We start from the raw sequence: 227,672 nt of genomic DNA on the forward strand, positions 1-227,672 counted from the left end.
CATGAATTCGGCGGCCTGCTCCTGGGCCTCGACACCGTAGAGTTCCAGGAGGGCCTTGGCGTCAGCCGGCTTGCAGCCGTGGCGGCCGAGTTCGATCCGGCTGGTCTTGGAACGGGAGAAGCCCAGCCGGGAGTCGACGTCCGCCGGGTCCAGCCCGGCACTAACCCTCAGTTCCCGCAGTTTGCCGCCGAGGATGAGCTTCAGTGCGGTCGGGTTGTTCTCGACCGATCCCAACGACCGGACGAACAACGACGGACTCGGTTCGGCTGCAGCCATCGGGCGCTCCTGCGGGGAATAGGGACGACGACAGTATCCAGCACTCCCGCGCCGAAGCCATGGGATAGTCGCCGACCCGACGGCGATTCTCAGCCGATTACCGAGCCGAAGCCCCCTGCGCCGGCGCATGCCACGAAGCCCGCGAACTCGTCGCGTGTGCAGACGAGCGCCGGCCCCTGCGGGTCCCAGGAGTCGCGGACGGCGATCCGGTCGCCCGGAAGCACCGCCATCTCCACGCAGTTGCCGGTGGCGTTGCTGTGACTGCTCTTGATCCAGGCAACCGACTCCAGGGCACTGGCCTGCATTCCGTTGAAGAACTCCACTCGGGTCAACTCCTCATTGTTCGCACGGATGTTCACCGGGATCTCGCCACTGCAATCCCAGCTGCAATTGCATCATCGGTCGTGCTCGACAATACTCGCTCTGCCTCTGCTGTCGAACGGCAATGCCCGCAGGGAGACATGACCAGTGACGACGCACCTGCCGGCCCTCCCGGGAAACGACGCCGGACATGCGGGCCGGGGGCGGTCCGGGCGATCTGGCGTGAAATCTCCGCCCGGCGCGCCCGTCTCCGGCCAACCGGAGCGGGCCCTGCACGTGGCGGGCGCCCGCCGCGGCTTCTCCGTGTGCGCACTGGACGGCGGTCCCCAAAGCGCGGGCCGGGCAAGGAAGTTCGCCGTACACACACTCCGCGAGTGGGCGCTGCAGTCGGTCGCGGAGGATGTCGAACTGGTCGTCAGCGAGCTGGTGGGCAACGCCGTACGGCACGCCCTGCCGTCCGCCCGGCCGGTCCCGGACCATCAGCCGGTCCGGCTCACCCTCCTGCGGTACACCCGCCGGCTCGTCTGTGCCGTCACCGACCCCAGTCCTGCCCCGCCGCGCCTGCGCGACCCCGGCTCCGAGACGGCGGGGGGCCGTGGACTGATCCTGGTCAGCGCGCTGAGCGACACCTGGTCCTGGCGCCCGGCGCCCCCTCGGGGCAAGACGGTCTGGGCCAGCCTGCCCCTCCCCCTGCCGCAGCGGCACCGTACCCTCTGACGGCCGGCCGGCCCCGGCCGGCGAGGCGCTCAGCGCCGCGGGCCCTGGTCCTGCCCCGGCGCTCCGCGTACGAGGATCCGGCGCCCTGTCACCCGATCGGGTGTCAGCACGATCCACAGATCGCGGTCACCGCCCGCCCAGGGCGCGCTGTACGCCTGCCGCTCCAGCTTCGAGACGCCTTCCTCGTCGGTGACCGCGCGGGCGCCACCGACCGCCAGCACGCTCCAGCCCTGGCTGAAGGCGTCGTCGATGTGGTCCACCTCGAAGGCCGTCTCGGTGCCCGCCGCCTCGGCGGGAACGGCGCCCGGTGACGTGCGGAAGGCGATCCGCCCCTCCGACACGAGGTAGTTGACCGGGAGGATGGCGGGGCCCTCCCGAGTGGTGACGGCGACCCGGCCCACTCCGTGCGTGCCCAGCAGGGCCCAGCACTGGTCGTGACCGAGCTCCACCAGTTCCGGGCGGTCGCCGGCCATGCCGACGCCGGGCGGCAGCTCCGCGCCGCCGCCGGTCAGCTCGGTGACGGTCGTCTCCAGGGCGTCCGCCAGACGCAGCAGGAAACCCATGCCGGGTGTGGCGGTCTTCTCCTCGATGTACTCGATGTATCCCGGTGCGGAACCGGCCCGCAGGGCGACGTCCTCACGGGAGAGACCGAGCTGCTGCCGGCGGGTGGCCACCCGGCGTCCGATGTCCCCCTTGGGATGCCCGGGACCGAGGGAGCCGTGCCGGGACTGCGGCTGTTCGGGCATGGCGGGCACCTTTCCCGTGTCGGTCCGCCTGCTGCGGCGAGGCGCGGTCGCGCCGCATGTTCACGGTAGCCAGCGGGTGCTTGCACCGCACGACGGCCGTCTCCCGGCCGGTGGCCGCTCCCCGGGCCCGGACGCCCCCGCAGGCCGTCCCACCCAGGCGGCACGAGCCGTGCGCCGCGGTGCTACGCCAGGGACAGGAAGAGCTTCTCCAGCCGGGCCCGCATCTGCTCGCGGTCGCCGCTCCCGGCCGTGTCCGAGTCGGTGAGGCAGTGCTGCAGACCGGTGGCGATGATGGCGAAACCGGCCTTGTCCAAGGCGCGCGACGCCGCCGCGAGCTGGGTCACCACCTCCTCGCAGTCCCGCCCCTCCTCGATCATCCTGACGACTCCCGCGATCTGCCCCTGCGCCCTGCGCAGCCGGTTGACCACGGTCGTCAGCTCTTCGGCCGCCATCGCCAGTTCCACGGGACCACTCCTTATGCCGCCATACCCCCACCGGTATTCTACGGAAGGGATGTCACCCCGCACGAAGAACGGCGCACGAGAACCCGGCGTGCGACGGCCGACCCGCAGGGACCGGCAAGCGGCGTGCGACGACCGGCGACGACGACCGGAAGCCGGCCCCGACAGACCCCGACAGGAAACGGAGCGCCCCACGTGACCACTCCCACCGGCCTCGCCCCCGCCCAGGCACGCGCCCGGCTGCACGAGCTGACCGTCATCGACGTACGCACCCCCGGGGAGTACGCCTCCGGTCATCTGCCCGGCGCCCACAACGTCCCGCTGGACCACCTCCGCACGGCGCTGCCCGCGCTGAGGACCGCAGCCGGCCGGGGCGACCTCCTCGTGGTCTGCGCGTCCGGGGCCCGCTCCGCCACGGCCTGCGCCGTCCTCGCGGAGCACGGCATCACGGCCGCCACCCTCACCGGCGGCACGGCCGCCTGGGTCCGGCTCGGCAACGACGTGCACCAGCCGGCCGGTGGCCGCACGGTGTGGGCGATGGAACGGCAGGTCCGCTTCACGGCCGGGTCCCTGGTCCTGGCCGGGCTCGCGCTCGGACGGCGGCGTCCGGGGGCTCGGCTGCTCTGTGCCGGCATCGCCGGCGGTCTGGTCTTCTCCGCGCTCACGGACACCTGCGGCATGGCCCGGGTACTCGCCAGGCTTCCGCACAACCGGCCCCGGCCCACGGACCTGGACGCCACTCTCGCCGCGCTGTCCGGATGAGTTCCCGGCGTCCTGCGGCGGCGGTGCGGCGGCCCGCGCCGGAGCGCGCCAGACTTGTGGCAGGAGAAGACCACCGGCACCGCCGCGCCGTGAAGGGACCCGATGGGCGATGAGACACCGCAGCGTGGCCGACCTCATGACTCCGCAGGCCGTCGCCGTCCAGCGCGGCACCACCTTCAAGGAGATCGCCCGGCTGCTCGACGAGTACGGCATCACGGCCGTACCGGTCGTCGACGACGACGAGCGTCCCATCGGGGTCGTGTCGGAGGCCGACCTGCTGCGCAGGCACACCTCCAATGACGGAAGCGAGACGGCCGGCGAGCTGATGACGAGCCCCGCCGTGGTGGCGCGGCCGGAGTGGAGCGCCGTCGAGGCCGCGAGGGTGATGGAGGAACGGCGCGTCAAGCGGCTGCCCGTGGTCGACCGCTCGGGCGTCCTCATCGGCGTGGTCAGCCGCAGTGATCTGCTCCAGCTGTTCCTGCGGCGGGACCGGGCCATCCAGGAGGAGATCGTGGAGGACGTGCTCGCCGGCACGCTGGGCGTGTCGCCGGCCGCAGTCACCGTCGAGGTGGCCGACGGCAGGGTCACCCTCAGCGGGACGCTGCCCCGCCGCAGCCTGGTGCCGGTCGTCGTGCGGCTCTGCGAGAGCGTGGACGGCACCGTCACGGTGGTGGACCGGCTGTCCTACGAGCACGACGACGCCCCGGACGGCACCTCGGCGGCCCGCTGATCCCCGCGCCCGTCGGAGCTCCCGCCGATGCCCGGCCCGGCGCGGGCCCGGTGCCCTCGTCAGCGCGGCGGCTGGTGTCCGTGGTCGGGCAGCATGAGCAGCCGTGAATCGCCGGGCTCCACCGACACCTTCCGGTCGCCGAGGCGCACCTCGATCGGTGTTCCGTCGGACGCCGGCACGCCGATGTGAAGTTCCCCGGGCCGCATGCGCACCCGCACACCCCAGTGGCCGTGGTACCGGATCGAGAAGCCGTACTCGGCCAGCTGCGGCGAGTGCACCGGGTCGAACCAGAGCGCCCCGCCCCGGGTCTCCATCCCTGTGAGGCCCCGCTGGACCAGGTCGAGGGTGCCCGCCATCGCGCCGAGGTGCACCCCTTCCTCCGTGGTGCCGCCCTGCAGGTCGGCGATGTCGCCCTCCAGGGCCTCACGGACGTACGTCCAGGCGTCCTCGCGCCGTACGCGCGCCAGCACCCAGCCGTGGACCAGGCCGCTCAGGGTCGAGCCGTGGCTGGTGCGCTTGAGGTAGTAGTCGACGGTGCGGTGCCAGGTCTCGTCGTCGAGTGTGTGGCCCAGCCGCCGGAAGAGACCGCTCAGCTCGGTGGGCGAGAAGAGATAGCCGAGCATCAGCACGTCGGCCTGTTTCGACGCCTTGTACCGGTTGACGGTGTCGTTCTCCGCCTCCAGCACCCGGTCGAGGCGCCGGATGTCGCCGTGCCGGGCGCGCAGAGCGTCCCAGTCGAGCTCCTCCAGGTCCTCGTAGCCGTGGAACTGGCTGATGACACCGGCGTGGAAGGGTACGTACAGCCGGCGCGACACGTCCTCCCAGCGGGCGAGTTCACCGCGGTCGAGTCCGGTGCGCTCGGCGAGCTCGCGACGCCGCGGTTCGGGCAGTTCGCGCACCACCTCCAGGGCGCGGGCCAGGACCCAGGCGGCGGTGACGTTCGTGTACGCGTTGTCGTCGAGGCCGGGCAGCCCGGAGTCCGGGTACGCCTCGTGGTACTCGTCGGGGCCCACCACGCCCCGGATGCGGTACCGCCCGAACTCCTCGTCGAACGAGGCGAAGCCGGCCCAGAAGCGCGCGATCCGGGTCAGCATCTCCGCGCCCTTGGTGTGCAGGAACTCCGCGTCGCCGCTCGCCTCGCAGTACTGCCACACGTTGTAGGCGATGGCTGAGCCGACGTGGTGCTGGAGCCGCGAGTGGTCGGGCAGCCAGCGGCCCGACCGGGGGTTGAGGTGCAGCTCCTGGGTCTCCTCGCGGCCGTCGCTGCCGCTCTGCCACGGGTACATGGCCCCGCTGTGCCCGGCGTCGCGGGCCTGGACGCGGGCCTGCCCCAGCCTGCGGTAACGGTACATGAGCAGCGCGCGGGAGACCTCGGGGAAGTGCAGGTTCAGATACGGCAGTACGAAGAGCTCGTCCCAGAAGATGTGGCCCCGGTATGCCTCGCCGTGGAGTCCCCGGGCCGGGACGCCCACGTCGAGATCGGCGGTGTGCGGCGAGAGTGTCTGCAGGACATGGAAGAGGTGCAGCCGCAGGATGCTCCCCGCCTCCCCCGGCACGTCCAGCTCTCCCCTGCGCCACAGTTGACGCCATGCCGTCCGGTGGCTCTCCAGCAGGGCCTCGAAGCCGGGTGCCCGGGCGACCCGGTCGACGGCGGCGTGAAGGGGGTCGCTGATGGCGGCGTCCCGGGAGGTGTGCAGGGCCACGGTCTTGTCGACGGTACGGGTCGTGCCGGCGGGCAGCGCGAGCCTCAGCAGCTGCACCGCGCGCAGGGGTTCGTGGGCGGTGCGGGCGCGTTCCTCCTCGGCGGGGTCGTCGGCGACCGTGCGGGCGGCCATGCCGATCCGGACGTCGGAGGTCGTGGTGCGGCAGCGCAGCCACATGGTGTCGGGCTCGCCGTCCCCGGCGTTGACGTGGACGAGGTGGCTGCCGTTGAGGTCCCTGTAGCGGGCGACGCCGCTATTGGTGACCGAGCCGTCGAGCGCGGCCTCCACCTCGAGGTCTCCCGACCAGTTCTCTGCCGTGAACTGGGTGCGGAGCACGGCGAGATGCGGCTCCGCCATGTGGACCAGGCGGAGCTGGCGGACGTGGAGGGCGCGGCCGTCCTCGGCCACGTAGCGCATGGTGCGCTCAAGGGTGCCGGCGCGCAGGTCGAGGCTTTGGCGGTGTTCGGTCAGGCCCGTGCCGTCAGGGGTGAACCAGGGGGCGTCGCCGGCGCCGGTGTGCATACGGAAGCGCAGGGGAAGCCAGTTGGGGAGGTTGACCATGTCCTCGTTCTCGACCTGGCGGCCCGCGACGGTCGACGTGAGGCGGTTGTAGCAGCCCGCGGCGTACGTGCCCGGGTAGTGAATCTCGTCGGCGGCGCACTCGGGGGCGGCTCCGCGGGTGGCGAAGTAGCCGTTGCCGAGCGTGCACAGCGCCTCGCGCAGCCGTTCACGGGCGGGGGTGTACCCCTCGTACGTCCAGATCCACTCGTGCATCGTCAGTCCTCGGTGTCGCGTACGGCGGCGGGGCGCCGGCGTCGTCCGGCAGCACTTCGGCGAGGTCCCCCCTGGTCAGCGGTCCTCACCGGCGGGGCCTGCTGGCGACTCGGCGCACCACAGGGGGCGACGCCCGGCCGTCGGGCCACGCGATCAGGATGGCCGCGTACCCGGCACTCCGCGCGCCGAAGCATCGGGGACTCCTGATGCCGCCCGGCCGGAGCGGCGGGCGGCGCGGTCCCGCGCCACCGGAGGACGGGGGCAACCGGCGCTGTCCTCCGGTGTGTCAGGGCGTCACGTACGGCGTGCCGGGTCCGGGGGCCGACGGGCCGACGGGTCCGGCGCCCATCGCATCGAGTTCGCGGTCGGCGCTCTTCATCAGCTGCCGGGCGAGGCTGTGCATCGCACGGCCCGCGGCGAGCTCGTCGCCGATCTCGGGGATGTCCACGTCCTGCGGGCTGCAGTGGGCCGTCCCGTGCCCGGTGAGGGTCGTGGTCCCGGTGTCCAGCACCGCCCGGGCCTTCGTCGTACCGTCCTCCTCCGAGAGGAACAGCCCGACCTTCCACTCCAGGGTCCTGGTCATGGTCACTCTCCTGCCCTTGTCCAAGGTGCTTCTTCCCAGCATCCGCCCTGCGGTGCGTGTCCGGCACCAGGAAGGCGGCAGCGCCGACGGCCCCGGCCGGGGGTGGCTCTGCCGCGCGGCCCGGACGCCCGGTCAGGACGTGTCGCGTACCGGCGTGTCCTCCACCTGCGATCCGGGGGCGGCGCGGTCGGCTGCGGCCGGGCTGTGCGCGTGCCGGGGCTGCGGGGTGTCGCCGCCCCGCCCCTCGCCCCATGCCGGGATGCGCAGGGCGAGCAGGGCGACGTCGTCGCCGCTGGGATCGATGCGGGTGAGCAGTTCGTCGCAGAAGTCCTCCACGTCCCGGTGGGCGAGGGCGGCCGCGTGGCGGCGCAGCTGGGCGAGTCCCGCGTCGATGGAACGGTGGCGGCTCTCGACCAGGCCGTCGGTGTAGAGCAGCAGAGTGGACCGGGCGGGCAGCTCCCTGCGGGCGTCCGGCCAGTCGAGGCCCAGATGGAGGGCCGAGTTCATGCCGAGCAGCGGGCCGTGCCCCTCTTCGAGGAAGCAGGCGTGTCCGTCCGGCGTCACCAGGAGCGGTGGCGGGTGGCCGGCATTGACCCAGTGCAGCTCCCACGGGCCCCCTTCGGGGCCCTCCACCCGGGCGAACACGGCGGTGGCCATGGGCGCGTCACTGGTGTGGGTCATGGCCTCGTCCAGGCGGCGCATGATGAGGCTCGGCGGCTCCTGACGGTCCCAGGCCAGCGCGCGGAGCATATTGCGCACTTCGGCCATGTGGGCCGCGGCCTGCAGGTCGTGTCCCACGACGTCGCCGATGACCATCGTGGTGACGCCGTCGGCGAGCAGAAAGGCGTCGTACCAGTCGCCGCCGATCTCAGCGGCGCTCTGTGCGGGCTGGTAGCGGGCGGCCATCTGCAGATGGTCCACCTGGGGCAGCGGAGTGAGCAGCTGACGCTGCATGGTCTCCGCCACGTGCCGCTGACGGTCGAACAGCCGGGCGTTGTCCAGCACCAGCCCGGCCCGGCGGCCGATGTCGGCCAGTACGAGGAGTTCGGCCTCGGTGCAGGACGGGCGGTCACCGGTGCGGCCGACGGTGAGGGCGCCGAACACCTGCCGGCGGGTGCTCAGTGGCACGACGACGGCCGAGTGACCGCCGAGCCGGTCGAAGAGTTCCCGGTGCGCGGGCGCGAGGGGCTGCTCGGAGCCGCGGGAGGGGTCGTCGGCGTCCAGTCTGAGCGGCTTGCTCCCCCGCATCACCCGTACCAGGGCCGATGACGACGGGGTCTCCAGCAGCGCCGGCAGGGGGCCGAGGAGATCGTCCGCCCGGCCCTCCTCGTCCCGGGTCCGCACGGCGATCCGCCGCATGTCCGGCGACTGGTCCGGGTCGTGCAGGTCGACGGCGGCCCAGTCGGCCAGTTCCGGCACCAGCAGGCGCACCAGCCGGTGCAGCATCTTGGGGACGTCCAGGGTGGAGCTGAGCACCGCGGAGATCTCGGCGACCATGGTGAGCCGCTCGGTGAGCTCTTCCAGTGCCGCGAGGTGCGTCGCCCGCTGCTCCGCGGCCTCCCGGTGCAGGCTGAAGTCGTGGAAGACGATCACCGCGCCCTCCACCCGCCCCTGTCGCATCAGGGGGGTCGCCGCCCAGATGATCGGGACGGTGGTGCCGTCGGCGCGGAGGTAGAACCCGTCGCTGCCCTCGGCCGGGCGCCCGGTGTCGATCACCGCCATGACGCGGCACTGGTCCCGGGGGATCTTTCTGCCGTCCGCCTGGCGGTGGAGCAGGTCGTGCGAGTCCCGGCCCAGGATCTCGTCCTCGCGGCGGCCCACGAGCTGCCGGGCCCACGGGTTGGAGGCCGTCACCCGCCCGGAGGTGTCGGTGACGAAGAGCCCGGCGCCCAGGCTTTCGAACACGGCGCGCAGGAAGTCGCGTTCCTGCGGCCGGTCAGCGGCGTTCAACGGCCCCACCATCCCTGGGTCTCCCGTTGGTGCCGGTCCAGGTCCCGGTCCTGGTCCTGGTCCTGGTCCGCAACGGCGACGGCCCCGTGCTCGACGGCCTTTTCGTCATGCTCGCACCCCTGGCCGCCGTGTGCTGCTCCGGACACCGCCGGTGGACACCGCCCGGCCGTGGCGCCGCGCCGCAGGGTGTGACGACGCCTCGCGACGGGGGCACGAGCGGCCGTGCCCGACCGGACCGTGGACGACGGCACGGCACGGCACGGCCGGGAAGGCGGGCACCCCCGGAGGCGCCGCGCCGTCCCGGCCGGGCGCGAGGTCAGGCCGCTGCCTCCCGTACGGCCTCGCGGGCCGCCGCCGCGTCGGGGGCGGCCAGGGCGAGGCCGGCGAGCCGGCGGCAGTCGTCGAGGCCGTGCGACGCCAACGACGCCCGGACGTCGCCGAGGCAGCCCGGCGCGGCCGACAGGCTGGTGACGCCGAGGCCGACGAGGACGAGGGCGAGCAGCGGGTCCGCCGCGGCCTCGCCGCACACACCGACGGGGCGTCCTTGGGCGGCTCCCGCCTCGGCGGCCGTCCGTACGAGTTCGAGCAGGGCCGGCTGCCAGGGGTCGAGGAGTTCGGCCAGCGAGCTGAGGGTGCGGTCGGCGGCAAACGCGTACTGGGCCAGGTCGTTGGTCCCGATGCTGAGGAAGTCGCACCGCCGCGCGAGGTCGCCCGCCCGCAGCGCCGCTGCGGGGACCTCCACCATGGCGCCCGCGGTCCGCAGCCCGTGGGCCTTCACCTGTTCGGCGAAGGCGGCTGCCTCTCCGGGCACGGAGACCATCGGCGCCATCACCCACACGTCGGCGTCACTGCCGTGCGCCGCCGCGGCGATCGCGGCCAGCTGCGTCTCGAGGAGCTGCGGGTCCCGGCGTGCCGTGCGCAGGCCGCGTACACCGAGCGCGGGGTTCTGCTCGTCGGACGCGGTGGCGAACGGCAGCGGCTTGTCGGCTCCGGCGTCCAGGGTGCGTACGACGACCCGGCGCCCCGCGAAGGCGGCGAACACCTCGCGGTAGGCCGCCGTCTGCTCCTCGCGGGTGGGGGCCTTCTCGCGGTCGAGGTAGAGGAACTCCGTACGGAACAGCCCGACGCCCTCACTGTCGACCGCTGCGGCGGCGGGCAGTTCCGCCGGCGCGCCCAGGTTGACCAGCAGCTTCACCGGGTGACCGTCGGCCGTCCGGCCCGGGCCGCCGACCTGTGCGGAGAGACGGCGGCGGTGCTCGTCGCGCGCGGCGGCCGCCGCGACGGTCTCCGGGTCGGGGTCGGGGAGGACGGTACCGGCGGTGCCGTCGACGAGGACCTGCGTGCCGTCCGTGAGCGCGGCCGCGCCGGCGCAGCCGACGACGGCGGGCAGGCCGAGGATCTTCGCCAGGATCGCGGTGTGGCTGGTGGGTCCGCCGCGTTCGGTGACCAGGGCGAGGACCTTGGCGGGGTCGAGGAGGGCGGTGTCCGCGGGGGCGAGGTCGTCCGCGACGAGGACGTACGGCCGGCCGGGATCGGGCAGGCCGGGCATCGGGAGTCCGAGGACCCGCGCCACGGCACGGTCGCGAAGGTCGTCGAGGTCGGCGACGCGTTCGGCGAAGTAGCCGCCGGCCGCCTGGAGGGACGAGCGGAAGGCGCGGAAGGCCTCGTCCAGTGCGTGGGGCGCGTCGAGCCCGCCGAGCACGAGCTCTCCGACCTGGTCCGCCAGTGTCGGGTCGGCGGCCATCATCGCCTGGGCGGACAGGACCGCGGCCGTGTCGCCGCCGGCGGCGGCCGCCCGCTCCTCCAGCTCGCCGGCGACCCACGCCAGTGCCCCGCGCGCCCGGGCGGCCTCCGCGGGGGCGTCGGCCGGGTTCACGGTGCGCGGCGCGGGTACGGCGGACGGGGGCGCCATGCGGGCGACGGGCCCGGCGGCGCTGCCGCCACCGGTGCCGATGCCGTGCAGGACGGCGGTCCCCGCGGTAGAGGTCGTCGTCGTGATCGCTGTCGTGGTCGTGCCGGTCGTCACCGCTGCTCCTGGGCGTCGAGGTCGGCGGCGGCCAGCGTCGCCAGCTCCTCGATGGCGGCCTCCGCGCCGTCGCCCTCCGCGGACAGGACCAGCGGGTCGCCGTGCTTGGCGCCGAGAGCGAGCACGGACAGCAGGCTCCGGGCGTCGACCGGGGTGCCTCCGTCGCGGGCCACGGTCACCTTGACCGGCTGGCGGGCCGCGGCCTGGACGAAGACGGCGGCGGGACGGGCGTGCAGTCCGGAACGGGAACCGACGACGACGGTGCGCTGGGGCATGGGGATGACACTCCTACGGGGATGGGGGACGAGCTGCCGGTGGGGTGTGTCCGCCGCGGGAAGGCACGACGCCGGGCCTGAGGGCGGTACGTGACCCGGGTCTGCCGGGCCGGGCCGGGGCCGGCGCCCCGGGCGGGTCCGGCCCGGGGCGGAGCCCCGGGCCGGGCCGGTCATGCGGCTGCGGGGACCTTCGCGTCCGCGGCCGCCGCGACGGCGGCCGGGGTGGTGTCCGCCGTGGTCTCCGGCTTGCGGCGGCTCTTGAGAAGGACCACCAGGGCGGCGGTGACCACCGTGCCGGCCGCGACGGCCAGCAGATAGAGCAGTGGCTGTCCGATCAGCGGGACGACGAAGATGCCGCCGTGCGGTGCGCGCAGCGTCGCGTCGAACGCCATCGACAGGGCGCCGGTGACGGCTCCGCCGGCCATCGCGGAGGGGATCACGCGCAGCGGGTCCGCCGCGGCGAACGGGATGGCGCCCTCGCTGATGAAGGAGGCGCCGAGGACCCAGGCCGCCTTGCCGTTGTCCCGCTCCGTCTTCGTGAACAGCTTCCCGCGTACGGTCGTCGCCAGGGCCATGCCCAGCGGCGGGACCATACCGGCCGCCATCACGGCGGCCATGACCTTGAGGCTGCCGTCGGTGGGGTTGGCGAGGCCGCCGACGGCGAAGGCGTAGGCCACCTTGTTGACCGGGCCGCCGAGGTCGAAGCACATCATGAGGCCGAGCAGGACCCCGAGCAGTACGGCGTTGCCGCCGGACAGGCCGCTCAGCCAGTCGGTCATGGCCTTCTGCAGGGCGGCGATGGGCTTGCCGACGACGACGAACATCAGGAATCCGACGACGGCGGACGAGATCAGCGGGATCACGACCACCGGCATCACGCCGCGCAGCACGGACGGGACGCGGACACGCTGGATGGCCATCACCACCGCGCCCGCGATGAGACCGGCGGCGAGTCCGCCGAGGAAGCCCGCCTCGATGGTGACCGCGAGGGCGCCGCCGACGAAGCCCGGTACGAGCCCGGGCCGGTCGGCCATGCCGTAGGCGATGTACCCGGCGAGTACGGGGACCAGGAAGCCGAACGCGGCGCCGCCGATCTGGAACATGAGCGCGGCCCAGCTCGCGGTCTCGGTCCACACGAAGTGGTCGGCGACGGACGGGGCGCTGTTGATCTCGTAGCCGCCGATGGCGAACGCCAGCGCGATGAGCAGGCCGCCCGCGGCGACGAACGGCACCATGTAACTGACGCCCGTCATCAGCCACTTGCGCAGACGGGTGCCGAAGTGGTCGCCGGGGGCGCCGACGTCCATGGGCGCCGGGCCGGCCGCCGCGGAGCCGGTGATCTCGCCGCGTTCGGCCCTGCCGCGTACGTCGGCGATGAGCTCGGCGGGCCGGTTGATGGCGGCCTTGACCCCGACGTCGACGGTGGGCTTGCCGGCGAACCGGCCCTTCTCCCTGACCTCCACGTCGTGGGCGAGGATCACGGCGTCGGCGGCCGCGATCACACCCGGGTCGAGCCGGGTGAATCCGGCCGAGCCCTGGGTCTCGACGACGACTTCGACGCCCGCCGCCTCGCCCGCCTTCTGGAGCGACTCGGCGGCCATGTAGGTGTGGGCGATCCCGGTGGGGCAGGAGGTGACGGCCACGATCCGGAAGGGCTCGGCCGCGGCGGCGGCCGACGCGGGCGCCGGGGCGGCCGGGGCCTCGTCGGCCTCCGGCCCGCTCGGGGCCTCGGCCGGGGGCTCCTCCCCGCGGATGAGCGCCGCGACCGCGGCCGGGTCGCGCTCGGCGCGGAGGGCGTCGGTGAACCCGGGGTCCATGAGCCGCCGGGCCAGCGAGGACAGGATCGTCAGATGGTCGTCGTCCGCGCCCGCCGGCGCGGCTATCAGGAAGATCAGGTCGGCGGGCCCGTCGGGGGCGCCGAAGTCGATGCCGGAGGCGCTGCGGCCGAAGGCGAGCGTCGGGGCGGTGACGTGCTCGCTGCGGCAGTGCGGAATGCCGATGCCGCCGTCGAGCCCGGTGGGCATCTGGGCCTCGCGTGCCGCCACATCGGCGAGGAAGCCGTCGATGTCAGTGACGCGGCCGGCGGCCACCATCCGCTCGGCGAGGGACCGTGCGGCGGCTTGCTTGGTCTCGGCGGACAGGTCGACGTCGACCAGTCCTGCGGTGATCAACTCACTCATCACGCGGCTCCTTGCTCGCGAACCGCCCGTGGGGCGGTGATGGGACGTGGTGGTGCGGCGCCCGCCGGGCGGGCCGTGGCGGGGACGGCGCGGTGGGGCCGCGCTCCGGTACGAGGGGGACGGTGGGCCCGGCCCGGACGGACGGTCATGACGCCGGCTCCCCGAGCACGCGGTCCAGGGGGACGGAACCGGTGACGGTGACCGCCGCCGGGTCCAGGTCGGCGGGTGTGGGCATGACGCTGCCCGGCAGCTGGACGGCGGCGGTCCCATGGGCGACCGCGGCCGCGAGGGCGGCGGGCCCGTGGCCGCCGGCGGTGAGGAAGCCCGCGAGGGAGGCGTCCCCGGCTCCGACGTTGCTGCGGACGGCGTCGGCGGGCGCGTGGCCGAACCAGGTGCCGCTGTCGTCGACGAGCAGCTGGCCGTCCGCGCCCAGGCTGGCGAGGACCGCCGCCGCTCCCCGCTCGCGCAGTTCCTCCGCCGCCTTGACGGCGTCGCCGACGGTGGCGAGGGGGCGGCCGACGGCTTCGGCGAGTTCCTCGGCGTTGGGCTTGACCACGTCGGGCCGCTCCTGCAGCGCCGCGGTCAGGGCGGCGCCGGAGGTGTCGAGGGCGACCCGGGCACCGGCCCGGTGGATGCGGGCGACCAGCTCGGCGTACCACTCGGGTCGCAGACCGGGCGGCAGGCTGCCGCAGCAGGCGATCCAGTCGGCGTCGGCGGAGCGGTTCCGTACGGCCTCCAGCAGCGCCTCGGCCTCGGCGGGGGCGAGGTCCGGGCCGGCCGCGTTGACCTTGGTGAGGGTGCCGTCGGGTTCGACGAGCGTGATGTTGACGCGGGTCGAACCGGCGACGGGTACGCCTGCGGCCTCGATGCCGTGCTCCCCGAGCAGCCGGTCGAGCAGCGCGCCCTCGGGGCCGCCGAGCGGTACGACGGCCACGGTGCGGTGACCGGCGGCGGCCACGGCCCGGGAGACGTTGACGCCCTTGCCGCCGGGGTCGACCCGGTCCCTGGCGGCGCGCAGCACGGCTCCGCGGTCCAGGGACGGCAGTTCGTAGGTGCGGTCCAGGCTGGGGTTCGGGGTGATGGTGAGGATCATGCGCGGACGACCTCCGTGCCCTGCGCCTCGATGGCGCGGGCGTCGTCGGGGCTGAGTCCCGTGTCGGTGATCAGCAGGTCCACGTCCGCGAGATCGCCGAAGCGGGCGAAGTGCTGCTGCCCGAACTTGGCCGAGTCGGCCAGCAGGACGACCCTGCGGGCGGCGGCGACCGCGGCCCGCTTGACCGCCGCCTCCGCCAGGTCGGGGGTGGTCAGGCCGCCGTCGACGGCGAAGCCGTTGGTGGCGAGGAAGACGACGTCGGCCTTGATCTCCGCGTACGCGCGCAGCGCCCAGGCGTCGACGGCGGCGCGGGTGCGGTGCCTCACCCGGCCTCCGACCAGGTGGAGGGCGATGCCCGGGTGGTCGGCGAGCCGGGCGGCGACGGGCAGCGCGTGGGTCACGACCGTCAGCGCCGACTCCATCGGAAGCTCGGCGGCGAGCCGGGCGGCGGTGGTGCCGGCGTCGAGGATGACGCTGCCGTCGACGGGGAGTTCGGCGAGCGCGGCGAGCGCGATGCGCTCCTTCTCGTCGGCGGCGACCGTGTCGCGCTCCGCGAGGTCGGGCTCGAAGTCGAGGTGACCGACCGGGATGGCGCCGCCGTGCACACGCCGCACCAGCCCCGCCCGGTCGAGGGCCTTGAGGTCGCGCCGCACGGTCTCGGCGGTGACCTGGAACTCCTCGGCGAGGGACAGCACATCCACCCGGCCGCTGTCGCGGGCCAGGCGCATGATCTCCTGCTGACGCTCCGCTGCGAACATGTGGTTTTACATCCGTTTCAATGACCGACTCTGTGGTTTTCCTGGATGCTACGCCCGCCCCACCGAGAAGTAAACAGATTCGGGCATGCAAACAGACAGAAACAGGCCGTGATACCGATCCCGGCAAAACGGACAGGTCAGCGGACGGGTACGCCGTGATCGCACAGCCGTCCCACCGCCAGCCCGCGCGCCCGGCAGTCCGCGACGATCAGCGGCAGGGCCCCGAGGGCCGCCCGCCACGACCCGGCGGCGCTGGTCACGTCGGAATCGTGCAGCAGCACGGTGGCTCCGCCGCGCAGCGTCCGCCCCACCTCGGCGCGCACGCTGTCCGGTGTGGCCACGGCCGTCCAGTCCCGGCCCCACGAGCTCCACAGCACCGGACGCAGACCGGCGGCACGGGCGGCGTTCCACCGTCCGCCGGTGAGGATTCCGTACGCCGGCCGGTACCAGACCGGGCGCCTCCCGCAGACCTCCCCGATCAGCTCCGCCGTCCGCGCCAGGTCCCGTACGTCCCGCCCGGGCCGCGGGCACCACGGCCGGTCGTGGCGCCAGCCGTGGACCGCCAGTTCATGGCCTTCCGCCGCCATCCGCGCGCCCAGCCCGGGCTGCTCCGCGAGCCGGCCGCCCAGTACGAAGAAGGTGGCCCGCACGGCCAGCTCGTCCAGGGCCCGCAGGAAGTGCGGGGTGGTACGGGGGTCGGGCCCGTCGTCGAAGGTGAGCGCCACCCGGGCCGGATCTCCGCGCCCGTCGAGCACCGGGGCGAGCGCCCCGCGGACACCGGGGAGCCAGGTCACGGCCGGCCCGATGTGCGCACCGGCGAGGGCGACGGCCGCCGCCGCCAGGGCACCGGCCGGTCCGCTCCCCACCCGCGTCACCACTTCCCCCCACCGCCCGGGCCCTCCGCCAGCAGGGGGGACCTGGACAGCCCCACACAACCGGCGACCAGCAGGCCGAGCGCCACCGCCTCGAACGGTGTACGCCAGCCCAGCCGCACCCCCTCGTCGAAGATCACCACACCGAGGACCACGCTCAGCAGCGCGTCGCCCAGCGTGAGGGCCGGCTGCGAAGCGGCCAGCGTGCCCGCCCGGAGCGTCACCTGGAGGAGCACGAAGCTCCCGATGCCGAGGCCCACGGCCGCGTACGGCTGCCAGGCCGCCAGCACCGCGCCGATCCCGTCCGGGAGCCGGCCGAACGCGTCCTTCAGCAGTGCCGCGGTGCAGGCGAAACCGATCGCGGTCGCCGTGCCCAGCACCGCGGCGCGCGCCGCGGACGGCAGCCGCGAGGACACCGCGATCAGCAGCCCTGCCACGGCCGCCACGGCGATCCCGGTCCACACCCAGTGCACCACCAGCGCGGTCTCGCGACCGCCGGTCGGGGCGGCCAGGGCGAGGAAGCCGCCGAGACCGACCGACATGGCGGCGAACGCCGCCCAGGCCCGCCGGTCGGGCCGCCTCCGGAACACGACGCCTCCCACGACGAGGGTGAAGAGCAGTTCCGTGCTCATCACCGGCTGCACCACGGACAGTGGCCCGGTGGCCAGGGCCAGCGCCTGGCAGATTCCCGAGAACCCCAGCAGTGCCGCGCCCCAGACCCACACGCGCTGCCGCAGCAGCGCGGCCGTCGACGCCCTCCCGCCCTTCGTGCCGCCGAGGTCCGCGGCCGCGCGCCGCTGCAGCACGGAGGCGGCCGCGTTGCCGAGCGCGGCGAGCAGGGCCAGAGCGACGGACAGCGCCATCATCGGGGCGGGTCCTGCCTGGACGGCCGGGGTCCTGCCCGGCCTTCCTCGCCCCGGCGGCGGCCGGCCGCCCGCGACCGGCAGAACCAAGGGCACATGCGGACCTCCCGATGTCATGACCGAGCACGCCCAGCCTGTCGGCTCCGCGACCCGCCGCCGTGCGGCAGCAGGCAGCGGGGCCCCCGATTCACCCGATCGGCCCCGCCGGTCGGCCCCCGGGCGCCGTGGGCGCGCGACCATGGACCGACGAAGATCCAACCGGCGCACCGGCGCCGAGGAGGTGCCCCATGACCCGGCGCTTCATGGTGCTCAGTGCCGGTATGGGCGCCGGCCACGACGCGGTCGCGGGCGAACTGGCCCGCCGGCTCGGCGCACAGGGCCACCAGGTGCTGGTGCACGATGTGCTGACCCTGCTGCCGGCCGGAGCCGGGCGGGCGCTGCGCTCGTCGTACCGCTTCGCCGTACGGCATGCGCCCTTCCTCTACGCGGGAGTGCACGCACTGTTCCTCGCGCCGGGCGGGGACGACGGCCGGGCCGGGGACGGGACACCGGGCGGGCGGCCGGGCCGGAGCAGGCTGCTGGACGTGTCGCCGCTGCCCGCGCTCGCCGAAGGCCGGCTCAGTGCCCTGGTACGCGAGTGGCGGCCGGACGCCGTCGTCTCCACGTTCCATCTCGCCGCCCAGATCACCGGCCGGATGCGGGGCCGCGGCACCCTGCCCGTCCCCAGCGCGGTGTTCGTCACGGACTTCGCCCTGCACCGCGGCTGGTTCCATCCGGACAACGACCTCTACCTCTGTGTCACGGAGTCCTGCGCGGAGGCGGTCCGCTCGGCGACCGGGGCCCGCACGGCGGTCCCGGGGCCGGTGGTGCCACCGGAGTTCGGCCGGCCGCCGGACACCGGCACGCCGGACCCTGGCACGCCGGGCCGGCCGGAGGTCCTGATCTGCACGGGAGCGTGGGGCGTCGGCTCCGGACTGATCCGTACCGCGCAGGCGCTGGCCGGCCACGGCTGTCTGCCGGTACTGCTGTGCGGCCGGGACGAACGGCTGCGCCGCAGGGCGGGTGCGGTGCCCGGCACGATCGCGCTCGGCTGGGTGGACGACCTGCCCCGGCGGATGGCGTCCGCGCGGCTCCTCGTCGACAACGCCGCGGGCCAGACGGCGGTGCAGGCCCTCGCCGCGGGCCTTCCCGTCGTCGGCTACCGGCCGCTGGCAGGGCACGGGGCCACCGGCGTACGGGCCATGGCGGCGGAGGGTCTGACGGCGTCGGCCAGCAGTCTCGGCGAACTGCTTTGGCGGGCCGACGAGTTGCTGGCGCCCGGCCCGGTGCGGGAGGCGCAGCTCGCCCGTGCGGCGGCCCTGTTCCGCGACGACGCGGCACGCTTCGTCGCGGAACTGGCAGCGGCCTGAGCGGGCGCCGGTCCCGGCGCCGCCACTCAGCCGAAGCGCGCGGCGAGACGCCGGAAGACCACCGGCACCGCGCCGTGGATGCGCGTCGGCAGCTTCAGCCACCGGGGGATGAACACCTCGTCCCGGTTGCGCCGCACGACCGCGCGCCACACCTCTTCCGCGACCTGTGCGGCGGGAACGGGTTTCGGGGTGGACCGGCGGTAGGGAGTGCCGCGCCGCTCGAAGAAGGGAGTGTCGACGATGGCCGGCAGCATCAGGCAGATCTCCACGCCGCTGCCCCTCAGCTCGTAGCGGAGGCTCTCGGCGAAGGCGCCGAGCGCCGCCTTGGCCGCCGAGTACACCGCTTCGTCCGCGACACCGACGGCTCCGGCGAGGGAACCCATGAGCACGAGCCGCCCCCTCCCCCGGGCGACCATCGGCGGCAGCAGCCGGCGCACCAGGTGGACCACGGACGCCAGGTCGACGGCGAGCATCTCGTCGATCACCTTGGGCGGCATGGCGGTGAACGGCCCGGCCCAGCCGATGCCCGCCGCCGCCACGAGGACGTCCACGTGCCCGGCGGACCCGAGGGCCGTACGGGCGAGGTGCGCGGCGCCGGCCGGGTCGGCCAGGTCGGCCGCCAGCGCGACTCCTCCGGTGCGGCTCGCCACCTCGGCGAGGCGCTCCGTATCGCGTCCGTGCAGCAGCAGGCGCCAGCCCGGGGCGGCGGCGAAGCGGTGCGCGACGGCCGCGCCGATCCCGGAGGAGGCGCCGGTGATCAGTACCACCGGCGCCTCCGGTCTTCTCGTCGGCTCCTCGGGCGCCGCGGGCGCCCCGGACGGCACAGACATCAGTTGCCCCTCAGGATCACAGGCTGGTCAGCAGCTGCGGCGAAAGGTTCTTGATCATGGTGTTGGTCCAGCGCATCTGCCGGAGCGTCTGCGGATGGCACGACGACGCGAGGTCCAGCAGCCGGGGATCCTTCGAGGCCTGTCCGGCCTGGGCGAGCATCTCCCAGTAGAGCGAGTTCTCGGAGGCGTCCAGATGCAGGTCGCGCAGATCGCGCAGGAGCAGCAGGCCCGGCTCCGGGCGGTGTCCGACGGCCCGCGCCGCCCTCTCCCTCACCATCGTCAGCAGTGCCTGCGGCGGCTTCGACGGGGGCTCGTCGAGGTCGAGACCGTAGGCGCGGCCGGTGAGGGCCAGCCTCTGGACGTGCTCCCGGGACCAGCCGGCGAGGTCCTTGGCGACATGGTGGACCTCGTGCTCGGTGCGGTGACGGTCGGCCACCGCGAGCAGTTCACCGGCCAGGTGGCGTTCGCCGTGGTGGAGGACCCGGAGGGCGAGAGTGATGCCGTTCATCGTGAACCGCCTTCCTGCGGGACCCGGTTCTCGTCCGTCGTCTGCAGTACGCGGGCGTCCGGCCCGCCTTCCGTCGCCGGTACGCCGGAGCCGGGGCCGGGCTCGGAGGCGGTGGTGGTGGGAGCCGGGGAGTGCTGCCCGCCGCCCTTCGCCACGAGGGTGAGGGCAGCGGCGGCGGTCTTGAACAGCGGCTGTTTGGACGCCGGGTCCCAGTCGGTGACGGTCGTCTCGTTGGCGGCGCGTCCGGGTGTCGTGGCGTCCGGTCCGTAGCCGGCGGGTGTGTCCCAGTAGCCGTAGTGGAAGGGCACGAACAGCGCGCCCTGCCGTAGGCCCGTGACGCGCAGCCGGCCCCTCAGGGCGCCGCGCGGCGTGGAGACCTCGACGAGGTCGCCCTCCTCCAGCTCCCGCGCGGCGGCGTCCGCCTCAGAGATCTCCACCCACACCTCGGGCGCAGCCGCGTTCAACTGGGGCGCGCGGGCGGTCTTGGTGCGGGTGTGGAAGTGGTAGACGGTGCGCCCGGTCGTCAGCTGGAAGGGGTGGTCCTGGCTCGGTGCCTCGTGCAGCGGCATGAACCCGGCCGCCTTGATCATCGCCTTGCCGTCCGGGTTGAGGGAGCGGTACTCGACGACACCGGAGGACGCGCCGGTCAGCAGGTCCTTGCCGTAGTTCTCGCAGTCGTCGGGGTGCGCCCAGCTGATGCCTTCCGTGTACAGGCGTGGTGTGCCGTCGGGCGCGTCCTCCGTGCAGGGCCACTGGATCCCGCTGGCACCGCGCAGCCGGCCGTAGGTGAGGCCCGTGTAGTCGCACGGCCGGCCGGCGCTGCAGCGCTTCCACGCCTCGAACGCCGACTCGGGGCCGGTCCAGGAGACCAGCGGTGCCCCGTCCTTGTCACGGAAGTCCATGCGGGCGGCGTAGTCGAGGAAGATGTCCAGGTCCGGGCGTGCTTCGCCCGGCGGCTCCACGGCCTTGTCGGACAGGTGCACCGTACGGTCGGCATTGGTGAACGTGCCGGTCTTCTCGCCCCAGGTCGCGGCGGGCAGGACGACGTCCGCGAGCTGTGCCGTCTCGGTGAGGAACAGGTCCTGGACGACGGTGAACAGCCGGTCCTGGGACAGGATCGAGCGGATGCGGGAGAGCTCGGGAAGGGAGACGGCCGGGTTGGTTCCGCTGATCCACAGCATGCGGATCGAGCCCTGTTCGGCGTAGCGGAACATCTGCATGGCGTGGGTGGGCGGCGCGTAGTGCGGGATCGTGGTGGGTTCGACGTTCCACACCTTCGCCAGCTCGGCCACGTGCTGGTCGTTCTCCCAGTTGCGGAAGCCCGGCAGATCGCCGTTGGCGCCGCATTCGCGGGTGTTCTGGGCGGTGGGCTGCCCGTTCATCTGCAGCAGGCCGGCGCCCGGCCGTCCGAGCATGCCCCGGATCAGATGCAGGTTGTTGATCTGGACGGCGGCGGCGGTGGCCTGGTGGGACTGGTAGACGCCCTGCAGCACCGTGGACAGGAGCCGGTCGGTGGTGCCGACGACCTCCGCCGCCTCGGTGATCAGCCGGGCGGGCACGTCGCAGATGGCGGACGCCCATTCCGCGGTGCAGTCCTTGACCCGGTCGGCCAGTTCCTCGAATCCGACCGTGTGCGCCTCGATGTACGCGTGGTCGACCCGGTCGTGACGGATCGTCTCGTGCAGCAGGGCGTTGAGCAGCGCCACGTTCGTGCCGATGCGCGGGGCCAGGTGGACTGTCGACCGGCGGGCCACCCGCGTGGGCCGCGGGTCGACGCACACCAGACGCGGCGGGTCCGCGCCCTCCAGCCGGTCGAGGATGCGCATCCACTGCACGGGCTGCGTCTCGGCGAGGTTGTGGCCGAAGAGCGCGATGACGTCGGCGTGGTCGATGTCGTCGTAGGTGCCGGGCTGGCCGTCGCAGCCGAAGGACTCCTTGAGCGCCTCGGCGGCGGTGGAGGTGCACAGACGGGTGTTGCCGTCGAGGTGGTTCGTCCCGATGCCGGCCCGGGCGAGCACCGCGAGCGTGTAGTACTCCTCCAGGAACAGCTGGCCCGAGGTGTAGAAGCCGATGGATCCGGGACCGCGTTCGTCGAGGAGTCCGCGGGAGCGGGAGACGATCCGGCCCATCGCCGTCTCCCAGTCGCTCTCCACCAGCCGCCCGCCCTCACGGACCAGCGGCCGCGTCAGCCGGTCGGGCGAAGCGTTCGCCTGCCAGGCGTACAGGTCCTTGGGGCCGAGCCTGCCGCGGTTGACGCGATCGATCGCCCGTCCGCGCACACCGACGATGCGGCCGTCCCGTACGGCGATGTCCATGGCGTCCCCGTCCGAGTGAAGGATGGACGCCGACTGCACCCACCGTTCCACGTCGTCCGCCGCGACCCCCTCGGCCAGGTGGGTGTCCACCCGCGTCGGCCACTGCCCGTGTCGCGCGTACGGGGTACGGCCTCCCCAGGGCTGGGCGATCCGGTCCACCGAAGCATCCACCTCGCACCTCCCGTGTCACGGCCGGTACGGGGCGCACCGACCGCACAGGAGTACCCGGCATCCGGAACTCGTAACGCCGGGCCCGGCGGGGCCCGTCACTCCGATGGCGGATGTCGTGGACTGCCCGTAAGGGCGCACACATATACATTGCACCGGTATAGGTCATAGGGGTCGCCGCCTGTGGGTGCATCTGCGCCTGAACCAGAGCAGAAGGCACCCGAACGTACGGGAGTTCGTGTGGCATCTGAGTCAGGTCCTCGCCTCGACGTGCAGTCGGAGGACGCGTACGAGAACGAACTGCCGGTGCAGCGCAGGCAGCCCGGCAACGTCGTGATCAAGTGGCTGACGACCACCGACCACAAGACGATCGGCACGCTCTACATGTCGACCGCGTTCGGCTTCTTCCTGATCGGCGGCCTGATGGCGCTCTTCATGCGCGCCGAACTGGCCCGGCCGGGCACGCAGATCATGTCGAACGAGCAGTTCAACCAGGCGTTCACGATGCACGGCACAGTGATGCTGCTGATGTTCGCGACGCCGCTGTTCGCCGGATTCGCAAACTGGATCATGCCGCTGCAGATCGGCGCGCCGGACGTGGCGTTCCCGCGGCTGAACATGTTCGCGTACTGGCTGTACCTCTTCGGCTCGCTGATCGCGGTGGCCGGCTTCCTCACCCCGCAGGGCGCCGCCGACTTCGGCTGGTTCGCCTACTCCCCGCTGAACGACGCCGTGCACACACCGGGTGTCGGCGCCGACATGTGGATCATGGGTCTGGCCTTCTCCGGCTTCGGCACGATCCTCGGTTCGGTCAACTTCATCAGCACGATCATCTGCATGCGTGCCCCCGGCATGACGATGTTCCGGATGCCGATGTTCACCTGGACCGTGCTGCTGACCGGTGTACTGGTCCTGCTGGCCTTCCCGGTGCTCGCCGCGGCGCTGTTCGCCCTGGAGGCGGACCGCAAGTTCGGCGCCCACGTCTTCGACCCGGCCAACGGCGGCGCGCTGCTGTGGCAGCACCTCTTCTGGTTCTTCGGCCATCCGGAGGTGTACATCATCGCCCTGCCGTTCTTCGGCATCGTCTCGGAGATCATTCCGGTCTTCTCCCGCAAGCCGCTGTTCGGTTACATCGGCCTGGTGGGCGCGACGATCGCGATCGCCGGTCTGTCGGTGACGGTGTGGGCGCACCACATGTACGTCACCGGCGGAGTGCTGCTGCCGTTCTTCTCGTTCATGACGTTCCTCATCGCCGTACCGACCGGCGTGAAGTTCTTCAACTGGATCGGCACGATGTGGAAGGGCACTCTCTCGTTCGAGACACCGATGCTGTGGGCCGTCGGATTCCTCGTGACGTTCCTGTTCGGCGGCCTGACCGGCATCATCCTGGCGTCGCCGCCGCTGGACTTCCACGTCTCCGACTCGTACTTCGTCGTCGCGCACTTCCACTACGTCGTCTTCGGCACCGTGGTCTTCGCGATGTTCGCCGGGTTCCACTTCTGGTGGCCGAAGTTCACCGGCAAGATGCTGGACGAGCGGCTCGGCAAGATCACCTTCTGGACACTGTTCACCGGCTTCCACGGCACCTTCCTGGTGCAGCACTGGCTGGGTGCGGAAGGCATGCCGCGGCGTTACGCGGACTACCTCGCCGCCGACGGCTTCACCGCGCTGAACACGGTCTCCACGATCGCCTCGTTCCTGCTCGGCGCCTCGATGCTGCCGTTCATGTACAACGTCTGGAAGACCGCGAAGTACGGCAGGAAGCTCGAGGTCGACGACCCGTGGGGCTACGGCCGTTCGCTCGAGTGGGCGACCTCGTGTCCGCCGCCGCGGCACAACTTCACCACGCTGCCGCGCATCCGCAGCGAATCGCCGGCGTTCGACCTGCACCACCCCGGCATCGCCACCCTCGACGAGGTTACGGACGCGGGACGGCGCGACGTCTACGAGCCCGGGCGGGGAGTCGCACCACCGCTCGGCGAGGACAAGGACGGAAGGTGAGGGGCCGGGTGCGGCAGCCCGAGGCGGAGGCCGCCGCGGGGATCGCCGAGCTCGAGGGCTATCTGCTCGCGCAGAGCCGGGTGCGGGAGGCGGAGCGGGAGGCGGAGGAGTTCGCCGGCCGGATGCCGTGGCTGACCAGCGCACAGCGCGAGGAGGTCGTCCGCCTCTACACCGAGGACCGTATCGCCCTGTCACGGCGCGTACTCAAGGCTCTGGTCTCCCGGGCCGACGAGCTGCGGTCCGAGTACACCGCGCGCTACGAGGAGCTCAAACGCCGGCTGCTGTGTGCGAGCGTCGCGGCGCTGCTCGGCTCGACGGCCCTGTGCGTGCTCGCGGGGCTGCTGGCCGTCCACCGCTGACGCGGGCCCCGGCGGCCGGAGGGTTCGCGGCGACAGGGGCGATACTTGAGGAATGAACAGCCCGGCGCACCGGATCCCGAGTGTGCGGCGACAGCTGGGCAGCAGCCTCTTCGCCCGTGTCGCAGGCCCCTCGGGTCCCGAGAACCGTACCCGTATCCATGACACACCGGGGCCGCGCTGGTTCGGGCCCGACCGGCCGATCCGCACCGTCCACGGCGACGCCTCCATGTTCATCGGCGGGCTGAGCGCCCTGCTGCTGCAGTCGCTGCATCCGCTGGCCATGGCCGCCGTCGCCGCGCACTCCGGTTACCGGGGCGACCCGTGGGGGCGGCTCCAGCGCACCAGCACGTTCCTCGCGGTGACGACGTACGGGACGGCGGACGACGCGCGCGACGCGGTTCAGTCCGTGCGGGCCGTCCACGCGCGCGTGGCCGGCCTGACGGGGTCGGGCGAGCCGTACCACGCCTCGGACCCGCATCTCCTGGGCTGGGTGCACGTCGCCGAGGTCCACACCTTCCTGTCCGCGCATCAGCGCTACGGGAAGCATCCGCTGGACGCGGCCGGCTGCGACGGGTACGTCGCCGACACGGCACGGGTCGCCGAGGCCCTCGGTGTGATCGACCCGCCGCGCGACCGTGCCGGGCTGTCCGAGCGGCTCGCCGCGTACCGCCCCGAACTCCGGGCCACGCGGGAGGCACGGGAGGCCGCCCGCTTCATGCTCCTCCACCCGCCGCTGCCCTGGGTGGCGCGAGCTCCGTACGCGGTCCTGGCCGCGAACGCGGTCGCTCTGCTGCCGCCATGGGCCAGGAAGCCGCTCGGACTGCCGTACGCGCCGGCCGTGGAGAGGCGCTGCGTGCATCCGACCGGGACGGTGCTGACCGGCACCATCCGGTGGGCCATGGCGCCCCCTCCCCCGCCCTCCGGGCAGGTCTGAGGCGGGGGCCGTCACCCCGGGCGGTGCCCGGCCGACGGAAATACAATGAACGCGGGCTGCAGCGGCCCAGCCGGGACGGTTCCACCGTGCGCCGCACGGGCACCGCGCCGGTCGACCTTCGGCCGCAGTTCGGAGAGGTCCATGACCCGGCGTCGTCCCGCGCGATCGGCGACCGCGGACGAGATGCTCGCCACGCTCGGGCGGCTCACCGACCGCGCGCGGCAGGGCGCCGAGCGGCACAAGGCCCGCGTCGAACTGGCCGAGGCCCTGCAGCGCTCGATGCTGCCGGCCTGCCTGCCCACCGTGCCGGGCCTGCGGGTCGCCGCGGAATACGCGCCGGCCAGGAACGGTCTGGACATCGGCGGCGACTGGTACGACGGTTTCGTCCTCCCCGACGGCTCGCTCGGGCTGTCGATCGGTGACGTGCAGGGCCACGACGTGGAGGCAGCGGCTTTCATGGGGCAGGTCCGCATCGGCCTGCGCGCCGTCGCCATGGCCACCACCGACCCGGGCGAGGTGCTGCGCCGGGCCAACGAGTTGCTGCTCTCCGTCGACCACGGGCTCTTCGCGACCTGCAGCTTCCTGCGCTACGACCCCGCGCTCCGCGAGCTCCGGAGCGCCCGCGCCGGTCATGTGCCGGCCCTGTGGGCGACGGCCGACGGGCAGGGCGGGGTCGTCGAGGACGAGGCGGGTGTGCCGCTCGGCATCCTTCCCGGCGAGGTGTATCCGGTGGCGAGCCGCCGCCTGCCCGCGGGCGGCGCGTTCGTCCTGCTCACCGACGGTGTCGTGGAGGGTCCCTCGTACCCGATCGAGGCGGGGCTGGAAGCGGTGACCGACGTGGTCCGTTCCGCGGCCCGCCGCGGCACGGCCGCGGAACGGCTGGCGGAGCAGGTGATGGGCACGGCGGCGTTCACCGATCACACGGATGACGCAGCGGTCCTCGTCCTGCTCCAGGACACGGCGTAGGCAGCCTCGGCGGTCGCGGGAGGGCCCGCGTCCGGCAAGTTCGCGGCCCCGGCCGCGCGTGTCACGAGGACGGAGGGACACGGACGCTGTGTGATGACATGCGTGGTCCGCAGCGAAAAAGTCCGACCCCGCGCCGCAGCACTGCTGCGTATCCTCGCCGTCGCCGGTGCCTACTGGGCCGGCGGCCGGATCGGCCTCCTCCAGCAGGTGGTCATCGAGGGCGCGGTCGTCACACCCCTGTGGCCGCCCACCGGCATCGCCCTGAGCTGTCTGCTGTGGGCGGGGGCAGGGGTGTGGCCCGGGATCGCGCTCGGCGCGCTCCTCAGCATCGCCACGATCGACACCGTCGACCCGGCCGCCGTCGGCATCCTGGCCGGCAACACGCTCGCCCCGCTGTGCGCGTATCTGATGCTGCGGCGGATCGGCTTCCACACCCGGCTCGACCGGCTCCGGGACGGGCTGGCGCTGGTGTTCCTGGGGGCCCTGGGCGGGATGCTGGTCAGCGCGACGCTCGGCGCGGGGACGCTGGTGCTGAGCGGGTCGCTGCCGCTCGGCGAGTTCTGGCCGGTGTGGTCGGCGTGGTGGGCCGGGGACGCGATGGGCGTCCTGGTGATCACCCCGCTGCTGCTGGTGCTGCGCCGGGCGCGGCTGCCGCGCGACACCCGGGCGTGGTGGTGGACGGAGGCCGCGGCGCTCTCCGTGACGGCGGTGGCCGTGACGCTGGTGGCCACGCGGGCCGACCTGTCACTGCTGTTCCTGGTGTTCCCGGTGCTGATCTGGGCGGCGCTGCGGTTCCAGCTGCCCGGCTCCGCGCCGTGCGCGCTGCTGATCTCGGTGCTGGCGATCTCGGCGGCGACCGACGACTCCGGCGTGTTCGACGACCACGGCATGCTGAAGGCCATGGTCGTCCTGCAGGCGCTCAACGGGTCCGCGGCCCTGACCGGACTGCTGCTGGCGGCGATCGTCGCCGAGCAGAACGCCGTCCGCCGCAAGATCGAGCTGGCCTGCTCGGCCCTCGCCGAGGTCGTGGACCAGATCGCGCCCGGCGAGACGGCGCACCTGTGGCCGCCGCCGGACGGCACCAAGCGCCTGGAGGGGTAGGTCCCGCCTCCGCGGCGGCGGGTGCGGGACCTCGAAGGCGGACTGCGACGGATCAGTAGGCGGAGTCGACGTTGTCGATGGAGCCGTACTTGTCGGCCGCGTAGTTCGCGGCCGCGGTGATGTTGGCCACCGGGTCGGTCAGGTCACGCGGGGTGCCCTCGACGTGGTAGGCGTCGAAGGTCGGCTGGATGACCTGCAGCAGCCCCTTGGACGGGGTGCCGTTCTGCGCGTTGACGTCCCAGTTGTTCTGGGCGTCCGGGTTGCCGCTGGACTCCCGCATGATGTTGCGGTGCAGGCCCTCGTAGGTGCCGGGGATGCCCTCGGCCTTCATGATGTCGAGCGCCTCCTTGATCCAGCCGTCGAGGTTGTCGGCGTAGACCTTCTTGCTCTGCTTCGGCTTGTCCGCCTTCTCCGCGGCCGGGACGCCGACCGTCACCGAGGCCGACGTGGCCGGGGCCGCGTGAGCGGGAGAGGGGGCCAGGGTGAGCGCCACTGCCGCGGCGCCCGCCGCGGCGATGCCGGTGAACGAGAGCTTGCGGAAGCGGGCGGTACCGGTGGTGCTGCGCGTGAAGGCGGTCATACGGAAGGGACTCCAAGGGGGACGTCGTGGGGCCGACCGGGAGACGGTTCGGCGGCGGAGGCGGATGGTCGTCCGCGACGTCAGCCATGGTTAGAGGCAGCCCGAGCCCAAGGCAAGAATGTGACCTACTACCCCACTACAGAGGAATGTCCGGAAAACCGCCATGCGAGCCCTTGGTCACGGTTCGAGACGGGATCGGCTGCTACTACCGGGCCTAGGACGTGACGTGGCCCCTATGCCCGGTGTCACAGCGGGGGACCCCTGACGGCACCGTCCGGCCCGGCGTACGGCGCGCGGATCAAGGGGCGCGCCGTACACGGAACCGGCGGTGACCGGACCGTGGAACGGTCCGGTCACCGCCGGCGCGGTTCACTCCTCGTGCGGCTACTCGAAGCGTGCGGCGTCGCCCGCTCCGCGCCGCACGACCTCGGGTTCGCCGCCGGAGAAGTCGACGACCGTGGTCGGCTCGGTGCCGCAGTCGCCGGAGTCGACCACGGCGTCCACCACATGGTCGAGCCGCTCCTTGATCTCCCAGCCCTGCGTCAGCGGCTCCTCCTCGTCGGGCAGGAGCAAGGTGCTGGAGAGCAGCGGCTCGCCGAGTTCGGCGACCAGTGCCTGAGCGACGACGTGGTCGGGGATGCGGACACCGACGGTCTTCTTCTTCGGGTGCAGCAGCTGGCGCGGCACCTCCTTCGTCGCCGGAAGGATGAAGGTGTAACTCCCGGGCGTCGCCGCCTTGATCGCCCGGAACACGTCGTTGTCGACGTGCACGAACTGCCCCAGCTGGGCGAAGTTCTGACACACCAGCGTGAAGTGGTGGCGCTCGTCCAGATTGCGGATGGACCTGATCCGTCCGATGCCGTCACGGCTGCCCAGCCGGCATCCCAGCGCGAAGCAGGAGTCCGTCGGATACGCCACGAGCGCGCCGGCTCTGATGCTGTCCGCCACGGTGCTGATGGTGCGTCGCTGAGGGTTCTCGGGGTGCACGTCGAAGTACTTCGCCATCCGCCGAGTCTAGGGCGTCCCGGGCGGCCCGGGGGCCGGTCGCGTCCGGCCCCGCCCTCCGGGTCCTGCCGGGCCCGGCCCACCGGGTCCCGGCAGGGTGGGCGATCCCGGCGTCAGCGGGCCGTACCCGACGGCTCGCCGTCCAGCGCGGTGGCGATGCTGTCGGCGATCGGCGTCGTCGGCCGGCCGATCAGACGGCGCAGGTCGCCGCTGCCGCCCTGGAGCAAGTCCCGCCGGACGGCGCTGACATCGACGTCGACGAGGATCTCGGCCAGCGGCTCCGGGACACCGGCGCCGGTGAGGACGGAGCGGTGCACGTCTGCGGGGACGTCCTGGTACGCCACCTCCCGGCCGGACTGCTCGGACAGCGCGGCGGCGTACTCCGCCAGGGTCCAGGCGTGGTCGCCGCTGAGCTCGTACGCCTTGCCGTCGTGGCCGTCGCTGGTGAGGACGACGGCTGCGGCGGCCGCGTAGTCGGCGCGGGAGGCGGAGCCGACGCGGCCGTCGCCGGCGCTGCCGACGATCCCGTGCTCGAGCTGCACCGGGATCTGGGCGGTGTAGTTCTCGCTGTACCAGCCGTTGCGGAGGAAGGTGTACGGCAGGCCGGAGTCGAGAACGGCCTGTTCGGTGGCCCGGTGCTCGTCGGCGAGCTTGAAGGCGGCCGCGGGGCCGCCGAGGACGCCGGTGTACACGAGCCTGGCCACGCCGGCCGCCTTGGCGGCGTCGATGACCGCGGTGTGCTGCGGGACGCGCTGTCCGACCTCGCTGCCGGAGATCAGCAGGACGGTGTCACCGGCTCCGAAGACGTCCGCGAGGGTCCCCGGCCTGCTGTAGTCGGCCACGCGCAGCTCCACGCCGCGCTCCGCCAGGGGGGCGGCCTTCGCCTTGTCCCGTACGACGGCGACGATCTGCTCGGCGGGAACCCTGGCCAGCAGCTCCTCGATGACGAGGCGGCCCAGCTGCCCGGTGGCTCCGGTGACGACGATGCTCATGTCTGTGCTGCTCCTGTAGTGCGTGCTTGGTCGCCTGAGGCGAGGACCCCACTAACGCTAAAGGGGGTACTAACCAATCGGAAGTACGCACTTTCGGGTAAGCTACTGACATGAGCGTGAGAAACGAGACCGTCGCCGCTCAGCTCCGGGCGCCCGACGTCAATGCCGCGGACTGCCCCTCACGGCTGGTCCTGGAGCACGTCACCAGCCGCTGGGCGGTGCTCCTGCTCGCCACACTGCTCGACGGCACGCACCGATTCAGCGAACTGCGCCGCACGGTAGGCGGGGTGAGCGAGAAGATGCTCGCGCAGACGCTGCAGACCCTGGAACGGGACGGCTTCGTCCACCGCGAGGCACATCCGGTCATCCCGCCGCGCGTCGAGTACTCCCTCACGCCCCTCGGCGAGGAGGCCGCCCGCCAGGTGTGGGCGCTGGCACGCTGGGCGGAGTCACGGGTGCCTGAGGTGCTGGCCGCGCGCGAGGTCCACGACCGGGAGAAGGACAGCGCCGCGAAGGCCCGGGGCTGACGCCCGCCGCTGCCCGGCGAAGGGGCCTCCGCAGGCCGCCCCTTGCGCCCGTGAGCCGGACGCCGGGGTCAGGAATGCCGGGTCAGGGGTGCCGGGTCAGGGGTGCCGGCTGCTGACGGAGACGACCTCGCCGGTCATGTAGGACGCGTAGTCGCTGGCCAGGAAGACCATGACGTTGGCGATCTCCCACGGCTCCGCGGCACGGCCGAACGCCTCGCGGGAGCTGAGCTCGGACAGCAGTTCGTCGCTGGTGACCTTGGCGAGGTGCGCGTGCATCGCGATGCTCGGCGCGACGGCGTTGACGCGGATGCCGTGCTGCGCGACGTCCAGGGCGCTGCACCGGGTCAGCGCCATCACACCGGCCTTGGCGGCGGCGTAGTGGGCCTGGCCCCGCTGGGCGCGCCAGCCGATCACCGAGGCGTTGTTGACGATCACGCCGCGCCCGGCGGGGATCATATGGCGCAGGACCGAGCGGGTGGCCTTGAAGGTACTGGTGAGGGTGACGGCCAGGACGGTGTCCCACTGGCGGTCCGTCATGTCGACGACGCTGGCCGTGCCGCCGAGGCCCGCATTGTTCACCAGGACGTCGATGCCTCCGCACTCCGCCGCCGCCGTGTCCATCAGGCGGTCGATCTGCTCGCCGTCGGTGACGTCGCACGGGACGGCCAGGGGGCGGTCGCCGGTGAGCTCCTCGAGCCGGTCGGCGGCCGCCTTCAGTCGCTGTTCGTGCCGGTCGCTGATGGTCACACGGGCGCCCTCTTCCGCGCACCGCCGTGCGGCGGCGAAGCCGATGCCCGTGCCGGCGGCGGCAGTGACGACGACCGTGCGGCCGGCGAGCAGGCCGTGGCTCCCAGGGCCGGTTCCGGGGGGCGCCGCGGCGCGGTCGTTCGGTGCGGACATCCACACTCCTCAGCTCGAGGCGGAGCGATGGTCCGGTGCGCGGCCAAGACGCCTCAGGACCTCGTCCGCCGATGTCACGATCCTGGTGATGAGCTCTTCGCAGCTGGGCAGGTCGTCGATGAGGCCGACCACCTGACCGGTGGCCATGACCCCGATGTCGGCGCGCCCTTCGAGCAGGGCCGTGCGGTAGAGCATCGGCGCGTTGGCCGCCATCACGACCTGACTCCAGGTCAGGCCGTGTTCCCGCCTCATGGCCCGTCCCTCCCGCGCCAGGTCGGACCACCGCGCACCCGACAGCGCACGGAAGGCGACGGCGTTGCACAGGGCGCGCAGTGTCCGGCGGGGGCCCGAGCTGCTTTCGAGCCGGCCGATCGTGCCGGCTCGCAGGACGCGTTGGGGTATGCCGTCGATCTGCCGGGTCAGCACGGTGTCGGTGACGGTCCCGGCCAGGTAGACCTCTTTGACCTGGCGGGCGACCGGTGAGTCGCTGGTCAGCAGGAAGCGGGTGCCCATGGCGATCCCGTCGGCGCCGTACGCCAGGGCGGAGACCAGACCGCGTCCGTCGAAGTACCCGCCCGCGGCGATGACGGGGATGTCCACGGCGTCACGGACCTGCGGCAGCAGGAGGCTGGTCGGCACCGGACCCGTGTGCCCGCCGCCCTCTCCGCCCTGGACGAGGACCGCGTCGGCCCCCCAGTCGGCCACCTTCTCCGCGTGGCGCCGTGCGCCGACGGAGGGGACGACGACCAGGCCGCCGTCCTTGCAGCGGGCGACGAGTTCGGGCCGGGGAGCGAGGGCGAAGGAGACCACCCGCACGCCGCTGCGGATCAGCAGGTCGATGCGGTGGCCGATGTCGGGCTGGTCGGCGCGCACATTGACGCCGAACGGCCGGTCGGTGGCCGACCGGACGGCGGCGACGGCCTGTTCGAGCTCGGGGAGGCCGAGGAGACCGGCGGAGAGGATGCCCAGGCCGCCCGCTTCCGCGGTCGCCGCCGTCAGTGCCGCGTTCGAGACGTATCCCATGCCGGTCTGGACGATGGGGTACTCGACACCGAACAGCTCACAGGCCCGGGTGCGCAGCGCCGGGTGGAGCGTGGGCCGGCTCATGCCGGGACCTCGGCGTCACGCAGCCGCTCCGGGTCGATGACCTCCCGGACGAGCCGCAGTTCGCCGTGCGTGGGCAGCCGGGTCTCCGCCACGTCGTCGCCGTCGGTGAGCAGGGGGAATCCGGTGCGCTCGCGGACCTCGTCGACGCCGACCCCGGGGTGCACGGACACCAGGCGCAGGGCGCCCGACCGTGGCTCGAAGTCCAGTACGGCGAGTTCGGTGACCACTCTGCGCAGATCGTGGTGGCGGCGGGCGGCGGGTCCCGCCGCGGCCGCCGAGTCGGTGCCCACTCCCGCCACCATGTCGACCTCGGGCACCAGGACCCGGGGGGTGTGCCGGGGGACCCAGTAACTGACCGGGTGGCAGACGGTGTTGCCGGGGGCACCCCGGACCCCGACGAGCTGCGCCTTCGGCCTGGCGTACGGCCCGATGGCCGAGATGTTGACGTTGCCGTGGGCGTCGATCTGGGTGGGGATCATCATGGCGTGCCGCCTGCCGCTCCAGACGAGGTCGAAGACGGTCCGGAACGGCGACCAGCCCTCGATCGTGCCGTCGGCGGGTGCGCCGACCGGCCAGGTGCCCTGCACCAGATGGGCCTCGCCGTCGGTGAGCAGCAGGTCGGGCGAGAAGGTGTGCCGGGCGAGTCTGACGCCGATGGCCGGGATCGTGCCGAAGGCGCTGGCAAGGATCTCGCCGTTGTCGCGGAAGGCCTCCGCGCAGGCGACCGCGCAGACCTCGGCCCTGGTCGCGTCGCTCATACCGGCTTCCCCCCGGTGGTCGGCGCGGGCGCGGCCGCAATCACGGTCGCGGTCGTGGCCGGGCGCCGGTGGTGCGGCTCCGCGCCGGCGAGGTAGCGCCGGTGGAAGCCGGCCCATGCCTCCGGGTCGCCGGCCGCGGTGACGTACTCCCGCTGGAACGCCTCGTCCCGCTCGTAGTCGGGGACGCAGGAGGTGAAGTGTGCGCCGCCCGGGGCCTCGACGACCCCCTCCACGGCGAGGCGCCGGACGACGACGGTCGAGGGGTGGGCGCTCCGGGTGAGTTCGGCGGTCGGCACGATCCGTTCGCAGGAGACATAGGCGTGCTCGGCGGCGTTGCAGAACAAGTCGTCGAAGTACGGGTCGGGCCCCAGGGACTGGGCATTGCCCGCGGCGTCGGCGCGGTTCAGGTGCACCAGGGCGGCGTCGAGCGGGACGGCCGGCATGGCGACCAGTTCCTCGCCGCTGCCGTACGGGTCGGCCACGGTCCGCAGGCCCGGGTTCACCGTCATGACGTCCGAGCCGAGGCCCGCCCGGGTCGGCAGGAACGGCAGCCGCAGGGACGCCGCGTACAGGCCCCACTGGAGCATGCCCTCGTCGTACTCGGCGACCTCGATCCGGCCCGTCTGACGGGCTGCCCGGAAGTGCGGGTCGAGCGCGACGGTGTCCAGCGAGACGAAGCCGAAGACAAGCTTGCGGATCCGGCCGGCGGCGCAGAGCAGGCCGACGTCGGGGCCTCCGTACGAGACGACCGTCAGATCCGTCAGGTCGGACCGCAGGATCTCGCGCACCAGGGACATGGGTTTGCGACGTGATCCCCATCCGCCGATGCCGATGGTCATGCCGGACCGCAGCCGGCCCACCACCTGCTGACCGGTCATCCTTTTGTCGCGCATGTGCGGCTCCTGACGGCCCGTCGCCCGAAACTGAACCTAGCAAACGTTTGGTAGAAACATTAGGGTGGAGCTCCGGGCGCCCGTCAAGAGAGCCGTCGCGCGTCGGGGGATCGGGGGAACCGATGGACTTCACGGGCAGAGCGGTGATCGTCACCGGGGGCACCAGGGGCATCGGCCGGGCGATCGCGGAGGCGTTCCTGTCCGCCGGCGCGGACGTCGTGGTCTGCGGACGCGGCGAGCCGCCGGCCCTGCCCCGCGCGGGCGGGCGCGGCGCGCTGTTCCTCCGTGCCGATGTGCGCGACCCGGCGGCGGCCGCGGCGCTCGTCGACCTCACCGTGGGCCGCCTCGGGAGGCTGGACATCCTCGTCAACAACGCCGGGGGCTCCCCCGACTGCGACGCGGCGACGGCCTCGCCCCGGTTCGTGGAGAAGGTCGTGGCGCTCAATCTGCTGGCCCCGTTCCACATGTCCCAGGCCGCGAACCGGGTGATGCAGCATCAGGACGGCGGCGGCTGCGTCGTCAACATCGGCAGCGTCTCCGCGCACACCCCGCAGCCGGGCACGGCCGCGTACTCGGCCGCCAAGGCCGGGCTGCTCGTACTGACCAGGGCGCTGGCACTGGAGTGGGGACCGCGCGTGCGCGTCAACCACATCACTGCCGGGCCGGTACGGACCGAGGACGCCGCCACGGACGCCGACGGCGCGCTCGCCCGGGTCGTCCCCTTGCGGCGGACGGCGCTCCCCGAGGATGTCGCCGGAGCCTGCCTGTACCTGGCCGGCCCGTCGGCCGCCTACGTCAACGGCGCGGACCTGGCCGTCCACGGCGGCGGGGAACCGCCCGCCCGCTATCTGGCGGCGAAGCGGCAACCGCCCTACCGCGCCCCGTAGACGGGCCCGGGAGGCTCGGCCGCCGCCAGCAGCTCGCGGGCCGCCGCACCCGCCTCCTCGGGCGTACGGCGCGCGGCCCTGCCGGCACTCGGGCCCGGCCTCCAGCCCTCCATGACCGTGATCCGGCCGCCGTCGGCCTCGAAGACCTGGCCGGTCACCCCCGAAGAGGCGGCGGATCCGAGCCACACCACCAGCGGGGACACGCTCGAAGGGGCCATCGCGTCGAACCGCCCCTCGGCCGGCGCCGCCATCGCGTCGGCGAACGTCCTCTCGGTCATGCGCGTACGGGCGGCGGGGGCGATCGCGTTGACCTGGACTCCGTAGCGGGCCAGTTCCGCGGCCGCGACGAGGGTCAGCCCGACGATGCCGGCCTTGGCGGCCGCGTAGTTGCCCTGCCCGACGCTGCCCAGCAGGCCCGCGCCCGACGTGGTGTTGACCACCCGGGCCCGCGGTACGCGGCCCGCCTTCGCCTCCGCGCGCCACTGTGCGGCGGCGTGCCTGAGCGGCAGGAAGTGGCCCTTGAGATGGACCCGCACGACGGCGTCCCAGTCGTCCTCGCCCAGGTTGACCAGCATCCGGTCCCGCAGGAAGCCGGCGTTGTTGACGAGGGTGTCGAGGCGGCCGAAGGCGTCGAGGGCGGTGGAGACGAGAGAGGCCGCACCCTCGGTGGTCGCGATGTCCCCGTCGTGGGCCACCGCCTCTCCGCCGATCGCCCGGATCTCCTCGGCGACCTGCTGGGCCGGCCTCGCGCACACACCCGTGCCGTCGAGTCCGACGCCGAGGTCGTTGACGACGACCCGCGCCCCCTCGGCGGCGAAGGCGAGTGCGTGGGCGCGCCCCAGACCGCGTCCGGCTCCGGTGACGACGACGACACGCCCCTCGCACAGTCCGGTCATGGTCCGCACCCCTTCCGGCGTTCGACGGCGCCCGTGACGAAGCGGCCCCGGACGGCGGGGCACGGGCCCTGCTACCTTCGACCTAACTAACGTTTGGTGAAGGGTAGCTGATGTGCTCATGGGTGTCTCCACCTCCACCGCCGAACCGGGCATCGCCGTCGTCACCGTGGACCACCCCCCGGTCAACGCCCTTCCGGTACAGGGCTGGTACGACCTGGCCGGCGCGCTGCGCGCCGCGGGCGCCGACCCGGAAGTGCGCTGCGTGGTGCTCACCGCCGCCGGCCGGGGCTTCAACGCCGGCGTCGACATCAAGGAGATGCAGCGCACACCCGGCCACGACGCGCTCGTCGGCGCCAACCGGGGCTGCTACGAGGCGTTCGCCGCCGTCTACGACTGTGAGGTGCCGGTCGTCGCCGCCGTGCAGGGCTTCTGCCTCGGCGGCGGTGTCGGTCTTGCCGGGAACGCCGACGCGATCGTCGCGAGCGACGACGCGACGTTCGGTCTCCCCGAGCTGGACCGCGGGGCGCTCGGCGCCGCGACCCATCTCTCCCGGCTGGTGCCGCCGCATCTGATGCGCACCCTGTACTACACCTCACGGACCGTCACGGCGGCTGAACTGCACCGGCACGGCTCCGTGTGGCAGGTGGTGCCGCGCGGACGACTGCGGGCGGCGGTCATGGAACTGGCGCGGGAGATCGCGGCGAAGGACGGCCGCCTGCTGCGGCTGGCGAAGGCGGCGATCAACGGCATCGATCCCGTCGACGTCCGCCGGAGCTACCGGTTCGAGCAGGGCTTCACCTTCGAGGCGAACCTCAGCGGTCTCTCGGACCGGCACCGGGACGCCTTCGTGTCCCCGAGGAACCTCCCGTCCAAGGACGCGGGACGCTGAGGCGGGCCGGCGGCGCCGGCGTATCCGCACGGAGCCTCCGGTCCGGTGGACGCGGGCGCTGACGCGACGGGGTCAGAGCCGTTCGATCACGGTGACGTTGGCCTGGCCACCGCCCTCGCACATGGTCTGGAGACCGTAGCGGCCGCCGGTGCGCTCGAGTTCGTGCAGGAGCGTGGTCATCAGCCGGGTGCCGGTGGCGCCGAGGGGGTGGCCGAGGGCGATGGCGCCGCCGTTGACGTTGACCTTCGAAGGGTCCGCCCCGGTCTCCTTCAGCCACGCCAGGACGACGGAGGCGAAGGCCTCGTTGATCTCCACCAGGTCGATGTCGTCCATCGTCAGTCCGGTCTTCTTCAGCGCGTACGCGGTGGCCGGGATCGGCGCGGACAGCATCCGGACGGGGTCCTCGCCGCGGACGGAGAGATGGTGGATGCGGGCGCGGGGCGTCAGGCCGTGCTCGCGGACCGCCCGTTCGGAGGCGATCAGCATCGCCGAGGCACCGTCGGAGACCTGGGAGGAGACCGCGGCGGTCAGCCGTCCGCCCTCGGACAGGGGCGGCAGACCTGCCATCTTCCGCAGGCTCGTGTCCCGGCGCGGGCCTTCGTCGGCGCGTACGTCCCCGAAGGGCACGGTCTCGCGCTCGAAGCGTCCTTCGTCGAGGGCCCGTACCGCGCGCTGGTGCGAGCGCAGCGCGAACTCCTCCATGGCCTCCCGCCCGATGCCCCACTTCTCCGCGATGAGCTCCGCGCCGTGGAACTGGTCGATCGGCCGGTCGCCGTAGCGCGCCCGCCAGCCCCGGGAGCCGGCGTAGGGGCCCTCGGTGAGACCGAGGGGCTCGGCCGCCCGGCGGCTCGCGAAGGCGATGGGGATCTGCGACATGCTCTGCGTGCCGCCCGCGACGACGAGGTCCTGGGTGCCGGAGAGCACGCCCTGTGCGGCGAAGTGCACGGCCTGCTGGGAGGAACCGCACTGGCGGTCGACGGTCACGCCCGGCACCTCCTCCGGCAGTCCGGCGGCGAGCCAGCAGGTGCGCGCGATGTCCCCGGCCTGCGGGCCCACCGTGTCCACACAGCCGAGGACGACGTCCTCCACGGCGGCCGGGTCGGCGCCGGAACGCTCCATCAGGGACTTGAGCACATGTGCGCCGAGGTCGGCCGGATGGACGGCGGACAGGCCGCCGCCCCGCTTGCCCACGGGGGTGCGGACCGCTTCGACGATGTACGCCTCGGGCATGGCTGCGGCTCCTTCTCCGGTTCTCCGGGTACTGCTACGGGTGTGCGCTCCCGAGGGCGATGCCGTCGAGGACCATGGACAGGTACTGACGGGCGATCTCGTCGGGGCTGTGCAGTCCGCCCGGCCGGTACCAGGACGCGGCGACCCACACGGTGTCGCGCACGAAGCGGTAGGTGAGCCGGACGTCCAGGTCGGCGCGGAAGGCGCCGGCGGCGACGCCCCGCTCCAGGGTGCCCAGCCAGGCCTTCTCGAACTTCTGCTGGGACTCGGTGAGATAGGCGAAGCGGGGCTGGGCCGACAGGTACCTGGACTCCTTCTGGTAGATCGCCACGGCCGCGCGGTGCCGGTCGATCTCCCGGAACGACTCCACGACGAGCGCCTCGATGGTCTCCCTGGGCCCGAGACCGGCGGCCAGCACGGCGTCGTAGCCGGCCCACAGTTCGCCGAGGAAGGTGGAGAGGATCTCGTCGAGCATCGACTCCTTGGAGTCGAAGTGGTAGTAGAGGCTTCCCGCCAGCATTCCGGCCGCGTCCGCGATCTTGCGGACGGTCGTGGCGTTGTAGCCCTGCTCGGCGAAGACGTCGGCGGCGACGCCGAGCAGTTCACGACGCCGCTCGGGCGAGGGGCTCGCCGTCCTCTTCCTGCCTCCGGCCGGCGCGTCGCCGCTCGGGGCGTCGCCGGCCGGCGCCCGGCTGTCCGGCGCGGCGCTGTTCGGAGCGTTGCTGCTGGGCACATTACTTTTCGGCACGCTGCCATTGTCGTCCCCCGCCCGCCCGCGGATGCCCCGGCCCGCCCGCAGCCGCCGTGCGCCGGGCTGCGGCCGCCCGGGGCCCCGGTCCCCTGCGGCGGGGCGCGGTTCATCCACGCCTCTCCCTGGGCAGTCCGAGCACCCGCTCGGAGATGATCTCGCGCTGGATCTCGTTCGATCCGGCGTAGAGGGTGTCGGCGCGGGAGAAGAGAAACAGCCGTTGCCACGCGTCGAGCTCGTACGGCTCCCCGGCGGCCAGCATCCCCCCGGCGCCGCACACGTCCATGGCGAGTTCGCCGAGCCCGCGGTGCCAGGTGGCCCAGAAGATCTTGCCGATCGACGCCTCCGGGCCGGGCGCCCCCACCGCGACCGCGTCGAGCATGCGCAGGGCGTTGCAGCGGATGGCCTCCAGGCCGATCCAGGCGCGGGCGAGCCGGTCGCGGATCAGCGGGTCGCGGGCCGCGCCGTTGCGGCGTGCCAGCTCGATCAGGGCCTCCAGCTCCCGCCGGAATCCGACCTGCTGCCCGAGGGTGGAGACCCCGCGTTCGAAGCCGAGGGTGGCCATGGCCACCGCCCAGCCCCCGCCCGGGGCACCGACGATGTTCGACGCGGCGGTGCGGGCCCGGTCGAAGAACACCTCGTTGAAGTCCGAGGTGCCGGTCAGCTGGGTGATCGGCCGGACCTCGACCGCGGGCTGGTCCATGGGCACCAGCAGGTACGACAGACCGTCGTGGCGCCGGGAGCCCCGCTCGGTGCGGGCGAGGACGAAGCACCAGTGGGACGCATGGGCGAGGGAGGTCCAGATCTTCTGGCCGGTGACCACCCACGTGTCGCCGTCCCGCTCGGCCCTGGTGTGCACCGCGGCCAGGTCGGAGCCGGCGTCCGGCTCGCTGTAGCCCTGGCACCAGAGTTCGTCGACGGCGGCGATCGGCGGGAGGAAACGGGCGCGCTGCTCCGGTGTGCCGAAGGCCATCAGGGTGGGGCCGACGAGTTGCTCGCCGATGTGGTTGACGCGGGCGGGTGCGCCGGACTCGGCGTACTCCTCGTGGAAGGCCACCTGCTGTTCGAGGGTGGCGCTGCGGCCTCCGTACTCCTCGGGCCAGCCGACGCAGGTCCATCCGGCGGCGGCCATGTGCCGCTCCCAGGCGAGGCGTTCGGCGAACGCCTCGTGTTCCCGGCCCGGGCCGCCGCGTCCGCGCAGGCCGGCGAAGTCCCCGGTGAGATTGGCGGCCAGCCAGTCCCTCACCTCGGCCCTGAACTCCTCCACGGCGTCCATGCCCCGGCTCCCTGCGGATCTCGACGGCCCACGGTCCGTACGTTAACCTACCAAACACTTGTTAGGGAAGGAGGGCGGATGTCCGCTGCCCCGACGGAACCGGTCCGCTACGAGGTACGGGGCCCGGTCGCCCTGGTCACCATGGACCGGCCCGAGTACCGCAACGCCCAGAACTCCGCGATGACGTACGCCCTCGACCGGGCCTTCCGCCGCGCCTCCGACGACGACGCGGTCAGGGTCGTCGTCCTGGCCGGAGCGGGCAGCCACTTCTCCGCCGGCCACGACATCGGCACCCCGGAGCGCGACGCCCATCTGCCGTTCGAGCGCACGGCCGGACTGTGGTGGGACCACTCGGACAAGCACGGCGCCGAGAGCCGCTTCGCCCGCGAGTCCGAGGTGTACCTCGGGATGTGCCGGAGGTGGCGTGAGCTGCCCAAACCGGTGATCGCCTGCGTGCAGGGCGCGTGCGTGGCGGGCGGGCTGATGCTCGCGTGGATCTGCGACCTGATCGTCGCCTCCGAGGACGCGTTCTTCGCCGACCCGGTGGTCCGGATGGGCATTCCCGGGGTCGAATACTTCGCCCACCCCTGGGTGATGCCCCCGCGGATCGCCAAGGAGTTCCTCTACACCGGCGACCGGATGAGCGCGCGGCGCGCGTACGAGGTCGGCATGGTCAACCGCGTCGTGGAACGCGTCGAACTCATGGAGCGGGCCATGGAGATGGCGCTGCGGATCGCCGGGATGCCGCGCATGGGGCTCGCGCTGACCAAACGCGCGGTCAACCAGGCGGAGGACCTGCAGGGCCTGCACACCGGGCTGGACTCCGCCTTCGGCCTGCACCACCTCGCGCACGCGCACAACGCGGAGACCGCTCAGGACCCGCTCGGCGGCATGGGCGTCCGGGCGATGAAGGAGGCCGGATCCTGATGGACCTCGAACTCACGGCCGCGCAGGCCGCGTTCCGCGACGAGGCCCGCGACTGGCTCACCGCCCACGTCCCCGCCGCTTCCCTGCCCTCCCTGGAGACCGCCGAGGGTTTCGCGGCCCACCGGGAATGGGAACGGACGCTGGCCCGGGGCCGCTGGTCGGCCGTCGCCTGGCCGGAGCGGTACGGCGGCCGGGGACTGACCGTCATGGAGTGGCTGATCTTCGAGGAGGAGTACTACGCGGCCGGAGCCCCGGGCCGGGTCGCCCAGAACGGTGTCGGTCTGCTCGCCCCCACCCTCATGGAGCACGGGAGCGAGGCCCAACGGGCTCGGATCCTGCCGGACATGGCGAGCGGTGAGGTGATCTGGGCCCAGGCCTGGTCGGAACCGGAGTCCGGCTCCGACCTCGCCTCCCTGCGCTCCACCGCCACCCGCACCGACGGGGGCTGGCTGCTCGACGGGCAGAAGACCTGGTCGTCACGGGCCGCGTTCGCCGACCGCGCCTTCGGACTGTTCCGCAGCACCCCGGGCACGGACCGGCCGCACCAGGGCCTGACGTATCTGATGTTCGGGCTCGACGCCCCCGGTGTCACGGTCCGCCCGATCGGCCGGCTCGACGGGAAGCCCGCCTTCGCCGAACTCTTCCTCGACGGCGTCTTCGTGCCCGACGAGGACGTCATCGGGGAACCGGGCGACGGCTGGCGCGTGGCCATGAGCACCGCCGGCAACGAACGCGGCCTGACCCTGCGCAGCCCCGGGCGCTTCACGGCCGCCGCCGGCCGGCTGACGACGCTGTGGCGGGAGCGGGGCGACGCGAACGACACGGCGATGCGCGACCGGGTGGTCGACGCCGTCATCGGCGCCGAGGCGTACCGGCTCTTCGCCCTCGCCGCCGCCTCGCGCAGCGCCGAGGGCGGCTCGACCGGGGCGGAGTCCAGCCTCAACAAGGTCTTCTGGTCCGAGCTGGACATCGCGCTGCACGAGACCGCGCTCGATCTGCTCGGCCCGTACGGGGAGCTCTGCGACGAGGCCGGGGAGGCTCCCGATCACGGCAGGTGGGCCGAGGGGCACGTCTTCTCCCTCGCGGGCCCCCTCTACGCGGGCACCAACGAGATCCAGCGCGACATCATCGCGGAGCGGCTGCTCGGCCTGCCGAAGGGGCGTCGCTGATGCGGTTCCTCCTCGATGCCGGGCAACGGGACTTCGCCCGCTCCCTGCACGCCATGCTGTCGGCGGCGGACACACCGGCCGCCGTGCGGGCATGGGCGGCGGGCGACAGCACACCCGGCCGCGCCCTGTGGGCCCGGCTCGCCGGGGCGGGTGTCTTCGCCCTGGCCGGTCCCGAACGCCACGGAGGTCTCGGCCCCCTCCCGGTCGAACTCGCCGTGGCCTTCACGGAGCTGGGCCGCCACGCGGTGCCCGGCCCGCTGGTCGAAACGGTCGCCGCGGCGGTACTGCTGGACCGGGTCGGCGACGACGCAGTGACGGGCGACCTGGCTGAGGGGATCGCGTCCGGCAGGACGGTGGCCTCCCTGTGCCTGCTGTCCGAAGCCCGGCCCTTCGCCCTGGACGCCGACGCGGCCGACGCCGTCCTCGTCGTCGAGGGTGACACCCTGCGGCTCGCGGAGACCACCGGGCCCGTCCAGCGGTCCGCCGACCCGGCGCGCCGCCTCGCCCGCCCCGGACCCGGCCCGGTCCTCTCGCGCGGCGATCAGGTGCGTGCCGCGGCCGGCCAGGCGGCCGATGTCGCCGCGCTCGCCACGGCGGCCCAGTGCCTGGGCCTGGGCCGGGCACTGTTGGACGCGACCGTGAGCCATGCCCGGCAGCGGGTCCAGTTCGGCGTCCCCGTGGGCTCCTTCCAGGCGGTCAAGCACCGGCTGGCCGACACCCTGATCGGGCTCGAGTTCGCCCGGCCGCTGCTGTACGCCGCCGCGCTGGCCCTGGCCGCCGGCGAACCGGGCCGCGGGCGCATGGTCTCGGCGGCCAAGGTCGCCGCCGGGGAAGCGGCCTGTGCGGCCGCCCGTACGGCGCTGCAGATCCACGGAGCGGTCGGCTACACCGCCGAGTTCGACCTCTCGCTGTGGATCCGCAAGGCCCGCGCGGTCCGCGACGCCTGGGGCACCCCCGCCTCGCACCGCGCCCGCGTCCTGGACCCCAGGAGGGCGGCGGCGGATGAGGCCGAGTGAGGAGCACCAGGAGCTGCAAAGCGCCGTACGGTCGCTGCTCGCGCGTCACGAAGGGGCGTCCGCCTGGCGGCCGTTGACCCGGCAGATCGGCGTCGCGGGGCTCGCGGTCCCGGAGGAGTACGGCGGAGCGGGCTGCGGTGCGCGGGAAGTCCACGTGGTGATGGAGGAGCTGGGACGACGGCTGAGCCCTGTCCCCTTTCTCGGCTCGGCGGTGCTCACCGTGCGGGCCCTGCTCGCCTCCGGGGACGCTGCTGCCTGCGCGCGGCTGCTGCCGCGCTTGACGTCGGGCAGTGGGACGGGAGCCCTGGCCTGGGCCGAACGGGGTTCCTGGGACCCGGCGGCGATCCGGGCCCGGGCCGTGGCCGGCCCGGCGGGGCGATGGCTTCTCACGGGTGTCAAGGAGCACGTCCTGGACGGCGCGGAGGCCGGCGTGCTGCTGGTGGCCGCGCGCACCGACGCCGGCATCTCGCTCTTCGAGGCGGAGACCGACCGCGCGCGGGTCCGCCGTGAGGCGACGGTCACGATGGACCGTACGCGGGCACAGGCCCGGGTGGTCCTCGACGCGGCCCGGGGCCGGCTCGTCGGCCGGGACGGCGACGCCGCCCGCGTGCTGGCGCGGGTCCTGGACGTGGCGTGCACGGCGCTCGCGGCGGAGCAGGCCGGCGCGGCCGCGCACTGCCTGGGGGTCACGGTCGCCCACGTCAAGGACCGTGTCCAGTTCGGCCGCCCCATAGGCTCCTTCCAGGCGGTCAAGCACCGCCTCGCCGACGCGTTCGTGATGGTGGAGGCGGCGCGCTCGGTGGCGCTGGGCGCGGCGACCGCCCTGGACGGGGCTGCACCCGGCGCGGGCCGCCTCGCGGCAGCCGCCAAGTCCGCCTGCTCGGAGGCGTTCTCGGCGGTCGCGGGCGAGATGATCCAGCTCCACGGCGGCATCGGCATCACCTGGGAGCACGACGCCCACCGCTACTTCAAACGCGCACACGGTTCGGCCCAGCTGTTCGGGTCGCCCGCGTGGCACCGCGACCGACTGGCCGCCGGTCTCGGTCTGCCCGCGGGGAGCCCGCGGGCCTGAACGCACCGCGGGCCGCCCGCGGTCACCGGCTCAGCGGGAGGAGAGGCTGGAGCGCCGGACCACCAGCTCCGGCTGGAGCACCACCCGCCGGTGCTCATGCGCGCGCCCGCCGCCCTGTGCCTCGGTCTCCTCCAGCAGCAGCTCCGCCGCCATCGTGCCCATGGTGACGGCCGGCTGCCGCACCGAGGTGAGTGGGACGGCCGCGGCGGCCGCGAACTCGATGTCGTCGTAGCCCACGATGGCGAGGTCGTCTGGGACCGCGACACCGGCCGCGTACAGCGCCTGGAGGACACCGAGGGCGAGCAGGTCGTTGGCGCAGAAGACGGCGGTCGGCCGGTCGGCGAGGCCGAGGACACGGGCGCCGGCGTCCCGCCCCGCGCTGACGTCGAGCCGCTCGGTCGGCAGTTCGCGCAGGGCGTCGGGACCCAGCCCGGCCTCGGCGAGGGCGTTCAGGGCGCCGGTGCGCCGGTCCCTGACCTGGTGGAGGTTGGGCGGCCCGCTGACGTAGGCGATGGAGCGGTGGCCTGCTTCGACGAGATGCCGTACGGCGAGCGCGCCGCCCGTCACGTCGTCGACGGAGACCGAGCACTCGGTGACGCCCTCGGCGACACGGTCGACGAGGACGAAGGGGATGCTGTGGCGCCGGAAGGCCTCGATGGTGCTGCCGGTGGCGTCGGCCGGTGTCAGCAGGACGCCCCGTACCCGCTGCTCGGCGAAGAGCGACAGGTACTCGGCCTCCTCGTCCGGGCTCTGGGCGCTGTTGCAGACCATCACACCCAGGCCGGCCCTGCGGGCGGCGCGCTCGGCCCCGCGGGCCACGTCGACGAAGAAGGGGTTGCCCATGTCCAGGACGAGCAGCCCCATGATCCTGCTGCGCCCGGCGCGCAACTGGCGTGCGGACTCGCTGCGGACGTAACCGAGCCGGTCGATGGCCGAGAGCACCCGGGCACGGGTCTCTTCGGCCACCGTGTCCGGGCGGTTGATGACGTTCGACACCGTGCCCACGGAGACCTTGGCGGCGCGAGCGACGTCCTTGATACCCACCGACTGGGACATCGAGCAGGAACCTCCAGAAACTCCAGAAAGACGCGGGCGGCGGGAGGGCCTTCACATTACCGTCAAGCCGCCCCCGGGCGGTCGGTCAGGCAGGCAGACGGAAGTTGAGCGAGCGCAGCGCCGAGGGCGTCGTGCCGCTGGACTTCTCCTGGTACATGATCGACAGGAAGTTGTCCTGCGCGATCCGCGTCTCGTCGATCACGACCTCGCCGAAGGCGTTCAGCCCGGCACCGTCGTACAGCATCGTCCAGTCGGTGTACCCGGAGGCCGCGGATGCCGCGGCGATCCGGCAGAACGGGAAGATCGCGTACGCGTTGTCGTGCGTGTCCAGGACCAGCTTGGTGCGCTGGCTGGAGTTCAGCGGGACCGGGATCTCGGTCTTCCGCCAGCCGCCGGACGCGTCCTGGCGCACGTGGAAGGCGCGGCCGTTGGCGGTGCGGTCGGCGACGTAGTCCGTCGTGCACTGGCCGAAGCGGCCGGGGACGTAGCTGATGATCGCGTGCGGGCGTCCCGCCGAGTCGGTGAACTGGCTCTCCTGGTTCATCAGGGAGTGGTCCGGGCCCAGCGGGTCCACGACGAGACCGGCGTCGGTGACAAAGACCCGGTCGGAGCTGCCCGTCCTGCCGACGACTGTGCCCGCGTCGTTGCGCCAGGTGCGGCCGCGGTCGTCGGAGTAGACGTAGCCGGTGTCGTGGTTGGTGATGCCGCCGCCGTTGCACATCACGGCGCCGTTCTGCTCGCGCCAGGTGAAGAAGGAGTGCAGGCGGCCGTTCCGGTCGTAGTCGATGCCGTGCAGGTACATGTTGCGGGTCGTCGAGGAGCCGTGCTCGCTGCTGTAGGTGCCGGTGGAGCCGCTCCACTCGCCGAGGCCGGTCCAGGACGAGCCGTCGTACTCGGCCAGGGCGTTGCGGCCGTTGCCGGAGACTCCGGCGCGGTAGCTCAGCTGGAGCCTGCCCTCGGGCGTCGAGATGAACTGCGGGTAGGTGAACTGCGAGGTGAGCGCGAGGCCGTCGAGGGTGGACCGCGGGGCGCCGAAGCGACTCGCGGTCCAGCTCGTCCCGTCCGGGTCGTCCATCAGGCCGGCCACCGACTTGACGTAGGTGAAGCCGTCGCTGTGGGAGTCCATGTTGAGGTGCAGCCGGCCGTCGACCTCGGAGACGCCCATGGAGATGACGTTGTGGGAGTCGTTGTACCGGAGGGTGTGACCGACCTTGACGGTCTCCCACTTGCTCGACGGGAGTCTGCGGCGGCCGACGACGGCGTTGCGGTCGGCGGTGTACCAGACGGCGTACTGGTGGCCCTTGTAGGTCAGCAGGCCGTTCTTCTGGAAGGCGTTGTTGTTGACCAGGCCGTCGTACGACACGAAGAAGATGGCCCGTCTGTCCAGCAGGGTGCTGCCGGTCAGCGTGAGCGAGGGGCCGGGGTCGGCGGCGCGGGCGGTGCCGGAGGTGATGGCGGGGGTCGCCAGGGCACCGGCGAGGGCGGCGCCCAGCAGGCTGCGTCGTCTCATCTCGGGGACTCCAGGGTCGGCGAAGTATGGGGGGAGGGCGGCGAGCGGGGGTCGGGCACGGGTGAGCGGGGTGGCGCGGGGGGTGTCAGGCGAGGTGGAACACCTCGGTGAGGGGTTTCATGGCCTCGTCGGGCCGGGCGCCGTCCAGCGACTCGAAGAACGGCGCCATGTCAGCCTGCCAGCGGGCGTTGACGTCGGTGGCTTCCATACCGGCCACGGCGGCCTCGAAGTCCTCGGTCTCCAGGTAGCCGACGAGCAGGCCGTCCTCGCGCAGGAAGAGCGAGTAGTTGTGCCAGCCGGTGGCCGAGAGCGCTTCGAGCATCTCGGGCCACACGGCGGAGTGCCGCTCACGGTACTCGTCGAGGCGGTCCGCCCTGACCTTCAGCAGGAAGCACACGCGCTGCATCAACAGCCCTTTCGGATGTCAGAAGTTGTACTGGTCGATGTTCTTGGCGTCGAACACGGTCGGCTTGCCGAGGGTGATCACGCCGTCCTTGCCGATGGTGTACTCGCCCATGTCGCCGGCCGTGAAGGTCTCGCCCTCCTTGCCGGTGATCCGGCCGGAGACCAGGGCGACTGCGGTGCGGGCCGCCAGCTCGCCGAGCTTGGCCGGGTCCCACAGCTCGAACGCCTCGACGGTGCCGTTCTTGACGTACTTGCGCATGTCGTTCGGGGTGCCGAGACCGGTCAGCTTGACCTTGCCCTTGTACTTGGAACCGGACAGGTACTGGGCGGCCGCCTTGATGCCGACGGTGGTCGGGGAGATGATCCCCTTCAGGTTCGGGTACTCCTGGAGCAGGCCCTGGGTCTGCTGGAAGGACTGCTGGGCGTCGTCGTTGCCGTACGCGACCTTGACCAGCTTCATGTCCTTGTACTTGGGGTCCTTCAGCTCCTCCTTCATGTAGTCGATCCAGATGTTCTGGTTCGTCGCGGTCTGCGCGGCCGACAGGATCGCGATCTCGCCCTTGTAGCCGATCTGTTCGGCGAGCAGCTGCACCTCGGTGCGGCCCAGGTCCTCGGCGCCGGCCTGCGATATGAAGGCGTTGCGGCAGTCGGGCTTGGTGTCGGAGTCGTAGGTGACGACCTTGATGTCGTTCTTCATGGCCTGCTTGAGCGCGGTGCACAGCGCGCCCGGGTCCTGCGCGGAGACGGCCATCGCGTCGACCTGCTGCTGGGTGAGCGTGTTGACGTAGGAGACCTGGCTGGAGGTGTCTGTGGCGCTGGACGGGCCGACCTCCTTGTAGTCGGAGCCCAGCTCCTTCAGGGCCGCCTCGCCACCCTTGTCGGCGGTGGTGAAGTAGGGGTTGTTGACCTGCTTGGGCAGGAAGCCGACGGTCAGGCCCTTCTTCAGTTCGGCGTCGGGGTCGGCCTTGCCGGCGGTGGCGGCCCGGCCGCTGTCGTTGTTGACGTCCTCCTTGGTGGTGCCGCCGCAGGCGGTGGCGGCCAGGGCGAGGGAGGTGACGGCGGCGAGGGCCGCGCAGGTACGGCGGAGGGATGACTTGCGCATGGCGGAGGTTCCTTTGCGAGGGTGGGCGCAGGGGGCGTGGGGTCTGAGGGCCCCGTGCTACGGGACGGGACTGGGGGCCTTGGGAACGGACGGTGCCGCGGCGGCCCGGCGCCCGGCACGGGTGACCGCGATCTGCCGTGCGACCCGGGGGCCGAGCACGGAGAGGACGAGCAGAACGCCGGTGACGACGATCTGCGACTGGGCGGAGACGTCCTGGAGGCTCATCACGTTCTGCAGCGCGCCGAGCAGGAAGACTCCCGCGATCGCGCCGCCGAGCGTGCCCCGGCCGCCGTCGAAGTCGATGCCGCCGAGCAACACGGCGGCGACGACGGAGAGTTCCAGGCCCATGGCGTTGTCGTAGCGGGCGCTGGCGTAGTGCAGTGCCCAGAAGACGCCGGTGAGGGAGGCCATCAGGCCGGTCACCGCGAACAGGATCAGCTTCTGCCGCTTGACCCGGATGCCGGCGAACCGCGCGGCCTCCTCGGCGGCGCCGATCGCGAACAGTGACCGGCCGAACGGGGTGGCGTGCAGCGCGACCACGGCGATCGCGAGCAGGACGAGGAAGGGCAGGAAGGCGTAGGGGATGAAGGTGTCGCCGATGCGTCCGGCCGCGAAGTCCAGGTACTGGGTGGGGAAGTCGGTCACCGCGTCGGAACCGAGCACGATCTGCGCGATGCCGCGATACGCGGCGAGGGTGCCGATGGTGACGGCGAGGGACGGCAGTCCGAGCCGGGTCACCAGCAGGCCGTTGATCAGTCCGCAGACCACACCGAGGACCAAGCAGAGCGGGATGATCGTCTCGATCGTCATGCCCTGGTTCCACAGGGCGCCCATCACGGCACCCGACAGACCGGCCGTCGAGGCGACGGAGAGGTCGATCTCGCCGGAGACCACGAGCAGCGTCATCGGCAGCGCGATGAGCGCGATGGGCAGCGTGTTGCCGATGAGGAATGACAGGTTGAGGGCGTTGCCGAAACCGTCGACGGTACCGAAGGACAACAGCAGGACGACGACGAGGAGGGCGCCGACGGCCGAATCCCACCTCTTCAGGACGGGCCGGCGGATCGCTCGGCTCAGGGAGAAGTCAGCCATGGCGGGCGTTCCTCTTCTTCAGGGCGTTGGCCACGCGCAGCGCGACGATCCGGTCGACCGCGATGGCGAGGATGAGCAGGACGCCGTTGATGGCGAGCACCCAGACGGAGCTGACGCCGAGGGCGGGCAGCACGCTGTTGATGGAGGTCAGCAGCAGCGCGCCGAGGGCCGCGCCGTAGACGCTGCCGGAGCCGCCGGTGAAGACCACGCCACCGACCACGACCGCGCTGACGACGGTGAGTTCGTAGCCGGTACCGGTGCCGGAGTCGACGTTGCCGAACCGGGCCAGGTACATCGCGCCCGCGAGACCGGCGAGGGCGCCGCAGAAGGTGTAGGCGGCCAGGGTCCGCTTGCGGACGGGGATGCCGGCGAGGCGGGCGGCCTCGGGGTTGGAGCCGAGCGCGTACAGCTCTCGTCCGCTGCTGAAGTGCTTGAGGTAGTACGCCGTCGCCACCAGCACCGCGAGGGCGATCAGGGCGAGCCACGGCACCGCGGAGACGCCGCCGGAGCCGAAGTCGACGAATCCGTCGGGCAGGTCGGCCGCGGTGATCTGGCGGGAGCCGACCCAGATGGAGTCGATGCCGCGGATGATGTAGAGCGTGCCGAGGGTGACGACGAGCGCGGGCACCTGGCCGAGGCTGACGAGCAGGCCGTTGAGCAGGCCGAAGGCGATACCGGTCAGGACCGCGAGGAACACGGCCACGACGGGGTTGCCGCCGCCCTGGAGATGGATGCCGGCGGCGAAGGCGCTGATACCGAGCGTGGAGCCGACCGACAGGTCGACGTTGCGGGTGATGACGACGAGCGCCTGGCCGATGGCGACGAGGACCAGGATCGTCGCGTTCAGCAGCAGGTCCTTGATGCCCTGCTCGGTGAGGAACTCGCTGTTGCCCGCCTGGGTGACGGCGATCATCGCCAGGAAGACGAGCAGGATGGCGAGCTCGCGCATCTTGAAGACGCGGTCGACCAGGCGGGTGCCGCCGGACTCAGGTATGTCGCCGGCGGGGGCCTGCTGAGGAGCGATCACCGTCACGCCCTCCTCCTTCCGTTCTCCCCCATGGGCTTCGTCCAGGGGGCGCCCTCGTCGCCGCCCGCGCGGCGCGGAGGTGCGGGCATCGTGTTCGTCTGCGGCCCGGCGTCCCGCCCGTCGCCCGCCACCGCCCTCAACCGGCTGCGCTGCGCGCAGGCTGCTTCGATGTGCGCGTCGCTCACGCGGCCCTCCCGGTGGCTGCGGCCATCACGGATTCCTCGGTGGCTTCGGTGCGGGGGATCTCGGCGGTCAGGCGGCCCTCGTGCATCACGAGCACGCGGTCGGCCATGCCGAGGATCTCGGGCAGGTCGGAGGAGATCATCAGGACGGCGACCCCGTCGGCGGCCAGCTCGCTGAGCAGCCGGTGCACCTCGGCCTTGGTGCCGACGTCGATGCCGCGGGTCGGCTCATCGACGATCAGTACCTGGGGGCCGGTGGCGAGCCACTTGGCGAGGACGACCTTCTGCTGGTTGCCGCCGGAGAGCGTGGCGACGGTGTCGGCGATCCGGGCGTACTTGACCTGGAGCTTGACGGCCCAGTCGAGGGAGCGGCTGCGTTCGGCGCCGCGGTCCATGAGGCCGGCCTTCACGGTCGTACGAAGACCGGTGAGGCCGATGTTGCGCTCGATGGACATGTTCATCACCAGGCCCTGGGCGCGCCGGTCCTCGGGGACCAGGGCGAGCCCGGAGGCCATGGCGATGGACGGCGCGCCGCTGGTCAGCTTCCGCCCGGCGACCTCGACCTCACCGGCGTCCCAGCGGTCGATGCCGAAGACGGCCCGGGCGACCTCGGTGCGGCCGGCGCCGACGAGCCCGGCGAGGCCGACGATCTCGCCGCGCCGCACGTCGAAGGAGACGTCGGTGAAGACGCCCTCGCGGGTCAGCCGGCGCACGCTGAGGGCGATCTCGCCCGGGGTCACGTCCTGCTTGGGGTAGAGCTCTGCGAGATCGCGGCCGACCATGCGGCGGACGAGGTCGTCCTCGGTCATGCCGTCGAGCGGCTCACCGGCGATCCAGGCGCCGTCGCGCAGGGTGGTCACCCGCTGGCAGATCTGGAAGATCTCCTCGAGGCGGTGCGAGATGAAGAGCACCGCGGCGCCCTGTTCGCGCAGGGTGCGGACCACGCCGAAGAGGCGGGCGACCTCGCTGCCGGTGAGGGCAGCTGTCGGCTCGTCCATGATCAGGACGCGGGCGTCGAAGGAGAGCGCCTTGGCGATCTCGACGATCTGCTGATCGGCGATGGACAGGCCGCGCGCGGGCCGGTCGGGGTCGAGATCGACGCCGAGACGCTGCATCAGGCCGAGTGTCGCGGCGTGGGTGGCCTTGTGGTCGATGCGGCCGAGGGAGCGCCGGGGCCGGCGGCCCATGAAGATGTTCTCGGCGATCGACAGATCGGGGAAGAGGGTCGGCTCCTGGTAGATCACGGCGATGCCTGCGTCGCGGGCGTCACCGGGGCCGTGGAAAACGACGGGCGCACCGTCGAGCAGCACCTGGCCGGCGTCCGGACGGTGCACTCCGGCGAGCGTCTTGATGAGGGTCGACTTGCCCGCGCCGTTCTCTCCGGCGAGGGCGTGCACCTCTCCGGGGAACAGCTCCAGGGAGACGTCCCGCAGGGCGCGGACCGCGCCGAAGGACTTCGAAATGTCCCTGAGCGCGAGAACCGGGGCCGGACCCGTGGTGGACGGGTGGGTCATGGGGGCTCCTCGACGACGCCGGCGGGACGGCCCTCCTGGCGTCGTGAAAGGTTTCAACTTGGTTGCCGGGACGTTAGGCATGGAGGCCACGTCGCGTCAATGGGTCCCGGTCGAAAGAATTTCGAGGCGCACAGGTCACTCTCATGCGCAACCGTCTGGGCCAGAGGGGTTGACACCCCTGGGCAGGACTCATAGCTTCCCGTATTGAATCGTTTCACAGGGAAGCCTTTCAGCAGACCTTCCGACCCGATGTCACAGGAGCCCTGAAGTGACCGAGCTCGCCGCGGTGAAGGCCGCGCTCAAGACCCAGGCCGTCGAGACGCCGTCGTGGGCGTACGGGAACTCGGGAACGCGTTTCAAGGTGTTCGCGCAGCAAGGCGTTCCCCGCACTCCGCAGGAGAAGCTGGACGACGCGGCGAAGGTGCACGAGTTCACCGGCGTCGCGCCGACCGTCGCCCTGCACATTCCGTGGGACAAGGTCGACGGCTCCGACGGATACGCAGAGCTGGCGAAACACGCCGGGGACCGTGGCGTGAAGCTGGGCGCGATCAACTCCAACACCTTCCAGGACGACGACTACAGGCTGGGAAGCATCTGTCATCCGGACGCGGCCGTACGGCGCAAGGCGGTGGATCATCTGCTGGAGTGCGTCGACATCATGGATGCGACGGAGTCCCGGGATCTGAAGCTGTGGTTCGCCGACGGGACGAACTACCCGGGGCAGGACGACATCCGTGCGCGGCAGGACCGGCTGGCCGAAGGACTGGCCGAGGTGTACGAGCGGCTCGGGGACGGGCAGCGGATGCTGCTGGAGTACAAGTTCTTCGAGCCGGCCTTCTACACGACCGATGTGCCGGACTGGGGGACGGCGTACGCGCACTGTCTGAAGCTCGGCGAGAAGGCGCAGGTCGTGGTCGACACCGGGCATCACGCTCCCGGTACCAACATCGAGTTCATCGTCGCGACGCTGCTGCGGGAGGGGAAGCTCGGCGGGTTCGACTTCAACTCGCGGTTCTACGCGGACGACGACCTGATGGTCGGGGCCGCGGATCCGTTCCAGCTGTTCCGGATCATGTACGAGGTGCTGCGCGGTGGCGGGTTCTCCAGCGAGGTCGCCTTCATGCTCGATCAGTGCCACAACATCGAGGCCAAGATTCCGGCGATCATCCGGTCCGTGATGAACGTGCAGGAGGCCACGGCGAAGGCGCTGCTGGTCGACCGGGAGGCATTGGCCGCGGCGCAGCGGAGCGGTGATGTGCTCGCGGCCAACGCCGTACTCATGGACGCGTACAACACGGATGTGCGGCCGCTGCTGCGGGAGGTGCGTGGGGAGATGGGGCTGGACGCGGATCCCGTCGCCGCGTATGCCCGGTCCGGGTGGGCCGAGAAGATCGTGGCTGAACGCGTCGGCGGGCAGCAGGCCGGTTGGGGGGCCTGACCACCGGGTCCCCGTCCGCCGCCGGGTCCGCCGGTGCGGACCGCAGGTCGCAGGCGCCTGGTCGCGCCCACGCGGCGGCGCCGCACATCGATACGCCCCGCGCCCCTTTCAAGCCGTCTCCACCCTCGTCACACAAGGACTGAACAGACATGGCAACCCATTCCGAAGCCGCCGCGCTGCTCGCCCGTTCGCACCGGCTCGGCGCCGACCCCCGCAACACCAACTACGCCGGCGGCAACACCTCCGCCAAAGGGACGACGACCGACCCGGTCACCGGCGGCGACGTCGAACTGATGTGGGTGAAGGGCTCCGGTGGCGACCTGGGCACGCTCACCGAGGGCGGACTCGCCGCCCTGCGCCTCGACCGGCTGCGCGCCCTCACCGGCGTCTACCCGGGCGTGGAGCGCGAGGACGAGATGGTCGCCGCCTTCGACTACTGCCTGCACGGCAAGGGCGGTGCGGCTCCCTCCATCGACACCGCCATGCACGGGCTCGTCGGGGCCGCGCATGTCGACCATCTCCACCCCGACTCCGGGATCGCCCTGGCCTGCGCCGCCGACGGCGAGAAGCTGACCGCCGAGTGCTTCGGCGACACCGTGGTGTGGGTGCCGTGGCGACGGCCCGGGTTCCAGCTCGGGCTGGACATCGCGGCGGTCAAGGAGGCCAACCCGCAGGCCGTCGGGTGCATCCTCGGCGGGCACGGGATCACCGCCTGGGGTGACACCTCCGAGGAGTGCGAGCGGAACTCGCTGCACATCATCCGGACCGCCGAGGCATTCCTCGCCTCGCGCGGGAGGCCGGAGCCGTTCGGGCCGGTGATCGACGGGTACGCGGCGCTGCCCGAGGACGAGCGGCGGGAGCGTGCCGCGGCACTGGCGCCGTACGTCCGTGCCGTGGCCTCGCAGGACAGGGCTCAGGTCGGTCACTTCAACGACTCCGAGGCAGTCCTCGAGTTCCTGGCGCGGGCCGAGCATCCGCGGCTGGCCGGCCTCGGCACCTCCTGCCCCGATCACTTCCTGCGGACCAAGGTGCGGCCGCTCGTCCTCGACCTGCCGCCCGCCGCTCCGCTCGACGAGGCGACCGCCCGGCTGAAGGAGCTGCACGCCGAGTACCGCGAGGAGTACGCCGCCTACTACCGGCGGCACGCCCTGCCCGACTCCCCCGCCATGCGCGGCGCCGACCCGGCGATCGTGCTGATCCCCGGTGTCGGCATGTTCAGCTTCGGCAAGGACAAGCAGACCGCCCGGGTCGCGGGCGAATTCTACGTCAACGCCATCAATGTGATGCGGGGCGCCGAGGCCGTCTCGTCGTACGCGCCCATCGAGGAGTCCGAGAAGTTCCGCATCGAGTACTGGGCGCTTGAAGAGGCCAAGCTTCAGCGGATGCCCGAGCCCAAGCCGCTGGCCGCTCGCGTGGCGCTGGTGACGGGCGCCGGCAGTGGGATCGGGAAGGCCGTCGCGCACCGGCTGGTCGCCGAGGGTGCGTGCGTGGTCGTCGCGGATCTCGACACCGGGAACGCCCAAGCGGTCGCCGAGGAGCTCGGCGGGGCCGACAAGGCCGTCGCCGTGACCGTCGACGTGACGTCCGAGGAGCAGATCGCCGACGCCTTCGAGGCGGCGCTTCTCGCCTTCGGCGGGGTCGACCTGGTGGTCAACAACGCCGGCATCTCCGTCTCCAAGCCGCTGCTCGAGACGACGGCGAAGGACTGGGACCTCCAGCACGACATCATGGCCCGCGGGTCCTTCCTCGTCTCCCGTGAGGCGGCCCGGGTGATGACCGCGCAGCGACTGGGCGGCGACATCGTCTACATCGCCTCCAAGAACGCCGTCTTCGCCGGCCCGAACAACATCGCCTACTCCGCCACCAAGGCCGACCAGGCCCATCAGGTCCGGCTGCTCGCCGCCGAACTCGGCGAGCACGGCATCCGCGTCAACGGCGTCAACCCGGACGGAGTCGTCCGCGGCTCCGGCATCTTCGCCGGCGGCTGGGGTGCCCGGCGCGCCGCCGTGTACGGCGTGGCGGAGGACAAGCTCGGCGAGTTCTACGCCCAGCGGACGCTCCTCAAGCGGGAGGTTCTGCCGGAGCACGTGGCGAACGCCGTGTTCGCGCTCACCGGCGGCGATCTCACCCACACCACCGGGCTGCACATCCCGGTCGACGCCGGTGTCGCCGCCGCCTTCCTGCGATGAGCGCGGCCGTGAAGTCGTACGCCGCGGTCGACCTCGGCGCGTCCAGCGGGCGTGTCATGGCCGGCCGCGTCGGCCCCGGCACGCTGGAGCTGACGGAGGCACACCGTTTCCCCAACCGGCCGGTCCGCCTTCCCGAAGGGCTGCGCTGGGACATGCTGGGCCTCTACACCGGCGTCCTCGACGGACTGCGGGCCGCCGGGGGGGTCGACTCGGTCGGCATCGACGGCTGGGCCGTCGACTACGGTCTGCTCGACGCGGACGGCGCGCTGCTCGGCAACCCGGTCCACTACCGCGACCCGCGTACCGAGGGAATCGCGGAGGCGGTGCGGGCCACGGTGCCCGCCGACGAGCTGTACGCGGCGACGGGCCTGCAGGACGCGCCCTTCAACACCCTGTACCAGCTGGAGGCCGCCCGGACCTCGGCCCAGGCGACGTACGCGGAAAGGCTGTTGCTCGTCCCCGACCTCATCACGTACTGGCTCACCGGTGAGCAGGGAACCGAGCTGACCAACGCCTCGACCACCGGGCTGATCGACCCCGTGACGCGCGACTGGTCGTACGGCCTCGCCCGCCGGCTGGGCGTCGATCTGAGCCTGTTCGCGCCGCTGCGGCAGCCCGGCGACCCGGCCGGGGTGCTCCGGCCCGAGGTGCGCGAGCTGATCGGGGCGGCCGGTCCCGTACCGGTGACGGCCGTAGCCTCCCACGACACCGCGTCCGCAGTGGCCGCCGTCCCCGCCACCAAGGAACGGTTCGCGTACATCTGCACCGGCACCTGGTCGCTCGCGGGCCTGGAGCTGGACGCGCCCGTGCTGACGGAGGAGAGCCGCACCGCCAACTTCACCAACGAGCTGGGGCTGGACGGCACGGTCCGCTACCTGCGGAACATCACAGGCCTGTGGCTGCTCCAGGAGTGCGTACGGGCCTGGGGCGACCCCGACCTCGGTGAGCTGCTGCGCGCCGCGGAGGGGGTGCCGGCTCTGCGATCGGTCGTGGACGCGTGCGACACCGCTTTCCTCGCGCCGGGGCGGATGCCGGAGCGGATCGCGGAGGCGTGCCGGGCGTCGGGGCAGCCGGTGCCCGGGTCCCCCGCCGAGATCACCCGCTGCGTCCTCGACTCCCTGGCCCTCGCCCACCGGCGGGCGATCGAGGACGCCCAACGGCTGGCCGGCCACCCGGTCGACGTCGTCCATGTCGTCGGCGGTGGCGCCCGCAACGCACTGCTGTGCCGGCTGACGGCCGACGCCTGCGGGCTGCCGGTGGTGGCGGGACCCGCGGAGGCGGCCGCGTTCGGTAACGTCCTGGTGCAGGCACAGGCCCAGCGGGTCGTCGGCGACCGGTGGCACATGCGGGACCTGCTCACCCGTACCCAGCCGCTGACACGGTACGAGCCACAGGGTGACACGGCCCCGTGGCGCGCGGCCGAGGTTCGGCTCGCGTGGCGCTGAGCGGCCGCCCGGCGGGCCGTGGCCGCAGCTGTCCGACGATCGACGACAAGGAGTCCGCGATGCGTGTCGCCCTGTTCCTGACCTGCGTCAACGACACGCTCTACCCGGACACGGGGCGGGCCGTGGTGAAGCTGCTGACCAGACTGGGGGTGGACGTCGACTTCCCGATGGGCCAGACCTGTTGCGGCCAGGCGCACTACAACACCGGCTACCGGCACGAGGCGGAGCCGCTCGCCCGGCGTTTCGCGGACGTGTTCCGCGACTACGAGGCGATCGTCACGCCCTCGGGGTCGTGCGGCGCGATGGTGCGGGAGCTGTACCCGCGCATGGGCGAGCGGGCGCGGGCCGAAGGGCGCGGGGACACACTCGCGGCCGCCGTGGCACCCGTGGTGCCGAAGACGTACGAACTCACCGAATTCCTGGTGGACGTGCTCGGTGTGACGGACGTCGGGGCCCATTACCCGCACCGGGTGACGTACCACCCGACCTGTCACGGGCTGCGCGGCCTCGGCCTGGGCGACCGTCCCCGGCGGCTGCTGGAGGCCGTCAAGGGGCTGGAACTGGTGGAGCTGCCGGGCGCGGAGGAGTGCTGCGGCTTCGGCGGCACGTTCGCAGTGAAGAACGCCGACGTCTCGGCGGCGATGGGCGCCGACAAGGTGCGCAGCGCCGAGTCGACCGGCGCCGCCGTGCTTTGCGCGGCCGACAATTCCTGTCTGATGCACATCGGCGGGACGATGGCCCGGCTGAGGACGGGCATGCGGCCCGTCCACCTCGCGGAGATCCTGGCGAGCACGGAAGAGGACCCCATGGGAGAGGAGCCCGTCGCATGAGCGGCACCTTCGTCGGCATGCCGGCCTTCCCGGAGGCCGCGCAGCGGGCCGTCCACGACCGCACCCTGCGCGGCAACCTGCGTCACGCCACCCACACGATCCGCGCGAAACGGGCGAACGCCGTGGCGGAGGTGTCCGACTGGGCCGGACTGCGGGAGGCGGGCCGGCAGATCAAGGATCACACGCTGCGCCATCTCGACCGGTACCTCGTGCAGTTGGAGGAGTCGGTCACTGCAGCCGGCGGCATCGTCCACTGGGCCGCTGACGCCGAGGAGGCCAACCGGATCGTGACCGGACTGGTCAGGGCGACCGGCGAGTCGGAGGTCGTCAAGGTCAAGTCGATGGCCACGCAGGAGATCGGCCTCAACGAGGCGCTGGAGGCGGAGGGCATCCGCGCCTACGAGACCGATCTGGCCGAACTGATCGTGCAGTTGGGCAGGGACCGGCCCTCGCACATCCTCGTCCCCGCGATCCACCGCAACCGCGGGGAGATCAGGGACATCTTCGCGCGCGAGATGAGCGAGTGGGGCCGTCCGGCGCCCGAGGGGCTGACCGACACGCCCGCGGAGCTCGCCGAGGCCGCCCGGCTGCACCTGCGGGAGAAGTTCCTGCGGGCCAAGGTGGGCGTCTCCGGCGCCAACTTCATGGTCGCGGAGACCGGGACGCTGGTGGTGGTGGAGTCCGAGGGCAACGGACGGATGTGCCTGACCCTGCCCGAAACCCTGATCTCGGTCGTCGGCATCGAGAAGATCGTCCCGACCTGGCGGGACCTGGAGGTGTTCCTCCAGACACTCCCCCGCTCCTCGACGGCGGAGCGGATGAACCCGTACACGTCGATGTGGACGGGCACCACGGACGGGGACGGGCCGAAGACGTTCCATCTGGTGCTCCTGGACAACGGCCGCACCGACACCCTGGCCGACGAGGTCGGCAGGCAGGCACTGCGCTGCATCCGCTGCTCGGCGTGCCTCAACGTCTGCCCGGTGTACGAGCGGGCCGGCGGTCACGCGTACGGCTCCGTCTATCCGGGTCCGATCGGTGCCATTCTCAGCCCCCAACTGCGAGGAACGGCAAGCGAGATCGACGCGTCGCTGCCGTATGCCTCGAGTCTCTGCGGGGCCTGCTACGAGGTGTGCCCGGTCGCCATCGACATCCCCGAGGTGCTGGTGCACCTGCGCGAACGGGTCGCGGAGGGCGGCCAGGTGACCCGGCGGGGCGACAAGGTGGTACTGAAGCCCGCGAAGGGACATGCCGCTGAGCGGGCGGCCATGCGCGCCGCCCGGTGGGCCTTCAGCCACCCGGGAGCACTGCGCGCCGGACAGCGGCTCGCCTCGCGCACCCGCCGCTTCCATCCGCGTACGCTGCCCGGTCCTGGCCGGGCGTGGAGCGGCACCCGGGACCTGCCCGCGGTGCCGGCGGAGCCGTTCCGCGACTGGTGGCGGCGCACCGACGGAGGGAAGGGCGCGAAGTGAGCAGCAGGGACCGGATCCTGGGCCGGGTACGACAGGCGCTGGCGGACGTGCCACGCGACGACACGCCGTACGAGCAGGCGGTCGAACGGGCCTATCTGCGCGAGCACGGTACGCGCGGCGCCGGGGAGACGGTGGAACTGCTCGCCGAGAACCTGGCGGACTACCGGGCTGTCGTGCACCGCTGCGACGCCGAGGGGCTGGCGGAGACGATCGCCGGGCTGCTCGCCGCACGGGGCGCGTCGTCGGTGCTCGTACCACCGGGGCTGGACGAGCGCTGGCTGGCGGCCACCACCGTGGCGCGGGTGCCCGACCGGCCGGAGAGCACGCCGGAGGAGCTCGACCGGGTGGACAGCGTGGTCACGGGCTGCGCCGTCGCGATCGCCGAGACCGGCACGATCGTGCTGGACGCCTCGCCCGACCAGGGGCGGCGCCGGGTCACTCTCGTCCCCGACCACCACATCTGCGTCGTACGCGTCCCCGGCCAGGTCGTGTCTTCGGTGCCTCTGGCGCTCGAACGAATCGACCCGGCACGCCCGTCGACGTGGATCTCCGGCCCCTCCGCGACCAGCGACATCGAACTCGACCGCGTCGAGGGGGTGCACGGGCCGCGCACGCTGGAGGTGGTGCTGGTGACGGACTGAGGCGGAGTTCCGCGGCCTTCCGAGGGGCGGCCGGACGCCCCTGGAGCGGCCCTGCGGGCGCCGGCCGGCCGGGAGCCCGGCTCAGCCGCCGGGCGCGGGGCCCGTGTTCAGCCGTTGGCCGTTGCGCAGAGGGGGTGGCCCCAGCCGTCGCTGTTCTTCGCGATCGTCTCGCCCTTGGCATAGGGCCGGCCGCAGCGGCAGCGGCCGGGGAACTTCGCCTTCACCGAACCTCGTCCGGCCCCGCCGCCCGCGGGCGCGCGCCGCGTCCCGGCGGACCGGCGGGGCCGCGCGCCGGTGCCTGGGCGTGTCTGTGTCTCGGGCGGCGGCAGATCGGATCCGGCAGCCGAGCCGGCGGCCTGCTGCGTGACGGCGGCGCGGCTCGCGGCACCGTCGGCGGCGGCGTTCAGCGGATCACCGTCGACCTGGTGCGCGGGAGTGTGGACGAACGTCACGTCGCGGCCGGTCAGCAGTGTGTCGATGGCCATCACGAGATCCTGGTTGGCCACCGGACCGCCGGAGGCCGTCCGCCACCCCTTGCGGCGCCAGCCCGGCAGCCAGGTGGTGACCGCCTTCATGGCGTACTGCGAGTCCATCCGCACTTCGAGCGGGGTCGCGGCGTCGGTCGTCCGCAGCAGCTCCAGCAGTGCGGTCAGCTCAGCCACGTTGTTCGTGGCCCGGCCCAGCGGTCCGGCCTCCCAGGAGGCGACGCGCCCGTCCGCGCCGGCGATGACCCACGCCCAGGCCGCGGGCCCGGGGTTCCCTTTCGACGCGCCGTCGCACGCGGCAATGATCCGTTCCACCATTCCTCCGATGCTGCCACGCGCCCCGCGCCGCCCCGCGCCGGGGTATCGGCAACGGTGCTACGCGCCGCGTCCCCCGGCCGCCAGATGCAGGAACCGGAACTCGGTGCGGCTGCGGAGGACCGCACCGGGGCGCAGCACGGTGCTCGGGTACGCGGGACGGTTGGGGGCGTCGGGGAAGTGCTGGGTCTCCAGGCAGACACCGCCGTGGCGCTCGAGACACCGGCCCGTGCCGTCCATGAGCGTGCCGTCGAGCTGGTTGGCGGTGTACACCTGCACACCGGGTTCCGTCGTCCACACCTCCATGACGCGGGCCGCGGCCGGAGCCGTGAGCCGCGCGGCACGCCGCAGGGTGCCGTCGCCGCCGCCGGGCAGGACCCAGCAGTGGTCATAGCCGCCGGCCTGGCGGATCTGCTCGTCCGCCGCCGCGACCCGCTCCGCGAGAAGGCCGGGTGAGCGCAGGTCGAAGGCCGTCCCGGTGACATCGGCGGCCGGACCGTGCGGGATGCCGTCGGCGGCGACCGGCAGATAGGCGGGAGCGTCGACCTCGAGGGTGTGGCCGAGCACGTCGCCGTCGCCGGCGAGGTTGAAGTAGGCGTGGTTGCTGACATTGACGACGGTCGGGCGGTCGGTCACCGCGGTGTGGTCGAGGATGAGGGTGCCCGCGGTGTCGAGGCGGTAGGTGGTGGTGATGTCGAGCGCCCCGGGGAAGCCCATGTCACCGTGCGGGCTGTGCAGCGCGAGCCGCACTGAGGCGCCGGTCGCGTCGACGTGCTGCGTGGCCTGCCAGACCTTGGTGTCGAAGCCTCCGGGGCCGCCGTGCAGGGCGTGGCCGCGGTCGTTGGCGGGCACCTGGTACGTCGTTCCGTCGAGGGTGAAACGGCCCAGGGCGATGCGGTTGGCGTAACGGCCGACGAGGGCGCCGAGGTAGGGGCTCTTCTCCGCGTACTGGTCAAGGGAGCCCAGGGAGAGGACGACGGAGGCGCCGGCGCCCGTGGTGTCGGGCACTTCGAGGGTGTGCAGGACGCCGCCGTAGGTGAGGATCTCGGCGTGGACGCCCGTACCGGACTCCAGCCGCCACAGGCCGACCTCCTCTCCGCTCGGGGTGGTGCCGAACGGCCGGTGGTGGACGCTGGGTCGCGGCATCATCAGTCCTTGTGGCATGCGGGGTCCGCGGGGAGTGCGGTCGTCGGAGAAGGGGTTCATGTGCGGGGGCCGGCCGGGCTGTCGCCGGTCTCCCGGGCATCGGTCGTGTCGTCGTCGCCGTGGTGCCGGCCGTCGGTCCGGTCATCGGTCCGGGCGGCGCCGGAGTCCTGGCCGTCGGCCCGCCCGCCGGCGCCGGTCGACTCCCGGACGATGAGGCGGTGTCCGGGCCTGATCCGCTGCGGCTCGGACAGCGGCTTTCCGGCGAGCCGGTCGACAAGCCGCTCGACGGCCAGTCGGGCGATCGCCTGTTTGTCGGGGGACACCGTGGTGAGGGTGACCGCGCCGTAGCGGCTCTCCTCGATGTCGTCGAAGCCGACCACGGCGACGTCCTCGGGGACCCTCAGGCCACGCTCGGTGAGGACGCGCATCGCTCCGACGGCGATCAGATCGTTGTAGGCGAACACGCCGTCGGGGCGTTCGCCGCGTTCCAGCAGCGTGGCCATGGCCGCGGCGCCGTCGGCACGGCCGTAGCCGTCGGTGGCGACGACCAGGCTCTCGTCCGGTTCGAGCCCGGCCGCGGCGACCTCCTCCCGCCAGCCCCGCAACCGCAGGTGTGCGGGGCGGCGTTCGCGGCTGGTACGTGAGCCCAGGAACGCGATCCGGCGGCGGCCGAGGTCCAGGAGATGGCGTACCGCGGTGCGCGCCGCGGCCACGTTGTCGATGGCGATCTGGTCGTAGGGCGCTTCGTACTCCCGCTCGCCGAGCAGCACCAGCGGGGACGTCTCCTGCCGGGCGAGCAGGTCCGCGTTCTCCAGGTGGATGGGGCTGAGGATGAGTCCGTCGATGACATGGGAACGGAACTCCTGGCAGACCAGGAGCTCCCGTTCGCGCAGGCCCGCCGTGTGGTCGACGAGGACCGTGTAGTCGTGCCGCGCCGCGGCGTCGATGACGGCGCCGGCCAGCTCGGCGAAGTAGGGGTTGCCGAGCTCGGGAACAGCGAAGGCGATGATGCCGGTGCGCCCCTTGCGCAGGTGGCGTGCGGTGAGATTCGGACGGTAACCGAGCTCGTCGATGGCCTGCTGCACCTTGGCGCGCATGTGGGGGGTGACGTGGGGATAGTTGTTCACCACGTTCGACACGGTCTTGATCGACACGCCCGCCCGCTGCGCGACATCCTTGAGGCTGACGCCCACGGTACTCCTTTTGCTCAACTCTGCTCGGCAGCGAGGGCCGGGCCCGGGGCTTCCCGGGTTCGGGGGGGTGCGCCGGGACCCCGGCGGCTTGCGCGCAGGGCTCCCGGCGGATCAGGCGGCTCTTCGACCGCGTGCCAGATACCGCTGCGCGACTACGACGAGGATAAGGAATCCGCCGCTGACCACAGACTGGTACGAGGAGTTGAGCGAGCCGATCTGGTTGATGAGGTTCTGGATCACCGCGAGCAGCAGCACCCCCCACAGCGTGCCGCTGACCGATCCGGCACCGCCGACCAGTAGCGTGCCGCCGATGACGACGGCGGCGATCGCATCGAGTTCCATGCCGACACCGATGATGGTGACGCCGGAGGACAGACGTGCCGCGTTGATCGCCCCGGCCAGGCCCGCCAGGAGCCCGCTGAGCAGATACACCATGATCTTGGCGCGGGCGACGGGCAGCCCCATCAGTGTCGCGGCGTCGCTGCTGCCCCCGACGGCGAACAGCGTCTGGCCGAACGAGGTGCGCTGCAGCACCAGGCCACCGGCGCCGAAGAGCACAAGGGCGATGAGGATCGGGTGGCCGAAGCCCCAGACGCTGCCCTGGCCCAGCTCCGCGAACGCCGAGTCCTTGGGCACCAGATAGGTGGTCGCGCCCTCGTCGGTGATGGCGAGGAGCAGTCCTCGGGCACCGAGCAGGGAGGCGAGCGTGACGATGAAGGGAGCCATGCCCGCCCGTGCGATGAGCACGCCGTTGAGCGCGCCGACAGCCCCGCACACCACGAGCGGTACCAGCAGTGCCGCAAGGATGCCGTACTGCGAGGCCCATGCGGCGAGGACTCCGCCGAGGGCGAAGACGGAGCCGACGGACAGGTCGATGCCGCCGGTGATGATCACCAGGGTCATGCCGAGGGCCACGACGGCGAGGAGGGACGCCTGCACGGTGACCCCGCGGGCGTTGTCGAGGGTGGCGAACGTGGGATAGACGAAGGAGGCGATCACGATGACGAGGAGCAGAACCGCGAGCACGCCCTGACGTTGGACGAGTGACGCGAGACGTTCTCTGCCGGGGACCCGGGCGGCGGGAACCTTGCCCGTGCCGCTACCGAGAGGGTCCGGCGCCGACGTGTCGGCCTTTCCGGGGGCGGCAGCCGCCGGTGAGGTGAGTTTCATCGGGATCGGCGCTCCCGTGCGACGTAGACGGCGACGACGATAATGGCCGCCTGGGCGATCTGGGCGGTGGAGTCGGGCAGGTCGTGCTTGATGAGCGTGGCGCGCAGGAGCTGCATCAGCAGTGCTCCGGCGACGGTGCCCAGCACGCGGATGGAACCCCCGCTGAGCGGGGTGCCGCCCACGACCACGGCTGTGATCGCGGACAGTTCCATGAGGTTGCCCAGCGAGGACGGATCGCTGGCGGTGAGCCGGGCGGTGGCGAGGATGCCGGCCAGAGCCGCGAGGACACCGCACAGGATGTAGACACCGGTCAGCACGCGTTTGACGGGCAGACCGGCCAGGGACGCGGCGGACCGGTTGCCGCCGATCGCGACGATCTGGCGTCCGAAGGTGGTCCGGTGGACGAGGAAGGCCACGGCAAGGGCCAGCACGGCGGCGATGAGGACGACCAGCGGAATGCCGAGGAGGCTTCCGGTGCCCAGCGACAGCAGATCGGGGTTGGTGATCTGCTTCAGCCGGCCGTCCGCCATGACGAGGGCGATGCCGCGTCCGCCGACGAAGAGGGCGAGGGTGGCGACGATGGGTTGGAGCCCGACCACGGACACCAGCGTGCCGTTCACCGCCCCGACCACCGCTCCGGCGAGAAGGGCGACGATCAGGGCGGGCACAAGCCCGTAGCCGAGGTAGAGCGGCAGCAGAGCCGCCGCCAGGGCCATGGCGGAGCCCACCGACAGGTCGACCCCTTCGGTGCCGATCACCAGCGCCATGCCGAGGGCCACGATGACGATCGGGGCCACCTGGATCAGCTGGGTGCGCAGGTTGTCGACGGTGAGGAAGTGTTCGGTGAAGACCGCGTTGAAGATCAGGAGTGCGGCGACAGCGGCGTACACGCCGTACTCCTGGAACCATGCGGGGCCGGGCAGCCGTGACGGGCCGCGTGTCGGCGCCGCGGCCGCCTGGGTGGTCATCGGAGGTCCTCCTTGCCGGCCGTGGCCCGGGTCGGGACGTGCGTGTCGGGGCGGGTGGTGCCGGCGGCGTCGGTGTCGGTGGCGCGGGCGGCGTCGGTGCCGGCGGCAGTGCGGGGGGTGCCGTCGTCGGTCGCGTGGCTGTCATCGGCGAGCGCGGCGAGCAGGGCCTCCTCGGTGACCTGATCGCCTGTCAGCTCACCGGCCGTCGCCCCGCTGCGCAGTACCACGATCCGGTCGGACCCTTCGATGAGTTCCTCGATGTCGGAGGAGATCAGCAGCACGGCGAGCCCTTCCTGGGCGAGCTCGTCGATCAGCGCCTGGACCTCGGCCTTGGCTCCGACGTCGATGCCGCGCGTGGGCTCGTCGAGCAGCAGCACCTTCGGCTCGAGACACAGCCACCGGGCGAGGAGGACCTTCTGCTGGTTCCCGCCGGAGAGTTCGCCGACCTTCTGCTCGGGGCTCGAGGCCTTGATGCGCAGCCGCTTCATGAAGATGTCGACGATGCGGTCCTGCTGTCCCCGCGAGACGATGCCCGCGCGCGAGAGCCTGGGCAGTGCGGCGAGCACGATGTTCTCGCGGACCGACAGGCCGGGCACGATGCCCTCGGCCTTGCGGTCCTCCGGGAGGAGGCTGATCCCGGCACGGATGGCGCGCGAGGAGGAGAGCCGGGCGAGGGGGATGCCGTCGATGCGGATCTCCCCCGCGTCGAGCGGAAGGGCACCGGCGAGCGCCTTCACGGTCTCGCTGCGGCCGGACCCCAGTAGGCCGCCGAGTCCGAGCACTTCACCTGGGTGGAGCTCCAGCGACACGTCGTGCAACTGGTGTCCGCGGGTCAGCCCGGTGGCGGTGAGGACGGGCTTGCGCGCGATGTCGTGGTCCTCCTCCCCGAAGCTCGTCACGCCGTGCCTGCGGACCTCGGACACCTCCCGTCCGAGCATCATGGACACCAGCCGCATGCGGTCCAGGTCGGCCAGGTCTCCGGTGTGGATGTGTTTGCCGTCGCGGAGCACGGTGACCCGGTCGCAGATGCGGTACAGCTCGTCCATGCGGTGGCTCACGTAGACGACTGCGATGCCCCGCCGTCGCAGGTCGTCGATGACCCGGAACAGGGTCTCGACCTCGCGCGGTTCGAGGGAGGAGGTGGGTTCGTCCATGATGACGACCTGCGCCTTGACGGACACCGCCCGGGCGAGCGCGACCATCTGCTGCGTGCCGATGCCCAGCGTGTGCAGGGGCCGGCGCGGATCGACGGTGACGCCGAACCCGTCCAGGAGGGCGGCCGCCTCGTGGTGCATGCGTGCGAAGTCGATCAGGTGCAGGCGGGTGCGTGGCTCGCGACCGAGGTAGATGTTGCGGGCCACGCTCATCAGCGGTACGAGGTTCACCTCCTGATAGATCGTGGAGATGCCGGCCTGCTGTGCCTCGAAGGGGCGGGTGAAGTGCACCGGCCGGCCCGACAGCAGCAACTCGCCGCCGTCCGGGCGGTGCACACCGGTGAGCACCTTGATCAGAGTCGACTTGCCCGCGCCGTTCTCGCCGACGAGTGCGTGCGTCTCACCCGCGCGCAGGGTGAACGAGACGTCGTCCAGGGCGGTCACGCCGGGGAAGCGTTTGCCGACGCCGCGAGCCTCCAGCACCGTCGGCGCGGCCGACGGCTGGATGCCGGTCGCCGCGGACGCTGCCGCTTCGGGGGGTGACATGAACGTGGCCTTCCGGAGATGGATCAGGTGAGAGGGGCCGGACCGCCAGGGCTGGAGAACACCGTGGCGCTCCGGAGGCATCCAGGGCCTTTGGAGCGGACCGGACCGGTCGAGCCGGCCGGATCGGGCCGGGGTACGCCCTGAAACGCGACCGCACCGGACCGAAACAGGAACTCGCCGCACAGGGACCGGATCAGGGACTCGCCGCACAGGGACCGGAGCAGGAACTCGTGGGGCTGCACCGGACCGGTATCAGGGGTCGGCCGGACGGGAGTCGCCCGGCCGGATCAGGAGCCGACCGGGCAGGACCCGCTCCCGACCCGGATCCGCAGTAGGCGCCCGTTCAGTACGCTCCGCCGAGAGACTCCGTGGCGTTGGACTCGTCGTAGGCGCGGTCGGCGATGATGACGTTCTCGGGGATCTCCTCGCCGGCGTAGAACTTCTGCACGGTGGCGAAGGCGAGCGGACCGAAGCGCGGGTTGGACTCGATGACGGCGTTGAGTTCCCCGTTGGCCAGTGCCTGGACGGCGTTGCGGGTGCCGTCGATGGAAACGATCTTGACGTCCTTGCCCGGCGCCCTGCCCGCGGCCTTCAGCGCGGTCACGGCGCCGAGGGCCATCTCGTCGTTCTCGGCGTAGACGGCGGTGATGTCGGGCTTGGACTGGATGAGCTGTTCCATGACCTGCTGGCCCTTGTCGCGGGCGAACTCGCCGGTCTGCTGGGCGACGATCTCCAACCCGGGGGCCTGGGACGCGACCTGGTCGACGAAGCCCTTCGTGCGGTCGGTGGTGACGCTGTTGCCGGAGGAGCCGAGGAGGATGGCGACCCTGCCCTTGCCGCCGGTGGCCTTGATCATCGCGTCGGCCGCGCGCTTGCCCTGCTCGACGAAGTCAGAGCCGAGGAAGGCCAGGTAGTCCTCGCAGGCTGTGGCGTTGACCTTGCGGTCGATGGTGAGGACGGGCACCTTCTTCGCTGCGGCTGCCTGGAACGCTGGCTCCAGTCCGTCGGAGTTGAGGGGCGCGACGATGAGGAACTGGGCGCCCTGGGCGAGCATGTCCTGAATGTCGCTGATCTGCTTGGACAGTTGCGACTGCGCGTTGGTGGTGAGGAGCTTCTTCACGCCGACCTTGGCGGCCTCGTCCTTGATGGACTGTGTCTCGGCGATACGGAACGGATTGGCCTCCTTCTCCGACTGGGAGAAGCCGACGATCGCGTTCTTCAGGTCGAGCTTCGGAGCACCGTAGGTCTCCAGCGTGCAGCCGGGGCCCGAGGATGCCGCGGGTGTCTGGACCGCCTGGGCCGCCTGGCTGCTGTCGCCGCCGGCGTTGTTCGGCGTCTCCGACTTCGCGCACCCGGAGAGAGCCAGCGTGGCGGCGACAAGACAGGCGACGGCGAACGTGCGGGATCTCTGCGGAAGGGTCATGTGGAGACACTCCTTGGCGGGACAGCACCGCCGAGTGGCGTGCGGTCGGGCGGGGTGAGTAGGCGGAGCCGGCCTGCCGCGGATGGCCGACAGGCTTGACCCGTACGGTTGCTGACCTGGGAAAAGGCGAGCGCGAAGCACCTCTTGAGCAGTCGGCGACTCCGGCTTTACAACGTTATAGTGCCGTCGGCGCGTGCACGGCAAGAGCCCGGCGCGACGTTCCCCGCACACACCCGGCGCGGTGATCCGCCCACGGCGGAGGACGTCATGACAACGAAGTCAAACGGTGTGCGCGGGGTCTGGACAGCCGCCGAACGGCGTGCTGTCATTCCGCTGCACATAGTTTCCAACGTTGGAACGACTACTGGCCGTTGGGTCCGGCGTCGTGGTCGGCCCCTGTGCCGGCCGTCGCGGCGGTCCGGCTCCGGGCCGTTGCCGAACGGCCCGGGGCGCCGCCGTACGGCATCCGTGTCGCGCGACGCACGAGACGGTGCGCCCTTCACGCGACGGTGCGGCACCCCGCCACGGCACCACCCCGCCCGCACACGGCGGCCACGCCACCTCACCGCGTGCTCGCCACCGTCCCCGCAGGTCACCGCTCAGGCTTCCGATCCCCTCTCTACGAGGAAAGATTCGATGACAAGAAGACTCACCCGCCCCCGAAACCGCATGTGGGCGCTGCTGACCGCGGCGGCCCTGGTGCTGCCGATGAGCAGCCTGGTCCCCACCGCCTCGGCCGCCGAGCCGACCAGCAGCACCTCCACGTCCGCCGCAGAGAACGCCCCGATCGAGGTGCACGGCCTGAAGGGCGAGTACTTCAGCATGTCGGCGCCGGGGGCCCGGGACTTCGCCGAGCTCGGTGGCACATCGCTCGATCCGCAGATCAACTTCTCCGGCCTGACCAGCACCTTCGAAACACTGACCGGAAGCTCCGAGCACACGACCGCCCGCTGGACGGGCCGGATCGAGGTGCCGGCGACCGATGACTACACGTTCTACGCCATCGGCGACAACGGCTTCCGGCTCTTCATCGACGGCGAGCCGGTCATCGACCACTGGGAGCCCGACTGGGACAGGGAGCAGACCAGCGCGCCGGTCCGGCTGACCGCCGGTGAGAAGCACGACTTCCGTCTGGAGATGTTCCAGGACTTCGGCGGGGCGAACATGTTCCTGCGCTGGTCGAGCCCCACGAATCCCAAGCAGCTGGTGCCCGAGTCGGCCTTCACTCCGCCGACCGACTTCGAGGTCTACCCGGTGGAGCTGTCCGTCGCCGAGGACGGCCGGAGCCTGCGCGCCAGGTTCGAGAACGAGGTCGGCGGCATCCGCGGGGTCGAGGACCATCTGACAATCGAGGCCGACACGACGGCCATGCCGGTCAAGTCCGTCGCCGTCGCCCCGGACGACCCGACCTCACTGCTCGTCACCCTCGCGGAGCCCATCCAGAAGAACCAGCAGGTCCGCGTCACCTACGACGGGAACGGCGGCCTCAAGGCCGGTGACGAGACCGTGCCGCAGATCATCCGCTCGGCGCGGAACGCCTCCACCCACCGGCTCACCACGAAGTGGGGCGACAAGCTCGACCCGAAGAATCCGCTGCCGGAGTACCCGCGCCCGCAGCAGGTCCGCGCCAAGTGGCAGAACCTCAACGGACCCTGGCAGTTCAGCGGTGCCGAAGCGGGTGAACGGCCGGTCTTCGGCAAGGACCTCGACGAGAAGATCATCGTGCCGTTCCCGGTCGAGTCCCAGCTCTCCGGGCTCGAGCGGCACGAGGACCACATGTTCTACCGCAAGCTCGTGAACGTGCCGAAGAACTGGAAGGTCGGCGAGGGCAACCGTCTGAAGCTCAACTTCGGCGCTGTCGACTACAAGGCCCGTGTCTGGGTCAACGGCAAGCAGGTCGCCGACCACACCGGCGGCTACAACGCCTTCAGCGCGGACGTCACGGACGCGCTCAAGGGCAGCGGCCCGCAGGAGGTCGTGGTCGCGGTCACCGACACCGGCGGGGCGAACCAGCCGATGGGCAAGCAGTCGACCCGGCCCGGCGGTATCTTCTACACCCAGTCGTCCGGCATCTGGCAGACGGTCTGGATGGAACCCGTCGCCGACGCCTCCATCGACAACGTCGTCACCACGCCCGACATCGATACCGGCAGCCTGGCGGTGACGGTCGAGTCCGACGACGCCTCGGCGGACGCCCGTGCCGAGGCCGTCGCCCGTGACGCGGACGGAAAGGTCGTCGGCAAGGTCAGCGGCCCGGCCAACAGCGAGCTTCGCCTGCCCGTGACCGGGCAGCACCTGTGGAGCCCGGACGACCCGTACCTCTACGACCTCGACGTCAAGCTGACCGACGGCCGGTCGACCGACAAGGTCGACAGCTACTTCGGCATGCGGAAGATCGGGATCGAGAACGTCGGCGGCTATCCGAAGCTGGTCCTCAACGACAAGCCGGTGTTCTCCCTCGCCACCCTCGACCAGGGCTTCTGGCCCGACGGTCTGTACACCCAGCCCAGCGACAAGGCCCTCGCGTTCGACCTGGAGGCGCACAAGAAGCTCGGCTTCAACGCCGTCCGCAAGCACATCAAGGTGGAGTCGCCCCGCTGGTTCTACCACGCGGACAGGCTCGGCCTGCTGGTCTGGCAGGACTTCGTCTCGGGGAACCTCACCAACGAGACGGGCCAAAAGGCCTTCGTCGACCAGGGCCGGGAGATGATGCGGCAGCACCACAACTCGCCGTCCGTCATCGGCTGGATCGTGTTCAACGAGGGCTGGGGCGAGTGGGACCGCGAGGAGAGCGGCCGCATCGCCGAGTCGGTCAAGGCCGCCGACCCGTCCCGTGTCGTCAACGCCCACAGCGGTGTCAACTGCTGCAACTCCAAGGGTGACTCGGGCAAGGGCGACATCATCGACCACCACGACTACAACAACACCGACCCGGCCTTCCCCGACGGGACACGCGCCGCCATGGACGGCGAGCACGGAGGATTCACCCTCCGCACCCCGGGCCACATGTGGCCGGGCGCGCCGACCGTTATCTACAGCGGTGTCGCCGACAAGGAGGCCCTGACCCGCAAGTACGTCGAGAACACCGAGAGGTTCTACCTCGAGGCCGCCGGTGCCGAGCTCTCCGGCTCGGTGTACACACAGATCTCCGACCTGGAGAACGAACTCAACGGTCTCTACACGTACGACCGCCGCGAGATCAAGGTCGACCCGGTCAGGGTCCGCGAGGTCAACCGGAAGGTCATCGCGGCCGGTGCGGCCGCCGGTGAGCGGGAAGCGCTGAAGGGCGGCGGTTCCTGGTCCCTCGACGAGGGCAAGGGCACCACCGCGCGGGACGAGGGCCCCAACGACAAGCCCCTGCGGCTGACCGAGGGCACCACCTGGACGCCCGGCGTCAGTGGCAGCGCGCTGAGGTTCGACGGCCAGGGCAACTACGCCGAGACCGACGGCCCGGTGCTCGACACCACCCAGAGCTACTCGGTCTCCGCCTGGGTCACCCTCGACTCGCTGCCCGGCAACTACGCCACCGCGGTCAGCCAGGACGGACGCCGCCAGGAGAACCCGTTCTATCTGCAGTACGGTCAGGGTGCGTTCGCCTTCAGCACGCCCGGCGGCAACCGTGCCCGCGTCGAGACCGCACCCGAGATTGGACGCTGGTACCACCTCGTGGGCGTGCGGGACGCGGCGGGCAACGACATCAAGCTGTACCTCGACGGCCGGCTCGTCGCGACCACCGCCGCCGGCCCGGCCGACGTCAGCACCGGCCCGCTCGCCGTCGGCCGCGCCCGGTGGAGCGGCCGACACGTCGACTTCTGGCACGGCGCGATCGACCAGGTCCACGCCTACGACAAGGCGCTCTCCGCCGAGGAGGTGAGCGCGCTCCACACCCAGGAGAAGCCGTAGTTCCGAGCGGTATGTCCGGGACCCCCGGCGAGCAGGGCCACTGCCCTGCTCGCCGGGGGTTCTCACGGTCCGTGCCGAGTGGGGCCGGCCCCCTGAGCGGGTGTGCCGGTCAGTCGGCGGCGTGAGCGCCTGCCGTTTTTCAGCTGTCGGCCAGGGGGACGCCGGCCAGGGATGCGGTCTCGCGGGTGCTGAAGGTGTGGGGGCCGTGCCATTCGCACAGCACGATCGTGGCGTCGTCCTGAAGCCGGCGGTTGTGATGGTTCAGATGGGCGCGCATCAGGCGGCGCAGGGTTTCCGGTACGGGGAGTCCGTCGGTGTGCTGGCGGAGCAGGAAGTCGGTGAAGGCGGTGAGTCCGAATTCCTGGCCGCGTGTGCGTGCTTCGGTGATGCCGTCGGTGTAGAGGACGAGGCGGTCGCCGGGCTGCAGCTGCTCCTGGCGCAGGACGGCGGGCAGGCCGAGGTCCGTGCCCATGGGATGGGCGGGCGGGCAGTCCAGCAGCCTCGTCGAGCGCCCGCCGTGGATGAGCACAGGTGGGTGGTGGCCGCGATTGGTCCAGGTGAGCACGCCGGTGGTGGTGTCGAGGTCGGCGAGGATGCCGGTGACGTAGCGGTCGGCGCCGAACTGCTGGAGCATTTCCTGTTCGATGGCGTCGCCGAGGTCGGCGAGGCCGGTTCCCTCTCTGCGGCGGTTGCGGCAGGCGCCGATGGCGAGGTTGGCGGTCAGACCGGCGGCGGTGTCGTGTCCCATGGCGTCGAAGAGGGACAGATGGACGACGTCGCCCGCGGTGGCGTAGTCGTATGCGTCGCCGCTGATCTGGTAGGCCGGTTCCATCCCCGCCGCGATGGTGACGCGGCCGTCGGCGTAGGTGCGCGGCGGCATCAGCTGCCACTGCATCTCGGCGGCCACGTTCATCGGCCCGCTCCGGATGAGGCGGGCGTAGGTGTCGCTGAGGTTTCGCCTGCCGACGACCAGCATCGCCACCAGCGACGACAGGGACAGCATGGCGTCCCGCATGTCCTCGTCGTCCGCCGGGCCGGCCAGGTGCAGGAGGCCGAGCCGCTCCGTGCCGTCCAGCAGCGGCACCCACCAGGAGTGCGGCCTCTTGCCGGTCGGGGTGATACTGCCGTACTGGTAGGCCCGCCCGGCGACGCTGCCCTCGACGGGCACCTCCGCGGGGTGCCCCTCGGGCGCGGGTGCCGCGTATTTGCCCGCGCCGGTGAACAGGCGCAGCACGTCGCGCTGCAGATCCGCCAGGTAGATCAGCACGTCGCTGAATCCGGCTGTCGCCGCATGGTCGCCGACTCGTGCGGGCAGCTCCTCGAAGGACATGACATGGCTGTCGGTGAGCAGCCCGCTCAACATCCGCCGCACACTGCGGTCCCGGTACGACACCACAGCACCTCATCCCGAAGCCCGGTCCAGCCGGAAACCGTCCAGGTCCCGGCTCCTCCCTCCAACTTTTCCACGGGAGCCGGGGCGCCGCTCGAAGCAGCTGCCGCACAGTGGCATTCGCGGCTAGCGAGGGCCGCCGACGGCCTGCTCGTAGCGGAACAGGCCGGCGGGGTCGTCCTGCCCGCTCGACGGCGACCAGGCGGTCGTAGTTGGCTCCGTAGTAGGCGTGCTGCCACGTAGGCCGAGCAGGTGAGCAGGCGGCGCGGGAGCATGTGGTGGGCCGCACGGGTCTGTTCCAGGAGGGCACGCACCTCGGCGGGCGGGGTGCCCGGCTTCCAGTGGGTGCCGATGTCGATCACACGGTGGCCGCTGTCGCCGACGTTCAGCGCTCGCAAGCGGATCACGAGACCGGGGGCGGAGGCCCTCGACGGTGGGCCGGACCCCACGATGACGCCGTCCCGGGACAGTCCCCCACTGTGACGCCTCGACATGATCACGTTTCAGCGACGGTCGGGCACACCTGTCGCCCCGGGCCCGTGAGGAGGGGTCCCGGGTGTCAGCGGCGCAGGGCGGTCTCCCGCTGCATGTGCGACAGCTTCTCGGGATTGCGTACGGCGCAGAGCCCGGGCACCCGGCTCGCCGACGCCCACCAGGGCGTGTCCGACGAAACCCGGGCCCAGGTGCGCAAGCACTACGACGACGACCAGATCGCCGCGCTGGTCGCCCTGGTGGCCCTGATCGACGCGGCCAACCGGCTCGCCGTGATCGTGCACCAGCAGGGCGGCTCGTACGAGCCCGGCATGTTCGCCGCGCGTTCGACTGACGCGCGTACGGACGGCCCGGGCCCGCGTGTGTACGGCCGGGGTGCCAGGTGGGCAGCGTGTGTACCTTCGGCGCGTACCGCTCCCGGTGGGCGGCCCAGCCGGCCTGCGCCACGACGCCGCCGGGAGCCCCACGGCCCCGCTGGTCAAGTGCTCAACGATGCGGGTGCGTCGACGGTGCCGGTGGCGTCACCGGGCAGCAGTCGCAGCCGGGACCGCAGCCGCAGGTGTCGGCCTCGGCGGCGGGCGAGGGTGAGGGAGCGGTCGGGACGGGGCCGCAGCAGGTGTCGCCGAGCCAGGCGTCCCGGCCTTCCTTGACGGCGACGGCGGCGATGACGAGGGCGGCGATCGGGTCCGCCCAGGACCAGCCGAGCAGCAGGTTGGCCAGCAGGCCGGCCAGCAGCACCGCGGAGAGGTAGGTGCACAGGAGGGTCTGCTTGGAGTCGGCGACGGCGGTGGCGGAGCCGAGCTCACGGCCGGCCTTGCGCTGGGCGGCCGACAGGAAGGGCATGACCGCCAGAGAGAGGGCCGCGAGCATGATGCCGGGGACGGAGTGGTCCGCCTCGCCGGTGCCGGTCAGGGCGCGGACGGAGTCGACGGTGACGAAGGCGGCGAGTGCGAAGAACGAGACCGCGATGATCCGCAGGGCGGTCTTCTCGCGGGCGGCGTGGTCGGTGGCGGAGAACTGCCAGGCGACCGCAGCGGCGGAGGAGACCTCGACGACGGAGTCCAGGCCGAAGCCGATCAGTGCGGTGGAGGAGGCATGGACTCCGGCGGTGATGGCGACGATCGCCTCGACGACGTTGTACGTGATCGTGGCGGCGACCAGCAGCCGTATCCGCCGTGCCAGAGCGTCGCGGCGTGCCGGGCTCGGGCCGACGGCTATGGACGCCATCAGCAGCAGCCCTTCGTCCCGGCGTCGACGCAGGTGCGGTCGGCCTCGACGGCGACGACGGCGGTGCGGAGGTCGTCGAGGGCGTGTCCGAGGCGGGGGTCGCTGAGTTCGTAGCGGGTGCGGCGCCCGTCGGGGACTGCGACGACCAGGCCGCAGTCGCGAAGGCAGGCCAGGTGGTTCGACAGCCGGGTCCGTGAGACGCCGATCTGCTCGGCGAGGTCGGACGGGTAGGCAGGAGCGTCCCGCAGGGCCAGCAGCAGCCGGCAGCGGATCGGGTCGGCGAGGGCCCGGCCGAAGCGCGCGAGCACCTCGACCTCCGGGGCGATGGTCAGCACCTGGAAGACGGTACAAGAAATCCTGAATTCAGGAAACCATGGACTATTGCGGGTGGTCGGCGGCGGGGGCTCCGGTGCGGGTGCTGCCGGCCGGCCGTTCCCGCCGGAGTGCTTCAGGCCAGAACGTGGCGCAACTCTTCGACGGCCGGCGCCCCGTCGGTGGTGCCGTCTGCATGGCGGTAGAGCCGGCAGGACGTGCTCGGCACGGCTCCCTCCTGCGCGAACGGGTCGATGCCGTCCAGCAGGAGGGTGGGCGAGCCTGTCATCCCCTGCCGGATGACCTCCTCCGTGTCATGCACCTCGACCCATTCCGCTGTCACCGCCCGGCCTTCGAGAGCCGCGGCGAACCGCTCGCGGAGGAGCAGGGCGTTCGGGCAGTCGGGCACGGCCAGTACCGCGATGCGTCCCCTCGTCTCCTGCCGGTTCATGCGGACCTCTTCCGGCCTCCGGTTCTCCGTGCTGTGTCCTCACGGTGGACCTTCCAGTACGGGGGAAGACCGGCCGACCTCTCCTCGAGGACATCGCCCGTCCGGTTCGACGGACGCCGCACGTCCGACGCGCCGACCGCGATCACGTCAGCGGCGACGCAGTACGAGCCAGGCCAGGACGCCGACCAGGGCCAGGTACTCCAACCAGGCGAACAGGACGGCCAGTCCTTCCGTGGTCACGAGCCGTCCCGCTCCGCGTCGGGGCGAACCACGAGGCGCCGCTGCCCGAAGGAGACGATCTGTCCCCAGGGGATCGGCCGGTTCCTGCGCCCGAGCCGGCGCGCCAGCACGGCCAGCAGCCGAGGCCCCTGGACAGCTTCGTCGGCGTAACCCAGCCGGTACGACAAGGCCATCGGGCCGACGACGACCGCATCGATACGCCAGGCCGCGTCTCGCCCGAAGCGGGCGAGACGGATGTCGTGCACCCGGCCGAGTCGGCGGCCGTCGGTGTCGACCGCTTCCGCGCCGAGCAGATCAGTCGCTTTCACGCATCCCTCCCGGAATCCGTTCGATCAGCCTGTGGCGCAGCCACCGCTCCACGGCCGTCAACGAGGGGAAGGCGTCGGCGGGGGACGCCAGCCGCACCACGGTTCCGATCTCGTCGATCGCAGCCACCGGGATCTCGATGGGGCCCTGGCGTCCGGAGAGCCGTTCGGCCAGGCGCATCCACCACCACCCCGTCCTGCCTCCGAGGCGGGCCGCGAAGGCTCGTTGGCCGATGAGCACCGCTGCGAGGACGGGCGGCTCGTGCTCGTCCCCCTCGGTGAAGAGAAGATCGTCGACCTTCCCCAGCGAGACGCCCTTGCTGTCGACGACCTGGCGGTCGAGGAGTTGCAGGCCGGCATCCAGGTATTCGGTCATAGTCCTGCCTTGGTAGCGATCAGCAAGGGCAGCGCAGCCACCGCTCCGGCCAGCACGATGACGAGGTAGACGACGCCGACCGCGTTGGCCAGGCGTCCGTTGACCCGGTCGCCCACGTACCGGCGGTCGTTGGCGATCACCAGGATCGGCAGATAGGTCACCGGCAGGACGGCAGCGCCCAGGTAGACGGCGTAGATCGTGATCGTGACCGGGTTGACCGTGGTCAGCGCCACTGCCACCGCGGCGAGCAGGGTGACCAGCAGCAGGGTGTGGAAGCGGCCGGCGTCGGCCGGACGGGCGGTCTTGCCCCAGGTCCAGCCGAAGTGGTGGGCGACGGTGTAGCCGGACGACAGCAGTGTTTCGATGGTCGAGCCGAAGACCGCGGCCACGATGCCGAGGAGAGCCAGCGCGAATCCGACCTTCCCCAACGCCAGGACGACGGGCAGGACGGTCTGGCTGAGGTTCTCCACCTGGATGCCGGCGGGCTGCAGTACCTGGTGGGCGACGACCTGGATGCCGATGGCGAGGATGCCGCCGATCGGATATCCGACCCAGCAGTTCATCCGCACCTCCGTGAGGTTGCGGGCCCGCCAGCGGTGCTCGACGGCCGCGGAGGAGAAGAAGAACACCTCGTACGGCGTCATCTGCGCGCCCAGCATCACCAGCGCGTAGAAGAAGTACGTGGGCAGTCCCTCACCGAACGGCAGGCTCGGACGGGTGACGTCGTGCAGCATCTGTCCCCAGTCGGGGCCCAACTGCCAGACGGCCACGACGAACACGAACAGCGCCATGCCGGCGAGCCCGTAGACGCGCTCCATCATCTCGAAGGGCACCCGCCAGATCACCAGCCACGCCAGGAACGCCACCGGCGGCACCCACAGCAGGTAGTGCACGTCCGTGAGCAGTTCGATCGCCAGCGCGATACCGCACAACTCCGCGACCAGGGCAATCGCGTTGACGAGATAGGAGACCACCACGGCGGCCAGCCCCACCCGGGCGCCCATGCGCTCGCGGATCAGGTCGAAGACGGTCCTGCCCGTCACCACGGCGACCCGGCCGGCCATCTCCGAGTACAGGGCCACACCGATCACCGCGACGACGGTGACCCACACCAGAGCAAGCCCGAACCGGGCCCCGATCAGGGCGTCGGTGATGAGATCACCGATGTCGATGAACCCGCCGATCGCGGTGAAGACACCGAGCGCCAGGCTGAGAATCTTCTTCACGTGGGCCGCAGCCCTTCCAGCCGCTTCAGCCGAGCGGCAAGACGGGGCAACGGCTCGGCAAGACGCGCCAGTTCCTCGAAGCGCCCTTCACGGGCGACGATCCGCAGTCCGGCCAGCGCGGTCCGGCAGTCCTCCAGCAGAGAGACGACCCGGCTTCGTAACGCCGTGCTGCGCGTGGTGGGCGGCTGCACCGACCCGATGTGCGTCGCGATGGAGGTCAAGGCCGTCTCCGCGTCCGACAGAGCCCTGGCCGTGTACGGTCCGGGAGCCTTGCCGTCCTCGGCCGCCTCGACGACCAGGCGGGCGGTCTGCACCGCCGAGCCCGCCGACTCCGCCGTATTGGCGACCTTCTCCTCGTAGTCCGTCTGCGACCACGAAGCGCCCACACACGCGCTCAGCGCCACCAGCAGAACCAGGACGACGCAGGCCGGCCGCACTGCGCGCCGGACGTGCGACCGGCCGGCCCGCACCGTCATCGGGCCGGCACCGTCATGTCGTGCCGGGGGTCGCGCATGTCCTGGAGTCCCATACGCCGCAGACCGTAGCCGTCGGCACCGCTCCACGGGGTCCGCCTCGCCGACGCGCGGCCGGAGCTCACCCAACAACCGGACAGGCGGCTCGACCGTCGGCGGGACGCGTCGTCTCGCGTACCCGGCGGGAGGCCGCTCACGGTGTTCGCGGCAGTACCCGTTCCGTCCAGATGACCTTGCCGTACGGGGTGTAGCGGGTCCCCCAGCGCTCGGTGAGCTGGGCGACGAGGAACAGGCCGCGTCCGCCCTCGTCCTCGCTGCGGGCACGGCGCAGCCGGGGCGACGTGCTGCTGCCGTCGGAGATCTCGCAGATCAACGCGCGGTCGCGCAGGAGGCGCAGTTGCACCGGTCCGGTGGCGTACCGGATGGCGTTGGTGACCAGTTCGCTGACGACGAGTTCGGTGGTGAAGGCCAGGTCCTCCAGGCCCCAGGCCGCCAGCTGCTCGGTGACCGCCGCCCGGTAGCGCGAGACGACCGCCGGGTCGCTGGGCACGTCCCACTGCGCGACCTGATCGGGTCCCAGCACGCGTGTGCGGGCGACGAGCAGGGCCACGTCGTCGATCGGGCGGGCGGCAGCGTGTCGAGGACCGCCTCGCAGGTGCCTCCGGGTCCGGGCCGGCGCGCTCCAGGACGGTGCGCAGCTGCTCCATGCCGCTGTCGATGTCCCGTACCCGGTCCTCGAGCAGACCATCGGTGTACAACACGAGCCGGCTGCCCTCGGCCAGCTCCAGCTCGAAGGTCTCGAAGGGCACGCCGCCGAGTCCCAGCGGCAGCCCGGGGGGCAGGTCGACGAACTCCACCGTGCCGTCGGGAGCGACGATCGCGGGGCTGGGGTGCCCTGCGCGGGTGAGGGTGCAGCGCCGCGACACCGGGTCGTAGACGGCGTAGAGACACGTGGCTCCGACAATGCCGGACTCGGGGTGTTCTCCGCCGCCCAGCCCTCGCCCCGGTCGAGCCGGCCGACCAGGTCGTCGAGGCGGGTGAGGAGGTCCTCGGGCGGCAGGTCGAGGGAGCAGAAGTTGTGCACGGCGGTGCGCAGTCGGCCCATGGTGGCGGCGGCGTGCAGTCCGTGGCCGACGACGTCGCCGACGACCAGCGCCACGCGAGCGCCGGACAGCGGGATGACGTCGAACCGGTCGCCGCCCACCCCGGCCTGGGCGGGCAGGTAGCGGTAGGCGACCTCGACGGCGCTCTGTTCGGGGCTGCCCCGGGGCAGCAGGCTGCGCTGCAGCGCCAGGGCGGTGTTGTGCTCACGGGTGTAACGGCGGGCGACTGCACGTCGTCGAGCCTCTCGCGCAGCAGCCGGTCGCCGCCGATCCGCTGCACCATGCGGCCCTGCGCGTCGCAGAGCGCGATGGTCATGCCCACATCGGAGAGGGAGGTGGTCAGCTGCTGAAGGACAAGGGCTGCCGCCCGCAGAAAACGATCGTCCAGGGCCAGATCAGGGGTGTACGGAATCAGCAGATGGTGCGGTTGGAGCCCGATGGACTGGCACCGCCTCCAGGAATCGAGCACTGATCCGCGCACATCCGCGTCGACTCGGGCGCCGGCCAGAAATCGTTCATGAGCATCGACGAGCCCACCGATGCTGTCCCAGGCGACAGACAACGGGATCACATCCCTCACCTGGAGGCGGCCCCGTGACGCGCCGCGGCTCGGCTCAACCTCCGGCAGAGGCCTCCAAGCGACTGTCCAAGTCTTATGTGAGCTGTTCACAACGCAGGTCAGGGGTTCCGGCGGAGGTTTTGTACGCCCTCGACGAAGTCGGCCGCGATGCGACGCCCGCTCCACCCGGGAGCTGTCCGGGCTTCCCGGACAGCTCCCGGAAGTCGGCGCGGCTACCCAGTGGCCCCGAGCAGCCGGCCGAGGTGGACTACGGCAGGACCTGGTTGCCGCCGAAGGTCACGACCAGGTGGCCGTCCGCGGCGAAGCGCCAGTCCAGGGAGCCGGAGTAGGACGAGCACCGGGAGCCGTTGGAGCCCGACCAGAACTGGTTGGAGCCGTCGGCGTTACCGATGATCCGGTCGTTGGACCCGCTGTCGCAGGAGGTGTTGTCCCGGAACACGGACGAGCCGCCGTCGAAGTTGAAGTTGCGTTCCGTGTTGCCGACGGCGGCGTTGCCCGAGACCGTCATCGAGCCGGTGTTGCTGTTGTAGGTGAACCCGTGCTTGCCGTTGTCGTAGGCGATGTTGTTCCGCACCACATGGTCGACGCCGATGCCGTCACCGCCCAGCTTGTAGCCGTTGCGGTCACCGTTCCCCGCCTGCGAGCCGTCCGAGAGCGTGCCGTTCTCGTAGGCCAGGGAGTTCTCGATGGTCACCTTGCCGATCGGGCCGGTGTCGGTCTTGGTGTACAGGTCGTAGCCGTCGTCGATGTTGTTGTGGGAAACGGTGTAACGGAACGTGTTCCCCGGTCCGACCGTCAGCTTCGGCGCGAAGCCGTCGGCGTCCTCCCCGTCGGAGTCGGCGTTGTCGTGCGAGACGGCACTGAGGACGAGGTTGTTCGCCGGCCAGTCCGACTCGGGGGTGTCGGAGGCGATCCGCGACAGCTGCAGCCCGCTGTCCCGGTTGAACCGCGTCACCGTGCGCTCGATGATGTTGTTGCTGCCCCCGACGAAGATGCCGTTGTCACCGGCGCGCTCGACCACGATGCCGTAGACGTGCCAGTAGTCCCCATTGACCCGCAGCCCGCGGTTGGAGGAGCTCTCGCTCTGGGCGGAGAAGTTCAGCACCGGCGTCTCGCCCGGATAGGCCCGCAGCTCCGTGCGGTCACCCGAGGAGCCGTTGTTCCCCGGCTCGATGGTGACCGTCTGCGAGTGGTTGTACGTCCCGCCCCGCAGGTAGATCGTCCCGCCGGAGGAGACCCGGCCGATCGCAGAAGCCAGCGTCGTCGGGTCCGACTCGGTTCCCGACGCACCGTCACGGCCTCCCGGTGCCACATACAACGCGCCCTCGGCCGGCGGCCCGCCTCCGTCACCTTCCACAGGGATCAGGGCGAACTGCTGGTTGACGCCGTCGTGCGGGGTGTGTTGCGAGATGCGTGCGCCGTCGGCGGTGGACCACTCCCAGACGTCGAGGGCCTTGCCGCTGAAGCGGTTGATGAACCGGTAGTAGCCGTCCCCGAGGTCCTCCGGCCACCACTGCTGGTTCTCCCCGCCGACGTCGGTCCACTGCACGATCTGTGCGCCGTCGGCGGGGTCCCACTCGAAGACGTCGAGAACCTTGCCGGAGTGGCGGGCCTGGATGCGGTAGAACCCGTCACCGGCGTCCAGGAAGCGGAACTGCTGGTTGGGGACGTCGGAGCGGGACCACTGGATGAGGCCGGCCCCGTCCTCGGTGCCGTGGGCCTGGATGTCCAGGACCTTGCCCGAGTGGCGGGACTGGATGACGTACCAGGTGTCGGATGCCGGCTGGGCCTGACTGGGAGTCGCGCCGAACAGACCCATCAGTAGAGCGCAAACGCTTGCTAACGCCACGCCGATCCAGCTGTGCCGACGTCTCCGACCACGCTGTTCACGCGGAGGTGAGGACTGTGATGACATGGTTCCGACCCCTTTCGATAAGTGTACAGATAGGGATGTTTCGCATGACGGGAGCGCTCCCAATAGGCCGGGAACGTAGCAATCAGGTCATGAACCCGTCAACAGAAAGAACAGAAAGCGCTATCTACATGTGCGAAAAACGCAGCGTTCCGGCGGGCACCGGAGTCCGCCCTCGGTGCTGACGGTGGCGTCAGCACCGAGGGCGGACGCCCGGCGCGACGGACAGGCGCCTGGCGCCTTCAGCTGTCCCCCAGGGCACGAACTCGTCGCGAGGCAAAGCGTCGCGGGCTGAAGGAGAGGCCCGTGCGGGCGATGCCGGAGGACTGGTGACTGCCTCTGACCTGTGCGGCGACGAGTTCGGCCGTCACGGGCGCCAGGGTCACTCCGAGCATGCAGTGTCCGCTCGCGACCAGCAGGTTGTTCCTGCCCGGCAGTGACCCGACGATCGGCAGTCCGTCCGGTGTCATCGGGCGCAGCCCCGTCCAGCCGTGGGGCCGGGCCGTCGACGGGAAGCGCGGCAGGTAGTCGTGGGCGGAGCGGACGATGCCTCGCAGACGACGAGGATCGATGGTTGCGTCGAAGCTGCCGAACTCCATCGTGCCGGCGAAGCGCAGTCGGTCCGACAACGGCGTGACGGCCACCTTCGCCTCGCCGAGGTACACGGAGTGCCGCAGCGTCACCGAGCCGCTGGTGTCGTCGTACCCGTATCCCTTGCCGGGCTGGATGGGCAGAGGGAATCCGGCCAGCCGCGACAGCGAGCCCGTGTGCACGCCCGCCGCCAGGACGAACAGGTCGCCGGAGACCTCCTCGCCCCCCGCCAGGACCGAGGTCACCACCGGGCCACGGCAACGTACGCCGGTGACCGGCCTGTCGTACAGGAACCGGACGCCGAGCTCCCGGCAGCGGGCTTCCAGGCCCTTGACCAGACTCGCCGGGTCGACGTGCCGTTCCTGCGGGCACTGCAGGCCCGCCTGCACATTCCTGCCGAGCGCGGGTTCGAAATCCCTCAGCTCGTCGCCGGAGAGGGGAGCGGCGGTGTGGCCGATCCGCTCCAGTGGCGCTGCTGCCTCCACGTAGCCCCGCATGGTCTCCCGGGTGCGGAAGACCATGAGCTGGCCGGTGCGGTGGTACTCGAATCGCACGCCGTCCTTCTCGTACTCGTCGAAGAGGGAGACGGTCCGTTCGTTGAGGGAGGCGAGGGCTTCCAGGCCTTGGTGGAAGTCCCGGGGATTGCAGTGGCGCAGCATGCTCAGCATGAAGCGCACGTGCTCGGGGCGCGGGGACGGCCGGACGTACAGCGGGCTGTCCTTGCGGGCCATCCACCGCAGCGCCTGCCCGATCATGCCGGGTGCGGGAACGGGAGCCGACATGATGGGAACGATCCAGCCGGCGTTGTGGATCGACGCTCCGTTCTCACCGCGCGTCGCGTCCACCACGGTGACGGCCAGTCCGTCGCGTGCGAGCCGGTAGGCGGTGGCCAGTCCGATCACGCCGGCACCGACGATCACTGCACTGTCTGCCATCGTTCTTGGGCCTTCCTCTTGTTCGGACCGGATTGCGTTGTCCGGACCGGGTTGCGCCGGGTCAGGGGAGGAACTTCTCGGCCAGCAGGCGGGCGACGGCCCAGTCCTGCATGGCGACGCCGACGGTCTTGAACACGGTCCGCTTGCCGCGGTCCGCCGAGGGGGCGGTCAGGGCGGTGCCGAGCTCGATGAGGGCGTCCTCGGTGACGGCACCGGCTTCGAGGGCGTGGATGATCTCGCCGGACTCTTCCAGGATCGCGTCGAGTTCGTCGATGACGACGGTACTGCCGGCGAGCAGCTCGTCGGGCAGCTCGCGCATGGTGGGGCGGTAGGCGCCGATGGCGTTGACGTGCACCTGCGCGGGCAGCGCCGCCTCGGTGAAGAGCGGGCTGGTCGCATTGGTCGCGCAGCAGACGATCTCGGCGTCCTGGACGGCGGACTCCGCGTCGGCCGCGGTGCGGAGCTCCACTCCAGCCAGCTCGGGCTCCAGCACCTCGAGGAGGGCCTGGGCGCGTCGTGGGTCGGCGTCCACGACGGTCAGCCGGCGCAGCGGTCGTACCGCGTGGACGGCGCGGACCTGGTCGGGGGCCTGCCCGCCGGCGCCGATCAGGGTCAGCCGCCCGGCCTCCGGTGCCGCGAGGAGGTCGGTGGCGACGCCGATCGCCGCGCCGGTGCGCAGCGTCGTCACCGCCCCGGCGTCGGCGACCAGATGGTCCAGGCGGCCGGTCTCGCTCCACACCACCGTGCCCGCGATGGCGGGCTTGCGCTCGAAGTTCAGGCTCAGCGTCTTGATCATTGCCGACGCGGTCGGCCGGTGGTGCGCGGACATCACCAGGAACTGTCCGTCCCGCAACGCGGTGCGGGTGGGCATCTCGAAGGCTCCACGGGCGAGGTCGACGAAGCCGCGTCGCACGGCATCGATCGCCTCGGCCATGGTCACGGCCTCGCGGATCTCACGCTCACCGACGGTGATGGTCTTCATGGCACTCCGCTTCGTCGCAGGTTCTTCCTCGGCCGCCTGCACGGGAGGAGCCAGTAAGGTATTACACCTCACTGATCGGGGCAAGAGAGCGTCGTCGACGCGTCGGGTGTCCCGTGTTATGCATAAGGCGTGACCACTTCACGCCCGTCGACGGGTCCCGCACGCAGCCGGCAGCTCAAGTCCGTGAGCCTCCGCGAGCAGGCACGGGAGGCGGTGCGGACACAGATCGTGCTGGGGCAGATCGAACCCGGACGGGTGGAGAGCGTCATCAACGTCGCCGCGACGCTCGGCGTCTCGGTCACCCCGGTCCGGGAAGCGATCATGGACCTCGCCAATCTCGGCATGGTCGAGATCATCCGCAACCGCGGGTTCCGCGTTCCGGTGCTCACCGACCATGACCTCGACGAGATCTTCCGCATCCGCACGATGCTCGAAGCCCCCGCCATGGCCGACGTCGCCGGAACGCTGAACGGAGCCCCCGCGCCCCGGTTCCGGAAGCTCGCCGAACAGATCACCGACGCCGCACGCGAAGGAGATCTCACCTCCTTCCTCGACCTGGACCGGCAGTTCCATCTCGGCCTGCTCGAACTGCTGGGAAATCGCCGGCTCGTGGCGATGGTCGGCCAGCTGCGCGACCAGGCCCGCATGCAGGGCCTGCAGAAGCTCGCGGATCAGGGCGAGCTGACCCGGTCCGGCGAGGAGCACATCGCCATCGTGGACGCCCTCGAGTCCGGGGACGGCGACCTGGCCACCGAGCTCATGCGCAAGCACCTCGCCCACAGCCGCGGAATCTGGGCAGGCCGGGCCGAGGGCGACTCCGCCGGTTCCTGACTCGAGCGACATCAGCCCCGAGTCTTGACACGGGGCGACGATCGGCCAATCCTCTGCTGAAGCAGTAAGGCATTACACCTCACACCTCGAGACGGCCGTTCGCCTCTCACCTTCCCTCTGCACCCGCAGCGGCCCGTCATCTCCGAGCCGGCATCACGGTGCGTGCGCACCCCTCTCCATCGGTGAGGTATTACACCTCATGATTGCTCGTGGATGCGGTGGGTCGCAACGCCGCCCAGGCACCGGCTGACAACAAGGAGGACCAGTGCGCAGTTCCCTCATCGACGACGCCCGCTTCCGGCCGTTCCACAGAAAGATGTTCGCACTCACCGCCGGCGGACAGTTCCTCGACGGTTACCTGCTCAGCATCGTGGGCGTGGTGGTCCTGGGCATGAGCGACCTCGGAATGTCGGCGAGCGAGGAAGGGATGATCGGCGCCTCCGCGCTGATCGGCCTCTTCGTCGGCGGCCTGGTCTTCGGGCGGGTGACGGACCGCATCGGCCGCCAGCTGCTCTTCACCCTCCACTTCGTAGTGATCGCCGCGGCCTCGGTCGCGTCCATGTTCGTGAGCGATCCGGCCCTGATGGTCGCCCTGCGGTTCCTCATCGGAATCGCTCTCGGCGCCGACTACGCCATCGGCAGCGCACTACTGTCGGAGTGGCTGCCGAAGGCACAGCGGGGCCGTGTCATGGGGATGCTGATCATGGCCTGGTTCGTGGGGGCCACGGCCGCCTACGCCGTCGGCTACACCCTGATCAATGTCATGGGCACCGAGGCATGGCGCTGGGCCCTGGGCAGCGCCGCCGTCCCGGCCGTCGCGTTCATCATCGCGCGCATCGGTACGCCGGAGTCGCCCCGCTGGCTCGTCAGCCGCGGTCGCCTGGACGAGGCGCAGGCCGTACTGACCCGTGTCTACGGCAAGGAGGCCACTCCGGAGGCGATCGCATCCCTGGTGGACGACGAGACCTCGCGCGGCCTGGGCTTCGCCGAGGTCTTCCGTGGCGAATACCTCAGGCGCACCGCCTTCGTCAGCCTCTTCTGGCTCCTGCAGATCGTTCCGCTGTTCGCGATCTACACCTTCGGCCCGACGATCCTCAGCGCGTTCGGGATGTCCGCCGGCAACGGCTCGATCATCGGATCGGCGCTGATCAGCCTGCTCTTCCTGGCCGGTTGCCTCCCCGCACTGCGCCTCATCGACACATGGGGACGGCGCCCTCTCATCGTCTGGTCGTTCGCCCTCATGGCGGTCCCGCTCGCCGTCCTCGGCCTGGCGCCCACCGCACCCGTCGCCGTCGTTCTCGTGTGCTTCTGCGCCTACGCCCTCTTCTCCGGCGGCCCGAGCATTCTCGAATTCATCTACCCGACCGAGCTGTTCCCGACCGAGGTGCGCGCGACCGCGGTGGGAGTCGGCACGGCGGTCAGCCGTATCGGCGCCGCCATCGGAACGTACCTCCTGCCCGTGGGGCTGGACCGCATCGGCGCCGGCCCCACCATGCTGATCATGGCCCTGATCACCCTTCTGGGATTCGCCGTCTGCGTCACGTTGGCTCCCGAGACCCGCGGTCGCCATCTGGCCGAGTCCAGCCGCGTCCCCACGCCCGGCGCCACGTCGGCCGAACGGCCCGCCGACGTCGTCGGGTGAGCGATCCCCCTCCCGCCCCCGGCTCCTGACGGAACGCCGAGCGAACCGGGGACCCGGCGCCTCGTCGACATGCAGCCCGACCGTCGGGCCCCCGGCCGGGCATCGGTCGGCCGCGAACCTCCTTGCTTTCCCCTGCAGATCAGGCCTCACTAAGGTGCGTCACGTGCGAGTACTCCTGGTAGAAGACGATGAGCCGGTCGCCCAGTCGCTCCGGCGCGGGCTGATTCGCTATGGGTTCGAGGTGGAGTGGGTCGCCACGGGCAGGGCCGCGCTGGACGCGGACCCCGTATTCGATCTGATCCTGCTCGACCTCGGGCTGCCCGACACCGATGGGCTCGACGTGTGCCGGGCGCTCCAGAAGCGCGGAGACTCGGTCCCGATCATCGTGATCAGCGCCCGCAGCGACGAGACCGATCGCGTCGTCGGCCTGGAGCTCGGCGCCGACGACTACGTCTCCAAGCCTTTCGGGGTGCGCGAGGTCATCGCCCGGATCAGAGCGGTCATGCGCCGCGTCACTCCGAGTCCCGCGCAGCAGGGGGCGCTCGACGCGGGCGGCCCCGACCGGTACGGGCACCGGCTGGCCGTCGACCGCAAGGCCGCCCGGGTCCACCTGGACGGCACGGAAGTGGCGCTCACCCCGAAGGAGTACGACCTGCTGGCATTCCTCACCGAGGAACCGGGCGCACTCATGTCCCGCGAACAGATCATGGAAGCGGTCTGGGACGCGAACTGGTTCGGGCCCACCAAGACGCTGGACGTGCATGTGGCCGCCCTTCGCCGCAAACTCACCGGGGCGATATCCATAGAGGCGGTGCGCGGAGTCGGTTTCCGCCTGATCGTCAACGACGGCATCAGCACCGGAGGCGACCCGGCCGGTACCACGCGATGATCCGCCAGCTGATCGTCAGCTACGTCCTGCTGGTCGCCGTCGCCGTCGCCGCCTTCACCGTGCCGGTCGCGTTCACCCTCACCGACCAACTCCGCGGCGACACCGAGTTGGCAGTGCGACGTGAGGCCACGACGATGGCGCTGCTCCTCGCCGACCCGGACCCCGCCTCCCGCGAGGCGCTGGTTCAGATGGCCGAGGCCTACGAGGACGAGACGCCGGGCACCGTCCAGGTGATCACGGCCCAGGGAGCCGGAGTGGCGCCGCTTCAGCGGCCTGCCCGGTCCGGCGAGCCGTACGACGCCGCGCTGACCCTCGCCCTGGAGAACGGGAAACGCAGTGTCGACTGGGGCTCCACCTTCGTCTGGGGCCGGCAGCTGACGATCACCGTTCCGGCGCGGTCCCAGACCGACCCCGGCGACATAGCGGGCGCCGTACGCATCACGTACAAGACCTCGGATCTCACCGAACGGCTGTGGACGATCTGGGGCTTCCGCGCGATCCTCGCCGTCGCCGTCCTGGCCGTGGCGGCCGGCCTCGGCGCTCTGGTGGCCCGTCGGCTGACCCGTCCGCTGCGCGAACTGAACGCCATGGCGAGCCGGTTCAGCGACGGAGATCTCACCGCACGGTCACCGGTCACCGGACCGGCGGAGACCCAGACACTGGCACGCACGCTCAATCAGGGTGCCGAGCGCCTCGACACTCTGGTCGCGGCCCAGCGCATCTTCGTCGCCGACGCCTCGCACCAGCTCCGCACACCCCTGACGGCGCTGCGGCTGTCCCTCGACAACATCGCGGACGGAATCGACGACGACTTCGTCCGCCAGGACGTTGATCAGGCCACCGCGGAGGTGGTGCGGATGAGCCGGCTCGTCAACGGGCTGCTGGTGCTGGCCCGGGCGGAGGCCAAGGTGTCGGCCGTCGAGCCGCTCCCCCTGCGGGAGACGGTGGAGGAGCGGCTCTCGGTGTGGCGGCCGGCCGCCGACGAGCGAGGAGTGGCGATCACGCTGGCGAAGGAGTTCGACGGCCGGCTGCAGGCGCTGTCCAGTCCCGGCCACCTCGAGCAGGTGCTGGACAACGTGCTCTCCAACGCCCTGGCAGTCTCTCCCGACGGCGGGACGATAACCGTGCGGGCGGAAGTCCAGCCGGACGAGGTGGTACTGGAGATCCTGGACCAGGGCCCCGGCATGTCGGCCGCCGAGCAGTCGCGGGCCTTCGACCGGTTCTGGCGTGGCCAGGGACTGACCGGCAGGTCCGGGTCGGGGCTCGGTCTCGCCATCGCCAAGCAGCTGGTGACCGACGACGGCGGCCGCGTCGCCCTGCGGGACGCTCCGGGCGGCGGGCTCTGCGTGCGGATCGCGCTGCGGCTCAGCTCCCGGCAGGCATCACCGAGGAGTGGTGGCTGACGACGAGGGAGTGGTGGCCGACGTCGAGCCGTTCGGCGCCGCGCCTCCCGTACTCGTACGGGTACACGTACGTCCCGCGGTGCGACTGCCCGCCGCCTCGACACACGAAAAACCTACGAGACGGGCTCCCTGCGCCGGCATTGTCCGGATCAGGTGATGGGGGTCGTCCTCCGGTCTTCCGACCTTCAGACCTCTCAGCCCGACCGTCGACGTCGGCCCCGGCGGCAACTTCCGCCAAAGTCGGCTACTCCGGTCGAACTCCCTCGCTCGCCCCGTAGGCACTACCAGGATAGTGCTCGACGCGCACTCGCAAAAGGGGTGAAACCATAGAAATTGACCCTTATCGCCCGGCTTGTGTTTCAGCGGACCGCGCCGGTCCCGCGAAGCCCCGCGGCCGGTGCCAGGGCGCATCGGGGCGGGTGGGCGTCGGCCGCGCGGCGAGGTGGAGGGCGTAGACGTCCCGATCGTGGTCAGGGACGGGTCCGAGGTAGTGGTGGCCGGTCATGTGACACCAGGCGGGCAGGTCCAGCGGGGCGGCCGGGTCGGTGGCGATGACGTGAACGACGGTGCCCGGTTCGGCGCCGTCGATCTCTTCGCGGAGGCGGAGCAGGAGGGTGACGCACAGCAGGCCGGTGCCGTCGACGGTGATGTCCGGCGCGGGGCTCTCGTGATTCATGGGGCTCATCGGCGGTACGCGGTGGCAGCGACGGCGGGCAGGAGGGCGAGGGAAAGGATGCCGCCGGTGAGGGCGAGGGCGGGGTAGCCGGTGGCGGCGACCATGATGCCGGAGGCCATACCGCCGGTGGCGCCGGCGATCGCGATGGAGACGTCGACCAGGCCCTGGGTCTTTGCGCGGGTGGCCAGTGGCACGGTGTCCGTGATGATCGCCGTACCGGCCACGAGGCCGAAGTTCCAGCCCAGCCCCAGCAGCGCGAGAGCAAGCGCGAGGAGGCCGACGGAGTCCCCGGGTGCCGCGGCGGCGAGGACCCCGGAGGCCAGCAGGGTGACGCCGGAGGCGGCGGCGATCCTCATGCGGCCGTAGCGGTCGACAAGCCAGCCGGTCAGCGGAGAGGGCAGGTACATGGCGCCGATGTGGACGGCGATGACGAAGCCGGAGGCGGCGGTGCCGTGGCCGTGGTCGTGCATGTGGATCGGCGTCATGGTCATGATCGCGACCATGACGAGCTGGGTGAGGACCATGACCAGCGCGCCGAGGACGACGCCCCCGCCACCCGCGCTCGTGTCGTCGACGTCGGCGGCCGGGTGCGCAGAGGCGTCGGCTTCCTTCACCCGGGCCACGGTGCGGGCCAGGAGGAGCGGGTCGGGGCGCAGCCAGAGGGCGAGAACGAGCGCGGCCAGTGCGTATGCCGCACCGGAGAGGATGAAGGGCCCCGCGAGATTCGGGATGCCGAGGTTTTCGGCGAGCGTTCCGGTCGGGGCGGCGAGGTTGGGGCCGGCAACGCCGCCGAGGGTGGTGGCGACCAGGACGGTGGAGACGGCCCGGCCCCGGTGGCCGGGTGCGGCGAGGTCGGCTCCGGCGTAGCGGGCCTGGAGGTTGGTGGCGGTGCCGGCGCCGTAGACGAACAGGGCGATGAACAGCAGCACCGGGTCGTCCAGGACGGCGGCGATGATGACGCCCGCGGAACCGATGGCGCCTATGAGGTATCCGGTCGCGAGTCCGGGGCGGCGGCCGCGGGCCTGGGAGATGCGTCCGACGGCGACGGCGGCCAGCGCGGATCCGGCGGTGAACAGGGCGCTTGGCAGTCCGGCGAGGCCGGTGGAGCCGAGCATGTCCTGGGCGAGGAGAGCGCCGACGGTGACGCCGGCGGCCAGGCCCGCGCCGCTCAGGACCTGGGAGGCGACCAGGACGCGCAGGACGCGGCGCTGCGCCTGGGCGGGGTCGGACATGTGGGCCGTCGTGTCGGCGGGGGCGGCGCTGCTGGTCATGTTCTCTTCCGGGACAGGGGTGCGGGCGGGGTGGCGCACCGGCACGGGTCCGGTTCCGGGGGCTGGGGTCCGGTGCGCAAGGGGATGTGTTCGCCAGTCGGCGTCGAGGGCCTGGGTGAGGTCGGCGGTCAGATCGGCAACCCGGATGCGGGCCTCGGCCGGCGCCGGGCGAGGCTTCTCGGCGCGGGGTGGCCGCTGGAGGGGTTGCCGAATTCCGTCGGACACGGCGGCATGGCCTGGGCGACGCGCGGGTCGACCGGTGCGGTGGCGTTGTGATCGAGGCGGACCGGTCCGCCGGCCGGTCCCCGGTGCGGCGCGCCGGCCGGTCCCGGGTGCGGAAGGCCCGCCGGTCCCGGGTGCGGCGGGAGGTCGCCGCCCGGGCCGGTCACGTCAGGTCCGAGGCGTCGACGGGCAGTTCCGAAAGGCGCCACTCCAGCATGCCGTCGTTGAGACGGATCGCCCGACGCCCGCAGCCGGTCAGCAGCCGCACCGCGTCGTAGGCGAGGACGCAGTACTCGCCGCGGCAGTAGACGACGATCTCGGCCTCCTCGGGCAGTTCGTCGATCCGCTCGGCCAGCTCCTCGGCCGGAATGGAGATCGCGCCCGGAATGTGCCCGGCCCGGTATTCCTCCACCGGCCGGACGTCCAGCATGACGACGCCCCCGGACTCCACCCGGGCCCGCAGTTCTTCGCGAGAGACTTCCGCCCCAGCGTCCTGCCCGAGGTAGGCGTCGCGGGCGGCCGGGACCGTCGCCTGGTGCTTCTCGGCGACCTTGCGCAGCAACGCGAACAGCTGGGCGACGTCGTCGCCGGCCAGTCGGTAGTGGATGCGCACGCCCTCGCGTCGGGTGGCCACGAACCCGGCCTGCTTGAGGATCTGCAGATGCGCCGACGCGGTGGTCAGGTTCAGGCCCGCCGCCTTCGCCAGCGCGTCGACAGTGCGCTCGCCCTGGGCCAGCAGATCCAGCAGCTCCAGTCGCTTTCCGCTGGCCAGCGCCTTGCCGCCGGCCGCGAACGCGTCGTACAGCCGCGACTTCGTCGCGCTCTTCGTGTTCTCCGGCAAGACATCCTCCATAAATCCATGGATTATTGTAGATGAGTGAGGGGATCGTGACCACACACCCTGTTCCGAGATCTTGGAGGAGGCCATGGGCTTCGCGGACGATCACCTCGTCCCGCTCGTAGACGAAGGGCTGGGCAACAGCGCTTATCTGCTCGACCTCGGTGACGGCCGCGCCCTGGCCATGGATGCCAGTCGTGACCTGCGCGCCCTGCACGCGGCGGCCGAGCGGCGCGGCCTGCATGTCGCGTTCGCCGCGGACACGCATCTGCACGCCGACTTCCTGTCCGGCGCCGTCCAGCTCGGCCACGACGCCGGCGCAACGGTGCTCGCCTCCGCGGCCGGCCGCCGCGCCTTCGCCCACCGGGGCCTCGCGGACGGTGACGAGGTCGACCTGGGCGGCCTGACGCTGCGGGCCCTGGCCACGCCGGGGCACACCGACGAGCACCTGTCGTTCCTGCTGCTGGACGGCTCCCGGGAGCTCGGGGTGTTCACCGGCGGGTCGCTGATCGTCGGCTCCGCCGCCCGCACCGACCTCCTGGGCGCCGACCGTACGGAGGAGCTGGCCCGCGCCCAGTACCGGTCGCTGAAGCGGCTGACCGCGCTGCCGGACGAGACCGCGGTGTGGCCGACCCACGGCGCCGGGTCCTTCTGCTCAGCCCCGCCCGGCACCGAGCGCACCACCACCATCGGCGCACAGAAGCAGACCAACGCGCTGCTCGGCGCGCCCGACGAGGACACCTTCGCGTCCCGGCTGACCGCGAGCCTGGGCACCTACCCCGCGTACTTCGACCGGCTCGCCGAGATCAACCGCCGCGGCCCCGCCGTGCTGACCGCGGATCCGCTGCTGCCCGCCCTGTCCCCCCAGCAGGTCCGGGCCCTGACAGCCGAGGGCGGCCACGTCGTCGACGTCCGGCCGGCCGCCGACTACGCCGCCGGTCACATCCCCGGCTCCCTGTCCATCCCCCTGCGCGACCAGTTCGCCACCTGGCTCGGCTGGCTCCTGCCCGACACCGCGCCTCTGGCGTTCGTCACCGGCGAGGACCAGGATCCGAGTGAGATCGTCCGGCAGGCATACAAGATCGGATACGAGCGCCTCGCCGGCCGCCTCGCCGGCGGCATGAGCGCCTGGCTCGCCGACGGCAACCGCCGGACCACCACCGCGTTCGTCACCGCCGACCGCGCCGCGGGCCGTCCCTACGTCGATGTGCGGCAGGAATCCGAGTTCGCCGCCGGGCACGTCCCGGACGCGGTGCACCTCGAGCTCGGCGGCCTTCCCGCTGCTGCCGCCGATGCCCCGCACGGTCCGGTCGTGGCCTGCGGGCACGGCGAACGCGCCATGACCGCCGCCAGCCTCCTGGAGCGTGCCGGCCACACCGATGTCGCCGTCCTCGACGGCGGACCGGCCGACTACGCCGCCCACCACGGACTGCGGCTCGTGAAGGGAACCGAGAACACCCGCTCGTGAACGCCACCCCTGCGGCCGCCCCATCGACCGACGCCGCCGGGCGGCCGATACGGCTCGGTCTGCGGGAGAACCGGCTGCAGTTCAGCCTGCTGGTCGTCGTCAACGTCTGCGTCGGTGGCCTGGTCGGCCTCGAGCGCACCACCGTCCCGCTCATCGGCTCCGAGACGTTCGGGCTGACCAGTGACCTCGCGGTCTTCTCGTTCATCATCGCCTTCGGCCTCACCAAGGCCCTGACCAACCTCGCCGCCGGGGCGCTCACCGCCCGGTTCCGCCGCAAGCAGCTGCTGGTGGCCGGCTGGCTGATCGGCATCCCCGTCCCCTTCGCCCTGGCCTGGGCGCCGTCGTGGGGCTGGATCGTCGCCGCCAACGTCCTGCTCGGCCTGAACCAGGGACTGACCTGGTCGATGACCGTCAACATGAAGATCGACCTCGTCGGCCCCTCACGCCGGGGCCTGGCCACCGGCCTGAACGAGGCCGCCGGATACACCGCAGTCGGCGTCACGGCCCTGCTCACCGGCTACCTCGCCACCGCTTACGGCCTGCGCCCGGTTCCCGAGCTCATCGGTGTCGTCTTCGTCGCCGCCGGGCTCGCCCTGGCCCTCGTCGTCCGTGACACCGCCGCCCACGTCGCCCTCGAACTCGCCCATCATCCCAAGCCCCTGACCACCGACGGGGACACCGGCCTGAAGGCCACGTTCGCCCGTACGTCCTGGCACAACCGCTCCTTGCGCGGCGCGAGTCAGGCCGGGCTGGTCAACAACCTCAACGACGGCCTCACCTGGGGCGTCTTCCCCCTGCTGTTCACCGACCACGGCCTCGGCCTGGCCGCCGTCGGCCTGATCAAGGGCCTCTACCCCATCCTGTGGGGCCTCGGGCAGATCCCCACCGGTCACCTCGCCGACCGCGTCGGCCGCAAGCCCCTCATCGTCCACGGCATGCTCGTCCAGGCCGCCGGGTTCGTCATCGCCCTCGCCCTGCTCGACCGGCCCCTGCTCTCAGGCATCCTGTCCGCCGTCGCCCTCGGCCTGGGCACCGCCATGGTCTACCCGGCCCTCATCGCGTCCGTCTCCGACCACGCCCACCCCGCCTGGCGGGCCAACGCCCTCGGCACCTACCGCTTCTGGCGCGACATCGGCTACGCCGCCGGCGCCCTGGTCGCCGGCATCCTCGCCGACACCCTCGGCCTGGGCGCCACCGTCGTCGCCGCCGCGGCCCTCACCGCAGCCTCCGGACTCCTCGCCGCCCACTGGATCACCGAGCACCGGCCCGGCGCCCACTGACCGACCGCTACCACCACGCCGCGGCGTGGCGCTGTCGATCCGGCAGGCGTACGTGCGGCGCGCCGCCCATGGTCAGGATTCGCCGTGCTGGAAGCTGCTGGACCGGGCCGTGCCACAGAATTGCGGGAGAACTCGCCGCTCGGCCATGAGGGAGAGAGCAGTGACCGGACGAATGGGCAGGGTGATCAGCGACATCACGATCTCGGCCGACGGTTACTCGGCCGGACTCGACCAGACCGAGGAGCGCCCGTTCGGCGACGACGGCGGCGACGGCTCGGGCGACAAGCTGCACGCCTGGATGTTCGACACCCCCGACGAGAACCGGGCCGAGGTCGAGCAGATGACCGCCGCCAGGGCATACATCATGGGGCGCAACATGTTCGGCCCGGTGCGCGGCGAGTGGGACCGGCAGTGGAACGGCTGGTGGGGCGACGATCCGCCGTTCCACGCGCCGGTGTTCGTGCTCACCCACCACGCGCGTGAGCCGCAGCCGATGGACGGCGGCACCACGTACTACTTCGTCACCGACGGAATCGCGTCGGCACTGGCACAGGCCCGCGCCGCGGCCGGGGACGGCGATGTCGCGATCCAGGGCGGCTCGACCACGATCAACCAGTACCTCGCCGCCGGCCTGATCGACGAGCTGCGGCTGCACATTGCGCCGCTCACGCTCGGCGCCGGCACGCGACTGTTCGAGGGCGTCCCGCCGCTGAAACTGGAGCAGGTGAAGTCGCGGGCGGCGAAACTGGCCACGCACGTGACCTACCGCGTGCTGTCCTGAACCGGAGGCGTTGTCGCACGGCTGCCGCGGGTTGTGACGCCGCGGCAGCCGTCCCTGAGGCCGCGTCACCGAGCGGACCGCAGACCGGCATTCGGGGTTGCGGGGCCCGCATCGCGTCGACGCCGGCCGGTCCGGCCGATTCGTAAGGACACGGGCCGGCCGGCGCAGGGCGGCCGGTGCAGCGATCAGGCGGCGGGGGCTCCCGTGAGGACTTCCACCCGGCCGGTCTCGAGCGAGTAGTAGGCGCTGACCACGGCCAGGTCGCCCTTCTTCACGAGCGGGGTGAGGGCGGGGTCGGACCGCAGCTCGGCGGCGGTCCGGTTGGCGTGGAGACGGATCATGGCGTCGATGGGGTCGGCGTGCTTGGTCTTGACGGTCTCCTCGTACGCCGGACGCAGGACGTCGGCGATCGACTGCAGGCTGCCCGGCAGCTTCTCGTCCTCCTTCAACGCCTTGTACGCCGCCTTGACGGCACCGCAGTTCTGGTGGCCGAGCACAACGACGAGCGGGGTTCCCGACGTGAGGGGCCCGTACTCGATGGAGCCGACGACCACCGGCTGCACGACCTGCCCGCCGGTGCGTATCACGAACAGGTCGCCGATCCCGGTGTCGAAGACCAGCTCCGGCGGTACCCGGGAGTCGATGCACGACACGATCACGCCGTAAGGATTCTGCGCGTCGGCGACGGCTGCGCGGCGGCGGGCGTCCTGGTTGGGGTGCTGCAGCACTCCGTTCACCCAGCGCTCGTTGCCCTTCATCAGCCTCGCGTACGCCGCCTTGGCGGAGTCCGGCCGTGGGCCCGCGGAGGGAGAAGGCGACGACGCCTCCGCACCGGCGTTCGCCGGATTCACCGAGTTCGCGCTGTCCTTGTCCGACGAACAGCCGGTGAGGACGGCCGCGGTGGCCGCCGCCAGCCCGCCGGTGAGAATGGCCCTGCGCTGAGGCCGCACAGCAGCACTACCCATGATTCTTCGCCTTCCAGTGTGGTGCCGAATCAGTCCGGAGGAATCAAGGGCGCCGGGTTGCCCAGGGAGCAGTGGAGCGGCTCTGTCATGGGCAGCCGTGGCCCGGTCCTCCGGCCCGTTCTCCGAAGTGGAGCGGGTGATGCCACTGTGGCGAGAAGTGCACTAACGCCCGTACAGCGTCCGTACAGCGCAGGGCAAACGCCCGTCCAATTCGCAGACGGTCACGGGTGGTCACAACGCTGCGCCGGTCCGCAGGGCTGCGGACGGTCTCACCAGGTCCGAGCGCCGCGCGGACCCGTCGGGGCGAGGATCCCGACCTCACGTGCCTCGACGTCGAGCACCGTCGGGGCGGCCTGCGGCTCCACCAGTGGTCCGGCCTGCGACATCAGCAGATGCCGCAGGCCGACCCCCGCCACGGCGAGGGACGGCGGCCCGAGTGCCCGATGACGGAACCTTCCCGACTCGCCATATCCCCTCAGCTTTCACGGACCTGCTGTGGGCCGTCGGCGTGCCTGTCCTGTGGGTGATCGCACCGGACCGCGTGGGGCCACTGCACGAAACTCCCGTTCGCGCGCTCCACGAGGAGCCGCTTGCCGTGTGCGAGTACGCCTCGCGGCCGTAGCCCGATCAGGCTTGCGGTCGTGAACGCGGCGCTCAGACTGCCCAGGTCGTGCACGATGCCGATCCTGAACAGGGACTGTGTCTCGGCGATGGCCTCGTGATCGCCCGCCCTGATCACCACACGCAGGTCAGGTGCGACCGCTCGTGCGGCTACGGAGACCGCGATGTTGTCCAGATCGTCGGAGGCGACTGCGGCCAGGGCCTGAGCCGTGTGGAGGCTGAGCCTGCGCAGCACGAACTTGTCGGTGGCGTCGGCGACGACGACGGGGACGCCGAGTGCTTTGGCCAGGCGGAGGTTGGGGGCCGCCGCGTCACGTTCCACCGCGATCACCCCGATACCGAGGTCCTGCAGCCGGGTGCACAGTCGCAGCCCCACCTGGCCGAGCCCGACGACCACCACGTGCCCCGCGCGGGGAAGCGCACGGGGGCCCACCATGCCGATCGAGCGAGGGGCCAGCAGGCGGTCGACCATGCCGGCGGTGAAGACGGCGGTGAAGACGATGGTGATGAGCATCGCCAGGCCGGCGAATACCAGATACGCGTTCGAGCCGTGCGCGGACGCGGGGCCGACGGTGGACACCGTTCGTACGGCCTCGAAGAAGGCTTCCGCCGGGGGCCGGTGATTGAAGGTCACGGACCAGCCCCAGTCCGCGAGGAGCACCGCGAGCAGCCCGGCGAGACCGGTCAGCATGATCCGCGAGCTGCCGTCGTGCGGTCGCAGCTGCCCTCTAATCTTTCCCAGCCTGGCCCGGTATCTCAGGGAGCGAGGCGGCCGGTACGTCTCGAGCCTCACGGTGTCCTCCTCCCACCGGGCGCCGACGTGGCCCGAGGAGGTCCGGTCGAGGGCCAGCAGGTCGGGCTGCAGGCACGCGGCGAGGAGTACGGGAGCGGCGACGTCGGCCGGCGACGTGACCCGGCAGTTGGGCACCACGCGCACGAGTTGGTCGGCCACCGTCCGGTCGAAGACCGTCACCACCAGCCTGACGCCGGGGCAGATGTGCTCGACGGCGAGCGCGTAGCGCAAGGACTGGACATCGTCGTCCAGAAGGATCGCGACACCGGCCACCTCCCGGTCGAGCACCTGGCGCAGATCGCCGTCCGTGGGTTGCGCCAGGTGGCGCACGAGGTGGCCCGCCGACCGCAGGGAACCACAGACCCTGCGCGCCATATCGCTGCCGATGACGACGAAATAGCGCTCCTGTCCTCCCCCCGCGGTGAGCGGACCACTCAACGCTTCATGCGGGTTCTCCTCGGCGTGGACGTCGCTGCGGGAATGCTCAGAGGTCGAATCAGAGGTCGAAGAGGCAGTCATCGGAACGGTAGGGCTCGCAGTCCAGGCAGCGGAGGGTCTGGCAGCCGTCGCAGCTGACGAGCAGCCGGCCGCAGTGGCACTCGGGGTCGCTTGTCGTGGCGGGCCGGCCGCCGGCGGCCGGTCCGCCGAGGATGACGCCGGTAGGCGGGGCTGACTGCCCGGATGCGGCATTCACTGGTCAACTCCCATCGGATAGTGGTCGGGTCTGGCCGTACGCCGCCCGTGCGGGCAGCTCCAACGGCAGAGGCTGACGTCGCGGGCGGAGGGGAAGCACCGTATGCCTGCGGATGTGCCCGCGGACGTGCCTGCCGTAATGCTTGCGAACGTGCCCGCTCAGTCCGGCCGACAGAGCCGGAGGACACATGGACAGTGGATCTGCTCCATCGCAACCGCAATCGCCCGAACCACCGGATTCGCTTGCGCAGGACGCCAGGAGCAGGAAGGGCCCCGGGACTCGCCGGCCCTCGATGAGGACCACCCTGGCCGGCGAAGAGCGCCGGGGGTCGCCCGGCGGAATCTCGCGTGCACCGACGCTAGAAGCGGCCTCGCCTGCACACCATGGACAGATGCCAGACTCCCGGCGAACTGATTCATACAAATGCTCAAAACGCTGGGGCGGGCAAGGGCGCGGGCCGGCGCATTCCGGGTCGCCCAATAGACGTCAACGCTCCCGGCCACACGATGTGAACCGATTTGGGTTCGGTAGGGACTCGATCATTTGAGAGGACCGAGTCATGGCACGTCCTCCCCCGTACCTGCTTGTGCTGCGCCGTCGTGCGGTGCGGATGGTTTCGCCGAGGTGCGGCCCGACTACGACACCGAGTGGGCCGCGATGAAAGAGGTCACCGCGAAGCTCGGCATCGGCACGACCGAGGCGCTGCGCAAGTGGGTCCGGCAGGACGAGACCGACGCCGGTACCCGGCCGGGCACGACGACGGAGGAGTCGCCCCTCGGTGCCGGCGTCGTGCCAGGCCCGGCGCCAGCGCTGCACCGAGCGCACACTCACCCGTAAGTCCTTGGCGACCTCGGCGTTGGAGACACCGGCAGCGAATCGCTCCGCGGCCTCCAGCCGGATCCGCTCGCGAAACGCCTGCCGTTCAGGCGTCAGCCCACCACCCTGCGGATATCTCACACAGCCGGCATACCGCGACGATCACGCATCGTCAGCCCCCGACGACATCACGCCGAAAACCTCAGTAGCAGTCAACGGGCCCGGAGACTGCCTGAACCCGGAATGGTTGGCCCCTCGAACCGTGATCTACCGTGTCCGCCGGGGATGGACCAGACCATGCGGGCACTATGTCGAAGGCGGTGATGGAGAGCGGACTGCTTTCTCGTATCCGCGCCATCCGGCGGGGGGTCAGGCCGCCGGTGGGCGTGGCTCCGTTCGCACTGTGGCCGCCATATGCGCCCTCATCAGCCCCTCGGTCTGCGCGCTCTTGCTGTGGCTGCCGGACCATCTTCCGAGCCGGAGTGGACCCGGCCGGAGCAGCGACCCCCGTCCCCTTGAGCCCCCTTGGCGAGCAACCCGAGCGCACCCCCCGTCGACGGGCGCGCCGAACTCGACGTACGCATCACCTGCCCCACCGGGCGTGTCCATCCGCAATATCGGCAAAGGGAAAAAGAAATCCGTGTTTACCTCCACATTTTCGACCACCGAGTGGTGGATAGCATCTGTCGTGTCCGGAATTGCCCTGGCCGTGGCGATGCAGTCGCTGGTCATCACGAGACGGCACAAGCTGATGATGGTGCTGCCGCCCTTGGCCGGTGCGGCATTCATTGTCCTGAGCTCGGCGGCGCGAGGTCACGAGGGCGAGACACCGTTGATGCTGTTCACGGCGACCGCGCTGGGGCTGGCGATCATGCGGCTCGTGTTCGCCGTGCACCTCAGGCGTCAGATGGAACTAGTGCGTTCAGGGCAGCCCATGAAACAACTGACCGTCCTGCAGGTTGTGATCTTCTTCCTCGCCTTCGCGGCCGTCGTGATGTCCATGGCCGTCTTCCTGTGACGCCGCGGGGGCGCCCACGTCGATCGCCGGGTGCCCGGACCTCCAATGAACCGGGTCCAGGGGCGCTTGACCCTCGCTCGACGCAGGCGCGATACCGGTCGGGCACGACGCCCCCAGTTCGCCTCGAACGGAGCACCTAGCCTGCCCCTCGTCCCATCAGACCCGGCGAATCCCTTCATCTCGCCACCTGAGAACGCATCAGCCCTGGGCAGCGCGGGACGAACGAGAACACGAACGGGCATCTCCGCCAGTACTTTCCCAAGGGCACCGACCTGGCCAGGTGGTCGCCAGAGGAGCTCCAGACCGTGGCGCACACCCTCAACAGCAGGCCCCGGAAAACACTCGGCTGGAAAACACCCGCTGAAGCCCTGAACGAGCACCTACTATCAGCCCAACAAACCAGTGTTGCGACGACCGGTTGAATTCGCCCAATAAACGTCCCTCACGTCGACCCGGCCGCAGCTGGAGAAGGCCGGCATCGCCGCCTCGATCGGATCGGTCGGCGACGCCTGCGACAACGCCCGGATGGAGTTTCACGCTCGGCCTGTTCAAAACCGAGGGCATCCCGCTGATCAGCCCCCGGCACGTCGATCTTGATGAGTCGATCTTGATGAGATCACCTCACTCCACTGGAATCGACTGCGCGTGATGGAAGATGTTCGCCGGATCCCAGCGGCGCTTTACGGCAACGAGGTTCCGTTGGTTGTTGCGGAAGTTATTGAGGAAGTAGAGCCACAGCGCGTCATCGATGTTGCCCTCGGCGTGTGTGCCGAGAACACTGTCCGGGTAATTGTAGTATGCGCCTGCAACCGTTCCACTCGGATCATTGGCCGGGTCGGGGGTCCCGCCGTACTCGGCGTAGACCTCTCGGTAGAACTCGTTGATCCATCCCAGATGGGCCTCGGCTTGGGTGTCGTAGGGGGCCTGTCTTCCCTCGCCAGGACGCGAAGCATTGAGCCAGTAGGTCTGATACTGCAGCTTCATGATCGCGTCGCGTTGGGGAACTGCGGTCGCGCCGGGAGCAACCCGGTTGATGGCCCCCCCGTAACTGTCGACCTGCAAGAGACTCTGGCTCATATCCGACTGGGAGACACCTTTTGGGGTCGTGTTGAGCCAGCGATGGATCGCAGCAACTTGATTCGGCGGGAAGGGCTTGTTCATGTAGGCGGACTTGTACTTGCCGAACTGGTTGGGCCCCGAACCGTTCAGAGTCTGCAGCGCTTCGAGGTAGGTAACGTGTTGAACGCTCTGGTTGCCTATAGGGGCCGTCGTCCAAGCTGGATGGCCGCCGAGCGGGTTTCGCAACGGCGCGTGGTCGACGATCGCCCCGAAGCGCGTTCGCGCTTCTGTGTACCGTCGCTCGACCTCGGTCCGGTGGTCGAGGTGAGTGGCCCCTTCGGGAGACACGGCTTGGACGATCATGCCGAGCTGCCCGGACGATACGTGCGTGAGCTTCAGCAAGCTGAACTCGTTCTCGGGCATGTCACTCACGAAGTCTGCATAGCAGGCAAGCAAGTCCGCGAAGGAATCTGTGTCGATCGATGTCCAGTCCCAGGAGAGGGTGTAGATCGAAGCGAACTCCGGGGCCTCGGGCAGCTCATCAAAGTAGTAGCGCAGGATGACACCGAAATTGCCGCATCCGCCCCCCCGTAGGGCCCAAAAGAGGTCTCGTTCGTCGTTCGAGGCGCTCATCGCCGACACGTGATGCAGCTCAGCACTGTTCGACGACGCGTTCCAGGTCACGATGTCGACCGCGCTGAGGTGGTCGACGATCAAACCGCACAATCTCGACAAGAGTCCGTATCCACCCCCGGTGATGTGACCCCCGGCACCGACCGAGTAGCAGCTTCCTCCGGGAAGCGTCTTGCTGAAACCGTTTAGCAAGACTCGGTAAACGGACCAGTTCTCACAACCTGCCTCGATGAAGAAAACGGCCCGTCGTTCATCCCAGCCGACACGGTTCATCGAAGACATGTCGACGATGGCCTTGGTCGTACCGTTGTATACGAAGTTCTCGTAGCAGTGGCGCCCGGACACGACCTTGACCTCGCGCCCGTAGCGGGAGATGGCTTCGCTGACTTGTGTGACCGCCTCAGCATCGTTCTTGGGGACATAAACTGCCTCGAGCTTCGAGGCGAACCAGCGCCGGTCGAAGCCTTGTCGGTCGCTGAGCACGACGGGACGTGAACCGACGCTCGCAGACGGGGTAGACATGTTTAGGACTCCACAATCGAGAAAGGACGGTGTGCGGTTGGGAAGCGGTGCCGCGAGGGCTTCAATAGCCGCGCTCGAGAAAGCTCGCTTGGGCCTGATCGTCGTATTCGATCGCCCCGACTTCCCAGTAGTTTTGCCAGTAGTTGGGCGTCTGGTTGCGTTGGACCATGTGATAAGTCCACTGAGCAGTCAGCAGCCAAAGCACCAGATTCCCGGAAAGCCCGCTGATCGGACAAACCGGCTCGTCAAAGCCCGGGATGTCGAGGATGCCCGCGCCGTCGCGGCTGTGCGTGTTGATGGCGACGTCCACGTAGTCGCTGAGAGAGCTGACACCTCCATTTCCGTCGAAGGGGCCAAACGCGACGACCATCGCGCCGATTTGCTTGGCGTACTGAGCGACCTGGATCTCGTCGCTGTTGTCGGGGCTGATCGCGCCGATGAGCACGATGTCGTTGGCCTTGAGCTGCGTCTTGTACAAGTCGTAGGGCTGCATGATCATGCTGCCAGCGGCCGTCTCGTAGGCCTCATTAACAAACATGTTTTGAGTGCCTTCGTAGGGCGTTCCGGCCTGTGGATGCCCATACACGAGAAGGCGCGGGCGATCTGCGGACTCCGCGAAGAGCAGGATGCGGTCGGCCCAGGCACACGCCACGCGATCGATTAGCTCGAATTCTTGCTCGCGGATCCGCTCAAAGCTCCTCAGGGCATTGTCGAGGTATTCACGGGCCACGCCAGCGCCGTCATCGGATCCCTCGCTACTGATCTGCTTGCACAAAGCGGCTGTGCAGGCCCAATAGACGAGGAATTGCGAGAGACCACTAGAAGAGATGATCTTGAACTCGGGAATCGCTGGAGTCGAGATCACGCCGCAACTCCAAGTGCAGCCGCTGTCGAGCACACGGTCGCAAATCTGCTCGAGCGAGGCGCTCATCTTGACCGGCAAGAGAGACCCGATAGGGGTCTTATAGAAGCGGGCATAACTGCAGGTGATGCCGACGGTGTACGCGCCTCGGGCGCGAGCTTCGTCCGGTCCAACATCGGGAATGGTTCCTTTGTCGGGGTTGATCAGCGATGCGCCGTTCGTGAGCAAGAAGTCACCCGGTTTCATCTGTTTGTAATCCGCTGAGATGTTCCGGTCGGCACGCTGTGGCAGCACCGAGGGCTGCCCGGGAATGCCAGGGCTTGCCGCGAACATAGCGAAGTGCCCCACCAGGACGTGCGAAAAGATCCGACCGCCGGAGGCCTGACACTCGTAGGCGACCTTCATCGCCTCGCAGATTCCAGCGATCTGTGTGTCTCGAATGTGTCGACCTATCCCCTCGATCTCGGCATAGAAAAGCTCCATGTAGGACCTGCCGGCGAGAGGGGGTCCAACGGAAGAGTCGTTCATGCGCGTTTCCTTTCAGCTTTCGTGGATGGGGTCACCTGACGGACTTCGGGGATCCCGTGGGTGGGCACCGCTGAAGGGTCAACAAATGAATTTATTTCTTGTGCACTAACGGAAATAATTGGCGTGTTCGTCAAGCCCTCGTATGCCGGGGTCCCGGTAGTAGCGGCGGAAAAGTCACCGAAGTGCCTGGTCACCTCAATGCGACCCCAACGGCTTCCCCTCGCAGCGCACTGACTCTGCGGCAGATAGTGCGTAGCCACATGCCACTGGGTGGTGGTCTTCGCTATGGCTGTCACGGTCTCGCCGTCGGCTGAGATTACGGGGCTTCCGCTGCCGACTGTGCTGTGGATGGAGCCAACAAGTTGCCCATGACGATGCACCCGCCTACGGCGACTGCTGAGTTGATACTCCGCTCTACAGGTGAGGCGAAAGCGCATTCACGCGGACTCGTTGCGTCGACGACGCTGCGCATTCGGTTCTAAATTAAGAGTCTCACGTTGCGGCGCCGTGGGTGCAAGTCGAGGCGCAGCGGCGTGCGGGCGATTATCCGCTTTTGAATAGTTTCTTATTCGACGACTGCCTGTGCGCCCGGCGACAGTGGGTGCCTGCCGGAGCGTGCCGCGGCAGGACCGGTAGTTCCCAGGGGGCGGGCCGTGCGCCTCTGTTCAAAGGCTCCTCGGGGGACGAGGACGCAAAGCAGTGGCGGATCGGACAGCACTTCAGCTCGTCCATCGACGCCAGCTCCAGCGACCCCAACCCCCGGCTCACCCAGCCGTCACCAAGCGCGACGAACTCCTCGGCGTCTGGGACGCTCGGCCCACCTGGACCCTCTCTACAGCTCACCGGACCTGGGAGCCAAGTACGCGCAAGGAAAACCTCCAGCGCGTCTTCGCGGGGCTGGACAGGACCATGACCGTCAACTCACCCACTGTGGACCCCCTACGTCGAGGTCGGCGCATACAACCCCTCCGCTTCGACTACGCCGGCCCCATCGGGCAAGTTCAAGGGCACCCCGTCTTCACCGACGCCCTGTCAACCGAAAGCGCCCTGCACTTCTACGACGCGACCAAGCGACCGGAACAGATCTTCCCGTCCTTCGTCGGCAAGTCGGTACGGGAGCTGATCCTCGACGGAACCCTGCTGCCGATCGACCGGGTCGCCGCCGACCGCCCGTACTCAAGGACGGTTCGTACGTCGCCGCCCTGAACTCGATCGGCATTCCGCACGCCGGTCAGGTCATGAACGTCATCGTCCTGACCGCCGTCCTGTCCTGCCTCAACTCCGGTCTCTACACCGCCTCCCGCATGGCCTTCTCCCTCGGCCGGCGCGGAGACGCGCCCAAGGCCTTCGCGCATACCAACGCCCGCGGTGTGCCGCAGGCCGCGATCCTCGGTTCCGTCGTCTTCGGCTTCGTCGCCGTATGGTTCAACTACCACTGGAAGGACACCGTTTTCGACTTCCTGCTCAACTCGTCCGGCGCGGTGGCCCTGTTCGTGTGCCTGATGATCTGCTTCACCCAGCTGCGGATGCGCGGCATCATCCTGCGCGAGCAGCCGGAGAAACTGGTCGTCAGGATGTGGCTCTTCCCGTATCTGACCTGGGTCACCATCGCGATGATCTCGTCCGTCATCGTCTACATGCTGACCGATGAAGCCGGACGCGAACAGGTCGTCATGTCGCTGCTGGCCGCCGCCCTCGTCCTGGCGATCGCCGTCCTCCGCGACCTGACGGGCGCCGGCCGCAGGGACACGGACACCGGCGCCAGGGGTACCGAGGACTCGGTCACCCGCCCCTGAGACGGAGGTGACCGGCCCGGGCCCGTGCGCCGGAGAGGAGGCGGGGTCCCCCGCCTCACACGGGCAACCACGGGCCCGCGGGGGCCAAGCCACTCCACCAACCTCTCCCCGCGTCCTCAGACGTGCTCCGGAAGCGGGCCAAGATGCTTCATCACGCGCTCGCGCAGGAGGAGGTACTCCTCCCACCGGCGGGGCAGCGGGCCCGGCGGACGTTGGACGACGCGGGCCGCGGTGATGGCCTGACCGTGTTGGAACTGCTCACGGGTCAGGTCGAGTTCCACGCCGCTGGGCAGCCGGTTCCACCAGTGGAAGCCCTGCGGCCGGCCCTCCTGGTGCACCTCGCCGACGACGAGGTCGCCACCGAATATGTCATGGACGATCAATGCGGTGACGTCGCAGTGGCCCCAGGCCGGGTTGCCCGGCTGCCATGCGATGCCGCTGATGTCGCTGGGGGAACTGGTGTCGCCGGCCCAGCCGACTCGCAGGGCCTTGTCGAGATCGAGCAGATTCCAAGGAAGCATGTCGCCACCCTTGCAGCCACCACTGACATCACCGACGGCACAGGCGTCATGACCGCCCCGGAACCACTCATCATCCAGCACCTTTGCCCGGAGCGGGCCGTCCACAGCCAGGACGAGCACATCATGCACTGCGAGACCGGCCCCGCTCGCCGGCGGCCCTGCGACACCACCTGACAAGCACTACTGGCGCACCACGCGGTGGCGGAGGTAGACGAATCTCGAGCTGAAGGTGCGGGTCTCGACGAGTTCGAGATCCACCCGGCGTTCGCGCCGGGGAAAGAACGGAATGCCACCGCCGACCAGCACCGGGTGGACCATGGCCCGGTACTCGTCGATCAGATCCGACGCGGCCGCCTCCGCGGCGAGAGTCGCGCCGCCGATCGCGATCTCGCCCTCCCCCGGCTCGGCCCGCAACCGCTCGATCTCCTCCGCCAGGCCGCCGGAGGCCAGGCGGGCATTGCCCTGCACCGCCGAAAGCGTGGTGGAGAACACCACCTTCGGGAGCGGCTTCCAGAGCGCGGTCCACTCGCGCATCGATTCGTCGAGAGTCGGATCCTGGTCGGCGGTCTCCCAGTACAGCATCGTCTCGTAGAGCCGTCGTCCCAACAGGTGGACGCCGACCTCTCGAATCTCGTCGATCCAGAAGCGAAAGACCTCCTCGTCGGGGGCCGTCCAGTCGAAGCCACCGTCCGGCCCGACGATGTAACCGTCGAGGGAGACGTTCATCGAATAGGTCACGCTGCGCATCAGAAGTCCTCCTCGTCAACGGGTTCGACAGTACGACCGCCGGACGCCTCAGGACTCGTCGCGACTCGCGGGATCCTCTGGGCCGTCCCGAGCTCGCGACGGCCGTGGAGATGAAACGCGTGATGGCGTTTGGCGCCTGTTTCGGTGGCAACTCGTCGACGTGCATGGAACCGATGCAACGTACAGGTCTGAGGTCCGTCCTGGAGGAAATGCGCGCCTCTCATCGGCTCGTTGCCGAGATCCGGTATGCGCGGTCGGCGCAATGACGTACCGGCGCAGATGCGGCCGTGCAACGATCCCGGCCGACCAGTCCCCCGGATGCTCGTGTACCGATGAAGACGAGACCGGGGACAAGCCCCTAGGGGAGACACAAATGCCCGACATCGAACCGCAAGCTCCCGATGCCGCCGCCATTGCCTGGAACAAGGCCGCAAGTTACGACTCCTACGAGGAAGCCCAAACCGCGGTGGACCTGCTCTCGGACGAGAAGTACCCGGTGGAGTACCTCGACATCATCGGATCGGACCTGCGCCTGGTCGAGCACGTGACCGGCAGGCTCACCACGGGCCGTGCGGCCGCCGTCGGCGCAGCCGGCGGAGCTTGGTTCGGTTTGTTGGTCGGCCTCCTGGTCGGGCTGTTCGCACCGGGGTCCGTCTGGCTCGGACTGCTGCTGGGCGGGATCCTCTTCGGCGCGCTGTGGGGGGCCGCACTGGGTTGGGCCGGACATGCGGCCACGGGCGGGCGAAGGGACTTTTCCTCCACCCGTGCCCTGACCGCTGCGCGCTACGACCTCATCGCACGCGGCGGCCACGCGGACCAGGCACGGGCCATTCTCCAGCGGGCGGGACTCGGCGGAACCCCGTAGAGCCGTCGCACCGCCACTGCCACTAAGCCGTTCCACCGCCGCACGGGCCAGGAGACTCAGCCCTGTGCTGAAGCCGGGACGACCGCGACGGGACACTGAGCCGTGTGCAGAACCTCCGCGCTCACGGAGCCGAGCAGGAGGCGGCGCAGGCCCGTACGGCCGCGCGACCCGACGACCAGCAGAGCAGCGTCGCGAGCCTGCTCCAGCAGGGCATCGGCGGGACGGCCTTGCACGACGTGCGCCTCGGCGTCCACATGGGGGAACCGACTGCGAAGCCGAGAGATTTCCTGGTCCAGACCCCGGCCCGCCGCCTCGATCACAGCGTCGGCCTCCGGTGGCTGCTCGATCGGACCAGGAGGTATCAGCCCGAAGACAGGCGGCGCAACGCCGGCCGGTCCCTGCGGCGAGAAACGCACGTCGTCCACGTACACGAGGTCCAGGCCGGCTCCGCGGCGGTCGGCCTCCGCGCAGCCGAGTTCCAGCGCCTCTTCGCAGACATTGCGGATGTCCACACCGACGACCACTCGGTTCTGCGGCTGCCGGCCGGGGGTCGCGGGACGGAAGACGATCACGGGGCACCGCGCGTGCGTGGCGACCTGCCAACTCACAGAACCGAGGGGCAGTCGCGGAAAGCCGCCGCTACCCCGGTGGCCCAGTACGATCAGTGACGCTTCCGAAGAGCGGTCGACGAGCGCGGCGGCCGGATGTCCGACAGGCAGCTCACCGGTCACGGTGACGCCTGGAAATTCCAGGCGGACGAGTGCCTTGAATTCCTCCACCACTGCGGTGCCCTGCGAGGCCGCCTCCGGCGAACGGATGTGGGGATCGGCCGGGGCGAGAAGCGGCACGGCGTGGACAATGCGAAGTTCCGCATTACACAGGTCGGCCTCTCGAGCCGCGAATCGTATGACCGCGTCTTGGTCCGGGGCTTCCTCCACACCGACAATGATCGGCCTGGTGCGCTGGCGTCCCGTGTCGTTCATGGCTTCTCACTTCACAGAGGCGGGCCCTGCCGCAGACCGGCGACCGCGCCGTCTTGCGGATGAAGAACCGAGTGGTCGATTCAGCCAGGATCCGGGAGGGACGCACACCGGGGCAGCTTTTCGTGCCGCCGAATGCCCGAGGGTCATCGGCTGGAGCCTCGTCGACGCCGACGAGGACCGGCCTCGGCCCGGCAGGCACGCGCTACGAGTACCCGACCGGGACGGGCCCAGGCATGCCCATCAGCCGGTCCGCAGCTGCTCTGGGACCACGAGGACGGCGTGCGCGGCGCAGACCGACAGTCAGGCAGGCAGGCGCGGGTTTGCGCTGTGACGGGACGGGCACCTCCGCCCCATGAGCAGGCGGCATGACAGCGATGCGGCCGGCATGAGGCACCAGCGGGCGAGCCGGCTCGCCGCAGGGCCCCTGGCCGCGCTGCTGCTCTCGGGCTGCATCCTGTACGAAGATCGTGACGACCGGGACGGGAGACAGATGTCCCCGGGAGCGGTCCGCGAGGTGCCGCTCCGGGTGGTGGAGCAGGGCGGCCAGTCGTTGGCGTTCGTCCCGGTGAGCGTCGAGGGGGAAGGACCCTTCATGTTCGCCCTGGACACCGGGGCCTCTTCCAGTGTGGTCGACGACGATGTCGCTGACCGGGCCGGTCTGGACCGCACCGGTGAGCACCGTTCGGTGAGCGGGATCCTGGGCACCGGGCAGGTCCCCGTAGCCCGGGTGGAGCAGTGGAAAGTCGGTGACGTACCTATCGGCCCGGGTGAGGTCACGGTCATCGACCTCGGACCTCCTCGCGGAAGTGGCGGCATCCAGGGTCTGCTCGGCTCGGACGTGCTCCGTGGCTTCGGCTCGATCACCGTCGACTACGACGATGGCGTGCTCAAAGTAGGCGCCCCGTGATGAGCCGCCGCCCGGCCGGCCTCCCGACCCGGCTCACGTCGGCCGACACGAGCTGCCGCACAACGCGGCGGCACGGAGCGTCTGGTAGGGGTAGTCGGTCCGGACGGTGGTGACATCGGGTGTCGAACCGCCACGGATGCCCTCGGCGGACAGCAGGCCGGCGCCACGGTCCTTCTTTCCCCCGGCAGGGACGAACAGGTACCGGGCCTCTACGGACCGCGGACCGGTGTCATGTCCGAGGAGCTCGGGCCGAATCCTGCCGAGGATTCCTCTGTGCAGGAACTGATGGTTCATGTCGAGCAGATTCTCGTGCATGAACGAGTAGTGGCAGTGCACGGTCCGCGAGAACGTCATCGTTCTGTACTTGGGGGAATCGAACTCGGGAAGTCCGGGCATCGGAGTCGTGGCCGCCTTCTCCGGGTCGCCCGGGAAGACGAACAGGAGCCCGTACGGCTCTCGGACCGGATAGCTGCGCACGCCGCGTGGCGGACGGTCGATCCCCTTGGGAAGATACGGGATCTGCGAGATGCGGCCGTTGCCTCTGTACGCCCAGGCGTGATAGCAGCAGCGCAGCGTTTCCCCTTCCACCACGCCCATACTCAGCGGTACCTGGCGGTGGGCGCACCGGTCCTCCAGCGCGTGGACCGTTCCGCTCGCACCGCGGTACAGCGCGATGCGCTCACCCGCGAACGCGGTGGCGAACGCCCTGCCCTTGGGCACGCTCCCGGACACAGCGACCGGATACCAGAAGTTCGGATCGATCAGAAGTTCGGATCGATCCCGGTACGCCGGAGGTCCGACGTGGCCTCCGAAGGGTGATCAGGAAAGGATGGGGAACCGCTCTCCGGCCCGACCGGCACCGTCCCGCGTCCTACGATCTGTCCCTCCGACATGCTCTCGTCTCCCTCGGTGCGCTCGGGACTGCGGCTTGTGCCCATACCGACGGGTCACCCGGGCCGGGGCGCACGGGGCCGCTGTTCTCCGATCATTCTTTCCGCTTCCGCGAGCGTCACCCTGAACACACTCGGTGGGTGAAGAGTGGCCGAACGCAACGGCGTGCCCCGGGAGTCGTCAGTCGGGAAGGCTCAGCCAGACGAGGTGATGACCACGGCGACGGACCGGACACGTAGCCCCTGAGCCAGGTACGCGATCTCCATGGGCGTGCCGACCAGGCCGGCCGCCTGGAGGTCGGCGGCCACCAGTCGCGCTTCGCCGAGTGAGAGGTGGTGCAACTCGCGCAGGGCCCGCAACACGGGAACGAGGCTCCCCTCCTTGTGCGCGAGGCGAAGACCCGCGGCCCCGTGCTCGGTCAGCAGGGCCTGCCTGATCTCTTCCGGGGCTGGGCCCGTGTCCATCTCGCACCATGTGTCCGGGCAGGCTTGGCATTGCCCTTCAACGCCCCACCAGAGCCGGCCTCGGTCGATGAATTGGCCCACATCGCGGACCAGCTCGCCGCCACAGCGCGCGCACTGCGATGTGAGCTTCACTCCCTGACCGGCGGTGCCGGAGATCCCGCTCTGCGGAGTCAGGTGCATACCGGCCTCCTTTCTTGCTCGTCGAGTGACCAGTGCGGCGCGGCTCACGAGGACGACGTGATGTGCGAGTCCGCGGGCGGTGTGGTCGCCGTTCCCCGGCCGGGGTGGAGCCGTGCTGGTGGGGGCGATGCGCAGGTCAGGGGGAGGGCACCGGGCCGCCGGGCCGGAACCGCTCCACGCCGACGATGTGCCGCACCTTGACCGGGCGCACGATCACCGCGACCCGCTGCTCCCCCGGCATGATCCACTCGAAGCGCTCGCTGCCCAGATACTTGCGGGCCAGCCGGTCCATCCGGTCGTGCGCCTCCTGGCCCTCGACGAAGCGGGTCACCACACCGCTGATCTGCACTCGGTCGAAGGGATCGGTGGCGTCCGCGTGCGAGAGATAGACGCGGGGGTCGCGGCGCAGGTTCTCCTCCTTCACCCGGCCCACCGAGGTGTTGAAGGTCAGCTCCCCCTCGCCCTCCAGATCCACCCACATCGGACTCACCTGCGGTGCCCCGTCGGCGAACACGGTGCCGACGTACCAGAGGTTGGGTGCTTGCAGCCGGGCGCGGACGGCTTCGTCGAATGTCGCAGTCATCCCAGGAGGCTACCCACCGTGATCGGCGGGATGGCTCGGGGCGGGTAAAGCCGATGCCAGGGACCAGAGTTCAAGATCGATGCGGCGGGCATGCCGTGAGCACGGGAGTGCTGCGCCCGGTGATCGACAGTGCCCGGGCGGCGTGCTCGTTCATGAGTCCTCCGCAGATTGTCAGCCCACATTCTTGGGGGACGGCGGTAGGAACCAGGGGCACACACACGTCCGGTGGGCAGGCTCCAAAACCGGATGGCGTCGATACAAGCTCCGGCTCTCCGCGAAATCCGCCGCCCGCGACCGATGTGCCGCGCTCCTGGGCGGCGGCTACGGCCTCGTGAGCCCGGTGTCGGTCATGCGCGCCGCAGATGGTCGAGAAATGCGCGGGTGGCCGGGTGTGTGGGGGTGCGCGGCCACGCCAGGCGTCCCGTCACCGGGGGCGCGTCCGACAGGGGCAGGTAGCGGACGCCGGGGTGCGGGTTCGACGTCGCCCAGGCGTACGTCCGATCTGTCGAGGGCGCCCAGACCGGGCAGGTCTACACCCCATAAGGAACGTTTCCGTAGCTCAGGGCCCCATGCGAGTGGGGCCCTGTTCAGCGTGCGGACCTGCGCACGCGCGCCCGCCGGAGGATGCACGTCCTCGTCGGGGAGCAGCAAGCCCGTCTGGTGTGGCAGCTCGGTGACATCGGCTACGGAATCGTCGCCTGGTTCACCATGGTCGCCATCGCCCTCTCCTGCCGACAGCGCTGCACGCCCTGCGGGACTTCGAACGCCAGATGAAGGAAGGCAGCGGACTCGCACATCGCGTTCGACGCGTCGCTTCTCGGCAGCCCCCGCCTCGTCGATACTGGACATCGGCAACAGCAGCATCACCAGTTCCTGGCGACCGGTCAGTAGGGTCGGCATCAGCCCCGCCGGAACACCGCCCGGGGCCGCCGCAGACCGTCGGGCGCCACAACCCCATACATGCTGACTGATCAGACAGACCCCTGTTCAGGGGGCTGGCCGAGAACCTTCCCAGGAGGAACCGTTGAGGATGCTCATCAATGTGCCGGAGACCGTCGTCGCGGACGCGCTGCGTGGGATGGCGGCCGCGCATCCCGAGTTGGCCGTGGACGTGGACAACCGGGTGATCGTCCGGCGGGACGCGCCCGTCGCGGGGAAGGTGGCGCTGGTTTCCGGGGGCGGCTCGGGGCACGAGCCGTTGCACGGTGGGTTCGTCGGGCCCGGGATGCTCGACGGGGCGTGCCCCGGGGAGGTGTTCACCAGCCCGGTGCCCGACCAGATGGTCCGGGCCGCCGCCGCTGTCGACAGCGGCGAGGGCGTGCTGTTCGTCGTGAAGAACTACACCGGTGACGTCCTGAACTTCGACATGGCCGCCGAGCTCGCGGAGGACGAGGGCGTACGTCTGGCGAAGGTCCTGGTCGACGACGACGTGGCCGTGACGGACAGTCTGTACACGGCCGGGCGGCGCGGCACCGGGGCGACACTGTTCGTGGAGAAGATCGCCGGGGCCGCCGCCGAGGAGCGCGCTCCGCTGGAGCGGGTGGAGGCGATCGGCCGGCAGGTGAACGGGTCGTCCCGCAGCTTCGGCGTGGCGCTGAGCGCCTGCAGCACCCCGGCGAAGGGCGGCCCCACCTTCGACCTGCCCGCCGGGGAACTGGAGTTGGGCGTCGGTATCCATGGCGAGCCGGGGCGGGAGCGCCGCCCGATGATGACGTCGCGGGAGATCGCCCACTTCGCCGTCGATGCCGTCCTGGAGGATCTGCGCCCGTCGGGCCCGGTGATCGCGCTCGTCAACGGCATGGGCGCGACACCGCTGCTGGAGCTGTACGGCTTCAACGCGGAGGTCCAGCGGGTGCTGGCCGAGCGGGACGTGTCCGTGGCCCGCACGCTCGTCGGCAACTATGTGACGTCCCTCGACATGGCCGGCGCCTCGGTGACCCTGTGCCAGGTGGACGAGGAGCTGCTCAGGCTGTGGGACGCGCCGGTGCGGACCCCGGCGCTGCGATGGGGGTCGTGACCGGCTCAGCGCCGTACCGTCGTCGTCCGAACCGATCGACTCACCAGGGAGTTCCTGTGCTCGACGCCGAATTCTTCCGCCGCTGGCTGGCCGCCGTCGCCACCGCCGTGGACCGGGAGGCGGACCGACTGACCGAGTTGGACTCGGCGATCGGTGACGCGGACCACGGCAGCAATCTCCGGCGCGGGTTCACGGCCGTCGGCGCCGCGCTGGAGAAGGAGCCGCCGGCCACACCGGGTGCGGTGCTGGTGCTGGCCGGACGGCAGTTGGTGTCGACGGTCGGCGGCGCGTCGGGGCCGCTGTACGGGACGCTGCTGCGGCGCACCGGCAAGGCGCTGGGCGACGAGGCGGAGGTGACACCCGCGCAGTTCGCACAGGCGCTGCGGGCCGGGGTCGCCGCGGTGGCGCAGCTGGGCGGTGCCAAGGCGGGCGACAAGACGATGCTGGATGCGCTCGAGCCCGCGGCGGCGGCGCTCGGCGACAGTACGGAGTCGTTCGCCGCGGCCCGCGAGGCGGCCGAGCAGGGGGCGCTGGCGACGGTGCCGATGCAGGCGCGCAAGGGCAGGGCGAGTTACCTCGGTGAGCGCAGCATCGGGCACCAGGACCCGGGAGCCACGTCGTCCGCCCTGCTGGTCGCCGCACTGGCCGAGACGGTGGAGGCGCCGTGAGCGACGGCAGGCAGGTCGGGATCGTCCTCGTCTCCCACAGCCGGGAGGTCGCCGCGGCTGTCGCCGAGCTCGCCAAGGGGCTGGCGGGCGGCGGCACAGCGCCGGTGGCACCGGCCGGCGGCACATCGGACGGCGGTCTCGGCACCAGCGCGGAGCTGATCACCGCGGCGGCCGAGCAGGTGGACGGCGGCGCGGGCGTCGCGGTCCTGGTGGACCTGGGCAGCGCCGTGCTGACGGTCAAGGCACTGCTCGCCGAGGGCGACGAACTGCCCGAGGGCACCCGGCTGCTGGACGCGCCGTTCGTGGAGGGCGCGGTGGCGGCCGTGGTGACGGCCTCCGCGGGGGCCGATCTGGACGCGGTCGAGGCCGCGGCCTCGGAGGCGTACGGCTACCGCAAGCAGTGACGCGGGGCGGCCCGCGGCCGGGGGTGTGGCGAACGGCTCACCCGGCCGCGGGCCGATGCGCCCGTGCGCGGCTTGTGATGTCGCTGGTGGGCGCATTACTGTCACGGGGCCTTGGTGTTCGGGAAACCGGTGAAGTACCGGTGCGGCCCTCGCCACTGTGATCGGGAAGTCCGGCTCCACCCCCTCACGGGGAGCCACTGGGACACCGCGTGGACGCGCGGTGCCCGGGAAGGCGGAGCACGGGCGGCATGACCCGTCAGCCAGGAGACCGGCCAGGGTGCGTTGTCCATCCACGAGGTGCTGGAGAGGGTCTCCCACATCATGCATATCGCCGAGGGGTATCTGCCCCCGCTGCACGCGGCCGCCTGGGGCGTCGCGTCGGCCCCTTTCGTCGTCCATGGCGCACGGGCCCTGACCCGCGAGGTCCGGGCCAATCCCGATTCGACCCTGCTGCTCGGCGCGTCGGGCGCCTTCACGTTCGTCCTGTCCGCGCTGAAGATCCCGTCGGTGACCGGCAGCTGCTCGCACCCGACGGGCACCGGTCTCGGCGCGATCCTGTTCAGACCGCCGGTCATGGCGGTGCTCGGCACCATCACGCTGCTCTTCCAGGCGCTGCTGCTGGCGCACGGCGGTCTGACCACGCTCGGCGCCAACGTCTTCTCGATGGCGGTCGTCGGCCCCTGGGCGGGGTACGGCGTGTACCGGCTGCTGCGCCGGTTCGATGTGCCGCTGATGGTCGCCGTGTTCTTCGGCGCGTTCACCGCCGACCTGTCCACGTACTGCGTCACCAGTGTGCAGCTGGCCCTCGCGTTCCCCGACCCGGGGAGCGGTGTGCCGGGCGCGCTGGCGAAGTTCGGCGGGATCTTCGCCGTCACGCAGCTGCCGCTGGCGGTCAGCGAGGGCCTGCTCACCGTGCTGGTGATGCGGCTGCTCAGCCGCTCCAGCAAGGGTGAACTGACCAGGCTCGGCGTGCTGGTTCCGGGTACGAAGAAGGAGGCCGCGGTCCGATGAGCCGTAACGCGAGGATCAACACCCTGCTGCTGCTGGCCGTGGCGGCCCTGGCCGTCCTGCCCCTGGTCCTGGGACTCGGGGACCACAAGGAGGAGCCTTTCGCCGGCGCGGACGGGGAGGCGGAGGCGGCGATCACGGAGCTCGAGCCGGATTACGAACCGTGGTTCTCACCGCTGTACGAACCGCCGTCGGGCGAGGTCGAGTCGGCGCTCTTCTCCCTGCAGGCGGCGCTCGGCGCGGGTGTGCTGGCGTACTACTTCGGGCTGCGCAGGGGCCGGCGGCAGGGCGAGGAACGGGCCAGGGCCGCCGCAGAGGGCTCCGACACCACGACACCGGCGGCGTAGCCGCCGATGCTGCCCATCGACGTGGCGGCGCACAGCAGTCGCTGGCGCCGCCGTCATCCGTGCGAGAAGGCCGCCCTCGGGCTCGGCCTGACGGTGACCGCCGTCTGTCTGCCGCCGTGGCCGGGCGCCGTCCTCGTCGGCGCGGCTACGCTCGCCGTGCTGCTCGGTCCGGCCGGTGTGGCGCCGCGCCGGCTCTGGCGGGCGTTCCGCATCCCGCTGGGGTTCTGTGTCACCGGCGCCGTGCCGCTGCTGTTCGCGGTGGGCGGCCCTGACGGCCCGGTCGCGTTCGCGCCGGACGGGCCGCCGGAGGCCGTGCGGCTGCTGCTGCGCACCTCGGCCGCCTCGCTGGGCGTGCTGCTGTTCGCCTTCACGACGCCGATGTCGGACCTGCTGCCCCGGCTGGTGAAGGCGGGCGTGCCGCCCGCGGTGGTCGACGTGGCGCTGGTGATGTACCGCATCAGCTTTCTGCTGCTCGACGCCATCGGCAACATCCGCCAGGCCCAGGCCGCCCGCCTCGGCCACACGACCAGGGCCGCCGCCTGGCGCTCGCTCGCCGGCCTCGGGGCGACCGCGTTCGTGCGCGCCTTCGACCGGGCGAGCCGGCTCCAGACGGGGCTGGCGGGCCGCGGGTACGACGGCACACTGCGCGTGCTGGTGCCCCGGGCCCCGGTGTCCCGCACGTTCCTCGGCGGGGTCGCCGCGCTGCTGACGGGCATCGTCGTCCTCACTCTCGTGCTCGAAAGGTTTGCCCTGTGATCGTGGAACTCGTCGACGCCGGTTACGCCTACGAGGACGGACCCGCCGTGCTCAGCGGCGTCGGTCTCGGCCTTGCGGAGGGCAGATCGACCGCGCTGCTCGGACGCAACGGCAGCGGCAAGACGACCCTGCTGCGGCTGCTGAGCGGCGGGCTGCGGCCCGCGACCGGCCGGCTGCGCCTGTGCGGCGAGCCGGTGACCTACGACCGGGCCGGGCTGACCCGGCTCCGTACGACGGTGCAGCTGGTTCTGCAGGACCCGGACGACCAGTTGTTCGCGGCATCCGTCGAGCAGGACGTGTCGTTCGGGCCGATGAACCTCGGACTGGACGAGGACGAGGTACGGGCCCGGGTGGACGAGTCCCTGGCCGCGATGGACATCGTGGCGCTGCGCGACCGGCCCACGCATCTGCTCTCGTACGGGCAGCGCAAACGGGCCGCGATCGCCGGCGCGGTGGCGATGCGGCCGCGGGTGCTGATCCTGGACGAGCCGACCGCGGGGCTCGATCCGCACGGGCAGGAGCGGCTGCTCGAGGTGCTCGGTGGTCTGGGGGCGGCGGGGACGACGGTCGTCATGGCGACGCACGACGTCGATCTCGCCCTCCGCTGGGCCGACGACGCCGCCGTGCTGACCCCGGACGGCCTGCGGACCGGGCCGGCGCGTGAACTCCTGGCCGACCGGGCTCTGCTGGACGCGGCGCGACTGCGCATGCCGTGGGGCACGGCGGTCGCGGAACTGCTGCGGGCGCACGGGCTGCTGGGCGGCGGGCAGGAAGGTCCGCGTACGGCGGAGGAGTTGGCGGGGTGGCCGCCGGGCGGCGGAGTGGCCGGGCGGGTCCCCGCCCCGCCCCGGACCTCGTCGCGGGGCTGACGCCGGGCGGCGCCGGCTCCGCGCGCCGCCCATGGGAGCCCCGGGCCCGCGAACCGGGGGTGTGGCCTGTGCCCAGGACCCGGCGCTGTCCGAGCGCGACACGCGCCGGCCGCGGGCCGCCGGTGCGCACGGCTGCCCTCGGCGGGCGGACAGCACGTTGTCGCGCGTACCCGGCCCCGGCGGTGGGCAGGGCCCCGGCCCGCGGAACGCCGACCACCGGCCGGTACGCCCGGCCGCCCTGCCCCGTCACGTGCCCATCCTCCGGCCGCCGGCGCGCCAGGCGTCGCACCGCGATGCGTCCGCCCGCATAGGAGGGGGCCGAGGCCGGCCGGCGCGGCACGACACCCTCAGCCGGCCACGCCGGAGAACGCAAAACCCGCGGGGTCTCCCGGCCCCACGCCCCAGCAGACGGCCCTCCGGTCTCACGCCGCCGACGCGTCACGCCACGCCGACTCACGGAGCAGGCGGAGGCCGTTGAGGCCCACGAGGACCGTGGAGCCCTCGTGGCCCGCGACGCCGAGCGGGAGCGGCAGGTGCCAGGCCAGGTCCCAGACGACCAGGACGCCGATGCACACGGACGCGATGACGAGGTTCTGCACGACGAGCCGGCGGGCCCGCCGCGACAGGGCCACGACCGCTGGGACGGCGGCGGCCTCGTCACGGACGACGACGGCGTCCGCGCTCTCCAGCGCCAGGTCGGAGCCGGCCCGGCCCATCGCGACACCGGCGCTCGCCGCGGCCAGCGCGGGGGCGTCGTTGACGCCGTCGCCGACGACCAGCACCCTGTCGCCGGCCCGTTCCCAATCCCGTACCGCGGCGACCTTGTCCTGCGGCAGCAGTTCGGCACGTACGTCGGTGATGCCGACCTCGCCCGCCACGCGCGCCGCCGCCCGCGGGTTGTCGCCGGTGAGCAGTGTCGGTCCGGTGCCGGTGAGCCTGGCGAGGGCGGCGACGGCCTCCGGTGCGCCGGCCCTGAGCCGGTCGTCGACGGCCAGCACGGCGACGGGCTCGCCGTCCGCCTCGACCACGACCGCCGTACGCCCTTCGGCCTCCGCCTCTGTGACCGCCGCGCACTCGCCGGTCAGCAACGCGGCAGGGCTGCCGACGCGTACGGTGCGGCCCGAGACGACCGCCGACACACCGCGTCCGGGCTCCGAGTCGAACTCCCGCGCCTCCGGCAGCCGCAGACCGCGTTCGCGTGCCGCCGCGACGACCGCGCGGCCGAGAGGATGCTCGCTGTGGACCTCTGCCGCTGCGGCGAGTGTCAGTACGGTCTCCTCGTCGAGGCCGCCCGACGGCAGGGGGTGCACCCCGGCGACGCGCGGTGCGCCCTCGGTCAGCGTGCCCGTCTTGTCGAGTGCGACCCGGTTGACGGACGCCAGACGCTCCATCGCCACGGCGGACTTGACGAGCACTCCGTGGCGGCCCGCGTTGGCGATCGCGGACAGCAGCGGCGGCATGGTGGCGAGAACGACGGCGCACGGCGAGGCCACGATCATGAACGTCATGGCGCGCAGCAGTGTGCTGGTGAAGTCGGCGCCGAAGGCCAGCGGCACGGTCAGCAGGGCGAGGGTGGCGACCACGACGGCACCGGAGTAGCGCTGTTCGATCTTTTCGATGAACAGCTGGGTGGGTGCCTTGGTCGCGCTCGCCTCCTCGACCATGGCCACGATCCGGGCGATCACCGATTCGGCGGCGTCCGCGTCGACCCGGACGCGCAGGGAGCCGGTGCCGTTCAGCGTTCCGGCGAAGACGGTGTCGCCGGCGGCGCGCCCCACGGGGAGCGGCTCGCCCGTGATGGTCGCCTGGTCGATCTCGCTGGCGCCCTCGACCACGGCCCCGTCGGCGGGCAGCCGCTCTCCCGGCCGTACGAACACGGTGTCGCCGACACGGAGTTCCGCGACGTCCACGACCTCCTGGCCGCCGTCCGTGAGGCGTACCGCCCGGGCCGGTGCGAGGTCGAGCAGGCCGCTGACGGAGTCGGCGGTGCGCCGGGTGGCGAGCGCCTCCAGCGCGCCGGACACCGCGAAGATGACGATCAGCAGCCCGCCGTCGAGGAACTGCCCGATGGCCGCGGCTCCGGCGGCGGCCACGACCATCAGCAGGTCCACGTCGAGGGTCTTCTCGCGCAGGGCCCGGAGGCCGGCCCAGCCGGGTTCCCAGCCGCCGGCCACGTAGCAGAGCGCGTAGAGCGGGCCCCACGCCCAGGCCGGAGCGCCGCCGAGGTCGAGGGGCAGGGCGCACAGGAACGCGGCGGCGGACAGTGCCGCCCAGCGGACCTCGGGCAGCGCGAGGAGCCGGGTGCGCCGTCTGCCCGGCGCCGCCACCGGCGAGGTCGCCGCGGGTGCGGTGGTGTCGCGTACCGGCGCGGCGGGCGGGGACGTCGGAGACGTCGGGGGGACCATCGGGAGCACACCTCTTCCTCGGATTCCGGGCACGGGGATGTGAACGGAACCCGACCACCATAGCGGAACACATGAAGAGGTCTTCATTCATAGGCTCAGAGGCGCGGCTACCATGTGGACCATGGGACACGGAGTCAGCGACGACAAGGCCACCCCGGCCGCTCACCTGGACGCGGACTCCGCGGCGACCATCGCGGCCACGCTCCAGGCCCTGGCGACACCCTCCCGCCTGATGATCCTCACCCGGCTGCGTCAGGGGCCCTGCGGGGTGACCGAACTGGCGGAGGCCGTCGACATGGAGCAGTCCGCCGTCTCCCACCAGTTGCGGCTGCTGCGCGCCCTGAGTCTCGTCTCCGGCAACCGGCAGGGCCGCCGCATCGAGTACAGCCTGTACGACAACCATGTCGCCCAGCTTCTCGACGAGGCGGTCTACCACATCGAACACCTCAGGCTGGGCGCACGGGACCTGCCCGGACCGGCCGGTACCGAGGCCCCTGCGGCACACCGCTGACGGGGCCCGACCTCCCTTCCGCCGGCGGCCGAAGCAGCGGTACGTCACCCGGTCTTCGTCGCCGCCCGCGGCGGGGCGGGCCGCAGCCGAACAGGAAGCCGGTGGCCCTCGTCCGGCGTACGGCAGTTCGTAGGCGGCCGGGGTGAGCAGGAGGGACGCGGTGACGATCACCGCGTACTCGACAGCGGCTCCAGCCCCCGTACTCCTCCTCGAGGCCGAGCACAGCGCAGACGACCGCGGCCGGCAGCGCGGAAATGAGGACGGCTCCCCGCATGCCGGCGACCGCGGCGGCGGCCCTCCTCCGCCACCGGCGCCGACGGCGGTGCGAAGCAGGTACGCCGGGACGGCGATGATCAGGGAGAAGACGAGGAGGAGCACGACGAACCACAGGCGCCCCGTCTCGAAGTGCTCCCCCTGGACGACGAAGGGGAACTCGGAGAGATCGAGTCGCACGTCGTAGAAGCCGGGCAGGAAGCGCCAGTAGCTCTCGTCGTGGCCGGGGTCGGCCGAGCGCAGCCGCAGCCTCTACGGGGCGGGCGTGATCGTTAGGATCGTGGCCACCAGCGGCACGCCGAGACTCAGGAGGCGTTCCCTGATGAAGCCGGGTCCTCGGCGGTTCGTCGGCCGTGTCAGCGCCCTGATCGCGCTCGCGTCCATCGTCGTGACCGTCGTTCAGTGCCTGCGGGACAGCGAGTTGGCGGCATTTTTCCTGTCGGCCGCGCTCGGCCTGTTCTTCATTTCCTCGAGGATCGATCCCGAAGGGTGATGCCGAACTCGACGCGGTGAGGCGAATAATCGGTTGCGCGGCTCTTTAGGCTGCGAAGGTGACTCAGATCGACCTCATACGCTGGCAGAACATCCACGCTGCCGACTGCGCCCCTCCTTCCGATCGGCCGCTCGAGGCCCTGGTGGACGAACTCGCGGCAGCCTTGCGCGACCCCGACCCGGAGATACGGGACGGGGTCCCGTACGTGGTGTTGCGGACGTGGATCCAGCGGAGGGTGATCGACGGACGCCTGGGAGCACGCCTGGGTGCGGTGATGGCGGAGCGGTTCGGCGATCCCGACATACAGGCCCGGACCTTCGCGCCGCTCGTCCTCGACATGCTGGTCAGCCGCGGGGACTACGACCCTGCGTGGCTGGCCGCCTTCTCCCGCTGGTATCCGACCGAGCAGGACCTGCGCGGTCACGATCCGGTGCTGGGCTGGCTGCACGCCGTCGCTCACGGCGCCGACCTGCTGGGCAGCTTCGGCACCCACGCGGCCGTTCGACCCACGGACATGATCTCCCTGGCAACGGAACGCCTCCTGGCCAGGAACGAGTACGTCTTCGCCCAACAGGAGGACGACCGCCTTGCGCAGGCGATGGCGCTCGTCCTGACCCGCCCCGAAGTCGACGAGCACCAGGCCCTCGCCTGGCTGGACACCGTCGAGAACGACTTCGAAGGCCTCCCCTCCGGCCCGCTGCCCGCGTACGCCGCCAACTGCCTGCGCACGTTGCGCACGCTGTATCTCGTGGCCGACCTCGGCGTACGGCGGTCACGCGACGCAGCACCGGTGGTGCTCCCGCACCGCGACGCTCTCAAGCGGCGTCTGGCCGAGGTGATGGCCCCAGTGTTCCAGCACGCCTGAGCCGCCGGCCCCCACGCCGGCCAAGGTCAGCCTGCACTGCATGACACAGTCCCGTCGGGCGCACTGTCCGTCGGGCGCGTACGGTTCGGCCCGCACCCGTGAGTCGGTTCCATTGGGCTCCAGCGGGTTGCCACTCCCCCGCCGCCGGGGGCCGGGGCGCAGCGAGTCGGCTGCACCCCGGGGTTGGATCAGTCCTGGACGAGTCGCAGGGCGCGGGCCTGGGCGGCCCGGTCGAGCGCCGGGGTGCACCACTGAATGCTGTCGAGGACGAGCAGGTCGGTGACGTCGTCGAAGCCCTTGGGGGCGCTGGCGACCATTCGGACGTAGTAGGAGAACGCGAGCGCGTCGAGTTCCTCGGCCGGGCCGGTCTGGGGGAGGCGGCGGGTTGGTGCGCAGGGCCGCGACGTACGCGAGGGTCGAGCAGGTCGAAGGGCACATCAGCCCCCAGCGTCATCTCCCCGTGCAGTATGCTCTCGCGGCCCACGGCCGGCGACGGCGTCCGCGAGGGTCACAGCCAGGTCTCCGCTGTATGTAGTGTGCGGAAATGACAAGAAGCGAGCGACTCGCGGACCAGCTGGACCGGCACTGGCACAAGAACCTGCGGCCGCGGCTGCACGGTCTTGCAGATGAGGAGTACTTCTGGGAGCCGGTGCGCGGCTGCTGGAGCATCCGCCCACGTGGCACGGCCGCACCGCTGTCGGCAGGCTCGGAGGAATGGACGATGGACTCCGCGTCCCCTGACCCGGTGCAGGCGCCGGTGACCACGATTGCCTGGCGGCTGGCCCACATCATCGTCTCCTGCCTGGGCTATCGGGTCGGATGGCACTTCGGCGGCCAGGACGTCGACTCCCAGACATTCGCCTACGCGGGGACCGCCGACGAGGCGCTGAAACAGCTCGATGAGATGTATGGGAGATGGAACGCGGGGGTCCGCGAGCTCTCGGACGCCGACCTGGAGAATCCGCCCACGGTGGGTCCCGAGCGGTTTCCCATGGAGGGCATCGTCCTGCACGTCAACAGGGAGCTGATCCATCACGGCGCCGAGATTTGCCTGCTGCGCGACCTCTACCGCTGGCAGGACGGAGCCGTACCGCGCCGAATATGACTTTCCGGTAACCGGCGATCGAGCTTCGGAAACCTACGTGGACTCCGTGACGCTCCGCCCCGCCGGGCGATCTTCCGCAGCGCTGAGAGCGCAAAGCGCTCGGACCGGGCCGCAGCACAGCGCAGCGCCCGGCGCACAGCAAGGCGGGGGCGGGAAGCGCAGCGAACCACCCCACCAGGCGGCGCGGACCACACAGCGCCCCGACCGCATCTCGCGCACCGGCTCAGTCCGGTTGACTGATCCCGCGCCCGGCATTCCGCCGCCGCACCCCGTAAGACTTCTGCCCGTTGCGCCGACGACACAGGACGCGGCGCGACTTCCGGATATCGGCCACCGGCACCCCGTGGCTTTCTGTCGGACGGGAGCGGCCATCGCGCAGCCTCGCATTCCTACGGGTGGCGGTCCGCCGCTGACGACGCCGACGTGCGCCATTCAGCCCCACCAGCGACTCGCCGCCCAGGCGAGTGCGTAACCCGCACTGTTGAGGGCGCAGTGCAGCGCCACGGGTGGGATGAGGCTGCCGGAGCGACGGCGGAGCTCGCAGAGAAGCACACCGGCGAGGGCGGTGCCGACGACCGCCGCCGTCACGGACAGGGCGACACCGACCTGGCCGACTCCGAAGACCGCTTGGGCCGCCGCGTTCGCGCGCGTGAGCCCGCGTGACGGCTGTACGTGCCAGAGCCCGAAGAACACCGAGGAGACGACGGTGGCCCATACAGGCCCCCACCGTCGCCAAACCATGGCCCAAAGCACGCCGCGGAATGCGATCTCCTCAAGCAGCACCGTGCCGAGCGGTACGTGGACCAGTACGCGGTACACCAGTTCTTCGGAAGACAGGCCCGCGGCCCGCTCGTCCTGGAATGCCTCCCGGGCGAACGGCAGTGCCAGGCCCACCGACAAGACCACGAGAACCGCTCCGACCAGGACCAGGCCCCAACGCAGACCGCGGCGGGCCGCGGCCCTGCCGAGCCCCAGATCCTCCCAAGTGAGGCCGGACCGGCGGGCGATCAACACCAGCAGCACAGCCGCAACTACACAGACCGGCACGTACCAACCGGGCGCGAGCAGGTCGTTGAGCGCGTTCGCGGCCGCGAGCACCACGACGGCCAAGAGCAGCATCCACATGGCCGTACAAGGATCGCCGACGTTCGCGACGAGCAGCATGCAACGCACCGTTCCACGGCGCGCCGCCTTCTACCGGTCGCGGACGGCGCGGAATCCGAGTGACTGCCGGGCACACCGGTGGAGTGGTGGAGTGCCGGTGCGCTGGTGAGCGCCCGGCTCGGCGAGGAGTACGCCTTCGTGTCGACGGCCCTCGGCGCGATCCGCCTCCAGGGGTGGACACCCCGCCTCGGAGCCTTGGGACTCCTGTACGTACTCCCGGAGGACGGCTGGGTCAACGGCGCACGGCTGGCCACCGCCCTCGGCGGGACACTGCCCGCGCCCCGCCTATCCCCCTGGTACGGCTACGCACCGCTCGACCCGGCCCATCTGGCGAGCAGCGACGGCCTCGTGTTCGTCAGGGACGTCCCGCAGGGCCAGTAGTACTTCGTTAGGTCGATTGATCTCGGGCCGCCGTGTTCGGCATGCTCCCCTGATGGAGCTGGGGGAGATCGAGCACCTCCGTGGCGAGCTGGCGGCGTTCGTGGCCGAGGTGTTCGCGTCGGTGACATGGAGGGAGTAGAGGGCGAAGGGTGAGTGCTATCTGCGTGGGCTGGTGCTGGACGGCCGAAGGAAGTCGATCCAGCCGATGGCCGAGCGGCTGCCGGACGGTGACATGCAGGCCTTGCAGCAGTTCGTGAACCAGCCTCCGTGGAACCATGCCGCGGTGCTGCGGGCGGTGGCTGTCAAGACGGTTCCGGTCGTGGTTCCTGAGGTGTGGGTGATCGACGACGTGTTGTTCCCCAGGGACGGAAAGATGTCGGTTGGGGTGGCCCCTGTGCGGAACTTCCAGACGATCCCGTTGAGGACCATCCGGTCGTCCAACCGCTTGCGGCCCCACGACGACTCGAGCAGTAGCGGCCGGACGAACGCCCACCCAACATCGGTGAGCGGCCGGCGGCCGGCCCCCGCCCGCGGTGGTCCGTCCACATGCTGTCCGGACAGGACAGAACGGCCTCCCACCAGGTAGATTGGTCTACACCACTGACCGGATGTAGACAGAGACAGGGATCTTCGTGGAAGTTGTCATCGTTCCGGATTCCGCCGCGGGCGGCGAACTGATCGCCGAAGCCATGGCCGACCTGCTGCGACGCAAGCCCGACGCCCTCCTCGGTGTCGCCACGGGGTCGACCCCGCTGCCGATCTACGAGGCGCTCGCGGCGAAGGTCGCGGCCAAGGAGGTCGACGCCTCCCGAGCCCGCATTTGCCAGCTCGACGAGTACGTGGGCCTTCCCGCCGGACACCCCGAGTCGTACCGCTCGGTCGTGCTGCGCGAGGTCGTCGAACCGCTCGGGCTGGACGAGGACTCCTTCATGGGGCCCGACGGCGCGGCCGAGGACGTCGCCGCCGCCTGCGTCGCCTACGACCGCGCGCTGGCCGAGGCCGGGGGCGTGGATCTCCAGCTCCTGGGCATCGGCACGGACGGGCACATCGGGTTCAACGAGCCCTGCTCCTCGCTCGCGTCCCGCACCCGGATCAAGACGCTCACCCACCGGACCCGCGTCGACAACGCCCGGTTCTTCGACGGCGACATCGAGGAGGTCCCCCACCACGTCATCACCCAGGGCATCGGCACCATCCTGGAGGCCCGCCACCTGGTGCTGCTCGCCACCGGCGAGGCCAAGGCCGACGCCGTGACGCTCGCCGTCGAGGGCCCGCTCTCCGCACTGGTGCCCGCCTCCGCGCTGCAGCTTCACCCGCACGCGACGGTCGTCGTCGACGAGGCGGCGGCTTCCGGTCTGAAGCTCGCCGACTACTTCCGCGCGACGTACGCGGCGAAGCCGGACTGGCAGGGCATCTGACCTCCCGGAGCATGGCCGTTATGGTCTCGACATGCCTCAACGGCCCCTCATCCCGGGCCTTTCGCGCGTGTAGGTGATCCGGAAGCGCGTCGGCACCGGCAACGGTCGTCCTCCCGGGAACATCGGCTCCGCCTCGGACGTGTCCTGCCTCGGCGCGGTCCTGTCCTTCACGGCGACCGGTCACGGTCCCCTCGACGACGCCGAGTTCGCGGCAGTCGTACACCGGATCGCGACCGGACAGCCGGACCTCTCCCGGCTGCCGGACGATCTGGTCGGGATCGTGACCGGCTGTCTCCGCCCGGAGCCGGGCCGCAGGCCCACGATCGATGCCCTGATCCGGATGCTCGACCCCGGCTGCAACGGCGGCCCGTCCCGGCGCGGCACCGACCCACCGGACCGGCCCCTTCCCGTGTCCCGACGGCATACGTGCGGTCATCGGGGAGTACGAGACGGCGGTGAGGCAGACGCTCGTCCGGCCTCTGCCACCCCGCCGGCCTCCGACGCCGACTGCTGTCCCGGCCCCGGAGGCCACCGCCACGCCGTCGCCGACACGCCCCCGCCTCGAGAAAGCCGGGCTGGGCCCTGGGCACCGGCGCCGCACTGCTGGCGTCCGGACTGATCGCCGTCCTTCCCGCCCTTCCCGGCGACACCGGCAACGACAAAGCGGAGAGCGGAAGCAGCCCGAGCCCACGACGCCCGGCCACCGGCGTACCCGCCGCTGCCGCGCCCGTCGTCACTTCGGAGACGTCCGGCTTCGGGCCCGAAGGGCTGGACCGCAACGAGCTCCCCGAGGGATGGCCGCCCTGGACGGCGGACTTCGACAACGGCGGCTCACCCGTGGCCGCGCCCTATCGCGGTTACGAAGGCTGGCCCGTCTCGGCCGACGGCGGCACCGCGTCCCCCGCCTCGGGGCTGGTGCTCGGCGGCGCGCTCTTCCTCGTCTTCGAAAACGGCACCGTCGTCTCCGTGTACGCGCCATGAGCGGGAAGGCCGTGCCCGCACGCCCCGGCACGTTCGATCGGCCCTTCCCGCGGGCAAATCGGTCAGGGGCGGTCCGTGAGCTGAGGGTCGTCCGGGAAGGAGCACCACGATGGCAACGCCTCTGTCCGCAGACCAACTTCTCAGAGCGTTACGCAATGAAGGACTGCGCGTCGTCGAGCACCGGAGCTGGCGCACACACAACCGGAATCACAAAGGACCCTGGGGGCCCACGCACGGGGTGATGATCCATCACACGGTGACATCGGGCACCTCCAACTCCGTGGAGCTCTGCTACAACGGCTACTCCGGCCTGCCCGGTCCGCTCTGTCACGGGGTGATCGCCAAGGACGGGACGGTCTATCTCGTCGGCAACGGCAGGGCGAACCATGCCGGTTCCGGGGACGACGACGTACTGCGGGCCGTGATCAGCGAGTCGGCGACGCTGCCGTCCGACAACGAGGCCAACACCGACGGCAACCGCCACTTCTACGGCTTCGAGTGCATCAACATGGGGGACGGCAAGGACCCGTGGCCGGCGGCGCAGCTGGAGGCCATCGAGAAGGCCGCGGCCGCGATCTGCCGGGCGCACGGGTGGACGCACCGCTCGGTCATCGGGCATCTGGAGTGGCAGCCGGGGAAGGTCGACCCGCGGGGCTTCGGCATGGAATCCATGCGCAGCCGGGTCCGGGAGAGACTCGGTGGTGACCCGTCCGGTCCACCACCCGCGCCCAGATACGAGCCGTATCCCGGGGCGGCGTTCTTCCAGGTCGGCCGGCGCAGCGCGATCATCACGGCCATGGGCAAGCGCCTGGTGGCCGAAGGGTGCGGGCGCTACGAGGTGGGGCCGGGGCCCAACTGGACGGACGCGGACCGCAAGTCGTACGCGGCGTGGCAGCGCAAGCTCGGCTACTCGGGCAGTGACGCGGACGGCATTCCGGGGAAGACGAGCTGGGACAAGCTGAAGGTCCCCAACGTCTGACGGATGCCGGGCGGCCCCGGCGGTCCCGTGCGCGGAGCGCGGCGGCCGTCCGGGGCTCTCCGGCGACGGGGCGGCCGGCGGCCGGGCCGCTCACAGGCGGACGGTGTCGACGGTGACGATGTCCGCGCCCATGTTGCGTTCCATCATCCGCAGCGCGGCGTCGGCGAGGTCCTCGTGGATGTGGGCCACCGCGTCGCGCGGCACGCTCACGTGGAGATGGCGGATGTGGGCGTCGAGGGCCGAGTAGAGGATGCACTGCTCGGTGACCTGCCCGCAGAGCACGACGTGCCGGACGTCGAGCTGGCCGAGCAGGTAGGCCAGGGGCGTCTCGTAGAAGATGGAGTGGCGGGCCTTGACGACGAACAGCGAGTCGTCGTCGGGCCGTAGCGGTTCGACGAGGTCGGCGTGGTCGCCCGACAGGGCGGTGTGCAGGATCTCGCCGTGGTGGGAGCGCCATTCGCCGAAGTTGTCGTTGACGTAGATGACGGGGACGGGCCGGCTGCGTGCGCGTTCGAGGAGCCGTACGACGGCGGGCACGACCCGGGTGACGGAGGGCAGCAGCAGGTCGGCGTCGGCATGGTCGTAGGTGTTGATCATGTCGATGACGACGAGTGCGCTGCCCATGGTGTCACCTCACAGTTCGCGCAGGGCCGGCAGCAGTTCGTCCTGCGCCCAGCGGAAGAAGGGTTCCTGCTGGTCGCCGCCGACCTGGACGAGGGCGACCTCGGTGAAGCCGGCGTCGACGTAGGCGCGGACCGCATCCGTGAACGTGGCGATGTCGTCGCCGCAGGGGACGGTCTCGGCGACGTCGTCCGGGGTGACGAGTTCGGTGGCCTGTTCGAAGGAGAGGTGGCCGGGCAGTTCGGCGTTGACGCGCCAGCCGCCGACGGCCCACCGGAACTGGTCGTGGGCCCGTTTCACGGCGGCGTCGCGGTCGGTGTCGTAGCAGACGGGCAGCTGGCCGACGCGGGGTTTGCCGGTGCCGCCGTAGCGGTCGAAGGCGTCGAGGAGTTCGCGTTTCGGTTCGGTGGCGATGACGAGGTCGGCGTTCCGGCCGGCGACGGCGCAGGACCGGTCGCCGGAGACGGCGATGCCGATCGGTACGCGGTCCTCGGGTACGTCCCACAGTTTGGCGTCGACGACGTCGAAGTGGGCGCCGTGGTGGGTGACGTGCTCCCCGTCGAGGAGCCGGCGGATGATGCCGGCGGCTTCGTCGAGCATGTCGAGGCGTACGTGGGCGGCGGGCCAGTCGGCGCCGACGACGTGTTCGTTGAGGTTCTCCCCCGAGCCGAGTCCGAGCCGGAAGCGTCCCTGGGACAGGAGTTGCACGGTCGCCGCCTTCTGGGCGACGACCGCGGGGTGGTAGCGGATGGTGGGGCAGGTGACGTACGTCATGAGCGGGATCCGCGAGGTGGCCCGGGCGGCGGCTCCGAGGACGCTCCAGGCGTAGGGGGCGTGGCCCTGTGAGGCGAGCCAGGGGAAGTAGTGGTCGGAGATGACGGAGAAGTCGAATCCGGCCTTCTCCGCGCCGACCGCGTGTGCCACAAGTTCGCGGGGCCCTGCCTGCTCGGTCATCATCGTGTATCCGAACTGCACCATGGTCTACTCCGTCTTCGTGCCGTGCCACAGGGTCGTGACGTTGCAGAACTCCCGGATGCCGTGGCCGGACAGTTCACGGCCGTAGCCGGACCGTTTGACTCCGCCGAAGGGCAGGGCCGGGTGTGACGCGGTCATTCCGTTGAAGAAGACGCCGCCCGCCTCGAGGTCCCGGGAGAAGAGCTCCACCTCGTCGGCGTCGCGGGTCCAGGCGTTGGAGCTGAGTCCGAAGGGACTGTCGTTGGCGACGGCGACGGCCTGTTCGGCGTCGGCGACGCGGTACACGGCGGCGACGGGACCGAAGGCCTCTTCGTGGTGGATGCGCATGCCGTCGGTGATGCCGGTCAGCACGGTGGGCTCGTAGTACCAGCCGCGGTCAAGGTGGGCGGGGCGACGGCCGCCGCACCGTGCCGTGGCGCCCTGGCCGACGGCGTCGTCGACGAGCTCCTCGAGGTCGGCCCGGCCGCGTTCGCTCGCCAGGGGGCCGACGTCGGTCGCTTCGTCCATCGGGTCGCCGACGGTCAGGTCCTGCATCGCCGCGGTGAAGCGCTCGCAGAACGCGTCGTGGACGTCGGTGTGCACGATGAAGCGCTTGGCGGCGATGCAGGACTGGCCGTTGTTCTGGACCCGGGCCGTGACGGCGGTGCCGACGGCCGCGTCGAGGTCGGCGGAGGGCATGACGACGTAGGCGTCGCTGCCGCCGAGTTCGAGGACCGTCTTCTTGACCTCGTCGCCCGCGACGGAGGCGACGGAGCGGCCGGCGCCTTCGCTGCCGGTCAGGGTGGCGGCGGCCACCCGGGGGTCCCGCAGGACCGGCTCGACGGCGTCGGAGCCGACGAGCAGGGTCTGGAAACATCCTCGGGGGTATCCGGCCCGGTGGAAGAGGTCTTCCAGGTAGAGCGCGGTCTGCGGCACGTTGGAGGCGTGCTTGAGCAGGCCGACGTTGCCTGCCATCAGTGCGGGGGCGGCGAAGCGGATCACCTGCCAGAGGGGGAAGTTCCACGGCATGACGGCGAGGACGACGCCGAGGGGCCGGTAGCGGACGGTGGCATGGACGGCTCCGGAGTCCTCGACGTCACCGGCGGCGGGGTGTTCGTCGGCCAGCAGCTCCTCCGCCCGGGCGGCGTACCACCTCATGACCTTGGCGCACTTGGCGGCCTCGGCGCGGGCGGCCGCGATCGGTTTGCCCATCTCGGTGGTCATCAGCCGGGCGATGTCCCGCTGGTCCTCGTCGAGCAGGTCGGCGGCCCGGTTCAGCAGGGCGGCGCGCTCGCCGAAGGGGCGGGTGCGGTGCGCGGCGAAGGCGGTCCTGGCGAGGTCGAGGCGGCGGTCGATCTCCTCGGGGGTCAGGGCGTCGTAGGTCTTGAGCGTCTCGCCGGTCGCGGGGTTGACGGTGGCGATGGGCATGGGTGGTGCTCCTCGGGCTCTGGTGCTGCGGGGGCGGCGCGCGGCGGTTCAGGTCTCGTCCTGGTGGACGCCGCTGTTGAGCCGCAGCTGGACGTCCTTCTCCTGGTCACCGGCCGCCATGCCTTCTTCCAGCAGGTCGAAGGCGGCGGCGAGCGTCGCCTGCATCTGGTCCACCGCCCAGTAGCCGCCCTGGAGCTCGGCCGTCACGGGGGCGGCGAGGCGGACGGGTTCGGCGTGCTCGTGCGGCTGTGCCACGTCGAAGGTGGTGGTCCACACGGTCACGTGGCCCTCCGACACGTACTGAGGTGTCTCGTCCGGCGCACGGTCCGATTCGAACGACCTGCTCAGGGTGCGGAACACCGCGTCGGCATCCTCCCTGGAGCAGCCACTGAGCGTCACCACGACGGATGTCGCGGATTCCTGTGCACTGTTCACCGTGTTTCCTGCCTCTCGGAACGTGTCCCCGTGCTCCAGACTGACCCGGAGGCCCTTCCTGTGCGACCGGGCCTGCGCCGGTTGCACACGGGGTGGCGGCCGGTCGTGAGGAGCGCCGGGTACCCAGGTGCCGGCGGCCGGAACATCACGGGGCGGCGCGCAGGTCCCGGTCGTCCGGGGGGCCGGTGCCCGGTGCCGGCGGGTGTCGTACGGTCCAGGCGAGGAGCGTGACGGAGGCGACTGCCGCGACGGCGCACCAGGTGGAGACGAAGGCCGTGTTCCACAGCAGCGCGCAGACGACGGCGCCGGCCGCCACGAGCAGGCCGAGGATCCGCAGCACGCGGTCGGCGGCGAGCAGCAGGGCGCCGACGGCGGCCACGAGGTAGGCGGCGATCAGGAGCGGGGCGTGGGGGAGGTCGACGGCGTAGCCCACGGTGTGCCGGCGGACGTCGGCGATCACGGTGCCGGTGGAGAGCCGCAGCGCGAGCGCGGCGGCGGTCGCGGCGCCGACGGCGGCCGGGACGAGCAGGCGCCGTCATGTCGCGGGCGGTGCGGCGAGCACTACGCCGCAGGGCACCCAGAGGGCGAGTACGGGCAGGGCGATGACGGCCCAGGCGGTGGTGGCGGGTCTGGCGCCGCCGCCGGAGTGCCATACGGCCGACTCGACGATCTGGTGGGCGCCGAGCAGGAGCGGCAGCGCGGCAAGGGGCAGGTCGCGCGCCCGTCGGCGGTGTGCGGTGACCGCCACGGCGGCAGCGCCGACGGCGGCGATGCCCGTGCCGGCCACGAGGTCGGCCGTCGCACTCCAGCACATGCCGCTCACGGTACGACGGTCGGGTTCCGGACACCTGTGGGCGCTGCGCGAACGTGAGTGATTGAGGCATAAAGGAGTTGTCGACGGGGCCGTCGGCGCGGCCCGGCACGGCGTGCGCGCTCCGGTCCGGGCGTCCGGCCGGACGCGGGGTACGAAGGGGGCGGCACTCTTGACGGCCCCGGCCGGCGGATGCGCGCGGGAACCGGGATGTGCGGAAGCCACTGCAACGTCTTGCCGACGCGAATGAAACGTTGCAATGGGCAATCGTGGGGCGTCGACCGGGCCGCTCTCCACGGGTTCCCGGGCTCGCTCGATGCTGAGCTGCCGAAACGGCGTGCGGCATTCCGGTTACCGGCCGGCGCGCGCCTCCGTCCGGGGGCGCACCGCGCCCCGGCGGGCGCGTCGGCCGAGTCCGTGTCAGCAAACGGTTCGTGGCCTTTGCTCAGGCCCCGCCGAAGCCCCGCTTCGTAACCGGCCCCCCGCCGCTCCGGACCGACGGCGCGAGGGCGGTGGCGGGCGCTCCGGGCTCCTGTCACGGCGCGCGCTCGGTGTACGCGCGTAGAGCGGCCGAAAGGCGATCTTGTCGCGGAGCGTCCGGGAGCCCAGGATTCTTTCCGCGGCGGTTGTCAGGCTCATGACGCAAGTCCCTGTGTCTCCGGGTCCGGCAGCCGGCGTTCGACGGGCCCTCCCACCCAGCGGGCCCCGGATTCCCCCACCGGAGGATGCAGTGAACTTCAAGCGCCTTTCCCCCCTCGGCAGCGTCTCGAGAGGTGCGCGGCTGATCGCCGTCGCTTCCGCACTCGTGGCCGCCTCCGCGCTTGCCGTCCCGTCCGCAGTGGCCGAACCGGCCGACGCGCCGCGGGCCACCACCGCCCAGCTCGCCCAGGCCGGCCAGGCGGTCCTCGGGGCCGACGTGGCCGGCACCGCCTGGTACACCGACAAGGAGAGCGGCAAGCTCGTCGTCACGGCGGACTCCACCGTCTCCGCCGACGAGATCGCCAGGATCAAGAAGGCCGCGGGCGACCGCGCCGGCGCGCTGGAGATCAAGCGCACGCCCGGCACCTTCAACAAGCTCATCGCCGGCGGCCAGGCCATCTACGCGGGCGGCGGACGCTGTTCGCTCGGCTTCAACGTCCGCAGCGGCAGCACGTACTACGCCCTGACGGCAGGCCACTGCACGAACATCGGCTCCACCTGGTACACCAACTCCTCGAACACCACGGTGCTCGGCACCCGGGCGGGTTCCAGCTTCCCGAACAACGACTACGGCATCATCCGCCACTCCAACGCCTCCGCGGCGGACGGCCGTGTCTACCTCTACAACGGCAGCTACCGTGACATCACCGGTGCCGGCAACGCCTACGTCGGCCAGACCGTCCAGCGCAGCGGCAGCACCACAGGCCTGCACAGCGGCCGGGTCACCGGCCTCAACGCGACCGTCAACTACGGCGGCGGCGACGTCGTCTACGGCATGATCCAGACCAACGTCTGCGCCGAGCCCGGCGACAGCGGCGGCGCCCTGTTCTCCGGCAGCACCGCCCTCGGCCTGACCTCCGGCGGCAGCGGCAACTGCTCCTCGGGCGGCACCACGTTCTTCCAGCCCGTCACCGAGGCTCTCAGCCGCTACGGCGTGAGCGTCTTCTAAAACCTCCCCCCACGGCCTGCGGCCGGCGGTCCGCCACCCCTGGGCGGACCGCCGGTCTTCGCCGTTGTCAGTGGGGTCGGCCATGCTTGACAGGTCGACACTTTCACGAGGGGAAGCGCGAGATGACCGATCCCGAGACCGCCGCCGCCCAGGCGTACGTACGACTGCTGCAGACCACCAGGGCCGTTCTCGCCGACCCGCAGCAGGCACCGCTCGCCGTCCCGCTGCTGACGGTGCCGATGGCCGAGGCCGACGACGCCCTGCGCGCCGCCGGACTCGCGGGCAACGAGGCGGACTTCTTCCGACTGCTCGCGACGCTGCATCCCGCCGGCCGTGAGGGCAGAAGGGCGGCCTGAGCGGTGCAGGTCCTCGCCTGAGTACGCGTACTCAGGCGAGGACCGTCCCGGCCGACGACAATCGCACGGCACGCCATCGTCCGTCTCCACGTCGCCAGGAACGGAGCAACTCGCTGTGGGACTTCCCTTCCGTGCCGCCGCCGCGGCCGCTCTCCTCGCCGTCGCCCTGACCGGATGCGGCACCGAGGCGTCGCCCACTGCGTCCGGGTCCGGCGCGGGCACGTCGGCGCGGCAGGACGCGGCAGAGGCGGAGAGCGAGGCGCGGGCCCGGCACGACCGGATGTTCACGGACGTCGCGGCCCGCTGCGCGGGCCGCGGGGAGCCCGTGGACCCGACGCCGTCCCGTACGGCCGAGAACCGCCACGAGGACGGCGGCCCGCAGCCGGAGAATCCTCGGTACGCCGAGAATCACGCCTTCAAGCAGCAGGCGCCGATGGACGGCGACGCGCTGTGCAGGGGCACGGCGCACGCGGACCGCATCGCACGGGAACTGACCGTCCCCGGCGGCTCCGCGGCTCCGGACGCCCAGCGGGTTCTGGACGGGCTGATCGGGCTCGGATACCCGAAGAAGAGCGTGCACGTCTCCCAGTGGTCGGACCGTGTGCGGTTCACGGTGTCGGTCCCCGAGGCCGGTCCGTGCGTCACCGGAGACATCGTCGCCGGGCAGGACACGGAGGTGTCACCGCACGGCGTGTACCTGGAGGGCGGGTGCGTCGAACCGGTCGGCGGGCACTGACTCCAGGGGCAGCGGCCTGAACTCGCGGACCGGCGGCTGCGGCGCCTGAGGACCGGACAGCACGCGCTGCGGCTCCTTGACGCGCCGGCTGAACCAGATCACCTTGCCCTCTTCCGTGGCGCAGGTGCCCCAGCTGTCGCTGAGCCTCGCGACCCTCGCGAGCCCGCCCCGTGTCGGGGACGAGGTGCGCAGCCGGGGGAGGGTCCGATCGCGGTCGGAGACGGAGGCGCCGAGATGGCGGCCCGTCCAACGCAACTCGACCACACACGTCTTGTCGCCCTCGACATGGTCGACGACATTGCCGACAAGCTCGTCGATGGCGCTGCATACCGGCATGACATGGGTGTCGAGGCCCCAGTACTTCAGGTGCGCCGCGACGATGCGGCGGATCTGAGGAATGCGCTCAGGGGAGGCCGGCACTTCGATTCTGTACTGGCACGCAACCGGAACGTTCATGACCGTGGCTCCTCACCGCGACGGCCCGTCATTCGTATATGGCCCCCGAGTACGAAGGGTGAGCCTGTGTCGCTTCTGGGTAACCCTCAGGGTGCACCGGCCCCCCGCCGCCCGCAACACGCGGCCGCAAGGGGCCACTCGAATTCCCGCCCGTTCCAGCACGTTTCCCGCCCGCGCCGCCCTTGCGGCGCGGGCGGCCGGAGCCGGCGCAGCACCACGGAGCGCGGAACGGTACATATCGCTAGAATTCGAACATGGCAGAGCGGTCTCACACGCCGGCCGCGCCCGCACTCGTCGTGGAGACCGACACCGGTTCCACGGTGCTGGATCCGACCCGGGCGTATCACGTCGGGCGTGACCCCCTGAGCGACATCGTGATCGACGACGCGCGCGTGTCCTGGCACCACGCGGTCCTCCACATCGTCGAGGGGCACTGGACGCTGGCCGACGAGAACAGCACCAACGGCACGTACACCGACGGCCACCGGATCCACGAGTGGGGTGTCGGGCCCGGCAGCGTCATCCGCTTCGGCAGCGCCGCCGACGGCCCGCGGGCCGTGCTGACGGAGCCGGCCCCGGCGCCCGGCGAACCACTCCACGCCCGGCCGCTGCCCGCGGAACCCGAGCCCGTCGCACCACCGGCCGGCGAGCCGCCGCCTCCAGAACCCCGTCCCGCCGTACCGCCGGCCGAGGAGCCGCCGCCTGGCGAGGCGGCGCCCGCGGAACCCCTCCCCGCCGAGCCACCGCCCGCGGAACCCCTCCCCGCCCGGCCGCTGCCCGCCGCGGGGCGGCCGTCCGGCGTCGTTCTGCCCTCCGCCACAGGGACCTTCCGCAGGCCCACCAGCGTGCGACCGATCCCGGCCCGCACCGTGCGCATCGGCCGGTCACCCGACAACGAACTCGTCGTCGACGACCTGGTCGTCTCCCGCCGCCACGCCGAGCTGCGCTCACTCGCCGACGGGACGTACGAGATCGTCGACCTCGGCAGCCACAACGGCACCTACCTCAACGGCCTGCCCGTCGGCCGGGCCCCCGTGCTGCCCGGCGACATCATCGGCATCGGGCACTCGGCGTTCGTCCTCGTCGGCGACGAGCTGCAGCAGTTCGTCGACACCGGCGAAATCTCCCTCGACGTGCAGGACCTGGCGGTCTCGGTCGACCGGGGCCGCAAGGTGCTCCTGGACCACGTCTCGTTCCCCGTCGGCGAGAAGTGTCTGCTCGCCGTCGTCGGACCGAGCGGCGCGGGAAAGTCCACCCTGCTGAACGCCCTCACCGGACTGCGGCCCGCCGACCAGGGCACCGTCCTGTACGACGGGCGCGACCTGTACCGCGACTACGCCGAGCTGCGCCGCCGCATCGGGCTCGTCCCGCAGGACGACATCCTCCACGCGCAGCTGACGGTGCGCCGCGCCCTCGCCTACGCCGCCGAACTGCGCTTCCCTCAGGACACCGACCGGTCCGAGCGGGAGGCCCGGGTCGCCGAGGTGATCCGGGAACTGGGCCTGGAGCAGCGGGCGGACCAGCCGATCCACAGCCTCTCCGGCGGCCAGCGCAAGCGGGTCAGTGTGGCGCTCGAACTGCTGACGAAACCGTCCCTGCTCTTCCTCGACGAACCGACGTCGGGGCTCGACCCCGGCATGGACCGCTCGGTCATGCACATGCTCCGTGACCTGGCCGACGACGGGCGCACGGTCGTCGTGGTGACCCACAGCGTGCTCAGCCTGGACGTCTGCGACCGGCTCCTGGTCCTCGCTCCGGGCGGCCGGATCGCCTACTACGGGCCGCCGGCCGACGCCCTCGGGTTCTTCGGTTTCGCGCAGTGGCCGGAGGCGTTCGAGGCCTTCGAGGGCGACCGGGGCCGGGACTGGGCGGGGACGTACCGCGCGTCGCGGTTCAACCGGCAGTACATCGTGGGCTCGACCGCCCAGCCGCACCTGCCGCCGGCCCCGGCCCCCGGGCCGGTGCCGCCGCCTCCGAAGAACCAGAGCTGGGGCGCCCAGCTGCGCACGCTGGTGCGCAGGTACACGGCCGCACTGAGCGCGGACCGCACGTTCCTCGTCATCATGATCGCCCTGCCGTTCGTGATGGGGGCGATGGCCCGCGCGCTGGCCGGAAACCGGCTCGACCGCGAGTCGGCCATGAACGCCCTGCTCATCCTCTGCGTCGGCGGCGTACTCACCGGCGCGGCGAACGCGGTACGCGAGCTGGTCAAGGAGCGGGCGATCTACCAGCGGGAGAGGGCCGTCGGTCTGTCCCGGTCCGCGTACCTGATGTCCAAGGTCGTGGTGCTGGGGACGGTCACGGTGCTTCAGGCGATCGTGCTGACCCTCGTCGCCCTGGCCGGTGTCGACCTCGGCGCCCCCGGCGGCGAAGGCGTCCTGCTGCCGCCGCTGCTGGAGATCACTCTCGCGGTGGCGCTGCTGTCGTTCACGGCGATGATGCTGGGTCTGCTGGTCTCCGCCGTGGTCCGCAAGGAGGAGGTCACCATGCCGCTGCTGGTGCTCCTCGCCATCGTGCAGGTGGTCTTCTGCGGCGCGCTGCTCAAGCTGGACGGTGTGGCGGTCGTCGAGCAGCTGGCGTGGCTGGTCCCGTCCCGGTGGGCGCTGGCGGCGATGGCCGGCACGATCGGCCTCGGACGGATCGTGCCCGGGGAGTTGACCGCCGATCCGCTCTTCGAGCACTCGGCGGGCGTGTGGCTGCTGGACATGGGGATGCTGCTGGTGCTGTCGGCTCTCTTCGGCGTCCTCGTCGCCCGCCTGCTCCGCCGCCACGAACCCGCCGTCATGCGGAAGTAGACGGGCACCGATATGGCCGCCACCTGGGACTTCCGCCCCACACATGTCGTGCCGCAGGCGGGGATGCCCGCCTGGGAGGCACCGGACGTGTCCCGGCCGACGACGCCGCTCGACCCGCTGCTCCCGGTCCAGTTGGCCGAGCGGCGCGGCGACTGGGGCCGGATCGTGTGCGCGAACAACTGGTCCGCGTGGGTCGACGGCCGCCTTCTGGTGCCCGTACCGCAGGAGCCGCCTGCCGCCGGCCGGCCTCCGGCGCGCACGGCCGACCCGCGGCCGCTGCTGGCCAGGGCCGGCGAGACGCTCGCCCGCTACCGGCGCGCGGTGGAGGACCTGGCGGACGGAGTGTCCGACGGCGAGACGTTCCGGGACCGTACGCGGGGACTGCGGGTGGGGCTGGTCGTGGACGGCGAGTCGATGTGGCTGTACGACGCGGAGCACGAGCGCTGGGTGTACTGCGACGGGCTCCGGCTGAACACGTTCGCGGCCTCGTCCGGGCCGTCCCAGCACGCGGACGCGCGGGGCGGGGACGACGCCGTCGTGCACGGCCGGGACCCGGCCACCGGCCACGAACCGACACGCGTCGTTCCGCCCGGCGCACCGGGCGCGGCGCCGGCGGGGCCGGGGACGCCCGGCGGGGCGCCGCCCCCGACTCCCACGCGGGTCGTGACCCCCCAGACGCCACCCGGCGCCGGGGGCCGCGACGGCAGCGCGGACAGGGAGACCGAGCTCGTCGAGCAGCCCGCGCCGCGGGACGAGGAGCGGCCCGACGCGCCCCGGGCCGTCGGACGGCCGGACGCGCCCCGGGCCGTCGAAGAACCCGATGCGCTGGGGGCCGTGGAGGAACCCGAAGCGACACGCGTCGTCGAACGACCTGCACAGCCCGACAGGACCCGGGCCGTGGAGCACCCCGACACGACGCCGGACGTGGACCAGCCGGACGCCACCCGGGCCGTCCAAGAGCCGGACGCCACCCGGGCCGTCGAGCACCCGGAGAGGCCGTCCGCCGGAGGCGGTGACCGTTGATGCCGCCGGCTCCCGACGTGACCGGCGGCAGGCCCTCCGACCTGGTCGGCCGGAGGGTGGCGGACTATCTGGTGGAGCGCGAGATCGGCCGCGGCGGCATGGCGGTGGTCTACCGCGCCCGCGATCTGCGCCTGGACCGCACCGTCGCGCTGAAGCTGCTCGCCCCCGAACTCGCGCGCAACGACACGTTCCGCAGACGGTTCACCCACGAGTCACGCGTCGCCGCCTCCATCGATCATCCGCACATCGTGCCCGTCTTCGAGGCCGGCGAGACGGACGGCCTTCTCTACATCGCCATGCGGTACGTCCCCGGGCAGGACCTGCGCGTGATGCTCGACCGCAAGGGCCCACTGCCCGCCCCGACGGCCGGGCGGATCGCCGCCCAGGTCGCGTCCGCCCTGGACGCGGCGCACGCGCACGACCTGGTGCACCGGGACGTGAAGCCGGGGAACATCCTGGTCGCGGAGGGCACGGACAGCGACCATCCCGAGCATGTCTACCTCACCGACTTCGGGCTGACGAAGAAGTCCCTTTCGCTGACCGGGTTCACGACGGTCGGCCAGTTCGTCGGCACGCTCGACTACGTGGCGCCGGAACAGATCTCCGGCCGGCCGGTGGACGGGCGGTGCGACGTCTACAGCCTCGGCTGCGTCGTCTTCGAGACGCTGGCCGGCGGCCCGCCGTTCCGGCGGGACGACGACATGGCGCTGCTCTGGGCACACCAGTTCGATCCGGCCCCGCCGCTGACCGTGCACCGGCCGGACCTGCCCGCCGGGGTCGACGCCGTCATGGCGAAGGCCCTCGCCAAGAGCCCCGAGGACCGCTACGGCTCCTGCGGCGAGTTCGTCGCGGCGCTGCGCGCCGCGGCCTCGGCCGCCGGAGCGGACGGGGGGAGCCACCGAGCGACCGGGGTGGCGGGCCGGGGCGCCCTGCCGCCCGGTGAGGCGGCACCGCCGCCTCAGCCGCCGCGCTGGGCGCTGCCCGTGTACCCCGGCTCGTCTCCGGCGGACGGTCACTGAGAGCGCGGGGGCGCCTGGCCCCGCCGGTGGACCCGTGCGGCGAGAAGCCCGCCGATCGGACCGGTGACCAGTCCCCACAGGGCCGCCAGACCGAGCGCCGGCCACAGGTTCGGCCGCAGCGCCACCTCGCCGGCGAGGTCGCCGCCGAGATCCCCGATGCCCAGCAGCGACAGGCCGTAGTGGGCGTAGAGCCGTACGAGCAGGCACACGGTCAGCACGGTGAGGACGAGTGCGACAGCCATGTGCAGTGCGTGCTGCCACAGCCGTGTCCGGGCCGGTGAGCGGACCGCCATCACGAAGGCGGCCGCCGTCACGAGCACGACGGCGGCCACCAGCAGCCACCAGGCGCGGCCGTCGCGTTCGGTGAGGGTGGAGAGGTCGAGGCGGGACATACCACCGGTACGGAGCACCTCGTCGAGGAGTTGCGGCATCGGCAGGCCGAAGGGCCCCTCAACCCTGCCCTCCCAGGACGCGCCGAGGCCGATGGTGAGGGCCAGCCAGACCAGATTGGGCAGGCCGAGGAAGATGACGGCGAAGGTGTCGGCGGTGCTGTCGCGGGTCAGCGCGACCACGATGCCGATGACGATGCCCCCCGCGACGTAGGCGAGCAGCAGGGCGACCATGGCGTACGCGGCGGGGCGCACGGATTCCTGGAAGCGCAGCAGCCGGGCGGGGAGCGGGGCGCCGCGGGACACCAGTACCGCCAGGGCGAGGACTGCGGCGAGCCACAGCAGGCCGAAGACGAGGGTGAGCGGCAGGTCGGTGCGGAAGCCCACGCGCGGGCCGGCGTCCAGCAGTTCCTCCAGGAATCCTCCCGTGGGGTCCTCGATCGGGATGGTGAAGGTGTGGCGCGCGAGGGCACTGAGGCCGATCAGGGCGAGCAGCCACAGGACGGCCAGCCGGGCGGCCCAGCCCGCCAGTTCGCGTGCGGAGGCGACGGCCCGGTGGCGCAGGGGCCGCAGGAAGCCGGCGGCGACGGTGAGGGCTCCGACGAGGGACACGGAGAGCGGCAGGGCGGTGAGCCCGGCTCTGGTCTCGGCGATCAGGCCGGCCTCTCCGGCGACTTCCACCGTGCCGCCGGCCGCCATCACGACGAGCGCCGCGACGACCGGCAGGAAGCCGCCGTCCGGGAGATCCGCCGCACCGGCCGCCCACAGTCCGAGCGCCGCGACGACGGCCATGACGACGAGGCCGCCGAGCACGGCGGCGAGTGCGTGGGCCCAGCCGTGGGCCGGACGGGCCGCGCTGCCGGGGCTGCTCGGTGCCTGCTGACTCACGCTGCCACGCTATGCACGGCCGGTGCGACGCGCTCCTCGGGTGGGCCGACCGCGTCGGCTTGCGGGTTGCCCCGACCGGGGGAACACAATGGTGCATATCGGTAAGTACGGAAGAAATGGTCTGTCTTCCGTCTCCCTACTCCAGGGAAGAAGAGCCCGTGAGTGCCGAACCTCCCTCCCCCGGCCGCCCGACCGGTCCTCCGTCGGGCCCGCTCTCGGGCCCGTCACAGCCGGGCCCCACTCCCCCGCCACCGCCCGGCGAACCGTCCGGCGCAGGCCCGTCGGGCCCGCCGAGCGGACCGGGCGGACCGGAAGGCCCAGGCGCGCCGGGGGCCGGAGGTTCGCAGGAGGGCCCGGGCCGGCCGTGGTGGCGGTCGGTGCCGCGGATCGCCGCGATCGCCGTCGCGGTGGTCGTGGCCGTGGTCCTCGCCGTGGTGCTGACCCGCCCGGACGGCACGGCGGGCGGTGGGGCCGCGGGGGGCGGCGGTGAGATCTTCCTCCAGGCCGCGGGCTCGGCCGGGCCCGATCCCTTCACCGAGTCGACGGCGAAGGAGAGTTCGCCGCCCGCCTCGACGCCCACCGCCGAGCCCAGCGGTTCGACGGCGAGCCCGAACGTCACCCGCAGCGTCGAAGGATCGGCGCCGGGACTGTACGGCGGCACCCGCAAGGTGGCCAGCTGCGACGTGGAACAACAGATCAGGGCGCTGAGCGCCGACCCGGCCAAGAACCGGGCCTTCGCCGAGGTCCAGCGCATCGAGCCGTCCCAGGTGCCGGCGCATCTGCGTTCGCTCACCCCGGTGCAGCTGCGGATGGACACGCGCGTCACCAACCACGGCTACCGGGACGGTGCGCCGACCGCCTACCAGGCGGTGCTGCAGGCCGGCACCGCCGTGCTGGTCGACGACCGGGGTGTGCCCAGGGTCCGCTGCGCCTGCGGCAATCCGCTGACGCCGCCCGTGGCGCAGCAGGACCCGCGGACGACCGGTGACCCGTGGCCGGGCTACCGGGCCTCCAATGTCGTCGTCGTGGCACCGGCGGACCGGCCCGTCAAGGAGTTCATCCTCCGTGACGACGACGAGTGGATCAAGCGGCCGGCGGGTGACACGGGCGCACGGGACAAGGAGACGAAGCCCCCCGCCCGTGAACCGTCGCCCTCCCCGGCCACCTCCCCGCCCGACGGCACCCGCCCCTCCGAGGAGCACCCCGACTCGCCCCCGTCCGAGCCTTCGCCGGAGGAGCCGCCGACGGCGCCGCCGCCCGAGTCGGATCCGCCGCCGGACGGACCGTCGGAACCCGCGCAGCCCCCGTCCGAACCCGCTCCGGAGTCCGGCGCCGACTCGCCGGACGGACCGGCCCCCGACGGACCGGCCCCCGACGGACCAGTTCCGGACGCCCCCGGACCTGCCGCCCCGGGGCCCGCCGGTCCCGGTGTCGGCGCACCCGGGCCGGGCGAGACGCCTTAGCAGCGGGTCTCCGCACCGCGCAAGGGGGCGTGAACCGCCGTCGGCGGGCGGGGCTATGGGTGGCGTCACCATTTCTCGCCGTACGGGCCGTTCCTACTGTGACCGGAATCGTTCCGTCACCCGTGGGAGGTCCCGATGCCACCGCGTCAACGCCGCGTACGCCCGTACGGACCGATCCGCGCCCGGGCGGCCGTCCGCCGACTGCGCCGTACGGCCGGCCGGCTGGGCGCCGCACTCGCCGTGGCCGCGGGTGGCCTCCTCCTCTCCCCCGTGCCCGCCGCGCACGCGGCCGTCAGCCTGGAGCGCGTCGGCGACTTCGGCGCCGATCCCGGCAATCTGGACATGTACGTGTACCGGTCGGCGTCCCTGACCCCGGACCCGGCGGTCGTGGTGGCGCTGCACGGCTGCACCCAGAGCGCCCAGGTCTACGCCGACAACTCGGGGCTCACGACCTTCGCCGACCGGCACGGCTTCCTGCTGGTCCTCGCCGGCACGACGTCGGCGAACAACATCAACAGCTGCTTCAACTGGTTCCAGGCGACGGACAACCGGCGCGGGCAGGGCGAGGCCGCCTCCATCCGTCAGATGGCCGCGTACGCCGAGGCGGCCTACGGCGCGGATCCGGCGCGCACGTTCGTCACCGGCCTCTCGGCGGGCGGCGCGATGACTTCGGTCATGCTCGCCACCTATCCGGACGTCTTCGAGGCCGGTGCGGTGGTCGCCGGGCTTCCGTACGACTGCACCCGGGACACCGGCCCGTTCGTCTGCATGAACCCGGGCACGGACCGTACGCCGCAGGTGTGGGCCCAGCGGGTGCGGGACGCGTATCCCGCGTACACGGGCCCCTGGCCGCGGGTGGCCGTCTGGCACGGCGACGACGACAGCACGGTCTCCCCGGTGAACGCACGGGAGCTGAGGGACCAGTGGACCGCCGTGCACGCGCTCGGCCAGGCGCCGGACAGGACGTCGGTGATCGGACCGAACGGGACCCGCAGGGAGCAGTATCTGGATGCGAGCGGTCGGGTCGCCGTCGAGGTGGACCGGGTGCCGTCGACCGGGCACGGGACGCCGGTGGACCCGGGCAGCGGCCCGGAGCAGTGCGGGCGGACGGGCACCGCGCACTTCATCGACTCGATCTGCTCCAGCCTGTGGATCACCGACTTCTTCGGGCTGACCGGTGGCGTGAGCCCCGACCCGGACCCGGGCCCCGGCCCCGGCGACCCCGAGCCGCCGGCGTGCTGGACGGCGAGCAACTACGCGCACGTCCGGGCGGGCCGGGCGACGACCACCGGCGGCCATGTGTGCGCCAAGGGGTCCGGTCAGCACATGGGGCTCTACAACACCTTCGTCACGCACACCCTCAAGGAGTCGCCGGCAGGGCACTACACGCTCGCCGACGGCGGCTGCCCCTGACCGCCCGCCCCGCTGCCCCGTTCGCCACTTCCCACCAGGAGGCCCTTCCGTGCCGTTCGTCCTTCCGCCAGACATCCCTCCCGCGCGCCGCAGACGCTCCGGTGCGGGCAGGCGCGCCGCAGGGGCGGTCACCGGCGCCGCGCTGCTGCTCGGCCTGACCGCCGTCCCCGCCGCCCAGGCCGGTGAGCCGGGCCATTGCGTACGGCAGCAGACGCTGCGGGTGCCCGGCGCCGAGCGCCAGGAGGTGTCCTGCCTCGACGAACTGACCACCGCGGGGACGGTCGCCTCCGGGCACACCGACGAGGCCGACTGGGCGGGTCTGACACCGGCGGGACTCGAGGTGCCCAGCGGCGTTCCCGGCATCCAGATCGACGGCTACTTCCCCGACGGCTCGGCCACGAACACCAACCACGGGTGGATGCACGACTCCCAGTTCGTCGTCCGGCTGCCCGACCGCTGGAACGGCGGCCTGGTCGTCGCCGGCTCCCCGGGGCTGCGGGAGCAGTACGCCAACGACCGGGCGATATCGGACTGGGTGCTCTCCCGCGGCTACGCCTTCGCCGCGACGGACAAGGGCAACACCGGTGCCGCGTTCCACCGGGACGGACGGCGTCCCGGTGACGCGATCGCCGAGTGGAACGAGCGGGTCACCCAGCTGACCAGGGCCGCCCGTGCCGTCGTCACCCAGCGGTACCACCGTCCTCCGGACCGCACTCTCGCCACCGGCATGTCGAACGGCGGCTACCTGGTGCGCTGGCAGCTGGAGAACCGTCCCGAGCTGTACGACGGCGGAGTGGACTGGGAGGGCACGCTCTGGCGTACGGAGGGTCCCAACCTGCTGACGTTCCTGCCGCCCGCGCTGCGCGCCTACCCGGTGTACGCGGCGGGCGGCGCCGGTGCCGAGCGGGCGCACCGGGAGATGGTCGCGGCCGGATACCCGGCGGGCTCCGAATTCCTGTGGCCGTACCACCACCGGTACTACTGGGACCTGACGCAGCGGATCTACCGCGAGGAGCTGGACCCCGCCTTCGACGGGGCCACGGAGGCCGGGGCCCCCTTCTGCGCGCCGGGGGCGCCCGCCTGCGACGCGGACTACGACTACGCGTCGCGGCCCCGCGAGGTGCACCGGGCCGTGGACCGGATCGCGTTGACGGGCCGCATCGGGAAGCCGCTCATCACGCTGCACGGCACGCTGGACGTGCTGCTGCCCATCGGCGAGGGTTCGGACGTGTACGCGCGAATGGTCCGCGACGCCGGGCGGGACGGGATGTTCCGTTACTACCGTGTCGAGGGCGGCACGCACGTCGACTCGCTGTACGACGTCTTCCCCGACCGGCTGCGGCCGTTGACGCCGTGTCACCGGTCGGCGTTCACGGCGATGGAGGACTGGATCGCGCAGCGCGGCACGCCGGCGGCGAGCCACACGGTGGCCATGCCCGGCGACGGGCGGGATCCGCTCACCGAGTGCCCGCTGGGACGCCGGTAGCGGCGCCGGCCCCACCGGTCCGTCTCGAGGAAGGGCGGACCGGCGGGGCCGTCGGTACGCGCCGGCCGCACGGTCGGCGGCGCGGCATAGGATGCGCCGCATGGAACAGCGGGTATTGGGCAGGACCGGCCGGAACGTCTCCGTGGTGGGACTGGGCACCTGGCAGCTGGGCGCGGACTGGGGCGACGTCGCGGAGGACGAGGCGCTGACCGTGCTCGACGCGGCAGTGGAGTCGGGTGTCACGTTCTTCGACACGGCCGACGTGTACGGCGACGGGCGCAGCGAGCAGCTCATCGGCCGGTATCTGCGTGAGCGGCCGGACGCGGACGTGTTCACGGCGACCAAGATGGGGCGCCGCGCCGATCAGCTCCCGGAGAACTACGTACTGGACAACTTCCGCGCGTGGAACGACCGATCGCGCAAGAACCTCGGCGTGGACCGGCTCGACCTGGTGCAGCTGCACTGCCCGCCGACCCCCGTGTACGCGTCCGACGAGGTCTTCGACGCGCTGGACACACTGGTGGCGGAGGAGCGGATCGCCGCGTACGGCGTGAGTGTGGAGACCTGCGAGGAGGCGCTCGCCGCGATCGCCCGGCCCGGCACCGCGAGCGTCCAGATCATCCTCAACCCGTTCCGGCTCAAGCCGCTCGAGGAGGTCCTCCCGGCCGCCGCGGAGGCCGGGGTCGGCATCATCGCGCGGGTGCCGCTCGCGTCGGGGCTGCTCTCCGGCAAATACACCGAGGACACCGTCTTCGCCGCCGACGACCACCGGACGTACAACCGGCACGGCGAGGCGTTCGACCAGGGCGAGACCTTCTCCGGCGTCGACTTCGCGACGGGTGTGGAGGCGGCCGCCGAGTTCGCCGAGCTCGCCGGACCGGACCGCACACCGGCCGGTACGGCGCTGCGCTGGGTCGTCCAGCAGCCGGGCGTGACCAGTGTGATCCCTGGCGCGCGCTCCGCCGCTCAGGCCCGCGCCAACGCCGCCGCCGCGGACGGGCCGCCGCTGCCGCAGAGCACGCTGGACGCGGTCCGCGAGCTGTACGACCGGCGCATCCGGCCCCAGGTGCACGAGCGCTGGTAACCGCGGCCGTCCGGCGCCGCGCCCCCGCCTCGGCCACGGTTTGCCGGACCGGGACCGCGGCCGTCCGGCGCCGCGCCCCCGCCTCGGCCACGGTTTGCCGGACCGGCAAGGAATGTCGCCTCCCGCCGGTCCGGGGTTCAGGCTGGAGGTATGAGCGAGAACAGTGTTTTCCGAGCACCGGAGGGTGCGGGGGACGTCCCGGTCGCCGGTGACGGCACGGCCCGCGGGTCGGCCGCACCGGAACCGCCTGCCGGTGGCAGTGATGCCGACGTCTTCGACGGACCCGCGGAGGCCGAGGTGTCACGGCGCGTGACGGGCCGGCGCAGCCATGGTCTGGACACTCTCATGGGCTGGTAGCCGGGGCCTCCCGGGCGTGCCGCACCGGTCCCGGCGGGGCCGCCCCGAGGCGGCGGCCATTCGGCTGTCCGCGCTGCCACCGGCGGATATACCGCTCAGATTGGGTACCCGCTATGCATGGTCACTTTCAACCAGCCGGCCGGGGAGGTCGACACGCTCCCCATGGCCAGTGAAGGAGCACCCGCGGTCATCGTCTTCGGACTGATTGTGGTCGGGCTGCTTGTGCTGCTCGTATGGATCGTCTGGCAGGTGGGCGCGAACCGGCGGCGTGACGCGCCGCCGCGGGAGGACGAGCAGCCGAGGCGCCCGGACCACCAGACCCATTACGAAGCGCGTCTGGAGCCGGACGAGTTCGACATCAGCGAAGGTCACGAGGTCCCGGGCCGACTGACGCCTCACGAGTTGCACGGCTACGGGAACATGGGGGCCCGCCCGGCACCCGAGAAGAAGCCGCCCCGCGACTCCGACGAGGGCGGCGGTGCCTTCGGCAGCGGCGGCCACGGCGGCTGAGACGCCGGACCCCGCGACGCCGCCGGCCGCAGCGGCCGGCGGCGTTCGAGTCTGCCCGCAAGAGGCCCTGTGCCCCGGGCGTCCCGGCCACCGGGGGGTCTCAGCCCCGGGGTGAAGGGCGCTTGCGGTCATGTCGGCTCTCGTGGGCCGGGCCGCCACCGTGGCGCATCACAGCCGCCGGGACCAGCCAGCAGAGCATGAGCCCGACGACGAGGACGGCCGCCATCACCAGAGCCGTCGTGTCACCGATCGCGGCCACGCTGCGCAGCACGAGCAACACGGCGAGCGCCACCATGCCGAGCAGCATCACGAGACCCGCCAGGGCGAGCCGCGAGCCCCACCGGGCAGCTTCGTACTTCAGCCCGCGGCCCGTCACCACGCGGTGGATGCCGACCGGCGCGATCAGCACTCCCGTCGCGGCCGCCCCCAGCAGCAGGCAGGCCACGTACATGGCCCGGTCGGCATCTCCGAGGGACGGGAAGAGCGGCGTGAAGGCGACGGCCAGCAGAAACGCGAAGAGCAGCTGAACGCCGGCGAGGGCGACCCTCACCTCACGCAACAGCTCCCCCCACAACCGGTCCAGGCGTTGCTGCTCGCTCTCACGACGCCCTCCCGGGCCGGTCCGCGCTACTCCCATCGACCGCCGCCGTTCAGGCCGGCCCGGAATCCCGCTCGCCGCCGCGTTCCCGGCGGCGGCCGGCGAGCCGTTTGGACCAGCGGCAGACGAGCACGAGCAGACCGACCAGGGTCAGCGCCCACGTGGTGGCGAAGGCCCAGATGAGACCGGGCGCCGAGGTGGACGCCGCCATCACCAGAAGGACGCAGGTCAACGCCGCCAGCACGCACACGGCGGCGGCGAGCAGATGCGAGCGGAACCCGTGGGTGACCCGCGCGAGCGGCGGGCCCGGGCTCATCGTCCGCAGGCGACGGTCCAGGAGCGCGTCGGCGCGCAGATCCCGTTCGATCTCGGCGAGGATCAGCCGTTCCGGCTCGGAGAGTCCGGGTCCGTCCATGGCTGGCACCTCCGTACCTGTCAGACGGTTCGTTCAGTCATCGCCCCGGACGATGTGCGCTTCCGGGTTGTTCTCTCCCTGACGGTCGGGCTCCCGCCCCTGCGTCACCACGGCCGGTCTGCAGGTGCGTACCCGTTCCCGCTCGGACCTTCGGCTGCTGATCCTTCCGGTGTCGGCCCGGGTGTCCACGGCTGACACCTCCTCTGTTCCCTCGGTGCCGGTCGGCGATGCGGCCGGCGCTGCACGATTTCTGTTCCTGCGAGTACCCCGTCCACCCTCCGTCAGTCGCCCGGACGGCGGGGGCGGGCGGACGCTTCGGCGGGCCGTCGCGGGGCACCCGGACCGCATGTCGAACTCTCATTCTCCGCGCGTGAACGACCGGGCGCACTCGCGTCCGCGCACGACGGACTCGCACTGGATGCGCACCAGCGACACCACCTCGTACCGTCCCCTGACGGCCGACCTCGAGGTGGACGTGGCCGTCGTGGGCGGCGGGATCGCCGGGCTGTGCACGGCGTGGGAGCTGACCCGTGAGGGCGGCCGGTCGGTGGTGGTGCTCGAGGCGGACCGGATCGCGGCCGGTGTCACGGGCTTCACGACGGCGAAGGTGACGGCGCAGCACGGCATGGTCTACGACCGGCTGCGGCGGACCAGGGGCGTTGAGGGCGCCCGGCTGTACGCCCGATCCCAGCAGGCGGCCGTCGAACGTGTGGCGGAGGTCGCCTCCGTACTCGACATCGACTGCGAGTTCGAGCGCGGCCCGTCCTATGTCTACTCCAGGGACATGGCCGAGCGCCCGGCGCTGCGGAGCGAGGCGGAGGCCGCGGCCGAGGCGGGTCTGGACGCGGCGTACGTGGAGGACACGGGCCTGCCGTTCCCGGTCGCCGGAGCGGTACGGGTGGCGGAGCAGGCCCGGTTCCACCCCCGTAAGTACCTGCTCGGTCTGGCCCGCGACCTGACCGCGTACGGCAACACCATCCATGAGCGGACCCGGGTGACGGGGCTGCACGAGGGCACCCCCTGCCGGCTCACCACGGAGGGCGGCTTCACGGTGACCGCCCGCGACGTCGTCGTCGCCACGCACTTCCCCGTCTTCGACCGGGCGCTGCTGTTCGCCCGGATGTCGCCCCGCCGGGAACTGGTCGTGGCCGCCCCGCTGCCCGCCGACCGGGACCCGGACGGCATGTACATCACCGAGGACGGCGCGAAGCGGTCGGTGCGGACGGCCCCGCTGGGCGACGGCCGCCGGCTGCTGATCGTCACCGGGGAGACCTTCACGCCGGGCACGGCGGACGTCCCGGAGCGGTTCGAGCGCCTCGACGAGTGGATGCATACGCATTTCGCCGTGGAGGAGACCCGGTACCGCTGGGCCGCGCAGGACAACGATCCGAGCGACCGGGTGCCGCTGATCGGGCCCTTCCATCCGGCGGCCCGGCACACCTATGTGGCCACGGGCTTCGGCGGGTGGGGCATGAGTGGCGGCGTGCTGGCCGGGCGGCTGCTGACCGATCTGATCTGCGCGATGAAACCCCCGTGGGCGGACCTGTACGATCCCCGGCGGCTGTGGAGCACCCTGCGGGAGGCTCCGACCCTGCTCTCCCAGCAGGCGGAGGTCGGCAAGCACTTCGTCGGCGACCGGCTGCGGACCACCCACGTGGACTCCGCCTCGGACATCGCGCCGGGGAGCGGTGCGGTGGTGCGCCTGAACGGGCAGCGCTGCGCCGTCTACCGCGACGACGACGGCGGCTGCCACGCGGTGTCGGCCCGCTGCACCCATCTGGGGTGCCTGGTCGCGTTCAACGAGGCGGAACGGAGCTGGGACTGCCCCTGCCACGGTTCGAGGTACGGCGTGGACGGCTCGGTGCTGCAGGGCCCGGCGGTCCGGCCCCTCGAACAGCGTCACATCGTCGGCTCCGACAGCTCCGACAGCTCCGACAGCTCTGCCGGCTCGGACAGCCCTGACGAAGCGTGAACCTCCGAACCGCGCGATCGGTCACGGACTGGTAGGAAAGACAGCAAAACGTCATCACCCGACCGGAAAGGGCTGCGGCGTGGACGCAACCAGCCGACCGGAGACCTCGGGCGCCCCGACCGGCGAGGGCGCCCACCACTCCACGGTCACCCTGCATGTCAACGGAGTCAGGCACACCCTGACACTCGACAACCGCACCACCGTGCTGGACGCCCTGCGCGAGCATCTGGACCTGACGGGCCCGAAGAAGGGCTGCGACCACGGCCAGTGCGGCTCGTGCACCGTGATCGCCGACGGCCGGCGGGTCAACAGCTGTCTGATGCCGGCCGTGTCCCACGACGAGGCGCACATCACCACGGCCGAGGGACTCGCGCCCGCGGGCGAACTCCATCCCGTGCAGGAGGCGTTCGTCGCCAGGGACGCGCTCCAGTGCGGCTACTGCACCCCCGGTCAGGTCTGCTCGGCGGTCGGGATGCTGGCAGAGGCCGCCGACGGCCGGCCCTCGCTGGTGACCGGCCCGCGGAGGGCCGACGGGCCCGTGGAACTGACGCCTGAAGAGATCAGTGAGCGCATGAGCGGCAATCTGTGCCGCTGCGGCGCGTACACCAACATCGTGTCGGCCATCGAGGACGTGACCCTGTGAAGCCCTTCGCCTATGTCCGACCCGGCACGGCCGCGGAGGCCGTCGCCGCGTTCGCCGCGCACACGGGGGCGCAGTACCTCGCGGGCGGCACGAACCTCGTCGACCTGATGAAGCTGGGGGTCGCGACGCCCGACGTGCTCATCGACGTGAGCCGGCTGCCGCTCGACACGGTGGAGGGCGTACCGGGAGGCGGTCTCCTCATCGGCGCCGCCGTGCGCAACAGCGATCTGGCGGCGCATCCGGCGGTCCGGACGCGCTACTTCGCGCTGTCGCAGGCGCTGCTCGCCGGGGCCTCGGGGCAGTTGCGCAACGCGGCGACGACCGGGGGGAACCTGCTCCAGCGCACCCGCTGCACGTACTTCCAGGACATCTCCAAGCCCTGCAACAAGCGCGCGCCGGGCACCGGCTGCCCCGCCAGGGAAGGGGTCCACCGCGACCTCGCCGTGCTGGGCCACTCCGAGCACTGTGTCGCCACCCATCCCTCGGACATGGCCGTGGCACTCGCCGCGTTCGACGCCACGGTCCATCTGCACTCGACGGACGGGGACCGGTCGCTGCCGGTCACCGACTTCCACCGGCTGCCCGGGGACCGTCCCCAGGTGGACACCGAGCTCCGTACGGGTGAGCTGGTCACCGGTGTGGAGCTGCCGCCGGTGCCGGCCGGCGCGCGGTCGGCCTACCGCAAGGCCCGCGACCGTGCGTCGTTCGCCTTCGCCCTCGTCTCCGTCGCCGCGGTCCTCGCGGTCGAGGACGGGCGGGTCCGGCACGCGGCGCTGGCCTTCGGCGGCCTCGCCCACCGGCCGTGGCGCGCGCACCGGGCGGAGGAGCGGCTCGCCGGCGCCCTCGTGAGCCGGGAGACCTTCGTCCGGGCGGCGGAGGCGGAGCTGGTGGCGGCGCGGCCGCTGCGGGACAACGCGTTCAAGGTGCGGCTCGCCCGCAATCTCGCGGTCGACGTGCTCAGCGGACTGGCCGCCGGAACCGACGGCACCGGGGAGCCGTCATGAGCCGGGCGGCCACCACCGTGCTGGGCGCCCCCGTGGAACGGCGGGAGGGCCGGGAGAAGGTGGCCGGCCACGCCCGTTACGCCGCCGAGCACACGCCGTCGGGCTGTGCGTACGGCTGGCCGGTGCCCGCCGCCGTCGCCAGGGGCCGGGTGACGGCCCTCCACACGGCCGAGGTGCTCGAGCTGCCCGGCGTGATCGAGGTGCTCAGCCACGAGAACGCGCCCCGTCTCGGGGAGCCGGACGATCCGACGCTCCGGCTGCTCCAGGACGACCGTGTCCCGCACCGCGGCTGGCACATCGCCCTGGTCGTGGCCGATACCCTCGAGAACGCCCGCGCGGCCGCCGTCGCCCTGCGCGTCGACTACGCGACCGAGGAGCACGACGTACTGCTCACCGACCGGCACCCGGGGCTGTACACGCCAGAGGAGGCCAACGGCGGCTACCCGGCGGTACGCGAACGGGGCGACTTCGAGGGCGCGTACGCGGCGGCCGGGGTCCGCGTCGACACCTCGTACAGCCTCACCGCTCTGCACAACCATCCGATGGAGCCGCACGCCGCCACCGCGCACTGGCACGACGGCCGGCTGACCGTGTGGGACTCCAGTCAGGGCTCGGGTTCCGTCAGGGACGCCCTCGCCCAGCTGTTCGGGCTGGACAGGACGCAGGTCACCGCGGTGTCGGAGCACGTCGGCGGCGGCTTCGGGTCCAAGGGGACGCCGCGGCCGCCGGTGGTGCTGGCGGCGATGGCCGCCCGTCACACCGGGCGCCCCGTCAAGGTGTCGCTGCCGCGGCGTCAGATGCCCGCGGTCGTCGGGCACCGGGCGCCGACGCTGCATCATGTCCGGCTCGGCGCCGGTGCGGACGGACGGATCACGGCGCTCGCCCACGAGGTGGTCACCCAGACGTCACGGGTGAAGGAGTTCGTGGAACAGGCGGCGGTGCCCGCCCGGGTCATGTACGTCTCCCCCAACAGCCGCACCGTGCACCGGGTGACCTCGCTGGACGTGCCGACCCCGTCGTGGATGCGGGCACCGGGCGAGACACCCGGGATGTACGCCCTGGAGTGCGCGATGGACGAACTCGCCGTCGCCACCGGACTGGACCCGGTCGAGCTGCGGCTGCGCAACGAACCGGACACCGAACCCGACTCGGGCCTGCCGTTCAGCAGCAGGCATCTCGCCGAGTGTTTCCGCGTCGGCCGGGACCTCTTCGGCTGGCAGCACCGCGTCGACGCCCCCGGTGTCACCAGGGAGGGTGATCTGCTGCTCGGCACCGGAGTCGCGGCGAGCACCTACCCCGTGTACATCACGCCTTCCTCCGCCACGGCCCACGCGGGCCGCGACGGCATCCACCGGATCCGGGTCAACGCCACCGACATCGGCACCGGGGCGAGGACCGTGCTCGCGCAGATCGCGGCCGAGGCGCTGGACGTGCCCCTGGAGTCCGTGTCCGTCGAGATCGGCAGCTCGGACCTGCCGCGGGCTCCGCTGGCCGGCGGCTCCTCCGGCACGGCGTCGTGGGGCTGGGCGGTCCACAAGGCCGGTGCGCTGCTGGCCGAACGCCTCGCGGAGCTGGGCGGGGAGCTGCCGGCGGAGGGCGTGACCGTCACGGCCGACACCCGGGAGGAGACCTCGGCGGAGCCCACGCACGCCCGGCACGCGTTCGGCGCCGTGTTCTGCGAGGTGCAGGTCGACACCGTGACGGGCGAGGTGGCGGTACGCCGGATGCTCGGCGTGTACGCGGCGGGCCGCATCCTCAACGCCCGTACCGCGCGCTCCCAGTTCATCGGCGGGATGACGATGGGCATCGGGATGGCGCTGATGGAGGGCAGCACGATGGACGAGCGGTTCGGGGACTACGCGGAGTGCGACCTGGCGTCGTACCACGTGCCCGTCTGCGCCGACGTCCACTCGATCGACGCGCGGTGGATCGAGGAGGACGATCCGCACCTCAACCCGATGGGCAGCAAGGGAATCGGCGAGATCGGCATCGTAGGCACCGCCGCGGCCGTGGCCAACGCGGTGCGTCATGCGACGGGCGTCCGGCTGAAGGAACTGCCGCTCACCCCCGACAAGGTGCTGGAGGCGCTCGAGGGACCGGCGGCTACCGGGGTCCCAGGCCGCTGACACCCGCGGCGCGCCCGAGCACGTCGACGAGCATCGGGAAGGTGAGCCGCCGCGTGAACACGTTGCGCCTGCTCGGGTGGTAGCACCCCAGCAGGTGGAGTTCCGGCCGGTCGCCGGCGCCGGGCAGTACGACATGAGCGCCGTGCCCGAACACCGGGCGCGGCCTGGGCAGTCGGTACCCGGCGGCATCCAGGACGGGCAGCAGCGCCTGCCAGCCGAAGCCGCCGAGGACGACGACGGCGCGCAGACCTGTCAGCAGCGACAGCTCCCGCGCGAGCCACGGGCGGCAGGTGTTCCGCTCGCCGGGCGTGGGCCGGTTCTGGGGCGGGGCGCAGTGGACGGGCGCGGTGACGCGTACGCCGTGCAGGACGAGGCCGTCGCCGCGGTGCGTGGACATCGGCTGCGAAGCGAGGCCGACGGCGTGCAGGGCGGCGAAGAGCACGGCACCGGAGTCGTCGCCGGTGAACATGCGGCCGGTGCGGTTGCCGCCGTGCGCGGCGGGGGCGAGTCCCACGACGGCGAGCGACGCGTCGGCGGGGCCGAAGCCGGGCACCGGCCTGCCCCAGTACTCCCATGCGGCGAACGCCGCCCGCCGGGTCCCGGCGACCTGTTCCCGCCACGCCACCAGCCGGGGGCAGGCACAGCACCGGCTGACGGCCGCGTCCAGTTCGTCGAGGCCGGTGCAGTGCGGGGCCGTCCGGCCGGGGAAGTCCTCGCTTGCCGGTTCGGGGGGCGGGGCGGGCGGGTGGCCGGTCATGGGTCCACGCTAGGGCCTTCGCGACGGATGCGTCCGGTCAGGCCGGTGCCGACCAGCGGGCGGCGAGGAGCAGGGCGATGTCGTCGGGACGGTCGGCGGTCTGCCGGGCCGCGTTGATCAGCCGGTCCGCGGTGTCCGCCAGCGGGCCGGAGCCCATGTCGGACAGGGTGCGGCGCAGCCGTTCGATGCCGAGATCGATGTCGATCCCGGGCTGTTCGACGAGGCCGTCGGTGAAGAGGGCGAGCACCGCGCCGGGTTCCAGGGTCAGCTCCGTCACCGGATAGACGGCATCGGCGTCGACACCCAGGACGATGCCGCCGGGCAGGTCGAGGACCTCGGTGTTTCCGTCCGGGTGCCGCAGCAGGGGCTGGAGGTGGCCGGCGCGGACGGCCCGGCAGCGGCCTGTGGCCGGGTCGAGCACGATGTAGCAGCAGCTGGCGAACAGCCCGGGGTCGAGGTCGATCATCAGCCGGTTCGTTCCGGTCATCACCTCCACTGGGGTGTGCCCGCTGACGGCGAGTGCCCTGACGGCGCTGCGCAGTTGCCCCATGGTGGCGGCGGCCTGCACACCGTGTCCCTGTACGTCGCCGATGATCAGCGCCGGTATTCCGCCGGTGTCGATGACGTCGTACCAGTCGCCGCCGACGTCCATGCCCTGGGTGCCCGCGAGGTACCGGCCCACGGTGTCGAGCCGCTCCACCACGGGCAGCCGGTGCGGCAGCAGCGCGTCCTGGAGACCACGGGCGAGCGCCGCCTCGGTGTCGTAGCGCTGGGCGCGCTCGAGGGCCTGGGCGATGAGTCCGGCGAGCGCGGTGAGGACCGTCCGCTCCTCCGGGCTGAAGCCACGGGGCTGGTCGAAGCCGAGGATGCACGAGCCGACGGGGCGACCGGAGGCTATCAGCGGCAGAAACGCCCTGGCCCCGACGTGGGCGTCGAGAGGGATGCCGGGGTAGGCGCCGGCGAGATGCTGCATCGACTCGAAGAAGAGGGGCCGGCCGGAGGTGAGGGTCTCGACGCCCGGCAGCTTGGCGTCGAGTCCCACGCCGTCGAAGCGGTTGAGGAACCCCTTCGGAAACCCGGTCTCCCAGGCGAGGTGGAGATGACGGTTGCTCAGCAGGTAGATCGCGAGCTGGCGGCCTCCGAAGGCGGGCAGCAGCTCTTCGGTGACCACGGCGGAGACCTGACGGGCCGTGACCGCCTCGGTCAGCGCGATGGCGAGGGCGACCGGGCGGTACAGGGCCACGGCCCGGTCCGCCGGTGATCCGATACCGCCTCCGGGCCTGACCATGGAGCTGGGTACGTAGGCGGGCTGCTCTCCGCGGGTGAGCGTGACGGTCAGCCCGTCGATGCCCGGGTGGAGGGCGACCGAGAGCCATTCGTCGGTGTGCCGGACGAGGAAGTGGACCGGGTCGGGGGACAGCAGCGCGGCCCGGTAGTGATCCTCGTGAGCGGGCCCGAACAGGTCGACGGCTTCCCACAGGACGCGTCCGATCAGGTCGGTCCGCTGCCTGCCGAGGAGGTGTTCCGCGCTGTCGTTCATATAGGTGATGCGGCCCAGGCGGTCGAGCGAGCAGACGCCGAAGGGAAGCCGGTCGGCGGATTCGGCGACGACGGGGCCGGCGCCGAGGTCGATGAGGTAACCGCCCAGGTGCGTGGCCCCCGTCCCGTCGGGTTCGCGGTGGCGGCGGCCGTTGAGTTCGAGCAGATGCGGCCGGCCGTCGGCTCCCTGGAGCCGCATCCTGCGGGTCACCGGCTGGTCCGACTCGGCGGACCGCCGGCCGAGTGCCCACAGCCCGTAGGCGTCCTCCGGTTCCATCCGCGCGGCCACCGCCTCCGCGGTGAGGGGGAGGTCCTCCGGCCGTACGCCGAGGATGGCGCGCCAGCCGTCGTCGCCGGTCACGGTGCCGGCCTCGAGGTCCCAGTCGAACGCGCCGATGCGCAGCGGCGGTGAGGTGAGGGACTGCAGGGTCACGGCGAGCGGTTCCGCGTCCCACTCGATGCGTGGCCGGTGCGGCGCCATCTCGGCCAGTGTGGCACCGAGCCGGGTGCCCACCTGGTGGATACGCCGGCGGTCGGCGTCGGAGACCGGCGTGCCGGGGGTGGCGGGCCGCAGGACCGCGAGGACGCCGAAACACTCGCGCTCATGGGTTACCGGCACGTACAGCGAGCCGAAGGGGAACGGGAGGCCCGCCATGAGCTGCGGGTAGCGGCGCATGGCCTCCTCGGCGTCCCCGAGGTACACCGGCTGTCCGGAGCGGTAGACGTCCGAGTGGGGGAACGGCCGGTTCACATGCATGGTCCACCAGTGGCGGAACAGGTTGAGCGGAAGTCCGGCTATCACGGCGAGCCGCAGCTGCTGCGGCGATCGGGACCGCAGGTAGAGACCGCCGGCGAAGCCTCCGACGGCCTCGACGGCGCTCACCTCCGCCTGAGCGAGGACCATGGCGAGCTCGTCCGTCTGCGGGTCGTGCCTGTCCGTGCCCGCGGGATGCGAGGCGTGCTCGGCGGGCGGCCCCGGCCCGCCCTTGCCGTACCAGGTCACCCTGCCAGCATGCTCCCCGGCGGCAGGGCGGCGCATCTCCTCCGGTACGGCCCCGCCGTACGGCCGCGGGGCCGGCGCGTGGCCGCACCGCACGGCACCGCACGTCACCGGCCGGCGAAACGGGCGCGGCACCGTCCACGGGTACGGACGAGCACGCTGACGAACCCGGCAAGTGGGCTATGTTGAGGACGGGCTGGACACAGAAGGGGGCACACCGGTGCCATCAGGGCAGCAGGAACGTGCGCAGGCGGCCGCGATCACCCCGGGTGGTCCGGTGGAGGAGCAGGAGCCCGCTCCGGCGGAGCGGGTCCTCGCACTGCTCGGCGGCCACCGGCTCTCCCCCGGTCAGCGGCGCATCGCCCAGTACATCATCGACCATCTGCCGGAGGCCGCGTTCCTGTCCATCACGGACCTCGCGGAACGTGTCGGGGTGAGCCAGCCTTCGGTGACCCGGTTCGCCACGTCGCTGGGCTACAGCGGATACCCGGCGCTGCGGGAGGCGTTGCAGCCGATCGCGCTCAGCGCGGTCGCCGGTTCCCCGGAGAGCCGGGCGGAGATCCGCCGCAACGAACTGCAGACGGCGGTCGACGCCGAGATCCAGAACCTGGAGAACCTGCGGCGGGTTCTCGCGGACACCGACCGGGTGCTCGGCGTGGGGCGAGAGCTGGCGCTCTCGGTGCCCCTGACGGTCCTCGGGCTGCGGATCTCGGTGTCGCTCGCGGAGTACTTCGCCTATGCCGCACGCCGGATCCACCCCGATGTGCGGCTGGTGACCCGCGGCGGCAGCGTGGCCTACGACGCGCTGCTCCAGTCCCGGGCGGCCGGCGGGACGTGGGTGCTGGCCTTCGCGATGCCGCGGCACGCCAACGAGACACTGGCGGCACTGCGGGCGGCCCGCCGCACGGGGCTGCGCGTCGCTCTGATCACCGATATGACGCTCGGGCCGCTGGTCGACGAGGCCGATGTGACGCTGACGGCGGCGACGGGCTCGCGGCTGGTGTTCGACTCGTACGCGGCGCCGGGGGTGCTCTCGGCAGCCGTGCTCCAGGCGATGGCCGACGCGGATCCCGGTCGCACGCAGCTGCGGCTGGAGGGCTACGAGCAGGTGGCCGACCAGCACGACTTCTTCATCGACGACTGAGCCACCTGGTTTTCACAGCCCGAACCGGTCTCTTACCGGACTTTTTCATGCCCAGCGGTGCATGTAATTTTTCATACTCTTGCGTACTCGACGGTATATATATTTACTGCTTGTGGCACGGGGGCACTCCGTTGCCACGAGGGCCCGTCCGAGCCCTCCCCTCGATCGGACACCCAGGGACGGCGCTCCCTCCTCGCGCCGTCCTGAAGGTGTTCAATCCGGGCTCCGCATTCCGCCGCGGACGCCCCTCGGCGGTCCCGGTCAACCCCTGGGCCGGGACCGCCGCACCCTCTCTCGATCAGAGTTCATCGGCACCACCCGGAGCGACGACGATGTCCCAGCCCCTCTTCACGACGAGCCCGGACTGGCCCTGCCAGGTGAAAGCCCCGAGCAGTCACGACTGGGAACGCAGCGCCGCCCGCTGGCTGCGCGATCTGCTGCCCGCCCGGTACGCCGGTTACTCGACGCTCACCCGCCATCCCGTCCTGCTGGCCCGTCACGCCCAGCTCCAGGTGCAGCACGAGATGCGGGCGGTACGGGTGGCCCTGCAGACGTCCCGGGCGGAGCTGCCCACGCTGGGCGTCGCCGAGACGGTCATCGAGAACACGATCCGGCTGTACGCCGTCGAGCTGGAGCAGCTCGGCCGCCTCGCCCGCGGTGTCAGGCTCGTCGGCGACGCGCTGCGCACGGACGGCGGCGGCACGCACCGCAGGCGGTAGCCCCCGGGCGGCCCGGCGGCCCGGTCACGCCAGTTGCCGCCGTACCAGTTCATGGAGCCTGCCTCCGGCGTCGGCGACGAGGTCGGCCGGGCGGCCCTCCTCCACGACACGGCCCTCCTCCATCACGATCACCCGGTCCGCGTCCATGACGGTGGAGAGCCGGTGGGCGATCACGATGCGGGTGGCGTCCAGCCTGCGAGTGCTCTCGATGACAACGCGCTGGGTCTCGTTGTCCAGCGCGCTCGTCGCCTCGTCGAAGAACAGCACGCGCGGCCGGCGCACCAGGGCCTGGGCGATCATCAGCCGCTGCCGCTGGCCGCCCGAGATGGCGCCGCCGGAGGAGATCAGGGTGTGCAGGCCCATCGGCATCCGCTTGATGTCCTCCGCGAGGCCGGCCATCTCGGCGGCTTCCCAGACCTCGTCCTGGGAGAACGTCTCGGCGCCGCAGATGCAGTCCAGGATGGACCCGGTGAGCGGCTGCGCGTTCTGGAGCACCACTCCGCACTGCCGGCGTACCGCGGCGGGGTCCAGGGCGGCCAGGTCCTGGCCGTCGTAGAGGACGGTGCCGGAGGCGGGACGGTCGAAGCCGATGAGCAGCCGCAGCAGGGTGGACTTGCCGCAGCCGCTGGGGCCGACGACGGCCACGAACTCCCCCGGCCGCACCTGCAGCGACACGTCGTCGAGGACGGACGGACCGTCGTCGGCGTAGCGGAAGGTCAGATTGCGTGCCTCGATGGCGCCTGACAGCGTGCCGGGCTGCGCGCTGGCTCCGCGCACCTCGGGTTCCTCGTCCAGAATCGGGCGCACCAGCTCGAACATGGGCAGCGCGGCCACGGCGGAGACGAGCACGCCGGTGAGCTGGGTGACGGAGGTCAGCAGCATGGTGACGGCCGTGCTGAAGGTGAGGAACTCGCCCGCCGACATCGTCCCGCGGGCCGGCCCGGCGAGCAGCATGAACATGATGAGCGAGCAGAGCGGCAGATAGACGGCGTCGAGAACGGTGGTCAGGTTCTTGATGCGGCCCACCCGCTGCTGCAGTTCGCGGGAGCGGGCGAACCGCCGTGCCCAGGCGGCGTACGCGAAGCTCTCCGCTGCCGCGACCCTCAGTTTCGGCAGGCCCCGCAGGGTCTGGAACGCCTGGTTGTTGAGCTTGTTGTTCAGCTCCACCAGTCTGCGCTGCCAGCGGACCTGCCACAGGCCCATGCCGAGGAACACCGCTCCGATGACGAGCAGCATTCCGATGGCGGCGAGCGCCAGCGGCACGCTGTACCAGAGCAGCAGGACGACGTTCATCGTGCCGACGGTGACCGACTGCAGGGCCACCGGGCCGGTGCCGGACAGGACCCGGCGGATGGAGCTGATGCCCATGGCGGCGCTGGCCAGTTCTCCGGTCGACCGCTCCGCGAAGAACCTGGTGGGCAGCCGCAGGAGCCTGTCCCAGACGGCGGGCTGCAGGGTGCTCTCGATGCGGCCCTCCATCCGCAGGACGGTCAGGTTCTGCAGCAGCATGAAGGCGGCGGAGACGACGCTCGCGATCATGACGGCGAGCGAGACCTGGACGATCAGGCCTGCCTGCGCGTTGGGTACGTAGACACCGAGTACCTTTCCGGTGGCGATGGGCACGAGCGCGCCGAGCACGACGGTGACGAGACCGGAGATCAGCAGGTTCCGCAGGTCCATGCGGGTGCCGCGGAGACTGAAGCGCACCAGCCGCCGGAGGTTCGAAGGCTGCTCGGGCAGCGGCCGGTAGAACATGACGGCCCGGTCCTCGAACTCGTCCGCGTTCTCCGTGCCGATCCGCGTCCGTGAGCCGGTGACCGGGTTGACCGCCTCGTAGCGTCCGCGGCGCCAGATCAGTGCGACGGGCGCGCCGGAGGCTGCCCGGTGGCCCACGAGCGGGCCCGCGTCGCTGCGCCACCAGGGGCCCTGGAGGCGGACCGGACGGGTGCGGACGCGGGAGGCGACGGCGATGCGTTCGACGGGGCCGACGCGGTCCCCGCCAAAGCCGCTCTTCGGCGGGTCGGTCAGGGTGATCCCGGCGGCGCGGGCGACATGGCGGCACACCGCGAGGAGCGTGTCGTCGCCGTCCGCTCCCCCGTGGCCGCGCGAGGCCCGGTCCCCTCTGCCGATGGAGGCGAGCAGTGCCTCGTCGGCGCGGGCACCGGCGTCGGCACCGGCCTTGATACCGGCGGCCGTCCGGTCCTCGTGGGCCCGCTCCAGTTCCTCGATCCAGCCGTCCACGGCGGACAGCAACCGGTACTGCTGGTTCACCATGCGCTGCCACAAGGCGCCCTCGACGAGCAGGTCGCCCGCCGCCTCCGCACTGTAGGAGGCGCCGTACTGCACGCTGCCCGGCTCGACCTGCATCCACAGGACGTCGTCGTCGGCCAGGGCCTCCTCTGTGGCGGGGCGGCCCTCCAGCGGCGCCTCGAACAGCACTCCGAGGCCGCGGCCGACGCCCAGGCCGAAGGCGTACTCGAGCTGGGTGGCGGCCGTCCGGCCGTAAGGATCCTGGTACGCGGGCGGGTACGGCTCCCCGTACTCCGGCACGTACAGCTCCCGCAGCGGGATCCGGCGCAACAGACAGTCCTGCGAGGGCCGGCCGGTCAGGGTGTGCCGGGAGCCCTCGACCGGGCCGAGGAGGAGCGTGCCGGGTTCGAGACGGCCGAGGAAGTGCCAGTGGCCCTGTTCGACGGCGTCCACGGCGAACAGGTCGAGCGCGCCGCCCATGACGAGCCACAGCACCAGCGGCCCTTCCAGCGGAAGACTGCGCAGACCGGTGCAGTCGACGGGCGTTCCCAGCCCGCCGAGTGCGTGGATCACCGCGTCGGACTGTGCGGGCGCCTGGTGGTGGCCGCCGGTGGGCGGCAGGTGGACGGACGACACGTCAGTACTCCTTGACCAGCTGGGCGTACGGCCCCTGGGCGGCCACCAGGTCCTCGTGGCGGCCGCGTTCGACGACGGTGCCGTGGTCGAGCACGACGATCTCGTCGCTGTCGCGCACGGTGCTCAGCCGGTGGGCGATCACGACGCAGGCGCAGCCGCGCCGGCGCAGATTGTCGATGATGATCCGCTCGGTCTCCGCGTCGAGGGCGCTGGTGACCTCGTCGAGGACCAGGATGCTCGGCCGGCGTACCAGCGCGCGGGCGATCTCGAGGCGCTGGCGCTGTCCGCCGGAGAAGTTGCGGCCGTCCTGTTCGACGCGGCTGTGGATGCCGTCGGGGCGGCGCATCACCACGTCGTGGACCGCCGCGTCCCGCAGCGCGTTCTCCACGGCCTCGTCCGGGACGGACGGGTCCCACAGGGTCACGTTGTCGCGGACGGTGCCCTCGAAGAGGAAGATGTCCTGGTCGACGAAGGAGACGGAGGCGGCGAGCGCGCCGCGGGGAATGTCCGCGAGGAGACGCCCGTCGATGCGGATGGTCCCCTCCCACGGACTGTAGAGGCCCGCTATCAGCCGGGAGACGGTGGACTTGCCGCTGCCGGAGCCGCCGACGAGGGCCACCTGCTGTCCCGGGCCGACGGTGAGGGAGAAACCGCTGAGCAGCGGCGCGTCGAGCGGGCTGTAGCCGAAGGTGATGTTCTCGAGCGTCACATGGCCCTTGAGCCGGCGGCTGCTCGGGTCGGGTTCGTCGCGGGAGTAGAGAGGGTCGACGGGGAAGCTCTCCACGTCCTTGAGTCGCGTCATGTCCGCGGCGAAGTCCTGGATCCGGCCGGCCACGCCGTTCAGCCGGGTGATGGGCGCGGTGAAGCGGGCCACCAGTGCCTGGAAGGCGACAAGGAGACCGATCGATATATGTCCTTCGACGGCTCGCAGTCCGCCGATCCAGAGGATGAGAGCGCTGTTGAGGGTGGCGAGGGTGGGCGCCACGATGGCCAGCACGGCGCTGGGCACGCCGAGGCGCTGCTGGACGTCCAGAGTGGTGGCGTGCTGGCCCGCCCAGCGGCGGAAGAAGCCGTTCTCCGCGCCGGTGGCCTTCATGGTCTCGATCAGCTGGAGGCCGGTGTACGAGGTGTTGGTGAGGCGGGCGCTGTCGGCGCGCAGCTTCTGGGTGTGGGTGGCGCGGAGCCGGATGACGATGCGCATCGCCACGATGTTCAGGAGCGCGATGAGCACTCCCAGCACGGTGAGCTGCGGGTCGTAGCTCCACAGCAGCGCGGCGTAGAGGATGACCACGATGCCGTCGACGGCGGCGGCGGCGAGGTCACGGGCGAGGGTCTCCGCCACGGCGTCGTTGGACTGCAGCCGCTGCACCAGGTCGGCCGGGCTGCGCTGGGCGAAGAACGTGACGGGCAGCCGCAGCAAATGGCGCAGGAAACGGGCGCTGCTCAGGGTGGAGGAGATGAGCCGGCCGCGCAGCAGGTTCGCCTGTTGCAGCCCCGTGAGCACGGCGGTCAGGGCCACCATCACGGCCATGGCGGTGAACAGCGTCCCGAGCAGCGAGGTACGGCCGCCGATCAGGAACATGTCGATGTAGGTACGGCTCAGCGCGGGGACCGCCGCGCCGACCGCGACGAGGAGCAGGCTGGCGAGGAAGGCGGCGAACAGGGTGCCCGCGGTCCCGCGGAGCCTTGCGGGTACGGCCGACATGATGCCCGGCTTGCGGCCGCCCTTGCGGAAGTTCCGGTCCGGCTCGAGTACCAGGGCGACCCCGGTGAAGCTGGTGTCGAAGTCCTCCTCCGGCACGAACCGGCGGCCCTTGTCGGGGTCGTTGATGTGCACGCCGCGCCGGCCGAACCGGCGTGCCGTGCCGTCGTAGACCACGTAGTGGTTGAACTCCCAGAACAGGATGGCGGGCGGCTGCACCTCGGCGAGCGCGGACGCCTCCATCTGCATGCCCTTGGCGGTCAGTCCGTAACTGCGGGCCGCCTTGAGCACGTTGCTGGCGCGCGAGCCGTCCCGGGAGACGCCGCAGGCGATCCGGAGTTCCTCGAGCGGCACATGGCGCCCGTAGTGGGAGAGGACCATGGCGAGGGCGGCGGCACCGCACTCGACGGCCTCCATCTGGAGCACGGTGGGGGTGCGGACGGCGCGGGGCTGCCTGGTGCGCCGCTGCTTGCGGCGCGCCGGCGGCGCGGCCCGGCGCGACCCGCCGCGCCGGCCGCCCTGGGCCGCTGCTTCCGGGCGGTGCCTGCCGCGTCCCGCGGGCGGCAGCTGCCGGCCGGGAGCGGGTGCGTTGTGGTCGGTCTGTGTCACGGCAGCAGCCAATCGATCGGGCGCTGCTCTGCGAGGTGGACGGCACCGCCGGTCAGGGTCATGGATTCGAGCGGGTACGGCGGCCCGTCGGAGGACGACCACCGGTAGCCGGACCCGGTGCCCTCGGTGCGGTCCAGTGCGACCAGCACGGCGACGGGCTGGCCGGCCTGCGAGAACTGCTCGCCGAGCTGGCTGCTGCCGAGGAACGCGGTGATCCGCTGCCGGGTCTGGGCGGTCCTGCCGACGGCCTTGACCCGGCCGCGCAGCACTCCGTACTGCTGTGCCGGAACCGACTGGACGCTGAGGTCGACCTTCGCGCCGACGGGCACCGACGCGCCGCTCCCTGCGGGGACGTACAGCACCGCCATCAGCGGGTCGTCCGCCTTCTCGATCCGTTCGACCGCCGCGATGTCGGAGCCGGGCGTGACGACGGACCCGATGGTGGCGACGAGCGCGGTGACCCGGCCGGCGGCGACGGTACGGACGACGGTGTCGCCCTGCGCGGTACGGACGTTCAGCAGGGGCGCGTCGGCGCGGACCCGGTCGCCCTCCTCTGCGAGGACCTCGGTGACCTGGCCGGCGACGGGGCTCTGGAGTACGTAACTGCCCTGGGCATGGGTGAGGATGCCGGGCGCGTCCAGCGTGGAGGACACCGTGCCCGTCACGGCCCACGCACTCGCCACGATCATCACGACGACGGTGACGATCAGCACGAGCAGGCCCTGGGGCCGGGCGAACCGCACCGGAAGGTCGATCTCTTCCGGCGACTGCAGCTTGGAAAGGGCCTGTTGGCGGAACTGCACGATGCTCTTGCCTCAACTGCGGGGGATACGGGGAGATTCGTACGTGGCACTGCCGGAAGCAGGGACGCACGACTGTGTGCCCCGGAACCTGGCCGGCTCCGGGGCACACAGCTCGGCTGTGCCGGCAGAGCGGTTGCCGGCGAGCCGTGGGACTTAGAGACCCGCGACGATGCCGGCGGCCGGGCCGCTGATGGCGGCGGCGTTGATGCCGGTGGCGCCGGCGACGAGGCCGGTGGCGGTGGCGACGGTGCCGGAGACCGGGGCGATGATGTCAGCAGCGGCCAGGACGTTGTCCACCGTGTGGCTGTGGAGGCCGCCCGCGACGTTGTCGAGCTCGGAGTCGGCGATCTCCTGGGTGGGGACGAAGCTCATGAGAAGTTCCCTTCGGGTGGATATGCAAATTACTGCGCCCGGCCGCTCGAAAGAGCGAAGCCGGTCGCCGAGCGGGCGTGGGGGGATTCCCGGATCCGGGAACCGTCTTCGAATCCCGCAGTGCGAAGGATCAAAGCATGTAAGGGCGTTGAGCAGCCAATCGCGAGGAGCGGATCTGCACAGAAAGCGGCTACTCATTACTGCCGCGTGGACACCCCTGCATGAATCGGCTCCATTTTCTTCACCAAATGGTCGAACTCGCGGCCCACCGAGGCTCCCGGCCGGCGGGCGGCGAAGTGGACATTCCCGCCCAGAGGCAGATAGTTGCAGGTCAGCCCGGGGATGGGGTTGAGGAGGCGATGTGCCGCCTGAGCATTCGGTGTGCAGATTCGCGGCAGACCGCGGGCGCCTGACGCCGCCTCACAAAAATGCACAAGGGGTGGAGCGACCGCCGCGCTCCACCCTTCCCCTGAGTCACCGAGTAATTGCGGTGAGTTTCCTCACATGGTGTCCGCGGCCTTTTCCGGCGCGGGCGCGGTGACAGCGGCGTGCAGTGCCGCGGCGTATGCCTCGTCCGGGTCGAGCCGGCGCAGTTCCTCGGCGATGAGCTCCGCCGTGCTCCGTACTTTCAGGGCGAGGACCCGGGTCGGCTGCCCGGGAATACTCAGCCGGGCGACGGGCCCTTCCGGCCGGTCGATGTGGATCTCACCGTCCACGGTGCGCAGCCGGACGGCGGTGACCACCGGCCCTTCGGTGACGACCTGTTCGACGGGCACCTTCAGCCGGGCGGTGAACCAGCGGGCGAGCAGCTCGGCGCTGGGATTGTCGGCCTCGCTCTCGACCACGGCGGAGACGACCTCGGCCCGCGCCTGGTCCAGCGCGGCGGCGAGCATGGAGCGCCACGGCGTGAGCCGGGTCCAGGCGAGGTCGGTGTCGCCCGGCTCGTACCCGGCGGCGCGGGCGTCCAGTTCCTCGATCGGCCGCTCCACCGCGTACGCGTCGGTGATGCGCCGTTGCGCGAGCGCCCCGAGCGGGTCCTTGGCGGGTACGGGCGGGGCGTCCACCGGCCACCAGACGACGACGGGGGCGTCGGGCAGCAGCAGCGGGAGCACCACCGAGTCGGCGCGCTGGGTGAGTTCGCCGTGCAGGCGCAGCAGCACGGTCTCGCCGGCTCCGGCGTCGCTGCCGAGGCGCACCTCGGCGTCGAGGCGGGCCTCGTGGCGTTCGCGCGGCGAGCGGGCGTGGCGCTTGATGACGACGAGGGTGCGGGAGGGGTGTTCACGGGAGGCGTCTCCCGCCGCCTTGATGGCGTCGTAGGCGTTCTCCTCGTCGGTGACGATGACCAGGGTGAGCACCATGCCGACGGCCGGGGTGCCGATCTCGCGGCGGCCCCGGACGAGCGCCTTGTTGATCTTGCTGGCCGTGGTGTCGGTGAGGTCGGTCTTCATGGCCTGCGCCAGCTCCGTCCGTCTCGTGCGAGCATGTCGTCCGCTTCGGCGGGGCCCCAGGTGCCGGCCGGGTACTGCGCCGGCTCGCCGCTGCGGTCCCAGAACTCCTCGACGGGGTCGAGGATCCGCCAGGACTCCTCCACCTCCTCGGTCCGCGGGAAGAGGTTGGCGTCCCCCAGCAGCACGTCGAGGATGAGGCGTTCGTACGCCTCGGGGCTGGACTCCGTGAACGACTCCCCGTAGGCGAAGTCCATCGTCACGTCGCGCAGCTCCATCGATGTACCCGGCACCTTGGAGCCGAACCGCACCGTGACGCCCTCGTCCGGCTGGACCCGGATGACGAGCGCGTTCTCGCCGAGCTCCTCCGTGGCGCTGGAGTCGAACGGCGAGTGCGGGGCGCGCTGGAAGACGACCGCGATCTCGGTGACGCGGCGGCCGAGCCGCTTGCCGGTGCGCAGATAGAACGGGACGCCCGCCCAGCGGCGGTTGTCGATCCCCAGCTTGATCGCGGCGTAGGTGTCGGTCCTCGAGTCGGGGGCGATGCCCTCCTCCTGAAGGTAGCCGAGGACCTTCTCGCCGCCCTGCCAGCCCGCCGCGTACTGCGCGCGCACGGTGGACCGGGCCAGGTCGGCGGGCACCTTGACGGCCTTGAAGACCTTCAGCTTCTCGGTGACGAGGGCGTCCGCGTCGAAGGAGGCGGGCTCCTCCATCGCGGTCAGCGCCAGCAGCTGGAGGAGGTGGTTCTGGATCACGTCACGGGCGGCGCCGATGCCGTCGTAGTACCCGGCGCGGCCGCCGATACCGATGTCCTCGGCCATCGTGATCTGCACATGGTCGACGTACGACCGGTTCCAGATCGGCTCGAACAGCGTGTTCGCGAACCGCAGCGCCAGGATGTTCTGGACCGTCTCCTTGCCCAGGTAGTGGTCGATCCGGAAGACCTCGTCGGGCGCGAACACCTCGTGCACGATCTCGTTGAGGTCGCAGGCGCTCGTCAGGTCGTGGCCGAACGGCTTCTCGATCACCGCCCGGCGCCAGGACCCCTCGGGGGCGTCCGACAGCCCGTGGTCCTTCAGCTGCTGGACGACCTCGGGAAAGAACTTCGGCGGCACGGAGAGATAGAACGCGAAGTTCCCGCCCGTGCCCTGAGACCTGTCGAGGTCCTCGACGGTGGCCTTCAGCTGCTCGAAGGCGGCGTTGTCGCCGAAGTCGCCCTGGACGAAGCGCATCCCCTCCGAGAGCTGGTTCCAGACCTCCTCGCGGAAGGGGGTGCGGGCGTGCTCCCTGACGGCCTGGCGGACCTCCTCGGCGAAGTCCTGGTCCTGCCATTCCCGGCGGGCGAAGCCGACGAGCGAGAAGCCCGGGGGCAGCAGCCCCCGGTTCGCCAGGTCGTAGACGGCGGGCATGAGCTTCTTGCGCGACAGGTCACCGGTGACCCCGAAGATCACCAGTCCGGAGGGGCCGGCGATACGGGGCAGCCGCCGGTCGAGCGGGTCCCTCAGCGGGTTGGCCCAGCCGCTCCCCTGCGACCGCCGCCGCGCCCTGTGCTGCGACCTGCTCTGCGACCCGTTCTGTGACATGCGGTCAGGCCTCCCTGCGCCGACGGCGTTCGGATGCGTCCTCGTCCCGAGGATCGCATCTTCCGCTGATCTCACGGCGGCACACACACCCGTCGGTGCGAGTTCCGTGCGAGGGGATTGACCGCCGATTTGCCAGGCTCCAGGTTCCCAGAAAATTGCGCATAAAACTTCCGAAAGTTTCGAAACCTGTGCCGCCACATCACCGCGGAGGTGCGGCACTTCGAGGGCCGGATCTGGCAGTTGGGACGAGCACCGCCCTGTACGAGCTTGGTGAAGCAGCTGCGCCGGGAGGGCGTGCCGGTCGACGGCGTCGGCCTCCAGGGGCACTTCGCCGTCCAGTACGGCTTCCCCTCCGACGTGGCGGCCAACCTGAAGCGGTTCGACGACCTCGGTATGGAGAGCGCCGTCACGGAGGGCCGACGTGCGGATGCCGATGCCCGCGGACAACATCAAGCTCCAGGCGCAGGCCCGGGGTTACAGCGTGCTGCTCCAAGCCTGCCTGGTCAGGTACTCGCCGGTGCCCGGCACCTTCGAGGGAGCACAAAGAACCCCCGGGAGCAGCTCGCTCCCGGGGGTTCTCGCGGCTGCCGCGGTCAGGCGGTGACCGGGGCCACCTCGGTGTCGCAGTGCAGCACGCGGCCGTGGCCGCATCCGCGCTCCGGGCCGGTCAGGCGCAGCCGTACCGTGTGCCGGACGTCCTGCGGCGCGCTGGAGGCCGCGAACCGGAGCTCCAGGTCGCCCGGTTCGACGATCCGACGGCCGCCGACGCCCGTGAACGAGGCGAGGTCGGTGTGGAAGCGGAAACGAACCCGTGCCGCCTCACCCGCCGCGAGGGGCACCCGGGCGTAGCCGATCAGCTGTGCCTGGGGCCGGGTGGTCTGGGCGACCGGGTCGTGCAGATAGAGCTGGACGACTTCCGCGCCGTCGCGGTCCCCGGTGTTGCGTACGACGACCTCGACGTCCGCGGAGCCGTCGGTCGGGATCCCGGCCGGCGCGGCCGCGCCGGCCTCCCAGGCGAACGTGGTGTAGGAGAGCCCGTGGCCGAAGGGGTACAGCGGGGTCGGGTCGAGATTGCTCACCCCGCCCGCGAGCCCCAGCGGCGGCTGGAGGTACGTCCAGGGCTGGCCGCCCGGCCCGTGCGGAACCCCGACCGGCAGTCGGCCGGACGGGTTGACGCGCCCGGAGAGGACGCCGGCCAGTGCGGGACCGCCCTCCTCGCCGGGGAAGAACGCCTGCACCACGGCCGCAAGCCGGTCCGCCCAGCGGCCCAGGGCGTACGGCCGGCCCGTCACCAGCACGGCCACCACCGGCGTGCCGGTGGCCAGCAGGGCGTCCAGCAGCCGGGCCTGGACGCCCGGGAGCGAGAGGTCGGCCGCGTCGCAGCCCTCGCCGGAGGTGCCGCGGCCGAAGAGCCCGGCCCGGTCGCCGAGGACGGCCACGCAGACGTCGGCGTCGGCCGCCAGCCGCACCGCGTCGGCGATGCCGGAAGTGTCCGGCCCGTCGACGTCGCAGCCGGCGGCGTGGCGGACGGCCGCGTCGGGGAACTCGTCGGTCAGCGCCGCCAGCACGGTGGGGATGTCGACGCCGAGGGGCACGTCGGGGTGCGAGACGCCTACATGACTGGGGAAGGAGTAGCAGCCGAGCATGGCCAGCGGATCGTCGGCCCGGGGACCGACGACCGCGATGCGGCGGGCGTCGCGGAGCGGGAGGGCGCCGCCCGCGTTGGCGAGCAGTACGCAGGACTGCTCCGCCATCAGCCGGGCGGTTGCACGGTTGGCGGGCGCGTCCAGGTCGACGGTGCCGCGCACGGACGCCGGGTCGTCCGATCCGCCGAGCACGTCGGGCAGCGGCGACCAGTCGGGGTCGAGCAGCCCCAGTTCGCACTTCTGGAGCAGCACCCGGCGCAGTGCGCGGTCCACAGCGGCCTCGGGCACGGTACCGTCCCGCACGGCGTCGACGAGTGCGTCGCCGTAGGAGCGGACGGTCGGCAGTTCGACGTCGACACCTGCCGTCAGGGCGAGGCGGGCGGCGTCGCCGGGGTCGGCGGCGACCTTGTGGAGCGTCTCGAGGAAGCCGATGCCGAAGTAGTCGGCGACGACGGTGCCGGTGAAGCCCCAGGAGTCCCGCAGGAGTCCGGTGAGCAGCCGGGTGTCGGCGGCGGCCGGCACGCCGTCGATCTCGGCGTACGAGTGCATCACCGAGCGGGCGCCGCCGTCGCGCAGCGCCATCTCGAACGGCGGGAGGATGACGTCCGCGAGCTCCCGGGCGCCGGCGCGGACCGGGGCCAGATTGCGGGCGCCGGCGGACGCGGAGTACCCGGCGAAGTGCTTCAGGGTGGCGACGATCCCGGTGGACTGCAGCCCCCGGACGTAGGCGGTGCCGACCGTGGCGACGAGATACGGGTCCTCGCCGATGGTCTCCTCCACCCGGCCCCATCTGAGGTCGCGCACCACGTCGAGCACGGGTGCGAGGCCCTGGTGCACGCCGACGGCGCGCAGGTCCGCGCCGATGCGGCGGGCCATGGCCGCCACCAGGCCGGGGTCGAAGGTGGCGCCCCAGGCCAGCGGTACGGGGTAGGCGGTGGCGGACCACGCGGTGAACCCGGCCAGGCACTCCTCGTGGGCGAGCGCCGGGATGCCGAAGCGGTTCGCGGCGGTGATCTGCCGCTGGGCGCGGGCGAGGGCCACCGCGCCGGTCGCCGGGTCGACGGGGGCGGTGCCGAAGGGGCGGGTGAGCTGGCCGAGCCCGCGGGTGATGAGGGTGTCCCAGTCGACCGGGGCGACCATGTCGTTCTGGTGGGGCGCGACGCCGTCCCCGTCGCCGTCGGCACCCACCCACACGCCGTAGAGCTGGGCGGTCTTCTCCTCGAGGGTCATGCGGCCCATGAGGTCCTCGACCCGTGCCTCGGCGGGGAGGGACGGGTCCCGCCAGGGGCCCTCGGTGCCGGGGGCGGAGGCGTCGCCGGGGAGGGGGGCGGTGGGCGCGTCCGGGGCATGCGGAATTGCCATCGGGCAGGGGTTCCTCTCGGTGGTGGCAAGTGTGCGAACTCGGCGGCGGGTTACTTGCCGCCGACGCCCATCAGGCCGTTGACCAGGGCGCGTCGGGCGAAGAGATAGACCGTGAAGATGGGGATCACGGAGAGCACGACGGCCGCGAGCAGGGCGGGGACGTTGAGCCCGAACTGGCCCATGAAGTTGAAGAGTCCGAGGGTCAGCACGCGCTGCTCCTCGGACTGGGTGAGGATCAGCGGGAACAGGAAGCCGTTCCACGCCTGGAGCGCGGAGAAGATCGCGACCGTGCTGATTCCGGCGCGCGACATGGGTACGGCGAGCTGCCACAGCATCCGCAGCGGCGTCGCCCCGTCCAGCGCCATCGCCTCGTACAGCTCCTCGGAGATGTCCCGGAGGGTGGAGGTGAGCACCAGCACGGCGACGGGCATCGAGAACGCCGCGGTCGGCAGGATGACGGCGGCCAGTGAGTCGTAGAGGCCCGTCTCGGCGATGAGCAGGTACAGCGGCACCACGACCGCCTGCGCGGGGATGGCGACGCCGAGCAGGAAGGTCCTGAAGGCCAGCGACGACAGCCGGCTGCGGGTGCGTACGGCCACATAGGAGAGGGGGACGCAGAGCAGCAGCACGATGGCGACGGTCGCGGCCGCCACGATCGCCGTGTTGGTGAGCAGGGTGAGGAATCCGCTGCCGAGAACGGTGTTGTAGTTCTCGAGCGTCGGACGGGCCGGGAAGGCCAGCGGGTTGCCGTCGAGCGCGGCGTCCTGGCGGGTCAGCGACGAGGAGAGAAGGGTGTAGAACGGCACCAGGACGACGACGAGCCAGGCCAGCGTCCCGAGACCGACGAGCGGGTTGCCCTTCGGCCGGCGGCGCGCCTTCGGCCGCACGCGAGGTGCGGTGGTCAGGTGTGCGGTCATCGGGTCACATCCCTTCACGGGTGGAGCGCATCGACCCGAATCCGCTGAACTTCACCATCAGCAGCGACAGGGCGGTCGCCACCACGACGAGGGCCGTGGCGATGGCGCTGGCGTAGCCGAGGTCGTAGCTCTGGAAGCCGGTCCGGTACATCAGGTAGGGCACGATCGTGGTGTCGGTCCCCGGGCCGCCCTTGGTCATGATGAGCACGGTGTCGAAGTACGTCAGCGAGCCGACGATCATCAGCACCGACGAGGTGGTGACGGTGTTGCGCAGCTGTGGCAGCGTGATCGAGAAGAACTGCCGGACGGGTCCCGCTCCGTCGATCGACGCGGCCTGGTGGAGCACCTGGGGGATCTGACGCGTACCGCCCTGGTAGATCAGGGTGTGGAACGGCATGAACTGCCAGCCGCCGACGAAGGCCACGGTCAGCAGCGCGCCGGTGGACGAGCTGAGGATGTTGGGGTCGATCCCGATCCACGGCCCGATCTCCTTGATGACGCCGAAGTTGGGGTCGAGTAGGGCGTGGAAGAGCACCGCGATCGCCGTGGTGGACAGCAGTAGCGGTACGAAGAAGACCGCGGACAGCACGGCACGGTTTCGCTGCCGGCCGGCCGCCCAGACGCCCAGCATCAGGGCGATCGGGGTCTGGAAGGCCCAGCTGATGACGGTCAGCAGAAGACTCAGCCGGCCGGCCTGGCGGAATTCGGGGTCCTTGAAGAGCCGGGTCCAGTTGTCGAACCCGATCAGGGTGGGGGCGGTGAGGCCGTCCCAGGAGGTGAACGACAGACAGACGGCCAGGGCCATGGGCACAATCGCGAAGAGCCCGAAGAAGACGATGCCGGGCACTGCCCAGGCGACGGAGGGGCGGCCGAAGCCTCCGCCCGCCGCGGTGCGGCGGCCGCGCCCGGGGGCGGCCGCCGCTCTGCTCCGCTGCTTCTCGAGCGGTGTGGAAACAACTGTCATGGTTACTTGAGAGCCTTCAGAGCCGCGACGAACTGCTCGGGTGTGGACTTGCCCGCGAACAGCTTGTTGATCTCGGTGAGCATCGGGGTGGCCTTGTTCGCCTCCAGTGCCTGGTCCCAGGAGAGTGTGAAGCTCGGGGCCAGCTGGACCATCTCGTACTGGAAGGCGGCGAACTCGGGGTTGGGGGACTTCTCGAGCAGCTGCGACGCGTTGGCGGTGGTGGGGATGTCGCCGCCTGCGACGAGCGCTTGCGAGTACTCCTTCGACGCCATCGTCTTCAGGAAGTCGATGGCGGCGTCCTTGTGCTTGGTGCGGGCGTTGATCGACCAGTAGTTGGTGGGGTTGCCGACCACGCTGTTCGGGTCACCGGTGCCGCCGGCCACGGTCGGGAACGCGGTCCAGCCGAGGTCCTTCTTGACGAAGTCGGGCGCCTTGCCCAGCTGGGTCGAGTACTCCCACGACCCCATCAGATGCATCGCCGCCCTGCCCTGGGCGAAGAGGGCGGGGGCGCCGCCGCCTGCGTACGAGACGGAGTTGAAGTTCTTGCCGAAGGCGCCGTCGTCGATCAGTTCCTTCACCTTCTGCGCGGCCTCGAGCACGGCCGGGTCGCCCCAGCCGGACGAGTCACCGTGTCGGATCTTCTTGAAGACGTCTGCTCCGCCGATGCGGTCGAGCAGGTACTCCAGCCACATCAGCTGGGTCCAGGCGTCGGTGCCGCCGAGCGCGAAGGGCGTGATCTTCTTCGCCTTGAAGGTGTTGATCGCCTTCTGCAGGTCGTCCCAGGTCTTGGGCGGCTGCAAACCGTTCTCGGCGAACAGCGTCTTGTTGTAGAAGAGCATCACGGGCTGCATGCCGCGCATCGGCACGCCGTAGACCTTGCCGTCGAGGCTGCCGGCCTCGACGACGGACGGCAGGAATCCGCGCCGCAGGATCTCGTCCTTCTCGAAGTACGGGGACAGATCGACGATCTGGCCCGCGTCCACGTACGGCTTGATGGAGCCGCCGCCCCAGTTGAAGAAGATGTCCGGGGCGTTCGGCGAGCCCATGGCGGTGCGGAGCTTGTTGACGTACTCGGCGCCGGGGACGGAGACCAGCTTGACCTTGACGTCCGACGACTTGTTGAAGTCGTCCACCGCAGCCTGCTGAACCTTCACCGCGTCGTCGCCGTAGACGTAGGCGGTGAGTGTCCTGCCGCCGCCGGCGCCGCTGTCGGAACCGCAGCCGGCGAGGACCGCGGCCATCGCCATGGCGGCGGCTGCCGCGGTCCCTCTGGCCGTACCCGAACCTCTGCGGAGAAAGCCCGACCCCATAACTGCCCCTTGTCGAATGTTTCGAAAAGCTTGGCGAATGTTGCCGGAACGGTACGAGGGGGTTTCCGGCGCGTCAAGAGGTCACGCGAAAGCTTTCCGTGATCAGCGGCCGGGCCTTGTGCACGCACTGCGGCGGGCTACGATCCCTGCATGAGACCCGCAGACGTCCACTCCCGACCGGAGGATCCCGCCTCGGACGAAACGGCCGAGGGCGGTGCCACACTGGCCGAGATCGCCCGCGCGGCGGGCGTGTCGGCTCCGACAGTTTCGAAAGTCCTCAACGGACGTGCCGACGTCGCAGCCGCCACCCGCACCCGGGTGGAGGAGTTGCTGCGCCGCCACGGATACCGCCGGCGGCGCGGCGCCTCGCAGCAGTCCCGGATGATCGACCTGGTCTTCCACGAGCTCGAGAGCTCCTGGGCCATGGAGGTCATCCGCGGGGTGGAGAACGTGGCACGGGAGGAGGGCCTGTCGCTGGTCCTCTCGGAGAGCGCCGGGCGCCTCATGCCCGGTCAGACCTGGGTCGACGGGGTGCTCGCCCGCCGCCCCGCGGGGGTGATCCTGGTCCTGTCCGATCTCGACGCCGCCCAGCGCGCCCAGCTGACGAGCCGTGACATCCCTTTCGTGGTGGTGGATCCGGCGGGCGACCCCGGGGACGACGTGCCCTCGGTCGGGGCGACCAACTGGCAGGGCGGTCTCGCCGCCACCCGCCATCTGCTGGAGCTCGGGCACCGCCGTATCGGTGTGATCGGCGGCCCGTCCCGGATGATGTGCAGCCGCGCCAGGATCGACGGTTACCGCTCCGCGCTGGAGAGCGCCGGGGTGGCCGCCGACCCCGAGCTGGTACGCGAGGGCGACTTCCACCACGAGGCCGGCCATGCGGCCGGTCTCGAGCTGCTGCGCCTGCCGGAGCCGCCGACCGCCGTCTTCACCGGCAACGACCTCCAGGCGCTCGGCCTCTACGAGGCCGCCCGGGAGCTGGGCGTGCGCATCCCCGAGGACCTGAGCGTCGTCGGCTTCGACGATCTGCCGCTGGCCCGCTGGGTCGGACCGCCGCTCACCACCGTGCGGCAGCCGCTGACGGAGATGGCGGAGGCAGCGGCGCGGCTCGTGCTGGATCTGGGGCGCGGCCGGCGGCCGGCGGCGAGCCGGATCGACCTGGCGACGAGTCTGGTGGTCCGCAACAGCACGGCGCCGCCCGCCGCCTGACCCCGCACGTCCTGTCGGGCGCTCTTGCCGCCCGCCGGATTTCCGCGAACAGTACGTGCCATGGCGACCGTTGTACTGGTGGGCACGCTGGACACCAAGGGTGTGGAGTACGGCTGGCTGCGCGAGCGGCTGCTGGCTGTGGGAACCGAGGTGCTGGTGGTCGACGCCGGCATCGTGGGCGAGCCGCGGATACGGGCCGACGTTCCGCGCGCCGAGGTGGCCCGCGCGGCCGGGGCCGACCTGGCCGCGTTGCGCTCGGACGCCGACCGCGGCACGGCCGTGACGACGATGGCCCGCGGGGCGGCTCGGACCGTGCTGCGGCTGTACGAGGAGGGCCGGCTGCACGCGGTCCTCGCCGTCGGCGGCAGCGGCGGCACGTCCATCGCGACCCGCGCGATGCGCCGGCTCCCGCTGGGCGTGCCGAAGGTGATGGTGTCCTCGATGGCGGCCGGCGACGTGTCGCCGTACGTCGGCGCGAGTGACATCACCATGATGTACAGCGTCGTCGACATCGCCGGGGTCAACAGCGTCCTGGCGCCGGTGCTGGCGAACGCCGCCGATGCTGCGGCCGGCATGGCGAAAGGTTTCGCTGCCGGTCCCCGGGCGCTGTTGCCCGCCGAGCTCGGCGCAGACGGCAGGCCGCTGATCGCGGCGAGCATGGCGGGCGTGACGACGGCGGGCGTCGACGCGGCCCGTGAACGGCTGACCGGACTCGGCTACGAGGTCCTGGTGTTCCATGTCAGCGGGGCCGGCGGCCGGACGCTGGAGTCGCTGGCCGGGCAGGGGCTCTTCGCGGGTGTGCTCGATCTGACCCTCAGCGAGCTCGCCGACGACCTGGCCGGCGGGATCCTCACGGCGGGGCCGGACCGGCTGACCGCCGCCGGGCGGCGGGGCACGCCCCAGGTGGTGAGCCTTGGAGCGCTCGACATGGTCAAGTTCGGGCCGCTCGACACGCTCCCCGGCCATCTGCGCGAGCGCCGCGTCCAAGTGCACAATCCGTCGATCACCTTGGTGCGCACGACGGCGGAGGAGTGTGCGGAACTGGGCCGCCGCGTCGCCGCCAAGCTGCGGGCGGCCGCCGGCCCCGCGGAGGTGTGCGTGCCCCTGCGCGGCCTGTCGACCCTGGGCGCGCCCGGCGGCCCGTACCACGATCCGGCACTGGACGAGGCACTGTTCGCCGCGCTGCGGGACGGGCTGCGGGGCAGCGCGGTCGAGGTGGTGGAGTACGACGCGGACATCAACGCTCCCGCGTTCGGCCGGGCGGCGGCGGACCGTCTGCACCGGCTGATCTCCGCGGACCGCGCGGCGGACGCCGGCCGGCCGCCCGGTTCCGGCGGTCCGGCCGTCCTACGGCCCTGAGCGGCGTCCCCTCAGGAGCCGCCGTCCTTCACCGGTTCTTCCTCACCCGGCCCGGGCGGCTTCTCCGCCCGGGCACCGGGGCAGTCCTTGTTGTCGCACGGGCCCTCCCGGTACACCGGCACGTAGACGCCCAGCGTCTTGTGCCGCTCCACCGTGGTCGGCACCGCGCGCCCGCAGACCGGGCAGGTGTGCCCGGCGCGCCCCGCTGCATGCTTCTCACCCGACATGACCCCACTTTACGACCGCTTTGCCCGCGTTTGAACTCCCCTTGAGGCCGGCTCGGCGCGACGGTCAGCGGTCCTTCCCGGGTTCCCGGTCGTCGGGGGGCGGCTTCAGCACGCTGAGCGCGACGGAAACGGCGAGGACGACGACGATCACGGCCAGGCTGAGCGGCGAGGGGATCTCGGGGACGGCGCTGCTGATCACCTCGTGGGAGGCCTGCAGGATCAGCTTGACGCCGATGAACGCGAGGATCAGCGCCAGGCCCTTGCTGAGGTAGTGGAACCGGTCCAGCAGACCGGCCAGCATGAAGTAGAGCGCCCGCAGACCCAGGATGGCGAACGCGTTGCTGGTGTAGACGATGAATGGGTCGCTGCTGACCGCCAGTACCGCGGGCACACTGTCCACCGCGAAGACCAGGTCGGCCGCCTCGATCGCGGCGACGACGGCGAGCAGCGGCGTGGCGACCCGCCTCCCCGCCTCCCTGACGAAGAACCTCGCTCCGGCGTACTCGTCCGACACCGGCATGAGCCTGCGCAGCAGGCGCACGGCGATGCTCTTGCCGGGGTCGAAGCTGTCCTCCTCCTCCCTGAGAATCTTGTAGGTGCTGTAGAAGAGGACCGCGGCGAAGGCGAACAGGACTGCGGTGAAGCGGCTGACGACGGCCACACCGGCGGCGAGGAAGACCCCGCGGAAGACCAGCGCCCCGAGAACGCCCAGAAACAGGACGCGGTGCTGATAGGCCCGTGGGACCCTGAAGTAGCCGAAGATCAGCGCGAACACGAAGAGGTTGTCCACCGACAGGCTCTTCTCCAGCAGCCAGGCCGTGGTGTATTCGACGCCCGCCTGTACGCCGACGACGAGAAAGACCACTCCGCCGAAGAGGACCGCCAGACCGACCCACACCGCGCTCCAGGCCGCTGCCTCCCTGAAACCGATGATGTGCGCCTGCCGGTGGGCAAGCAGATCGACCGCCAGCGAAATCAGCACCGCGGCGGCAAAGACGACCCACAGCCAGTACGGCACGTCGTGCACGAAGCAGACCTCACAAGCGACCGGCGGAACCGGCCAGCGACCCCTTTCCTACGAGTCTGGACGACCCGGCAGCCGTTGTCCTGCGCGCACCCGGGCGCGGCTCACCCTGCGGTGAGCAGGATCCACACCTGTCCACGGGCGAAGTTCAGCCGCTCCCCCGCCGCGTCGGTGAAGACCGTGTCACCGTCCGCGGCCGTCCGCTGCCACCGGGCGTCGAAAGCGCGGCCGTCGCGCAGCACCAGCGCCGTACCCGAACCGACCGTCTCGGTGTACGGGGACACGCTGCCGGACCGGTCGCGGAACCGGGAGGGGCGCACCTCGGTGTACTGCACGACCACCGTCGCCGGCGCGAGCCGGCCGCCGTCCGTGGTCCGCGCGGCGGCGCCGTCCATGGCCACCAGCCAGCCTTTGCGCTCGGGCGACCAGGTGAAGGTGTACCGGGCGGAGGGGTAGCGCACGGTGTGCTCGGTCAGCGGGCGCCCGCCGCCGGGGGCGGCGCCGAAGCGCATGCCGATGTCGGAGGAGTCGCTCACGTCGCGAGCGGCGGCGAGGGCGCGTTCGGGACGGAGATACAGATTGTGCGGAGCCCGGCGGTCGTCGGAGCGGACGAACGCCTCGGGCGCCGCACTCTGCGGCAGTGCGGCAAGGGGGGCCGCCTCGATCAGTGGCCTCAGCGCCGACTGGGCGCCGGAGTAGGCGAGCGCGGGCCGGCCGAACTGCCGCAGCAGCTCCAGGTCGGACTCCCGCGCGCTGCGCACGGGGCCGATCCGCTGCGGCAGCCGGGAGGAGAAGACGGCCAGTATCCGGCTGAGGCCGGACTCGACCTGCTCGACGTACACGAGGTCGGCCGCTTTGAGGCCGGTGTGGGGGCGCGCCGCACGGACATTGTCGATCTTGACGGCGAGGACCGGGCCCTGGCGTGCGGGCAGCCCGGTGAAGAACGATGTGTCCTGCTCGGACGGCGGTGGCGTGGTCTGTCCGGGCCCCGGCTCCGTGCCCGTGCACCCGTAGAGGGACACGACCAGCACCACGGCGGTGAGCATGGCGACCACACCGCCGCCGTGTCGCCGTGTGCCTCTGCTGCTGCGTCCGTGTTCCGCGTCCATCGGCCACTCTCCCCGTGCCACCAGTGGACCACGAAGGCCCCTGTTCCGACAGATCCCGGCCGTCCCTAGCCGGGCAGCAACTGCTCCGTCCAGATGGTCTTGCCCGCTGCCGTGTATCTGCTCCCCCACCGGTGCGTGAGCTGGGCGATCAGGAACAGTCCGCGTCCGCCCTCGTCGGTCACCCGTGCCCGGCGCAGATGGGGCTGGGTCTCGCTCGGGTCCGAGACCTCGCAGACCAGGCGCTGGTCGCGGATGAGCCGTACGCTCACCGGGCCGCCGGCGTAGCGGATGGCGTTGGTGAGCAGCTCGCTGACGATCAGTTCGGTGGTGAAGACGAGTTCGTCCAGCCCCCACCCGGCGAGCCGCTCCGTCACCAGCGCCCGTGCGTCGGACACGATTCGCACGTCGGCCGGGAACTCCCAGTCGGCGACGGACCCTTCGGGGGAGGCGGCCACGCGGGCCAGCAGCAGCGCCGCGTCGTCGTCGGGCGGCTGCGCCAGGAAGGGGGCCAGCATCTCCCGGCCGATCTCAGGGACCGCCGTCGCGTCCCCGGCGCCCGTACCGCTCATGGTCCGCAGGTACTCGATCACCCGGCCCGCGCCGGTGCCCGGGGCCTCGGAGAGCGATCCCGCCGTGAAGGCCAGCAGGTCTCCGGGCCGCAGGGCCACCTCGACCGGTTCGAACGGGGCGCCCTCCAGCCCGAGCGCCGGCCCCGGCGGCAGATCGACCCGGTCGACCTCACCCGTGGTGCGGGCCAGCACGGGCGCGGCATGGCCCGCGCCGGCCATCGACGCACGCGCAGTGACCGGGTCGTAGACGGCGTACAGGCAGGTCGCGCCGCGGACCGTACCGTCGAAGTCGCCCTGCTCGTCCTCGGCGAGCCGGACGACGAGGTCGTCCAGATGCGTCAGCAGCTCCTCGGGAGGCGGGTCCAGGTCGGCGAGGGTGCGCACCGCGGTGCGCAGACTGCCCATGGCCGCGGCGGCGTTGAGACCGTGGCCCCGTACGTTCCCGACGACGAACGCGACCCTGCTCGAGGACAGCGTGATGACGTCGAACCAGCTGCCGCCCGTGCCGGCCAGCGTCCTGCCGGGCACATGGATCCCGGCGGTCTCGGCGGCCGTCAACTTGAGCACCGGCCGGGGCAGCAGACTGCGCTGCAAACCCTCCGCCGTGCGGCGTTCGCGGGTGTAGCGCCGCGCGTTGTCGATGGCGAGGGCCGCGCGGGAGCAGATGTCCTCCCCTACGGCCGCGTCGCGTACGTCGAACGGCGGCTGCTCCGGCGAACGCCACAGCGACACCGCGCCGAGGACGTGGCCACGGGCCTGCAGCGGCACGACCATGTACGAGGCCGCACCCGGCGCGAGCACCAGCCGGCGGCGCTCCGCGTCATGGGCGATCCTGGGCCGCAACTCCTCGATGTCCGGCACGATGACGGCCGAACCGCCGCGCAGCCGATCGCTCTCGTAGCCTTTGACGCGGATGACGGATTCCGGCGGATACAGCTCGGCCGGCCAGGCCCGGCCGCCCCCGGCGACGGCGGAGACCCGGCGCAACGGTGCCCCGGTGACGAATTCGCCGGGTTCCTCGCCGACGAGCACGGCCTCCGTGATGTCCACGCAGGCGAGGTCGGCAAAGGCCGGCACGAGCAGGTCGGCCAGCACCTGTGTGTTGCGGCCGACCTCGAGGGAGCGGCCCAGCGCGGACGCCGCCGTGCCGACCAGCGACGAACGGCGCCGGGCCCGTTCCTGTTCGGTCACGTCCGTGAAGGTCACGGCGACGCCACGGACGACGCCGTCCCCGCCGGTCATGCGCAGGGCGGACAGGGAGACGGTCCGTTCGCGTTCCGGTGCCTGGGCCAGCCGGGCCGGCGTGACGAAGTCGATCAGCGGTTCGCCGCTGGTCACGACGTGACGCAGCTGCGCCTCGACGGACAGCGCGTCCTCCGGCACGAGGACCTCGTCGAGCCGCCGGCCCGCGGGACCGGCGGACGGGCGGGGGTCGTTCGGCAGTGTGTTGCCTCTGGTCATCCGCAGCTCGCTGTCGTGGACGGCGAGGCCGATACCGGTCTGCGAGAACAGTGCTCCGAGCAGCGCGTCGTCCTCGTCCCGCCGGTCCGCCACGGCGGCCGGCACGAGCCGCATCAGGAAACGCGCCGCCAGGGGGCCGTCCAGGGGAAGCAGGTCGAGCTGCATCGACCGGGAGCCGCCGGCGCACCGTAAGGCCGTCCGCACGGAGCGCGGGCGGTGGTCCGGGGTGCGGCCCCGCAGCACGGACCAGGTGTCCGGGCCGGCCAGCAGCTCCTCGACGGTGCGGCGCCGCAGTTCGGCGGCGGGCCATCCGGTGACGTCGACGGCACCACCGGTGCAGGCGAGCACTGCGCCGTCGTGATCGATCACGAGCAGAGCCGAATCCTCCGGCCGCTCCGATCCCTTGTTCACGATGTGGCCGCTGGTGCTCACGCGTCGATCACTCCCAGGTGGCGCTCCCGGGCTCCGAGTCCGGTACCGCAGACGCGGCAGGGCTGTGGAACCCCGGGCCTCCATTGAACTCCACACCGTGCGGCGCCGCCCGTCGGCACAGGGGGCGGATCAGGCGCGACGAGGGCCGGAAAGGGCCCGGCCCACCGGCCGGAAATCGAACATGACAGCGTGCGGCCGGGCGTCCTAGGATCATGAGCACGGCATCGCGTGTCGGTCACCGACCGGGTGAGGCATGGAGGTGTCCGTGAGTTTGCCTTATGGAGGCATTCCACAGTGTCGGTAGAGTTCAACCACACCATCGTTCTGTCCCGGGACAACCGGAAGTCCGCCGAATTCCTCGCCCACATCCTGGGGCTCGAAGTCGGCCGGCAGTGGGGGCCGTTCATTCCCCTCACCCTCAGCAACAACGTCACTCTGGACTTCGCGACCGTCGATCACGAAGTCCCCCTGCAGCACTATGCGTTCCTGATTTCAGAGGACGAGTTCGACCAGGTCTTCCGGCGTGTGAAGGACGCGGGGATCACGTACTACGCCGACCCGCACGGCAAGCGTCCCGGCGAGATCAACCACAACGACGGCGGCCGCGGCATGTACTTCAACGATCCCGCCGGTCACGGCATGGAGGTCATCACCCGGCCGTACGGCAGCAGCGGCTGACCTCACCGCTCCCGCGCACCCGGGCCCGTCGGCCTCCCGCCGCGGTCCCGGCGTGCGAGGGCACGCGGGGCACGGCTCAGCAGCCGTGCGGCGGGCCCCCGCAGCGCGGCACGGGCCGCGTTCGCACCGGGCGCCCCGTGCACACCACCACCGGGATGCGCCCCGGCCGACGCCAGATAGAGCCCTTCGACCGGGGTCTCCGGCCGGCCGGCTCCGGGCAGCGGCCGGAAGACGAGCTGCTGATGCATCGCGGTGGTACCACCGTTGACGGCCCCGCCGGCGAGATTGGCGTCGAGGGCCTCGAGCGTCGGCGGGGCCAGAACGCGGCGGGCCATGACCCGGTTCGCGAACCCCGGCGCGTACCGCTCGACCTCCTGCTCCATCCGGTCGGCCATGGCCTCCTGCTCACACCGGTCCCACCGTCCGGTCAGACCGGCGTCGCCCGCGTCGCCCTTGATCAGATGGGGAACGTGAGTGTAGGCCCAGGCCGACTCGGTGCCCGCGGGTGAGCGGGTCGCGTCCGACGTCGTCATCTGGCCGAAGAGCATGAACGGCCGGTCGGGCACCTGCCCCGTCGCCAGCTGGGCGGCGAACCGGGTCAGTTCGTCGACGCCGTCGGCCAGATGCACGGTGCCGGCGGTGGACGCCTCCGCGGCGGTCCAGGGAACGGCGCCGTTCAGGGCCCAGTCGACCTTGAAGGTGGCGAAGTCCCACTGGAACCGGCGCAGATCGCCCAGGATCCGGGCCGGCAGATGCCGTTCACCGACCAGCTCCCCGTACAGGGCGGGTACGGACACGTCGGCCAGCACGGCCCGCACGGCGGGTACGGATTCGCCCGACGCCGTGCGTACGGCCACCGCACGGCCCTCGCGCACGACGACCTCCACGGCCCGTTCGCCACATCTCACGGCACCGCCACGGTGTTCGAGCCGGCGGACCAGCGCCCGGGTCAGCGTTCCGGCGCCGCCGACGGGCACGGGAAAGCCGTGGCTCTGGCCGAGCATCGACATCAGCCAGCCGAAACCGCCACTACCGGCGGTCTCGGGCGGGAGGTCGGCGTGGAGCGCGCTGCCCGCGAGGAGCAGCCTGCCCGCCTCCGCCTCGAACTCCTCCTCCCCCAGCCGCCGTACGGGAAGCATCAGGGTCCGCAGGAGACGCAGGCCGCCGGAGGCGCGCAGCCGGGCGGCCAGGCGCAGGGAGGGCAGCACCGGAGGGAAGGGCGTGAACAGCAGGTCCAGGATGTCCGGGCGCAGCCGGTCCCAGACGTCGTACAGGTCCTGCCATGCGGCACCGTCGCCGGGCTCGAAGGCGTCCAGGGCGGCGGCGGTCGCCTCGGGCCGGCGTTCCAGGACGGCGCACCGGCCGTCGGACAGGGGGTGGGCCACCACCCGGGGGGCGTGGCTCCAGCGCAGCCCTTCCCGTTCCAGACCGAGTCCGGCGAGCACCGGGGAGGCGGCCGCCAAGGGGTAGAAGGAGCTGCACAGGTCGTTGACGAAGTCCGGGTGGACGCCCCGGTCGCTGCGCACCGCGCCGCCGGGTTCCGGCTGTTCCTCGAGGACTTCGACGCTCCAGTCGGCGTCCGCGAGGAGGTTGGCGGCGACGAGACCGTTAGGCCCTGCTCCGATCACCACTGCGTCCGGCATCGCTGGCTCCTGAACTCCCGGCCAAATCCTCGACGACCGCGGCCAGACGGCTGAGCATGCGGCGGTGGCGCACGACCAGGAACGCGTCGAAGGCGGTGTTGTGAAGGGCTCCTCCGACACCGGTCAGCGGATGCTCGTCCACGATGACCAGGGTGTCGTCGCCCCAGGGCCGCACGTCGACGGCGATCCGCGCGGTACCCAGCTTCCCGCTCTCGGCCTCGAGTTCGAGCGCTCTCGGCCGGTCGCAGCGCCGCACGACGGTTCTGCCGTGCAGCGTCCACGGGCCGATCCGCACGGTGTACCGCAGGGTGGAGCCGACCTCGGGCCAGTCCCCGTCGGCCGGTTCGCTGTCCGCGGTTCCGACGACCCAGTCGCAGTACCGGTCCCGGTCGCCGAGGACCGACCACACCGCGCCGGGTGGCTTCCTGATCAGCTGATGGTGCACGGCCATGGGTCCTCCAGCGCGTGGCAGGGGCATTCGTCAACACGACGAGTGCCCGGTCCGCGGAGATCTATGACCGGCCGAAAACGCGTCCCCAGCCGCCCGGTCCACCGGCCCGACGGCGCCCGGCGGGCCGGGCGGGCCGGGCGGGGCCTGTCCGCCCGCGCATTCCGTCGACCGGAGCAGCTACGGCCGTTCCCGGATGGCGCAATGTCACTTTATGTCCATTAGATGTAACAAAGTGTGCGCGCTCAGGCGGCGCACGACGAACGACACGGTGTACGCCTACCCGGATGTTCCGCGAACGGAGCCCGCGCCATGACCACCGACCCCCGCTCACCTGCCCCGTCCGACTACCAGGACGACCGACCGCGGCCGCCCGACAGGACCGTTGACGCGGGGTGCACCATCCCGACGTACGCGACCCACGCGGTTCCGCCCATGCCGCCGCTCCCCCCGCACCCGCCCGCCCCCGTCCACCCCGAATCCGCCGGGGCGTCGCCCTCCGCGAGTCTCGACCCCGTCCACCCCGCGCCCGAGGCGCCCTGCCCCGAGGCGGAACCTTTCCCGGCCCGTGAGACGTCGACGGGCACCGGCACGGACGTCGACGCGAGCGAGCCGAAGACGACGGGGCCCGACCCCGCGCAGCGGCCGACCCCCGTCCGTACCCCGGCGGAGAAGCCGCGGGCACCGCAGGACGGTCCCCGTGACGAAGAAGCTCCTTCCCGCCACCCGGCCGGGAGCCGGCCCTGGGCGCCCGGCCCGGCGGACCGGCCCGCGTCGGCAGGCGACGCCGACGACGACCCGGGCGCGGAGTCGGCGTCCGCACGCGACGCGTACGACGACCCGGGTGCGGAGTCCGAGGCCGACGAGGCGACGCCCGTACGCGACGCGATCGAGGACCCGCGGCCGCTGGGCACCGTGACGCCGGAGCCGGGGGTGTCGTCCTCGCCGTGGTCCGGCACGAAGGCGCTCCACGACAGCACGGACGCAGACCCGGTCCCCGTCGCCGGCGCTGCCCAGGACACGGCGGCGAACGAGAGCGAACAGCCGATACATACGCTGCTGTGGACGGCCGCCACCGAGCGCCCGGTCGAGGAGGTCGCCGCCCTGGTGAGCCGGCTGAAGCGGACCGGCGAGGTCGACAGCCCCGGTGACCTGGCCCTGCGTGCGGCGGCGGTCTCCCGCCCGCTCGAGGAGGTCAGGCAGCTGGTCGCGCTGCTCAACGAGTACCCGCACCCCCTCCACGAGGCCGACACCACCCTGCGGGCCGCCGCCGTCGGCAGGCCCATCGAGGACGTGGTGCAGCTCGTGAACATGATCGGCACCAGCGCCGGCGAACGGCGGTCCGCGTCGGACGACGCCGTGGCGGAGGAGCCCCGGCCCGCCGCCGACGCCGCCCGGGACGAGGTCCCGGCCGCCTCCGGGCCCGCCGCTGCCACCGAGCCGTCGCAGAAGTCCCCGTGGCCCATGGCGGCGCTCAACGGCGCCCTGGCAGCCGGCCCGGACAGCCACACCATCTCTCCCGCCCTGCGTTCGGGCCTGCGCTGGCCCGCGGCGCTCGTCCTCTTCGCCTGCGGTGTCATCCATCTGCCGACCGACGTCGCCGGTCTGCGTTCCGGCGGCTACTCCGAGACGCTGTCGGTGGCGGTCACGGTGCTCTGCCTGGTCGTCGCCGTCTGGCTGGCCGTGAGGGACACCGCGCCGGTCTGGGCGGCCGCCGCCGGGCTGGCGGTCGGCGCCATCACCCTGCACGCGCTGGCGGGCGTGGGCACGGTGAACCTGCTGCAGAGCAGCCTGGGCGACTTCTTCGGCTCGGCCAGAGCGGCCGCCGTGCTGTGCGCCGGGGGGACCGCGGTGCTCGCCGGCTCCGCCCTGCTGCGACGCCGGCAGCCTGCCGCCGGTGCGACGCGCAACACCTGACGCCACCCGGCACGCCGTGCCCGCTGCGCACGGCGCCTGCCCTCCGGGCCTTCCGCAACGGCCTCCGCCGCCCGTGCGGAAGGCCCGCGGCACGCCGTCGTCAGCCGTTCGGGCCGGGCCGGCCGGGAGCGGCCTTCTCCTCCTGTACCGTCTCGACCTCCTCGTCCCGTTCCCCTTCCGCCTGCGACGGGGTCGTCCGGGCATAGTTGGGGCCGAGTTCTTCCTCCGGTCGCTCGCCCTCGGCCTGTGAGGGCGTCTGCTCGCTCATGGGACCACTCCTCACCGTCGGAGCCGCCCCGGACCACACCGGCGATCCGGGCGGCACAGAGCGGCGGGTTCCCTCCCGCGGGGGCGCCAATCATCAGCGGCGGGCCGGGCCGGGGCCGCGAAGGTGCGTCCGGTGTGCGGGGCGCCGATGATGGCACCGGTCCGACATATGCGCAGCACCGGAGAAAGGGCGGTGGCAGACCGTGGATCCCCACGCCGACTTCCCCGACCCGGCGGCCGGACACGCCGCCGCGCGAACCGCCGAGGAGGCGGCTCGCGCCACGCTGGCCGCCGAGGGCGTACATCTGATGCGCCCGGCCGACGTCATGGCCTGCACCGGGGCCGACGACGCCGCCTGGGTCCGGTTCGCGGCCCACTGGGAGGAGTTGTCGCAGGACGAGTACGCGGCACGGCGCGGCACCGACAGACTGCGGCGCTACGGTCATTTCTCCCTGGAACCCGCGACCGGCGAGCTGAGGCTCCTGCCGCACACCGTGTTCGTCCAGCCCGACCACACGAACCCGCTGTACGAGACGGTGGACCGGCACTTCGAGCCGCTGACCGGTGCCTTCGTCGCCGATCCGGTCCTGCGTTCCGTGCTGCGCCTGCTGGGCCGGACGGCCGGCGCGCTGGACGCCGCCGAGCGGTGGAGCATCAAGGTGCATCCCTTCCGGGTCCTCGCCACGGCGGACGGCGGCGGGGAGCCCACTCCGGAGGGCCGGCACCGGGACGGCGTCACCCTGGTGTCCTCGCTGCTGATCGGCCGCGACAATGCCACCGGCGGTGAGAGCACCGTGTACGACCCCGAGGGCGAAGAGGTGCTGTCGGTGACGCTCGACGAACCGGCGAGCCTGCTGCTGTCCGACGACCGGGGCACCCTGCACGGCGTGTCCCCCATCAGGCCGGTCGACGCCGGTGCCCCGGCCCGCCGCGACGTGCTGGTCACCACCCTCACGCCGGCCTGACGCCGCCCGTACCGGCCGTCACGGCGAGGAGGTCGTCGACGACGTCGCTCAGGCGTGAGCGGCGCGCCCAGGACGCCCGCTGCCGCTGTGCCCCGCAGCCGTGCAGGTCCAGCCGCCGGAGGAAGGCGGCGACCGACCGCACGTCGCCGAACTCCTCGAGCTGCGGCCGTACGTGGTCGGCCAGCCGCCGCGCCTGGGCGGTGAACGGCACGACCCGTTCGGTGAGGGCGTCCGGGCCGCTGCCCGGCCAGCCGTCGCGCGCCGCGCGCCAGTAGGCGGCGCGCAGCAGTTCACCGCAGACGGGCGGGCCGGCGTCACCGTCCCGTACCCGCTCGACGGAGCGCACGACCAGGGCTCTGACGAGGGCGGTGAGCGCGGCGGTGTCCGCGGGGTCCGCGGGGACGTCCATGACCCGGACCTCCAGTGTGGGCACCCGCGGGTTGGGCCGTACGTCCCAGAACGGGAGGCTCGCGTCGAGCATTGCCTCCGATTCCTGCAGGGCCGTCGTCAGCCGCTCGTACTGGGCGAGGGAGTCCACGTACGGAGGGGCGCTCAGCGCGGGGAAGCGGCCTCGGATGACGGTCCGCCAGCTCGCGTAGCCGGTGTCGCGGCCTTCGAAGAACGGCGAGTTGGCGCTCATGGCCACCAGCAGCGGCAGCCAGGGGCGCAGGTGGTTCGCGGCGAGTACGGCCACCTCCCGTTCGGGCACATGCACATGGACATGGGCGGAGCAGATGGTGAAGTCGTCGAGCATGCTCCCGAACTGCCGCACACCCGCGCGGTAGCGGGGATGGTCGCCGAGGACACGGGCTCCCTCCCCGGCCAGGACGGGCGTGCCCGTGGCGCACGGGCCGAGCCCGTCGGCGCCGCAGGCCGCACGGGCGGCCGCCCGCACGGCGGTCAGCTGCCGCAGCAGGTCGGCGGTGTCGTCGCACGGCGGGGTCCGCACCTCGAGCTGGCCCTCGTGGAACTCGCCGGAGACCAGGTCCCCGACGGTTTCACGGGCGCGTGCCACGACCCGGCTGCCGGCCGGCTCCACGGTCCGGCTGTCGGTCCGGACGAGGAAGAACTCCTCCTCCACTCCGATGGTGGTGGTCATGCCGCCGCGATGCCCCGGGCTGCGAGGCGGTGCGGACGGGCCGGTCCGCCGCGGGACTCCGGCGTGTGACGGGCCGGCGTCACCTTTCGTCGTCCGCGCTGTCGTTCGTCGCGCCGGGACGGTCGGCACGGTGCCGGGTGCCGGGAAGGAACTCCTGCACCTTCGCCTTGAAACCCTGCTTGAGCACCGAGCGGCGGTCGCTGTCGCCGTGCAGGATCGCAGCCGCGGCGGACTCGATCTGATCGAGCGAGGCGTGCGGCGGAATCGGCGGGACGGCCGGGTCGGTTCGGAAGTCGATGACGAACGGCCGGTCGGCGGCGAGCGCCTGCTTCCAGGCGGACTCGACGTGCTTGGGCTTCTCGACCCGTACGCCCTGCAGGCCGATCCGTTCGGCGATGTCGGCGTACGGCAGGTCGGGGATGTGCTGCGACTCCTCGAACTGCGGAGCACCGGACATGGCCCGCATCTCCCAGGTGACCTGGTTGAGGTCGCCGTTGTTGAGCACCGCCACGATCAGCCGCGGGTCGGCCCACTCGCGCCAGTACTTCGCCGCGGTGACCATCTCCATCATGCCGTTCATCTGCATGGCGCCGTCGCCGACGAGCGCGATCGCGGGACGGTCGGGGTGCGCGAACTTGGCGCCGATGGCGTACGGCACGCCGGGGCCCATCGTGGCGAGCGTCCCCGACAGGGAGCCGCGCATCCGGCCGCGCAGGCGCAGGTGCCGGGCGTACCAGTTCGCGGCGGAACCGGAGTCCGCGGTGACGACGGCGTCGTCGGGAAGCATCCCGTCGAGGGCGTGGACCACGTACTCGGGGTTGACCGGATCGGCGTCGACGGCGGCCCGGCGCTGCATCACCTCCCACCATCGGTCGACGCTCTGCTCGATCTCGTCCCGCCAGGTGCGGCTCTCCTTGCGGTGCAGACGCGGAAGGAGCCTTCGCAGGGTTTCGCGGGCGTCGCCGACGAGGTTGACCTCGAACGGGTACCGCAGGCCGATCATGTGCGGATCGATGTCGATCTGAACGGCCCTGGCCTGGTCGAACTCGGGCATGAACTGGGTGTACGGGAAGCTGGAGCCGATCATCAGCAGGGTGTCGCAGCCCTGCATCAGCTCGTACGAGGGGCGGGTGCCGAGGAGCCCGATGGAGCCGGTCACATAGGGCAGGTCGTCGGGGAGGACGTCCTTGCCGAGCAGTGCCTTGGCGACACCGGCCCCGAGGACGTCGGCGAGGCGTTCGACCTCGGCGCGGGCGCCGCGGGCGCCCTGGCCGACGAGGACGGCGACCTTCTCACCCGCGTTGAGGATCTCGGCGGCGCGCTCGAGGTCCTCGTCGGCGGGGACCGGTGCGTAGCGTCCGAGGCCCATGCTGGAGGGGACCATCTTGAAGGCGTGCCGGGGCGGGCTGTAGTCAAGTTCCTGCACGTCGGCGGGGACGATGACGGCCGTCACGGTGCGCCGCGCGTAGGCGGTGCGCATGGCCCGGTCGATGAGGTTGGGCAGCTGCTCGGGGACCATCGCCGTCTCGCAGAAGTCGGAGGCGACGTCCTTGTAGAGGTTCTGCAGGTCGATTTCCTGCTGGTAGGAGCCGCCCATGGCGCTGCGGTTGGTCTGCCCGACGATCGCGACCACCGGAACATGGTCGAGCTTCGCGTCGTAGAGCCCGTTGAGCAGGTGGACGGCGCCTGGGCCGGAGGTGGCGGCGCAGACGCCGACCTTGCCCGAGAACTTCGCGTACCCGACGGCCTGGAAGGCCGACATCTCCTCGTGGCGGGACTGGACGAACTTCGGTTTGTTGTCCGCCCGTCCCCAGGCAGCGAGCAGACCGTTGATGCCGTCTCCCGCGTAGGAGAAGACATGGGTCACGTCCCAGTCCCGCAGCCGCTGGAGGATGTAGTCGGACACTTTCGTACTGGCCATCGGTGTTCCGCTCCTCACGGTGCCGTGTGCGCCGTTGTCCCGGCTTGTCCTGGGTAACCGTGCGGGTGCCGGCAGAAACCTGGCCGCGTCACCCGGTCGGCCCGGCGCGCGGCGTACCGGCGGATCGAAAGGGCACGGCCGCGCACGAAGGGGTCGTTCCCCTCACCCGAGCGGCGGAGGCGGGATCGGCCGGGGGGCCGATGCTCCGTGGGGGCAGCGGCGGGCACACTGCGTGGTGGATCGTGGCGATCCAGGCCGGGCGGGGCGTGGACCCGGTACCCCCTGGCCCCGGCGCGTCACCGAACAGGTGGAGGTCGACGAATGAAGCTCCCGAAGACGGCACACACGTCCCGGCCGTGGCGGATCCACGAGATCGCACCCGACTTCCGTCTGTACGACGTGTGGGCGCTGCCGACGCCGGGAGGGCCCGACGACTTCCCGCGGCTGGTGCGGCAGACGGCCGGGGGCGACACGGCGGACAACCCGTCCCGGGTGGCCCGTACCCTCTTCGCCGTCCGCTGGCGGCTCGGAAAGCTGCTCGGCTGGGACGGCCCCGGCTCGGGTGTCGGCTCCCGGGTGCCGACGCTGCGCGACCGGCTGCCGGCTGATCTGCGTGACGGTCCGTCCGGTCCGGCGTTCGAGCGGCTGCCCTTCACGCCGGTCTATCTGACGGGCGACGAATGGGCGGCCGAGATGGCCAACCGGACCGTGCACGGTGTGATGCACCTGAGCTGGGTGCCGGACGGCACCGGGGGCCACCGGGGTCAGATGGCCGTTCTGGTGAAGCCGAACGGCCTGTGGGGGCGGGCCTACATGGCCGCCATCGCCCCGTTCCGGCATCTGCTCGTGTATCCGCCGCTGATGCGGGGCATCGAACAGAGCTGGCGGGCGAAGCAGGCGGCCTGAGAACAGGCCCGGCGCGTCACCCGCCGCCGTCGGACAGCCGGTCCACCGCCGCCACCGCCTTCTCCGCTCGGCGCCGCGCCTCCCGGGCCGTCCGCTCCGTCTCCCGAGCGAGGTCGCGGGCCTCGCGCAGCCCGCTCTCGGACCGCCGGTGACGCGCCTTCGCGTCGGCAAGCTCCCGGGACAGCGCGTCCACCCGTTCCCGTCCTTCCTCGAACGCGGCCTGCGCACGCTTGAGCTCTGCCGTGGCCTCTTCGCGTGCCTGCTCGCTCTCCCGGGCCTGCCGCTCGGCCGCCTCGGCGTCCTGCCGGGCGTGGTCGAGCTTCTCGCGGCGGCGCCGCTCGGCCCTCTCCGCGCGGCGCTGCTCCGCCGACGGTGCCGGCGGGGGCGCCTCGGCCTCCGTGGCTTCCTCCGCCTCCTCGGCCTTCTTGGCCGGCTTCGCCTCCTTTGCGCCCTTGGACTCCTTGGCCGGCTTTGCCCGCTCGGCCGGCTTGGGCGTGGCCGTGGCGCTCGCCTCCAGGCCGGTGAAGCCGACGGGGGCGCTCAGCGGCTTGTCGAGGTGGCCGGCGGCCCACTGGCGAGCGGCGTCCGGGTCGGCCAGCACCGCGTGCAGGGTGGCCTCGATCTCGTGCAGGGCGGACTCCCCGACGGGCTGCCCCGCCTCCGCCGCCAGCCGGCGGGCCTCCCGCGCCAGCGCGCCGACCAGAAGGTGCTGCTGCCTGCCGAACTCGCGCAGCTGCTCACCGTCGAGGTTCCGGTGGGCATCGCGCAGACCTTCGCCGAGGCGGATCAACGCCTGGATCCGCTCCGGCTCCCGGCGCACCAGGAGATTGCCGGCCCACGCGGACACGGTCGGCTTGCGCAGGGCCCGGATCCGCTCGGCCAGTTCCCGATCACCGGCCCGGCGGGCCCGTGCCGCGCGTTCGTTGCGGGCCGCGGTGAACTCCTGGGGGCGCAGCGCGTACAGCTCGTCGAGGGTGCTTTCCAGATCCACCGGGCTCCTTAGGTCCCTCCCCCACCGGAACACCGTGCCGCCTACCAGGGTCGCATCGCGCCCCGGCCGTGTCAGTCGGTGCCGTGCCCACTCCATCGGTCCCCCGCCCCCTCGTGCGGGGGACCGATGGAGCCGGAGCCACCAGGCCGCGCCTTCAAGGACGCCGGGTGGGGTCTTGCCGCCGTACGGAGCCCGGCCGGCGCGGCGGCCGGGTACGGGCCGTCGGCGGCGGCCGGGTACGGGCCCGCTCGTCAGACGACTGAGCAGGACGTCCCGTTGAGCGTGAACCGCTCCGGCTCCGCGAAGGCGCCGCTGTACGTCCCCTGGAAGCCGAAGGACTGGATGCCGCCGGCCTGGATGTGACCGTTGAAGCCCACGTCGCGCGCGGTCACGGTGCCGCCGGCCGAGGTGACCGAGGCGTTCCACGCGTTGGTGACGCTCTGGCCGGCGGGCAGGGTGAAGCCCAGGTTCCAGCCGTCGACCGGCGCGGTGCCGGCATTCCTGATGGTCACCTCCGCCGTGAATCCGCCGGGCCACGCGTTCGCGGCGTAGCCGATCTCGCAGCTGCTCGCCGGTTCGCCGGGAGGCTCCTCCTCACCGCCGCCGTCGCCCGCGGTGACAGTCGACGAGAAGGAGTGGACCGACAGGCCCGCGCCGCCCTGCCAGGGCTCGAACCCGGCCTGGATGCTCGTCAGGTACCAGTTGTCGGCCGCCATGCCCCGGCTGACTGTCTGGTCGACGAAGTCCATGACGTCGAAGGACCAGCTGGTGACGGCCGCGGGAGCCACGAAGGAGATCACGTCGTTGCCGCCGTTGTTCCCCGTCCACACCTCCCAGTTCCGGTCGCCGACGGTCGCGGAGCCGGTCCGTGACCCGATGGGCTGGATGGGGCCGACGCGGTTGAACCAGATCATGATCTCGGTGCGGTTGACACCGTCGGTCTTCGGCTCGGGGTCGAGCCAGATGTCGAACGAGGCGTTGTAGACCGCGTTGTCGACGTAGCCGTAGGAGATGCTGGTGGGTGCCGAGCCGATGGTGGAGACCTGCTTGGGCAGCCGGGTACCGGGCGAGCAGTTCGTGTAGTGGCAGCCGTTGAAGACCGAGGGGTAGGACTTCGGTGCTCCGTTCGTGGGCACCGAGCCGTCGGCCCGGGTGACGGTGAAGCCGGTGCCGGTCACTTCGAGGCACTGGGTGGCGCTGGTGCCCCAGCGGTTGTTCTGGACGACGTACCGGTCCTGGATGGTCGTGGTGCCGTACTGCTCGCAGATCTGCGCGGCGGCGCGCGTGGCGGCCTGTGTGGAGGCCTGTGTGGAGGGTGCTGCCGACAGCGACGCGGCCGGCGCTCCGACCATGAGGAGCAGAGCCGTCGTCAAGGCGCGTAAACGATGTCGCATGGTGTCCCTTCAGCAGGGGGGAAAGTGCCGTGGGAGCGCTCCCATTCGCTGCTGGACTGTAGGAGTGTTTCGAACTCCTGACAAGACACGCGACTCCGATTCGTGCGCCGCGTTCAACCCTTGACACGGCGACGCCGGGTACGGAGTGTGCCGCCGCCCGGTCGGCTCGGCCCGGCGCCGGGCCGCGTCGGCGCGTGCCATGATCGCCGTCATGCCTTCCGCACCCGGCACGGCCGTCTGGCCCGCCACCCTTACGACGCGCCGGCTGGCGCTGCGTCCCGTCGCCGCCGCGGACGTACCGGAGATCGCGCGCCTGTGGACGGACCCCGAGGTACGGCGGCATCTCGGGGGGCCGGTCGACAGCAACGTCGTACGCATCCGTGAGAAGAGGTGCGTCGGCGCTCCGGGGGCCTTCGCCGTGGTGCGGCAGGCGGACCTGACCGTCGTCGGCCTGGTGACGGTGGAACCGGGGGCACGCGACGGACGGACCGAGGTGTCGTACCAGCTGCTGCCCGAGCACTGGGGCCAGGGCTACGGCCGCGAGGCCGTCGCCGCGGCCGTGACGTGGGCGCGGGGCGATGTGCCGGCAACCGCCCCCGCGGTGGTCGCCCTGACGCAGCAGGCCAACCTCCGTTCCCGGCGGCTGCTCGAGGGCCTCGGGGCCACGGTGGAGTACACGTTCGTCGAATGGGACGAGCCCCAGATCCTCTACGCGTTCCCTGCACCGCCCGCGGAGTAGGGCCGCGGGCGGTGCAGGACGCGGCCGCGGCGCCGCGTGCGGCCCGGCGGCCGCCGGGCGGGACGCCCGGGCCCGGGCACACCGGCCCACGGCCCCACGGCCCCAGGTGCACCGGGCCGGGCGCGCGCGGGCACACCGCGCCTGACCGGCGCGGGGCACGCCGGTCGCCCAACGGCTACGGAGCATGCGTGGCCGGGGAGGCCCTGGGCACCGGGTCGGCCGGGCACAGGAGCGGATCGCGCCTGACCGGCGCGGGGCACGCCGGTCGCCCACGGCCGCAGTGGCACACGGGGCCGGCCGGGCGCAGGCACACCGCGCCTGACCGGCGCCGGGCACGCCGGCCGCCCCACGGGTAGGGGCACGCCTGGCCGGGAGAGGCCCCGGGCACAGACGGCGTCCGGGCGCAGTGGCGCACCGGGCCGGGCCGGCGCGGGGCGCATCGGCCTGGTCGGCGTTGGCACACCGGTCGCCCCACCGGTGCGGCTCACGCGCGGTCGGCGGCCTCGTGCAGAGCGGCGATGTCGATCTTCTTCATGCCCAGCATGGCCGACATCACGCGCTGCGACCGCTCCTTGTCCTCGTCCTCCAGCAGCTCCGTCAGCACGACGGGGGCGACCTGCCAGGAGAGGCCGTACTTGTCCTTCAGCCAGCCGCAGGGGCCTTCCTGCCCGCCCTCGCCGAGCTTCTGCCAGTAGTAGTCGACCTCCTCCTGGTCCGCGCAGTTGACCAGCAGGGAGACCGCCTCGTTGAAGGTGAACTCGGGACCTCCGTTGATCGCGGTGTACTCCTGTCCGTCGAGCTCGAAGTCCACGGTCAGGACGGTGCCGGCCGGCCCGGGTCCGGCCTCGCCGTAGTACAAAGTGCGCGTGATCCGCGAGTTCGGGAACACGGAGATGTAGAACTCGGCGGCTTCCTTGCCCTGGGTGTCGAACCAGAGGTTCGGGGTGATGCGTGGCATGACGACTCCTGGCGTGTCAGTGCGGGCGTATGCGTACTTCCCCGGTTGTGACCGCCGCGCTGCCCGGAATTCATCGCTCGCGTGCCCGCAGGACCGGGCGCAGGATAGGACCGATGACCGGATCCGTGACCCTGATCGGTGAGAGCCCGGAGGACCCGTACTCGCACGGTCGAGCCGCCTCCGCGGTGCTGGACCGCCACGGCCTGGTGACCGGCTGGAGCGAACGCGCCCGCGCGCTGGTCGGCCACCCGGCCGCGGAGGTGCTCGGGCGCCGTGCGGTCGAGGTGCTGGTGGACCCCGCCGACCGGGACGTCGTGCTGGAGGCTACGGCGGCATGCGTCCGGCGGCGGGGCTGGTTCGGGGTCGTACCGGTACGGGCACGTGACGGCCGCAGGAAGGGCTTCGGCGTCCGGGTTCGCCAGGTGACACGGGCGGACGGGGTCCGCGAGTGGTATCTCGTGGCCGCGCCCGCCGAGGAAGTGGTGCAGTGGGAGATCGACCGGTCGGTGATGGACGGGCTGTTCCGGAGATCGCCGATAGGCCTGTCGGTGCACGACCCCGGTCTGAACATCCTGCGGATCAACCGGGCGATCGCGCGCATCGGCGGCATCACGCCCGAGCAGGCGCGCGGCCACCGCATCGGCGACTTCCTCGCACGCGCGGACGCCGAGACCGTGGACGCGGGCCTGCGCGAGGTGCTGCGCACCGGCACGCCGATGATCTTCACCGAGCAGCCGTGCCGGGTGGTGGGCCAACCGGGCAAGGAGCGGTACGTCTCCGTGTCGGCGTTCCGCATGGAGGACGCGAGCGGTCGGGTACTGGGGGTGACGCAGCTCGTCGAGGACGTCACGGACGGCCATCGGGCCCGCCGCCGGCTCGCCCTGCTCACCGAGGCGGGCGCCACCATCGGAACCACACTCGACGTCCGCACGACGGCACAGGAGCTGGTGCAGGCCGCCGTGCCGGGGCTGGCCGACTGTGTCTCCGTGGATCTGCTCGAAGCGATCAGCCGCGGCGAGGAACCGGTCGCCGACGGGGGCGGCGGTCCCGTCCGCCGGACGGCGCACCGGACCGTCACACCGGAGACCGAGCATCTGCTGGTCCCGGTGGGGACGGTCAATTCGTACCCCGAGGGGTCGCCGCAGGCCCGGTGCCTGGCGACCGGCCGGCCGGTCCTGGAGCAGTTCATCGACGTCCCGGGCGCCGTCACCGCCCGGGAACGCGGGATCGGGGCCGCGGCTCCCGCCGTCCATTCGCTGATGGTGGTCCCGCTGACGGCACGCGGGCTGGTCCTCGGTTTCGTGAGTCTGTGGCGGTCGCGGCTGCCGGAGCCGTTCGAGGAGGACGACCTCACCCTGGCCGGTGAGCTGGCGGCCCGGGCCGCGGTCTCACTGGACAACGCCCGCCGCTTCACCCAGCAGCACCGGGCGGCGCTGGCGCTCCAGCGGCGTCTGCTGCCGCGCGAGCTGCCCTCGCACCCGGCGGTCGTCTTCGCCCACCGGTACATGCCGGCCGGCGGTGCGACCGGGGTCGGCGGGGACTGGTTCGACGTCATCCCGCTCTCCGGCGCCCGGGTCGCCCTCGTCGTCGGGGACGTCGTCGGGCACGGCATCAACGCCGCGGCGACCATGGGCCGTCTGCGTACCGCCGTGCACACACTGGCCGATCTCGATCTCGAGCCCGACGAGGTGCTGTCCCATCTCGACGATCTGGTGACCCGGCTGGCCGGGGAGCAGGAGCAGGACATCGAAGGCGCCCCGGGCGAGCAGGTGGTGGGCGCGACCTGCCTGTACGCCGTGTACGACCCGGTGACCCGGCTGTGCTCCGTCGCGCGGGCCGGCCACCCGCCGCCGGCCGTGGTGACACCCGAGGGGGAGGCGAGCATCCCGGACCTGCCCGCCGGGCCTCCGCTGGGGCTGGGCGGGCTGCCCTTCGAGGCGGCGGAACTGACGCTGGCGGAAGGCAGCGTGCTCGCCCTCTACACCAACGGCCTGCTGGAATTCTCCCAGCAGGACATGGACGCCGGTCTGGCGAAGCTGTGCACGACGCTGGCCGGTCCCGGCCGGCCGGTGGAGGAGCTGGCCCAGGCGGTGGTCGACGAGCTGCTGCCCGCGCGGCCCGCCGACGATGTGGCGCTGCTGCTGGCGCAGACGCTCACCCTGGCGCCGGAGCTGGTCGCGACCTGGGAGCTGCCTGCCGAGCCGACGGCGCCTTCGCGGGCCCGCCGGCTCACGGCGGATCAGCTGGCGGCGTGGGGACTCGCGGACATGACCTTCGCGACGGAGCTGATCGTCAGCGAACTGGTCACCAACGCCTACCGGTACGCGGGCGGTGCCGTGACGCTGCGCCTGATCCACCATCAGCGGCTCATCTGCGAGGTCTCCGACCCGAGCAGCACCTCGCCGCACCTGCGGCGGGCCCGCAGCACCGACGAGGGCGGGCGGGGTCTGCTGCTGGTCGCGCAGCTGACGGCGCGGTGGGGCACCCGGCACACCCGGGAGGGCAAGACGGTCTGGACGGAGCAGACGATGCCGCCGCTGCCCGGCGGCCCCGTCGTCCCCGAGACGCTGCTGGAGCCCGGCCCGCCGGACGGAACCTGACGCCGCGACTTTGGTCTGGACCTGCTTATTGCCGCGGCCCTGCCGCCGCGCCAAGCTGCTGGCATGGAACTGGAGTTACGGCACCTGAGGACGATCCGGGCCATCGCCGACGCCGGCAGTCTCACCAAGGCGGCCACCGCGCTGGGACTCGCCCAGCCGGCGCTCAGCGCGCAGTTGAAGAGGATCGAGCGCTCGCTCGGCGGGACACTGTTCGAGCGCGGACGCAGCGGGGTGCGGGCCACCCCGCTGGGTGAACTGGTCCTGGACCGTACCCGGGTCGTACTGCCCGCGGTGCACGAACTCCAGGAGGAGGCCGTGCGGTTCGCCCGGTCGGGCGCCGGGTGCGGCCCGCGCACCACGTTCCGGCTCGGCGGCACCCACGGGCCGCCCCTCGGCGGGCTGGTCGACCGGCTCGCAGCCGCGGAGCCGGGGGTCGCAGTGGTCACGCACACGTCGTGGTCCGAGCGGGAGATCGCCGCGTCGGCCGCCGAGGGCAGGCTGGACTACGCGCTGATCGGCGCGTGCGGCGAGAGCGCACCGCCGGAGTCGGGGCGGCTCGCGTGGGCGGAGGTGGCCCGCGACCCGGTGTTCGTGACGCTGGCCGCCGACCACCCGCTGGCACCACGGCCCGAGAGCGAGCTCGCCGAACTGGCGGCGGAGGCCTGGACGGACGTACCGGGCGACGGCTGCTTCGCCGACTGTTTCGCCGCCGCCTGTGTCCGGGCGGGCTTCACCCCCGCGTGCGTGTACGAGACGGACACCGCCTCCTGCGTCCATCTGGTGCAGGTGGGGCGGGCCGTGGGCCTGTGCCGCGCCACGTTCCCCGAGACCCCCGGCATGGTGACACGTCCGCTCAGCGGCGCGCCGCTGGTCTGGCGGCACCTGCTCGGCTGGCATCCGGAGGCACCGGCGGCGCTGCGGGCCGCCGACGTCGTCGGGCATGTCCGTGCGGCGCACGCCGACGCGTCGGCCCGCAGCTCCAGCTACACGCGCTGGCTGGCCGACCGGAGCCGGGTCCTCCATAACGCCGTGGAGGGGGCCAACCGATAGCTGCTGCACGGGGGTTGTTGTTCCCTACGGTTTCGGCACACCTCCCACCGAGACCAAACCACGTCGCGCAGGGCACCTTCCAGGCGTCGACGTTCCCCGGCCGGGACACGGCCTGGGTGGCGACGAACGGCAACTGGACCGCGACCCCGTACGTCAAGGGGCAGAGCGGTCAGAACGTGCAGGTGACCGGCTCGGTGCAGCAGCCGGTCGGTGCGTCGATCTGCCGCTCCGGGTCCACCACGGGCTGGCACTGCGGCACGATCTCGCAGCACAACACCAGCGTCACGTATCCCGAGGGGACCATCACCGGCGTCACCCGAACGACCGTGTGCGCCGAGCCCGGTGACTCCGGCGGCTCGTACATCTCCGGCAGTCAGGCGCAGGGCGTCACCTCCGGTGGTTCGGGCAACTGCCGGAGCGGCGGCACCACGTACCACCAGCCGATCAACCCGCTGCTGCAGGGGTACGGGCTGACGCTGAAGACCACCACCGACGACCCGGGCGAGCCGCCGGAGGAGCCCGGCGAGCCGGGCGGCACCTGGGCCGCGGGCACCGTCTACCAGGCGGGCGACCAGGTGACCTACGGCGGGGCCGCCTACCGCTGCCTCCAGGGTCACCAGGCCCAGACCGGCTGGGAGCCCCCCAGCGTCCCGGCGCTCTGGCAGCGCGTCTGATCCGAACCACCTCCCCGAGGGGAGCGCGTGCCGTGGCCGCGGGGCCACGGCACGCGCTTTCTGCTCCGGGTGCCGCTTCGCGGCGCCGGAGACCTTGCCGCACCGTCCGCGGCGCGCTTCACTGTCGATCACTCCCACAGGAGCATCCCGTCCCGTGACAGCGAAGGGTTTCCCTTGACTGCCCTGCCCATACGTCTGACCGGCGTCACCGCCGCTGCCTGCGCCCTGGTTCTCTGCACGGCCCTGCCGTCGTCCGCGATCAACTCGTACAACGCGACGCCCGCTCCCGAGCGGACCGAGGTCGGTGCGCTCGTAGCCACCTGGGACGCCGACGACGACCCCGCCACACCCGACCGGGTGGACTGGGTCTGTTCCGGAACGATGATCGACGCGGACACGTTCCTCACCGCCGCGCACTGCACCACCGACTGGCCGGAGAACGTCAGGTTCTACGTCTCCCTCGACCAGGACGTGCAGGCCGGCCTCGACGAGGCGGCCGCGCGGCACCCCGGCGACCCGACGGCCGTGGCGAAGGCCGTGGGCGTCCAGGGCACCGCGCACAGCCACCCCGGGTATCCGGGGCCCGCGGCGGACACCCATGACATCTCCGTCGTGGAACTGCCTGCCGCAAAGGTGCGGGCCCGCTGGTCGTTCACGCCGGCCGCCCTGCCCGAGGCGGGGGCGCTCGACGCGCTCGGCCCGCAGGGGCTGAAGGACGCGCCGTTCGTGGTCGCCGGGTACGGCACCCAGGAGGCCGCCCGCGGACCGGGCGGCCACACCCACCCCGGCGGCGGTGTCCGGATGAAGGCGCCCGTCACCTTCGACGCCCTCAACGCGTCCTGGGTGCGTCTCGCCATGACCGCCCCGCAGGGCAACGGTGGTGCCTGCTACGGCGACTCCGGCGGCCCGAACTTCGCCACCCTGGACGGCGAGCGCACGCTGGTGTCGACCACGATCACGGGCGATTCCCCGTGTTACGCCACCAATGTGACGTACCGTCTGGACTCTCCCGGGGCCCGGGCGTTCCTTGCGCCCTTCACCGAACTGCCCTGACGGCAAGGGCGGCCCGGATCAAGGACGGCGGGGTCACGGACGGCGGCGGGTCACCAGTCGCCGTCCGTGACCGCCTTCCCCGGCTTCGGCGCGTCGCCGAGCGGCACGACCTGCCCCGGAGCCGGTGCCTGCCACGGGGTGTGGTCGTCGCCGAGCCAGTCGCCGACGGGCCGCACACCGGTGAGCGGGCCGGCCGGCTCGAGGTCGGCGGCGCTCTCGTCGTAGTAGTCGTACCAGGGCAGTCCCGCACGGGTGTAGGCCGCGCGGTCGACGGGCGAGGGCGGAGCGTCCTCACCGGTGATCCGCCGCCACTCCGGTGGGGTGACCAGGTGCACGAAGACCCGGCCGGAAGGCTCCCGCGCCCAGTCTGCGGCGGGCCGGTCGTCGCGGTAGACCTCCTGCCGCATCGATCCGCCCACACCGAGACCCATCGACGCCGACCGGGCACGGCGCGGTCCCGCGGGCCGGGCGGGCGCCGCCCCGGGCGCGGGCGGGGCGGCGCCGAAGGCCATCGGGGCGGCGGGCGGCCCGCCCGCCCACGGGTGGGCGGCGGCGCGCTGCGCACGCGCCCGCTCCTCCTGCCGCCAGGCGTCCAGCGCCGCGGCCGACAGCCCGAAGGCCTGCAGCTGTACGCCGCCCCAGGTCTCCTCGCCGGTCACCTGCCCCTCGACAGTGGCCCCGGTCCCCAGTGGTACGGCGACGAACTGACGTACCGTCCCCTTGCCGGAGTTGATGCCGTCCAGCCACGGCTGGCGGGGCAGCACCACATAGTTCTGCGGCGTCCGCGTCAGGGTGCCGCGCCACGGCTCGCCGGAGACGGCGCAGACCTTGCCGACGCCGACCTGGAGGGCCGCCGGCTCGCTGCTGCCTGCGAAGCTGAGCCACATCGCCTCGCGCAGGTACACGGGGAGCAGCACACCGCCGCGCTCGCGCATCCACGTCGGCACGGTGCCGGGGTGGTCCTCGACGCGCCGTACCGGGAACTCGCCGAGCCCCGGCGGCAGCTGGTGCGTCCCCGATTCCGGCAGGCGGAGCGTCCTGATGAAGCGGACCCGCACGCCGCCGCCCAGCAGCAGACTGTTTCCGTCGATCCGCACGGCACTCGCGGCCACGGTGAACTCCCCTCGTCCCGGTACCCCTCTACGCCGGTACCACGACGTACGGCCCGCCGCGGTTCCCGGGGAGGAGTTCCGGGGCGGGTTCCGGGGAACGGGTCCGGGGCCCGGTCAGGCCGTTGTGGGCACGATGTCCTGTTCCGCCCAGACGACCTTGCCGTGGGGGGTCCGGCACGAACCCCAGCGCCGGCAGAGCATATTGATCAGTTGCAGGCCCCGGCCGCCTTCGTCGTTGAGCGTCGCGTGCTGGATGAGCGGCAGGTCGGGGCCCGTGTCGGACACCTCGACGACCAGCCGCTCGTGGCGCAGCATGCGCAGTTGCCCGGGGCCGCCGCCGTAGCGCAGGGCGTTGCCGACGAGTTCGCTGACGACGAGTTCGGTGGTGTCGGCGAGGCCGTCCAGGTCCCAGCCGGCCAGTTGTTCCACCACCAGCCTGCGGGCCGCGGAGGCGGCCGTGGCGTCGGGCGGCAGCGTCCAGACCGCCAGGTCCTCCCCCTGGCGCGGTCCGTACGCCGTGGCGACGAGCATGACCGCTTCGTCGAAGCGCTTTCCGGGGCCCCAGCCACCGGTCAGCAGCTCGCACGACTCGAGCTCCGCGGCACCGGCGGCACCGGCGGCCTTGCGCAGCCGCGCCAGCTGCACGTCGACGTCCTCCGCGCGGATCTTGATCAGACCGTCGGTGTAGAGCATCAGCCGGTTGCCGGCGGGCACGGTTATTTTCGCCGGGTCGTACGGGATCACACCGGCGCCCAGCGGCGCGCCCACCGGTACGTCGACGTACTCGGCGTTGCCCGCGGTGTCCACGAGCAGCGGCGGCGGATGGCCGGCCGTGGCGAGGGTGCACTCGGCGGTGGCGGGGTCGTACACCGCGCACAGGCAGGTGGCGACCTGGTCGTCCTCCAGGTCACGGGCCGCGAGGTCGAGCCGGGCGAGGACCCGCTCGGGCACCGTGTCCAGGGCGAACAGAGTGCGGGCGATGGCGCGCAGCCGGCCCATGGCCGCCGCCGCCGCGAGTCCGTGTCCCATGACGTCGCCGACGACGAGGGCGGTCCGTCCGCCGGGGAGGGCCATCACGTCGTACCAGTCGCCGCCGACGCCGCTCGCGTCGGCGGTGGGCGCGTAGTCGGCGTGGACGTCGAGGCCGAGCGTCCTGGGCGTGGAGCGCGGCAGCAGATTGCGCTGGAGGCTGACGACCTGCTCGCGCTCGCGTTTGTACAGGCGGGCGTTGTCGACGAACACGGCGGCGCGGGAGGCGAGTTGCTGGGCGAGCACGAAATCGGTGCGGGAGAAGGGGGGCCTGCTGCCGGCCCGGACGAAGTCGGCCACACCGAGCAGCACTCCACGGGCGATCAGGGGCACCACCATGTAGCTGTGCACCCCGGCCGCGCGCATCTTCTCCGCGGCGCTTGCGGTGGGCGCCACCCGCGCGAAGTCGTCCCGGGTGAGCCGGCTCATCAGCAGCGGCTGCCGGCGCATCAGGGCGCGGACCGCGATCGTGTCCTTGTTCACCGAGGTCAGCTCGCCCACCGGATCGGGCTCGAGCTGCATGAGGCGCGGTACGGCGGAGACGGCGATCGCCCGCATGACGGGCCGCTCGCCGTCCCGGCCCGCCTCGACGTGCTCGCCGCGCAGCGCCGACTCGAGCAGGTCGATCGCCGCGCCGTCCGCGAGCCGGGGCACGACGAAGTCGGCCAGTTCCTGCGCCGTCCCCTCCAGGTCGAGCGTGGTACCGATCTCGGTGCCGGCGAGGCTGAGCCACTCAAGACGGCTGCGCATCCTGAACCGTTCGGCCACAGCGGCCGCCCGGCGCACCGCCGGTCCTCCGGCCCGCCGCCCCCATCCCGGATGTCTCACCGAACCGCCTTCCCCTGCCGTCATTGGATCAAGTATGGGGCGCGGCGCGCCGCAGAGCACCCGGACTGCGGCACCCTGTTCGGATCGGCGGCCCGTCGACGGGCCCGCGCCCGCGCCGGTGCCCCTACCGGCGTCGTGCCGGGGAGCCGCGCATCGCGGAAGGGCTGGTGCCGAACCACCTGGTCACCGCGCGGCGCAGGGTACGGGCGTCGCTGAAACCGAGCATTCTCGCGATCCTGTGCAGAGGGAGGTCGCTCGTCGTCATCAGCTCCTCGGCCCGTACCAGCCGGACGGAGTCGACCAGTGCCTCGTAGCTGGTGCCGTGTTCGGCGAGCCGTCTGCGCAGCGTCCGCTCGCTCATGCCGCGCGCCAGCGCCTGCTGGGCGAGCGGCGGCACGTGGGGCAGCGCCCGGGCGACCGACACCTCCAGCCCCTGCACCAGGTCCTGCCGGTCCCGCCCCTGCGCCCGGGCCGCGTCGAGGAGCCCGACGACCTGGGCGAGGGTGTACGGGTCGGCGCCGGGCAGCGGGCTGTCCAGCGACTCGGCGGCGAAGACCAGCCGGTCGTCGGCCGCGCCGAAGGTGACGGGGCAGCGGAACCAGCGCTCGTACGCGTCACCGTACGACGGACGGGGGTGGCGTACGGCGACGGAGTGCGGCGTGAAGTCCTCGCGCCAGGCGTCCCTGATCAGGGCGACGATGCTGCCGAACGCCTCTTCGAGCAGGAACGCCCGCAGCCCTGAGTCGGTGTACCGGGCGGTCGCCAGGATCGCGGCGCCGGCCGGCACGCGCTCCATGCGGTAGTCGAGCATGGACCCGGTGACACCGTGGTGGCGGACGCCGAGCCGCAGGGCGTCGTGGAGCGTGGGGCTGGCCTGCAGGCCGAGGCCGACCAGCCCCCATGCGGTCACCCGCTGGCGGCGGCCCACGGCGAGGCCGAGCGCGGGGTCGCCGAGGTCCCGTATCGCCTCCCTGATCACGGAGCTGCCCTGCCGGTAGGACACCCGCTGGCCGACCGCGCTGAGGGCCGCCTCGCTCAGTCCGGCGCGGCGCAGGGCGGGGCCGAGGTCGTGACCGCGTTCGGCGGACACCAGGGTGAGGTAGCGCAGGAGGTGGGGGGTGATGGTGGCGGACCCGTACCGCGGGTCGGTCAGTGGCGCGGTGGACGGAGCGCCGGGGGGACTCCCGGCGGACAGGGCGGGTCCTGGTTCGTGCGTCGCCATCGGCTCACCTCCCGGGCGGTCACTGTAGGGACTGCGGCCGTGGGAGGACAGAGCCGGTGGCCGCTGAAGTCCCGTTACTGGCCGGTCGGGTCCTCTCCATCGGCCGCCGCCACGGTTACCTTCGGTCACACCTGTCACGAACGGCACCGGCCCCGGTGGCGGTGCCGGCTGTCCGGTTCCGGTTCCGGTCCCGGTCCCGCTTCGGGTCCTGGTGGCGGTGCCGGTCCGTTTCCGGAACAAGGGCGTACGAGGGAGAAGGCATGCGGTTCCCCACAACCAGCTCCAAGGCGGTCTCCCTGCTGCTCGCGGGGTCGCTCGGCGCACTGGCCCTGGCCGCCGTACCAGGGGCCGCGCCGGCCGGTGCGGCATCCCCGCGGGCGGCGGAGCCGGGGCCCACGACGTACCTGGTCGGCCGGGGCATCTCCGATGTGACCGGAGAGGCCGCGGAGGTCGGCATGATGGGCTACTCGAGCTTCGAGCAGAAGGCGACCGGCATCCATCAGCGGCAGCGCTCGCGGGCCTTCGTCGTGGCCGACCGGACCAGCGGCGAGCGGGTGGTGTACGTCAACGCCGACCTGGCCATGATCTTCCAGTCCGTGCGGCAGGGCGTCATCACCGAACTCGGGCGGCGTTACGGCTCGCTCTACTCGGACCGCAACGTCCTGCTGTCGGCCACCCACACCCACGCCGGAACCGGCGGTCACTCCCACCACCTCGCCTACAACCTGGCCTCGCTCGGCTTCCAGGAGAACACCTACCGGGCCATCGTCGACGGCATCGTCGAGTCGGTGGCCGAGGCCCACGACGATCTGAGGCCGGGCACCATCACCCTCGGCAGGGGCGAGCTGCACAACGCGAGCGTCAACCGCTCGCGGACCGCGTTCGAGCAAAACCCCGCCCGCGACAAGGCCGCCTTCCCCGACGCGATCGACCCGGCGATGACCGTGCTGCGGTTCCGGCAGGGCGGTACCGATGTCGGCGCCATCAGCTGGTTCGCCACCCACAACACGTCGCTCACCAACAAGAACACGCTGCTCAGCCCGGACAACAAGGGCTACGCGGCGTACGAGTGGGAGCACGACGCCGAGGGTGTGCGCTACCTCGAGGACCGGAAGGGTTTCGTCGCCGCGTTCCCCAACACGAACGCGGGTGACATGTCGCCCAATCTGAACCTGAAGCCCGGCTCCGGACCGACGGAGGACGAGTTCGAGAACACCCGGATCATCGGTGACCGGCAGTTCCGGGCGGCGCGGCGGATCCACGAGGCGGCGGCCACCCCGGTGAGCGGCAGCGTGGACTCCCGGCTGCGGTTCGTGGACATGGAGGAGGTGACGGTCGACGGCAAGTACACGCCGGACGGCAAGGAGCACCGCACCTGCCCGGCCATGGTCGGCGCCTCGACACTCGCCGGCAGCGTGGAGGACGGGCCCGCGATACCCGGGTTCACCGAGGGGATGAACAGCCCGGTCGCGAAGCTGCTGGAGCCGTTCGACATCGATCCGCCCGAGTGGCTGGTGAGCTGCCAGTACCCGAAGGCGAACCTGGTGCCCACGGGGCTGGTCAACGCGGTGACGCCGACGACTCCGACGGTCCTGCCGCTGCAGATCGTCAAGATCGGCCAGTTCCATCTGGTGGCCGGACCGGCCGAGTACACGATCGTCTCGGGTCTGCGTATCCGCCGTTCGGTCGCCGAAGAGCTGGGCGTACCGCTGGAGAACGTGCTGATGCAGGGCTACGCCAACGCGTACAGCCAGTACGTCACCACTCCGGAGGAGTACGACCTGCAGCAGTACGAGGGCGGTTCGACCCTCTACGGCAGGTACACGCTCTCCGCCCAGCAGCAGGAGTTCGCCTCGCTGGCGGCGTCGCTGCGGGACGGCACGCCGGCCGGCAGCGGGCCGACGCCGCCCGACCACTCGGACCGTCAGACGTCGCTGCAGACCGGTGTGGTGATGGACAACCCGCCGGCGGGCACGCGGTTCGGCGACGTGCTGGCGGAGCCGGCCGCGTCGTACGGGCCGGGAGCCACCGTCACGGCCGAGTTCGTGACCGGGCACCCGAAGAACGGTCTGCACCGGAACGGGACCTTCCTGGAGGTGCAGCGGCTGGTGGACGGTGCCTGGGTCCGCCACCTGGACGACGGCGACTGGGACACCAAGTACCGCTGGGTGCGGCTCAACGGTGTGACGGGCACGTCCAAGGCGGTCATCACCTGGGAGGTGGCCCCCGGGACACCGGCAGGGACGTACCGGATCGCGCACTTCGGTGACTCCAAGAGCCTGTTCGGCAAGATCACCGCCTTCAGCGGGGCCACGCGGAGCTTCCGGGTCGGCTGATCCGGGCGTGGGGGGGGGGCGGGGGGGGGGGGGGGGGGGGGGGGGGGGGGGGGGGGGGGGGGGGGGGGGGGGGGGGGGGGTGTGGGGGGGGGGGGGCGGGGGGGGGGCCCCCGGGGGGGGGTGCGGGGGGGGCCCCCCCCGGCTCGGCGCCGTTTCCGGAATGTGATGCTCAAGTTACCCTCAGATGTAATGACGCTCAGCGCATCGACTCCTTACTCTCCTCGCAAAATCGAGTGAAGGATGTCGCACCATGAAGGCCTACAAGTCCGCCGCCACCGCGGCCGTCACCGTGTTCGCGGTAGCTCTCACCGCGACGGGATGCGCCGGCGATTCCGAAGGCGCCGGCAGTGGGCCGTCCCGCACGGTGAACGCCGAGGACCTGCCGGAGCTGCCGACCTACAAGGTGGCCACGGACGTCGACATCGACTCGCCGACGTGGGAGAAGGCGAAGAAGGCCGGGAAGCTCGTCATCGGCGCCAAGAACGACCAGCCGTTCCTCGGCTTCGAGGACGAGAACGGACAGCGGTCCGGCTTCGACATCGAGATCGCCAAGATGATCGCCGCCGACCTCGGCTTCTCCTCCCGGCAGATCGAGTTCAAGACGGTGGACACGGCCGTCCGCGAGGCCGCGATCTCAGGCGGCGAGGTCGACCTGTACGTCGGGACGTACACGATCAACGAGGAACGCAAGAAGAAGGTCGCGTTCGCCGGCCCGTACTACCTGGCCGGTGCCGACCTGCTGATCCGCGAGGACGACAGGACCATCGCCGGTCCGTTCTCGCTGGAGGGCAAGACGGTCTGCTCGGCGACGGGGTCCACGGCCCTGGCCGAGATCAAGAAGCCGGAGTACAACACGCAGACGGTCGAGACGCCCAAGTACACCGAGTGCGTCCAGCGACTGCTCGCCGGCGAGGTCGACGCGGTCACCACGGACGACGCGATCCTCAAGGGCTACGCCGCCCAGCACCCGGACAAGCTGAAGGTCGTCGGCCAGCCGTTCACCGAGGAGCCGTACGGGATCGGCATGGCCAAGGGCGACGAGGCACTGCGGGACGCCGTCTCCGACGCCCTCCAGGCACACGACGAGAACGGCGACTACAAGCTGGCGTACGACGCGACGCTCGGCCTGTCCGGCTCGCGCTACGTCGGGCCGCCGATGGTCCGCCGCGACTGACGGCGCCGCGGCGCGCCCGCCGAAGGCGCCTGTGTCATGCCTCGCCCAGATCCGAACTGATCCAGCGCTGCGGCCGCATCCGGATGACCAGCTGGTTCCCGTGGTTCTTCCAGGCGAAGTCGACGTACGCCTCGACCTTCCCCGGGGCGAGATAGCGGGCGGAGATCTCCACCAGCTGCTCCCTGGTGGCCGGGACCGTCTCGACGACCGGGCCCTCGACCGAGACGTAGCGGACCGTGGGTTCGACCCGGTCGACCATGAGGGAGAACCGCCCGGCGGCTTCGATCGCCGCCGCCTTGCGGGAGTCCCGGCCGGTCATGATCCAGATGTCGCCGCCCGGTTCGTACTGGTACCAGATCGGCACCGTGAGGGGCGCCCGGCCGTCCTCGCCGGCATCGACCGCGAGCGCGGCGACGAGCGGTTCTGCCAGGAACTTCTCACGGTCTTCACGGGTGAGCGCCACAGGTTACTCCTTCGTACGCTTCTCGGCCGCCGGGCCCGGCGGCTGCCCGCCCCGGCTCGTACCCCCGTGTCAACTGCCGTGCCGCCCTGGGATGTTCCCGGCGGGAACGCACAACGCCCCGGCCGGGCACGGAGGCCCGCCGGGGCGGTTGCGGAGGCGGGACGGCGGGTGGCGGCCCGCCGTCGCGCGTCAGGCCAGGGTCGACAGGGCCTGGTTGAGGGTCTTCGACGGGCGCATCACGGCCGCCGCCTTGGCGGCGTCGGGCCGGTAGTAGCCACCGATGTCGGCCGGCGAGCCCTGCACCGCGATCAGCTCGTCGACGATGGTCCGCTCCTGCTCGCCGAGCGTCTTGGCGAGAGCCGCGAACGCCTCCGCGAGCTGCGTGTCGTCGGTCTGCTTCGCCAGCTCCTGGGCCCAGTACAGGGCCAGGTAGAAGTGGCTGCCGCGGTTGTCGATGCCGCCCAGCTTGCGGCTCGGCGACTTGTCCTCGCCCAGGAAGGTGCCGGTCGCGCGGTCGAGCGTGTCGGCGAGGACCTGGGCGCGGGCGTTGCCCGTGGTCGTCGCGAGGTGCTCGAAGCTGACGGCCAGCGCGAGGAACTCGCCGAGGCTGTCCCAGCGCAGGTAGTTCTCCTTGACGAGCTGCTGGACGTGCTTCGGCGCGGAGCCGCCGGCACCCGTCTCGAACAGGCCGCCGCCGTTCATCAGCGGGACGACGGAGAGCATCTTGGCGCTGGTGCCGAGCTCCAGGATCGGGAACAGGTCCGTCAGGTAGTCGCGCAGCACATTGCCGGTGACGGAGATGGTGTCCTCGCCGCGGCGGATGCGCTCCAGGGAGAACGCGGTCGCCTCGACCGGCGGGAGGATCTTGATCTCCAGGCCCTCGGTGTCGTGCTCGGCCAGGTACGCCTTGACCTTCTCGATGAGCTGCGCGTCGTGCGCGCGGCCCTCGTCCAGCCAGAACACGGCCGGGACGCCGGTCGCGCGGGCGCGGGTGACGGCGAGCTTGACCCAGTCCTTGATGGGCGCGTCCTTGGTCTGGCACATGCGGAAGATGTCACCGGCGCTGACGACCTGCTCCAGCACGGCGTTGCCGGCGGCGTCGACGGCCCGCACGGTGCCGGTGACCGGGATCTCGAAGGTCTTGTCGTGGCTGCCGTACTCCTCGGCCTTCTGCGCCATCAGACCGACGTTCGGCACCGAGCCCATGGTCGACGGGTCGAAGGCGCCGTTGGCGCGGCAGTCGTCGATGACGACCTGGTACACACCCGCGTAGCTGCTGTCCGGCAGGACGGCGACGGTGTCGGCCTCCTGGCCGTCCGGACCCCACATGTGGCCGGAGGTGCGGATCATCGCCGGCATGGAGGCGTCGACGATGACGTCGCTCGGCACGTGCAGGTTGGTGATGCCGCGGTCGGAGTCGACCATCGCGAGGTCCGGGCCCTCGGCCAGCTCGGCGTCGAACGACGCCTTGATCTCGGCGCCCTCGGGGAGCGACTCGAGGCCCTTGTAGATGCCGCCGAGGCCGTCGTTCGGGGTGAGGCCGGCCTTGGCGAGGGACTCGCCGTACTTCGCGAAAGTCTTCGGGAAGAAGGCGCGTACGACGTGACCGAAGATGATCGGGTCGGAAACCTTCATCATCGTGGCCTTCAGGTGCACGGAGAACAGCACGCCCTCGGCCTTGGCACGGGCGACCTGCGCGGTGAGGAACTCGCGCAGGGCGGCCACCCGCATCACGGAGGCGTCGACGACCTCGCCGGCGAGGACCGGGACCGACTCGCGCAGCACCGTGGTGGAGCCGTCGTCGCCCTTCAGCTCGATGCGCAGCGAACCGGCCTCGCCGATCACCGCGGACTTCTCGGTCGAGCGGAAGTCGTCGGCGCCCATGGTCGCGACGTTCGTCTTCGAGTCGGCGGACCAGGCACCCATGCGGTGCGGGTGCGCCTTGGCGTAGTTCTTGACCGACGCGGGGGCGCGGCGGTCGGAGTTGCCCTCGCGCAGGACCGGGTTGACGGCGCTGCCCTTGACCTTGTCGTAACGGGCGCGGATGTCGCGCTCCTCGTCGGTCTTCGGGTCGTCCGGGTAGTCCGGCAGCGCGTAGCCCTGCTCCTGCAGCTCGGCGACGGCGGCCTTCAGCTGCGGGATCGAGGCCGAGATGTTGGGCAGCTTGATGATGTTGGCGGCCGGCGTCTTGGCCAGGGCGCCGAGCTCGGCGAGGGCGTCGCCGACGCGCTGTCCCTCTTCGAGGTACTCGGGGAACTGCGAGATGATCCGCCCCGCGAGCGAGATGTCACGGGTCTCCACGGTGACACCGGCCGTCGATGCGTACGCCTGGATCACAGGCAGGAACGAGTACGTCGCCAGGGCGGGCGCCTCGTCAGTGTGCGTGTAAATGATGGTCGAGTCAGTCACCGGGTGCTCCGCTCTCCACGTCTGCAACATTGCTCGACATCAAGATATCCCGTGATCGCTCCCCTCTCGACAGTGCCCTGCCCCGGGCCGTCCCCGGCGGCTCCCCGGGCCGCGATCGGGCGCGCCGCCAACGGCGGGGTTCCTGATAACCGGTGTGCGTGCCGTGCGGCCTCGCGTAGGCTCGCCGCCGGTTTGGAGGGGGCATGAGCATGGAGCACTTCCGGTCGGCGTTCATCGCCTGGGCGGCCGGCGGCCGCGGTGCCCCGGCGGCGGCAGCGGCCGCGCGGGAGCTCGCCCGGGGGGCCGGTCTGCGCCGGGTCCTGCTGGTCGAGGGCGGCAGCGACCGGGCCGCGGTGGAGGCGCTGGCTCCGCGCCTGGGCCGGGATCTCGGCTCGCAGGGCGTCTCCGTCGTGCCGATGGGCGGCGCGACGAACATCGGCCGATTCCTGGAGCTGGCCGGCCCGCAGGGTCTCGACGTCGAGGCGGCGGGCCTGTGCGACGCCGCAGAGGAGCCCTTCTTCCGGCGCGCCCTGGAGCGCGCGGGGCTCGGCCCCCACCCGGATCGTGAGGCGCTGGAACGCCGTGGCTTCCAGGTGTGTGTCGCGGATCTCGAGGACGAACTGATCCGGGCCCTGGGCACCGGCGCGGTGGAGCGGGCGCTCGCCGCGCAGGGCGATCTCCGCTCGTTCCGGACGTTCCAGAAGCAGCCCGCGCAGCGCGAGCGGACTATCGAGGCACAGCTGCGGCGATTTCTGGGCACCACCAGCGGCCGCAAGATCCACTATGGGCGGACTCTGGTGGAGGAGCTGGACCTCGCCGCGGTGCCGCAGCCGCTGCTGCGGCTGCTGGACGGCGCCGGCGCGGCCTCCGGGCCTTACGGGGCCGACCCGGCCGCGCGGGGCTGACCCGCGGGAGGGGTCAGCGGCGGACGGTCAGCGGCCCGCCAGGACGTCGCTGAAGTCCATGACGCGGCCCATCTCCCGCAGGGTCTCCTCGGCGGTCCGCCGGGCATCGGCGGGCACGTCGCCGCGCTCGTCCACCAGGTCCGCGTAGATCGGGGCGTCGGTACGGTCTGCGGAACTCATCTGGAACAGGGTCCTTTCACGGGGGTCGTCTCGTCTCCGCGCCCGACCGCGGCCGAGAGCAGGCACGAGTGTAAGAGGTGGCCCGCGGCCCCCTGTCGGCGGCCCTGGGTCCCGGGTCCGTTCCGTCTGCTCAGGGCTCGATCAGCCCGGCCCTGATGGCGTACCGGGTCAGCTCCAGACGGTCCCGCAGGCCCAGCCTGCGCAGCAGGTTCGCCCGGTGGCGCTGGACCGTCCGACCTGGCCCAGATCGGCCAGCTGGCGTGGACCGGCCGGGCAGCCGTTGTCCACACCACCACCAGCCCGGTGTTCGCCCGCGCGGCCGCCGAAACCTGGTTCCGCGCCCACGGCGCCGCGGTGTAGTTCACGATCGTGGTCTCACAGGCCTCGCCTTAGACCACCAAAGTCTTCAGCTCCGCCTGGTCGACGGACAAGCCCCATCGTGGCTTCGTGCCGACCCACTCGCCGACGTACCGGCAGTGCGGCAAGTAGCAGGAGGTGTTTGTGTGAAACGCCTCCCGAGGGAGCCGGTCGAGAACGCCGGCCCTGTGCAGTCCCCCCGTCCCTGACGGAGCGCTGCCCTTGCCGGTGTTTCCGCTGTCAGTTGAAGATGTCCAGGAGGTCCAGCAAGGAGCCTGCGTCGTCGGCGGGGCGGGGCCGCATCGGGCGGGGTTCCGGGTAGGTCTCCGCTGCGGCCCTCGCGCGGACAATGTCGGGCCCGCCGCACGCCGCGACCGCGAAGGCGCCGAAAACCTTGGCGAACGCGGCCGGGTCGCGGAACTCCACGCCGAACGCTCGGCCGTCCCGCAACGGCACCCACACCACCCGGTCGAACCGTATCCATTCCAGCACCGGCTGATCGTCCGCGGTTGACCGCCCCTCCAGCCACAGCCGCGCCACGTGCAGCAGGTTCACCTTGTCCATCGGCAGCCGCTTGCGCCGCACCCGCAGTTCACGCGCCGTCAGCTCGACGCGCTGGTCCTTCTTCGGGTACCAGACGACGCCGATCCCGAACGGCACCCACAGCAGGATCCCGATCACCGGCCAGACCAGAGCGTCGCCCCACGACCGGAGCAGCCCGCCGTCCAACAGATACAGGGCCCCGAAGACGAGAACCCACTTCGCCGTCATCCGCCAGAACCCAGTGCCCTGCCGGTACAGGACCCGCCGCTTCCCCGTATTCGCCATGCCCGCACGCTATCCGCCGCCCCGCAGCTCACGGTAGGCGCCCTTCGCCACCTCGGGGGGGGCGTCACCGATGCCACCCGTCGATACGCCTCGCCTTGCTCCGTAAGACCAGGAAGCTCGGTCAGCGAACGATCACACCAAGGAAACGACGTCTGAGTGAGCAGACCGTGACCATACAACCTCCCTACGGGCGGCGCGATCCCAGCCTCTGACTCTACTCACCCGCGGAATGAACTGCGCTATCCGTATGATTCCCTGACGGATATGCAAAGACCTGAGAAATTAGGATCATTCCACGGTATCTTCCGGTCAACCTCCCTGTGAAGAGGAGGCGACACGGCCACCGCAACGAATAGGGGAGCTATGCCTGACCGGACCGTTGAGCTCGATGACGACCTCGCGCAGCTGACCCACGCGGTCGACCGCATCGCCCGCAAGTACGAGGAGCGCATCTCTGAGGGCACCGGCCAACCGAGCACACTGAGAGCCACGAAGCCGGTCGTCACGCCCATCGACATCTGTGGCAGGGCCCAGGAGATCTTCCAGAAGAGGAAGAAGGCGTGGGAGGACGCCAATAAGCCAACCAGTGGCCCCGTGTTCGCCTCGTATGTGGCGGCATCGGCACTCGTTCAGATGTTCTGCGGTTGAGGCACGACTCCGCTGCCCCGGATGCTCCCTGACCATCGCGGTCACGCCGCGACGCACTATGCGCACCAACCTACGAGCGCGGTGCCCCGGTCAGCTGCGGCAGGCCGCGAACCGCAGCCCGAACCCGCCTCGTCAAAAGCAATCCCCGAGTCCCTGCTGCAGGAGGATCCGTCCTGACGAACTGAACGCCCCCACCGCTTCGGCGGTGGGGGCGTTCAGTTCTGCCTAGCCGTAATCGGCGAGGACGTCCTCGACCAGTTCGTCATCCGCCAACATTGTCGGGTCTCCGTTCCTACTTCAATTTGGAGGCACTCGTAACTGTTTGGCGCGAAATCATGGGCGGCGTGAAGACGCCGAGCACCTCGCGAACGTCGCCTCCGATCGCCACAGCGACAGGGAGATCCTTCCACCCGGAAACAACAGGATCGTCCGCCAAATCCTTCACAGCGGATGCCGAACTACTCAGCGCCTACCTTGATCACTACTTGTCACGCCCCCGACCTCGTCGAAGTCCGGGCCGTGGCGGCCCTCGACCCGCAAGACTGCTGGCACGCCGTGCAGCAACTTTGCGCTTTCGTCGACGAGACCGCTGAGGCCTTCGCCGGCCGCCGGGGCCACCGGACCGGATGTCGAGGGTGGCACCGATCAGCAGCGCCCTCTCCCGCATCCCGCGGATGTTCGCCCCCTCGCAGGCCAGGCCGATGCCGCGGCCGTCGTCGGTGACGCGTCGCCCGCTGCCCGGGACATGGGTCCCGAGGGCAACAGCCGAAGGAGGCAACATGACCGAGCCCGAGCCGCGCGCGCAGCCACCGTCGGCGGCGGAGAGCGCCCGACTGTGGAGATGGCGGCGCAGTCCGCTGCGCCGGCGGTCCGACCTGGTGCAGGCGTGAGTCGGTCTGGCGCTGACCTCGGCCGTAATGGCCGCGGTGCCCACGGCGATGGCGTGCGTGGGCAGCGCCGTGCGGGATTCCCTGGGGAGAGGGCGGCGCAGGAGGCACGTACCCCGCGAGCAGGTCACGGCCGTGCTGGTACACCCCGCCATCCCTAGCCGGGTTCCGAGGAGCCCGGCATTCGCTGTAGTCGGCCGAGGTGCGTTTCCCCGGCCCCGGCGGAGCGCCGCGCACCGGGAAGACCGGCGTGTCCCCGGGCCTGCCCGTCGGCAGCGCCGTCCGTGTGTGGCGCGACGACGAGGGACGGCTGACCAAGGCTCCGATGCGAGACGGCGTCCTTCGTGTGGCGGGCCGCCGCTGACGGCCCGTCGGCTCCCGGGCGCCCGGGTGCCGCGTCCTCCCCGACCGGGCGGACGCGATCGGGTGATCTTCCCGTCAGCCCGTGTCCCCCGTGGGACAAGGGGTTACGCGTGGCGACATGAACGTACCCACTCATGCTCTGCGTCTGCGTGCCGCCGTCCCCGGATGCCTCCTCGCCTGTTCGGCCCTGCTGCTCACCGCCTGTGGAACCGACAAGGGGACGGAGGTCAGCGCGGCAGCCGCGCAAACGGGCAGCCCGACGAGCACCGCGAGCCCCACGGGCTCACCCAGCCCGACGGACACCGCGACCAGCCTCACGGACGACCAGGCCGAGCGCCGGGCGCTGGTCCCGGCCGCCACGGTCACCTGGAACGACGCGGCCGACACGGCGGTCGGCGAGGTCTCCGGCAGCAAGCTGGTCGAGATCGAACTGACACGCTCGGAGAACGGTGCCACCAGCACCCCCTCGCCGAGTCCTTCACCGAGTCCTTCACCGAGCCCGGGCACCCCCGTGTGGGCCGCCGAGGTCGCCACCGAGGACGGCACCGTCCACATCGTCCATGTGGACGCCTCCTCCGGCGAGGTGCTGCGGTCCGAGCAGGAGACCGACCAGGACGCCGACGACAAGCGCCGGATCGCCGACCGCCTGGCCGAGGCCGAAGTCACGGCCCAGCAGGCGGTGACCACGGCGACCGGGAGGACGGACGGCACGGTCACCGCCGTCCAGCTCGACAACGACGACGCCGACAGGCTGATCTGGTCGGTCGACGTCGTCACCCAGGCGGACTGGAACAAGACGACCTTCGACATCGACGCCACCAACGGGGAGATCCTGCGCGAGCAGGTCGACCGCGACTGACGCGGTACGCCCGTACGCCCAGTACGCCGCTGCCCCCGGCCCATGGCCGGGGGCAGCGGCGTGCCCGGTCCGAGCGGGAGCTGCCGCGGCCACCGACGACGACCGTCCGGCAGGGAGTGCCGCCGGCTCTCCGAACGCCTCGGCGCGGGAGCCGGGACGGCGGTCTTCCACCGGTCGGCTCAGCAGAACTGCGCGTCTCCGCAGGCGTTCCTACGCTTGCCGAATGATCATCAGATTTATTGCACGGCTGGTCTGTTGCTGCGTGGCCGCCGTAGCCGCAGGTTCCTTCGGTCTTCTGCCGGCTTCCGCCGCTCCGCGGACCGACCCCACGCCCCGGCCCGGCTCCGTCGACACGTCGCCGCTGCAGCGCCCGGGGACGCACGTCGGGCCGCTCCACGGCGCACCCGAAGCCCCGGACGACGTCTCCGCCCTGTCGTGGCTGGTCGCCGACGCCGACACCGGTGACGTACTCGCCGCTCATGACGCGCACCGCCGGCTGCCGCCCGCCAGTACCATCAAGGCTCTCTTCGCCGTCACGGCACTGCCGCGCCTCGCGGACGCCCCGCCGCACACGGTCACCGAGGAGGAGCTCGAGACCGTGGGCGAGGGAAGCAGCCGGGTCGGCATCGCCGCCGGCCGCACCTACACGGTCGACGACCTGTGGCGCGGCGTCTTCCTCAGCTCCGGCAACGACGCCGTGCACGTACTGGCAGAGATGAACGGCGGCTGGACCGCCACGGCCGAACAGATGCAGGCCAAGGCCCGCGCGCTGGGCGCCTTCGACACCCACGTCGTCTCCCCGGACGGCTACGACGAACCGGGCCAGGTCTCCTCCGCGTTCGACCTGGCGGTGTTCGGGCGCGCGGGACTGGCGGACCCCCGGTTCGCGTCGTACGCGGCGACCGTCGACGCGCGGTTCCCCGGCGGCACCGAGGACGACGGCAGCCCCACCTGGACGTACGGCATCCAGAACACCAACCGGCTGCTGACGGGAGCGAACGGGGTGGAGAAGTACCCGGGGATCATCGGCGTCAAGAACGGCTACACCTCCCACGCCGGCAACACGCTGATCGCCGCCGCGCGCCGCGACGGCCGCACCCTTCTGGTGACGGTGATGAACCCTCAGCAGGGCGGTGGGTACTCGGTGTACGAAGAGGCGCGGTCGCTGCTGGACTGGGGTTTCGCTGCGGCGGGACGGGTCGAGCCCGTGGGCTCGCTAAAGCCCCCCGCCGTGGAGAAGGCCCCGGCGGCCGGCCCCGGGCCGGTCACACCGGCCGCCACACCGCCCGCCCGCGCCTCCGCCGCGTCCTCGGCGGAGGCCAGGACGGGAGCCGCGTACGCCTGGGTCGGCGCCTTCGTCGGCGCTGCCGTCCTGACGGCAGCCCTCGTCCTGCGACTGCGTCGCCGTGACGGTGCCCCAGGCCGGGTCTCCTGACGTGCCGGAGCTGCCGGACGTCGAGGGATTCCGGGAGGTTCTGGCCTCCTGCGCACAGGGCAGACGGATCGAGCGCGTCGAGGTGGGCGACACGGGCGTGCTGCACGGGGTGAGTGCGCAGCGGCTGCGCCGCGTTCTCGAAGGGCGCCGGTTCACGGAGCCGGAACGGCACGGGAAGTGGCTGCTCGCCCGCACGGACGGGCCGACCGTGCTGCTGCACTTCGGCATGACCGGAGAACTGCTCTGCTGCCACGCGACGGACCCGCCGCATCCGCACGACCGTGTGGTGTTCACCGTCGGCCGCGAGCAGCTCCGCTACCGCGACCAGCGCAAGCTGCAGGGATTGTGGCTCGCCGACGACGCCGGCGCGGACGTCGTCCGGATCCTGCACGACCAGGGGCCGGACGCGCTGTCGGTCGAGCGGGACGAGTTCGACACGCTGCTCTCCCGCCGGCACGGCCGTGTCAAGCCCGCCCTCACCGATCAGTCGGTCCTCGCCGGACTGGGCAATCTGCTGGCGGACGAGATCCTGTGGCGCGCCGGTGTGCATCCGATGCGCCGGTGCGACCGGTTGGACGACGACGAGCGCCGCCGTCTGCACACCGAGATGCGCCGCACCCTGCGCTCGTCGGTGCGTGCCGGGCGTGTTCCGCCGCGGAGGAGCTGGCTCACCGGCCGCCGTGACGACGAGGACCCGCGGTGCCCGCGCTGCGACGGGCCGCTGGACCGCAGGCGCGTCGGCGGGCGCGGCACCGTGTTCTGCCCGCGGTGCCAGCCCGAACGCGCGTGAGCACCGCCGCTTGTCGCCGGTGCCGATGCCGGTGCGGGTCAGTGTTGCAGTTGGCCGTCGACCTGCCGTGGAAGTCCGTGCGGGTTGTCGTCGCGGAGCTCCGCTGGGAGCAGTGCGTGGGGGGTGTTCTGGTAGGTGACGGGGCGTAGCCAGCGTTCGATGGCGGTGGTGCCGACGGAGGTGGAGGTGGAGGTGGTGGCGGGGTAGGGGCCGCCGTGGTGCTGGGCGGGGGCGACGGCGACGCCGGTGGGCCAGGCGTTGACGAGGATGCGTCCGGCGAGGGGGGTGAGGCGGGCGAGGAGGTCGGTGGCGTGGGGGGTGCCGTCGGTTTCCGTGGTGGACAGGTGGACGGTGGCGGTGAGGTTGCCGGGGAGGCGGTCGAGGACGGCGGTGACCTCGTCGTCGCCGTCGTAGCGGGCGACGACGGTGACGGGGCCGAAGCACTCCTCGAGGAGGAGGGTGTGCGGGCCGTCGCCCGCGAGGCGGGCGGCGGGCACGGTGAGGAAGCCGGGGGTGACGGTGTGCTCGGAGCCGGCGCCGGGGGCGACCGGGGCGTCGACGTCGGCCAGGGCCGTGCGCTCGGCGACACCCGCGACGAAGTTGTCCCGCATCCGGTGGTCGAGCAGCACACCGTCGCCGGTGCCGGCGACGGCGTCGGCCAGGGCCTTGACCAGGCGGTCGCCGTCGTCGCCCGACGGGGCCAGGACCAGGCCCGGCTTGACGCAGAACTGCCCCGTGCCCAGCGTCATCGACCCCGCCAGGCCCGTGCCGATCTCCTCGGCGCGTTCCGCGGCGGCCGCCTCGCTCACCACGACCGGGTTGAGGGAACCCAGCTCGCCGTGGAAGGGGATCGGCACCGGCCGGGCCGCCGCCGCGTCGAACAGGGCCCGCCCGCCGCGCACCGACCCGGTGAACCCGGCCGCCGCGACCAGCGGATGACGCACCAGCTCCACCCCCGCCTCGAAACCGTGCACCAGACCGATCACACTCTCCGCAACACCGTGCTCGGCGGCCGCCCGCCGCAGCACCGCCGCGACCCGCTCCGACGTCGCCGGATGATCCGGATGCGCCTTGACCACCACCGGACAGCCCGCCGCCAGCGCACTGGCCGTGTCCCCGCCCGGCACCGAGAACGCGAACGGGAAGTTCGACGCCGCATACACGGCCACCACCCCCAACGGCACCTTGTAACGACGCAGATCCGGCACCGGCGGAACCGCACCCCCATCGGGATGATCGATGATCACCCCCAGGAACGCCCCCTCCTCCACCACCCCCGCGAACGCCCGCAACTGGTAACACGTCCGCGCCAGCTCACCCGACAACCGCACCGGCCCCAACGCCGTCTCCGCATCCGCCACCGAGACAAGCCCGTCCCCAGCCTCCTCCAGCAACCGCGCAGCGGTACGGAGAAAACCGGCACGCACGGTCCGGTCGGCCAGCGAGGCACGGGCCCCGTCGGCGGCCCGTACCGCCGCGTCGACCTCGCGGGCACCGGCTTCGTCCGCGACCCGTTCGCGCTGCACTCCCGTGCGCGGGTCGATGCTCCATACAGGTGTTGCTGTCACTGCGTCGGCCTCCCGGATGACCAGCTGTTCGAGATTTCGTGCTGCGTCCCTTATTTCGAACCTCTCCAGGCTATGCTCCTCGAAGAAAGGCGGTCAAGGGCGCTCGCGCCCCATTGACATGCGACGACCTCCATCCTTACTGTCGCGGCAGAATTTCGAACATGTGTCGAGATATCGAACATGACAGGAGCAACTGCCTTGCGCATCACGGGAATCAGCACACATGTGATCGGAACCCCTTGGCGGAACCTCACCTACGTGCAGATCCACACCGACGAGGGGCTCACCGGCATCGGGGAGACCCGCATGCTGGGCCACACCGACGCCCTCATCGGTTATCTGCGCGAGGCGGAGGCGAACCACATCGCGGGCTCCGACCCGTTCGCCGTCGAGGACCTGGTGCGCCGCATGAAGTACGGCGACTACGGCCGGGCCGGCGAGATCGTCATGTCGGGCATCGCCTGCGTGGAGATGGCCTGCTGGGACATCAAGGGCAAGGCCCTCGGAGTGCCGGTCTGGCAGCTGCTCGGCGGCAAGGTCCACGACCGGGTCAAGGCGTACGCGAACGGCTGGTACACCACCGAGCGGACCCCGGAGGCGTACCACAAGGCCGCCCGCGCGGTGATGGAGCGCGGCTACCGGGCCCTGAAGATCGACCCGTTCGGCACGGGCCACTACGAGCTGTCGCACGAGGAGACGCTGTACTCGGTGTCGCTGATCGAGGCGGTCCGGGACGCGATCGGCCCCGATGCCGAGCTGATGCTGGAGATGCACGGCCGCTTCTCCCCGTCCACCGCCGTGCGGCTGGCGGGCGAGCTCGCCCCGTACCGGCCGGCCTGGCTCGAGGAGCCCGTGCCGCCGGAGAATCTCAAGGCGCTCACGAAGGTTGCCGGGAAGGTCGACATGCCGATCGCCACCGGCGAACGCATCCACGACCGCATCGAGTTCCGTGAGCTGTTCGAGTCGCAGGCGGCCGACATCCTCCAGCCGGACGTCGGCCACATCGGCGGCATCCTGGAGACCCGCAAGCTCGCCGCCACGGCCGAGACCCACTACATGCTCGTGGCACCGCACAACGTCGGCGGACCCGTTCTGACGGCCGCGTCGCTCCAGGTCGGCTTCTCCACGCCGAACTTCAAGATCCTCGAGCACTTCAACGACTTCGCCGACGCCGAGATCAAGAAGGTCGTCAAGGGGGCGCCGCAGGTCGTGGACGGCTACTTCGAGCTGTCCCACGCACCGGGGCTCGGGGTCGAGCTGGACACCGACGCCGCGGCGGAATTCCCGCAGCAGCAGGCCAGGTTCGACCTGTGGGCCGAGGGCTGGGAGAAGCGCGACCCGACGGGGAAGCAGGCATGACCGCCGGCGGGGCGGACCACCCGTCCCGGGAGATCGTCCTCGACGGTCCCGGCCGGTTCCGGCAGGCGCGGCACACCCCGCGCCCGCCGGGCCCCGGCGAGGCACAGGTCCGTGTCGCGGCGGTCGGCATCTGCGGCAGTGACCGGGAGGTGTTCCAGGGCACCCGGCCGGAGGGCTACGTCCGCTACCCCGTCGTACCGGGACACGAGTGGTCGGGCACCGTGGCGGCCGTCGGTGACGGTGTACCCGGCTCCCTCGTCGGCCGGAAGGTCGTTGGCGAGGGCTTCCGCAACTGCCAGGTCTGCGACCGCTGCCACGCGGGCGAGACCACACTGTGCGGCGCCGGTTACGAGGAGACCGGGTTCACCCGGCCCGGGGCGATGGCCTCGACCCTCACCCTCCCGGCCCGGCTGCTGCACCTGCTGCCGGACGACGCCGATCCGGCGGCCGCCGCCCTGCTCGAGCCGGCGGCGTGTGTCGCCGCCGCGGCGCTCAAGGCGGACGTCCGCCCCGGTGAGCGCGTGGCCGTCGTGGGCACCGGCACGCTGGGCATGCTCGCCGCGCAGCTCCTCCACGCCTGCTCCCCCGCCGAGTTGCTGATGGTGGGCACCCGGCCCGACCGGGCCGAAACGGCCCGGTCCTTCGGAGCGACGGACTACCGCACGGTGGAAGAAGAGCCTCTGCCGGGCGGGGTCGACGTCGTCGTCGAGGCCGCCGGGTCGGCGTCGGCCGCCCGGGCTTCGGCCGCGCTGCTGCGGCGCGGCGGCCGGCTGGTGCTCACCGGTATTCCCGCGCCCGGCGCCGTCGGGCTGGACCCGACCGATCTCGTGGTGCGCCAGCTGGAGGTGCGGACCGTTTTCGGCGCGCCGCCGGCCGCCTGGGCCCACGCCGTGCGCGCCTTCGCCGCCGGGCTGCTCACCCCACTGCCGCTGGTCACCCATGAGCTGACGCTCGACGAGTTCGAGCACGCCATGGACCTGGTGGGCTCCGGCGACCCCGCGGTCGGCAAGGTGCTGCTGCGCCCCTGAGGACACCCACATGAGGGCCGGGCGGCGATCTGCGCCGCACCGGCCCGCATGCACGACTACGAACTCGAACGACATTCGGTATTTCGAACAGACCGACACCCCTCATCAGTCAGCCGGAGGAGATCCATGTCCCCGTCCTCACCCCCGCGCCGCCCCGGCGAGCCCGCCATGACCGCTCTCGGCTTCGGCGGCGCGACCCTCGACCCCGCCGACGCCTCCCCGCACACCTTTCCCGACGGCGGCCGCTGGCGGGTGGAGATCCCGTCCGTCGAGGGACCGGAGGCGCTGGCCGCCGTGCTCAAGGAATCGACCCGGCTCGACCTTCCCGTGCACCGCATCAGCCAGGGCAGCGGCGTCTGGATGCTCAGCGACGACGAGATCACCGAGATGGTGGAGGCGACGGCCGAACGGGACATCGAGCTCTGCCTGTTCACCGGCCCGCGCGGCACCTGGGACATCGGGGCCTCCGCCCGTACCGACTCCCGCGGCGGCGGTCTGCGTGCCCGTGGGCACGACGCGGTCGCCGGCTGTGTGGAGGACGCCCTGCGCGCCACGGAACTCGGCGTCCGCTGCCTGCTGGTGGCCGACGAGGGGGTGCTGTGGACACTGCACCGGGCCCGGGTCCGGGGTCTGCTGCCCGCTGACACCACCCTGAAGGTCTCGGCGCTCATCGGCCCGGTCAACCCGGCGGCGTACGCCGTGTACGAGCGCCTCGGCGCCGATTCCCTCAACGTGCCCAGCGATCTGACGCCCGCCCACCTCACCGAGATCCGCCGGATCAGCCGTGCCCCGATGGACATGTACGTGGAGGCACCGGACGACCTCGGCGGCTACGTCCGGATGTACGAGATCGCCGAGCTGATCCGGCGCGGCGCTCCCCTCTACCTCAAGTTCGGGCTCGCCAAGGCCCCGTCCCTCTATCCGTCGGGCCTGCATCTGCGGGAGACCGTCCTGAGCACGGCCCGTGAGCGGGTACGCCGGGGCAGGCTGGCGCTCGACCTGCTGGCCCGGCACGGGGCCGGCGACCTGATGTCGCCGCTCGGTACGCGGCTGCCGGGCGAGCTGCACCGCTTCGGGGACGCCGGCGTCTGACACCACACACGGAAGGGCCGGGGCGCACCGTTTCACCGGATGCGCCCCGGCCCTTCCGTGTGCGTGGCCGGTGGCTACTGGCCGGCGAGGCCCGTGTGCGCGATACCGCGCACGATCTGCCGCTGGAAGAGCATGAACACGATCAGCAGCGGCAGTCCGGCGATCACCAGGGACGCCATGATCTGCGCGTACCGGACACCGAACGACGACTGGACGTTGACCAGACCGACGGGCAGCGTCATACCGGCGGGGTCCGTGGTCACCAGGAACGGCCACAGGAAGTTGTTCCAGGTGGAGATGAAGGTGAAGATCGCGACGGCGGCGAGTACCGGCCGGGACAGCGGCATCACGATCGTCCAGAAGACCCGCCAGCGCCCGGCGCCGTCGACGAAGGCCGCTTCCTCCAGCTCGCGCGGCACCCCTTCGAAGAACTTCACCAGGATGAAGACCATGGCCGGGACGGCGACCTGAGGCAGGATCACGCCCCAGTAGGTGTCGACCAGACCGAGCTGCACCATCTCGGTGAACAGCGGCGCGATCAGCACCTGCGGCGGAACCATGATGCCCGCGAGGACCAGCCCGTAGAGCACCTTGCGGCCGCGGAAGTCGGTGCGGGTGAAGCCGTAGGCGGCCATCGCGCACGTCAGCACGGTCAGCGCGGTCGTCATGAGGGAGATGAACGCGGAGTTCATCATCCAGCGCGTCAGATCGCCGGACTCCCACACCTTGGTGTACGCGTCGAGCGTGATGCGGGAGCCGATCCACTGGAGCGGGGTGCTCGTCGTCTCGGCCTCGGGCTTCAGCGAGGTCGCGACGGCCCACGCGAGCGGGACGAGCCAGGCGGCGGCGAGGACCAGGGCGACCACCAGCAGGGCGATCCGGCCCCCGGTCCAGCGCACTCTGCGGCCGCCGGTCTCGGCGGCGGCGGTCCGGCGCGCGGAGGCGATCTTGACGGAGACGGAACCGCTCACT

Annotated in this window: 200 protein-coding genes, 13 pseudogenes and 2 riboswitches (2 of these 215 only partly in view); of the genes and pseudogenes, 95 read left to right on the top strand and 118 right to left on the bottom strand. The window is 71.7% G+C overall.

Annotated features, from left to right (window positions below; genetic code table 11):
- Positions 1-276: the 5' portion of a helix-turn-helix domain-containing protein gene (locus OGH68_RS01880; RefSeq protein WP_264241500.1), read on the bottom strand. It extends 627 nt beyond the left edge of the window; the window shows 276 of its 903 coding nt (coding positions 1-276); its start codon is at positions 274-276; the stop codon falls past the left edge of the window.
- 89 nt (positions 277-365) lie between these two features.
- On the bottom strand, positions 366-599 hold the full coding sequence (locus OGH68_RS01885) for a DUF397 domain-containing protein (protein ID WP_264241502.1): 234 nt from the start codon (positions 597-599) through the stop codon (positions 366-368).
- Positions 600-819: 220 nt separating this feature from the next.
- Here OGH68_RS01885 and OGH68_RS01890 point away from each other — a divergent pair, with 220 nt between their 5' ends.
- On the top strand, positions 820-1,314 hold the full coding sequence (locus tag OGH68_RS01890) for an ATP-binding protein (RefSeq protein WP_264241504.1): 495 nt from the start codon (positions 820-822) through the stop codon (positions 1,312-1,314).
- Positions 1,315-1,343: 29 nt separating this feature from the next.
- Here OGH68_RS01890 and OGH68_RS01895 read toward each other — a convergent pair whose 3' ends face one another.
- Complete coding sequence (locus tag OGH68_RS01895; RefSeq protein ID WP_264241506.1) at positions 1,344-2,060, bottom strand: helix-turn-helix domain-containing protein; 717 nt, start codon at positions 2,058-2,060, stop codon at positions 1,344-1,346.
- 182 nt (positions 2,061-2,242) lie between these two features.
- Positions 2,243-2,524, bottom strand: a complete 282-nt coding sequence (locus OGH68_RS01900) for a metal-sensitive transcriptional regulator (protein WP_264241508.1) — start codon at positions 2,522-2,524, stop codon at positions 2,243-2,245.
- 192 nt (positions 2,525-2,716) lie between these two features.
- On the opposite strand from OGH68_RS01900, the gene OGH68_RS01905 reads away from it, so the two are divergent.
- Positions 2,717-3,283 (top strand): rhodanese-like domain-containing protein, encoded by a 567-nt coding sequence (locus OGH68_RS01905; protein ID WP_264241509.1) that lies wholly within the window; start codon positions 2,717-2,719, stop codon positions 3,281-3,283.
- A 109-nt stretch (positions 3,284-3,392) separates the two neighbouring features.
- Positions 3,393-4,013, top strand: coding sequence for a CBS domain-containing protein (locus OGH68_RS01910; RefSeq protein ID WP_264241510.1), 621 nt, complete (start codon positions 3,393-3,395; stop codon positions 4,011-4,013).
- Positions 4,014-4,072: 59 nt separating this feature from the next.
- Here OGH68_RS01910 and OGH68_RS01915 read toward each other — a convergent pair whose 3' ends face one another.
- The 11 genes from OGH68_RS01915 to OGH68_RS01965 form a co-directional block, all read right to left on the bottom strand.
- On the bottom strand, positions 4,073-6,490 hold the full coding sequence (locus tag OGH68_RS01915; protein ID WP_264241511.1) for a glycoside hydrolase family 65 protein: 2,418 nt from the start codon (positions 6,488-6,490) through the stop codon (positions 4,073-4,075).
- A gap of 286 nt (positions 6,491-6,776) precedes the next feature.
- Positions 6,777-7,073, bottom strand: a complete 297-nt coding sequence (locus tag OGH68_RS01920) for a DUF1876 domain-containing protein (RefSeq protein WP_264241513.1) — start codon at positions 7,071-7,073, stop codon at positions 6,777-6,779.
- 132 nt (positions 7,074-7,205) lie between these two features.
- Entirely contained in the window at positions 7,206-9,023 is a 1,818-nt protein-coding gene (locus OGH68_RS01925) for a SpoIIE family protein phosphatase (protein WP_413470918.1), read from the bottom strand.
- Positions 9,020-9,169 (bottom strand): hypothetical protein, encoded by a 150-nt coding sequence (locus OGH68_RS01930; RefSeq protein ID WP_264241515.1) that lies wholly within the window; start codon positions 9,167-9,169, stop codon positions 9,020-9,022. Before OGH68_RS01930 ends, OGH68_RS01925 begins: the two co-directional genes overlap by 4 nt.
- Before the next feature lie 170 nt (positions 9,170-9,339).
- Positions 9,340-10,986 (bottom strand): phosphoenolpyruvate--protein phosphotransferase, encoded by a 1,647-nt coding sequence (gene ptsP, locus OGH68_RS01935; protein WP_413471078.1) that lies wholly within the window; start codon positions 10,984-10,986, stop codon positions 9,340-9,342.
- Positions 10,987-11,045: 59 nt separating this feature from the next.
- The gene (locus OGH68_RS01940; protein WP_264241521.1) at positions 11,046-11,324 is read right to left on the bottom strand and encodes an HPr family phosphocarrier protein; all 279 of its coding nucleotides are present in this window, start codon (positions 11,322-11,324) and stop codon (positions 11,046-11,048) included.
- A 170-nt stretch (positions 11,325-11,494) separates the two neighbouring features.
- Entirely contained in the window at positions 11,495-13,504 is a 2,010-nt protein-coding gene (locus OGH68_RS01945; protein WP_264241522.1) for a fructose-specific PTS transporter subunit EIIC, read from the bottom strand.
- A 145-nt stretch (positions 13,505-13,649) separates the two neighbouring features.
- The gene (gene pfkB / locus OGH68_RS01950) at positions 13,650-14,597 is read right to left on the bottom strand and encodes a 1-phosphofructokinase (RefSeq protein WP_264241523.1); all 948 of its coding nucleotides are present in this window, start codon (positions 14,595-14,597) and stop codon (positions 13,650-13,652) included.
- Positions 14,594-15,355, bottom strand: a complete 762-nt coding sequence (locus tag OGH68_RS01955) for a DeoR/GlpR family DNA-binding transcription regulator (protein ID WP_264241524.1) — start codon at positions 15,353-15,355, stop codon at positions 14,594-14,596. The genes pfkB and OGH68_RS01955 overlap by 4 nt, the downstream gene beginning before the upstream one ends.
- 137 nt (positions 15,356-15,492) lie before the next feature.
- Positions 15,493-16,221: a polysaccharide deacetylase family protein gene (locus tag OGH68_RS01960; protein ID WP_413470919.1), complete on the bottom strand. Its 729-nt coding sequence runs from the start codon at positions 16,219-16,221 to the stop codon at positions 15,493-15,495.
- Between the two features lie 5 nt (positions 16,222-16,226).
- Entirely contained in the window at positions 16,227-17,093 is an 867-nt protein-coding gene (locus tag OGH68_RS01965) for a DMT family transporter (RefSeq protein WP_264241526.1), read from the bottom strand.
- Positions 17,094-17,377: 284 nt separating this feature from the next.
- Between OGH68_RS01965 and OGH68_RS01970 the strand changes: the two genes are divergently transcribed.
- Entirely contained in the window at positions 17,378-18,499 is a 1,122-nt protein-coding gene (locus OGH68_RS01970) for an MGDG synthase family glycosyltransferase (protein WP_264241527.1), read from the top strand.
- 26 nt (positions 18,500-18,525) lie between these two features.
- Here the strand turns inward: OGH68_RS01970 and OGH68_RS01975 are convergent, their stop codons facing one another.
- From OGH68_RS01975 to OGH68_RS01985, 3 genes are read right to left on the bottom strand one after another with little or no spacing between them, the layout of a single operon-like run.
- The gene (locus OGH68_RS01975; RefSeq protein ID WP_264241528.1) at positions 18,526-19,329 is read right to left on the bottom strand and encodes an SDR family NAD(P)-dependent oxidoreductase; all 804 of its coding nucleotides are present in this window, start codon (positions 19,327-19,329) and stop codon (positions 18,526-18,528) included.
- A gap of 16 nt (positions 19,330-19,345) precedes the next feature.
- A complete protein-coding gene (locus OGH68_RS01980; RefSeq protein WP_264241529.1) occupies positions 19,346-19,837 on the bottom strand; it encodes a hypothetical protein in 492 nt (163 codons plus the stop codon).
- On the bottom strand, positions 19,834-22,323 hold the full coding sequence (locus tag OGH68_RS01985) for a molybdopterin oxidoreductase family protein (RefSeq protein ID WP_264241530.1): 2,490 nt from the start codon (positions 22,321-22,323) through the stop codon (positions 19,834-19,836). Before OGH68_RS01985 ends, OGH68_RS01980 begins: the two co-directional genes overlap by 4 nt.
- 237 nt (positions 22,324-22,560) lie before the next feature.
- Here OGH68_RS01985 and ctaD point away from each other — a divergent pair, with 237 nt between their 5' ends.
- The 5 genes from ctaD to OGH68_RS02010 all read left to right on the top strand — a co-directional run bounded on the left by ctaD (position 22,561) and on the right by OGH68_RS02010 (position 27,681).
- Positions 22,561-24,321, top strand: coding sequence for a cytochrome c oxidase subunit I (gene ctaD / locus OGH68_RS01990; RefSeq protein ID WP_264241531.1), 1,761 nt, complete (start codon positions 22,561-22,563; stop codon positions 24,319-24,321).
- Positions 24,322-24,329: 8 nt separating this feature from the next.
- On the top strand, positions 24,330-24,680 hold the full coding sequence (locus tag OGH68_RS01995) for a hypothetical protein (RefSeq protein WP_264241532.1): 351 nt from the start codon (positions 24,330-24,332) through the stop codon (positions 24,678-24,680).
- Positions 24,681-24,732: 52 nt separating this feature from the next.
- Positions 24,733-25,614 (top strand): oxygenase MpaB family protein, encoded by an 882-nt coding sequence (locus tag OGH68_RS02000; RefSeq protein WP_264241533.1) that lies wholly within the window; start codon positions 24,733-24,735, stop codon positions 25,612-25,614.
- Between the two features lie 141 nt (positions 25,615-25,755).
- Positions 25,756-26,580: a PP2C family protein-serine/threonine phosphatase gene (locus OGH68_RS02005; RefSeq protein WP_264241534.1), complete on the top strand. Its 825-nt coding sequence runs from the start codon at positions 25,756-25,758 to the stop codon at positions 26,578-26,580.
- A 102-nt stretch (positions 26,581-26,682) separates the two neighbouring features.
- Entirely contained in the window at positions 26,683-27,681 is a 999-nt protein-coding gene (locus OGH68_RS02010; protein ID WP_264241535.1) for an MASE1 domain-containing protein, read from the top strand.
- A gap of 52 nt (positions 27,682-27,733) precedes the next feature.
- On the opposite strand, the gene OGH68_RS02015 is transcribed toward OGH68_RS02010, so the two are convergent.
- From OGH68_RS02015 to OGH68_RS02025, 3 genes are all read right to left on the bottom strand, one after another.
- A complete protein-coding gene (locus OGH68_RS02015; protein WP_264241536.1) occupies positions 27,734-28,261 on the bottom strand; it encodes a transglycosylase SLT domain-containing protein in 528 nt (175 codons plus the stop codon).
- Between the two features lie 384 nt (positions 28,262-28,645).
- Positions 28,646-29,266 carry an L-threonylcarbamoyladenylate synthase gene (locus OGH68_RS02020; RefSeq protein ID WP_264241537.1) on the bottom strand — a complete coding sequence of 207 codons (621 nt, stop codon included), beginning with the start codon at positions 29,264-29,266 and terminating at the stop codon, positions 28,646-28,648.
- Positions 29,267-29,379: 113 nt separating this feature from the next.
- On the bottom strand, positions 29,380-30,258 hold the full coding sequence (locus OGH68_RS02025; RefSeq protein WP_264241539.1) for an SDR family oxidoreductase: 879 nt from the start codon (positions 30,256-30,258) through the stop codon (positions 29,380-29,382).
- Between the two features lie 110 nt (positions 30,259-30,368).
- Between OGH68_RS02025 and OGH68_RS02030 the strand changes: the two genes are divergently transcribed.
- A complete protein-coding gene (locus tag OGH68_RS02030) occupies positions 30,369-30,785 on the top strand; it encodes a winged helix-turn-helix transcriptional regulator (protein WP_264241541.1) in 417 nt (138 codons plus the stop codon).
- Positions 30,786-30,881: 96 nt separating this feature from the next.
- Here OGH68_RS02030 and OGH68_RS02035 read toward each other — a convergent pair whose 3' ends face one another.
- Genes OGH68_RS02035 through OGH68_RS02050 form a run of 4 tightly spaced genes read right to left on the bottom strand, consistent with a single transcriptional unit; the run spans position 30,882 to position 34,443 of the window.
- Positions 30,882-31,685 (bottom strand): SDR family oxidoreductase, encoded by an 804-nt coding sequence (locus OGH68_RS02035; protein WP_264241543.1) that lies wholly within the window; start codon positions 31,683-31,685, stop codon positions 30,882-30,884.
- Positions 31,686-31,694: 9 nt separating this feature from the next.
- Positions 31,695-32,792 (bottom strand): NAD(P)H-dependent flavin oxidoreductase, encoded by a 1,098-nt coding sequence (locus tag OGH68_RS02040; protein ID WP_264241544.1) that lies wholly within the window; start codon positions 32,790-32,792, stop codon positions 31,695-31,697.
- Positions 32,789-33,550, bottom strand: a complete 762-nt coding sequence (locus OGH68_RS02045) for a CoA-transferase subunit beta (protein ID WP_264241546.1) — start codon at positions 33,548-33,550, stop codon at positions 32,789-32,791. The genes OGH68_RS02040 and OGH68_RS02045 overlap by 4 nt, the downstream gene beginning before the upstream one ends.
- The gene (locus OGH68_RS02050; protein ID WP_264241547.1) at positions 33,547-34,443 is read right to left on the bottom strand and encodes a CoA transferase subunit A; all 897 of its coding nucleotides are present in this window, start codon (positions 34,441-34,443) and stop codon (positions 33,547-33,549) included. The genes OGH68_RS02045 and OGH68_RS02050 overlap by 4 nt, the downstream gene beginning before the upstream one ends.
- Positions 34,444-34,565: 122 nt before the next feature.
- Here OGH68_RS02050 and OGH68_RS02055 point away from each other — a divergent pair, with 122 nt between their 5' ends.
- The gene (locus tag OGH68_RS02055) at positions 34,566-35,330 is read left to right on the top strand and encodes an SDR family oxidoreductase (RefSeq protein WP_264241549.1); all 765 of its coding nucleotides are present in this window, start codon (positions 34,566-34,568) and stop codon (positions 35,328-35,330) included.
- On the opposite strand, the gene OGH68_RS02060 is transcribed toward OGH68_RS02055, so the two are convergent.
- Complete coding sequence (locus tag OGH68_RS02060; protein WP_264241551.1) at positions 35,315-36,226, bottom strand: SDR family oxidoreductase; 912 nt, start codon at positions 36,224-36,226, stop codon at positions 35,315-35,317. The two genes, OGH68_RS02055 and OGH68_RS02060, sit on opposite strands and share 16 nt — an antisense overlap.
- A 118-nt stretch (positions 36,227-36,344) precedes the next feature.
- Here OGH68_RS02060 and OGH68_RS02065 point away from each other — a divergent pair, with 118 nt between their 5' ends.
- Positions 36,345-37,115, top strand: coding sequence for an enoyl-CoA hydratase family protein (locus OGH68_RS02065; RefSeq protein WP_264241553.1), 771 nt, complete (start codon positions 36,345-36,347; stop codon positions 37,113-37,115).
- A 72-nt stretch (positions 37,116-37,187) separates the two neighbouring features.
- On the opposite strand, the gene OGH68_RS02070 is transcribed toward OGH68_RS02065, so the two are convergent.
- The 3 genes from OGH68_RS02070 to OGH68_RS02080 form a co-directional block, all read right to left on the bottom strand.
- Positions 37,188-38,345: an acetyl-CoA C-acetyltransferase gene (locus tag OGH68_RS02070; RefSeq protein ID WP_264241555.1), complete on the bottom strand. Its 1,158-nt coding sequence runs from the start codon at positions 38,343-38,345 to the stop codon at positions 37,188-37,190.
- Between the two features lie 34 nt (positions 38,346-38,379).
- Positions 38,380-38,946 carry a TetR/AcrR family transcriptional regulator gene (locus OGH68_RS02075; protein WP_264249856.1) on the bottom strand — a complete coding sequence of 189 codons (567 nt, stop codon included), beginning with the start codon at positions 38,944-38,946 and terminating at the stop codon, positions 38,380-38,382.
- 256 nt (positions 38,947-39,202) lie between these two features.
- Positions 39,203-40,369 (bottom strand): acyl-CoA dehydrogenase family protein, encoded by a 1,167-nt coding sequence (locus OGH68_RS02080; protein WP_264241557.1) that lies wholly within the window; start codon positions 40,367-40,369, stop codon positions 39,203-39,205.
- Between the two features lie 78 nt (positions 40,370-40,447).
- On the opposite strand from OGH68_RS02080, the gene OGH68_RS02085 reads away from it, so the two are divergent.
- From OGH68_RS02085 to OGH68_RS02100, 4 genes are read left to right on the top strand one after another with little or no spacing between them, the layout of a single operon-like run.
- Positions 40,448-41,296: an enoyl-CoA hydratase gene (locus OGH68_RS02085; protein WP_264241559.1), complete on the top strand. Its 849-nt coding sequence runs from the start codon at positions 40,448-40,450 to the stop codon at positions 41,294-41,296.
- On the top strand, positions 41,296-42,465 hold the full coding sequence (locus OGH68_RS02090) for an acyl-CoA dehydrogenase family protein (protein ID WP_264241560.1): 1,170 nt from the start codon (positions 41,296-41,298) through the stop codon (positions 42,463-42,465). Before OGH68_RS02085 ends, OGH68_RS02090 begins: the two co-directional genes overlap by 1 nt.
- A complete protein-coding gene (locus OGH68_RS02095; protein WP_264241562.1) occupies positions 42,465-43,481 on the top strand; it encodes an acyl-CoA dehydrogenase family protein in 1,017 nt (338 codons plus the stop codon). The genes OGH68_RS02090 and OGH68_RS02095 overlap by 1 nt, the downstream gene beginning before the upstream one ends.
- The gene (locus OGH68_RS02100; protein ID WP_264241564.1) at positions 43,468-44,553 is read left to right on the top strand and encodes an acyl-CoA dehydrogenase family protein; all 1,086 of its coding nucleotides are present in this window, start codon (positions 43,468-43,470) and stop codon (positions 44,551-44,553) included. The genes OGH68_RS02095 and OGH68_RS02100 overlap by 14 nt, the downstream gene beginning before the upstream one ends.
- A 30-nt stretch (positions 44,554-44,583) precedes the next feature.
- On the opposite strand, the gene OGH68_RS02105 is transcribed toward OGH68_RS02100, so the two are convergent.
- The 8 genes from OGH68_RS02105 to OGH68_RS02140 form a co-directional block, all read right to left on the bottom strand.
- Positions 44,584-45,609: a LacI family DNA-binding transcriptional regulator gene (locus OGH68_RS02105; RefSeq protein WP_264241566.1), complete on the bottom strand. Its 1,026-nt coding sequence runs from the start codon at positions 45,607-45,609 to the stop codon at positions 44,584-44,586.
- Between the two features lie 85 nt (positions 45,610-45,694).
- A complete protein-coding gene (locus OGH68_RS02110; RefSeq protein ID WP_264241569.1) occupies positions 45,695-47,119 on the bottom strand; it encodes a BNR repeat-containing protein in 1,425 nt (474 codons plus the stop codon).
- A gap of 85 nt (positions 47,120-47,204) precedes the next feature.
- Positions 47,205-47,525, bottom strand: coding sequence for an L-rhamnose mutarotase (locus OGH68_RS02115; RefSeq protein WP_264241571.1), 321 nt, complete (start codon positions 47,523-47,525; stop codon positions 47,205-47,207).
- An 18-nt stretch (positions 47,526-47,543) separates the two neighbouring features.
- Positions 47,544-48,626 (bottom strand): rhamnose ABC transporter substrate-binding protein, encoded by a 1,083-nt coding sequence (gene rhaS / locus OGH68_RS02120; RefSeq protein WP_264241573.1) that lies wholly within the window; start codon positions 48,624-48,626, stop codon positions 47,544-47,546.
- 57 nt (positions 48,627-48,683) lie between these two features.
- The gene (locus OGH68_RS02125) at positions 48,684-49,718 is read right to left on the bottom strand and encodes an ABC transporter permease (RefSeq protein WP_264241574.1); all 1,035 of its coding nucleotides are present in this window, start codon (positions 49,716-49,718) and stop codon (positions 48,684-48,686) included.
- Entirely contained in the window at positions 49,711-50,751 is a 1,041-nt protein-coding gene (locus tag OGH68_RS02130) for an ABC transporter permease (protein WP_264241575.1), read from the bottom strand. Before OGH68_RS02130 ends, OGH68_RS02125 begins: the two co-directional genes overlap by 8 nt.
- On the bottom strand, positions 50,748-50,930 hold the full coding sequence (locus OGH68_RS02135) for a hypothetical protein (protein WP_264241577.1): 183 nt from the start codon (positions 50,928-50,930) through the stop codon (positions 50,748-50,750). Before OGH68_RS02135 ends, OGH68_RS02130 begins: the two co-directional genes overlap by 4 nt.
- A complete protein-coding gene (locus OGH68_RS02140) occupies positions 50,927-52,441 on the bottom strand; it encodes a sugar ABC transporter ATP-binding protein (RefSeq protein WP_264241579.1) in 1,515 nt (504 codons plus the stop codon). Before OGH68_RS02140 ends, OGH68_RS02135 begins: the two co-directional genes overlap by 4 nt.
- Before the next feature lie 268 nt (positions 52,442-52,709).
- Between OGH68_RS02140 and rhaI the strand changes: the two genes are divergently transcribed.
- From rhaI to OGH68_RS02170, 6 genes are all read left to right on the top strand, one after another.
- Entirely contained in the window at positions 52,710-53,879 is a 1,170-nt protein-coding gene (gene rhaI / locus OGH68_RS02145; protein ID WP_264241582.1) for an L-rhamnose isomerase, read from the top strand.
- Positions 53,880-54,028: 149 nt separating this feature from the next.
- Positions 54,029-56,068, top strand: coding sequence for a bifunctional aldolase/short-chain dehydrogenase (locus OGH68_RS02150; protein WP_264241583.1), 2,040 nt, complete (start codon positions 54,029-54,031; stop codon positions 56,066-56,068).
- The gene (locus OGH68_RS02155; protein ID WP_264241585.1) at positions 56,065-57,513 is read left to right on the top strand and encodes a rhamnulokinase; all 1,449 of its coding nucleotides are present in this window, start codon (positions 56,065-56,067) and stop codon (positions 57,511-57,513) included. The genes OGH68_RS02150 and OGH68_RS02155 overlap by 4 nt, the downstream gene beginning before the upstream one ends.
- A 59-nt stretch (positions 57,514-57,572) precedes the next feature.
- Complete coding sequence (locus tag OGH68_RS02160; protein WP_264241588.1) at positions 57,573-58,343, top strand: (Fe-S)-binding protein; 771 nt, start codon at positions 57,573-57,575, stop codon at positions 58,341-58,343.
- Entirely contained in the window at positions 58,340-59,815 is a 1,476-nt protein-coding gene (locus OGH68_RS02165) for a LutB/LldF family L-lactate oxidation iron-sulfur protein (protein WP_264241589.1), read from the top strand. The genes OGH68_RS02160 and OGH68_RS02165 overlap by 4 nt, the downstream gene beginning before the upstream one ends.
- Entirely contained in the window at positions 59,812-60,456 is a 645-nt protein-coding gene (locus tag OGH68_RS02170; protein WP_264241590.1) for a LutC/YkgG family protein, read from the top strand. Before OGH68_RS02165 ends, OGH68_RS02170 begins: the two co-directional genes overlap by 4 nt.
- Positions 60,457-60,563: 107 nt before the next feature.
- Here the strand turns inward: OGH68_RS02170 and OGH68_RS02175 are convergent, their stop codons facing one another.
- The 7 genes from OGH68_RS02175 to OGH68_RS02205 form a co-directional block, all read right to left on the bottom strand.
- Positions 60,564-61,259: a ribonuclease H family protein gene (locus OGH68_RS02175; RefSeq protein WP_264241592.1), complete on the bottom strand. Its 696-nt coding sequence runs from the start codon at positions 61,257-61,259 to the stop codon at positions 60,564-60,566.
- A 57-nt stretch (positions 61,260-61,316) separates the two neighbouring features.
- On the bottom strand, positions 61,317-62,402 hold the full coding sequence (locus OGH68_RS02180; protein ID WP_264241594.1) for an aldose epimerase family protein: 1,086 nt from the start codon (positions 62,400-62,402) through the stop codon (positions 61,317-61,319).
- Between the two features lie 56 nt (positions 62,403-62,458).
- Positions 62,459-63,595 carry a LacI family DNA-binding transcriptional regulator gene (locus tag OGH68_RS02185; protein WP_264241596.1) on the bottom strand — a complete coding sequence of 379 codons (1,137 nt, stop codon included), beginning with the start codon at positions 63,593-63,595 and terminating at the stop codon, positions 62,459-62,461.
- Positions 63,596-63,706: 111 nt separating this feature from the next.
- On the bottom strand, positions 63,707-64,765 hold the full coding sequence (locus tag OGH68_RS02190; RefSeq protein WP_264241598.1) for an ABC transporter permease: 1,059 nt from the start codon (positions 64,763-64,765) through the stop codon (positions 63,707-63,709).
- Positions 64,762-65,733 carry an ABC transporter permease gene (locus OGH68_RS02195; protein WP_264241600.1) on the bottom strand — a complete coding sequence of 324 codons (972 nt, stop codon included), beginning with the start codon at positions 65,731-65,733 and terminating at the stop codon, positions 64,762-64,764. Before OGH68_RS02195 ends, OGH68_RS02190 begins: the two co-directional genes overlap by 4 nt.
- A complete protein-coding gene (locus tag OGH68_RS02200) occupies positions 65,730-67,433 on the bottom strand; it encodes a sugar ABC transporter ATP-binding protein (RefSeq protein WP_264241603.1) in 1,704 nt (567 codons plus the stop codon). Before OGH68_RS02200 ends, OGH68_RS02195 begins: the two co-directional genes overlap by 4 nt.
- 343 nt (positions 67,434-67,776) lie before the next feature.
- On the bottom strand, positions 67,777-68,856 hold the full coding sequence (locus OGH68_RS02205; protein WP_264241605.1) for an ABC transporter substrate-binding protein: 1,080 nt from the start codon (positions 68,854-68,856) through the stop codon (positions 67,777-67,779).
- Between the two features lie 636 nt (positions 68,857-69,492).
- Here OGH68_RS02205 and OGH68_RS02210 point away from each other — a divergent pair.
- A complete protein-coding gene (locus OGH68_RS02210) occupies positions 69,493-72,759 on the top strand; it encodes a LamG-like jellyroll fold domain-containing protein (protein ID WP_264241607.1) in 3,267 nt (1,088 codons plus the stop codon).
- Positions 72,760-72,898: 139 nt separating this feature from the next.
- Here OGH68_RS02210 and OGH68_RS02215 read toward each other — a convergent pair whose 3' ends face one another.
- Positions 72,899-74,122, bottom strand: a complete 1,224-nt coding sequence (locus tag OGH68_RS02215; protein ID WP_264249858.1) for a PP2C family protein-serine/threonine phosphatase — start codon at positions 74,120-74,122, stop codon at positions 72,899-72,901.
- Positions 74,123-74,778: 656 nt separating this feature from the next.
- On the opposite strand from OGH68_RS02215, the pseudogene OGH68_RS02220 reads away from it, so the two are divergent.
- Positions 74,779-74,964: pseudogene (locus tag OGH68_RS02220) on the top strand (carboxymuconolactone decarboxylase family protein); the annotation flags it as partial.
- Between the two features lie 163 nt (positions 74,965-75,127).
- Here the strand turns inward: OGH68_RS02220 and OGH68_RS02225 are convergent.
- From OGH68_RS02225 to OGH68_RS02275, 11 genes and pseudogenes are all read right to left on the bottom strand, one after another.
- On the bottom strand, positions 75,128-75,868 hold the full coding sequence (locus tag OGH68_RS02225) for a cation transporter (RefSeq protein ID WP_264241609.1): 741 nt from the start codon (positions 75,866-75,868) through the stop codon (positions 75,128-75,130).
- Positions 75,868-76,203 (bottom strand): ArsR/SmtB family transcription factor, encoded by a 336-nt coding sequence (locus tag OGH68_RS02230; RefSeq protein WP_264241611.1) that lies wholly within the window; start codon positions 76,201-76,203, stop codon positions 75,868-75,870. The genes OGH68_RS02225 and OGH68_RS02230 overlap by 1 nt, the downstream gene beginning before the upstream one ends.
- A 113-nt stretch (positions 76,204-76,316) precedes the next feature.
- On the bottom strand, positions 76,317-76,631 hold the full coding sequence (locus tag OGH68_RS02235) for a thioredoxin family protein (RefSeq protein ID WP_264241613.1): 315 nt from the start codon (positions 76,629-76,631) through the stop codon (positions 76,317-76,319).
- A gap of 236 nt (positions 76,632-76,867) precedes the next feature.
- A complete protein-coding gene (locus OGH68_RS02240) occupies positions 76,868-77,179 on the bottom strand; it encodes a PRC-barrel domain-containing protein (protein ID WP_264241615.1) in 312 nt (103 codons plus the stop codon).
- Positions 77,166-77,552, bottom strand: coding sequence for a hypothetical protein (locus OGH68_RS02245; RefSeq protein ID WP_264241618.1), 387 nt, complete (start codon positions 77,550-77,552; stop codon positions 77,166-77,168). Before OGH68_RS02245 ends, OGH68_RS02240 begins: the two co-directional genes overlap by 14 nt.
- Positions 77,549-78,778 (bottom strand): Nramp family divalent metal transporter, encoded by a 1,230-nt coding sequence (locus OGH68_RS02250; RefSeq protein WP_264241619.1) that lies wholly within the window; start codon positions 78,776-78,778, stop codon positions 77,549-77,551. Before OGH68_RS02250 ends, OGH68_RS02245 begins: the two co-directional genes overlap by 4 nt.
- On the bottom strand, positions 78,775-79,254 hold the full coding sequence (locus tag OGH68_RS02255; protein WP_264241621.1) for a hypothetical protein: 480 nt from the start codon (positions 79,252-79,254) through the stop codon (positions 78,775-78,777). Before OGH68_RS02255 ends, OGH68_RS02250 begins: the two co-directional genes overlap by 4 nt.
- A 190-nt stretch (positions 79,255-79,444) precedes the next feature.
- Positions 79,445-80,578, bottom strand: a pseudogene (locus OGH68_RS02260) (SpoIIE family protein phosphatase); the annotation flags it as partial.
- Positions 80,579-81,181: 603 nt separating this feature from the next.
- On the bottom strand, positions 81,182-82,753 hold the full coding sequence (locus tag OGH68_RS02265) for an RICIN domain-containing protein (protein ID WP_264241624.1): 1,572 nt from the start codon (positions 82,751-82,753) through the stop codon (positions 81,182-81,184).
- 335 nt (positions 82,754-83,088) lie between these two features.
- A complete protein-coding gene (locus OGH68_RS02270; protein ID WP_264241625.1) occupies positions 83,089-84,372 on the bottom strand; it encodes an NAD(P)/FAD-dependent oxidoreductase in 1,284 nt (427 codons plus the stop codon).
- A gap of 61 nt (positions 84,373-84,433) precedes the next feature.
- Entirely contained in the window at positions 84,434-85,354 is a 921-nt protein-coding gene (locus OGH68_RS02275) for an ornithine cyclodeaminase family protein (RefSeq protein ID WP_264241626.1), read from the bottom strand.
- A gap of 129 nt (positions 85,355-85,483) precedes the next feature.
- Here OGH68_RS02275 and OGH68_RS02280 point away from each other — a divergent pair, with 129 nt between their 5' ends.
- The 4 genes from OGH68_RS02280 (at position 85,484) to OGH68_RS02295 (ending at position 90,119) form a co-directional block, all read left to right on the top strand.
- The gene (locus OGH68_RS02280; RefSeq protein WP_264241627.1) at positions 85,484-86,185 is read left to right on the top strand and encodes a GntR family transcriptional regulator; all 702 of its coding nucleotides are present in this window, start codon (positions 85,484-85,486) and stop codon (positions 86,183-86,185) included.
- A gap of 265 nt (positions 86,186-86,450) precedes the next feature.
- Positions 86,451-87,827 carry an MFS transporter gene (locus OGH68_RS02285; protein ID WP_264241628.1) on the top strand — a complete coding sequence of 459 codons (1,377 nt, stop codon included), beginning with the start codon at positions 86,451-86,453 and terminating at the stop codon, positions 87,825-87,827.
- Between the two features lie 163 nt (positions 87,828-87,990).
- Positions 87,991-88,716 carry a response regulator transcription factor gene (locus OGH68_RS02290; RefSeq protein WP_264241629.1) on the top strand — a complete coding sequence of 242 codons (726 nt, stop codon included), beginning with the start codon at positions 87,991-87,993 and terminating at the stop codon, positions 88,714-88,716.
- Positions 88,713-90,119, top strand: a complete 1,407-nt coding sequence (locus tag OGH68_RS02295) for a sensor histidine kinase (RefSeq protein WP_264241630.1) — start codon at positions 88,713-88,715, stop codon at positions 90,117-90,119. The genes OGH68_RS02290 and OGH68_RS02295 overlap by 4 nt, the downstream gene beginning before the upstream one ends.
- Before the next feature lie 109 nt (positions 90,120-90,228).
- Positions 90,229-90,394: riboswitch (TPP riboswitch) on the bottom strand.
- Positions 90,395-90,459: 65 nt separating this feature from the next.
- Here the strand turns inward: OGH68_RS02295 and OGH68_RS02300 are convergent.
- The 3 genes from OGH68_RS02300 to OGH68_RS02310 all read right to left on the bottom strand — a co-directional run bounded on the left by OGH68_RS02300 (position 90,460) and on the right by OGH68_RS02310 (position 93,129).
- Positions 90,460-90,804 (bottom strand): sulfurtransferase TusA family protein, encoded by a 345-nt coding sequence (locus tag OGH68_RS02300; RefSeq protein ID WP_264241631.1) that lies wholly within the window; start codon positions 90,802-90,804, stop codon positions 90,460-90,462.
- A complete protein-coding gene (locus OGH68_RS02305) occupies positions 90,801-92,066 on the bottom strand; it encodes an MFS transporter (RefSeq protein WP_264241632.1) in 1,266 nt (421 codons plus the stop codon). Before OGH68_RS02305 ends, OGH68_RS02300 begins: the two co-directional genes overlap by 4 nt.
- Positions 92,067-92,451: 385 nt before the next feature.
- Positions 92,452-93,129 carry an ArsR/SmtB family transcription factor gene (locus OGH68_RS02310; RefSeq protein WP_264241633.1) on the bottom strand — a complete coding sequence of 226 codons (678 nt, stop codon included), beginning with the start codon at positions 93,127-93,129 and terminating at the stop codon, positions 92,452-92,454.
- Positions 93,130-93,214: 85 nt separating this feature from the next.
- Between OGH68_RS02310 and OGH68_RS02315 the strand changes: the two genes are divergently transcribed.
- The 3 genes from OGH68_RS02315 to OGH68_RS02325 all read left to right on the top strand — a co-directional run bounded on the left by OGH68_RS02315 (position 93,215) and on the right by OGH68_RS02325 (position 96,655).
- Positions 93,215-94,594 carry an MBL fold metallo-hydrolase gene (locus OGH68_RS02315; protein ID WP_264241634.1) on the top strand — a complete coding sequence of 460 codons (1,380 nt, stop codon included), beginning with the start codon at positions 93,215-93,217 and terminating at the stop codon, positions 94,592-94,594.
- Positions 94,591-95,874 carry an MFS transporter gene (locus OGH68_RS02320; protein ID WP_264241635.1) on the top strand — a complete coding sequence of 428 codons (1,284 nt, stop codon included), beginning with the start codon at positions 94,591-94,593 and terminating at the stop codon, positions 95,872-95,874. Before OGH68_RS02315 ends, OGH68_RS02320 begins: the two co-directional genes overlap by 4 nt.
- A 160-nt stretch (positions 95,875-96,034) precedes the next feature.
- Entirely contained in the window at positions 96,035-96,655 is a 621-nt protein-coding gene (locus tag OGH68_RS02325; RefSeq protein WP_264241636.1) for a dihydrofolate reductase family protein, read from the top strand.
- Positions 96,656-96,840: 185 nt separating this feature from the next.
- Here the strand turns inward: OGH68_RS02325 and OGH68_RS02330 are convergent, their stop codons facing one another.
- The 3 genes from OGH68_RS02330 to OGH68_RS02340 form a co-directional block, all read right to left on the bottom strand.
- Positions 96,841-97,620, bottom strand: coding sequence for a carbonic anhydrase (locus OGH68_RS02330; RefSeq protein WP_264241637.1), 780 nt, complete (start codon positions 97,618-97,620; stop codon positions 96,841-96,843).
- A gap of 269 nt (positions 97,621-97,889) precedes the next feature.
- Positions 97,890-98,036: a hypothetical protein gene (locus tag OGH68_RS02335; protein ID WP_264241638.1), complete on the bottom strand. Its 147-nt coding sequence runs from the start codon at positions 98,034-98,036 to the stop codon at positions 97,890-97,892.
- A 59-nt stretch (positions 98,037-98,095) separates the two neighbouring features.
- Positions 98,096-99,472 carry an NAD-binding protein gene (locus OGH68_RS02340; protein WP_264241639.1) on the bottom strand — a complete coding sequence of 459 codons (1,377 nt, stop codon included), beginning with the start codon at positions 99,470-99,472 and terminating at the stop codon, positions 98,096-98,098.
- 815 nt (positions 99,473-100,287) lie between these two features.
- Between OGH68_RS02340 and OGH68_RS02345 the strand changes: the two are divergent.
- Positions 100,288-100,499: pseudogene (locus tag OGH68_RS02345) on the top strand (IS3 family transposase); the annotation flags it as partial.
- Between the two features lie 27 nt (positions 100,500-100,526).
- Here OGH68_RS02345 and OGH68_RS02350 read toward each other — a convergent pair.
- Positions 100,527-100,685 (bottom strand): annotated as a pseudogene (locus tag OGH68_RS02350) (helix-turn-helix domain-containing protein); the annotation flags it as partial.
- 460 nt (positions 100,686-101,145) lie between these two features.
- Between OGH68_RS02350 and OGH68_RS02355 the strand changes: the two are divergent.
- Positions 101,146-101,562 carry a hypothetical protein gene (locus OGH68_RS02355; RefSeq protein ID WP_264241640.1) on the top strand — a complete coding sequence of 139 codons (417 nt, stop codon included), beginning with the start codon at positions 101,146-101,148 and terminating at the stop codon, positions 101,560-101,562.
- Between the two features lie 200 nt (positions 101,563-101,762).
- Positions 101,763-101,984 (top strand): annotated as a pseudogene (locus OGH68_RS02360) (transposase); the annotation flags it as partial.
- Between the two features lie 199 nt (positions 101,985-102,183).
- On the opposite strand, the gene OGH68_RS02365 reads toward OGH68_RS02360, so the two are convergent.
- A complete protein-coding gene (locus OGH68_RS02365; RefSeq protein WP_264241641.1) occupies positions 102,184-103,737 on the bottom strand; it encodes an FAD-binding protein in 1,554 nt (517 codons plus the stop codon).
- A gap of 100 nt (positions 103,738-103,837) precedes the next feature.
- Complete coding sequence (locus tag OGH68_RS02370) at positions 103,838-105,166, bottom strand: hypothetical protein (protein ID WP_264241642.1); 1,329 nt, start codon at positions 105,164-105,166, stop codon at positions 103,838-103,840.
- Between the two features lie 909 nt (positions 105,167-106,075).
- On the opposite strand from OGH68_RS02370, the gene OGH68_RS02375 reads away from it, so the two are divergent.
- Positions 106,076-106,372, top strand: a complete 297-nt coding sequence (locus OGH68_RS02375) for a hypothetical protein (protein WP_264250452.1) — start codon at positions 106,076-106,078, stop codon at positions 106,370-106,372.
- Positions 106,339-106,962 (top strand): annotated as a pseudogene (locus OGH68_RS02380) (amino acid permease); the annotation flags it as partial. The gene OGH68_RS02375 and the pseudogene OGH68_RS02380, both read left to right, overlap by 34 nt.
- Before the next feature lie 116 nt (positions 106,963-107,078).
- Here the strand turns inward: OGH68_RS02380 and OGH68_RS02385 are convergent.
- Positions 107,079-107,483, bottom strand: coding sequence for a hypothetical protein (locus OGH68_RS02385; protein ID WP_264241643.1), 405 nt, complete (start codon positions 107,481-107,483; stop codon positions 107,079-107,081).
- Between the two features lie 180 nt (positions 107,484-107,663).
- Positions 107,664-108,230 (bottom strand): dihydrofolate reductase family protein, encoded by a 567-nt coding sequence (locus OGH68_RS02390; RefSeq protein ID WP_264241644.1) that lies wholly within the window; start codon positions 108,228-108,230, stop codon positions 107,664-107,666.
- 373 nt (positions 108,231-108,603) lie between these two features.
- Here OGH68_RS02390 and OGH68_RS02395 point away from each other — a divergent pair, with 373 nt between their 5' ends.
- Positions 108,604-109,095, top strand: a complete 492-nt coding sequence (locus OGH68_RS02395; protein WP_264241645.1) for a general stress protein — start codon at positions 108,604-108,606, stop codon at positions 109,093-109,095.
- 56 nt (positions 109,096-109,151) lie between these two features.
- On the opposite strand, the gene OGH68_RS02400 is transcribed toward OGH68_RS02395, so the two are convergent.
- Complete coding sequence (locus OGH68_RS02400; RefSeq protein WP_264241646.1) at positions 109,152-110,078, bottom strand: universal stress protein; 927 nt, start codon at positions 110,076-110,078, stop codon at positions 109,152-109,154.
- 352 nt (positions 110,079-110,430) lie between these two features.
- On the opposite strand from OGH68_RS02400, the gene OGH68_RS02405 reads away from it, so the two are divergent.
- The gene (locus OGH68_RS02405; protein ID WP_264241647.1) at positions 110,431-110,985 is read left to right on the top strand and encodes a retropepsin-like aspartic protease; all 555 of its coding nucleotides are present in this window, start codon (positions 110,431-110,433) and stop codon (positions 110,983-110,985) included.
- Between the two features lie 75 nt (positions 110,986-111,060).
- Here the strand turns inward: OGH68_RS02405 and OGH68_RS02410 are convergent.
- The 3 genes and pseudogenes from OGH68_RS02410 to OGH68_RS02420 form a co-directional block, all read right to left on the bottom strand.
- Positions 111,061-111,750 (bottom strand): annotated as a pseudogene (locus OGH68_RS02410) (Rieske 2Fe-2S domain-containing protein); the annotation flags it as partial.
- Positions 111,751-112,070: 320 nt separating this feature from the next.
- Complete coding sequence (locus tag OGH68_RS02415; protein ID WP_264241648.1) at positions 112,071-112,340, bottom strand: hypothetical protein; 270 nt, start codon at positions 112,338-112,340, stop codon at positions 112,071-112,073.
- Positions 112,341-112,656: 316 nt separating this feature from the next.
- Positions 112,657-113,103, bottom strand: a complete 447-nt coding sequence (locus tag OGH68_RS02420; RefSeq protein WP_264241649.1) for a TIGR03618 family F420-dependent PPOX class oxidoreductase — start codon at positions 113,101-113,103, stop codon at positions 112,657-112,659.
- A 624-nt stretch (positions 113,104-113,727) separates the two neighbouring features.
- Here OGH68_RS02420 and OGH68_RS02425 point away from each other — a divergent pair.
- The 8 genes from OGH68_RS02425 to OGH68_RS02460 all read left to right on the top strand — a co-directional run bounded on the left by OGH68_RS02425 (position 113,728) and on the right by OGH68_RS02460 (position 119,172).
- Complete coding sequence (locus OGH68_RS02425) at positions 113,728-113,877, top strand: hypothetical protein (protein WP_264241650.1); 150 nt, start codon at positions 113,728-113,730, stop codon at positions 113,875-113,877.
- A gap of 250 nt (positions 113,878-114,127) precedes the next feature.
- On the top strand, positions 114,128-115,120 hold the full coding sequence (gene dhaK / locus OGH68_RS02430) for a dihydroxyacetone kinase subunit DhaK (RefSeq protein WP_264241651.1): 993 nt from the start codon (positions 114,128-114,130) through the stop codon (positions 115,118-115,120).
- 56 nt (positions 115,121-115,176) lie between these two features.
- Positions 115,177-115,788, top strand: a complete 612-nt coding sequence (dhaL, locus tag OGH68_RS02435; protein WP_264241652.1) for a dihydroxyacetone kinase subunit DhaL — start codon at positions 115,177-115,179, stop codon at positions 115,786-115,788.
- Complete coding sequence (locus OGH68_RS02440) at positions 115,785-116,192, top strand: PTS-dependent dihydroxyacetone kinase phosphotransferase subunit DhaM (protein ID WP_264241653.1); 408 nt, start codon at positions 115,785-115,787, stop codon at positions 116,190-116,192. The genes dhaL and OGH68_RS02440 overlap by 4 nt, the downstream gene beginning before the upstream one ends.
- A gap of 95 nt (positions 116,193-116,287) precedes the next feature.
- A riboswitch (cobalamin riboswitch) is annotated at positions 116,288-116,484 on the top strand.
- Positions 116,485-116,513: 29 nt separating this feature from the next.
- On the top strand, positions 116,514-117,203 hold the full coding sequence (locus tag OGH68_RS02445; RefSeq protein WP_264249859.1) for an energy-coupling factor ABC transporter permease: 690 nt from the start codon (positions 116,514-116,516) through the stop codon (positions 117,201-117,203).
- Complete coding sequence (locus OGH68_RS02450) at positions 117,200-117,547, top strand: energy-coupling factor ABC transporter substrate-binding protein (RefSeq protein ID WP_264241654.1); 348 nt, start codon at positions 117,200-117,202, stop codon at positions 117,545-117,547. The genes OGH68_RS02445 and OGH68_RS02450 overlap by 4 nt, the downstream gene beginning before the upstream one ends.
- A 6-nt stretch (positions 117,548-117,553) precedes the next feature.
- Positions 117,554-118,303, top strand: coding sequence for a cobalt ECF transporter T component CbiQ (gene cbiQ / locus OGH68_RS02455; RefSeq protein ID WP_264241655.1), 750 nt, complete (start codon positions 117,554-117,556; stop codon positions 118,301-118,303).
- The gene (locus tag OGH68_RS02460; RefSeq protein WP_413470920.1) at positions 118,300-119,172 is read left to right on the top strand and encodes an energy-coupling factor ABC transporter ATP-binding protein; all 873 of its coding nucleotides are present in this window, start codon (positions 118,300-118,302) and stop codon (positions 119,170-119,172) included. The genes cbiQ and OGH68_RS02460 overlap by 4 nt, the downstream gene beginning before the upstream one ends.
- A gap of 422 nt (positions 119,173-119,594) precedes the next feature.
- On the opposite strand, the gene OGH68_RS02465 is transcribed toward OGH68_RS02460, so the two are convergent.
- Positions 119,595-121,577 (bottom strand): heavy metal translocating P-type ATPase, encoded by a 1,983-nt coding sequence (locus tag OGH68_RS02465; RefSeq protein WP_264241656.1) that lies wholly within the window; start codon positions 121,575-121,577, stop codon positions 119,595-119,597.
- A 121-nt stretch (positions 121,578-121,698) separates the two neighbouring features.
- On the opposite strand from OGH68_RS02465, the gene OGH68_RS02470 reads away from it, so the two are divergent.
- The 3 genes from OGH68_RS02470 (at position 121,699) to OGH68_RS02480 (ending at position 123,719) form a co-directional block, all read left to right on the top strand.
- Entirely contained in the window at positions 121,699-122,088 is a 390-nt protein-coding gene (locus OGH68_RS02470) for an ArsR/SmtB family transcription factor (protein WP_264241657.1), read from the top strand.
- Between the two features lie 553 nt (positions 122,089-122,641).
- Complete coding sequence (locus tag OGH68_RS02475) at positions 122,642-122,854, top strand: hypothetical protein (RefSeq protein ID WP_264241658.1); 213 nt, start codon at positions 122,642-122,644, stop codon at positions 122,852-122,854.
- 58 nt (positions 122,855-122,912) lie between these two features.
- A complete protein-coding gene (locus OGH68_RS02480; RefSeq protein WP_264241659.1) occupies positions 122,913-123,719 on the top strand; it encodes a DUF2785 domain-containing protein in 807 nt (268 codons plus the stop codon).
- 188 nt (positions 123,720-123,907) lie between these two features.
- Here OGH68_RS02480 and OGH68_RS02485 read toward each other — a convergent pair whose 3' ends face one another.
- A complete protein-coding gene (locus OGH68_RS02485; protein ID WP_264241660.1) occupies positions 123,908-124,036 on the bottom strand; it encodes a hypothetical protein in 129 nt (42 codons plus the stop codon).
- 227 nt (positions 124,037-124,263) lie between these two features.
- Here OGH68_RS02485 and OGH68_RS02490 point away from each other — a divergent pair, with 227 nt between their 5' ends.
- The gene (locus OGH68_RS02490; RefSeq protein ID WP_264241661.1) at positions 124,264-124,824 is read left to right on the top strand and encodes a DinB family protein; all 561 of its coding nucleotides are present in this window, start codon (positions 124,264-124,266) and stop codon (positions 124,822-124,824) included.
- A gap of 432 nt (positions 124,825-125,256) precedes the next feature.
- Here OGH68_RS02490 and OGH68_RS02495 read toward each other — a convergent pair whose 3' ends face one another.
- Positions 125,257-125,988, bottom strand: coding sequence for a CPBP family intramembrane glutamic endopeptidase (locus OGH68_RS02495; protein WP_264241662.1), 732 nt, complete (start codon positions 125,986-125,988; stop codon positions 125,257-125,259).
- A gap of 69 nt (positions 125,989-126,057) precedes the next feature.
- Here OGH68_RS02495 and OGH68_RS02500 point away from each other — a divergent pair.
- The 5 genes and pseudogenes from OGH68_RS02500 to OGH68_RS02520 form a co-directional block, all read left to right on the top strand.
- A pseudogene (locus tag OGH68_RS02500) lies at positions 126,058-126,369 on the top strand (erythromycin esterase); the annotation flags it as partial.
- Between the two features lie 52 nt (positions 126,370-126,421).
- Positions 126,422-126,760, top strand: a pseudogene (locus OGH68_RS36325) (transposase); the annotation flags it as partial.
- 241 nt (positions 126,761-127,001) lie between these two features.
- Entirely contained in the window at positions 127,002-127,787 is a 786-nt protein-coding gene (gene nagB, locus OGH68_RS02510; RefSeq protein WP_264241663.1) for a glucosamine-6-phosphate deaminase, read from the top strand.
- 837 nt (positions 127,788-128,624) lie between these two features.
- Positions 128,625-128,768 carry a hypothetical protein gene (locus tag OGH68_RS02515; RefSeq protein WP_264241664.1) on the top strand — a complete coding sequence of 48 codons (144 nt, stop codon included), beginning with the start codon at positions 128,625-128,627 and terminating at the stop codon, positions 128,766-128,768.
- A gap of 109 nt (positions 128,769-128,877) precedes the next feature.
- The gene (locus OGH68_RS02520; protein ID WP_264241665.1) at positions 128,878-129,747 is read left to right on the top strand and encodes a peptidoglycan-binding protein; all 870 of its coding nucleotides are present in this window, start codon (positions 128,878-128,880) and stop codon (positions 129,745-129,747) included.
- Positions 129,748-129,837: 90 nt separating this feature from the next.
- Here the strand turns inward: OGH68_RS02520 and OGH68_RS02525 are convergent, their stop codons facing one another.
- The 5 genes and pseudogenes from OGH68_RS02525 to OGH68_RS02545 form a co-directional block, all read right to left on the bottom strand.
- A complete protein-coding gene (locus OGH68_RS02525; protein WP_264241666.1) occupies positions 129,838-130,371 on the bottom strand; it encodes an isochorismatase family cysteine hydrolase in 534 nt (177 codons plus the stop codon).
- Between the two features lie 9 nt (positions 130,372-130,380).
- Positions 130,381-131,346, bottom strand: coding sequence for a TIGR03557 family F420-dependent LLM class oxidoreductase (locus tag OGH68_RS02530; RefSeq protein WP_264241667.1), 966 nt, complete (start codon positions 131,344-131,346; stop codon positions 130,381-130,383).
- A 3-nt stretch (positions 131,347-131,349) separates the two neighbouring features.
- The gene (locus OGH68_RS02535) at positions 131,350-132,750 is read right to left on the bottom strand and encodes an NADP-dependent succinic semialdehyde dehydrogenase (protein ID WP_264241668.1); all 1,401 of its coding nucleotides are present in this window, start codon (positions 132,748-132,750) and stop codon (positions 131,350-131,352) included.
- A 48-nt stretch (positions 132,751-132,798) separates the two neighbouring features.
- Entirely contained in the window at positions 132,799-133,185 is a 387-nt protein-coding gene (locus OGH68_RS02540) for a hypothetical protein (RefSeq protein WP_264241669.1), read from the bottom strand.
- Positions 133,186-133,330: 145 nt separating this feature from the next.
- Positions 133,331-133,999: pseudogene (locus OGH68_RS02545) on the bottom strand (DUF6629 family protein).
- A gap of 727 nt (positions 134,000-134,726) precedes the next feature.
- Between OGH68_RS02545 and OGH68_RS02550 the strand changes: the two are divergent.
- The 3 genes from OGH68_RS02550 (at position 134,727) to OGH68_RS02560 (ending at position 136,736) form a co-directional block, all read left to right on the top strand.
- Positions 134,727-135,644, top strand: a complete 918-nt coding sequence (locus tag OGH68_RS02550) for a S1 family peptidase (protein WP_264241670.1) — start codon at positions 134,727-134,729, stop codon at positions 135,642-135,644.
- Positions 135,645-135,766: 122 nt separating this feature from the next.
- Entirely contained in the window at positions 135,767-136,000 is a 234-nt protein-coding gene (locus tag OGH68_RS02555) for a hypothetical protein (protein WP_264241671.1), read from the top strand.
- 115 nt (positions 136,001-136,115) lie between these two features.
- Positions 136,116-136,736, top strand: a complete 621-nt coding sequence (locus tag OGH68_RS02560) for a hypothetical protein (protein ID WP_264241672.1) — start codon at positions 136,116-136,118, stop codon at positions 136,734-136,736.
- Here OGH68_RS02560 and OGH68_RS02565 read toward each other — a convergent pair.
- Positions 136,680-137,192, bottom strand: a complete 513-nt coding sequence (locus OGH68_RS02565; protein ID WP_264241673.1) for an ATP-binding protein — start codon at positions 137,190-137,192, stop codon at positions 136,680-136,682. The genes OGH68_RS02560 and OGH68_RS02565 overlap by 57 nt on opposite strands.
- 254 nt (positions 137,193-137,446) lie before the next feature.
- Between OGH68_RS02565 and OGH68_RS02570 the strand changes: the two genes are divergently transcribed.
- Genes OGH68_RS02570 through OGH68_RS02580 form a run of 3 tightly spaced genes read left to right on the top strand, consistent with a single transcriptional unit; the run spans position 137,447 to position 142,029 of the window.
- Positions 137,447-139,987: an FHA domain-containing protein gene (locus tag OGH68_RS02570; RefSeq protein ID WP_264241674.1), complete on the top strand. Its 2,541-nt coding sequence runs from the start codon at positions 137,447-137,449 to the stop codon at positions 139,985-139,987.
- A 12-nt stretch (positions 139,988-139,999) separates the two neighbouring features.
- Positions 140,000-141,010, top strand: a complete 1,011-nt coding sequence (locus OGH68_RS36330) for a hypothetical protein (protein WP_413470921.1) — start codon at positions 140,000-140,002, stop codon at positions 141,008-141,010.
- A complete protein-coding gene (locus tag OGH68_RS02580) occupies positions 141,010-142,029 on the top strand; it encodes a serine/threonine-protein kinase (protein WP_264241675.1) in 1,020 nt (339 codons plus the stop codon). Before OGH68_RS36330 ends, OGH68_RS02580 begins: the two co-directional genes overlap by 1 nt.
- Here the strand turns inward: OGH68_RS02580 and OGH68_RS02585 are convergent.
- Complete coding sequence (locus OGH68_RS02585) at positions 142,023-143,306, bottom strand: streptophobe family protein (protein WP_264241676.1); 1,284 nt, start codon at positions 143,304-143,306, stop codon at positions 142,023-142,025. The two genes, OGH68_RS02580 and OGH68_RS02585, sit on opposite strands and share 7 nt — an antisense overlap.
- Positions 143,307-143,464: 158 nt before the next feature.
- Between OGH68_RS02585 and OGH68_RS02590 the strand changes: the two genes are divergently transcribed.
- From OGH68_RS02590 to OGH68_RS02615, 6 genes are all read left to right on the top strand, one after another.
- Positions 143,465-144,769, top strand: coding sequence for a DUF6777 domain-containing protein (locus OGH68_RS02590; protein WP_264241677.1), 1,305 nt, complete (start codon positions 143,465-143,467; stop codon positions 144,767-144,769).
- A 135-nt stretch (positions 144,770-144,904) separates the two neighbouring features.
- Positions 144,905-146,182, top strand: a complete 1,278-nt coding sequence (locus OGH68_RS02595) for an alpha/beta hydrolase family esterase (RefSeq protein ID WP_264241678.1) — start codon at positions 144,905-144,907, stop codon at positions 146,180-146,182.
- Between the two features lie 49 nt (positions 146,183-146,231).
- Positions 146,232-147,668: a tannase/feruloyl esterase family alpha/beta hydrolase gene (locus OGH68_RS02600; RefSeq protein ID WP_413470922.1), complete on the top strand. Its 1,437-nt coding sequence runs from the start codon at positions 146,232-146,234 to the stop codon at positions 147,666-147,668.
- A gap of 91 nt (positions 147,669-147,759) precedes the next feature.
- Positions 147,760-148,752, top strand: coding sequence for an aldo/keto reductase (locus OGH68_RS02605; RefSeq protein WP_264241679.1), 993 nt, complete (start codon positions 147,760-147,762; stop codon positions 148,750-148,752).
- 150 nt (positions 148,753-148,902) lie between these two features.
- On the top strand, positions 148,903-149,109 hold the full coding sequence (locus OGH68_RS02610) for a hypothetical protein (RefSeq protein ID WP_264241680.1): 207 nt from the start codon (positions 148,903-148,905) through the stop codon (positions 149,107-149,109).
- Positions 149,110-149,226: 117 nt separating this feature from the next.
- Complete coding sequence (locus OGH68_RS02615) at positions 149,227-149,619, top strand: DUF6479 family protein (RefSeq protein WP_264241681.1); 393 nt, start codon at positions 149,227-149,229, stop codon at positions 149,617-149,619.
- Positions 149,620-149,719: 100 nt separating this feature from the next.
- Here OGH68_RS02615 and OGH68_RS02620 read toward each other — a convergent pair whose 3' ends face one another.
- Positions 149,720-150,256 carry a DUF6328 family protein gene (locus OGH68_RS02620; protein ID WP_264241682.1) on the bottom strand — a complete coding sequence of 179 codons (537 nt, stop codon included), beginning with the start codon at positions 150,254-150,256 and terminating at the stop codon, positions 149,720-149,722.
- 13 nt (positions 150,257-150,269) lie between these two features.
- A complete protein-coding gene (locus tag OGH68_RS02625; RefSeq protein ID WP_264241683.1) occupies positions 150,270-150,632 on the bottom strand; it encodes a DUF3040 domain-containing protein in 363 nt (120 codons plus the stop codon).
- A 346-nt stretch (positions 150,633-150,978) separates the two neighbouring features.
- Between OGH68_RS02625 and OGH68_RS02630 the strand changes: the two genes are divergently transcribed.
- From OGH68_RS02630 to OGH68_RS02645, 4 genes are all read left to right on the top strand, one after another.
- Complete coding sequence (locus tag OGH68_RS02630; protein WP_413470923.1) at positions 150,979-152,604, top strand: FAD-dependent oxidoreductase; 1,626 nt, start codon at positions 150,979-150,981, stop codon at positions 152,602-152,604.
- 79 nt (positions 152,605-152,683) lie between these two features.
- Positions 152,684-153,247, top strand: a complete 564-nt coding sequence (locus OGH68_RS02635; protein WP_264241684.1) for a 2Fe-2S iron-sulfur cluster-binding protein — start codon at positions 152,684-152,686, stop codon at positions 153,245-153,247.
- On the top strand, positions 153,244-154,251 hold the full coding sequence (locus OGH68_RS02640) for an FAD binding domain-containing protein (RefSeq protein WP_264241685.1): 1,008 nt from the start codon (positions 153,244-153,246) through the stop codon (positions 154,249-154,251). Before OGH68_RS02635 ends, OGH68_RS02640 begins: the two co-directional genes overlap by 4 nt.
- Positions 154,248-156,377 carry a xanthine dehydrogenase family protein molybdopterin-binding subunit gene (locus OGH68_RS02645; protein WP_264241686.1) on the top strand — a complete coding sequence of 710 codons (2,130 nt, stop codon included), beginning with the start codon at positions 154,248-154,250 and terminating at the stop codon, positions 156,375-156,377. Before OGH68_RS02640 ends, OGH68_RS02645 begins: the two co-directional genes overlap by 4 nt.
- Here the strand turns inward: OGH68_RS02645 and OGH68_RS02650 are convergent.
- A complete protein-coding gene (locus tag OGH68_RS02650; protein WP_264241687.1) occupies positions 156,355-157,134 on the bottom strand; it encodes a uracil-DNA glycosylase in 780 nt (259 codons plus the stop codon). The two genes, OGH68_RS02645 and OGH68_RS02650, sit on opposite strands and share 23 nt — an antisense overlap.
- 37 nt (positions 157,135-157,171) lie before the next feature.
- Positions 157,172-159,712, bottom strand: coding sequence for a SpoIIE family protein phosphatase (locus OGH68_RS02655; RefSeq protein WP_413470924.1), 2,541 nt, complete (start codon positions 159,710-159,712; stop codon positions 157,172-157,174).
- Between the two features lie 181 nt (positions 159,713-159,893).
- On the opposite strand from OGH68_RS02655, the gene OGH68_RS02660 reads away from it, so the two are divergent.
- Positions 159,894-160,817, top strand: coding sequence for a MurR/RpiR family transcriptional regulator (locus tag OGH68_RS02660; protein ID WP_264241688.1), 924 nt, complete (start codon positions 159,894-159,896; stop codon positions 160,815-160,817).
- Positions 160,818-161,149: 332 nt separating this feature from the next.
- On the top strand, positions 161,150-161,536 hold the full coding sequence (locus OGH68_RS02665; RefSeq protein WP_264241689.1) for a hypothetical protein: 387 nt from the start codon (positions 161,150-161,152) through the stop codon (positions 161,534-161,536).
- Positions 161,537-161,560: 24 nt separating this feature from the next.
- On the opposite strand, the gene OGH68_RS02670 is transcribed toward OGH68_RS02665, so the two are convergent.
- From OGH68_RS02670 to zwf, 6 genes are all read right to left on the bottom strand, one after another.
- Positions 161,561-164,422 carry an NHLP bacteriocin export ABC transporter permease/ATPase subunit gene (locus tag OGH68_RS02670; protein ID WP_264241690.1) on the bottom strand — a complete coding sequence of 954 codons (2,862 nt, stop codon included), beginning with the start codon at positions 164,420-164,422 and terminating at the stop codon, positions 161,561-161,563.
- Between the two features lies 1 nt (position 164,423).
- A complete protein-coding gene (locus OGH68_RS02675) occupies positions 164,424-166,733 on the bottom strand; it encodes an NHLP family bacteriocin export ABC transporter peptidase/permease/ATPase subunit (RefSeq protein ID WP_264241691.1) in 2,310 nt (769 codons plus the stop codon).
- Positions 166,730-167,536 carry an HlyD family efflux transporter periplasmic adaptor subunit gene (locus OGH68_RS02680; RefSeq protein ID WP_264241692.1) on the bottom strand — a complete coding sequence of 269 codons (807 nt, stop codon included), beginning with the start codon at positions 167,534-167,536 and terminating at the stop codon, positions 166,730-166,732. The genes OGH68_RS02675 and OGH68_RS02680 overlap by 4 nt, the downstream gene beginning before the upstream one ends.
- A gap of 153 nt (positions 167,537-167,689) precedes the next feature.
- Positions 167,690-167,908, bottom strand: a complete 219-nt coding sequence (locus OGH68_RS02685; RefSeq protein ID WP_264241693.1) for a type A2 lantipeptide — start codon at positions 167,906-167,908, stop codon at positions 167,690-167,692.
- A gap of 500 nt (positions 167,909-168,408) precedes the next feature.
- On the bottom strand, positions 168,409-169,356 hold the full coding sequence (opcA, locus tag OGH68_RS02690; RefSeq protein ID WP_264241694.1) for a glucose-6-phosphate dehydrogenase assembly protein OpcA: 948 nt from the start codon (positions 169,354-169,356) through the stop codon (positions 168,409-168,411).
- Positions 169,353-170,936 (bottom strand): glucose-6-phosphate dehydrogenase, encoded by a 1,584-nt coding sequence (zwf, locus tag OGH68_RS02695; protein WP_264241695.1) that lies wholly within the window; start codon positions 170,934-170,936, stop codon positions 169,353-169,355. The genes opcA and zwf overlap by 4 nt, the downstream gene beginning before the upstream one ends.
- 294 nt (positions 170,937-171,230) lie before the next feature.
- Between zwf and OGH68_RS02700 the strand changes: the two are divergent.
- Positions 171,231-171,290 (top strand): annotated as a pseudogene (locus OGH68_RS02700) (hypothetical protein); the annotation flags it as partial.
- Between the two features lie 239 nt (positions 171,291-171,529).
- Here OGH68_RS02700 and OGH68_RS02705 read toward each other — a convergent pair.
- From OGH68_RS02705 to OGH68_RS02720, 4 genes are read right to left on the bottom strand one after another with little or no spacing between them, the layout of a single operon-like run.
- Positions 171,530-173,944, bottom strand: coding sequence for a glycoside hydrolase family 3 N-terminal domain-containing protein (locus tag OGH68_RS02705; RefSeq protein WP_264241696.1), 2,415 nt, complete (start codon positions 173,942-173,944; stop codon positions 171,530-171,532).
- Positions 173,945-173,994: 50 nt separating this feature from the next.
- Positions 173,995-174,861, bottom strand: a complete 867-nt coding sequence (locus OGH68_RS02710; protein ID WP_264241697.1) for a carbohydrate ABC transporter permease — start codon at positions 174,859-174,861, stop codon at positions 173,995-173,997.
- Positions 174,862-174,865: 4 nt separating this feature from the next.
- The gene (locus tag OGH68_RS02715) at positions 174,866-175,825 is read right to left on the bottom strand and encodes a carbohydrate ABC transporter permease (protein ID WP_264241698.1); all 960 of its coding nucleotides are present in this window, start codon (positions 175,823-175,825) and stop codon (positions 174,866-174,868) included.
- Between the two features lie 2 nt (positions 175,826-175,827).
- Entirely contained in the window at positions 175,828-177,072 is a 1,245-nt protein-coding gene (locus OGH68_RS02720; protein ID WP_264241699.1) for an extracellular solute-binding protein, read from the bottom strand.
- Positions 177,073-177,285: 213 nt separating this feature from the next.
- On the opposite strand from OGH68_RS02720, the gene OGH68_RS02725 reads away from it, so the two are divergent.
- Together OGH68_RS02725 and OGH68_RS02730 are read left to right on the top strand one after the other, a co-directional pair.
- On the top strand, positions 177,286-178,344 hold the full coding sequence (locus tag OGH68_RS02725) for a LacI family DNA-binding transcriptional regulator (RefSeq protein ID WP_264241700.1): 1,059 nt from the start codon (positions 177,286-177,288) through the stop codon (positions 178,342-178,344).
- A gap of 60 nt (positions 178,345-178,404) precedes the next feature.
- Positions 178,405-179,703 carry a Tm-1-like ATP-binding domain-containing protein gene (locus OGH68_RS02730; RefSeq protein ID WP_264241701.1) on the top strand — a complete coding sequence of 433 codons (1,299 nt, stop codon included), beginning with the start codon at positions 178,405-178,407 and terminating at the stop codon, positions 179,701-179,703.
- A gap of 11 nt (positions 179,704-179,714) precedes the next feature.
- Here the strand turns inward: OGH68_RS02730 and OGH68_RS02735 are convergent, their stop codons facing one another.
- From OGH68_RS02735 to OGH68_RS02750, 4 genes are all read right to left on the bottom strand, one after another.
- Positions 179,715-179,930, bottom strand: a complete 216-nt coding sequence (locus tag OGH68_RS02735; RefSeq protein WP_264241702.1) for a hypothetical protein — start codon at positions 179,928-179,930, stop codon at positions 179,715-179,717.
- 64 nt (positions 179,931-179,994) lie between these two features.
- On the bottom strand, positions 179,995-180,957 hold the full coding sequence (locus tag OGH68_RS02740; protein WP_264241703.1) for a TerC family protein: 963 nt from the start codon (positions 180,955-180,957) through the stop codon (positions 179,995-179,997).
- A 101-nt stretch (positions 180,958-181,058) separates the two neighbouring features.
- Positions 181,059-182,063: a DUF3048 domain-containing protein gene (locus OGH68_RS02745; protein WP_264241704.1), complete on the bottom strand. Its 1,005-nt coding sequence runs from the start codon at positions 182,061-182,063 to the stop codon at positions 181,059-181,061.
- 65 nt (positions 182,064-182,128) lie between these two features.
- Entirely contained in the window at positions 182,129-184,525 is a 2,397-nt protein-coding gene (locus OGH68_RS02750; RefSeq protein ID WP_264241705.1) for a SpoIIE family protein phosphatase, read from the bottom strand.
- 294 nt (positions 184,526-184,819) lie between these two features.
- On the opposite strand from OGH68_RS02750, the gene OGH68_RS02755 reads away from it, so the two are divergent.
- Positions 184,820-185,203: a VOC family protein gene (locus OGH68_RS02755; protein WP_264241706.1), complete on the top strand. Its 384-nt coding sequence runs from the start codon at positions 184,820-184,822 to the stop codon at positions 185,201-185,203.
- Between the two features lie 2 nt (positions 185,204-185,205).
- Here the strand turns inward: OGH68_RS02755 and OGH68_RS02760 are convergent, their stop codons facing one another.
- The gene (locus OGH68_RS02760; protein WP_264241707.1) at positions 185,206-186,846 is read right to left on the bottom strand and encodes a phytoene desaturase family protein; all 1,641 of its coding nucleotides are present in this window, start codon (positions 186,844-186,846) and stop codon (positions 185,206-185,208) included.
- Complete coding sequence (locus tag OGH68_RS02765; protein WP_264241708.1) at positions 186,812-187,297, bottom strand: SRPBCC family protein; 486 nt, start codon at positions 187,295-187,297, stop codon at positions 186,812-186,814. Before OGH68_RS02765 ends, OGH68_RS02760 begins: the two co-directional genes overlap by 35 nt.
- A 309-nt stretch (positions 187,298-187,606) precedes the next feature.
- Between OGH68_RS02765 and OGH68_RS02770 the strand changes: the two genes are divergently transcribed.
- Complete coding sequence (locus OGH68_RS02770; RefSeq protein ID WP_264241709.1) at positions 187,607-189,211, top strand: hypothetical protein; 1,605 nt, start codon at positions 187,607-187,609, stop codon at positions 189,209-189,211.
- A 100-nt stretch (positions 189,212-189,311) separates the two neighbouring features.
- On the opposite strand, the gene OGH68_RS02775 is transcribed toward OGH68_RS02770, so the two are convergent.
- Positions 189,312-189,479 carry a hypothetical protein gene (locus OGH68_RS02775; RefSeq protein WP_264241710.1) on the bottom strand — a complete coding sequence of 56 codons (168 nt, stop codon included), beginning with the start codon at positions 189,477-189,479 and terminating at the stop codon, positions 189,312-189,314.
- Between the two features lie 202 nt (positions 189,480-189,681).
- Between OGH68_RS02775 and OGH68_RS02780 the strand changes: the two genes are divergently transcribed.
- Positions 189,682-190,443 carry a 2OG-Fe dioxygenase family protein gene (locus tag OGH68_RS02780; RefSeq protein ID WP_264241711.1) on the top strand — a complete coding sequence of 254 codons (762 nt, stop codon included), beginning with the start codon at positions 189,682-189,684 and terminating at the stop codon, positions 190,441-190,443.
- On the opposite strand, the gene OGH68_RS02785 is transcribed toward OGH68_RS02780, so the two are convergent.
- Both OGH68_RS02785 and OGH68_RS02790 read right to left on the bottom strand, forming a co-directional pair.
- A complete protein-coding gene (locus OGH68_RS02785) occupies positions 190,430-191,542 on the bottom strand; it encodes a YbdK family carboxylate-amine ligase (protein ID WP_264241712.1) in 1,113 nt (370 codons plus the stop codon). The two genes, OGH68_RS02780 and OGH68_RS02785, sit on opposite strands and share 14 nt — an antisense overlap.
- A gap of 79 nt (positions 191,543-191,621) precedes the next feature.
- Positions 191,622-193,463, bottom strand: a complete 1,842-nt coding sequence (locus OGH68_RS02790) for a thiamine pyrophosphate-requiring protein (RefSeq protein WP_264241713.1) — start codon at positions 193,461-193,463, stop codon at positions 191,622-191,624.
- 321 nt (positions 193,464-193,784) lie between these two features.
- Here OGH68_RS02790 and OGH68_RS02795 point away from each other — a divergent pair, with 321 nt between their 5' ends.
- Positions 193,785-194,369, top strand: coding sequence for a DUF2867 domain-containing protein (locus OGH68_RS02795; RefSeq protein WP_264241714.1), 585 nt, complete (start codon positions 193,785-193,787; stop codon positions 194,367-194,369).
- A gap of 16 nt (positions 194,370-194,385) precedes the next feature.
- Here the strand turns inward: OGH68_RS02795 and OGH68_RS02800 are convergent, their stop codons facing one another.
- Complete coding sequence (locus OGH68_RS02800) at positions 194,386-195,360, bottom strand: hypothetical protein (RefSeq protein ID WP_264241715.1); 975 nt, start codon at positions 195,358-195,360, stop codon at positions 194,386-194,388.
- A gap of 251 nt (positions 195,361-195,611) precedes the next feature.
- Entirely contained in the window at positions 195,612-196,754 is a 1,143-nt protein-coding gene (locus OGH68_RS02805; RefSeq protein ID WP_264241716.1) for a GH12 family glycosyl hydrolase domain-containing protein, read from the bottom strand.
- A gap of 211 nt (positions 196,755-196,965) precedes the next feature.
- On the opposite strand from OGH68_RS02805, the gene OGH68_RS02810 reads away from it, so the two are divergent.
- On the top strand, positions 196,966-197,493 hold the full coding sequence (locus OGH68_RS02810; RefSeq protein ID WP_264241717.1) for a GNAT family N-acetyltransferase: 528 nt from the start codon (positions 196,966-196,968) through the stop codon (positions 197,491-197,493).
- A 484-nt stretch (positions 197,494-197,977) separates the two neighbouring features.
- On the opposite strand, the gene OGH68_RS02815 is transcribed toward OGH68_RS02810, so the two are convergent.
- Positions 197,978-198,451, bottom strand: coding sequence for a VOC family protein (locus tag OGH68_RS02815; protein ID WP_264241718.1), 474 nt, complete (start codon positions 198,449-198,451; stop codon positions 197,978-197,980).
- 113 nt (positions 198,452-198,564) lie between these two features.
- Here OGH68_RS02815 and OGH68_RS02820 point away from each other — a divergent pair, with 113 nt between their 5' ends.
- The 4 genes and pseudogenes from OGH68_RS02820 to OGH68_RS02835 all read left to right on the top strand — a co-directional run bounded on the left by OGH68_RS02820 (position 198,565) and on the right by OGH68_RS02835 (position 203,828).
- A complete protein-coding gene (locus tag OGH68_RS02820) occupies positions 198,565-201,051 on the top strand; it encodes a SpoIIE family protein phosphatase (RefSeq protein ID WP_264241719.1) in 2,487 nt (828 codons plus the stop codon).
- 63 nt (positions 201,052-201,114) lie between these two features.
- On the top strand, positions 201,115-202,101 hold the full coding sequence (locus tag OGH68_RS02825; RefSeq protein ID WP_264241720.1) for a LysR family transcriptional regulator: 987 nt from the start codon (positions 201,115-201,117) through the stop codon (positions 202,099-202,101).
- Positions 202,102-202,157: 56 nt separating this feature from the next.
- A pseudogene (locus tag OGH68_RS02830) lies at positions 202,158-202,775 on the top strand (carbohydrate-binding protein); the annotation flags it as partial.
- Positions 202,776-202,949: 174 nt separating this feature from the next.
- Positions 202,950-203,828 (top strand): S1 family peptidase, encoded by an 879-nt coding sequence (locus OGH68_RS02835; RefSeq protein ID WP_264241721.1) that lies wholly within the window; start codon positions 202,950-202,952, stop codon positions 203,826-203,828.
- Between the two features lie 50 nt (positions 203,829-203,878).
- On the opposite strand, the gene OGH68_RS02840 is transcribed toward OGH68_RS02835, so the two are convergent.
- The 3 genes from OGH68_RS02840 to OGH68_RS02850 all read right to left on the bottom strand — a co-directional run bounded on the left by OGH68_RS02840 (position 203,879) and on the right by OGH68_RS02850 (position 208,019).
- The gene (locus tag OGH68_RS02840; protein ID WP_264241722.1) at positions 203,879-204,940 is read right to left on the bottom strand and encodes a hypothetical protein; all 1,062 of its coding nucleotides are present in this window, start codon (positions 204,938-204,940) and stop codon (positions 203,879-203,881) included.
- A gap of 114 nt (positions 204,941-205,054) precedes the next feature.
- A complete protein-coding gene (locus OGH68_RS02845; RefSeq protein WP_264241723.1) occupies positions 205,055-206,719 on the bottom strand; it encodes a SpoIIE family protein phosphatase in 1,665 nt (554 codons plus the stop codon).
- Between the two features lie 202 nt (positions 206,720-206,921).
- Positions 206,922-208,019: an AraC family transcriptional regulator gene (locus OGH68_RS02850; RefSeq protein ID WP_264241724.1), complete on the bottom strand. Its 1,098-nt coding sequence runs from the start codon at positions 208,017-208,019 to the stop codon at positions 206,922-206,924.
- 260 nt (positions 208,020-208,279) lie between these two features.
- Here OGH68_RS02850 and OGH68_RS02855 point away from each other — a divergent pair, with 260 nt between their 5' ends.
- Together OGH68_RS02855 and OGH68_RS02860 are read left to right on the top strand one after the other, a co-directional pair.
- A complete protein-coding gene (locus tag OGH68_RS02855; protein ID WP_264241725.1) occupies positions 208,280-210,355 on the top strand; it encodes a neutral/alkaline ceramidase in 2,076 nt (691 codons plus the stop codon).
- Positions 210,356-210,605: 250 nt separating this feature from the next.
- Entirely contained in the window at positions 210,606-211,529 is a 924-nt protein-coding gene (locus OGH68_RS02860) for a glutamate ABC transporter substrate-binding protein (RefSeq protein ID WP_264241726.1), read from the top strand.
- A gap of 34 nt (positions 211,530-211,563) precedes the next feature.
- On the opposite strand, the gene OGH68_RS02865 is transcribed toward OGH68_RS02860, so the two are convergent.
- Both OGH68_RS02865 and OGH68_RS02870 read right to left on the bottom strand, forming a co-directional pair.
- Positions 211,564-211,992: a pyridoxamine 5'-phosphate oxidase family protein gene (locus OGH68_RS02865; RefSeq protein WP_264241727.1), complete on the bottom strand. Its 429-nt coding sequence runs from the start codon at positions 211,990-211,992 to the stop codon at positions 211,564-211,566.
- 189 nt (positions 211,993-212,181) lie between these two features.
- A complete protein-coding gene (locus OGH68_RS02870) occupies positions 212,182-214,401 on the bottom strand; it encodes an NADP-dependent isocitrate dehydrogenase (RefSeq protein WP_264241728.1) in 2,220 nt (739 codons plus the stop codon).
- 203 nt (positions 214,402-214,604) lie between these two features.
- Between OGH68_RS02870 and OGH68_RS02875 the strand changes: the two genes are divergently transcribed.
- Positions 214,605-215,306, top strand: coding sequence for a TOPRIM nucleotidyl transferase/hydrolase domain-containing protein (locus tag OGH68_RS02875; RefSeq protein WP_413470925.1), 702 nt, complete (start codon positions 214,605-214,607; stop codon positions 215,304-215,306).
- 27 nt (positions 215,307-215,333) lie between these two features.
- On the opposite strand, the gene OGH68_RS02880 is transcribed toward OGH68_RS02875, so the two are convergent.
- The 3 genes and pseudogenes from OGH68_RS02880 to OGH68_RS02890 all read right to left on the bottom strand — a co-directional run bounded on the left by OGH68_RS02880 (position 215,334) and on the right by OGH68_RS02890 (position 216,671).
- On the bottom strand, positions 215,334-215,486 hold the full coding sequence (locus tag OGH68_RS02880) for a hypothetical protein (protein ID WP_264241729.1): 153 nt from the start codon (positions 215,484-215,486) through the stop codon (positions 215,334-215,336).
- Between the two features lie 130 nt (positions 215,487-215,616).
- A pseudogene (locus OGH68_RS02885) lies at positions 215,617-215,721 on the bottom strand (DNA-binding response regulator); the annotation flags it as partial.
- A gap of 362 nt (positions 215,722-216,083) precedes the next feature.
- Positions 216,084-216,671, bottom strand: a complete 588-nt coding sequence (locus OGH68_RS02890; RefSeq protein ID WP_264241730.1) for a hypothetical protein — start codon at positions 216,669-216,671, stop codon at positions 216,084-216,086.
- Positions 216,672-217,034: 363 nt separating this feature from the next.
- Between OGH68_RS02890 and OGH68_RS02895 the strand changes: the two genes are divergently transcribed.
- From OGH68_RS02895 to OGH68_RS02915, 4 genes are all read left to right on the top strand, one after another.
- Positions 217,035-217,319, top strand: coding sequence for a hypothetical protein (locus OGH68_RS02895; protein ID WP_264241731.1), 285 nt, complete (start codon positions 217,035-217,037; stop codon positions 217,317-217,319).
- A 1,368-nt stretch (positions 217,320-218,687) separates the two neighbouring features.
- A complete protein-coding gene (locus OGH68_RS02905) occupies positions 218,688-219,428 on the top strand; it encodes a PepSY domain-containing protein (RefSeq protein WP_264241732.1) in 741 nt (246 codons plus the stop codon).
- A 223-nt stretch (positions 219,429-219,651) separates the two neighbouring features.
- Entirely contained in the window at positions 219,652-220,863 is a 1,212-nt protein-coding gene (locus OGH68_RS02910) for a D-alanyl-D-alanine carboxypeptidase family protein (RefSeq protein WP_264241733.1), read from the top strand.
- 1 nt (position 220,864) lies between these two features.
- A complete protein-coding gene (locus tag OGH68_RS02915; RefSeq protein WP_264249867.1) occupies positions 220,865-221,653 on the top strand; it encodes an Fpg/Nei family DNA glycosylase in 789 nt (262 codons plus the stop codon).
- A gap of 38 nt (positions 221,654-221,691) precedes the next feature.
- On the opposite strand, the gene OGH68_RS02920 is transcribed toward OGH68_RS02915, so the two are convergent.
- A complete protein-coding gene (locus tag OGH68_RS02920) occupies positions 221,692-223,221 on the bottom strand; it encodes an aldehyde dehydrogenase (NADP(+)) (RefSeq protein ID WP_264241734.1) in 1,530 nt (509 codons plus the stop codon).
- A gap of 198 nt (positions 223,222-223,419) precedes the next feature.
- On the opposite strand from OGH68_RS02920, the gene OGH68_RS02925 reads away from it, so the two are divergent.
- The 3 genes from OGH68_RS02925 (at position 223,420) to OGH68_RS02935 (ending at position 226,700) form a co-directional block, all read left to right on the top strand.
- Complete coding sequence (locus OGH68_RS02925; RefSeq protein WP_264241735.1) at positions 223,420-224,580, top strand: mandelate racemase/muconate lactonizing enzyme family protein; 1,161 nt, start codon at positions 223,420-223,422, stop codon at positions 224,578-224,580.
- Complete coding sequence (locus OGH68_RS02930; protein WP_264241736.1) at positions 224,577-225,608, top strand: zinc-dependent alcohol dehydrogenase; 1,032 nt, start codon at positions 224,577-224,579, stop codon at positions 225,606-225,608. The genes OGH68_RS02925 and OGH68_RS02930 overlap by 4 nt, the downstream gene beginning before the upstream one ends.
- Positions 225,609-225,734: 126 nt before the next feature.
- Positions 225,735-226,700 carry a hypothetical protein gene (locus tag OGH68_RS02935; protein ID WP_264241737.1) on the top strand — a complete coding sequence of 322 codons (966 nt, stop codon included), beginning with the start codon at positions 225,735-225,737 and terminating at the stop codon, positions 226,698-226,700.
- A gap of 74 nt (positions 226,701-226,774) precedes the next feature.
- On the opposite strand, the gene OGH68_RS02940 is transcribed toward OGH68_RS02935, so the two are convergent.
- A complete protein-coding gene (locus tag OGH68_RS02940; protein WP_264249869.1) occupies positions 226,775-227,647 on the bottom strand; it encodes a carbohydrate ABC transporter permease in 873 nt (290 codons plus the stop codon).
- Between the two features lie 20 nt (positions 227,648-227,667).
- On the bottom strand, positions 227,668-227,672 hold the end of the coding sequence (locus OGH68_RS02945; protein WP_264241738.1) for a carbohydrate ABC transporter permease. The gene runs 958 nt beyond the window's last position; the window shows 5 of its 963 coding nt (coding positions 959-963); the start codon falls outside the window, past its right edge; it ends in the stop codon at positions 227,668-227,670.

This window comes from Streptomyces peucetius, from assembly GCF_025854275.1.
In the GTDB taxonomy this organism is placed as follows: domain Bacteria; phylum Actinomycetota; class Actinomycetes; order Streptomycetales; family Streptomycetaceae; genus Streptomyces; species Streptomyces peucetius_A.

Bases quoted from the DNA above. Each gene is read 5' to 3' on its own strand.
- OGH68_RS02630 (WP_413470923.1), top strand. From the start codon at position 150,979: ATGTCGAACTCTCATTCTCCGCGCGTGAACGACCGGGCGCACTCGCGT.
- OGH68_RS02000 (WP_264241533.1), top strand. From the start codon at position 24,733: ATGAACAGCCCGGCGCACCGGATCCCGAGTGTGCGGCGACAGCTGGGC.
- opcA (WP_264241694.1), bottom strand. From the start codon at position 169,356: ATGAAGACCGACCTCACCGACACCACGGCCAGCAAGATCAACAAGGCG.
- OGH68_RS02525 (WP_264241666.1), bottom strand. From the start codon at position 130,371: ATGGGCAGCGCACTCGTCGTCATCGACATGATCAACACCTACGACCAT.
- OGH68_RS02725 (WP_264241700.1), top strand. From the start codon at position 177,286: ATGAGACCCGCAGACGTCCACTCCCGACCGGAGGATCCCGCCTCGGAC.
- OGH68_RS02805 (WP_264241716.1), bottom strand. From the start codon at position 196,754: ATGCGACATCGTTTACGCGCCTTGACGACGGCTCTGCTCCTCATGGTC.
- OGH68_RS02595 (WP_264241678.1), top strand. From the start codon at position 144,905: ATGCCACCGCGTCAACGCCGCGTACGCCCGTACGGACCGATCCGCGCC.
- OGH68_RS02125 (WP_264241574.1), bottom strand. From the start codon at position 49,718: ATGGCTGACTTCTCCCTGAGCCGAGCGATCCGCCGGCCCGTCCTGAAG.
- OGH68_RS02105 (WP_264241566.1), bottom strand. From the start codon at position 45,609: ATGTCCCAGTCGGTGGGTATCAAGGACGTCGCTCGCGCCGCCAAGGTC.
- OGH68_RS02030 (WP_264241541.1), top strand. From the start codon at position 30,369: ATGAGCGTGAGAAACGAGACCGTCGCCGCTCAGCTCCGGGCGCCCGAC.
- OGH68_RS02760 (WP_264241707.1), bottom strand. From the start codon at position 186,846: ATGCCGGACGCAGTGGTGATCGGAGCAGGGCCTAACGGTCTCGTCGCC.
- OGH68_RS02140 (WP_264241579.1), bottom strand. From the start codon at position 52,441: ATGACCCACCCGTCCACCACGGGTCCGGCCCCGGTTCTCGCGCTCAGG.
- OGH68_RS02155 (WP_264241585.1), top strand. From the start codon at position 56,065: ATGAGCGCGGCCGTGAAGTCGTACGCCGCGGTCGACCTCGGCGCGTCC.
- OGH68_RS02055 (WP_264241549.1), top strand. From the start codon at position 34,566: ATGGACTTCACGGGCAGAGCGGTGATCGTCACCGGGGGCACCAGGGGC.
- OGH68_RS02375 (WP_264250452.1), top strand. From the start codon at position 106,076: ATGACCGTCAACTCACCCACTGTGGACCCCCTACGTCGAGGTCGGCGC.
- OGH68_RS01980 (WP_264241529.1), bottom strand. From the start codon at position 19,837: ATGAACGGCATCACTCTCGCCCTCCGGGTCCTCCACCACGGCGAACGC.
- OGH68_RS02890 (WP_264241730.1), bottom strand. From the start codon at position 216,671: ATGGCGAATACGGGGAAGCGGCGGGTCCTGTACCGGCAGGGCACTGGG.
- zwf (WP_264241695.1), bottom strand. From the start codon at position 170,936: ATGTCACAGAACGGGTCGCAGAGCAGGTCGCAGCACAGGGCGCGGCGG.
- OGH68_RS02265 (WP_264241624.1), bottom strand. From the start codon at position 82,753: ATGGGTCTGTTCGGCGCGACTCCCAGTCAGGCCCAGCCGGCATCCGAC.
- OGH68_RS02860 (WP_264241726.1), top strand. From the start codon at position 210,606: ATGAAGGCCTACAAGTCCGCCGCCACCGCGGCCGTCACCGTGTTCGCG.
- rhaS (WP_264241573.1), bottom strand. From the start codon at position 48,626: ATGCGCAAGTCATCCCTCCGCCGTACCTGCGCGGCCCTCGCCGCCGTC.
- OGH68_RS02235 (WP_264241613.1), bottom strand. From the start codon at position 76,631: ATGAACCGGCAGGAGACGAGGGGACGCATCGCGGTACTGGCCGTGCCC.
- OGH68_RS02415 (WP_264241648.1), bottom strand. From the start codon at position 112,340: ATGGACACGGGCCCAGCCCCGGAAGAGATCAGGCAGGCCCTGCTGACC.
- OGH68_RS02205 (WP_264241605.1), bottom strand. From the start codon at position 68,856: ATGACCCTTCCGCAGAGATCCCGCACGTTCGCCGTCGCCTGTCTTGTC.
- OGH68_RS02620 (WP_264241682.1), bottom strand. From the start codon at position 150,256: ATGGGAGTAGCGCGGACCGGCCCGGGAGGGCGTCGTGAGAGCGAGCAG.
- OGH68_RS01970 (WP_264241527.1), top strand. From the start codon at position 17,378: ATGACCCGGCGCTTCATGGTGCTCAGTGCCGGTATGGGCGCCGGCCAC.
- OGH68_RS02175 (WP_264241592.1), bottom strand. From the start codon at position 61,259: ATGGTGGAACGGATCATTGCCGCGTGCGACGGCGCGTCGAAAGGGAAC.
- OGH68_RS01945 (WP_264241522.1), bottom strand. From the start codon at position 13,504: ATGAGTGAGTTGATCACCGCAGGACTGGTCGACGTCGACCTGTCCGCC.
- OGH68_RS01940 (WP_264241521.1), bottom strand. From the start codon at position 11,324: ATGCCCCAGCGCACCGTCGTCGTCGGTTCCCGTTCCGGACTGCACGCC.
- OGH68_RS02565 (WP_264241673.1), bottom strand. From the start codon at position 137,192: ATGAACGTTCCGGTTGCGTGCCAGTACAGAATCGAAGTGCCGGCCTCC.
- OGH68_RS02040 (WP_264241544.1), bottom strand. From the start codon at position 32,792: ATGAGCCGGCCCACGCTCCACCCGGCGCTGCGCACCCGGGCCTGTGAG.
- OGH68_RS02020 (WP_264241537.1), bottom strand. From the start codon at position 29,266: ATGGCGAAGTACTTCGACGTGCACCCCGAGAACCCTCAGCGACGCACC.
- OGH68_RS02225 (WP_264241609.1), bottom strand. From the start codon at position 75,868: ATGGCGTCCATAGCCGTCGGCCCGAGCCCGGCACGCCGCGACGCTCTG.
- OGH68_RS02465 (WP_264241656.1), bottom strand. From the start codon at position 121,577: ATGGTCCCCCCGACGTCTCCGACGTCCCCGCCCGCCGCGCCGGTACGC.
- OGH68_RS02385 (WP_264241643.1), bottom strand. From the start codon at position 107,483: ATGCTTCCTTGGAATCTGCTCGATCTCGACAAGGCCCTGCGAGTCGGC.
- OGH68_RS02930 (WP_264241736.1), top strand. From the start codon at position 224,577: ATGACCGCCGGCGGGGCGGACCACCCGTCCCGGGAGATCGTCCTCGAC.
- OGH68_RS36330 (WP_413470921.1), top strand. From the start codon at position 140,000: ATGGCCGCCACCTGGGACTTCCGCCCCACACATGTCGTGCCGCAGGCG.
- OGH68_RS02610 (WP_264241680.1), top strand. From the start codon at position 148,903: ATGAGCGAGAACAGTGTTTTCCGAGCACCGGAGGGTGCGGGGGACGTC.
- OGH68_RS01920 (WP_264241513.1), bottom strand. From the start codon at position 7,073: ATGACCAGGACCCTGGAGTGGAAGGTCGGGCTGTTCCTCTCGGAGGAG.
- OGH68_RS02060 (WP_264241551.1), bottom strand. From the start codon at position 36,226: ATGACCGGACTGTGCGAGGGGCGTGTCGTCGTCGTCACCGGAGCCGGA.
- OGH68_RS02275 (WP_264241626.1), bottom strand. From the start codon at position 85,354: ATGAAGACCATCACCGTCGGTGAGCGTGAGATCCGCGAGGCCGTGACC.
- OGH68_RS02910 (WP_264241733.1), top strand. From the start codon at position 219,652: ATGATCATCAGATTTATTGCACGGCTGGTCTGTTGCTGCGTGGCCGCC.
- OGH68_RS02050 (WP_264241547.1), bottom strand. From the start codon at position 34,443: ATGCGCGACAAAAGGATGACCGGTCAGCAGGTGGTGGGCCGGCTGCGG.
- OGH68_RS02655 (WP_413470924.1), bottom strand. From the start codon at position 159,712: ATGCGCCGCCCTGCCGCCGGGGAGCATGCTGGCAGGGTGACCTGGTAC.
- OGH68_RS02270 (WP_264241625.1), bottom strand. From the start codon at position 84,372: ATGGCAGACAGTGCAGTGATCGTCGGTGCCGGCGTGATCGGACTGGCC.
- OGH68_RS02810 (WP_264241717.1), top strand. From the start codon at position 196,966: ATGCCTTCCGCACCCGGCACGGCCGTCTGGCCCGCCACCCTTACGACG.
- OGH68_RS02815 (WP_264241718.1), bottom strand. From the start codon at position 198,451: ATGCCACGCATCACCCCGAACCTCTGGTTCGACACCCAGGGCAAGGAA.
- OGH68_RS02085 (WP_264241559.1), top strand. From the start codon at position 40,448: ATGTCCGCTGCCCCGACGGAACCGGTCCGCTACGAGGTACGGGGCCCG.
- OGH68_RS02300 (WP_264241631.1), bottom strand. From the start codon at position 90,804: ATGAGCCCCATGAATCACGAGAGCCCCGCGCCGGACATCACCGTCGAC.
- OGH68_RS02070 (WP_264241555.1), bottom strand. From the start codon at position 38,345: ATGCCCGAGGCGTACATCGTCGAAGCGGTCCGCACCCCCGTGGGCAAG.
- OGH68_RS02005 (WP_264241534.1), top strand. From the start codon at position 25,756: ATGACCCGGCGTCGTCCCGCGCGATCGGCGACCGCGGACGAGATGCTC.
- OGH68_RS02095 (WP_264241562.1), top strand. From the start codon at position 42,465: ATGCGGTTCCTCCTCGATGCCGGGCAACGGGACTTCGCCCGCTCCCTG.
- OGH68_RS02295 (WP_264241630.1), top strand. From the start codon at position 88,713: ATGATCCGCCAGCTGATCGTCAGCTACGTCCTGCTGGTCGCCGTCGCC.
- OGH68_RS02390 (WP_264241644.1), bottom strand. From the start codon at position 108,230: ATGCGCAGCGTGACCTATTCGATGAACGTCTCCCTCGACGGTTACATC.
- OGH68_RS02400 (WP_264241646.1), bottom strand. From the start codon at position 110,078: ATGAACGACACGGGACGCCAGCGCACCAGGCCGATCATTGTCGGTGTG.
- OGH68_RS02405 (WP_264241647.1), top strand. From the start codon at position 110,431: ATGAGCAGGCGGCATGACAGCGATGCGGCCGGCATGAGGCACCAGCGG.
- OGH68_RS02895 (WP_264241731.1), top strand. From the start codon at position 217,035: ATGCCTGACCGGACCGTTGAGCTCGATGACGACCTCGCGCAGCTGACC.
- OGH68_RS02180 (WP_264241594.1), bottom strand. From the start codon at position 62,402: ATGCCGCGACCCAGCGTCCACCACCGGCCGTTCGGCACCACCCCGAGC.
- OGH68_RS02090 (WP_264241560.1), top strand. From the start codon at position 41,296: ATGGACCTCGAACTCACGGCCGCGCAGGCCGCGTTCCGCGACGAGGCC.
- OGH68_RS02855 (WP_264241725.1), top strand. From the start codon at position 208,280: ATGCGGTTCCCCACAACCAGCTCCAAGGCGGTCTCCCTGCTGCTCGCG.
- OGH68_RS02190 (WP_264241598.1), bottom strand. From the start codon at position 64,765: ATGAAACTCACCTCACCGGCGGCTGCCGCCCCCGGAAAGGCCGACACG.
- OGH68_RS02215 (WP_264249858.1), bottom strand. From the start codon at position 74,122: ATGTTGAGCGGGCTGCTCACCGACAGCCATGTCATGTCCTTCGAGGAG.
- OGH68_RS02845 (WP_264241723.1), bottom strand. From the start codon at position 206,719: ATGCGCAGCCGTCTTGAGTGGCTCAGCCTCGCCGGCACCGAGATCGGT.
- OGH68_RS02080 (WP_264241557.1), bottom strand. From the start codon at position 40,369: ATGGACGCCGTGGAGGAGTTCAGGGCCGAGGTGAGGGACTGGCTGGCC.
- cbiQ (WP_264241655.1), top strand. From the start codon at position 117,554: ATGCTGCCCATCGACGTGGCGGCGCACAGCAGTCGCTGGCGCCGCCGT.
- OGH68_RS02150 (WP_264241583.1), top strand. From the start codon at position 54,029: ATGGCAACCCATTCCGAAGCCGCCGCGCTGCTCGCCCGTTCGCACCGG.
- OGH68_RS02705 (WP_264241696.1), bottom strand. From the start codon at position 173,944: ATGGCAATTCCGCATGCCCCGGACGCGCCCACCGCCCCCCTCCCCGGC.
- OGH68_RS02825 (WP_264241720.1), top strand. From the start codon at position 201,115: ATGGAACTGGAGTTACGGCACCTGAGGACGATCCGGGCCATCGCCGAC.
- OGH68_RS02745 (WP_264241704.1), bottom strand. From the start codon at position 182,063: ATGGACGCGGAACACGGACGCAGCAGCAGAGGCACACGGCGACACGGC.
- OGH68_RS02520 (WP_264241665.1), top strand. From the start codon at position 128,878: ATGGCAACGCCTCTGTCCGCAGACCAACTTCTCAGAGCGTTACGCAAT.
- OGH68_RS02710 (WP_264241697.1), bottom strand. From the start codon at position 174,861: ATGACCGCACACCTGACCACCGCACCTCGCGTGCGGCCGAAGGCGCGC.
- OGH68_RS02935 (WP_264241737.1), top strand. From the start codon at position 225,735: ATGTCCCCGTCCTCACCCCCGCGCCGCCCCGGCGAGCCCGCCATGACC.
- OGH68_RS02775 (WP_264241710.1), bottom strand. From the start codon at position 189,479: ATGAGCGAGCAGACGCCCTCACAGGCCGAGGGCGAGCGACCGGAGGAA.
- OGH68_RS02395 (WP_264241645.1), top strand. From the start codon at position 108,604: ATGCCCGACATCGAACCGCAAGCTCCCGATGCCGCCGCCATTGCCTGG.
- OGH68_RS02570 (WP_264241674.1), top strand. From the start codon at position 137,447: ATGGCAGAGCGGTCTCACACGCCGGCCGCGCCCGCACTCGTCGTGGAG.
- OGH68_RS02730 (WP_264241701.1), top strand. From the start codon at position 178,405: ATGGCGACCGTTGTACTGGTGGGCACGCTGGACACCAAGGGTGTGGAG.
- OGH68_RS02580 (WP_264241675.1), top strand. From the start codon at position 141,010: ATGCCGCCGGCTCCCGACGTGACCGGCGGCAGGCCCTCCGACCTGGTC.
- OGH68_RS01910 (WP_264241510.1), top strand. From the start codon at position 3,393: ATGAGACACCGCAGCGTGGCCGACCTCATGACTCCGCAGGCCGTCGCC.
- OGH68_RS02420 (WP_264241649.1), bottom strand. From the start codon at position 113,103: ATGACTGCGACATTCGACGAAGCCGTCCGCGCCCGGCTGCAAGCACCC.
- OGH68_RS02035 (WP_264241543.1), bottom strand. From the start codon at position 31,685: ATGTCCGCACCGAACGACCGCGCCGCGGCGCCCCCCGGAACCGGCCCT.
- OGH68_RS02720 (WP_264241699.1), bottom strand. From the start codon at position 177,072: ATGGCGATGGCCGCGGTCCTCGCCGGCTGCGGTTCCGACAGCGGCGCC.
- OGH68_RS02245 (WP_264241618.1), bottom strand. From the start codon at position 77,552: ATGACCGAATACCTGGATGCCGGCCTGCAACTCCTCGACCGCCAGGTC.
- OGH68_RS02735 (WP_264241702.1), bottom strand. From the start codon at position 179,930: ATGTCGGGTGAGAAGCATGCAGCGGGGCGCGCCGGGCACACCTGCCCG.
- OGH68_RS02110 (WP_264241569.1), bottom strand. From the start codon at position 47,119: ATGAGACGACGCAGCCTGCTGGGCGCCGCCCTCGCCGGTGCCCTGGCG.
- OGH68_RS02490 (WP_264241661.1), top strand. From the start codon at position 124,264: ATGACAAGAAGCGAGCGACTCGCGGACCAGCTGGACCGGCACTGGCAC.
- OGH68_RS01955 (WP_264241524.1), bottom strand. From the start codon at position 15,355: ATGTTCGCAGCGGAGCGTCAGCAGGAGATCATGCGCCTGGCCCGCGAC.
- OGH68_RS02785 (WP_264241712.1), bottom strand. From the start codon at position 191,542: ATGACCACCACCATCGGAGTGGAGGAGGAGTTCTTCCTCGTCCGGACC.
- OGH68_RS02875 (WP_413470925.1), top strand. From the start codon at position 214,605: ATGAGCATGGAGCACTTCCGGTCGGCGTTCATCGCCTGGGCGGCCGGC.
- OGH68_RS02330 (WP_264241637.1), bottom strand. From the start codon at position 97,620: ATGGGTAGTGCTGCTGTGCGGCCTCAGCGCAGGGCCATTCTCACCGGC.
- OGH68_RS02370 (WP_264241642.1), bottom strand. From the start codon at position 105,166: ATGAACGACTCTTCCGTTGGACCCCCTCTCGCCGGCAGGTCCTACATG.
- OGH68_RS02065 (WP_264241553.1), top strand. From the start codon at position 36,345: ATGGGTGTCTCCACCTCCACCGCCGAACCGGGCATCGCCGTCGTCACC.
- OGH68_RS02100 (WP_264241564.1), top strand. From the start codon at position 43,468: ATGAGGCCGAGTGAGGAGCACCAGGAGCTGCAAAGCGCCGTACGGTCG.
- OGH68_RS02765 (WP_264241708.1), bottom strand. From the start codon at position 187,297: ATGGCCGTGCACCATCAGCTGATCAGGAAGCCACCCGGCGCGGTGTGG.
- OGH68_RS02530 (WP_264241667.1), bottom strand. From the start codon at position 131,346: ATGGTGCAGTTCGGATACACGATGATGACCGAGCAGGCAGGGCCCCGC.
- OGH68_RS02425 (WP_264241650.1), top strand. From the start codon at position 113,728: ATGCACGTCCTCGTCGGGGAGCAGCAAGCCCGTCTGGTGTGGCAGCTC.
- OGH68_RS02450 (WP_264241654.1), top strand. From the start codon at position 117,200: ATGAGCCGTAACGCGAGGATCAACACCCTGCTGCTGCTGGCCGTGGCG.
- OGH68_RS02045 (WP_264241546.1), bottom strand. From the start codon at position 33,550: ATGAGCGACGCGACCAGGGCCGAGGTCTGCGCGGTCGCCTGCGCGGAG.
- OGH68_RS02535 (WP_264241668.1), bottom strand. From the start codon at position 132,750: ATGCCCATCGCCACCGTCAACCCCGCGACCGGCGAGACGCTCAAGACC.
- OGH68_RS01895 (WP_264241506.1), bottom strand. From the start codon at position 2,060: ATGCCCGAACAGCCGCAGTCCCGGCACGGCTCCCTCGGTCCCGGGCAT.
- OGH68_RS02485 (WP_264241660.1), bottom strand. From the start codon at position 124,036: ATGGTCGCCAGCGCCCCCAAGGGCTTCGACGACGTCACCGACCTGCTC.
- OGH68_RS02555 (WP_264241671.1), top strand. From the start codon at position 135,767: ATGACCGATCCCGAGACCGCCGCCGCCCAGGCGTACGTACGACTGCTG.
- OGH68_RS02685 (WP_264241693.1), bottom strand. From the start codon at position 167,908: ATGAGCTTCGTCCCCACCCAGGAGATCGCCGACTCCGAGCTCGACAAC.
- OGH68_RS02305 (WP_264241632.1), bottom strand. From the start codon at position 92,066: ATGACCAGCAGCGCCGCCCCCGCCGACACGACGGCCCACATGTCCGAC.
- OGH68_RS02665 (WP_264241689.1), top strand. From the start codon at position 161,150: ATGTCCCAGCCCCTCTTCACGACGAGCCCGGACTGGCCCTGCCAGGTG.
- OGH68_RS02645 (WP_264241686.1), top strand. From the start codon at position 154,248: ATGAGCCGGGCGGCCACCACCGTGCTGGGCGCCCCCGTGGAACGGCGG.
- OGH68_RS02255 (WP_264241621.1), bottom strand. From the start codon at position 79,254: ATGACGGTGCGGGCCGGCCGGTCGCACGTCCGGCGCGCAGTGCGGCCG.
- OGH68_RS01915 (WP_264241511.1), bottom strand. From the start codon at position 6,490: ATGCACGAGTGGATCTGGACGTACGAGGGGTACACCCCCGCCCGTGAA.
- OGH68_RS02015 (WP_264241536.1), bottom strand. From the start codon at position 28,261: ATGACCGCCTTCACGCGCAGCACCACCGGTACCGCCCGCTTCCGCAAG.
- OGH68_RS02880 (WP_264241729.1), bottom strand. From the start codon at position 215,486: ATGAGTTCCGCAGACCGTACCGACGCCCCGATCTACGCGGACCTGGTG.
- OGH68_RS02650 (WP_264241687.1), bottom strand. From the start codon at position 157,134: ATGACCGGCCACCCGCCCGCCCCGCCCCCCGAACCGGCAAGCGAGGAC.
- OGH68_RS02195 (WP_264241600.1), bottom strand. From the start codon at position 65,733: ATGACCACCCAGGCGGCCGCGGCGCCGACACGCGGCCCGTCACGGCTG.
- OGH68_RS02315 (WP_264241634.1), top strand. From the start codon at position 93,215: ATGGGCTTCGCGGACGATCACCTCGTCCCGCTCGTAGACGAAGGGCTG.
- OGH68_RS02715 (WP_264241698.1), bottom strand. From the start codon at position 175,825: ATGACAGTTGTTTCCACACCGCTCGAGAAGCAGCGGAGCAGAGCGGCG.
- OGH68_RS01965 (WP_264241526.1), bottom strand. From the start codon at position 17,093: ATGATGGCGCTGTCCGTCGCTCTGGCCCTGCTCGCCGCGCTCGGCAAC.
- OGH68_RS02025 (WP_264241539.1), bottom strand. From the start codon at position 30,258: ATGAGCATCGTCGTCACCGGAGCCACCGGGCAGCTGGGCCGCCTCGTC.
- OGH68_RS02770 (WP_264241709.1), top strand. From the start codon at position 187,607: ATGACCACCGACCCCCGCTCACCTGCCCCGTCCGACTACCAGGACGAC.
- OGH68_RS02495 (WP_264241662.1), bottom strand. From the start codon at position 125,988: ATGCTGCTCGTCGCGAACGTCGGCGATCCTTGTACGGCCATGTGGATG.
- OGH68_RS02820 (WP_264241719.1), top strand. From the start codon at position 198,565: ATGACCGGATCCGTGACCCTGATCGGTGAGAGCCCGGAGGACCCGTAC.
- OGH68_RS01975 (WP_264241528.1), bottom strand. From the start codon at position 19,329: ATGTCTGTGCCGTCCGGGGCGCCCGCGGCGCCCGAGGAGCCGACGAGA.
- OGH68_RS02165 (WP_264241589.1), top strand. From the start codon at position 58,340: ATGAGCGGCACCTTCGTCGGCATGCCGGCCTTCCCGGAGGCCGCGCAG.
- OGH68_RS02795 (WP_264241714.1), top strand. From the start codon at position 193,785: ATGAAGCTCCCGAAGACGGCACACACGTCCCGGCCGTGGCGGATCCAC.
- OGH68_RS02160 (WP_264241588.1), top strand. From the start codon at position 57,573: ATGCGTGTCGCCCTGTTCCTGACCTGCGTCAACGACACGCTCTACCCG.
- OGH68_RS02445 (WP_264249859.1), top strand. From the start codon at position 116,514: ATGCATATCGCCGAGGGGTATCTGCCCCCGCTGCACGCGGCCGCCTGG.
- OGH68_RS02115 (WP_264241571.1), bottom strand. From the start codon at position 47,525: ATGCAGCGCGTGTGCTTCCTGCTGAAGGTCAGGGCGGACCGCCTCGAC.
- OGH68_RS02210 (WP_264241607.1), top strand. From the start codon at position 69,493: ATGACAAGAAGACTCACCCGCCCCCGAAACCGCATGTGGGCGCTGCTG.
- OGH68_RS02605 (WP_264241679.1), top strand. From the start codon at position 147,760: ATGCGCCGCATGGAACAGCGGGTATTGGGCAGGACCGGCCGGAACGTC.
- OGH68_RS02625 (WP_264241683.1), bottom strand. From the start codon at position 150,632: ATGGACGGACCCGGACTCTCCGAGCCGGAACGGCTGATCCTCGCCGAG.
- OGH68_RS02850 (WP_264241724.1), bottom strand. From the start codon at position 208,019: ATGGCGACGCACGAACCAGGACCCGCCCTGTCCGCCGGGAGTCCCCCC.
- OGH68_RS02200 (WP_264241603.1), bottom strand. From the start codon at position 67,433: ATGTCACCCCCCGAAGCGGCAGCGTCCGCGGCGACCGGCATCCAGCCG.
- OGH68_RS02470 (WP_264241657.1), top strand. From the start codon at position 121,699: ATGGGACACGGAGTCAGCGACGACAAGGCCACCCCGGCCGCTCACCTG.
- OGH68_RS02905 (WP_264241732.1), top strand. From the start codon at position 218,688: ATGAACGTACCCACTCATGCTCTGCGTCTGCGTGCCGCCGTCCCCGGA.
- OGH68_RS02790 (WP_264241713.1), bottom strand. From the start codon at position 193,463: ATGGCCAGTACGAAAGTGTCCGACTACATCCTCCAGCGGCTGCGGGAC.
- pfkB (WP_264241523.1), bottom strand. From the start codon at position 14,597: ATGATCCTCACCATCACCCCGAACCCCAGCCTGGACCGCACCTACGAA.
- OGH68_RS02615 (WP_264241681.1), top strand. From the start codon at position 149,227: ATGGTCACTTTCAACCAGCCGGCCGGGGAGGTCGACACGCTCCCCATG.